The 230,686-nt window shown below is 37.3% G+C and carries 211 protein-coding genes, 3 riboswitches and 1 other annotated feature (2 of these 215 running past the window's edge); of the genes, 56 read left to right on the forward strand and 155 right to left on the reverse strand.

The window, feature by feature from the left end; all coding sequences use genetic code 11:
- A protein-coding gene (locus tag MKY88_RS13820; protein ID WP_193833703.1) for an SDR family oxidoreductase crosses the window boundary here: on the forward strand, nt 1-905 show its 3' portion. The gene continues 46 nt to the left of window position 1, outside the view; 905 of the gene's 951 nt are visible here — the last part of the coding sequence; its start codon lies off the left edge, out of view; it ends in the stop codon at nt 903-905.
- A 279-nt stretch (nt 906-1,184) separates the two neighbouring features.
- Here the strand turns inward: MKY88_RS13820 and MKY88_RS13825 are convergent, their stop codons facing one another.
- The 7 genes from MKY88_RS13825 to MKY88_RS13855 all read right to left on the reverse strand — a co-directional run bounded on the left by MKY88_RS13825 (nt 1,185) and on the right by MKY88_RS13855 (nt 7,970).
- Complete coding sequence (locus MKY88_RS13825; RefSeq protein ID WP_340813944.1) at nt 1,185-1,742, reverse strand: GNAT family N-acetyltransferase; 558 nt, start codon at nt 1,740-1,742, stop codon at nt 1,185-1,187.
- 110 nt (nt 1,743-1,852) lie between these two features.
- Nucleotides 1,853-2,152 carry a CD3324 family protein gene (locus tag MKY88_RS13830; RefSeq protein ID WP_340813945.1) on the reverse strand — a complete coding sequence of 100 codons (300 nt, stop codon included), beginning with the start codon at nt 2,150-2,152 and terminating at the stop codon, nt 1,853-1,855.
- Between the two features lie 530 nt (nt 2,153-2,682).
- Complete coding sequence (locus MKY88_RS13835; RefSeq protein ID WP_340813946.1) at nt 2,683-2,901, reverse strand: hypothetical protein; 219 nt, start codon at nt 2,899-2,901, stop codon at nt 2,683-2,685.
- Nucleotides 2,902-3,620: 719 nt separating this feature from the next.
- Complete coding sequence (locus MKY88_RS13840; protein ID WP_340813948.1) at nt 3,621-5,177, reverse strand: esterase/lipase family protein; 1,557 nt, start codon at nt 5,175-5,177, stop codon at nt 3,621-3,623.
- Between the two features lie 567 nt (nt 5,178-5,744).
- Complete coding sequence (locus tag MKY88_RS13845; protein ID WP_340813949.1) at nt 5,745-6,071, reverse strand: hypothetical protein; 327 nt, start codon at nt 6,069-6,071, stop codon at nt 5,745-5,747.
- Nucleotides 6,072-6,416: 345 nt separating this feature from the next.
- The gene (locus MKY88_RS13850; protein ID WP_258269158.1) at nt 6,417-7,352 is read right to left on the reverse strand and encodes a hypothetical protein; all 936 of its coding nucleotides are present in this window, start codon (nt 7,350-7,352) and stop codon (nt 6,417-6,419) included.
- Nucleotides 7,353-7,970, reverse strand: coding sequence for a DUF1643 domain-containing protein (locus MKY88_RS13855; protein WP_069481714.1), 618 nt, complete (start codon nt 7,968-7,970; stop codon nt 7,353-7,355).
- A gap of 321 nt (nt 7,971-8,291) precedes the next feature.
- Between MKY88_RS13855 and MKY88_RS13860 the strand changes: the two genes are divergently transcribed.
- The 8 genes from MKY88_RS13860 (at nt 8,292) to MKY88_RS13895 (ending at nt 12,124) form a co-directional block, all read left to right on the forward strand.
- Complete coding sequence (locus MKY88_RS13860; RefSeq protein WP_175423042.1) at nt 8,292-8,429, forward strand: hypothetical protein; 138 nt, start codon at nt 8,292-8,294, stop codon at nt 8,427-8,429.
- A gap of 166 nt (nt 8,430-8,595) precedes the next feature.
- Complete coding sequence (locus MKY88_RS13865; RefSeq protein ID WP_340814833.1) at nt 8,596-8,868, forward strand: DUF4879 domain-containing protein; 273 nt, start codon at nt 8,596-8,598, stop codon at nt 8,866-8,868.
- Between the two features lie 198 nt (nt 8,869-9,066).
- Complete coding sequence (locus MKY88_RS13870) at nt 9,067-9,408, forward strand: hypothetical protein (protein WP_328200545.1); 342 nt, start codon at nt 9,067-9,069, stop codon at nt 9,406-9,408.
- 751 nt (nt 9,409-10,159) lie between these two features.
- Nucleotides 10,160-10,285, forward strand: a complete 126-nt coding sequence (locus MKY88_RS13875; protein ID WP_340813950.1) for a hypothetical protein — start codon at nt 10,160-10,162, stop codon at nt 10,283-10,285.
- A gap of 199 nt (nt 10,286-10,484) precedes the next feature.
- Nucleotides 10,485-10,709, forward strand: coding sequence for a hypothetical protein (locus MKY88_RS13880; protein WP_036126581.1), 225 nt, complete (start codon nt 10,485-10,487; stop codon nt 10,707-10,709).
- Nucleotides 10,710-10,829: 120 nt separating this feature from the next.
- The gene (locus MKY88_RS13885) at nt 10,830-10,967 is read left to right on the forward strand and encodes a YjcZ family sporulation protein (protein WP_083244698.1); all 138 of its coding nucleotides are present in this window, start codon (nt 10,830-10,832) and stop codon (nt 10,965-10,967) included.
- A gap of 309 nt (nt 10,968-11,276) precedes the next feature.
- Complete coding sequence (locus tag MKY88_RS13890; RefSeq protein WP_291760349.1) at nt 11,277-11,555, forward strand: hypothetical protein; 279 nt, start codon at nt 11,277-11,279, stop codon at nt 11,553-11,555.
- Nucleotides 11,556-11,647: 92 nt separating this feature from the next.
- On the forward strand, nt 11,648-12,124 hold the full coding sequence (locus tag MKY88_RS13895; RefSeq protein ID WP_012294844.1) for a GNAT family N-acetyltransferase: 477 nt from the start codon (nt 11,648-11,650) through the stop codon (nt 12,122-12,124).
- Nucleotides 12,125-12,227: 103 nt separating this feature from the next.
- On the opposite strand, the gene MKY88_RS13900 is transcribed toward MKY88_RS13895, so the two are convergent.
- Complete coding sequence (locus MKY88_RS13900; protein WP_340813954.1) at nt 12,228-12,569, reverse strand: YolD-like family protein; 342 nt, start codon at nt 12,567-12,569, stop codon at nt 12,228-12,230.
- Between the two features lie 294 nt (nt 12,570-12,863).
- On the opposite strand from MKY88_RS13900, the gene MKY88_RS13905 reads away from it, so the two are divergent.
- Nucleotides 12,864-13,538 carry a cupin domain-containing protein gene (locus MKY88_RS13905; protein ID WP_258269319.1) on the forward strand — a complete coding sequence of 225 codons (675 nt, stop codon included), beginning with the start codon at nt 12,864-12,866 and terminating at the stop codon, nt 13,536-13,538.
- A gap of 107 nt (nt 13,539-13,645) precedes the next feature.
- The gene (locus MKY88_RS13910; RefSeq protein ID WP_328200541.1) at nt 13,646-14,122 is read left to right on the forward strand and encodes a DUF3231 family protein; all 477 of its coding nucleotides are present in this window, start codon (nt 13,646-13,648) and stop codon (nt 14,120-14,122) included.
- Between the two features lie 153 nt (nt 14,123-14,275).
- On the opposite strand, the gene MKY88_RS13915 is transcribed toward MKY88_RS13910, so the two are convergent.
- The 3 genes from MKY88_RS13915 to MKY88_RS13925 all read right to left on the reverse strand — a co-directional run bounded on the left by MKY88_RS13915 (nt 14,276) and on the right by MKY88_RS13925 (nt 18,699).
- On the reverse strand, nt 14,276-16,882 hold the full coding sequence (locus tag MKY88_RS13915; RefSeq protein WP_328200540.1) for a cation-translocating P-type ATPase: 2,607 nt from the start codon (nt 16,880-16,882) through the stop codon (nt 14,276-14,278).
- A gap of 248 nt (nt 16,883-17,130) precedes the next feature.
- Nucleotides 17,131-17,418 carry a hypothetical protein gene (locus MKY88_RS13920; RefSeq protein ID WP_193832314.1) on the reverse strand — a complete coding sequence of 96 codons (288 nt, stop codon included), beginning with the start codon at nt 17,416-17,418 and terminating at the stop codon, nt 17,131-17,133.
- Nucleotides 17,419-17,508: 90 nt separating this feature from the next.
- Nucleotides 17,509-18,699: an MFS transporter gene (locus MKY88_RS13925; protein ID WP_328200539.1), complete on the reverse strand. Its 1,191-nt coding sequence runs from the start codon at nt 18,697-18,699 to the stop codon at nt 17,509-17,511.
- Nucleotides 18,700-18,901: 202 nt separating this feature from the next.
- Nucleotides 18,902-19,001, reverse strand: a riboswitch (purine riboswitch).
- Nucleotides 19,002-19,161: 160 nt separating this feature from the next.
- Here MKY88_RS13925 and MKY88_RS13930 point away from each other — a divergent pair.
- On the forward strand, nt 19,162-19,380 hold the full coding sequence (locus tag MKY88_RS13930; RefSeq protein WP_069481728.1) for a hypothetical protein: 219 nt from the start codon (nt 19,162-19,164) through the stop codon (nt 19,378-19,380).
- 19 nt (nt 19,381-19,399) lie between these two features.
- Here the strand turns inward: MKY88_RS13930 and lepB are convergent, their stop codons facing one another.
- From lepB to MKY88_RS13945, 3 genes are all read right to left on the reverse strand, one after another.
- Complete coding sequence (gene lepB, locus MKY88_RS13935; protein ID WP_069481729.1) at nt 19,400-19,960, reverse strand: signal peptidase I; 561 nt, start codon at nt 19,958-19,960, stop codon at nt 19,400-19,402.
- A gap of 151 nt (nt 19,961-20,111) precedes the next feature.
- Nucleotides 20,112-20,222, reverse strand: a complete 111-nt coding sequence (locus tag MKY88_RS13940; protein ID WP_008178501.1) for a hypothetical protein — start codon at nt 20,220-20,222, stop codon at nt 20,112-20,114.
- A 345-nt stretch (nt 20,223-20,567) separates the two neighbouring features.
- Nucleotides 20,568-21,506 (reverse strand): LCP family glycopolymer transferase, encoded by a 939-nt coding sequence (locus MKY88_RS13945; protein WP_025117353.1) that lies wholly within the window; start codon nt 21,504-21,506, stop codon nt 20,568-20,570.
- Between the two features lie 301 nt (nt 21,507-21,807).
- On the opposite strand from MKY88_RS13945, the gene MKY88_RS13950 reads away from it, so the two are divergent.
- Both MKY88_RS13950 and MKY88_RS13955 read left to right on the forward strand, forming a co-directional pair.
- A complete protein-coding gene (locus tag MKY88_RS13950) occupies nt 21,808-22,896 on the forward strand; it encodes a M24 family metallopeptidase (protein WP_328200538.1) in 1,089 nt (362 codons plus the stop codon).
- A 14-nt stretch (nt 22,897-22,910) separates the two neighbouring features.
- On the forward strand, nt 22,911-24,125 hold the full coding sequence (locus tag MKY88_RS13955; RefSeq protein WP_328200537.1) for an aminotransferase class V-fold PLP-dependent enzyme: 1,215 nt from the start codon (nt 22,911-22,913) through the stop codon (nt 24,123-24,125).
- Between the two features lie 22 nt (nt 24,126-24,147).
- Here the strand turns inward: MKY88_RS13955 and MKY88_RS13960 are convergent, their stop codons facing one another.
- The 5 genes from MKY88_RS13960 to MKY88_RS13980 form a co-directional block, all read right to left on the reverse strand.
- A complete protein-coding gene (locus MKY88_RS13960; protein WP_328200536.1) occupies nt 24,148-24,921 on the reverse strand; it encodes an IclR family transcriptional regulator in 774 nt (257 codons plus the stop codon).
- A gap of 319 nt (nt 24,922-25,240) precedes the next feature.
- The gene (locus tag MKY88_RS13965; protein WP_419182557.1) at nt 25,241-25,678 is read right to left on the reverse strand and encodes a MarR family winged helix-turn-helix transcriptional regulator; all 438 of its coding nucleotides are present in this window, start codon (nt 25,676-25,678) and stop codon (nt 25,241-25,243) included.
- A gap of 25 nt (nt 25,679-25,703) precedes the next feature.
- Nucleotides 25,704-26,459 (reverse strand): SDR family NAD(P)-dependent oxidoreductase, encoded by a 756-nt coding sequence (locus tag MKY88_RS13970; protein WP_249659603.1) that lies wholly within the window; start codon nt 26,457-26,459, stop codon nt 25,704-25,706.
- A 173-nt stretch (nt 26,460-26,632) separates the two neighbouring features.
- Nucleotides 26,633-27,637, reverse strand: a complete 1,005-nt coding sequence (locus tag MKY88_RS13975) for an anti sigma factor C-terminal domain-containing protein (protein WP_328200535.1) — start codon at nt 27,635-27,637, stop codon at nt 26,633-26,635.
- On the reverse strand, nt 27,627-28,130 hold the full coding sequence (locus MKY88_RS13980) for an RNA polymerase sigma factor (RefSeq protein ID WP_193832319.1): 504 nt from the start codon (nt 28,128-28,130) through the stop codon (nt 27,627-27,629). The genes MKY88_RS13975 and MKY88_RS13980 overlap by 11 nt, the downstream gene beginning before the upstream one ends.
- Nucleotides 28,131-28,325: 195 nt before the next feature.
- On the opposite strand from MKY88_RS13980, the gene MKY88_RS13985 reads away from it, so the two are divergent.
- Entirely contained in the window at nt 28,326-28,694 is a 369-nt protein-coding gene (locus MKY88_RS13985; RefSeq protein ID WP_008178511.1) for a hypothetical protein, read from the forward strand.
- A gap of 231 nt (nt 28,695-28,925) precedes the next feature.
- On the opposite strand, the gene MKY88_RS13990 is transcribed toward MKY88_RS13985, so the two are convergent.
- Together MKY88_RS13990 and MKY88_RS13995 are read right to left on the reverse strand one after the other, a co-directional pair.
- The gene (locus tag MKY88_RS13990; RefSeq protein ID WP_069481738.1) at nt 28,926-30,659 is read right to left on the reverse strand and encodes an ABC transporter ATP-binding protein; all 1,734 of its coding nucleotides are present in this window, start codon (nt 30,657-30,659) and stop codon (nt 28,926-28,928) included.
- Nucleotides 30,656-32,398: an ABC transporter ATP-binding protein gene (locus MKY88_RS13995; protein ID WP_008178515.1), complete on the reverse strand. Its 1,743-nt coding sequence runs from the start codon at nt 32,396-32,398 to the stop codon at nt 30,656-30,658. The genes MKY88_RS13990 and MKY88_RS13995 overlap by 4 nt, the downstream gene beginning before the upstream one ends.
- Nucleotides 32,399-33,448: 1,050 nt before the next feature.
- Between MKY88_RS13995 and crcB the strand changes: the two genes are divergently transcribed.
- Genes crcB through MKY88_RS14010 form a run of 3 tightly spaced genes read left to right on the forward strand, consistent with a single transcriptional unit; the run spans nt 33,449 to nt 34,499 of the window.
- A complete protein-coding gene (gene crcB / locus MKY88_RS14000; RefSeq protein ID WP_340813960.1) occupies nt 33,449-33,811 on the forward strand; it encodes a fluoride efflux transporter CrcB in 363 nt (120 codons plus the stop codon).
- Entirely contained in the window at nt 33,808-34,137 is a 330-nt protein-coding gene (locus tag MKY88_RS14005) for a fluoride efflux transporter FluC (protein ID WP_025117343.1), read from the forward strand. Before crcB ends, MKY88_RS14005 begins: the two co-directional genes overlap by 4 nt.
- Before the next feature lie 14 nt (nt 34,138-34,151).
- Nucleotides 34,152-34,499 (forward strand): hypothetical protein, encoded by a 348-nt coding sequence (locus tag MKY88_RS14010; RefSeq protein WP_328200533.1) that lies wholly within the window; start codon nt 34,152-34,154, stop codon nt 34,497-34,499.
- Between the two features lie 321 nt (nt 34,500-34,820).
- Here the strand turns inward: MKY88_RS14010 and MKY88_RS14015 are convergent, their stop codons facing one another.
- The 12 genes from MKY88_RS14015 to MKY88_RS14070 all read right to left on the reverse strand — a co-directional run bounded on the left by MKY88_RS14015 (nt 34,821) and on the right by MKY88_RS14070 (nt 62,650).
- Nucleotides 34,821-35,576 carry a class I SAM-dependent methyltransferase gene (locus MKY88_RS14015; protein ID WP_328200532.1) on the reverse strand — a complete coding sequence of 252 codons (756 nt, stop codon included), beginning with the start codon at nt 35,574-35,576 and terminating at the stop codon, nt 34,821-34,823.
- A 14-nt stretch (nt 35,577-35,590) separates the two neighbouring features.
- A complete protein-coding gene (gene ablA, locus MKY88_RS14020) occupies nt 35,591-36,979 on the reverse strand; it encodes a lysine 2,3-aminomutase (RefSeq protein WP_069481742.1) in 1,389 nt (462 codons plus the stop codon).
- Nucleotides 36,969-37,757 carry a thioesterase II family protein gene (locus tag MKY88_RS14025; RefSeq protein WP_328201022.1) on the reverse strand — a complete coding sequence of 263 codons (789 nt, stop codon included), beginning with the start codon at nt 37,755-37,757 and terminating at the stop codon, nt 36,969-36,971. Before MKY88_RS14025 ends, ablA begins: the two co-directional genes overlap by 11 nt.
- A gap of 2 nt (nt 37,758-37,759) precedes the next feature.
- Nucleotides 37,760-40,957 carry a condensation domain-containing protein gene (locus tag MKY88_RS14030; RefSeq protein WP_340813962.1) on the reverse strand — a complete coding sequence of 1,066 codons (3,198 nt, stop codon included), beginning with the start codon at nt 40,955-40,957 and terminating at the stop codon, nt 37,760-37,762.
- A 21-nt stretch (nt 40,958-40,978) separates the two neighbouring features.
- Nucleotides 40,979-45,835, reverse strand: a complete 4,857-nt coding sequence (locus MKY88_RS14035) for an amino acid adenylation domain-containing protein (protein ID WP_340813963.1) — start codon at nt 45,833-45,835, stop codon at nt 40,979-40,981.
- A gap of 22 nt (nt 45,836-45,857) precedes the next feature.
- Complete coding sequence (gene fabD / locus MKY88_RS14040) at nt 45,858-47,111, reverse strand: ACP S-malonyltransferase (RefSeq protein WP_340813965.1); 1,254 nt, start codon at nt 47,109-47,111, stop codon at nt 45,858-45,860.
- Between the two features lie 41 nt (nt 47,112-47,152).
- Nucleotides 47,153-50,998 (reverse strand): beta-ketoacyl synthase N-terminal-like domain-containing protein, encoded by a 3,846-nt coding sequence (locus tag MKY88_RS14045; protein ID WP_340813966.1) that lies wholly within the window; start codon nt 50,996-50,998, stop codon nt 47,153-47,155.
- Nucleotides 50,976-52,289 (reverse strand): MFS transporter, encoded by a 1,314-nt coding sequence (locus MKY88_RS14050; protein WP_069481746.1) that lies wholly within the window; start codon nt 52,287-52,289, stop codon nt 50,976-50,978. Before MKY88_RS14050 ends, MKY88_RS14045 begins: the two co-directional genes overlap by 23 nt.
- The gene (locus MKY88_RS14055) at nt 52,286-59,683 is read right to left on the reverse strand and encodes a condensation domain-containing protein (protein WP_340813969.1); all 7,398 of its coding nucleotides are present in this window, start codon (nt 59,681-59,683) and stop codon (nt 52,286-52,288) included. The genes MKY88_RS14050 and MKY88_RS14055 overlap by 4 nt, the downstream gene beginning before the upstream one ends.
- Entirely contained in the window at nt 59,676-60,398 is a 723-nt protein-coding gene (locus MKY88_RS14060) for a 4'-phosphopantetheinyl transferase family protein (RefSeq protein WP_328200525.1), read from the reverse strand. The genes MKY88_RS14055 and MKY88_RS14060 overlap by 8 nt, the downstream gene beginning before the upstream one ends.
- Before the next feature lie 640 nt (nt 60,399-61,038).
- Entirely contained in the window at nt 61,039-61,488 is a 450-nt protein-coding gene (locus tag MKY88_RS14065) for a trimeric intracellular cation channel family protein (protein WP_340813970.1), read from the reverse strand.
- A 241-nt stretch (nt 61,489-61,729) separates the two neighbouring features.
- On the reverse strand, nt 61,730-62,650 hold the full coding sequence (locus MKY88_RS14070) for a helix-turn-helix transcriptional regulator (protein WP_340813972.1): 921 nt from the start codon (nt 62,648-62,650) through the stop codon (nt 61,730-61,732).
- A gap of 158 nt (nt 62,651-62,808) precedes the next feature.
- On the opposite strand from MKY88_RS14070, the gene modA reads away from it, so the two are divergent.
- Nucleotides 62,809-63,594 (forward strand): molybdate ABC transporter substrate-binding protein, encoded by a 786-nt coding sequence (gene modA, locus MKY88_RS14075; protein ID WP_340813974.1) that lies wholly within the window; start codon nt 62,809-62,811, stop codon nt 63,592-63,594.
- Between the two features lie 3 nt (nt 63,595-63,597).
- Entirely contained in the window at nt 63,598-64,254 is a 657-nt protein-coding gene (gene modB / locus MKY88_RS14080; protein WP_258269127.1) for a molybdate ABC transporter permease subunit, read from the forward strand.
- Nucleotides 64,255-64,291: 37 nt separating this feature from the next.
- On the opposite strand, the gene moaD is transcribed toward modB, so the two are convergent.
- From moaD to MKY88_RS14105, 5 genes are read right to left on the reverse strand one after another with little or no spacing between them, the layout of a single operon-like run.
- Nucleotides 64,292-64,525, reverse strand: coding sequence for a molybdopterin converting factor subunit 1 (gene moaD / locus MKY88_RS14085; RefSeq protein ID WP_340813975.1), 234 nt, complete (start codon nt 64,523-64,525; stop codon nt 64,292-64,294).
- Nucleotides 64,518-64,997, reverse strand: a complete 480-nt coding sequence (locus MKY88_RS14090) for a molybdenum cofactor biosynthesis protein MoaE (protein ID WP_193832329.1) — start codon at nt 64,995-64,997, stop codon at nt 64,518-64,520. Before MKY88_RS14090 ends, moaD begins: the two co-directional genes overlap by 8 nt.
- The gene (mobB, locus tag MKY88_RS14095) at nt 64,994-65,518 is read right to left on the reverse strand and encodes a molybdopterin-guanine dinucleotide biosynthesis protein B (RefSeq protein WP_340813977.1); all 525 of its coding nucleotides are present in this window, start codon (nt 65,516-65,518) and stop codon (nt 64,994-64,996) included. Before mobB ends, MKY88_RS14090 begins: the two co-directional genes overlap by 4 nt.
- On the reverse strand, nt 65,482-66,771 hold the full coding sequence (locus MKY88_RS14100; protein ID WP_328200518.1) for a molybdopterin molybdotransferase MoeA: 1,290 nt from the start codon (nt 66,769-66,771) through the stop codon (nt 65,482-65,484). The genes mobB and MKY88_RS14100 overlap by 37 nt, the downstream gene beginning before the upstream one ends.
- A gap of 13 nt (nt 66,772-66,784) precedes the next feature.
- A complete protein-coding gene (locus MKY88_RS14105) occupies nt 66,785-67,801 on the reverse strand; it encodes a thiazole biosynthesis adenylyltransferase ThiF (RefSeq protein ID WP_340814834.1) in 1,017 nt (338 codons plus the stop codon).
- A 174-nt stretch (nt 67,802-67,975) separates the two neighbouring features.
- Here MKY88_RS14105 and MKY88_RS14110 point away from each other — a divergent pair, with 174 nt between their 5' ends.
- The 3 genes from MKY88_RS14110 to moaC are packed head-to-tail and all read left to right on the forward strand — an operon-like array spanning nt 67,976 to nt 69,532.
- Nucleotides 67,976-68,470 carry a MogA/MoaB family molybdenum cofactor biosynthesis protein gene (locus MKY88_RS14110; RefSeq protein WP_328201018.1) on the forward strand — a complete coding sequence of 165 codons (495 nt, stop codon included), beginning with the start codon at nt 67,976-67,978 and terminating at the stop codon, nt 68,468-68,470.
- The gene (locus MKY88_RS14115; protein ID WP_193832333.1) at nt 68,467-69,057 is read left to right on the forward strand and encodes a molybdenum cofactor guanylyltransferase; all 591 of its coding nucleotides are present in this window, start codon (nt 68,467-68,469) and stop codon (nt 69,055-69,057) included. The genes MKY88_RS14110 and MKY88_RS14115 overlap by 4 nt, the downstream gene beginning before the upstream one ends.
- Nucleotides 69,050-69,532, forward strand: coding sequence for a cyclic pyranopterin monophosphate synthase MoaC (gene moaC / locus MKY88_RS14120; RefSeq protein ID WP_193832334.1), 483 nt, complete (start codon nt 69,050-69,052; stop codon nt 69,530-69,532). Before MKY88_RS14115 ends, moaC begins: the two co-directional genes overlap by 8 nt.
- A gap of 46 nt (nt 69,533-69,578) precedes the next feature.
- Here moaC and moaA read toward each other — a convergent pair whose 3' ends face one another.
- From moaA to MKY88_RS14135, 3 genes are read right to left on the reverse strand one after another with little or no spacing between them, the layout of a single operon-like run.
- Nucleotides 69,579-70,595, reverse strand: a complete 1,017-nt coding sequence (gene moaA, locus MKY88_RS14125) for a GTP 3',8-cyclase MoaA (protein ID WP_328200517.1) — start codon at nt 70,593-70,595, stop codon at nt 69,579-69,581.
- On the reverse strand, nt 70,596-71,414 hold the full coding sequence (gene fdhD / locus MKY88_RS14130; protein WP_193832336.1) for a formate dehydrogenase accessory sulfurtransferase FdhD: 819 nt from the start codon (nt 71,412-71,414) through the stop codon (nt 70,596-70,598). It lies immediately after the preceding gene.
- A 13-nt stretch (nt 71,415-71,427) separates the two neighbouring features.
- On the reverse strand, nt 71,428-71,775 hold the full coding sequence (locus tag MKY88_RS14135) for a DUF2294 domain-containing protein (protein ID WP_008178574.1): 348 nt from the start codon (nt 71,773-71,775) through the stop codon (nt 71,428-71,430).
- Nucleotides 71,776-72,355: 580 nt separating this feature from the next.
- On the opposite strand from MKY88_RS14135, the gene fdhF reads away from it, so the two are divergent.
- The 3 genes from fdhF to MKY88_RS14150 are packed head-to-tail and all read left to right on the forward strand — an operon-like array spanning nt 72,356 to nt 76,834.
- Entirely contained in the window at nt 72,356-75,292 is a 2,937-nt protein-coding gene (gene fdhF, locus MKY88_RS14140) for a formate dehydrogenase subunit alpha (protein ID WP_340813979.1), read from the forward strand.
- Nucleotides 75,293-75,296: 4 nt separating this feature from the next.
- Nucleotides 75,297-75,776, forward strand: coding sequence for a DUF1641 domain-containing protein (locus tag MKY88_RS14145; protein WP_328200515.1), 480 nt, complete (start codon nt 75,297-75,299; stop codon nt 75,774-75,776).
- Between the two features lie 11 nt (nt 75,777-75,787).
- Nucleotides 75,788-76,834 carry an Mrp/NBP35 family ATP-binding protein gene (locus MKY88_RS14150; RefSeq protein ID WP_328200514.1) on the forward strand — a complete coding sequence of 349 codons (1,047 nt, stop codon included), beginning with the start codon at nt 75,788-75,790 and terminating at the stop codon, nt 76,832-76,834.
- A gap of 94 nt (nt 76,835-76,928) precedes the next feature.
- Here MKY88_RS14150 and MKY88_RS14155 read toward each other — a convergent pair whose 3' ends face one another.
- The 4 genes from MKY88_RS14155 to MKY88_RS14170 form a co-directional block, all read right to left on the reverse strand.
- The gene (locus MKY88_RS14155; RefSeq protein ID WP_069481765.1) at nt 76,929-77,216 is read right to left on the reverse strand and encodes a hypothetical protein; all 288 of its coding nucleotides are present in this window, start codon (nt 77,214-77,216) and stop codon (nt 76,929-76,931) included.
- Nucleotides 77,217-77,341: 125 nt separating this feature from the next.
- On the reverse strand, nt 77,342-78,454 hold the full coding sequence (locus tag MKY88_RS14160) for a PA2928 family protein (protein ID WP_340813980.1): 1,113 nt from the start codon (nt 78,452-78,454) through the stop codon (nt 77,342-77,344).
- Between the two features lie 27 nt (nt 78,455-78,481).
- The gene (locus MKY88_RS14165) at nt 78,482-79,312 is read right to left on the reverse strand and encodes a CbrC family protein (RefSeq protein ID WP_340813982.1); all 831 of its coding nucleotides are present in this window, start codon (nt 79,310-79,312) and stop codon (nt 78,482-78,484) included.
- Nucleotides 79,313-79,341: 29 nt separating this feature from the next.
- A complete protein-coding gene (locus tag MKY88_RS14170; RefSeq protein ID WP_328200510.1) occupies nt 79,342-79,650 on the reverse strand; it encodes an antibiotic biosynthesis monooxygenase family protein in 309 nt (102 codons plus the stop codon).
- Between the two features lie 86 nt (nt 79,651-79,736).
- On the opposite strand from MKY88_RS14170, the gene MKY88_RS14175 reads away from it, so the two are divergent.
- Complete coding sequence (locus MKY88_RS14175) at nt 79,737-80,423, forward strand: ArsR/SmtB family transcription factor (RefSeq protein ID WP_193832339.1); 687 nt, start codon at nt 79,737-79,739, stop codon at nt 80,421-80,423.
- Between the two features lie 34 nt (nt 80,424-80,457).
- Here the strand turns inward: MKY88_RS14175 and MKY88_RS14180 are convergent, their stop codons facing one another.
- The 4 genes from MKY88_RS14180 to MKY88_RS14195 form a co-directional block, all read right to left on the reverse strand.
- On the reverse strand, nt 80,458-81,324 hold the full coding sequence (locus tag MKY88_RS14180) for a DMT family transporter (protein WP_328200509.1): 867 nt from the start codon (nt 81,322-81,324) through the stop codon (nt 80,458-80,460).
- Between the two features lie 149 nt (nt 81,325-81,473).
- Nucleotides 81,474-82,415, reverse strand: coding sequence for an alpha/beta fold hydrolase (locus MKY88_RS14185; RefSeq protein WP_328200508.1), 942 nt, complete (start codon nt 82,413-82,415; stop codon nt 81,474-81,476).
- A 200-nt stretch (nt 82,416-82,615) separates the two neighbouring features.
- Nucleotides 82,616-83,974, reverse strand: a complete 1,359-nt coding sequence (locus MKY88_RS14190) for a HAMP domain-containing sensor histidine kinase (RefSeq protein ID WP_340813983.1) — start codon at nt 83,972-83,974, stop codon at nt 82,616-82,618.
- The gene (locus MKY88_RS14195) at nt 83,971-84,645 is read right to left on the reverse strand and encodes a response regulator transcription factor (RefSeq protein ID WP_069481773.1); all 675 of its coding nucleotides are present in this window, start codon (nt 84,643-84,645) and stop codon (nt 83,971-83,973) included. The genes MKY88_RS14190 and MKY88_RS14195 overlap by 4 nt, the downstream gene beginning before the upstream one ends.
- Before the next feature lie 209 nt (nt 84,646-84,854).
- On the opposite strand from MKY88_RS14195, the gene MKY88_RS14200 reads away from it, so the two are divergent.
- Nucleotides 84,855-85,736 (forward strand): hypothetical protein, encoded by an 882-nt coding sequence (locus MKY88_RS14200; protein ID WP_340813985.1) that lies wholly within the window; start codon nt 84,855-84,857, stop codon nt 85,734-85,736.
- A gap of 102 nt (nt 85,737-85,838) precedes the next feature.
- Here MKY88_RS14200 and MKY88_RS14205 read toward each other — a convergent pair whose 3' ends face one another.
- The 11 genes from MKY88_RS14205 to MKY88_RS14255 all read right to left on the reverse strand — a co-directional run bounded on the left by MKY88_RS14205 (nt 85,839) and on the right by MKY88_RS14255 (nt 95,809).
- Nucleotides 85,839-86,627: a lipid II flippase Amj family protein gene (locus tag MKY88_RS14205; RefSeq protein WP_340814835.1), complete on the reverse strand. Its 789-nt coding sequence runs from the start codon at nt 86,625-86,627 to the stop codon at nt 85,839-85,841.
- Nucleotides 86,628-87,010: 383 nt separating this feature from the next.
- Nucleotides 87,011-87,463, reverse strand: coding sequence for a hypothetical protein (locus MKY88_RS14210; protein ID WP_340813987.1), 453 nt, complete (start codon nt 87,461-87,463; stop codon nt 87,011-87,013).
- 263 nt (nt 87,464-87,726) lie between these two features.
- On the reverse strand, nt 87,727-88,992 hold the full coding sequence (locus MKY88_RS14215; RefSeq protein ID WP_340813989.1) for an MFS transporter: 1,266 nt from the start codon (nt 88,990-88,992) through the stop codon (nt 87,727-87,729).
- A gap of 70 nt (nt 88,993-89,062) precedes the next feature.
- Nucleotides 89,063-89,713, reverse strand: a complete 651-nt coding sequence (locus MKY88_RS14220; RefSeq protein WP_340813991.1) for an ArsR/SmtB family transcription factor — start codon at nt 89,711-89,713, stop codon at nt 89,063-89,065.
- Nucleotides 89,714-89,868: 155 nt separating this feature from the next.
- A complete protein-coding gene (locus MKY88_RS14225) occupies nt 89,869-91,056 on the reverse strand; it encodes an MFS transporter (RefSeq protein ID WP_328200504.1) in 1,188 nt (395 codons plus the stop codon).
- Nucleotides 91,057-91,280: 224 nt separating this feature from the next.
- The gene (locus tag MKY88_RS14230; protein ID WP_069481779.1) at nt 91,281-92,150 is read right to left on the reverse strand and encodes a metal ABC transporter permease; all 870 of its coding nucleotides are present in this window, start codon (nt 92,148-92,150) and stop codon (nt 91,281-91,283) included.
- On the reverse strand, nt 92,147-93,022 hold the full coding sequence (locus MKY88_RS14235; protein WP_328200503.1) for a metal ABC transporter permease: 876 nt from the start codon (nt 93,020-93,022) through the stop codon (nt 92,147-92,149). Before MKY88_RS14235 ends, MKY88_RS14230 begins: the two co-directional genes overlap by 4 nt.
- Nucleotides 93,023-93,031: 9 nt before the next feature.
- Entirely contained in the window at nt 93,032-93,760 is a 729-nt protein-coding gene (locus MKY88_RS14240) for a metal ABC transporter ATP-binding protein (RefSeq protein ID WP_193832349.1), read from the reverse strand.
- 9 nt (nt 93,761-93,769) lie between these two features.
- Nucleotides 93,770-94,684, reverse strand: coding sequence for a metal ABC transporter solute-binding protein, Zn/Mn family (locus tag MKY88_RS14245; RefSeq protein ID WP_069481782.1), 915 nt, complete (start codon nt 94,682-94,684; stop codon nt 93,770-93,772).
- Nucleotides 94,685-94,847: 163 nt separating this feature from the next.
- Nucleotides 94,848-95,003: a hypothetical protein gene (locus tag MKY88_RS14250; protein ID WP_175423046.1), complete on the reverse strand. Its 156-nt coding sequence runs from the start codon at nt 95,001-95,003 to the stop codon at nt 94,848-94,850.
- A 197-nt stretch (nt 95,004-95,200) separates the two neighbouring features.
- On the reverse strand, nt 95,201-95,809 hold the full coding sequence (locus tag MKY88_RS14255) for a TetR/AcrR family transcriptional regulator (protein WP_069481783.1): 609 nt from the start codon (nt 95,807-95,809) through the stop codon (nt 95,201-95,203).
- A gap of 161 nt (nt 95,810-95,970) precedes the next feature.
- Here MKY88_RS14255 and MKY88_RS14260 point away from each other — a divergent pair, with 161 nt between their 5' ends.
- Both MKY88_RS14260 and MKY88_RS14265 read left to right on the forward strand, forming a co-directional pair.
- The gene (locus tag MKY88_RS14260) at nt 95,971-96,708 is read left to right on the forward strand and encodes an SDR family NAD(P)-dependent oxidoreductase (protein ID WP_193832352.1); all 738 of its coding nucleotides are present in this window, start codon (nt 95,971-95,973) and stop codon (nt 96,706-96,708) included.
- Between the two features lie 125 nt (nt 96,709-96,833).
- Nucleotides 96,834-97,862 carry an S-layer homology domain-containing protein gene (locus tag MKY88_RS14265; RefSeq protein WP_193832353.1) on the forward strand — a complete coding sequence of 343 codons (1,029 nt, stop codon included), beginning with the start codon at nt 96,834-96,836 and terminating at the stop codon, nt 97,860-97,862.
- A gap of 22 nt (nt 97,863-97,884) precedes the next feature.
- On the opposite strand, the gene MKY88_RS14270 is transcribed toward MKY88_RS14265, so the two are convergent.
- The 3 genes from MKY88_RS14270 to MKY88_RS14280 form a co-directional block, all read right to left on the reverse strand.
- The gene (locus MKY88_RS14270; protein WP_340813992.1) at nt 97,885-98,784 is read right to left on the reverse strand and encodes a LysR family transcriptional regulator; all 900 of its coding nucleotides are present in this window, start codon (nt 98,782-98,784) and stop codon (nt 97,885-97,887) included.
- Between the two features lie 177 nt (nt 98,785-98,961).
- A complete protein-coding gene (locus MKY88_RS14275) occupies nt 98,962-99,501 on the reverse strand; it encodes a flavodoxin family protein (RefSeq protein ID WP_193832355.1) in 540 nt (179 codons plus the stop codon).
- A gap of 357 nt (nt 99,502-99,858) precedes the next feature.
- Nucleotides 99,859-100,437 (reverse strand): TetR/AcrR family transcriptional regulator, encoded by a 579-nt coding sequence (locus MKY88_RS14280; RefSeq protein WP_328200499.1) that lies wholly within the window; start codon nt 100,435-100,437, stop codon nt 99,859-99,861.
- A 250-nt stretch (nt 100,438-100,687) separates the two neighbouring features.
- On the opposite strand from MKY88_RS14280, the gene MKY88_RS14285 reads away from it, so the two are divergent.
- The gene (locus tag MKY88_RS14285) at nt 100,688-101,881 is read left to right on the forward strand and encodes an MFS transporter (protein WP_340813993.1); all 1,194 of its coding nucleotides are present in this window, start codon (nt 100,688-100,690) and stop codon (nt 101,879-101,881) included.
- 175 nt (nt 101,882-102,056) lie between these two features.
- On the opposite strand, the gene MKY88_RS14290 is transcribed toward MKY88_RS14285, so the two are convergent.
- The 5 genes from MKY88_RS14290 to MKY88_RS14310 all read right to left on the reverse strand — a co-directional run bounded on the left by MKY88_RS14290 (nt 102,057) and on the right by MKY88_RS14310 (nt 107,983).
- Nucleotides 102,057-103,199, reverse strand: a complete 1,143-nt coding sequence (locus MKY88_RS14290; RefSeq protein ID WP_340813994.1) for an alpha/beta hydrolase — start codon at nt 103,197-103,199, stop codon at nt 102,057-102,059.
- A 119-nt stretch (nt 103,200-103,318) separates the two neighbouring features.
- Nucleotides 103,319-104,716 carry a right-handed parallel beta-helix repeat-containing protein gene (locus MKY88_RS14295; RefSeq protein ID WP_340813996.1) on the reverse strand — a complete coding sequence of 466 codons (1,398 nt, stop codon included), beginning with the start codon at nt 104,714-104,716 and terminating at the stop codon, nt 103,319-103,321.
- A gap of 46 nt (nt 104,717-104,762) precedes the next feature.
- Nucleotides 104,763-105,380, reverse strand: coding sequence for a DUF2306 domain-containing protein (locus MKY88_RS14300; protein WP_328200493.1), 618 nt, complete (start codon nt 105,378-105,380; stop codon nt 104,763-104,765).
- A gap of 339 nt (nt 105,381-105,719) precedes the next feature.
- Entirely contained in the window at nt 105,720-107,465 is a 1,746-nt protein-coding gene (ade, locus tag MKY88_RS14305; RefSeq protein WP_328200491.1) for an adenine deaminase, read from the reverse strand.
- A 95-nt stretch (nt 107,466-107,560) separates the two neighbouring features.
- Nucleotides 107,561-107,983, reverse strand: coding sequence for a pyridoxamine 5'-phosphate oxidase family protein (locus MKY88_RS14310; protein WP_193832360.1), 423 nt, complete (start codon nt 107,981-107,983; stop codon nt 107,561-107,563).
- 162 nt (nt 107,984-108,145) lie between these two features.
- Between MKY88_RS14310 and MKY88_RS14315 the strand changes: the two genes are divergently transcribed.
- On the forward strand, nt 108,146-108,772 hold the full coding sequence (locus MKY88_RS14315; RefSeq protein ID WP_008181003.1) for a YczE/YyaS/YitT family protein: 627 nt from the start codon (nt 108,146-108,148) through the stop codon (nt 108,770-108,772).
- Nucleotides 108,773-108,856: 84 nt separating this feature from the next.
- On the opposite strand, the gene MKY88_RS14320 is transcribed toward MKY88_RS14315, so the two are convergent.
- Complete coding sequence (locus MKY88_RS14320) at nt 108,857-109,492, reverse strand: 50S ribosomal protein L25/general stress protein Ctc (RefSeq protein WP_069481795.1); 636 nt, start codon at nt 109,490-109,492, stop codon at nt 108,857-108,859.
- Nucleotides 109,493-109,635: 143 nt separating this feature from the next.
- The gene (locus tag MKY88_RS14325) at nt 109,636-110,337 is read right to left on the reverse strand and encodes a YjjG family noncanonical pyrimidine nucleotidase (RefSeq protein ID WP_069481796.1); all 702 of its coding nucleotides are present in this window, start codon (nt 110,335-110,337) and stop codon (nt 109,636-109,638) included.
- A gap of 274 nt (nt 110,338-110,611) precedes the next feature.
- On the opposite strand from MKY88_RS14325, the gene yfkAB reads away from it, so the two are divergent.
- Entirely contained in the window at nt 110,612-111,724 is a 1,113-nt protein-coding gene (yfkAB, locus tag MKY88_RS14330; RefSeq protein WP_340813997.1) for a radical SAM/CxCxxxxC motif protein YfkAB, read from the forward strand.
- A gap of 390 nt (nt 111,725-112,114) precedes the next feature.
- Here yfkAB and MKY88_RS14335 read toward each other — a convergent pair whose 3' ends face one another.
- Both MKY88_RS14335 and MKY88_RS14340 read right to left on the reverse strand, forming a co-directional pair.
- The gene (locus tag MKY88_RS14335; protein WP_258269091.1) at nt 112,115-113,107 is read right to left on the reverse strand and encodes an LLM class flavin-dependent oxidoreductase; all 993 of its coding nucleotides are present in this window, start codon (nt 113,105-113,107) and stop codon (nt 112,115-112,117) included.
- Between the two features lie 76 nt (nt 113,108-113,183).
- Complete coding sequence (locus MKY88_RS14340; protein ID WP_340813998.1) at nt 113,184-113,609, reverse strand: hypothetical protein; 426 nt, start codon at nt 113,607-113,609, stop codon at nt 113,184-113,186.
- Nucleotides 113,610-113,811: 202 nt separating this feature from the next.
- Between MKY88_RS14340 and MKY88_RS14345 the strand changes: the two genes are divergently transcribed.
- The 5 genes from MKY88_RS14345 to MKY88_RS14365 all read left to right on the forward strand — a co-directional run bounded on the left by MKY88_RS14345 (nt 113,812) and on the right by MKY88_RS14365 (nt 118,887).
- Nucleotides 113,812-114,579 carry a TSUP family transporter gene (locus MKY88_RS14345; RefSeq protein ID WP_340813999.1) on the forward strand — a complete coding sequence of 256 codons (768 nt, stop codon included), beginning with the start codon at nt 113,812-113,814 and terminating at the stop codon, nt 114,577-114,579.
- A 156-nt stretch (nt 114,580-114,735) separates the two neighbouring features.
- Nucleotides 114,736-115,254, forward strand: a complete 519-nt coding sequence (locus MKY88_RS14350) for a sigma-70 family RNA polymerase sigma factor (protein ID WP_025116216.1) — start codon at nt 114,736-114,738, stop codon at nt 115,252-115,254.
- Nucleotides 115,247-116,140: an RsiV family protein gene (locus MKY88_RS14355; protein ID WP_340814000.1), complete on the forward strand. Its 894-nt coding sequence runs from the start codon at nt 115,247-115,249 to the stop codon at nt 116,138-116,140. Before MKY88_RS14350 ends, MKY88_RS14355 begins: the two co-directional genes overlap by 8 nt.
- Before the next feature lie 144 nt (nt 116,141-116,284).
- Nucleotides 116,285-117,409, forward strand: coding sequence for an endospore germination permease (locus MKY88_RS14360; RefSeq protein WP_340814002.1), 1,125 nt, complete (start codon nt 116,285-116,287; stop codon nt 117,407-117,409).
- The gene (locus MKY88_RS14365; protein ID WP_328200485.1) at nt 117,409-118,887 is read left to right on the forward strand and encodes a spore germination protein; all 1,479 of its coding nucleotides are present in this window, start codon (nt 117,409-117,411) and stop codon (nt 118,885-118,887) included. The genes MKY88_RS14360 and MKY88_RS14365 overlap by 1 nt, the downstream gene beginning before the upstream one ends.
- Nucleotides 118,888-118,930: 43 nt before the next feature.
- Here the strand turns inward: MKY88_RS14365 and MKY88_RS14370 are convergent, their stop codons facing one another.
- Nucleotides 118,931-119,350 carry an SRPBCC family protein gene (locus MKY88_RS14370; RefSeq protein ID WP_328200484.1) on the reverse strand — a complete coding sequence of 140 codons (420 nt, stop codon included), beginning with the start codon at nt 119,348-119,350 and terminating at the stop codon, nt 118,931-118,933.
- Nucleotides 119,351-119,525: 175 nt separating this feature from the next.
- Complete coding sequence (locus tag MKY88_RS14375; protein WP_328200483.1) at nt 119,526-121,286, reverse strand: ABC transporter ATP-binding protein; 1,761 nt, start codon at nt 121,284-121,286, stop codon at nt 119,526-119,528.
- A gap of 415 nt (nt 121,287-121,701) precedes the next feature.
- On the opposite strand from MKY88_RS14375, the gene MKY88_RS14380 reads away from it, so the two are divergent.
- Nucleotides 121,702-122,463: a TerC family protein gene (locus tag MKY88_RS14380; RefSeq protein ID WP_193832368.1), complete on the forward strand. Its 762-nt coding sequence runs from the start codon at nt 121,702-121,704 to the stop codon at nt 122,461-122,463.
- A gap of 376 nt (nt 122,464-122,839) precedes the next feature.
- On the forward strand, nt 122,840-123,349 hold the full coding sequence (locus tag MKY88_RS14385; RefSeq protein WP_328200482.1) for a ferritin: 510 nt from the start codon (nt 122,840-122,842) through the stop codon (nt 123,347-123,349).
- Between the two features lie 94 nt (nt 123,350-123,443).
- On the opposite strand, the gene MKY88_RS14390 is transcribed toward MKY88_RS14385, so the two are convergent.
- The 19 genes from MKY88_RS14390 to MKY88_RS14480 form a co-directional block, all read right to left on the reverse strand.
- Nucleotides 123,444-125,528: an ankyrin repeat domain-containing protein gene (locus tag MKY88_RS14390; RefSeq protein ID WP_340814003.1), complete on the reverse strand. Its 2,085-nt coding sequence runs from the start codon at nt 125,526-125,528 to the stop codon at nt 123,444-123,446.
- 13 nt (nt 125,529-125,541) lie between these two features.
- On the reverse strand, nt 125,542-125,880 hold the full coding sequence (locus MKY88_RS14395) for a hypothetical protein (protein ID WP_254664302.1): 339 nt from the start codon (nt 125,878-125,880) through the stop codon (nt 125,542-125,544).
- A 349-nt stretch (nt 125,881-126,229) separates the two neighbouring features.
- Nucleotides 126,230-127,411: an iron-containing alcohol dehydrogenase gene (locus tag MKY88_RS14400; RefSeq protein ID WP_069481811.1), complete on the reverse strand. Its 1,182-nt coding sequence runs from the start codon at nt 127,409-127,411 to the stop codon at nt 126,230-126,232.
- A 17-nt stretch (nt 127,412-127,428) separates the two neighbouring features.
- The gene (gene ahlS, locus MKY88_RS14405; protein ID WP_445669170.1) at nt 127,429-128,274 is read right to left on the reverse strand and encodes an AhlS family quorum-quenching N-acyl homoserine lactonase; all 846 of its coding nucleotides are present in this window, start codon (nt 128,272-128,274) and stop codon (nt 127,429-127,431) included.
- A gap of 21 nt (nt 128,275-128,295) precedes the next feature.
- Nucleotides 128,296-129,717, reverse strand: coding sequence for an aldehyde dehydrogenase family protein (locus MKY88_RS14410; RefSeq protein ID WP_193832370.1), 1,422 nt, complete (start codon nt 129,715-129,717; stop codon nt 128,296-128,298).
- Nucleotides 129,718-129,812: 95 nt separating this feature from the next.
- The gene (locus MKY88_RS14415; protein WP_069481813.1) at nt 129,813-130,811 is read right to left on the reverse strand and encodes a LacI family DNA-binding transcriptional regulator; all 999 of its coding nucleotides are present in this window, start codon (nt 130,809-130,811) and stop codon (nt 129,813-129,815) included.
- A 54-nt stretch (nt 130,812-130,865) separates the two neighbouring features.
- Nucleotides 130,866-132,101, reverse strand: coding sequence for an RtcB family protein (locus MKY88_RS14420; protein ID WP_328200474.1), 1,236 nt, complete (start codon nt 132,099-132,101; stop codon nt 130,866-130,868).
- Nucleotides 132,102-132,203: 102 nt separating this feature from the next.
- Nucleotides 132,204-134,054 carry a dynamin family protein gene (locus MKY88_RS14425; protein ID WP_193832372.1) on the reverse strand — a complete coding sequence of 617 codons (1,851 nt, stop codon included), beginning with the start codon at nt 134,052-134,054 and terminating at the stop codon, nt 132,204-132,206.
- A gap of 267 nt (nt 134,055-134,321) precedes the next feature.
- The gene (gene rbsK / locus MKY88_RS14430) at nt 134,322-135,206 is read right to left on the reverse strand and encodes a ribokinase (RefSeq protein WP_193832373.1); all 885 of its coding nucleotides are present in this window, start codon (nt 135,204-135,206) and stop codon (nt 134,322-134,324) included.
- Between the two features lie 443 nt (nt 135,207-135,649).
- Entirely contained in the window at nt 135,650-136,240 is a 591-nt protein-coding gene (gene leuD, locus MKY88_RS14435) for a 3-isopropylmalate dehydratase small subunit (RefSeq protein WP_193832374.1), read from the reverse strand.
- 31 nt (nt 136,241-136,271) lie between these two features.
- Nucleotides 136,272-137,681: a 3-isopropylmalate dehydratase large subunit gene (leuC, locus tag MKY88_RS14440; protein ID WP_340814009.1), complete on the reverse strand. Its 1,410-nt coding sequence runs from the start codon at nt 137,679-137,681 to the stop codon at nt 136,272-136,274.
- A 17-nt stretch (nt 137,682-137,698) separates the two neighbouring features.
- Complete coding sequence (gene leuB / locus MKY88_RS14445) at nt 137,699-138,799, reverse strand: 3-isopropylmalate dehydrogenase (protein ID WP_328201014.1); 1,101 nt, start codon at nt 138,797-138,799, stop codon at nt 137,699-137,701.
- A 176-nt stretch (nt 138,800-138,975) separates the two neighbouring features.
- Nucleotides 138,976-140,511: a 2-isopropylmalate synthase gene (locus MKY88_RS14450; protein WP_340814010.1), complete on the reverse strand. Its 1,536-nt coding sequence runs from the start codon at nt 140,509-140,511 to the stop codon at nt 138,976-138,978.
- The gene (gene ilvC, locus MKY88_RS14455) at nt 140,498-141,532 is read right to left on the reverse strand and encodes a ketol-acid reductoisomerase (protein WP_008180491.1); all 1,035 of its coding nucleotides are present in this window, start codon (nt 141,530-141,532) and stop codon (nt 140,498-140,500) included. The genes MKY88_RS14450 and ilvC overlap by 14 nt, the downstream gene beginning before the upstream one ends.
- Before the next feature lie 96 nt (nt 141,533-141,628).
- A complete protein-coding gene (gene ilvN / locus MKY88_RS14460; protein ID WP_069481820.1) occupies nt 141,629-142,144 on the reverse strand; it encodes an acetolactate synthase small subunit in 516 nt (171 codons plus the stop codon).
- Nucleotides 142,141-143,907 (reverse strand): biosynthetic-type acetolactate synthase large subunit, encoded by a 1,767-nt coding sequence (ilvB, locus tag MKY88_RS14465; RefSeq protein WP_193832377.1) that lies wholly within the window; start codon nt 143,905-143,907, stop codon nt 142,141-142,143. Before ilvB ends, ilvN begins: the two co-directional genes overlap by 4 nt.
- Nucleotides 143,908-144,387: 480 nt before the next feature.
- Complete coding sequence (gene ilvD / locus MKY88_RS14470) at nt 144,388-146,058, reverse strand: dihydroxy-acid dehydratase (RefSeq protein ID WP_008180485.1); 1,671 nt, start codon at nt 146,056-146,058, stop codon at nt 144,388-144,390.
- A gap of 369 nt (nt 146,059-146,427) precedes the next feature.
- Nucleotides 146,428-147,750, reverse strand: coding sequence for a D-arabinono-1,4-lactone oxidase (locus MKY88_RS14475; RefSeq protein WP_340814011.1), 1,323 nt, complete (start codon nt 147,748-147,750; stop codon nt 146,428-146,430).
- Nucleotides 147,738-148,913: an amino acid deaminase/aldolase gene (locus MKY88_RS14480; RefSeq protein WP_340814012.1), complete on the reverse strand. Its 1,176-nt coding sequence runs from the start codon at nt 148,911-148,913 to the stop codon at nt 147,738-147,740. Before MKY88_RS14480 ends, MKY88_RS14475 begins: the two co-directional genes overlap by 13 nt.
- A gap of 785 nt (nt 148,914-149,698) precedes the next feature.
- Here MKY88_RS14480 and MKY88_RS14485 point away from each other — a divergent pair.
- Nucleotides 149,699-149,956 (forward strand): GlsB/YeaQ/YmgE family stress response membrane protein, encoded by a 258-nt coding sequence (locus MKY88_RS14485; protein ID WP_004231402.1) that lies wholly within the window; start codon nt 149,699-149,701, stop codon nt 149,954-149,956.
- A gap of 35 nt (nt 149,957-149,991) precedes the next feature.
- On the opposite strand, the gene MKY88_RS14490 is transcribed toward MKY88_RS14485, so the two are convergent.
- Nucleotides 149,992-150,690, reverse strand: coding sequence for a lytic transglycosylase domain-containing protein (locus MKY88_RS14490; RefSeq protein WP_193832381.1), 699 nt, complete (start codon nt 150,688-150,690; stop codon nt 149,992-149,994).
- A 193-nt stretch (nt 150,691-150,883) separates the two neighbouring features.
- On the opposite strand from MKY88_RS14490, the gene mscL reads away from it, so the two are divergent.
- The 3 genes from mscL to MKY88_RS14505 all read left to right on the forward strand — a co-directional run bounded on the left by mscL (nt 150,884) and on the right by MKY88_RS14505 (nt 153,895).
- Nucleotides 150,884-151,273 (forward strand): large conductance mechanosensitive channel protein MscL, encoded by a 390-nt coding sequence (gene mscL, locus MKY88_RS14495; protein ID WP_008180473.1) that lies wholly within the window; start codon nt 150,884-150,886, stop codon nt 151,271-151,273.
- 343 nt (nt 151,274-151,616) lie between these two features.
- A complete protein-coding gene (locus MKY88_RS14500) occupies nt 151,617-152,732 on the forward strand; it encodes a methionine biosynthesis PLP-dependent protein (RefSeq protein WP_258269072.1) in 1,116 nt (371 codons plus the stop codon).
- Nucleotides 152,733-152,734: 2 nt separating this feature from the next.
- Nucleotides 152,735-153,895, forward strand: a complete 1,161-nt coding sequence (locus tag MKY88_RS14505) for an aminotransferase class I/II-fold pyridoxal phosphate-dependent enzyme (RefSeq protein WP_340814013.1) — start codon at nt 152,735-152,737, stop codon at nt 153,893-153,895.
- A 50-nt stretch (nt 153,896-153,945) separates the two neighbouring features.
- Here MKY88_RS14505 and MKY88_RS14510 read toward each other — a convergent pair whose 3' ends face one another.
- The 14 genes from MKY88_RS14510 to MKY88_RS14575 form a co-directional block, all read right to left on the reverse strand.
- A complete protein-coding gene (locus MKY88_RS14510; RefSeq protein WP_193832383.1) occupies nt 153,946-154,377 on the reverse strand; it encodes an NUDIX hydrolase in 432 nt (143 codons plus the stop codon).
- Between the two features lie 282 nt (nt 154,378-154,659).
- Nucleotides 154,660-154,998: a cupin domain-containing protein gene (locus MKY88_RS14515; protein ID WP_328200459.1), complete on the reverse strand. Its 339-nt coding sequence runs from the start codon at nt 154,996-154,998 to the stop codon at nt 154,660-154,662.
- 20 nt (nt 154,999-155,018) lie between these two features.
- Nucleotides 155,019-155,555, reverse strand: a complete 537-nt coding sequence (locus MKY88_RS14520) for a hypothetical protein (protein ID WP_340814014.1) — start codon at nt 155,553-155,555, stop codon at nt 155,019-155,021.
- A 120-nt stretch (nt 155,556-155,675) separates the two neighbouring features.
- A complete protein-coding gene (locus MKY88_RS14525; RefSeq protein ID WP_004231380.1) occupies nt 155,676-155,828 on the reverse strand; it encodes a YpzG family protein in 153 nt (50 codons plus the stop codon).
- Nucleotides 155,829-155,931: 103 nt separating this feature from the next.
- Nucleotides 155,932-157,110: an amidohydrolase gene (locus MKY88_RS14530; protein ID WP_328201012.1), complete on the reverse strand. Its 1,179-nt coding sequence runs from the start codon at nt 157,108-157,110 to the stop codon at nt 155,932-155,934.
- 13 nt (nt 157,111-157,123) lie between these two features.
- Complete coding sequence (locus tag MKY88_RS14535) at nt 157,124-158,320, reverse strand: hypothetical protein (protein WP_328200455.1); 1,197 nt, start codon at nt 158,318-158,320, stop codon at nt 157,124-157,126.
- A gap of 550 nt (nt 158,321-158,870) precedes the next feature.
- The gene (locus MKY88_RS14540; protein ID WP_083244702.1) at nt 158,871-159,185 is read right to left on the reverse strand and encodes a DUF3784 domain-containing protein; all 315 of its coding nucleotides are present in this window, start codon (nt 159,183-159,185) and stop codon (nt 158,871-158,873) included.
- Nucleotides 159,186-159,196: 11 nt separating this feature from the next.
- Nucleotides 159,197-160,480, reverse strand: coding sequence for an alpha/beta hydrolase (locus MKY88_RS14545; protein ID WP_340814015.1), 1,284 nt, complete (start codon nt 160,478-160,480; stop codon nt 159,197-159,199).
- Between the two features lie 1,067 nt (nt 160,481-161,547).
- On the reverse strand, nt 161,548-162,930 hold the full coding sequence (gene argH / locus MKY88_RS14550; protein ID WP_340814016.1) for an argininosuccinate lyase: 1,383 nt from the start codon (nt 162,928-162,930) through the stop codon (nt 161,548-161,550).
- Nucleotides 162,931-163,010: 80 nt separating this feature from the next.
- Nucleotides 163,011-164,204, reverse strand: a complete 1,194-nt coding sequence (locus MKY88_RS14555) for an argininosuccinate synthase (protein WP_058844532.1) — start codon at nt 164,202-164,204, stop codon at nt 163,011-163,013.
- A gap of 412 nt (nt 164,205-164,616) precedes the next feature.
- The gene (locus MKY88_RS14560; RefSeq protein ID WP_340814017.1) at nt 164,617-165,420 is read right to left on the reverse strand and encodes a CPBP family intramembrane glutamic endopeptidase; all 804 of its coding nucleotides are present in this window, start codon (nt 165,418-165,420) and stop codon (nt 164,617-164,619) included.
- Between the two features lie 86 nt (nt 165,421-165,506).
- Nucleotides 165,507-166,301: a MerR family transcriptional regulator gene (locus MKY88_RS14565; protein ID WP_340814018.1), complete on the reverse strand. Its 795-nt coding sequence runs from the start codon at nt 166,299-166,301 to the stop codon at nt 165,507-165,509.
- Between the two features lie 73 nt (nt 166,302-166,374).
- Nucleotides 166,375-167,124 (reverse strand): SDR family NAD(P)-dependent oxidoreductase, encoded by a 750-nt coding sequence (locus MKY88_RS14570; RefSeq protein ID WP_340814019.1) that lies wholly within the window; start codon nt 167,122-167,124, stop codon nt 166,375-166,377.
- Between the two features lie 8 nt (nt 167,125-167,132).
- The gene (locus tag MKY88_RS14575) at nt 167,133-168,122 is read right to left on the reverse strand and encodes an MBL fold metallo-hydrolase (RefSeq protein WP_340814020.1); all 990 of its coding nucleotides are present in this window, start codon (nt 168,120-168,122) and stop codon (nt 167,133-167,135) included.
- Between the two features lie 86 nt (nt 168,123-168,208).
- Nucleotides 168,209-168,422 (forward strand) — a binding site (T-box leader).
- Nucleotides 168,423-168,468: 46 nt separating this feature from the next.
- Here MKY88_RS14575 and proC point away from each other — a divergent pair.
- Together proC and namA are read left to right on the forward strand one after the other, a co-directional pair.
- Complete coding sequence (proC, locus tag MKY88_RS14580) at nt 168,469-169,272, forward strand: pyrroline-5-carboxylate reductase (protein WP_328200447.1); 804 nt, start codon at nt 168,469-168,471, stop codon at nt 169,270-169,272.
- 48 nt (nt 169,273-169,320) lie between these two features.
- Nucleotides 169,321-170,331 (forward strand): NADPH dehydrogenase NamA, encoded by a 1,011-nt coding sequence (gene namA / locus MKY88_RS14585; RefSeq protein WP_340814021.1) that lies wholly within the window; start codon nt 169,321-169,323, stop codon nt 170,329-170,331.
- A gap of 49 nt (nt 170,332-170,380) precedes the next feature.
- On the opposite strand, the gene MKY88_RS14590 is transcribed toward namA, so the two are convergent.
- Together MKY88_RS14590 and MKY88_RS14595 are read right to left on the reverse strand one after the other, a co-directional pair.
- Nucleotides 170,381-170,659: a DUF1450 domain-containing protein gene (locus tag MKY88_RS14590; RefSeq protein ID WP_008178310.1), complete on the reverse strand. Its 279-nt coding sequence runs from the start codon at nt 170,657-170,659 to the stop codon at nt 170,381-170,383.
- A 111-nt stretch (nt 170,660-170,770) separates the two neighbouring features.
- Nucleotides 170,771-171,652 (reverse strand): LysR family transcriptional regulator, encoded by an 882-nt coding sequence (locus MKY88_RS14595; protein ID WP_340814022.1) that lies wholly within the window; start codon nt 171,650-171,652, stop codon nt 170,771-170,773.
- Nucleotides 171,653-171,769: 117 nt separating this feature from the next.
- On the opposite strand from MKY88_RS14595, the gene MKY88_RS14600 reads away from it, so the two are divergent.
- The gene (locus MKY88_RS14600; protein WP_340814023.1) at nt 171,770-172,795 is read left to right on the forward strand and encodes a DUF2332 domain-containing protein; all 1,026 of its coding nucleotides are present in this window, start codon (nt 171,770-171,772) and stop codon (nt 172,793-172,795) included.
- A gap of 57 nt (nt 172,796-172,852) precedes the next feature.
- On the opposite strand, the gene MKY88_RS14605 is transcribed toward MKY88_RS14600, so the two are convergent.
- The 26 genes from MKY88_RS14605 to MKY88_RS14730 all read right to left on the reverse strand — a co-directional run bounded on the left by MKY88_RS14605 (nt 172,853) and on the right by MKY88_RS14730 (nt 196,034).
- Entirely contained in the window at nt 172,853-173,419 is a 567-nt protein-coding gene (locus MKY88_RS14605) for an NADPH-dependent FMN reductase (protein WP_036148925.1), read from the reverse strand.
- 13 nt (nt 173,420-173,432) lie between these two features.
- Nucleotides 173,433-174,488 carry an LLM class flavin-dependent oxidoreductase gene (locus MKY88_RS14610; protein ID WP_340814024.1) on the reverse strand — a complete coding sequence of 352 codons (1,056 nt, stop codon included), beginning with the start codon at nt 174,486-174,488 and terminating at the stop codon, nt 173,433-173,435.
- Nucleotides 174,489-174,504: 16 nt separating this feature from the next.
- A complete protein-coding gene (locus tag MKY88_RS14615) occupies nt 174,505-175,446 on the reverse strand; it encodes a ring-cleaving dioxygenase (protein ID WP_340814025.1) in 942 nt (313 codons plus the stop codon).
- Between the two features lie 54 nt (nt 175,447-175,500).
- Entirely contained in the window at nt 175,501-175,905 is a 405-nt protein-coding gene (locus MKY88_RS14620; RefSeq protein ID WP_372429067.1) for a MarR family winged helix-turn-helix transcriptional regulator, read from the reverse strand.
- Between the two features lie 137 nt (nt 175,906-176,042).
- The gene (cdaS, locus tag MKY88_RS14625; RefSeq protein WP_083244704.1) at nt 176,043-176,663 is read right to left on the reverse strand and encodes a sporulation-specific diadenylate cyclase CdaS; all 621 of its coding nucleotides are present in this window, start codon (nt 176,661-176,663) and stop codon (nt 176,043-176,045) included.
- 84 nt (nt 176,664-176,747) lie between these two features.
- Nucleotides 176,748-178,124 carry a DHA2 family efflux MFS transporter permease subunit gene (locus tag MKY88_RS14630; RefSeq protein ID WP_340814027.1) on the reverse strand — a complete coding sequence of 459 codons (1,377 nt, stop codon included), beginning with the start codon at nt 178,122-178,124 and terminating at the stop codon, nt 176,748-176,750.
- A gap of 77 nt (nt 178,125-178,201) precedes the next feature.
- Nucleotides 178,202-178,783, reverse strand: a complete 582-nt coding sequence (locus MKY88_RS14635; protein ID WP_328200439.1) for a TetR/AcrR family transcriptional regulator — start codon at nt 178,781-178,783, stop codon at nt 178,202-178,204.
- Between the two features lie 121 nt (nt 178,784-178,904).
- A complete protein-coding gene (locus tag MKY88_RS14640) occupies nt 178,905-179,135 on the reverse strand; it encodes a hypothetical protein (protein ID WP_008178293.1) in 231 nt (76 codons plus the stop codon).
- Between the two features lie 143 nt (nt 179,136-179,278).
- Nucleotides 179,279-180,211, reverse strand: coding sequence for a ribonuclease Z (rnz, locus tag MKY88_RS14645; protein ID WP_340814028.1), 933 nt, complete (start codon nt 180,209-180,211; stop codon nt 179,279-179,281).
- 97 nt (nt 180,212-180,308) lie between these two features.
- A complete protein-coding gene (locus MKY88_RS14650) occupies nt 180,309-181,145 on the reverse strand; it encodes a class I SAM-dependent methyltransferase (protein ID WP_258269049.1) in 837 nt (278 codons plus the stop codon).
- On the reverse strand, nt 181,142-182,641 hold the full coding sequence (locus MKY88_RS14655) for a cobyric acid synthase (RefSeq protein ID WP_193833717.1): 1,500 nt from the start codon (nt 182,639-182,641) through the stop codon (nt 181,142-181,144). The genes MKY88_RS14650 and MKY88_RS14655 overlap by 4 nt, the downstream gene beginning before the upstream one ends.
- Before the next feature lie 156 nt (nt 182,642-182,797).
- Entirely contained in the window at nt 182,798-183,334 is a 537-nt protein-coding gene (locus MKY88_RS14660; protein WP_069481852.1) for a cob(I)yrinic acid a,c-diamide adenosyltransferase, read from the reverse strand.
- 13 nt (nt 183,335-183,347) lie between these two features.
- Nucleotides 183,348-183,908 (reverse strand): nitroreductase family protein, encoded by a 561-nt coding sequence (locus MKY88_RS14665; protein WP_328200435.1) that lies wholly within the window; start codon nt 183,906-183,908, stop codon nt 183,348-183,350.
- Nucleotides 183,909-183,942: 34 nt separating this feature from the next.
- Entirely contained in the window at nt 183,943-184,710 is a 768-nt protein-coding gene (cobA, locus tag MKY88_RS14670) for a uroporphyrinogen-III C-methyltransferase (RefSeq protein ID WP_069481854.1), read from the reverse strand.
- On the reverse strand, nt 184,707-185,345 hold the full coding sequence (locus MKY88_RS14675; protein WP_069481855.1) for a precorrin-2 dehydrogenase/sirohydrochlorin ferrochelatase family protein: 639 nt from the start codon (nt 185,343-185,345) through the stop codon (nt 184,707-184,709). The genes cobA and MKY88_RS14675 overlap by 4 nt, the downstream gene beginning before the upstream one ends.
- The gene (locus MKY88_RS14680) at nt 185,338-186,705 is read right to left on the reverse strand and encodes a cobyrinate a,c-diamide synthase (RefSeq protein ID WP_328200434.1); all 1,368 of its coding nucleotides are present in this window, start codon (nt 186,703-186,705) and stop codon (nt 185,338-185,340) included. Before MKY88_RS14680 ends, MKY88_RS14675 begins: the two co-directional genes overlap by 8 nt.
- 11 nt (nt 186,706-186,716) lie before the next feature.
- The gene (locus MKY88_RS14685) at nt 186,717-187,838 is read right to left on the reverse strand and encodes a cobalt-precorrin 5A hydrolase (RefSeq protein ID WP_069481857.1); all 1,122 of its coding nucleotides are present in this window, start codon (nt 187,836-187,838) and stop codon (nt 186,717-186,719) included.
- Nucleotides 187,831-188,616 (reverse strand): precorrin-4 C(11)-methyltransferase, encoded by a 786-nt coding sequence (cobM, locus tag MKY88_RS14690; protein WP_328200432.1) that lies wholly within the window; start codon nt 188,614-188,616, stop codon nt 187,831-187,833. The genes MKY88_RS14685 and cobM overlap by 8 nt, the downstream gene beginning before the upstream one ends.
- Nucleotides 188,616-189,323: a precorrin-2 C(20)-methyltransferase gene (cobI, locus tag MKY88_RS14695; protein ID WP_193832477.1), complete on the reverse strand. Its 708-nt coding sequence runs from the start codon at nt 189,321-189,323 to the stop codon at nt 188,616-188,618. Before cobI ends, cobM begins: the two co-directional genes overlap by 1 nt.
- Nucleotides 189,316-190,536, reverse strand: coding sequence for a precorrin-6y C5,15-methyltransferase (decarboxylating) subunit CbiE (gene cbiE, locus MKY88_RS14700; RefSeq protein WP_340814029.1), 1,221 nt, complete (start codon nt 190,534-190,536; stop codon nt 189,316-189,318). Before cbiE ends, cobI begins: the two co-directional genes overlap by 8 nt.
- Complete coding sequence (locus tag MKY88_RS14705) at nt 190,493-191,626, reverse strand: cobalt-precorrin-5B (C(1))-methyltransferase (RefSeq protein ID WP_069481860.1); 1,134 nt, start codon at nt 191,624-191,626, stop codon at nt 190,493-190,495. Before MKY88_RS14705 ends, cbiE begins: the two co-directional genes overlap by 44 nt.
- Nucleotides 191,626-192,285 (reverse strand): precorrin-8X methylmutase, encoded by a 660-nt coding sequence (locus tag MKY88_RS14710; protein WP_008178269.1) that lies wholly within the window; start codon nt 192,283-192,285, stop codon nt 191,626-191,628. The genes MKY88_RS14705 and MKY88_RS14710 overlap by 1 nt, the downstream gene beginning before the upstream one ends.
- Nucleotides 192,286-192,297: 12 nt before the next feature.
- Nucleotides 192,298-193,059 carry a precorrin-6A reductase gene (gene cobK / locus MKY88_RS14715; protein WP_328200431.1) on the reverse strand — a complete coding sequence of 254 codons (762 nt, stop codon included), beginning with the start codon at nt 193,057-193,059 and terminating at the stop codon, nt 192,298-192,300.
- The gene (locus tag MKY88_RS14720) at nt 193,056-193,976 is read right to left on the reverse strand and encodes a sirohydrochlorin chelatase (RefSeq protein WP_340814030.1); all 921 of its coding nucleotides are present in this window, start codon (nt 193,974-193,976) and stop codon (nt 193,056-193,058) included. Before MKY88_RS14720 ends, cobK begins: the two co-directional genes overlap by 4 nt.
- Nucleotides 193,977-193,990: 14 nt before the next feature.
- Nucleotides 193,991-195,658 carry a precorrin-3B C(17)-methyltransferase gene (cobJ, locus tag MKY88_RS14725; RefSeq protein ID WP_328200429.1) on the reverse strand — a complete coding sequence of 556 codons (1,668 nt, stop codon included), beginning with the start codon at nt 195,656-195,658 and terminating at the stop codon, nt 193,991-193,993.
- 4 nt (nt 195,659-195,662) lie between these two features.
- Nucleotides 195,663-196,034: a (2Fe-2S) ferredoxin domain-containing protein gene (locus tag MKY88_RS14730; protein ID WP_069481864.1), complete on the reverse strand. Its 372-nt coding sequence runs from the start codon at nt 196,032-196,034 to the stop codon at nt 195,663-195,665.
- A 144-nt stretch (nt 196,035-196,178) separates the two neighbouring features.
- Nucleotides 196,179-196,360, reverse strand: a riboswitch (cobalamin riboswitch).
- 260 nt (nt 196,361-196,620) lie between these two features.
- Nucleotides 196,621-196,805, forward strand: a riboswitch (cobalamin riboswitch).
- A 145-nt stretch (nt 196,806-196,950) separates the two neighbouring features.
- Here MKY88_RS14730 and MKY88_RS14735 point away from each other — a divergent pair.
- From MKY88_RS14735 to MKY88_RS14755, 5 genes are all read left to right on the forward strand, one after another.
- Nucleotides 196,951-197,697 (forward strand): energy-coupling factor ABC transporter permease, encoded by a 747-nt coding sequence (locus MKY88_RS14735; RefSeq protein ID WP_258269040.1) that lies wholly within the window; start codon nt 196,951-196,953, stop codon nt 197,695-197,697.
- Nucleotide 197,698: 1 nt separating this feature from the next.
- Nucleotides 197,699-197,971 (forward strand): energy-coupling factor ABC transporter substrate-binding protein, encoded by a 273-nt coding sequence (locus tag MKY88_RS14740; protein WP_008178258.1) that lies wholly within the window; start codon nt 197,699-197,701, stop codon nt 197,969-197,971.
- A 5-nt stretch (nt 197,972-197,976) separates the two neighbouring features.
- Nucleotides 197,977-198,750: a cobalt ECF transporter T component CbiQ gene (cbiQ, locus tag MKY88_RS14745; protein ID WP_328200424.1), complete on the forward strand. Its 774-nt coding sequence runs from the start codon at nt 197,977-197,979 to the stop codon at nt 198,748-198,750.
- Complete coding sequence (locus tag MKY88_RS14750) at nt 198,747-199,595, forward strand: energy-coupling factor ABC transporter ATP-binding protein (protein WP_340814031.1); 849 nt, start codon at nt 198,747-198,749, stop codon at nt 199,593-199,595. The genes cbiQ and MKY88_RS14750 overlap by 4 nt, the downstream gene beginning before the upstream one ends.
- Before the next feature lie 155 nt (nt 199,596-199,750).
- A complete protein-coding gene (locus MKY88_RS14755) occupies nt 199,751-203,269 on the forward strand; it encodes a S8 family serine peptidase (RefSeq protein WP_340814032.1) in 3,519 nt (1,172 codons plus the stop codon).
- A gap of 82 nt (nt 203,270-203,351) precedes the next feature.
- Here MKY88_RS14755 and MKY88_RS14760 read toward each other — a convergent pair whose 3' ends face one another.
- Nucleotides 203,352-203,792: a GNAT family N-acetyltransferase gene (locus tag MKY88_RS14760; RefSeq protein ID WP_193832487.1), complete on the reverse strand. Its 441-nt coding sequence runs from the start codon at nt 203,790-203,792 to the stop codon at nt 203,352-203,354.
- Between the two features lie 113 nt (nt 203,793-203,905).
- On the reverse strand, nt 203,906-205,000 hold the full coding sequence (locus tag MKY88_RS14765) for a glycosyltransferase family 4 protein (protein ID WP_193832488.1): 1,095 nt from the start codon (nt 204,998-205,000) through the stop codon (nt 203,906-203,908).
- A 245-nt stretch (nt 205,001-205,245) separates the two neighbouring features.
- On the opposite strand from MKY88_RS14765, the gene MKY88_RS14770 reads away from it, so the two are divergent.
- From MKY88_RS14770 to MKY88_RS14780, 3 genes are read left to right on the forward strand one after another with little or no spacing between them, the layout of a single operon-like run.
- Nucleotides 205,246-205,845: a glycosyltransferase family 2 protein gene (locus tag MKY88_RS14770; protein ID WP_340814033.1), complete on the forward strand. Its 600-nt coding sequence runs from the start codon at nt 205,246-205,248 to the stop codon at nt 205,843-205,845.
- Between the two features lie 46 nt (nt 205,846-205,891).
- Entirely contained in the window at nt 205,892-206,920 is a 1,029-nt protein-coding gene (locus tag MKY88_RS14775; protein WP_193833719.1) for a polysaccharide biosynthesis protein, read from the forward strand.
- The gene (locus MKY88_RS14780; protein WP_328200417.1) at nt 206,917-207,771 is read left to right on the forward strand and encodes an SDR family oxidoreductase; all 855 of its coding nucleotides are present in this window, start codon (nt 206,917-206,919) and stop codon (nt 207,769-207,771) included. Before MKY88_RS14775 ends, MKY88_RS14780 begins: the two co-directional genes overlap by 4 nt.
- Nucleotides 207,772-207,817: 46 nt before the next feature.
- Here the strand turns inward: MKY88_RS14780 and MKY88_RS14785 are convergent, their stop codons facing one another.
- From MKY88_RS14785 to MKY88_RS14860, 16 genes are all read right to left on the reverse strand, one after another.
- On the reverse strand, nt 207,818-208,570 hold the full coding sequence (locus MKY88_RS14785) for an alpha/beta fold hydrolase (protein WP_193832490.1): 753 nt from the start codon (nt 208,568-208,570) through the stop codon (nt 207,818-207,820).
- Between the two features lie 169 nt (nt 208,571-208,739).
- Nucleotides 208,740-209,975, reverse strand: a complete 1,236-nt coding sequence (locus tag MKY88_RS14790; protein WP_193832491.1) for a DNA polymerase IV — start codon at nt 209,973-209,975, stop codon at nt 208,740-208,742.
- 225 nt (nt 209,976-210,200) lie between these two features.
- A complete protein-coding gene (locus tag MKY88_RS14795; protein WP_340814034.1) occupies nt 210,201-211,064 on the reverse strand; it encodes a MurR/RpiR family transcriptional regulator in 864 nt (287 codons plus the stop codon).
- A 473-nt stretch (nt 211,065-211,537) separates the two neighbouring features.
- Nucleotides 211,538-212,437 carry a serine hydrolase gene (locus tag MKY88_RS14800; protein ID WP_328200415.1) on the reverse strand — a complete coding sequence of 300 codons (900 nt, stop codon included), beginning with the start codon at nt 212,435-212,437 and terminating at the stop codon, nt 211,538-211,540.
- Between the two features lie 55 nt (nt 212,438-212,492).
- Nucleotides 212,493-213,929: a serine hydrolase domain-containing protein gene (locus tag MKY88_RS14805; RefSeq protein ID WP_193832493.1), complete on the reverse strand. Its 1,437-nt coding sequence runs from the start codon at nt 213,927-213,929 to the stop codon at nt 212,493-212,495.
- A 72-nt stretch (nt 213,930-214,001) separates the two neighbouring features.
- The gene (locus MKY88_RS14810) at nt 214,002-216,107 is read right to left on the reverse strand and encodes a S9 family peptidase (RefSeq protein ID WP_328200414.1); all 2,106 of its coding nucleotides are present in this window, start codon (nt 216,105-216,107) and stop codon (nt 214,002-214,004) included.
- 109 nt (nt 216,108-216,216) lie between these two features.
- Complete coding sequence (locus MKY88_RS14815; protein WP_340814035.1) at nt 216,217-217,356, reverse strand: M20 peptidase aminoacylase family protein; 1,140 nt, start codon at nt 217,354-217,356, stop codon at nt 216,217-216,219.
- Nucleotides 217,349-218,191 carry a GNAT family N-acetyltransferase gene (locus tag MKY88_RS14820; RefSeq protein ID WP_328200411.1) on the reverse strand — a complete coding sequence of 281 codons (843 nt, stop codon included), beginning with the start codon at nt 218,189-218,191 and terminating at the stop codon, nt 217,349-217,351. Before MKY88_RS14820 ends, MKY88_RS14815 begins: the two co-directional genes overlap by 8 nt.
- A gap of 47 nt (nt 218,192-218,238) precedes the next feature.
- Nucleotides 218,239-219,369, reverse strand: a complete 1,131-nt coding sequence (menC, locus tag MKY88_RS14825; protein WP_340814037.1) for an o-succinylbenzoate synthase — start codon at nt 219,367-219,369, stop codon at nt 218,239-218,241.
- 34 nt (nt 219,370-219,403) lie between these two features.
- Nucleotides 219,404-220,402, reverse strand: a complete 999-nt coding sequence (locus MKY88_RS14830) for an ABC transporter ATP-binding protein (RefSeq protein ID WP_328200409.1) — start codon at nt 220,400-220,402, stop codon at nt 219,404-219,406.
- Complete coding sequence (locus MKY88_RS14835) at nt 220,399-221,394, reverse strand: ABC transporter ATP-binding protein (RefSeq protein WP_069481884.1); 996 nt, start codon at nt 221,392-221,394, stop codon at nt 220,399-220,401. Before MKY88_RS14835 ends, MKY88_RS14830 begins: the two co-directional genes overlap by 4 nt.
- Nucleotides 221,395-221,413: 19 nt before the next feature.
- Nucleotides 221,414-222,328 carry an ABC transporter permease gene (locus MKY88_RS14840; protein WP_193832499.1) on the reverse strand — a complete coding sequence of 305 codons (915 nt, stop codon included), beginning with the start codon at nt 222,326-222,328 and terminating at the stop codon, nt 221,414-221,416.
- 17 nt (nt 222,329-222,345) lie between these two features.
- On the reverse strand, nt 222,346-223,263 hold the full coding sequence (locus MKY88_RS14845) for an ABC transporter permease (protein ID WP_193832500.1): 918 nt from the start codon (nt 223,261-223,263) through the stop codon (nt 222,346-222,348).
- A gap of 66 nt (nt 223,264-223,329) precedes the next feature.
- Entirely contained in the window at nt 223,330-224,928 is a 1,599-nt protein-coding gene (locus MKY88_RS14850; protein WP_340814038.1) for an ABC transporter substrate-binding protein, read from the reverse strand.
- Between the two features lie 8 nt (nt 224,929-224,936).
- Complete coding sequence (locus MKY88_RS14855) at nt 224,937-226,427, reverse strand: M81 family metallopeptidase (RefSeq protein WP_328200393.1); 1,491 nt, start codon at nt 226,425-226,427, stop codon at nt 224,937-224,939.
- A 302-nt stretch (nt 226,428-226,729) separates the two neighbouring features.
- On the reverse strand, nt 226,730-228,109 hold the full coding sequence (locus MKY88_RS14860; RefSeq protein WP_419182556.1) for a D-serine ammonia-lyase: 1,380 nt from the start codon (nt 228,107-228,109) through the stop codon (nt 226,730-226,732).
- A 150-nt stretch (nt 228,110-228,259) separates the two neighbouring features.
- Here MKY88_RS14860 and MKY88_RS14865 point away from each other — a divergent pair, with 150 nt between their 5' ends.
- Nucleotides 228,260-228,805, forward strand: a complete 546-nt coding sequence (locus tag MKY88_RS14865) for a helix-turn-helix domain-containing protein (RefSeq protein ID WP_328200391.1) — start codon at nt 228,260-228,262, stop codon at nt 228,803-228,805.
- A 600-nt stretch (nt 228,806-229,405) separates the two neighbouring features.
- On the opposite strand, the gene MKY88_RS14870 is transcribed toward MKY88_RS14865, so the two are convergent.
- Nucleotides 229,406-230,686, reverse strand: partial view of an aminotransferase-like domain-containing protein gene (locus MKY88_RS14870; RefSeq protein ID WP_340814039.1) — the 3' portion only. Its footprint extends 117 nt past the window's final position; only the last 1,281 of its 1,398 coding nucleotides appear in the window; its start codon lies off the right edge, out of view — the gene reads right to left on this strand; it ends in the stop codon at nt 229,406-229,408.

Raw genomic sequence — 230,686 nt, forward strand, 5'->3', positions numbered from 1 at the left:
AAGAAGATCCATACCCTCAATATCCTGTCTATGGAAAGATTACGCAATATAAAGAAGTACCCCTTACCCAACCTGAACAAAGGCAGCTTCGTCAGCCAGGTCTCGAAAGCTTAATGGTGCCGAAGCCTATCATTGAAAACCCTCATTATAAAGGTAGTGGAAAATTAAAAGGGAAAGTTGCCCTTATTACTGGGGGTGATAGTGGAATGGGTGCAGCTGCTGCGATTGCCTTTGCGAAAGAGGAGGCTGATGTAGCAATTGCTTATTTAGATGAGCATGAGGACGCTACTCGAACTAAAAATAGAATTGAGGAACTAGGAAAAAAATGTTTACTCCTTCCTGGGGATCTCCGTGAAAAAAAACATTGTGCAGATATTGTTTTTGAAACCATTCATACGTTTGGACGCTTAGATATATTATGTAACCATGTTGGCATTCAGTTTCAACAAAATGACCTGACTGACATTACAGATGAACAATTCGATGAAACGTTTAAACTTAATATTTATTCACATTTTTATACGACAAGAGCAGCCCTCCCTTATTTACAAGCTGGTAGCTCCATCATTGGTACCGCTTCAGTTGTAGCCTATGCTGGGGAGCCTTTATTAATCGATTACTCTGCAACAAAAGCAGCTGTCGTCGGCTGGACTCGTTCTTTAGCAAAGAGCATTGCTAAAAAGCAGATTCGCGTCAATGCTATTGCCCCAGGTCGTATTTGGACACCACTGATTCCCTCCAGTTTTTCCTCTGACGAAAACGCATTGCACGGAGGAAATCTTTTTAACCGAATGGCACAGCCCTTTGAGGTGGCCCCTACATTCGTTTATTTAGCATCGGATGATTCTAGACATGTAACGGGGCAAGTTTTACATGTGGATGGCGGAGAATCCACCCATTCGTAGCTCGTAAAGAAAACTCAGGCAACATTTAATCGTTGCTGAGTTTTTTAATGGTTCAAAAAAATATTTTAACTATTCAACTTTGCCTCTTTATTTCATTTACTTTTCAATTTATTGACAGTGGTTATGTTCATAACCACGACAACATACATTAATTGCGGGATAGCAACTTTAACATCGCCCCCAAGATGTTTTTGTACAATGCTATCCCACCTTTACATCGTGTATTTTTGGGGATCATATTTCTTTCCTATCCGCTTTATCAATCCATTCTCTTCGTTGTTATCCCTTCTGTAGTAAAGAATAGATCAACATATCTCTACATTCGCCAGTCACACTATGACATTCATATTGTCTTAAATAGCCCTCTTCTTTAAAATTGAACTTGGTTAGTAACTTCCTTGATGCTATGTTTTCTTCAGCAACAGTGGCTTGTATCCTCACTAACCCTAACTGATTAAATCCAATTGCCAATACTTCATTCATAGCTTCTGACATAATGCCCCTATGCCAATATTTTTCTGATAAATCATAACCTATTTCAGCTCGTTTACCTTCAAATTCACTTAAAAATATAGTGCCTATCACCTCATCTGACATTTTATCAGCAATAGCAAAACGAATTATCCACCCTTTTTCAAAGCCCTCATTCCAAATATGAATGACCTCATAACTTCTTTCGATGGAATCTGGGCCATTCCAATCCAAATAACGATAGACGTTTTCATTAGAATAATAATTGTATAATGATGGCGCATCGTCTCGTTTTAATTTTCTTAATCGAATTTGTTCTGTTTGTATGGTCGGAAATGACATGCCCAATAATTCAGTAAAATTCATAGCTCTCTCCCCTTTGACAATTTTTGTTATTCTTCCCTATAACAATATCTGATTATCATCTTTGATAAAACCTCAACATTCTTTCATAAAAGAAAATAAGCCACCGCGATTTAAAACCGCAATGACTGTTTGTTTGCTGCTTTTCTTTTTTCATTTAAAATGATTCTCTGGATGCTCTTTAGTGATAAATAATACTTTTCAGCTAACATTTCTCTAACCATTCCAGATAAAAAATCATTATAAATATTAGCATTTCTCAAATCCAATTCAGCTTTTATAGTGGTACGAGATCCCCAGCTCATTTTATGTTGTTCTTTCCGCGGGATATAAATATATTCGCCATCTATATATTCCTGAATGGCCACTAACAATTGTTCAGGTAAAATATGCTTTGCTTTTTTATAGCTCATATTGCACTCCTAAATGTTTAGATTTTTTAGGAAAAGCAACGGCTATGTTCAATTTTTTTATTGTCATAGCCATTGCTATGCAAACATCATATATTTCCTCACGCTACCATCACCCTTTCAAAACATACATTTATATCCATATCATATCATATAAACCAATATATGCAGGGCGTAATTGATAATCCGCTCTTAAAGTGATCCCTAAGGTGTTGGGGAAAAGACAATAAAAATGGCTATAGAAGTATATGATGTAGAATAAGATATTTTAGATTTTTAAATAAGAATTAGTATTGAATGGCTTGGTTCGCCGGAGATTGTACCAAGCCTATTATAATTGAAGTGCAAAATATCATTGTACCTTATGAAAGAAATTTAAGTAAACAGAACTACTTTTTAGAACTAGTGTTTTTTTATATTAAGAGATACGAATTCACAAAATATAAATTCAACGAACATTCGTTCTATTTTAGATAATGAGTTATAGGGCTTAACAACATTTTGAGCATTGGTTACTCTTGAAAGTGGGGCATTTAAAGCTCTTTTTTCTGTTCGGTATTATTCATTTTTCTTAATTTATGGTAGAAGTGAGATTTTTTAAGCTCAGCCAAAATTCCTTCTAAATCAGCTTTTTTAACTGGCACTTCATGTACGCCCTTAGATGCAATTATCGCTTCTTCAATAGCCAGTATCGCACTCCAGTGTGCTTGTTCTTTTTCCTTTATTTCTTCATCGAACTTTTCTTTAGCCATAATTTTTGGAACAATATAGAAAAGTATATATATCTACAATTGCTTCATATGCTAATAAGAATACTAATGCACAATATACAGGGATAAAAATCAGAAAAATACTTATGTTTTTTTAAAATTAATCACTGCAAATTTATCTCTTGGTAATAATCTCATATCATATGAATTGTAAGATAGGGAAGTGAAAATGGATATGAATAGACCTCGAATACTAACACTACCAAATACGATAGTTAATATCGGGATTAAACTTCCTGTTTTTTCTATTACTTCTTTAATCATTTACTACCCCAACTTCCATCTATAAAAATAGTTAATTTCACTTTCACCTATTATACTACAAGAAATATTTTCTATTAAATGAATTATTATGAATGTCAATATATCGAGGATATTTTAGAGGATACTTAAGTGTCTTTAACGTCTTTTATTGAGGAATCATTTACAAATCATGAAACAGAAATAAGGAAATGGCTTGACGCTGATTCAGTGTATTTCTATTTATAATAAAGTAGTTTTTCTATATATTATAAAATTCTTTTTTTACTAACAGTAAAAATACCATGTTGATTGCCAACATGGTATTTCCAAATCTTTTATTTAAATAGGTGGCTAATTACCTCTTTAATAACTTTTTTAACTGTCTGATTATCAATTTGTAATCCAACCGTTGCTAAAGATATGTTTTTCAAGGTTTTTTTCTAATCATTGAGGTATGTCTATTTTATATACTTAGATCGAACAATGGTTCTATTATATGGCTCACCTTGTAACGTTTCACCGGAAATATTTAAAGTAATATTATATACACCGGATTTTTTGTTATTTGGGAAATTCACCATAAAGTTTTGTTGATTAACGTTTTGCATTTGTAGAGAAGAAGCAATATCTTTACCTGTTGGATCTAGTACTCGTACATCGAAAGTTAGTTTTTGTAAATGTTGATTCGATTGTACTGTGATAATATTATTCGTTTCTAATGATACTGTTGGAATACTCACCTTAATCAAAGACGGACCTCCGTGTTGAACTGCCAGTAAATATGCATTATCTTCTGCCTGTGTGCTTATATTTATCTTCCATTCCCCAGTTTCAGAAATAACGCCAGTAAATGTATGAGGTGCTACGCCATTAAAGAAGGAGGCCTCATCCAATGTTTGTATTGTATGATTGGTATATTTTTTTCCTGAAGGTGATACCAACTCTATCTTATCACTAGTTAACCCTGTCCACAATTTAACATTATCAAGTGCAGCATCTACATAAAAAGAGTGTGTCACATCATTTGACGATTGTAACTTCCCTCCATAAAAATAATGAGAAACATCCAACTCTTGAAACATATCAGATTGAGTAAAGTATTCTTTGTTCATAATGATACCATCAGTAGAAGCGGACTGTAGATACTGTTCCAATCTAGAAAATACCGCAGATCCCATTCGAATATTATCATGGTCAAGTGAGGTATCGGTAAATAAATGTGTTCCGTAAGATAATTTAGTGCTTGCCTCTTTGACTAATCCATCATTTGGATCGGAAAGATATAGACCCCCCATCCAGAGTGCAGATAGAAATGGTCCTGTATTAGTACCGGCAATTGTATAATAGTTGTTCTTACTAACATTGGGGTGCTTGTCTATTAGTGAGCGAAAGTGTTCCATTTCACCAACTTGAAGTGAATAAGTTCCATCATCTTTTTCACCGAGTAATGAAGCTAGCCAACCTGCCCACCAGCTATATGCAAGATCAGCTAACTCTGACCCATAATGAGGGGATCCTAAAGTAAACACCCTACCAACGTACAGATGAGCATTATTAAGAACTAATGCTGCTTGGGTATCTGGCCCACCCTTACTATGGGCAACTATATTTAATTTTTTTCCGTGAAAATGTTGACTGATTTCTATTAACATAGAGGCTAATAATTTTCCATTATCGTATTGACTATAAGAACCTTTACCTGCCGAATCGTATAATTGAACAAATACAGTTTGATACCCTGCTTCATAAGCTTTTGTATACATGTCATTAAGACCGTGATATTCTGTATTACCATACCAACTAGTAGAGTTACCGTTTTTCCCTTGAACGAAAACAATAGGTGGTTTACTCGGATCAACATTAGATGGAGTTTCTCCTAGAAACCACTCTCCAGGTGTAAAACTTTCACCTGGTGGCTTCAATCCATATGGTTCAACCGAGTTTGATGCAAAAACAACTGGAGTAGAAAAAAGAATAATTATGACCATTACAAATAAAGAAACTATTTTTTTCAAATTGTTTTCCTCCTAATCATTATAGATTAAGTTCGTAAAGCTTTAGAAAAGCAATTTAGATCCCATAATTCCAAAAAAACTCTAGATTACTACATTATCGTAACAGTTTCCTTTGCTAGAAATATCTTGTGTATACCAAGTACTTTTAAGGTGTGTCGGTATTGTCTGTTAGTGCCATCTTTAAACACATTGAGAGGTAATCAGCTATATGTAAATCCTACAAAACCGGTGTTAAATAACAGATATTAATAATCTTGAAAGATGTATTTTCAAGTATAGGCAAATTACATCTTCCATTTATACCAATATTCTATAAAAAGGGAATGATTTCCTTCTGATTTAGACAAAAAAATATCGTTATCTTATACTTCTGCTAAGCTTAACTTTGAGAAGCAGCGAAATAGATTGCGTTGGCAAGTAAAATAGCATAGTGCGAAATGAATCCAAGTTCTTAATTCAGATTTATTTCTTCTTGAGCAATATGATTGATACTTTCTTGTGTAAGGTACATCCCCATATTCTAAATTTATCCCTTAAGGACGTGATAGCCTTTTTCTTCGACAAATGTCACAATTCAGATGTAATATCTTCATTTGCTAAATTTCGTGTAGCTTCTTCATCTTCTAAACTCTTTACGATTTTGTATACATCCATCGTGAGTTGACCTTTAAAAAGTGCTTCATCGTTTATCGATCCCCCAGGTATTTTTTCCCTGAGTATAATCCCATCTAAAAAGCCTTGCTTGTATATATCTTGAAATAATAAGTGCTGATAATTAAGAATTGATATCTGTATCGACTCAGAAATCTCTTTAACTTCTATTTCACTTATGCCTGAGAGAGTTTTGGATAATTTCTGTTTAACATCTTTAACCATTTCATTTTGGTGATTCATAAAAACCTTATTATGTTAAAGCACATCAATCCTTTCATCTATTAATAAAATAAGTGAAGATTCAAAGTTTCCGATAACGTTCAACCCCAATCTATTAGCGTACTCTTTTTTAAATTTCTCTCCTTAACAAGTTAGCATGACAATCGGGTGTAAATCTTTATAATTACCAAATTTATTATATGCACTTCTTTCCAGAGGGAAAACCCCACTAAAAGACAACTTATGCCATCATTCAGCAGGGTTTTCCTGTTGTTCATTAATTCTATTATTTACAATACTATAAAGTATCCACAATCATCATCGATATTGAAGAACTTTTCTTGCACACTTTCGTATGCTGCTAGACTACGCTTTTTCTTCAATATTATTTTCAGAAGAAATGTCGATTTCTAGTTTAATCGATCCACTTTGATGCGACTTCATCTTGTTCCAAAAGTCTTTCATAGCGTTAGCATACTTTTCAAAAGAAACTTTGTCGACATCCAACACTTCCTCAAGATTAGTCGTTAAATAAAGGTTCATCAGTTTTGTTTCATCTATTTTTTTGAATAGCTCAGGTCTTATTTTATACAACACTTTAGCCGAGTGCCCATTTCCATGTTTAAAAGTATTAGAAATTAAATTACACTCCCGAATACTCCGCCATATCTCGGTTTCTACAATAGGAATTTCTACAACTTCTTCAACCAAACTAAAAAGATTTTTCAAATCTTCATCTGACCATTCAACCTCAAGTGGCATAGTAAAAGTCAAATTCAATTCTTTCAATACTTTTGTTAACGCTCCAAATTGGCTATAAAATGTGCCGTAATCCTCATCACTTTTTAACGTGATTTCAATTTGATTTATGTACTCGTTATGCCTGTTTGTCATTTCTTCGAATAACCATTTTCTCAGTTGCTGCTCAAATACTTGATACAGGTTGCTTAATGACATTAACTCAAACTGATAATGCATTAAAAATTCTTCTTGTACGCGACTAACAATATATTCTTCAATCTCTTGATAATAATCACTACCATCATCATATTCATCAATGTAACTAGTAGAAATAGCTTCATATGCTTCTTGTTCAAATTTTTTTGCAACCTCTTTTGTATCTTCCCTAATTTCTTTATAAATAGCCTCATATGTACGTTTGTGGTTATTAATTAGCACATCGTAGACACGTGAATAAGTTTTTTGTATGTATGGATTTAGATAAAGTTCAAAGTGTATGTCGCGTATTTCAATGTTTGGATTAGTTGGTTTGCATGTACATTTCCAATTCTTCTTTGACATTTAATCACTCCAAAAAAGGTCGACTAGTTCACTTAAGCTTAATTTATGTGCCAGCGAATCCTCGTACTTCCTAACAGTTCCTCTAGGTCTTGGATGTGGAACATAATATATTTTTTCTTTTAATGCCAGTAAATGTTCATATGCATAGCATTTTAATCGAACATTGTATAAAGTATTCGCAACAATATTTTGTGATAACAACCAATTATTTATTCCTTGTTGTCCTTGAATCCCCCAACTAATAAAAATTATGTATGCATCTATCAAAGCACGTTCTATGAATGCCCAGTTTATTGTATCGAAAGTAAAGCTTTCATCGGGTACATCATTACTTAATCCCTCGATAAAACTTGATACATTAATAACCTGTAATGCATCACAATCATAAACCTTTGCTAAGCGTATCATTTGATTAACTGTTGCATCTGATTTATTATGAGCAGCTTTACTCGGATTCATCATAAAGGCTAGAAAAACCTTTTCCCCATCTCTCCACCGCTTTTCCAATATATAACGCTTAGTTAACAATTCATCAAATACAGCTATTCCATCAATATTATTATGTCTTCCGTCCTTTACTTCTAAATTATATTGGTCTGCAACATCATGAATCCACATGCTTAGATCCCCTTTTAATTGATATACTCAACCTATATTATACATTATTTCACATAATAGATATTCAAATAAAACCTTGCATTATTTTTCATCTGTTATAAAATTTAGCTACTTTTTGTTTGCATAACATCGCAAACACTCACTTACAGATAAAACCGCGCGGCCAAGATTATGCGCATAAGAAAATAACTGTTACATAGGCTTTCAATACCTATGAGCATTTCTTATGACTACTCTTTGGCTGCTTTTTTGCGTTCAAGCAAGCGTATAAAACACTTAAGAATAAAATTTATTAGGTAAAAACATAGGAGAACACTATTAATGAAACTAATACTTGAACTACCAGAGGAGCTTGAGCTCATATTAATGACATTGCAAGGTCAACATGATTCATTACATGGTTACTACTTGGTTTTTAAAGGTGCTGTTTTATCATTTTCTGAAGTGGCATTTAATTAATAATTATCTATTTTGGAAAATAGTGTTAAACACCCGATTTATTATCCGATAATTATAATGTGTTACAAATAATGTAAAAGAAGAAGTTGTATATGAAGAAATACTTACCAACTGTAGGAATTTTAGCAAGCGGTTTGCTGGGCTAAATACAGATGAGGCTGCTAAAATTAAAGAGGAATTAAAAAACAGTCAAAATAGTCCCGTTCTAAGAGGTCCAGCACCACCTTTAACATCTGTTTATATTGACAAAGTAGTATCTCAAGTTGGAACAAGCAATCAAGTAACTGAGGATATTGGCATGCAGCAAACTTCTCATGCAGTTTCAGGAACTGTTACTGTAGCAGTTATGGAAGTTGGCTATGGAAGTGAAAATCAATGGTTAGATGATGAGCGATTACATATCAAAATCGTGATTATAAACTTAATGAAGCTGCTATAAATTTTAATAATGACAAAATTATAGATGCGTTTTATCATACAGTAACTTTTAATTCAGACTTAAAAATTTCAAGTGGAACTTCTGCTTTATATAAGTTTAGATCTACTTCACAAAATTCCCCTTGGAGTACCATTGAAAGAACTATAAATATTCCACATTTATAATGTAGGAATACTATGAAGAGAGGTGTATTTAAAGATGGTTTCTATGGAAGATATGAGTATAAAGTTAACTATCCTTCAAGGAGCTTACGGATATAAAGGTTTTACTCAACAAACTGGCGAGAATATGTATAAAACAGACTTGAAAGCTTTTCAAGAAACAATAGAAAATGCAAAAGAACCGATTGATACGAGTAAAGTTTCAAAGTTATCATCTGATCAAATCAAAGTGCTACAAGGTGCTCCAAGTGGAAGTTGGTTGATTCCTTTGCTGAATAAAATGGGACAATTAGGGATGATGGATTTACGTGAGGGACTAGTTAACCCTAAAATATTCCAATATACCTCGACTATGAGTGCTTATAAAAGATCCATTTAAGCTAAGTAAGTAAAATAAAGAGCATTAACGAAAAGGATTTTCCCCTTCTTGTTAATGCTTTTTTATGTTGTTATGTAAGCTTTTTGCTGATTTGAAATAATATTTGATTAAAAAAATCCTACAAACAAGCATTTGACAATAATTATGATGATCCTATTAAACAAAGTAATAGGAAATCTGTTCGCGTTTCGATAGTTTATTTGTGTAAAATGCACAAACATTGTTTCATGTTTTTTCTAGTGAGCATTGTTTTTAAAATTACTTATATTTTAAACCCACTGTAAAACCTAATATATAAGATAAAGAAAAAATTATTTTAATATCCTTTTTTAGTAGTATTATGTAATAGTATAAAAGTATTTTAAAAGAATAATAATTTTATTCAAAAAAGGTGTGTTTTATAAAAAATGTTAGGTTTAATTATAGGTATAGTACTTATCATATTAGGTTTTCTAATAATTCCTATAGGTGTTGTTCAATTAAAAGATGAATTTGGAGATTATAGCGATAAGCCAATATATAAGAGAATATTTGTTTACACTATTGAAATTTTTAGTTTTTTAAGTCTTAGTAACGTCGTCGGTTGGTTATTAGGTATAGGGTTAATACTAGTTATTTCGGGTTTCTATTTTGTAATTTTATTTTTTTCTAAATTATAATACTAATATCTTTTTTCACATTTTAATTACATATTAGGTAAAAAATAGTTGAATATTTTTTTATAGTGTTATAGTCTAGGAGGTAAAATAAAATGGGAGCTATTTCATATGCAAAATCAACATTAGATAGTTGGAGTAATTCAAATACAATTACAAAAAATATTGTTTCCTCATCTGCTCAGGGAGCTGCAATTGGTGGTGTTGCTGTACAACGGTAACAGCAACTTTTCTCAGTATAATCTACTTTAGTAGCAAAAAAGTTTCTGGATTCGCTTATTTTGTTTGGCATTGAACAAGGTGCCTTGGTTTCTGTTAAAAGATCCTGATCCTGACCTATATTCTCATGATACCTTAGGCATTACCCTATGCTCCTTTGACCATTACATTCATATAATTATATTGAAGGGAGTGGCAATAGTGCCTTGGCAACATAAAATTTACTATTTAATCGGGCAACCGGTCGGTGTTTCGTTGACGAATGGGCAAGGAACATCTGGTGTTCTTTGTGGTGTTTCAGGTGGGAAGCTTCTTGTTCTCGAATATTTGTATCAAAGCCAATTTGCTTTAAAGCAATATGATTTTCATATGATTCAAGATGTTAATGGTTTTCCGCCTTGTCAAATGCAGCAGCCGTTATATTAAAAATATCCGTGTAGGATGTTTTTTTGATGGCACCATTTTAATACTAGTTACTTGGATGATTATCGCTCCTCCATTTGAATCTTATACATACAATAGATATGGAGAGAGGGGGTGTCCTTTGTGGGATACTGTGGAAATGTAGGTAATTTTAATAATTATTGTGGCGGAAATAATGGCAATGGTAACAGTTCAACTTTCGTGCTAATCGTTGTACTATTTATTCTTCTCATTATTGTTGGTGCAAGCTTCATTTGCTAATGGTCGTATTAAGGCTTTAGCTTCTGTTCATTTTTAATGATGAAGAAGCTTAAGCCTTTTTTATTCCCCTTCCTCCTAATTATTTGCCTGTTATGAGATAATAAAAATATTTCTTACGCCATTGAAGATAGATAACTATCTCCAATTGATAACTTATCATAATAATAGTATTGTAAAGTTCTTTCTACTTTACATGACACTCCTTTATTGGTTCTAGAGGTCACTTACATCCAAGTGGCCTCTTTTTGCATCCTTTTACTCTATTATAGATTTTATAGAAATATCGTTTTAGCAGAGAGGAGGAAACAAGTGGGAATTAATTTAAATTTCTGGTCCTTTATTTTATCTTTAGGTTGCATCCTATTATTTTTTCTATCCGGTTCCTTAAAAGACTTTTTTGTCACCTATGTCCATCTTCACCCATTGACACTGACATTGCTATTGTCAATCGTATGTTTCTACCTAAGTGTTGTAGGAATGAAAGATGTTAGAAATTTAGCGACCTTGCTGAGAGGTATTGTGACAATTGCTTTAACACTGATTCTAATTGTGAGTATTTCCTTTATTTTATTTTTTGGTAATTTATAAAGTAAAAGAACTCTAGCTTGCATGATTATTAAACAAGCCTCCTTGACGAACACCTGTTCTATAGATACAATAATAAAAAAGGAGGCTTGTTTATGCAAGACACAATTAACATTGAATTAGTACATTTTTCAGAAGACTATGTAGAGCAGTTAAATGAGTTTGAATTGCCAGCAGAACAACACCGATTTACTGCCTTACCAAAAGAGATTACAATCGAAAAAGTTGGACAGTACCCTATTGTGATTTTAAGTAATACAATACCTGTTGGTTTTTTCGTACTTCATGCAACCGAAAGAGTACAAGAATATTCTAGTAATCCTCAGGCGATGTTACTTACTGCTTTATCTATGGATCATAAACAGCAAGGTAAGGGTTATGCAAAAAAAGCAATGCTTTTACTGGCTGACTTTGTCAAGCATGAATTTAAAGAATTTAACGAAGTAGTGTTAGTAGTAAATCACAAGAACATCGCTGCGCAGAATTTGTATACCAACGTAGGTTTTGAAGATAATGGTGAAAGACGAATGGGACCCATTGGTGAGCAAATAGTGATGCAATTGCACCTATAAGGAGACAGTCACTCATTTGCGATGTTCAAATGAGTGACTTTGTCATCCGCTGTCATTCGTACCATTCATTATCAGGCACTAAATTAACTCACTCGATTTTGTATCAAATACCGCTATTGCCATCCACCTCTATATATGCAGCATAAATATATTTCAATGCGATATGTTTCGTTGTTGTAATCGTTTCTAGCAGAAGTTCCAACTCGTTCATCCCTTTAATAATGCCACCATATTGTACAAAATTAGCCTCTTCCCAAATAGTTAACATAATATAGTTACGTTCTGTTAATGCGCGTGTGATGGTTTGCTGTAATTCCTCCAGTTCCCATTCTGCACGTTCCCGTGGCGGTTCTGTCTGCACCTCTTGCTTCCACTTTTTCAAAAGCAGTAAATGCTCTGGAAGCATCATCGATGTCCATTTCATATTTCCTCGATCTTTAATCATATTATCTCACCCTTTCAGCTCAGTTAAGGGGGACGCTTGCGAGAAAATTTCAACATTGAAAGTCATGACTGCTTTGCTAAGATTTCCACGCCCGCCCTCAAAACAAAACATACGTTCTTTTTATTATACGCACATACGTTCTTTAATAGCAGTGGTAATTAAAGACAATTCCTCTAGCATGTGCTTGCTAAGAGTTCTAGACAAACGCTAGGCATTTGTATAAGTCTATAAACATTTCAATCATAATCTGTGATGATGATGAATATCACAATTTTAGTGAGAAAGGATGTAAGTATTAATACAAATGTCGATTATACATCGCCTTCTGCAGAGTTCACCTTTGATGTCAACAAAAGTACGCTTTTTAAAAAAGATGCACGAAATTACATTAATATCCTTGGCGTTGAACAATTAAATACGTTAGAAAATACCTCTTTACTGGATATTTTTTTAAGTAAAGACAATGTCATTGAGCCACACTATCACCAAAATGCAGCTGAGCTTGTCTATTGTATTTCTGGTGCAGCAACGGTTTCCCTATTAAATCCCTTTACAAAAAAACTTCAAAACTACCCGATTAAGCCTGGGCAAGTAGCCAATATCCCACAAGGCTGGTGGCATTATGAGATTGCCACAGAAGATAACACCCATTTACTTGCTATCTTTGACGCTCCAACACCAGAGGTAATTTTAGGCTCCGATATATTGAAATTTACACCTGCCAATATTATGGCGCATACCTATTGTTTAGATGAGGAACAATGGAAGAAAACCATTGCACCGATTGTTCCATCTACTTATATTGGGCCACCAAATGGCTGTAATCGAGTGGAATCGGCAACCGATAATTCTTCATGCAAGCAAAAGAAGCCATCCATGAAACCATGTCCATACCCAAACCCATACCCATATCCATACCATTACCCTTCCCCTTCCCCACATATGTATCCGTATGGCACCTATTATTAAAATGCCCCTTGTATTAAACTTTTATTGTAAAAGATGAATAGAATGTCATAAACTGTTCCATCCTAATCTTAGATAAATACTAGGAGTTAGGAAGTGTCACAATAACGATGATAAATGACAATCTAGCATCATTACAATTTAAGGAGATGTTTAGGCTTTGGTCGCAGCTCGGTGTCAATCAAAGCTATATTGCTTCAAGCCATGCCTTTTTTAACCATACCCGAGATAAAAAATTAAAGATTATGATTTTGGAATTCATTCAATGTTTAAAAGAGGAAAATAAACAGCTGACATTATTATTAAAGGAAAATGGGGTTCTTGCCCCCACTGCAACTATGGCATACAGTAAAATAAAAATGACGGATATACGTGGAAAATCCATCATTAATGATAGTGAAATTAGTGCCATTTTATCTATGAATATTGCTTCCTCCTTACTTGCTGTAAGCCAAGCATTGGAACTGTCAGTAAAGAAAAAGCACCTTGCCAAATATGGGGAACTCCATATGCGCTATGCTATACTTGGGTCTAAATTGATTGAACTGAGTAAAATTAAAGGCTGGCTTCTAGCACCAGCCCAATAAAATGGTTGGCTGAACGATCTAATCATTCATTACGTTGCACATTATTAAATCTACTTTTAATAGTGTGTTTTTTGTACATTTTAAGCTTACTATTAAACAATAACAAAACCACCTACTCGTTATATGTAGGTGGTCTTAACATTCAATTCTCTTCTATCGACTTCTTACAAACAGGAGCTTATACCATTGATTTACGAGGAACGGTAACACGGATAGACTATAAATAAAGCCTAATTGGGCAATTGTTAATGGAGCCACTTCAAAGACCGTTGTTAGCATTGGCATAAACAATACAATGTGCAAGCTTAGGACACCGATTAAAAATGCAATCCATGCATATTTATTCGAAAAGACACCAATCGTAAAGATTGATTGTTTAGCTCTGGAGTTAAAGCCATGTACTAATCTTGATAAACAAAGTGTTGTAAACGCCATTGTACTTGCCGTTAATGTATCGCCAGTTGATAATCCAATTTGAAAAGCAATGATGGTAGAGATGGCAATTAAAATTCCTTCTAGCACCACTTGTGTCGTAAATGATTTATTTAATAGAGGCGTATGAACATTTCTAGGCTTGTCCTTCATCGTTTTCTTATTATTCGGCTCTAATCCGATTGCGATTGCTGGAAGACTATCTGTTAATAGGTTGATGAATAATAGATGCACAGGTGCAAACGGAACTGGTAAGCCAAGTACTGTGGCATATAGCACTACAAAAATAGCTCCCGCATTTCCTGATAATAAGAACAAAATGGCATTTTTAATATTTGTATAAATGCTACGACCATTGGCGATCGCCTTGACAATCGTAGAAAAATTATCGTCTGTTAAAATCATGGACGAGGCATCTTTTGCGACCTCCGTCCCAGTCACTCCCATTGCCACCCCGATATCTGCTTGTTTTAGCGCAGGTCCATCGTTGACGCCATCCCCCGTCATCGCGACAACATGACCCTTATCCTGCCACGCTTTGACGATACGAATCTTTTGAGCAGGTGTAACACGCGCATACACAGAATAATCATCTATTTTTTCCTGTAATTCTTGATCTGAGAATCTTTCGAGAGCATGTCCTTCAATGGCTTCATCTGGGTTTTTTAAAATCCCAATTTGTTGGGCAATCGCTGTAGCCGTAATTTTATGATCACCAGTAATCATAACTGGCTTAATGCCTGCCTTAATACAATTTTCCACTGCCTCTTTGGACTCTTTTCTTGGAGGGTCCATCATTGCCACTAAGCCGACAAATATTAAATCTTTTTCCACTCTTGTATCGATTGTTTGCTGCGGTAAAACATCTTTGTAGGCAATGGCTATCACACGTAAACCATTCCTCGAAAAATCATGATTGACCGCTTCGATTTTTTGACGATACTGAGCTGTCATCTCAAAAATGCCTGTTGCCGTTTTTATTCTACTCACTTTAGGCAAGAGAACATCTAATGCCCCTTTAGTAATCATAACAGGCTTTTTATCTATTTGATTTACAGTACTCATAAGCTTTCGCGCCGAATCAAATGGAATTTCAGCCAGTCTTGGATATTGCTCGCGAATCATCAATTCATCTAAGCCGTACTGCTTCCCTAATTTCACAAGCGCTATTTCTGTCGGATCACCAATTTCCTTGTGATCACGCTCAACAGCATCACTACATAAAAGTGCCTTAACCATCAGCTCTTTTTCCACTGAATTTGTTGGGTTTAGCCAATCATGAGGAATTTTTTTCTGATCGACAAAGACTTCCTGTACAACCATTTTATTTTCTGTTAAGGTACCCGTTTTATCAGAACAAATAACAGATACACTTCCTAAGCTTTCTACCGCATAAAGCTTACGAATAATTGCATTTTCCTTCGCCATCTTCTGTGTGCCAAATGCTAAGACAATCGTAACGATGGAACTCAAAGCCTCAGGAATAGCTGCGACAGCTAGAGATACCGCAAACATAAAGGATTCTACTAACGCTCGTCCACGAATAAGGTCAATTGTAAAAATGGCTAAGCAAATGATTGTAATACCTAATGCTAATTTTTCACCAAATTTATCCAGGCTAATTTGTAAAGGTGTTTTCTTTTCCTTTGCCGTATCGAGTAAATTAGCAATTTTCCCGATTTCAGTCTGCATCCCGATAGCTGTAACCATTACAATCCCTCGTCCATTGGTCACGAAGCTACCTGAATACACCATATTTTTCTTATCCGCAATCGTAACATTGTTTTTTCGAATAGGCTCAGTACTTTTGGCAACGGCAATTGATTCTCCGGTCAGAGAGCTTTCATTGATGTGCAAGTTATGACTTTCCAATAGTCTGCCATCTGCATTGATGTAATCGCCAGCCTCTAACATAAGAAGATCCCCCACCACAATCTCCTCAGAAGGAATTTCCATAAGCTGATTATTACGCATTACTTTAGCAATCGGTGAGGTTAGCGCCTTCAGATTGTCTAAAGATTGTTCAGCTTTAACATGCTGTACCGTGCCTAAAATAGCATTTAGAAAAACAACAATCATGATGACAATTGTACTTTCTACCTCTCCTAGTAGAAAGGAAACGAAGGCAGCGACCAGCAAAATAATGACTAATAAATCTTTGAATTGGCCCATAAAAACAGCCCATGTACTAGTCTTTTTACCTTCCTCTAATACGTTATAGCCATAGACTTGTTGCCTCTTTTGAACGTCCCCATCGGTCAAGCCTTCTGTGGTGACGTTCAATATCTTCATGACTTCAGTAGACGATTGTTGATGATATTCAGTCATAGGGTTCTCCTTCCATTCACAAGATTTAAAGGTTGTATACTATTTTCTGGAAAATAATAGGCACCTCAAAATCTCAAACTCCATAAGTCTGTGTGAAATTCATTAACTACAACAATCTATTCCATAGATAACTAGAGTATGATAATAAACTAGTGAGAAATTAATTTTTAAAGAGAAAACTCAAATAGATTCACTTAGACAAAAAAAAGCACTGGAATGGCTTACTTTCCCAATGCTTATAAATGCAGTTATGATTGTATGGGTCTCTCTTTATGAGCCACTAATAAGTAATCCAAGGCACTCATGCGCGTAAGTTTGTGCGTGAACTTAATGGCATCAGCATGAGAGGCAAATGTAAAGTGTTCGAGTTCGTCTGTTGGTATATAATGATCGACTGTTTTCCGAGTCAATTTTCGTACAGATAATGTGTGTGAATCCTCTTCATATAATATGATAGCACCTACATTTCTATAAAAAGTTTGATCAATCGTTGCGATGACTTTGACATTTTGAAAATCGGTTAAATCTACTTGCATCTATTACCAACCTCCTCTATCCTTACATTCGCTATCAGGCTGCTATTATCCTGCTATAGTAGGATCGTTTTTGGATAATTTCACCAATTGTTATGAATGATGTTGCGCTGATGAATAATCCGGAGAATGCTCTTGTGAGACAGGTGCTCTTTTAATGGAGAAAATAGCACATCCTAAAGCACAGAGAACTAATAGAGTTCCGAAACTTGCTAAGTGCATGACAGATCCAGTAAAGGCAAATACGGCACCACCCAGCGCTGAGCCGATGGAAATCCCGATTTGGAGCGCAGCGGTATTTAAGCTTTGCTGTATATCGGATGATTGAGGATCTGCTTGAATTAAATAATTTTGCAATGGCGGTGTTAAAGCCCAACTTAATGCTCCCCATAAAACAGTAAACAGTAAAAAGACCGGTAAGGCAATGACTGTATAAGGGATACTGAACAAGACAAGCGCAAATGTAGAGACGATTAGAATAAGGGCTTTACTTGTCCCAATTTTATCGCTCACCCAGCCACCTACAGCATTACCGCTAACAGAGGCAATACCAAAGATTAAGTAACAAATACTAATCCATGAGGCATTCATATCAAAGGCTTCCACTAAAAAAGGTGTTAAATATGCGTAGAGCATATAATGACCTGCTAGCATAAACAAAGTCGTTAATTGCGCTGTAAGGATTTTTAAATTCGCCAATGATTTCATTTGCTTCTTCAGTGGTACAACTTCCCCGATTGGCATTTTGTCTAATAACAAAGCTATTAAAACCATTGAGATTGTTGAAAGAATACTAATGCCTAAAAATACGGCTCTCCAACCGAAAGCTTCTGTAATAAATATCCCCATTGGCACACCGATAACAAGTGCAGAACTTACGCCCATAAAAACAAGCCCAAGTGCTTTGGCACGGTGTCTAGGCTCTACAATTTTCGTTGTAATCGTTAATGATAGCACGATGACTAATGCTGTACTCATCGCTGTAAAAATTCGGGCAATTAGAACAACGGTGAACGTTGTACTAAAGAAGGTCATCAAATTACCTAATGTAAAAATAAATAAGGATATAAGGAATAAGCGTTTCCGTTCTACCTTAGCTGTCAAAGATAGTAGAACGGGCGCGGAAATCGCATAAACAAGTGCAAAAATAGTGATTAATTGCCCTGCTGTTGCTAAAGAAACATTCAAATCCTCTGCAATATTTGGTAGGATTCCACCTACGATTAATTCAACTAAACCTACTGCAAAGGTAGTCACCGCAAGAATATAAACTCTCCAATTCATTGTAATCTCCCTTTCGTTACATTTCATTTTTATAGGAGATCTTTCAACAGCCTTGATACCTCTGTGTCCAGATTTTGCAGAAGAGCTTGCCACATAAGCTCTTCTGCAAAATCTGTAACATATGTCTGAGGTTGCATGAGCTTAATTCAGCAGACATTTCTATATCAACATGGGCTGCATCAAAATAAAAAATCCTGACTACAAAAATGAAACAAAATTTTGTAGTCAGGATTTTATGGTTCCTGGTAGAGACCCTCAATCCATATTATTGAGGTTATACAGTTCAAATATTTACTTTAGCTATAGTAGCACATGAAAAATTTATTGACAATACCTTTTTTTCATAGAATCTATTTCATAAAAATTTCGTTTACTCGAGAGAAAATTTCGATTTTCTGCTTATATTTTAATGAATTTGACCATACATAATAACATACAATAACTATTTTACGAGGTGATTGTTTGCGAATAGTAGGATTTGTATGCTATTTTTTATTACTATTTTATGGTGTTGAATTAGTAGCCGAAGAGCTCACAATCGAAGAAACAGCTCTCAACATGAGAAGTTATCAAACCCCTATTAAAGAAACCGTTGAAAATTCAATGATTTGTGTTTATTATCCCTCTTATAAAATATGTAAAGATGTAACATCAAATAAAGAGAAAGAGGCCACTTTTTAAGTAGCCTCTTAAACATTTCTTATTTTGAGCCAACGTGAAAATGCTTAAATGGATAGACGATTAATTTCGACTCCCCATAAACAGCATCCTCTGAAATTAAACCATAATGGCGACTATCACTACTTTTTAGGCGATTGTCTCCAAGCACAAAATACATGCCTTTTGGCACCTCTTTTTCATTGACTAATTGCTCTAATGTAAAGTTTTCAGTAATGCGTAATTGGTTAGGATCATCTGTTTCACGATTGACGTAATCTTCTTTGTAGGCTTTGCCATTCACATACAATACATCATCTTTCATTTCCACTTTATCACCTGGTACACCAATGACACGTTTAATATATAATTCATCTTCTACAGGTGATTGGAAAACAATTTGATCGAATCGCTCGATTTTACTTGTTTTACTTACAATTATAATATCTTTATCATGGTAGGTCGGGTACATCGATGCCCCTTGTACTTTAATGGGCGCAAATAAAAATTGCTTACAGCCAAACACGACAATTGCTGTAATGACAATAATTTTGATGTAAGATAGTATTTCTTTTTTAAAGTTTGTTGTTTTTTCCTCTTGCATGTTCATTCCCCGATACTGTTTTTTTAATAGTATAACATTTTCTACACTTCATTGACGAATGAATCACGCAAATTGTTTCATTCTCCATAAAAAATAGACAAGGCTACTATGTAGCATTGTCTAGAAATATCTGATTTTGTTCATTTGACAATTAAGAATGGTTAGATTGTGGAGCAACCTGTTGCTGCTCGTTCAATAAATCTACTGCTAATACGATACCCACTGGTAATGCAATTGCTAATAAAATTGTGCCTATAATCATCACAATCACTCCTTTTAACCATTTCTAATGTCAGTATACAACGAATTTTCTGACATTTCAAGAAATATAGATAAATGATTAACGTCAAAAAAATCATTCACCTAGGCATGCACCCTACATGAATGATTTTTTATGCACTACATAAACAATTTTAAACATAATACTTGTAGGCCTCTAATAGTTGATCGGACTGGATTTCTTCGCGTTTTACGTTTAGGTACATAGCTTTGCATGCAATGATTAAGAGCCGTATACCTAAGGACCTGGGTCCTCCCATTCATTCATCTCCCTCCCTTCATGGCCAAAAATTTTACATATATGTTATCACTTGTAGTAAGCAAAAGCTTACTTGCTTTGTAAATGGTTTTTTAGATCGGCTTGTATTTTTTGAAGCTCTTCCTCGTTCGGAATGTAGTACCAAATGCGGTTAATCCTTTCACCATCACCCTGTTCAAACGATAATTGCTCAATATCCTTATCCATTTTCTTATAAATACCCTGAAGCTGAATAAGCTCTTTTACAGAGAAATTCATGCGAACATTATCGCCTAAAACCGTCAGCATATCTGTTGCCTTTAATAATGTAGACGGAGTTGAGGCCTTTTTCATAACCGCTTCAATAATTTGTCGTTGTCGAATTTGACGTCCAAAATCTCCTCGTGGATCTTCATAACGAATACGTGAAAAAATAAGTGCTTCATTACCATCTAATGTGATTTCTCCTTTTGGGTAATGATATTCGTCATAGGTTAAATCCATATCATTGTTAATTGTCACGCCGCCAAGCGTATCTATAATTTGTAAAAAGCCCTCCATATTAATAAACACATAATAATCAATCGGTATATTTAGAAAATTTTCTACCGTATCTACAGCCATTGGAACGCCACCAAAAGCATAGGCATGATTAATTTTATCAACGGTATCATGACCGACAATTTCTGTACGAGTATCACGGGGAATACTAAGCATTTTCATTGTTTGCTTTTCCGGATTCACAGTAATCACAATCATCGTATCAGAACGTCCACTATCATCTTTTCGTTCATCTACGCCTAGCATCAGAACCGAGAAAGGTTCTTTTTTAATCACTGTTTTTTCTTCTAGCTGTGCTGCATCTGTTGTTTGTAAAAGTGGTGTATTTATTTTGTTCATAGTTTTTTGGATGGTAAAGTAGGCAGTTCCTATAAAAATTAAAAAAATAGTTAGTAGGCTACCAACGATCCACAGCCATAATTTTTTCTTGCTCTTTTTCTCTTTAGAGCGTTTCATATTTTTTTCCATACGTTAGTCCTCTCTTGCTTAACAATTTTGCCCCTCTTTTTGACGTATTAAGTTGGAAAAAAGTTTATCTAGTCTACTTATATGCATATTAGACGAAAAAAAGACGTACACTAGTATTTACTTTATTTACCCCAAACTATTCCCACATTTGTCATTTCATTACCTTTTCTATTGTATGTTTCCCCGCTTTAATAAATTGAAAATTCTTTATTATTGATTTATACTATTTTTAAGATACAACGTCTCTATATTAGAAACGTTTACTGAACTATTATTGCTTACTTTTAGGAGGAATCACCCTATGTTTCAAACAAGAAGAGAGAAGTTAGTTTCCCGTATGCAGCAGCAGCACATGGATATAGCTATTTTGGTACCCGGACCAAACATGCATTATTTTACTGGTCTACATCTAAAGCAAAGTGAACGTTTAACATTTGCTGTCATAACGGCTAATCATGATTTATATTTTCTTTTGCCACAAGTAGAACTAAATAAAGTTAATCCTAGCAATGGTGGCGTTATTTTATCCTATTCTGATGAGGAAGGGCCTACACAGGCGATTCAGCAACTAAAAAAGGAAATGGGAACATTGCAGACTATTGGTATAGAATTTGACACAATGCGTGTCCATGAACAGAAATCGATTGATATGCTTACATATAAAAATGTATCTGATATTGGTGAGTCCATTCGCGAATTACGTATGAAAAAAGATCAGCTAGAAATAAACTACATGCGACAGGCTGTACAAATTGTCGAGGAAAGTCTTGCAGCTACTTTACCGACGATTCAAGTGGGTGTGACAGAAATGGAAGTAGCAGCTCAATTGGAATATGAAATGAGACGTCGTGACTCAGAAGGAACACCTTTTGGCACTATCGTTGCTTCAGGTTATCGTGGTGCGCTCCCACATGGCAGAGCAAGTACTAAAAAAATAGAAGCAGGCGAATTCATTGTCATAGATTTTGGTGCTATTTATAAGGGCTATGTGGCTGATATGACTAGAACAGTAGCTTTAGGAGATGTATCTCCAACGTTACAAAACATGTATAGCCTTGTTAAACAAGCCAATGAAGCAGCAATAGACGCTATTAAACCAGGGACGACTGCCCAAAGCCTAGATAGCATTGCAAGAGAAATTATTCGGGATGGTGGTTATGGTGACTATTTCACACATCGACTTGGTCATGGCATTGGTTTGAGTGCTCATGAAGAACCTTACTTAATGCAACGTAACTCACTAGTGTTAGAAGAAGGTATGGCATTTACTGTGGAGCCTGGGATTTATATACAGGATGTTGGCGGGGTTCGTATTGAGGATAACCTAATAGTTACGAACAATGGTTACGAGAATTTAATGACCTTTTCAAAAGAATTAATCATTTTATAAGGCTGGTGAATGCAATGATGGATATGATGACCATTCAGAAGGATATGCCCCTTCTAGAGCAATATATTTATTTGAATACAGCTGCTGCTTCTGCCATGCCTCAGCCTGTAGTGAATGTTATGACAAGTTATCTTCAAAAGCAGGCGAGTATCGGCCCTTATTTACCTTCTTTTCGTAAAGAAACGTATGAACAGGTAGAGCAAATCCGGGAAAAAACGGCTTTATTTATCGGTGCCAAAAAAGAGGAAATTGCCTTTGTACCAAATGGGTCAATGGCTATTAATTATATTTCAGGTGGCTTAGATTGGAAATCAGATGATGAGGTTATCGTACTTGATACAGAAATGTTAAGTAATTATGTACCTTGGCTTGCCCTTCAGCAACGAGGAGTTCGCTTAAAAGTTTTGAAAACAAATGCGGACTATATGGTGGATTTACAAGAGCTTGAACAGCTCATAACGCCTCGTACAAGATTAATAGCCTTTGCCCATATGTCAAACGCGGCAGGTGCCCTTCAGCCTGCAAGGGAAATCTGTCAGCTTGCCCAGCAATACAGCGTGCTTACGTTAATTAATGCCAATCAAACAGTTGGTTTACTCCCTATTCATGTGGCAGAGCTAGGCTGTGATTTTTTAGTCGCTAGTGGGCGAAAATGGCTACGTGGTCCAGAAGGCTCTGGCTTTTTATATGTACGACAAGCCCTGATTTCAAGCATTACGCCCTTCATGATCGGCTGGGGTAGCACTAACTGGGATTATGAAAACAACGATTACTCATTCGTCGAAACAGCTAAACGTTTTGAGCCAGGCTGTCCTGTCATTCCAAGTATATTAGGGTTAGGGGCGGCCATCGATTACGCAAATACGATTGGTTTGCAGCCGATATATCAGCGTGTTCAACAGCTGACGAAGTATTTAATAGAGCAGCTTAAAACGATTCCAGGCATTGTCCTCTATGGCCCACAAAATAGCGAATATCGATTATCGGTTACACCGTTTAATATTGAGGGACTTTCTCCAGATAGTGTCACTAATTTTTTAGCGGATCGAGGCATTATTATAGAAGCTGGTACTTTTATGGCTAATACCATCATGGAGCGCAATCATATTCGTAAAATGGCTCGCTTTTCACCTCATTATTTTAATACATTTAAAGAGATCGATAGGGCGGTATCCAGTATCAAGGAATTCATTGAACTAACCAAAACAAAGGCCCCAGATAGTCATTAACTATCTCGGGCTTTTTTCATCCTTATTCTTGGTACAATTTAAAGCTATATTGATCGAAATATCGTTGAATATTCATCGCGCCGTACTGAAGAACATTGATCATTTCAGGTAGCTTCTCCTCTGTTGGTCTACGATAAATCGGACCCGCAATGGTTAGAGAAGCAATCACTTCCTTTTTGCTATTAAAAAGAGGGACCCCTACCCCAAATACCGAGTGAGAATATTCTCCCGTAGTAAAGCACCAGCCTTGCTGTCGAATTTTCTCTAAATCGGCTAACATTTGATCAGGGTCTGTAATCGTTTCTGGGGTTACTTTTTTCATGCCATGGTCCATAATCTCTTTTTTCTTCTCCTCTGGAAGAAAAGCCATGATTGTTTTACATGATGCCCCGATATGTAATGGGGTGCGTGTGCCAATCGACACAGAAAACTTAATAGTTTGAGAACTCTCTGCAATTTCTACTGTCACGCCATCTGTGCCATCTAGCCATGTTAGAAATACGGATTCCTTAATGGCTTCAGCAAGATTTTTCATAATCGGTAACACAAAATCAGAAAGATTTAATTTGTCCTTTACCATCTGACCGTACTCTAGAAAACGAAGCCCAAGTTCATACTTCTTTGTCTCAGGGTGTTGAATTAGAAAGCCCTGATTTTCAAATGTTGCTAAAATCCTATAAATAATAGAATGGCTAATGTTCATTTCTTTCGCTAATTCTCGAACACCCCATGTAGGATTTTCTTTATTAAAATATTTTAGAACCTCTAATGAGTTATCTAATGTTTTTAATGTCATCTTGCACCTCATATGTCTCTATAATAGAACCGTAATTGTATTATAAAATGAAGGCGGACAATTTTCAATAAATTCAACTATTTTACAAATAGGGGCTACTATTTTTTCTGCAAAGATTAAACAACATTTAGTAGATGACTAGATGTACCTCTTGGCTTACGGTCAATCCTGTTTATGGTATTTGACTAGCCTTGAGGCTATGCATTTTAGCCCGTCTAGTAAGCTAATCAATAAAAAAATCAACTCACCCCACCTCTAAAAAATTGATCGAGGTGAGGTGAGTTGATTTGGATAGGTCCTTCTTACATAAAATAAATTTTTAGCTATTCATTTTATTTTGAATGCCCTGTACTAGCTTCTCTTGAATCTGTAAATACTGGGCAATTTCTGTATTATCTAATACTTCAAATAGTTGTACAAAGACTTCTTTCCCTATAGATTGAGCCTTTGATAAGGCTACTTTTCCCTCATCGGTAATGTCAAGGCGAATAGTGCGGCGATCAGCTGGGTCATACAGTCTTTCTGCTAATCCAAGCTTGACTAATTTTTCAGCAATGCTTGTCATTGCTCCTTTTGTATAGCCAATGGTTTCAGCTAATTCTGCCTGTTTTTGAGGGCCTTTAACATGCAGCTCATTTAATACTAAAATTGGTGAAATTCCTAATGGATAAGGAAACGCCTTTGTAAAACGTATAATATTGGCGTTATTCACCTGTTCAATCATATGAATCAGTTTAAAAATACTTGTCTGTTTCAAAAAAATCCTCCTCAAACGCCTAGCATTAATGAAGCATTAATGAACCACCATCTACCATAATCGTTTGACCTGTAATGTATTGCGAATCGTCGGAAGCTAAGAAGACAGCTACTCGTCCAATATCCTGCTCAATATTACCAAAACGACCTAGTGGAATTTTACTTCTCACTGCTTCATAATACTCTGGCTGTGCTTTTGCCCATGCTTGTACACCTGGTGAATCTGCAAGTGGGCTAATGATATTAACGTTAATACCAAATCTGCCCCATTCATTTGCAGCAACACGAGAAATGCCTCGGATCGCTTCCTTAGCTGCGGCATAGGCTGCCTGTGTTTCGTGACCTTGAATACCTGCTCCAGATGCAAAGTTAATAATATTACCTTGTGTTTCTTTTAAGTGTGGTAATGCAGCCTGCATTAAATAAAATGTCGGATAAAAACCTGTTCCAAATGATAAGTCCAAATCCGCTTGGGTTGTTTCTTCTATTGTAACTTGTTTCGCAGCATGAGCGTTATTAACTAGCACATCTAGTTTACCGTATTTTTCTACAACTGTATCGATAATTTTTGGTAATTGATCTCGTTCCATTAAATTTGCTTGTAAGAACATAGACTTTGGAGAAATTTGTTGTAAATCTTTCTCCATTGCTTCGCCTGCTTCTGCATTTAAATCAACAATCGTGACAATGGCGCCTTCCTTTGCCATTGCTTTAGCCATACCACTACCAATACCACCTGCACCACCAGTAATAATGACTACTTTGTTATCTAATTTACCCATTCATACACATCTCCTTTTAGTCTATTCGAAAAATAGTTTAACATTAAACTATTTATTTTTAAACTAAATTATTTCAGATAAAAAGCCTATTCTGGAGAAGAGTTAATCCAAAATAAGCTTTTCTAAAATTGATCTTTCCTACATGATTGTGCCGATTACTCTTTTCGAGCGCTTTATTTCTGATTTGATATTACACCAAATATAGACCCTTTAATGTATGTTTGTCCTTGTAATGACTTCAACTGCTCTGGTGTACCAGTTACTACAGCCCCAGTTATTTTCACATCACTTTTCTCCATGGCTCCATTTTCCCCTACTAAAGCTTGATAAACCTGGTTTGTTTCCCACTCAAAGTTCTTGCTTTTGCGAAGAAGCTCAATATTTTGAATAAAGGTCTCAACCTCGTCGTTTGAAGAGCGTCGGGGTTTTGGTTTGGATTGCTCTGATTGGAAGCCGTAAATGTATGGGTCATTGGCTGAAATAGTATTCTGTCCTTGCTTAAAAAAATCTAGTGTATCATCTGTATATGCATCCACCCACCACCAATCTACTTGTACTTCAGAAGGAAGCTTGCTTTTAATTTCACCAAAACTATAGGAATCATCAAAAGAAATAGCTAATTCTACTAAAGTATTTTTCTCCAATTGATTCAGTTCACTAATATTATCTTTATAATGGTCGTAAGAAATTTTGGGATGATAAAAAAACATTTCTCGATCACCTGTGTAGTCATTAAACCGTTCGATTTGATAAGTTTCTGCCAGTGATTCTGAACCTTCTATTTGGATGGGGCTAGAAGTGGCAGTTCGTGTAAGCGTTCCAAATAGATTATAATTGCTTTTAATAGGCTTCCAAATATATGGCCGATGCTGAACTCCAAGCACCTTATAGGTTGTTGTTGTTATTTTCCCTCCCAACAAATTATCGTCATAAACCTGATTACTAATTTGTACATTGGGCGCACTTATTTCGTTAAATATATGAATATCATCCATTACTTTTTGCGCACTATTTAACGATAAAGTCCTCAGCCCATACCATAATGCTATTAGCACAATGGGTGTAACGACCAATGTAACCCCAATCATTTTGACTGTTGACCAAAACCTTGCCTTTCTCATTATTTTTTTCGTTTTTTTATCATCAAACAAAAATTCATCTTCTTTTTTATTCATCATGAATATCCTCCTTAAATCGTTCCGTAAATTCTTCTCTAGCACGTCTGACATGCGTTTTTAGTGTGTTTTCATTCTTATTCATCAAGGCTGATATTTCCTTGTACGATAATCCCAACTCATATTTCAAGATTAGTAATTCCTGATGCAAAATGGATAACGTTTCTAATGTGTTCTGTATGTCCTTTAATTTTTCTTTATTTAGCATCTGGATCTCAGGAATATGAATTAATGAAGTCAATTGAACTTCATCTAATACTGTTGTTGGATGACGTGTTTCTTTTCTCTTGAGATCATAAAATTGATTGGTTGCTACACGATATAACCAACTCATTACTTTGTCTGACTGAATTCCATTTTTATGTAATAAAAATTTATAACATGTATCTTGGACGATATCTTCTGCATCCTCATGGGCTAATCCACGTTTTCTCAAATAACGATATAGCAGAGTTCCTGCTTGCTGTAAAAACGCATTCATTGATTGCTTTACCATGTCCACCTCCCTTCTGCCTATACAACGCAGAACTCCATGAAAAGTTTACATATTACAAAAAGTTCCCATTAAATATTTTAGTTTAATGAAAACAAACAACATTTATTTTCAAATACATACAAGCATCATTTTTATTTGACATGAATATACTGTAGCAGCTAGCTAAATTCACTTTCAGGAAAGGAGTTGTTGAAAATGGGTGCTAAATGGATAAAGCTCTCAGTCTTCTATTTATTGATTGTTTTTGCTTTTGGACTGTTTATGCATTATACTGTTCAACTTCAATGGAAAGCGACGCATGCTCATATTGGTGTGGTAGGTTGGCTGACTACTGGATTCATTGGTTTAATTTATTCGACTTATAAAGATGCTGCGGAAACAGGTCTTGCTAAAGCACAGTTCTGGCTTTACAATATTGGTCTACCATTCCTATTGGTTGGAATGATGATGGTCTATCTAGATGTGCCACGGTGGTTATTTGAGCTATTTGTTTCAGGTGGTGGCATTGCTGTAGCCCTTTCCGTACTGTTATTCTTTGTCAATGTCTTTAAATATGTGAAATAAATAATATGCCCTAATTTAATAGAAGTGAGATTAGACTATAGATCAACTCTAAAATTTTTGAGTTGCCTATAGTCTTTTTTCTTTTTCATGACAATCAAGAGCAGTTAAACTCGTGAAGAAAACTACCATTCACCTCAGGAGCGTCCTGAAAGAAAATGACAAAAACCATCGAGAGTTAACTTCTCGATGGCTCTTGTCTACGGTCTGACCCGTAAGATTTTATTATCTAGATTATTGTAAGGAATTGGCTTGCATTTGATACATTTTTTCATAAATTCCACCAAGCTCAAGTAATTCATCATGTGTGCCATTCTCGACAATTTCCCCTCGATCTAACACTAAGATTCGATCTGCGTTTTTAATCGTAGAAAGTCGGTGGGCAATAATAAATGTTGTTCGTCCTTTTTTCAGGACATCCATTGCATGCTGAATAATCTCCTCTGTCTCTGTATCAATATTGGATGTTGCTTCATCCAATATTAAAATTGCTGGATCGAAGGCAAGAGCTCTTGCAAAGGAAATGAGCTGACGTTGTCCTGAAGATAATGTACTTCCCTTCTCGATTACAGGTTCATCATATCCATTTGGTAAATTCGCTAAAACACGTTCTCCTCCAACAGCATTTAAGGAATCCTTAATCTTTTCTGGAGAAATGTTTGGGTTATTTAAGCTCACATTGGAGGCAATGGTTCCCGTGAATAAATACGGGTCTTGAAGTACAATTCCCATATGCTCCCGCATTGTTTGACGAGGGACCGATGTTATATCAACGCCATCAATGGTAATTTTACCTTTCGACGGATCATAAAAGCGGAAAAGTAAGTTCATAATCGAACTTTTCCCTGAGCCTGTATGACCAACTAAGGCGATGGTTTCACCTTGATGTGCCTCGAATGAAAGGTTCTTAAGTACGTATTCATTATCTTTATAAGCAAATGAAACATCCTCGAAAAGCACATTGCCCTTATATCTTGGCAAACTTTTTTCTGAGACAGGCTCACCATCTGTATCTAGCACCTCAAACACACGTTTCCCTGCAATAAGAGAACGCTCAAGCTGAGAAAATTGGTTCACGATATTCGTAATAGGATTAAATAGCTTTGTTAAATAATCGACAAACGCATATAATGTACCCGCTGTAATCACTTCTGTGGCTGTATAGGATTGTGTACCAAAATAGACAATAAAGACTGTAAACATAATCATCCTTAACGTATTCACAAGGTTAAAGGATGTGGCTGAATCAAGAACTAAAAGCTTTCGCTCGTAAGCGTAATGCTCATTATTCATATCATCAAATTCCTTCGTCATTTGTTGCTCACGTCGGAAGGCCTGAATAATGGTCATCCCTTGAATAGATTCATTAATCATGGCATTAATATCAGCAATTTTCGTACGGATAACATCATTATATTTGGAAGCAAATTTTCGATATAAAATCATCCATAAATACACAATAGGAATCATCGTTAAAGCAAGCATTGCCATTTTCCAATTTAAAATAAAGAGTGCTATATAAACTCCAAAGATGGATATGAAGCTCGTCACAAAATTGGAAAGTACCTGTACATATAAATTCCGAACCGCCTCTGTATCATTTGTAACACGTGCAACAATTTTGCCCGCTGGTAAATTGTCAAAGTACTGGATCGGTAATGTTTGAATATGTTCAAACACATCTTTACGTAATTTTTGAACAACCCGATTCGCACCAATTTGTAAGTAAATATACATGAAATAGCGTAATATCGCTGTAGCAATGGCTAATAGTAAATAAACAATTAGTAACCACGTAATCGGTTTGATTTCAATATGACCAATCGTCATGTAATTATCAATAATATGTTTAGCAATAAATGGCCCGACAAGCTCCGTAAAAACGGCGATTGTTAAGAAGAATAAGCCTAGAAAAATAGGCTTTTTAAAATACATTGCATAGCGCATTAAACGTTGACTCGTACTCATGAGGCACCTCCTTCTAGCTGCTGACGGTCAAATTGCTCCTTGTACCATCCTTGTCGTGAAAGAAGTTCCTCATGTGTTCCTTGCTCAACAACTTGCCCATCATCCAACACGATAATAATATCAGCATGTTGAATACCCGATAATCGGTGCGTGGTAATAATCGTTGTTTTCCCATCACGCTCTCGCTGAATATTTTCAATAATTCTAGCTTCTGTCTTCGCGTCAACAGCTGACAGTGAATCATCTAGCATTAAAATTTCAGGATCTTTAATTAATGCGCGAGCAATGGATACACGTTGCTTTTGACCGCCCGAAAGAGATACACCTTTTTCACCTACAAGCGTTTCAAGACCCATTGATAGATTTTCTAAATCCTTTTCAAAATACGCCGCACGTATCGCCTGCTGCAATTCTGCTTGTGTCGCATCTTCTTTCCCGAATAATATATTTTCACGAATAGTCCGTGAGAATAACACATGGTCTTGTGGTACATAGCCAATCCAATCTAGAATCTGCTCCTTCGTTTGAGCAGTAATATCAATGCCGTCAATGGAAAGCTGTCCCTGACCGATTGGATATTCACGTAATAATTGACGGAGGAAGGTTGTTTTCCCCGCGCCTGTCTTTCCAACAATTCCAAGCGTTTGACCCTTTTTCAATGACAATGAAACTTGTTGTAGGTTTTTCACTTGGCTCATTGGATATTGGAATGTTAAATCATCAAAGCCAATCGCTTTAGGTGTCGCAATCATTTGGGGATTCGGAATATTTTGAACATCCGCCTCATAGTTTAACGTTTCCTGCACACGATCGAGTGATGCATTCCCTTGTTGCATGACATTGATCAGCTCTCCAATGGCAAATATTGGCCAAACCGCTAATCCTAAATAAACATTAAAGGTAACAAGTTGCCCAACTGTCATAGCCTCCGTCGCCACTAAATGAGCACCATACCCAAGCGCAACAACATAGCTGATTCCAGTGCCTACTTTAGTAATCGGGCCAAATAAAGCATTAATTTTAGCCGTATGAATATTTTTCTCATAAACGATTTCACTCATATCCGCAAAATTAGCCTCATCCTTTTTTTCCTGCACATAGGCACGCACTACTCGCACACCTGCGACTGATTCAAGGACACTGTCGTTTAATTCCCCAAAAGAATCCTGAGCCTTCATATAACGTTCATGAACAATTTTTCCTAAATATTGAATGAGGATGGCCATAATAGGAACAGGTAGCATGGCGAAGAGTGTTAACTTCCAAGAAATCATATAGCCCATTGCAAAAATAATAAAACCCATATAAATCGTGGAGTCAATCAACGTCATAATCCCAAATCCAGCCGTCGTGGAAACGGCATTTAAGTCATTTGTTGCCCGAGCCATTAAGTCCCCTGTACGATTTTTTTCATAAAAGGTTGGAGTCATACGTAAAAAATGCTGCATCAAATTTCGACGTAAAATTTTTTCAAGGTTAATAGCCCCTTCAAATAGTCGGAATTGCCACACAAAATTTAGCAGGTAGCCCCCAATAATAATCCCGACAAAAATAAATACATACTTTGTTAAAATAGCTGGCGTCATTTCCCCTGCAGTCAATATATCAATAATAGAGCCCAGTAAATACGGTGGAACAACTTCTAATCCACTGGCAATCATCAATAGCACAATCGCGACTGTATATTGTTTCCAATATCGTTTAAAGAACCAGCCTAATTTACTTAAAACATCAAACATACATGATAACCTTCTTTCTTCCGTGCTGTTGTGGCATTGCTACCCACTTTCTAGAAATTCCTTTTTGAAAATCATTCGTCGTACAGTGTTTCTCATAAACATACACTCCTTTTTGGTTTTCACTATAACCTTTTTAGGCACCAAAAAAGACACATACCCCTCCAAAGAGCATGTGTCTCTTATAAAAGGCCGGATCAAATCCATACCTTTATGTGCAATCTTAAATAAGCATTAGGCATGGACAATGTATGTAGCTGTGATTGAATATGATACTGATGAAATTAACATTGTCATGCCCTCCTTTGGTTTATTTGTTATAGTGTTCTTGAAGATTATCACACTATAGAAATAATTGTCAACTATCCCCCAGTTATTTTTTATCATTTTCAGGAAATAGTTAGCGCTTTAAAGCACTAAAATACAATTTTATACCAAAGGCCCAAAAGGAAAGCATGTTCGTCATTTATTGCTTTTAACATTACATTATTTTTTAATAGCTTACATTAACCTAAAGACTGAAATGAACTGGTAGTGAGAAAAAGATTGCTACGCGCCAGCATTCTTTTGAAATAGTAGCATTGCTCTTTTTCTTTCTAGATGTCTATATATCATCATTATTTTATTTATTTATTATTTAGTTATTTATTAATTAGTTATTAATTAATTAGTAGTGGCGGATTTTCCGTTACTGGTTTAGCCGTTTACGGATAACCCGTAAGCGGTGTTTTTTACATGTATTGCCTGTCACTCTTTTTTAGCTAGCAGCTTTACTACAAATTTTCTCAAACCAACCGTAATTCTATCTTTATATACTATATTTGTATATTATTTCGTTACAGCATAATCATTAATCATTCACCCTTTCTATAGTACGATCTATCAACTATATAAGGAGGCAAACACCATCTAGGGACATATTCGGTCATTTTGTTGGAAGTTTTTTAGATGTTGAAACTCTATTTATTGAAATTCCCAATATCGAATATTTCTAAAATTTTCTTCTCGTGATACACTTTTTAATAATAGTCATTTTAGTAAGGGGTCTTGACGTTGAAATCATTTTTCACTGTTGGAATTGGCGGCATTATTGGAGCCATTTGCCGATATGGCCTGAGTATTGCCGTTCCAAACTCGGAAGGATTTCCATCCACAACATTATTGATAAATTTACTTGGCTGCTTTTGCCTAGCATGGCTTTTCACTACTTTTACAAAGCGCACACCTATTGTACTTGGGATTGGCACTGGTTTTTGTGGAGCCTTTACTACTTATTCGACATTTTCCTTAGAAACATTATTACTCGTTCAACAAAATGAGTGGCTCCTAGCAGTTCTCTATGTTTTCATAAGTGTTGTAGGCGGTTTAATATGCGCCTGGTTGGGTATTCGTCTTGCAAGGGGGCGACAGGCATGATTTTTGTCGGGATTGGTGGATTTTTGGGCGCTATTTTAAGGTTTTATTTAGGTAAACTATTGGCCCATCCGTATCCGTGGGCAACTTTTATCATCAATTGTACAGGTTCCTTTGCACTCGGTCTTGTTTTTGCCCTCCATCTCAGTGATTGGTTATGGCAGCTGATTGGCATTGGCTTTTTAGGAGCATATACAACATTTTCGACTTTTGGATTTGAATCATTACAGTTAATTGAACAGCAAAAATGGGGGCAAGTAATAAGCTATATAGCTAGTACCCTGCTGTTTGGCATACTATTTGCCACCATTGGTTATTTTGCCGTGTAAAAGAGGTGATAGGAATGACACAGCCATCCAATGAGCTACTACAAGAATTGGAACTTGAAATTGAACAAGCACTCTATACCCTTATCGACCTAGAATTGGCAGAAAATTATGCGGCTATGAACACCCAATTTGCTCAACTACTGGCAAAGGTTCAGGCAGCAAAGCTAATCGACTATAAGCTTGATGTTCTCGTAGAGCCTCAAGCCTTTGCAACGGAGACTTGTATTCTACTACAAAGCTTAATAGAAGCGAAGGCAAGGCCTAATAAGCGACATAGATTATTAACACATCGAATGATATTAAAAATATGGTTACGTAAAAATCAACGATTCATAAAGGAATTTTTACCTCAAATGTTTTAGGCGTCTCTTCGTTTTATAAGGGCGCCTCTTTTAAATGTATAAGTTCTTTTATTTTACCATCCACTGTCGAATCAAATGCAGTTGTCTGTTGTGAATCTTAGCCTTTTTCATTCTGTCATCATGTGCAGTTGATTGACGTGATTTACCTCAAAACTTGACCCACCATATTCTTTTGCCCTTGACCTACTGAAATTGGGTCCCATACAACTTTCAACAAAAAAGGAAAAAGTTCGATTTGGTAAACAAATCGTTTACCAATCGAACTTTTAAGGACTTGAAGAACAAACACTTTTTATTTCGGGGTTCTATCATTATTAAGTGCTATTCTTTTATTGCTTCATACGTAAATACCTGTGAACCATTTGTTGGATATTTATTATACTCATAATCTGAAGAAATCGTTACATCCTTAAATCCAATATCTTGTAAAATTGCTCTAAACTCTTCTACTCCATACCACTTTAATGGGAAGATCTCTAACTCAGTATCAATTAGTTTGGTATTTTCCCATTTCTGGTATTTATTGTGAGTAATCGTAAATTGATTAATGTAATCCACATCTACTAATACTTCTTCCAATGTTATAGAGTCACCGTCTTGATTCTTAAATACTCTAGTTGAAACATACCCCTTCTCAAACGACTCAGGAAGGAAAGTATCTACTATTAAACGGCCTCCAACCTCTAAATGATCATAAAAACACTTTAAGGCTTTTAAAGAATCTTCTCTTTGATGCAATAATAGGAATGAACCAGTCGGAATAATAATCGCCTCATATTTTTGTTCCAAAGAAAAATTGCACATATTTAATGAATATAGATTGGGTGAAAGCTCACTTTCTGCACAATTTTTTTTGCATAATTGTAACATGTCATCAGAAAGATCAAAACCTTCAATATTTAGTCCTTTATGCAATAAAGGTATTAGGATACGACCATTGCCAACGGCAGGCTCTAATATCTTTCCCTTAACACCTTCTAACCTTTTTGAATAATACTCTACATCTCCAAATGATTTACCAATATATTTATCTATATCATATAATTCTGTAGATAAACTACCATAAAAGCTTACCATCACTATTCCCCTATCTAACATTTATTTGTTTTCTGTGCTTGTAATATTTTCTTTTGTTTTAACACATCTCTATTTTCTCTTTTATCCTTTAATGTCTCCGCTCCCTCTTCTTTATATCTTTCCCTTAATTTATATCGTTGAAGATTTGTAGGTACTAAGCTTTTCGAAGGTTCAGGCTCTAAAAGCTTTGAAATGCCTGTTGAGTCATATGATTTTAAATCATAAACTTCAGAAAAATAACTATCGGCTGTACCTGATTCATAGTGCTTTATCTCTGGATAAGAAGAAATAACGCCTTCATAATTTCTTAAAACTACTTTCTCAGGACTCTGGGAAAGTATATAATTTGGCTGTAACGCTATCTTCCCACCTCCGTTTGGTGCATCTACCACGAATGTTGGCACAGCATAGCCAGAAGTATGTCCTCTTAAAGATTCAATTATTTCCAATCCTTTAGAAATAGGCGCTCTAAAATGGCTAATCCCCTCAGACAGATCACACTGATAAATATAGTATGGTCTAACACGGATTTTAACTAAATCATGCACTAATTTTTTCATTATTGGCACACTATCATTTATCCCCGTCAGAATAACAGACTGATTCCCAACTGGAACCCCCGCATTGACTAACTTCTCGCAGGCTTCTTTCGCCTCATCAGTTAACTCGATCGACGTATTAAAGTGTGTATTTAGCCATACAGGATGATATTTTTTTAGAATCGAACACAACTCAGTCGTTATTCTTTGAGGAAATACGACTGGTGCTCTAGTACCAATTCGAATTATTTCAACATGCGGTATATCTCTTAAACTACTTAAAATATATTCAAGAATTTTATCGTTAATTAATAAGGCATCTCCGCCAGACAATAAAACGTCTCTAATTTCTTCATTATTCCTAATATAATCAATAGCTCTATCAAGCTGCTTTTTAGGTACTGCCATCCCCACCTGTCCAGAAAATCTTCTTCTTGTACAATATCGACAATACATGGAGCATTGATTGGTAACTAGGAACAATACTCTATCAGGATACCTATGAGTTATACCTGGTACAGGGGAATCTTCATCTTCATCCAATGGATCCTCTAGATCATAGTGACTCTTCATAATTTCAGCAGATAATGGCACAGACTGCATACGTATTGGACATCGTACATCATCAGGATTCATTAAAGATGCATAATAAGGAGTTATATTTAAAGGAATCGTTTGTAGAGAAATTTTAACTCCTTCTTCTTCTTCTTCAGTTAAGTTTACAACTTTCTTTAAATCATCTAAAGTTTTAATAGTGTTCGTTAATTGCCAATGCCAATCATCCCATTGCTCTTTAGTAATATCTTTCCAAAGTTCAATTTCCCTATAATGTCTTCTTTCACCTGGTTTAAGTTTAGTCTGCATGAATCACCCCTCCTTTGATGTTGGTATTAATATTCATGAGTTCCTGTCTCAACTCTTTAGCAGGCTCCTCATTCTCACTCAAGTAAAAATGACCACCATTAAAATACTTACACTTATAGTCATTGAGCGCCATTTTCTCCCACAGTTTAACTTCCTCATCAGGAACTGCTGAATCTTGTGTACCTACCCAAAGTTCCATTGGATAGTTGACCAATGCTTTATCATCGAATTTAAATGTATCGAGCAAATGGAAATCTCTGCCTGTAACATCCACTATTGAATTGAATAGCTTCGAGTCAGACTCAAGCTCATTTGGCACTCCACCAAGCCTTCTAATATCTGCTATAATACTTTCCCTCGTTCGCCTCGTAAACGGAGCTTCAGGATGCGTCGCATGATTAGCTACAGTTATGGGGGACCTAGCAGCTGAAATAATTATTTTTTTAATATATTGACTTTTCTCATCCAGTAAACTTGATAAAGCATAGACAAATAGTCCTCCTAAACTATGACCAAATAAAACGGCTGGGCGATCAATATAATGAAATACTGTTTTAAATAGATATTCTTTTGCCTCACAAAATGTTGATAGAAAGGGTAAATCATTTGTCATTCCTCTACCAGGTAATTCAAACAAACATACTTCTACATCTTCAGATAAATCTCTCACTAAAGGAACCATTGAAAGTGCTGAACCTCCAGCATGATGAAAACATAGCAATTTTAATTTTGCATGTGGATTTGGGTTATATACTAAATATCCTTTTTCTTGTTTCATCTTCACAATCTATGACCACCTATTATTTTCATAGCTTCCTCTACTGTAAGCTCGCCTTGTTTCACTTTTTCAAGTACTTCAATTTTGCTGTAAGATGGAATAGTACTTTCTGCAATAGGCTCTGCCTCTTTTCTAGCCGTAATTTCTTCAACAAACCGATTGATAGTTGGATATCGGAAAAGATCACCAACTACAAACTCATACGAAGGTAACACTTTTCGAAGTAAGTTATATAATTTCAGTACAATTAAAGAGTGGCCACCTTGATCGAATAGACTCCGATTCAACTGTACTTTTTTTCCTAAAACTACTTCCCATGTCTCTCTTACAATATCAACCATATCGCCTGACATTGAGATAGTCGACGTAGCGGTTAATTGATTCAGTAATTCTTCAGCTTGTTTCCTGAGCGACACTCTATCAATCTTGCCATTCGTATTGCGAGGTAGCTTTTCTAATGGAACGATTACATTCGGAATAGCAAAATCCGGAAGTATCTTAGAAATCCTACTATTAATTGTCTCAATACTTTGGTCTGTCCCACTGATAAAAGCAATTAAAGTATTTTCACCGTTATTACTTGGAAGACAGCTAACAAAGCATTCCATACCAGGTTGAAGTGATAATAACGCGTTCTCTACTTCTCCTAATTCTAATCGATAGCCTCGAATTTTTACTTGCTGATCACTGCGTCCATAAAATTCAATCACTCCATTAGCATTTAATCTTACTAGATCACCAGTCCGGAAATAGCTAACACCATCCAGAGTATAACAAGTGGAGGTAACTAAACCCTCCTCTGTTACATAGCCTTTTGTTACTTGTTTCCCTCCAATGTGTAATTCACCTATCATGCCAGGGGCTACAGAATTACCTGTTTTATCAACAATTCTCAGCATTGTTCCCGGTAATGGTTTACCTATTGGACAAAGTCCTGATTTAGAACTATCCTGATTGTTATTACACATATAAACTAGAGACTCAATTGTACATTCACTTAGACCATAACCATTATAAAAATTGACGCCTTCCCAAAGCATGTCACATATTTCATTCTTTTCTTCAAGTCTGAACGTATCAGCACCTACTACGATTGTTTTTAAATCTTTTAAGACCCTATTTTCTTCATTTAAAAAGTGGATAAATTCCCTTACTAAAACAGGTGTTGACTCTAAAAATGAAACATTATATTTAGCTGCCATTTCTGCTAAATAGGCCATATCAATTCTTTTTTCTTCCTCGCAAACAAACAAATATCCATTAGTTGACCATGCCTTCAGCAAATCACCTAAAAAAACATCAGATGTCCAACTCCCTAGTTGAAGAACATACTGTTCACTATCAAGGTGATAAAATTGTTTCCAGCTTTGTATGATTTGTGACAACCCTTCTGCTTTTAATGAAACGATTTTAGGTTCTCCTGTACTACCAGAAGTAGAAATATAATATGCCACATCTCCGGAATTAAATTTGTAGGCCTCACTCATTATTTCTTTATCATCCGTACTACGTTCAACAATGGTTGAAATGTTATCTAGGAATAATAATGTTTTTGGCTGCAATGTCTCTAATGTACGTTTAGTTCTTGCTTCAGGTATACTCGTATCAATAGCACACCATGCAGCGCCTATTGTCCAAGCAGCAAAAATACCGATTGCTGTTTCAATACTTTTTTTCCCTACCAATGCAACAGTATCCCCACTCTGTACTCCTTCTTTGAGTAGTTCATTAGCCACAATATTGATATATCTTTTCACATCTTGATAGCTTAAATTTCTTTGACCATCTGAAATGGCTAAAGAATCTTCCCTGTAGTCTCCTAAAATAGATTGAATCGAAAAATTTTCAGACGTTGCAGAAACATCTGTCGTTAAAACATTTTTTAAATATAGCTCTTCGATTTGTGTTAAGTTAATATTTTTAACCAACATATTATTATAGGTATCTATATTTTCAAATATATACTCAAGAGAATCTAGAAGTCTCATAAGCTCTGTTTGCTCATAACGTTGTTGATCCCAACCTAATCGTAAGCATATGGAGCCTTGTGTAATATCAAATGTTACTGATAAAGGATCAGAGCTTGTTCCATACTGGTGAACCAAATCACCATTCTTTTTATTATTTAAGCTTCCCTTGAAATTTTGGAAAATGACAGACGTTTTAAAGATTTCTGTATTTCCAGACACACCACCAAACTGTAATAATTTAGAATACGGAATTCCGCTATTTTCAGAAACATCTTGCAGATGATCCATTGTCTGGAGGCATACTTCTTTTAATGTTAGTTCATCTTCTATACCTATTTTGACTGGTAATGTGTTTATGAGCATCCCATTCATATCACTCGACTCTATTAATTGATACGGCCTTAATGCAAAAGTCGAACCTACGTATAGCTTATTCGTATGTTGATATCGATTAATCAACACGCCCCATATTGTTAAAGCGATGCTTGAAGTAGTCACTCTGTTCTTTATGCTATAGGCATGAAGATTTTCTGCCGCTCTCTTACTTAACTCTTTATCCAAATACTTAAATAATGGCTTTTGACCCATATGTTGCGACTTTTCTATAGCTAATGTTTCTGCTTCAGCTAATTCACTTAACACATTTCCCCAATATTTTTCCAGCCCTTTTTGATACATTGGATCATTAATATAATGTAAATATGGTTCGATATCTGGACGAATTGTTAATGAAGTGACATCCTTATTTAACAGCTTAAAGAAATCTTCAAGTGTCTGAGCAATTGACCAACCATCCATAATAATATGATGGTGCACCCATACTAATAGGTTTTTAGAAGGTTTCCAGTTTTGAATAAGGTAAAATTGTTGTGTCTTCTTTAGAAACGTACGCTGTAGCCTACCAATCTCACTTTTAAACCAATTCTCTATATTCATAAATTCATCTTGAATCCTTAAATAATTAACCTCTATTACATTAATTTCTTCTACATTGCTTTGAATAATTTGGATTGGTTCTATCTCTTGCTCCCACTCAAATTTTGTTCTTAATGCTGGATTGGCTCTGGCAGTATTTAACCAAGCTTCTTGAATCTCTTTGAATGTAAATGAGTTAGGAATTTCATAAGACAGAATTTGCCAATACGCTTCTGAATCTGGGTCTTTTAATGTTTCCATTAACATAACCAATTGCAATGGTGTTAACGGGAGTTTTTTTTCATTTTGTACCATCTATGCTAACCTCCTTCCACATTATTTAAGTATGAGAGACATCTCTGATACCGTAGGGTGCTTCAAAAAGTCTTTCGGAGTAATGTCAATACCATTGGTACGCAATTTAGATACTATTTGAAGTGATTTAATGGAATCTCCACCGATTTCAAAAAAGTTATCATCGATACCTATTTCGTTAACCTTTAGCACTTCAGCCCAAACCTCTACAATTGATTTTTCCAGTTCGGTCGTTGGCTCCCTAAATGTATTTTGAGCACCGTGTGCAAGGTATTGTGAAGCTTCTAAGCTAAGTAGTTTTCTGTCTCTTTTTCCGCTAGATGTTAATGGTAATTTTTCTAACTCAACGAACATCGATGGAATATACGTTACTGGTAAGTCTTTAGAAACAGCTTTTTTCAAATCATTTCTGCTTAGACTATCTTTCACATTTAAAGTGTAGAAGCAGACTAAGCATGGTTTGTTAGTTTGATCATGCCCTAATACTACTGCTGCATCTTTAACTTGTGTTTGCTGTATAACACAAGCTTCAATCTCTTCTATCTCAATCCTTACACCGTTTACCTTAACTTGTGAATCTTTTCTTCCTAGAAAATCTAAACTTCCATTCGCTGAAATTTTTACCAAATCGCCAGACTTGTAAAAGATTTTTCCATTTCGCTTTACAAAAACTTTATCCGTTTCGATTTCATTCTTGAAATAACCTTTTGCTAAAGAAGGTCCTCCAATCATTAATTCACCTGGAAAACCTTTTGGAACTGGTAGCCCGGCTTCATCGACCACTTCCATTTCTACATACGGTAATGGAAAACCTATATTATAATGATCTTTTGTTACCTGTTGAACAGTAACTTCAATTCCCGCCTCAGTTGGACCATATAAATTGAATGCTTCGACTTGTGGTAACAACTCATTTATTTTTTTAGCTAATGGAGCTGGTAGTGCTTCCCCACTTAAATGAAGATACTTTAATGGCAATTTGTAATCTTTTTGAGAGTCCATTTCATTAAGCATTAATTGCAACACAGAAGGGACAAAATGACACAAATCAATTGACTCATCACAAATAAATTTCAATAAACCTAAAGGATCACGATGCAAGTCTTTAGGAGCAACAATTAACGTAGCACCTGTACAAAGGGTATAAAATATTTCCCAAACAGATACATCAAATGTATATGGCGTTTTAAATAATGTTTTGTTACCAGTTTTAAGCTTATTTTGTTTTTTTTGCCATTCAATACGTAAAGAAGCCCCTAAATGTGGACATACTACACCTTTCGGCTCACCTGTCGAGCCAGAAGTAAACATAAGATATGCTGGATCATGAACAGAGACAGATCCCATTGCTTTTACATTATTTTTAACTATATTTTTTTCTAGAGTATTTACAATTTCCCATTCTCCATATGGTATTTCATCTATTGTATTTACCATTAAAACCTTTGGATTTAATCGCTCTAATAATTTCTGTGTTCTTGCTATAGGATGCTCCGTATCTAAAGGAACATATACTGCGCCTGCTTTCAGAACACCTAGTATTACTGCAATGGCATCTATTCCTCTGTCCATATACATAGGCACGTAATCGCCTTTTTCAATACCCATTGATAGCAGTAATGAAGAATATTTTTCTGCTTCTTGATTGAGTTGTTCATATGTTAATGCTCTATCCAGCTCTTGAATGGCAATATAATCCTTATATTTTTTCGCTGCCTCTTCAAATTGACAGTGGAGTGGCTTAGCCTTTTGTAATAGTTCCCCATTATCATTGGAGGATATAATGGAACCTTTAGTAAATGCAGTACCCCACAAATGATCTGGTTCATTTATTAATGAGGCAAGTAAACTCAAATAATTCTTCGCCAACAATTGAATCTCTACTTCTGTAAAATGGGCAAAAGAATATTCTATATGTCCTTTTACTTCTCCATTTTCCACATTGAAGAAACAACTTAAAGGAAATCTTGATCCACCAGTATCTTGCTCGATAAAGCTTGTGTTGATATTCTTTAAATCCATTTCAAGATTCACTTTAAGACTGAATGTATTATTTACTACATCAAGATACTCTCTTTTATCAATGTTAGCCGCAATATCAACAATTGAGAAATCTCCATGAGCAATATTTTCATGTACAGTGTTACTAATTTCACGCAGGAGCTCTTTAAAGGAGGCCTTTTTATTTAATGAAAGTGTTAAAGGAACTAAATTAACAAACATTCCAACATCATTTAAATTTTCATTTGTTCTGCCATGATAAGGAATTCCTATCGTTATTGTATCTTGCATGCAATATTTTGCTAAATTTAGTGCCCAAGCAGTTAGTAATATTGTAAACTGACTCAATTTCATTTCCTGTGAAAATTGATCAATTTTTTCACCTAGCCCTCTATTGCTTTCAATCTCTAAAATCTTTCCAATTCTTATATATTCTTCGGATTTCTCTTGAATAGGTAGTTGAGCAAGTTTAAATGCCTTAGATTGCTCAAACCAAAAATCTTTCAAATTTTGATCCTGTGATTTATTAACCAATTTATTGATATTATTATATAAATTTTCAGAACTACTTGATTTTATGTCATCTATAGTAATTTCCTCATTATAAACTTTAGCTATATTTTGCAGTATATTTTTTAAAGATAAGCCATCACATACAATATGATGAGATACAAGTACAAAAACAGCTCCTGCATTCTCTGTATGAATGACTGCCCCTCTAAACAATAAATCGCTCTCTAACTGGAAAGGTTGATTATAAATTGTCTTTGCAAGTGTGCGCGCCTCCTCCATATTTTTCACCTGTAAGATTTGTATGTGATGATCCACATGCTCTACTATTTCATCTATATTTCTAATTTTTTGTTCAATTCCATAGGAGGTATTTTCTCTAAAATTCACAAAAAAGGCGGCATTTTTCTTTATTATATTGATAAAGGCACTATAAAACTTATGTTCATCAAAAAGACCGTTAATCTGAAAAGTAGCGCCTACATTATAAAATGGATTTCCTTCATTTGTTTTCCACAAATACCAAAGACCTTTCTGCATACTCGTTGCAGGAAACCACTCGTTTTGATCAAACATAGTAGGTTCATTATTTGATGATAAGGCTGGTAAAGTAGAAAGAATATCCAATAAATTACATGGTTTTCTCTGTTGCTGTACTTGCCATGGTAAACAATCAACATTAAATGCTTTTGAAACATTCATAGCAATTTGTGCTGCGTCTAAGGAATTTCCTCCAACTTCAAATAAATCTGTTTGTGATGAGCATTTCAAGTTTAAGGTAGAAGAAAAAATATCAATAATTTTTTGCAAAGATTCACTTATATTCGTTGAAGATTCAAGTAATTGTTTACTATTGAAATATTCTATATGCTGTTTGTTCAACAATTCACGATCTATTTTCCCGTTTCTAGTCAACGGTAAATGTTTATGAAAAATAAGTTGAACTGGTATCATATTTTTAGGTAGCTTCTCTTTCAAATAGCTAAATAGTTCAAGTTCTGAAATCGAGGATTCCTCTTCTAATACAATGGATGCTGTTAATAGCGTATTTGAAGCTATATGTAATGGTAGTGCTATAGCTTGACTTACTCTATTATGTTTTTGAAGAGTACTCTCAATATCCCCTAATTCAATTCTCACTCCATTAATGCTTAATTGAAAATCTTCTCTACCATGGAAATTAAAATTTCCTTGAGCATCTCTACTTACGACATCTCCAGTGTTATAGACTCTTACATTTTCACCGTCAATTTCAAACTGTTTAAATTTTTCATTTGTCTCATGTGGCAAATTAATATACTCTCGTGCTAATCCATCACCAGATATCCATAGTGTTCCTTTTCTATCTACCTCATGAATGATTTGTAAATTTCGATCTAAAATAAAACACTTTACATAAGGTAAGGCTGAACCAATATGAGGTAGCTTTTTCGCCTTACCAACTGCTCTCTCTATAATCCCAGAAGTACTTACAACAGTCCCTTCACTTGGTCCATAATTGTTTACCACATGAAAAGGTAAATCTTTTGAAGGGTATTTTGTTAGTTTATCTCCCCCTACTAAAAGATATTTTAAAGCTACGTGACTATTATCCCAGTCCAGTTCCATTAGTCGCTCAGCAATAGGGGTAGATACAAATGAATGCGTTACTTGGTGCTTTATCCAAGTATTTTTTAGAAGCTCTGGATTAAGTCTTTCATCTATTGTCGTCATATATATGGACGCTCTTGAAGCTATTGCACCCCAAATCTCCCAAATGGAAGCGTCAAATCCAGGTGAAGAGGTTAAAGATACGATTGAATCTTTTGTCACATCAAACGTTTTTGTATGCCAATCGATTAAGCGATTTAAAGAATTCCATTCAACGACTACACCCTTAGGTTTGCCTGTAGTACCTGATGTAAAAACAATATAAGCAGCTGATTTCAAAGAAAAATGAATATTTATGTTAATTTCCTTATGATCTAAATTAAAATGCTGAAGAACATCATCAAGCTTAAAAGTGATCTGATCTTGAAAAGCATTTGCCTTATAAATATCTGGATGGGTAATGATTATGCTAGGTTTGATATCGTCAATGATGTTGTCGATTCTGTCCCTTGGTGTTTCTGGATCAATACAAACAATAACCCCACCAGCAATAAATGTTGATAAATGTGCAACAAGAAGAGCAGGTGACCTTCTAAGAACAATCAAAACCTTTTGTTCACAGCCCGGTTTAATCCCCTTCTCTTGCATAGCGGTTGCTATTTTAAACGATTTATGAGTCAATTGTTTTAAACTGTATTTTTTTTGATTGAACCATAAGCTTTGTCCGTCATAGTAATCAATTTCTTCACTAAAAAAACTTTCATAGAAATTTGACATTCTATTACCCCAATCTAACAAATTATTTAAAACTATTAATTTTTAGATATTTAGAATATAAATTCGGATTTGCGATTGATAATTTTAAAATTTCCAATGTTTCATTTTTATGAAATCCTTTATGCGTTAAAATAGAGAAAAATTGTTGAGATAAACTTGCCACTCTATGAGAATCTACTGTAATTTGTTTGCTCTCTTTCATCTCTTTCAATTCCTGTTTAATGAGCTGATAAGGAGAATGGATTTCTCTTTCAAAGTCTTGCTTATCGATTTTCGCTTTAAAAGGTGTCCCAATGATAACTCTTAAACAGGCTTGTAAAAAGTGGATAGTCTCTTCTACTTTTAACATATTCTCATTAAGATTATTTAAAATAGAATGGATGCCATTTCTCTCGTTAACCGGTATCGCTCGATAATCAGGATATTCCATCTTCATAATATCCGTTAGAATTGTTTTAGGACCCATCTCAATAAATGTGTCAACATCTTTATTAATGAGAACGTTCATAACTTTTGGCCATCTAACGCTCTCCGTAAGTTGTTTACTTAATTGATCTGCTATTTCGTCAGCCTTACTGTATAGTTGACCTGTAGCGCAGGAAAATATAGGATATTGACAATCATTCATCTGTGTTTGTTGTAGAGCTGCTTGAAATCTTATTTCTGCAGCCTTCATGAGTCTACTATGAGCAGGAACACTAACAGGTAGTATCTTTGTAACGGCTCCCTTTTTCTGTAACTCAATGGATGCCAGCTCCAATGCGTTTTTATGACCACTTAACACAATTTGATTTGTCGAATTAAAGTTTGCAACAGTTACATGATTATTGTCAGTATCTAATCTTTGACATACTTCCTCCACTTCTTCTCCATTAAGTCCAAAGCAAACAACCATACCGCCTTCTTGAGTACATTCACTCATAGCAGTTGCACGAAGCTTTACTAATTCAACGGCCTTTGCAAAAGGGATTCCGTCGGCAGCAACTACTGCCGACAGTTCACCTAGACTATGTCCAGTTAAATAGAGTTGTTTTACATCATTATTTTTTTTAAATATCTCCCAGCAGGCAATACTATAAACTAGAATTGCAGGCTGAACTATTACCGTATTACGAAGCTCTCCATTTTTGTTTTCACATGCTTTCAATAAATCGTAGCCTAAAATATCGCTAGCCTCATTATACAGATCGCGAGCTATTTGGTAATTCTCGCATAATTCTTGTCCCATAGAATCATATTGTGAACCTTGACCCGGAAATACAATTGCAGTGTTCAAACGATATCCCTCCAAATGTTAATAGTCATTTCCCTTTCAACTCAATGCTTATTCAATAATAGAGACAGTGCCTCTTCTGATGAAATATCATCACTTTCAAATGCATCTAGAATATCGCTTAATTCATCTTTAGCGTTATAAAAATGATCACAGTATACAATTTGGTCTTGGAATGTAGGATTGCTATATAAATCAGAAATTTCAAATTTTAAACCAATGAATTTATTTTTAAATAAATGAACAAATCTTAGAGCACTTAAAGAACTTCCTCCTAAACTAAAGAAATTATCAATTTCTTTAATAGTTGAAATGCCTAAAACTGTTTTCCAAATTTCACGTATATTTTCTTCAATCTCAGTTAGTGTAAACTCACTTTTCACGGCTTCTTCCATTGAAATACTTTCGTTTTGATTATTTTTTGAATGATTAAAGCTTTCTACTTCGCTCCAGAAACTCTCGCCAAATGGGATTTTAATGACTGGTTTAAGATAATGGACTTGCTCTAAATCAAAACGTGAAATTAAACTCCATTCATAGCCCTTATTGAAGAATAAGTTCAATGAATTTTGGAAATCTACAAAATCAATCGGAGGTATGGCCGTATCACTTCCAAAATCTTTTTTATCATCTAGTATTAACGTAAAGTTCATCGTTTTACCTTTTATTCCTTTTTGATTCAAATACCCAGCCATTGAGTCTAAATATTGATTCACAGCGCAGCATTCACTTGCAGATTTCGTCCCCATTAGAGAAGAGATTGAAGAAAATAGGATAAAGAAATCTAATGGTTCTGGATTTAATTCCTTTTCTACTAAATAGGTGCCGATTACTCTGTTATGAATGCCTTTTTTGAATTGACTAAGCTTTAACTCTTTTATCCATAGATGGTAAAGTTGTTTGACCAACATAAATGCACCATTGATTTCACCGAAATCTTGTCTAATTTTCGCAAATGTTTCTTTAACAGCGTGTTCCTCAGTCACATCACACTCCATGATTGTAACTGTAGAACCTCGACTTTCAATTTCCATAATTGATGTCAGCTTATAAATCAACATGTCATCTTCTGCTTGATTATTCTCAATAATTTTTTCCCATTCCATTCGGTCTGGTAATAAATTTCTAGCCAATAAAATGATATTGACGTTTTGCTTTTCACTTAAAAACTTTCCTAATTGAACACCTAAATATCCTGTACCACCGGCAATAACATAATTTCCATTCTCTCTTACTATAATTTCATTGCCATTAAAGTCATCGCTTTGTCTTTCAATAACTTTTGTATATCTTTTTGATTGTCTAAATGCCACTAATTCTGGTCTATGATCTTTATCTTGTTGTAACTCTTTTAATAATTGGGAAGCAATGTCTTGAGAGTTTCCGTCCAAATCATGATCGATAGAGTAGGATGAAATAGTCGGTTGTTCCTGCGAGATAACTTTCGCTAAGCCAAAGGTTGTTACCCTAGCAGGAATTATTTTTTCATTGTCCTTAACTTGCTCAGTTAATGATGATATGACATTTAATTGAATTGGATGTGTAACCTCAAACTCTAATAACATTTTTGTTATATTGAATAGTGAGAAAATACCTTCTTCTTGGGATTTTTCCATATTTTCTTTTGATTCCATTGTTTCATCTAAATGCTTAAATGTGTAAGAGTGGATAATCCCTTTTAAATTCCCTAATTCTTCCAAACCTATATTTTCAAACAACTTATACATATCTTTTTCAGAATTTATGTCAATACCATATTGTTCAGATGTATATTGCACAAATTTATCTGCATTAAGTACTTCAATTATTTTTATACCTAAAGCAGTCATTCTATTCTTTAGTGCAACTATATTTTCATCATCTTTATTCATAAAGTATAGCCAAGTCGTTCCTTCTTTTAATGCTTCATGTGTAGTCTCATTATCATGAGGATAATGTAACCATTTCTTTTCAAAGAACAGCTCTTTCGTCTGATTTTGGAATGTCTCTTTACTAGATGGCCATATTCTTTTTGTATTAAAAATACTGACTGGTAACGGTAGTAACTTCCCATCTTTAAATAATTCGCGACACTCCTCCATAATATTGTTACCTTCTAGGTATCGCTTAATAAGTACTTTATCTGCTGGTGATGTAGCGGTAAATTCATCTAAATTTTTAATACTATCGACTTTCGTTTCATGTTCATCAGCTAAAAATATACCTTGTGTATAAAAATTCTTCGGTACCTTTTCAAATGTTCTTACATTTAGTAATCTTTCGACTTTTCGAAGTAGTTCATGACAATTGCTTGCAAAAATACATACTCTAGACTGCTCATGGCTTCTTCTATTATTGAATGTATAGGCTAAATCTTGAATACTGTAATTTTCATTATTTTTAAGATGAGTAGCTAAGGTTTTGATTTGATCCCAAAGCGCTCTACGAGTTTTACTTGAAATAAACAATGGTGTCAATTTTTCAGTTAATTGCTCCTGTTTATTGTGTCGATACTCCTCTAGTATGACATGAACATTCGTACCACTTATGCCAATAGAATTCACACCTGCGCTTAAAATTTTATGTTCATCAAACGTTTTATTTTCTGAGCTAACTTTGAACGGCGTTTCTTTGAAGTTTATTTTAGGATTTTCTGCTGCAAAATGATTAAGACCTGGAACTGTTCTTTTTTCTATGGATAGTACAGCCTTTATTAATCCTGCAATACCTGCTGCATCACCCATATGGCCAAAATTCGACTTAATTGAGCCTAATTGACATTCCGTTGTCTTAGTTGATTTTTGTAGATAGGCCTTTTTAAGCCCCTCCACTTCGAGTAAATCACCTACTTGAGTACCTGCGCCATGCGCCTCAACAAAATCAATATCATTAAATGATAACTTTGCATCGTCCAGAGCATCCATTATTGCTTTAGATTGAGCGTCAGGATTAGGGACTTGCATTCCATTTGATGCACCATCACTACTTATACTCGAACCCTTTAACACAGCATGAATGTGATTGTTGTCCTTTATAGCATCAGATAATCTCTTTACAACAATAGCAGCAACCCCTTCACCTCCGATAATCCCATCTGCACTTTCATCGAATGGTGAACATCTATATTTTGTGCTCCTTACAACATAATCAGGTGCTTCCTCTTCCCAATACGGAAATAAATTCAAATTCACTCCCGCAACTACTGCTAAGTTACAATCCCCCTGCTTAAGCGCATTTTTAGCAACATGAACAGCAGCTAAAGAAGAGGAACAACTCGTATTAATAGTCATAACTGGACCTTTAAGATCAAATGCATATGATAAATGATAGCCCAGATTAGCAGGTATGTTTGAAATAAAAGCTCGTTCATCTTTTTCTTCAAATAAATTTAAATAATCAAATGCAGGATGAGGTGTATGTGCTATAAATACGCCAGTATTTGAATCCTTTAGATGATTTTCCTTGTAACCTGCCATGTATAAGGACTCTAATGCCACCTGTAAAAACAGACGCTCCGCTGGCCCCATAAATTGAGCTTCATGTTCATTCAATCCGAATTGTTCAGGATCAAACTGTTCAATGCTAGATAGCCATGAGCCATACGATCTTGGATCATTTGTTATATTATTTTTTAAATGGCTATACAATTCATGTAATTTAGGATTAGAATTAACAATCAATTCAAAACGCTCTTTCGAAAATTCAGTCACAAAATCCTTTTTATTTATAAGACCTGTCCATAAATCATCCAGATTTGAGACATTAGGAAATCTTAAAGACATACCAACAATTGCGAGTGGTTCACTTGTTTCTTTTTCTATTTCATCTAGTAAATTTAATGCTAAATTTGTATCTAATTTATTTTCTTCTACTAAACTTAATATTTTTTTAGACATTGTGCTGTACATCATTTTCTTCTCTCCTATCCAATTCTTTAATGTATTTTAGTTGAGCGAAAATTGCCACAGTTAATATAATTAAGCCTCCAGCTAGTAAGAGTAGCGTCCCATACACTCCTCGTTCTCCACTACCTAAATAAGGGATAATATTTACGTTTGAGGCAACTAATTTATCAGCAAGTATTCCTCCTATAATATAAGCGAGGGGTAATGAAATCCAAGCGAATGTTCTAGCAATTGAAAAAACTCTTCCTAATAATTTGGGTTCTGTATGGAGTTGAATTAAAGTAAGTGTACCTGTATTCACCACTGGCAGTAATAACCCTAAACCACCCCAAAAAACTGCAATTAGTAGCATATTATTGAATAACCCTGTTAGCGTTATAAATACACCAATACCAAAATTTGATATCAGTACTAACCATATTATGTGCTTCTTCAGCTTGATGAATGACATTAGTACCCCGCCTAATACCATTCCTCCGCCATATATAGAGCTTAGTAAGCCAAATTGTTCAACAGTTCCAAAGCTCAATATATATGGCTGTCCAACTACTTGATTGAACCCTAGTGCAAAATTTAAAACCGTGAATAATAACACTAAAGTTAGAAGAGATTTGTGCTCGATTAAATAATTGAAACCATATTTTAGATCACCTAAAATGGAGTTATTTTCATGGCTATCTTCATTGTCATTGTTCACTTTTACACTTAATTTTGTCCAAAGTATTAAGAGAATAGGAATGGCAATACAATAAGTAACTAGCTCTGCACCAATGATATAGACAATACTTCCAAACCCCATTATTACACCACCAATTACAGGACCCAGAACATCACTAGTCGAGGATGCCATAGAAAATACACCATTTGCTCTTGATAACATTTCTTTAGGCACTAGATTAGGTGCTAATGTTTGTAATGCTGGCGTCTGCATTGAGCTAACTATCGAAAGCGATATAGCACCTGCAATTACATGAACCATACTTATATTCCCTAATAAAAGGGAGGAGAAAATTATTGAAGAAATAATTAGTCCAATAATATCTCCTAATAATATTAATAATCGCGGACCTTTCCTATCTATCCATATTCCTATAAAAGGCGATAGCACAATTGCTGGAAGAAATCCTGCAACTAAAACGACCGCAAAACTAGATACTTGACCTGTACTTTGGTAGGCCCAGACACCAAGCCCAAACCTTGCAACAGAAGAGCCTAATAAAGATATAAAGTGAGTAGCTACAACCATTAAAAAGATTGTAAATCCTCTGTTTGTTGGTTTGCTAAAATAAGTTATCATGTATTTTGGGGCTCCTTTGCATTTCCACTACATTCAACCAAAGCTTCTTCAAATTTTGATAAGAGAAGTTGAGCTTTTTCATTACTAATAACTTGTGTATCTACCTCTAAGCTTAGATTAAGTTTTTCATCCAAAATAAAGATGTTTATTTCCAAAATATTAGAAAGTTCATTATCAGGATGAATAGCAGGGGCCTGAGGAAGATTTGAGGAGTATTGTAGCACCCCGTTCCCTCCATTTTTACTATTTGCAGAAGTACTAATATCGTTATCAAAATCCCCTAAATAATTGACCAATATGGATGGTTGAATATGCGTAATGTTGTTATTTTCTTTGATCCATCTTGCTATCATAAAGTCCAAACCACTGCCAATTTCGCTCAATGATTGTCCAACTGTGTAAAGCATTTCTTCTAGAGTATTAATTGTCACCTGTAGTGGATACATCGTAGTAAACCAACCTATTGTTCTACTAAGATCTAACGCTGATTGGCGACTATCTCGTCCATGCCCTTCAAAGTTAAATAACACATCTTGTTGACCGAATATTTGACTAAACGCTTGAGCAAATGTTACTGCAATAAGAACATCAGGTTTGTAAATTTCTGAATGTTTTCTAGCATTTAAAAATTGCTTTGTACTTTCATCACTCAGAGTCTTGGTTACATGATATCGATCCTTAAATAAATAATCTTTTCTGACAGGCTGAATGCATAATGGATGTACATTTTCCACATCTATATTTTCCCAATAAGAATGATTCGTGTGTAATTCTTTTTTATACAATTCTCCTATCCAATCAGAAAACTGCGTCATAGGGAAGCTGATTTTATCTTCACCATTTACTATAGCTAAATAATTATTTTCTAATTCCTCTAATAAAACCCTCCATGAAACTCCATCAACAACAAGATGGTGAATAAAGAATGTCAAAATAGGCTTCTTAGATGTTAGGAACACTACTGCTCCTATTGGTAATACCTTTCCAAAATTAAAGTTATTTTGTAATTGGAATTGAATTTTCTCAATTTCCTCTTTTAGCCTACTTGGAGGTGTTAATTTTAGATCCTTCACAATTAGCTTAAATGTGTTGACTAAGCTTGGTTCAACAAAAGCCTTTGGTTTGCTCTTGTTCACATCGAACCATGTCATCAAGCTCTCATTAACCGAAATAATTGATTGGAAAGACTTTTCTAAAGCAGCTACATCCACTTTCTCAGGCAGTTCTACTGACATTAATAAGTTCCAATAGTGGGCATGTTTAAATGTTTGTTGGAAGAACCATCTTTGCATTGGAGCAAGTGGAATCTCCTTAGAACTTAATTCCTGCCATTCTTTTTGAATGTCCTTTTCTTTAGTGGTGTTCATAGCTATTTTTCGAATACTTCTACAATTAAAGATATGGTCAATTTTCAAATTAATATTTTTTTCCTTTGCCTTTGAGATAAACTTTAATGCCTTGATGGAGTCCCCTCCAATTTTAAAGAAATCAGAATCAATGTTAAATTGACGGTCACTTAAAATCCCTTTTAGTATGGACAGCAATTCTCTTTCAATCTCTGTCAAACTACTAATATCATCCGTCTGAACTATTCTATCGTCGTATAATTCAGGACTTGGCAGTGAAAGTCTATCTACTTTTCCACTATTAGACATTGGAATTTGTTCTATTTTTTGATAATACGTTGGAATTAATGATTCTGGTAAATATCGTAAAAGATGTTTTTCAATATCCCTTTGATTAATTTCTTGTTGACTGACTAAGTAAGCACAAAGCTGTTCACCATCTTCATTTTTATATAGTTTAACTACGGCATCTTTAATACTTGGAATTTCTCGCAAATATCTTTCGATTTCTTCCAGTTCCACTCTGTGGCCGCGAATTTTAACCATATTATCCTTACGTCCATAACAAACAATTTTTCCGTTAGGCAATACTTGTCCTAAATCCCCTGTCTTATATAAATATCCTGATTGTAAATGATTAATATGGTTAGCTATAAACTTATTTCTAGTTAAAATAGGCTCTCCCAAATAGCCTAGGGCAACACTCTCACCACTTAATACGATTTCTCCAACCCCGTATGAAGGGACTAGCTGATTCTGATTATTCAAAATGTAAACAGACGTGTTATGAATCGGTAATCCGATTGGCGCATGAATATAATCTGAGTGTAAATCTTCCTCTGTTACTTCATGATAAATCGTTCCAACAGTAGCTTCAGTTGGCCCATATTCATTAATGATACGAGCATGAGGGAATTGATCTCTCAACGTTTTACATAAAGTTATATCTAAAGCTTCTCCCCCTAGGATGAAGCATTCTACATTTGGTGCAAATCTCTCATCCTCAATTAAATACTGGATCTGTTTAGGTGTACCCTTTATCGTTATGGTTTCTTTTATCTTGGCTACTCTTTCAAAAGCCTGATCGATTTCTCCTTCACAGCAAATAATTTTTCCGCCCGTTATCAATGGAATGAACATTGAAGTAATCGTTAAATCGACAGATATGGAAGTGAAAAATGGCATATCTAACGATTTTCCAGTAGGTGAATAGTATGCAGTAGCCCAGTTTAAATAATTATTAAGATTTTTACCTGAAACAACTACACCTTTTGGTTTTCCAGTACTTCCGGATGTAAAGAGAATATATGCAGGGGAAGTTTTAGCAAAAGAATTTAACTCAATTTCTACATGCTCATCTAGATGAATACCTTCACTTAGCATATTTTTAGAGCTGCTTTGTTTATATTTTTCGCCCTTATCTTTAACAATGATCACAGCATCAAATCTATATTGATTGAGCTCATTGCTTACGGTGTATGTCTTCTCAGAACATTCAATTTGTATATCAGCTCCTACATCACTGAGAAGCTCTTTTAAAATTTCTTCATTAATAAATAAATCTGTATCCCAATCTAATTTAGTATTCTTATCCATATTTTCTTCTTTAAATGCTTGTAAAGAAGAGACAAATTCATCTTTTTTATCAATATTTAATAAATCCCCCAAGAAAATTATTCCGCCCTCTTTTAAAGAGTCAATAGCTTTTTGAAGGACTACCTTTAAATAGCCATAGCTTGGGAAACAATGAATAACACTATTAATGACAACTGCATCTAATGCTGTTTCAAACTTCTTAAAGGCATGAGCCTTCGAAATGTCAAATTTAATATTGCTAAAGTTAGATTTCTGAGCAATCTGTTTATTCCTCTCGATAATGGAGGAAGATAAATCCATAGCTGTATACGTTTTTGTATATGGAGCAAGTGCAAATGTTGTCAAACCTGAGCCACATCCAAGCTCTAATACATTTGAATCTTGAGGTAAATACTTTCTTATTTTGTTTACTGCGTTTTCCGCATACTCCTGCATTTCTAAGGCACTGAAAGCTTCACCTGTATAACTACTATTCCAACCACTAGCCTCTATTTCTGTTTTCTGTCCTTCTGCAAAATAGTTCCACAAAGATTCGTTCATTAATTCACTTGAATCAACAACAGCACACTGATCTAAATCTGTTTCTCCTAACACCATAACCGTTTGAATATTCTTATTTTCAAATAACAGCCTATTACACAAGGAATAGAATTTCTTTTCCGAAATAATAAAGTTAGCTTGACTTTGTTTGATAATAGATTCAATTCTAGCTCTTGGGTTTTTAGGTGATACAGGTATAAATGTGACATTACTCATTAAACAAGATAAAATACCTAAAATTGCCGTTCTATTATTGTCAGAAATAATGACAGCATTTTTAATTTCGCTGTTGCTGTTCAACATTTTTTCTGCTATTGATTTACTTCTATCTACTAACTCTCGATATGTTAACGAACCTGCATTATCTTCCAATGCTGTTTTTTGTGGATTCTTTTCTGCCATCATTAAAATAGTAGTTAAAAAGTTTTTGCCATCTTCGACAAATTGACCATTTATAGCACTTTTACTTTTTTCTACCTCAATATTAGTTAATTCATGCTCATGTAAAATCATATCTAGTATTTTTAAATACGTTTCAATTAATGAATCAATAAATCTTGATGAATATACACCGTCATAATACTCAAGATTACAGAATAACTCTCCATTTGGTAATTCAACAAATTCGAATTCAAGATCCCATTTACTAGTTTTGTGTTCAGAAAGAATAGGTGTTAACTCTGCATCATCAAAAGCTGACGTCGTATTTTTAAATTTAAAATTTTGAAGTGCCACGTTTATATTAAATAAAGGTGAACGACTAGTATCCCGAGGTAAATCTAATTTCTCCACTAATAAATCGAAAGGATATTCTTGATGTTTAAAGCTATCCAATAACATAGTCTTAACATTTCTTAATAAAGTAAGGAAATTATCATGTTCTTCGTAATTAATCCTTAATGGGATAGTATTCGTGAATAAACCTATGATTTTTTCCAATTCTTCATTTACTCTTCCGGATACCGGTGTACCGATCACCATATCTGTATCACCAGTCATCTGATTAATAAGTTTAAATACACTCGACACTAAAACCATGTATAATGTACTTTCTTGTGTATTTGCAAAAGCTCTTAATTTATCTGCTAAGCTAGCACTAATATCAAATCTTTTAAGCCTTCCAGTATATCGGAAAGTGCTTGGCCTTAATTTATCGCCTGTTATTTCTGTAATAGGTAGACTTCCTCTTAATGTATCAAGCCAGTAATCTTCATGTTGTTTAAACCTACCACCTTCTATATTTTCACGTTGCCATGCAGCAAAATCTACATACGTATTTTCTATTTCCGGCAAGGTTTCATTATTATTACTATTGTACAAAGTGAAAAGTTCATCCGATAATAGTGATAATGACCAGCCATCTACAATAATATGGTGCATCATTAAAGCAAACAGACTTTTATTTTCTTCTGTTTTATACACAAATACTCTTAAAAGTGGTCCCGCTTCTAAATCATACGGAGTTTCTTTCCAACGATTTATTTGATCCATTGCTTTTGCTTCTGCGTTATCTTCTATACTAAAATCTTTGTATTCAAATAAATAGTTTGGTTTTTGCAGTATTTTCTGTTTATTTCCATCCTCATGCTTTACAAATACCGTTCTTAAAGATTCATGTCTTTGTGAAAGTACATCGAATGTTTGACGTAACCTCTCAATGTCAACTAACCCGTTAACTTTAAAAATAAATGGAGTATTGTAAACCATTTTTTGGTCTGTTAATTGTTCTATGATGCTCAATCTGTTTTGACCGTATGATAGTGGAAATTCATGGTCTTCTACACTAATTTGAGGTATGACTTCTGTCGATTCTAAATGATCATTGTTTACTTGTTTACTTAGTTGTTCGAATGTAAGAAATACATCATCTAAGACAAAGTCTCTATTAAATTGTTTTTTCAAACGGGTAATAAATTGTAGTCCTGAAAGAGAGTTTCCACCTACTGAAATAAAACTATCCGTTTGCTTAATATTCTCAGTTTCTAAGATTATTTCCGCTAAACTAATGATTTCTTCAAGAGCTGTTTTTCCTTTTACCTCTATAGCTTTTACGCTAGCATCACTCTGTAACCAATAAGATTTTTCATCAAAGTAGTATGTAGGTAAAGAAATTTTATAATTATTCTCATCCTGAAATTGTTTATGCCAACTACATTTTTCACCTGTAATAAAATTTTCTGCTAATTTTTTGATAGTGTTATCGTCATCGGTTGTCCTATCAATAATTTTTTCCCAATTAGTCATATCAAGATTGACTAAATTTTTACAGGCACCTATTAAATCGTCCATTGTCTCAGCTATAATAGCTAATCTTATTTCATGATGCTCCCTACCTGTACACATCGTATATGCTAAATTACTTAGATTAATCATATCCCCAGATAAATTAGAGAAATGTTCAATAGTACCTCGCAAAGATAATTCAGATTTTGCTGAAAAAGGAATGACATATGCTTTTCTTTTATAATCTTTCTTATGAATTTCAGCCTTCGTTGGAGCTCCCTCTAATAGTAAATGAACATTTGTACCATTAAAGCCAAAGCAACTTACACCAGCTATAATAGGATCATTTTCTTTTTTATTCTCTTTAATGTTAAATGGTACTGTCGGAATAAAAACTGGAGAATTTACAAAATCAATATGTGTATTTGGTTCAACTAAATTTATTGTAGGTGGAACTATTCCTTTTTTTATTACATGTAGCGCTTTGATTACACCCGATAAACCTGCAGCTCCATCAAGTAAATGGCCAATATTTCCCTTCACAGAACCAATTGGTAAAAATTGCTTATCGTTATTGCTTCGTTCAACTGCTTCTTGAATGCCTTTTATTTCAATAGGATCACCTAAATGGGTACCTGTGCCATGCGCTTCAATGTAGTCAATTTGCTCAGGCTTAATGCCCGCTAAATCCCATGTTTCAGCTAATAAATCTGCATGTGCTTTAGGATTTGGCGCCGTAATACCCGCTGAAGTCCCATCATTATTTACCTTAGAGGCAATTATAACAGCGTGGATATTATCATTATCTTCTATTGCTTGATCTAAAGGTTTTAATAACAGCGCTACTGCCCCTTCTCCTCTTCCTATCCCACTAGCTGAGTCGTCAAAAGGTTTACACTTTTGTTGCTCAGACATAATACCCGCAGCATTCATAAACAGTTTTTCACTATTTATTGGATAAGGAAAAATATTAACACCGCCGACTAAAGCCGTTTCACAATCATTATTCATTAAACCCACACAGGCCTCATGAATTGCCAACATGGAGGAGGCACAGGTAGCATTCACAACATAAGACGGTCCTTTTAAATTAAAAATATAAGAAATTCTTGAAGCCGTAAACGCAGGAATATTCCCTGGAACACTTAATGGTGTGAATTCAGCCAATCCTTCAGAGTAATTGGTCATAGCTGCTGAAATGTAGACACCGGTATTTGAGTTTTTTATTCGACTCCCTGCGTAACCAGCATCTTCAAAACATTGATATGCGATTTGAAGAAATCTACGCTGTTGTGGGTCCATTACTTTTGCTTCAGCAGCTGAAATATTAAAAAATCCAGCATCAAATTTATCAACTTCATCTAGCCACGCTGCATCCCAAAACGGCTTCTCTTTTGAAATTTTAAGCTTTTCCATATTATTAACAAGGAACCCCTCACACAACGATCTCCTACTATCACTTAATTCTGTTATTTTGTCCTGTTCATTGCTTAAAACATTCCAAAATTCATCAAAATTTTTAGCACCGGGTAATTCCGCAGAAATGCCGATAATGGCAATCTTTTTATCAACTTTCGGTTTAAACTCTTTTTTAATTTCATTCACCGATTCAATGATTTGCTTCGCTGCATCTTTTGTTAGTTCTTTATTTTTAAGAAGATTTAAAACTTGAGGTATTAATTTACTCATAATATTTATCCTCCTCTAATATTAGATTATTCAAAAAAATTTTTTCTAAGGACGAAAACTCTTTTATCTTTAGTTGTTGCTCTGATGGAAATTCATTCATTTTACTACATACAGAAATTTTATAACCATTAATGAAGTTATATTGCTTGAAATAATAAGGATAAGGACTAATACCTTGTACAATTGAAATTCCATTATGACTAGTCTCTATGGAGAAAGAATCTAAAGGAATACTTAAACCTAGTCCAATATTTTTCACAAAAGCTTCCTTCAAAGTCCATAAATCATAAAAATGTTCTTTTTTCATTTCAGTTGGGGTTTGATTGTACGAAGCGTATTCTATACTTGAAAAATAATTTTTAATTATTTCATCTTCGTAATTAGCTTTCATTTCTTCAATATCGATTCCTACATCACAATTGCCAATGACACCTATAACCCATTCACCTGAATGAGAAATGTTAAATTCATAATCCCCATTGATACAGTATGGCTTCCCATATGTATTCGTTTGTATATTTATGTCGGAAGGATGACATTTTAAATGCTTCATCAATAAATATTTCATCAGCAATTCAGATAGTAAGGACCTATATGCATCTATTTTATTTAAGTAAGATTCTATTCTTCTTGCTTTTCTTGTACATACAAAATTCATTAGTTCAGAATAATTTGAAATATGTACAGGTACTTTAATTAAACAAATTTCTATCACATATCACGCTCCCAAAATTTTCTTTATAACCTCAGAATATAAATTCCTTAAAATTACATTAAAGGAAATTAAATTGAAAAAATAAACCTATTTTCCATTTATAATATTAAACACCATGGAATAAATAGTCAATAAATAACCTACCATATTTTATAAAAAATACCAATTCAGTTATATTTAACATTCATTACTCTTAGTCTACGAGTATTTCCATAGAGTCTTGTTAAAACTCTAAAAAATCACAAAAAAAAAGGATTCTACTCATATAGAATTCCTTTTAAAACAAAATTGTACTATGTTGAAAGTTATAAGCATGTATGTTTATTGAACAAATAGTCGAATGTTCGATTACTAAAATAAATTACCAATCCAACTCCAGCAGAGGAATATCCTTCATGATGAAAAACAACATCATAAATTAAACGTTTAAATCTCCCTTCTTAAAACCATTTGTACTAGATACAGCAAACATTCTTTCATTTAAAGCCACAAGGAAATTTGGGCTAATGCAAAAATTTCCAAGGAAGCTTCAATTTATTATTCACAGATAACATTCGAAGGACCACAATCAAAATAACAATAGCTGACAATTCAAGCGGGCTGCTCCATCCTACCCGGATGCAAAACCCACAAAAAAATGTCAAAAAACAGCATGGATTTCTTCTCTTAGTGCGTGCGGCGTTCTACCTGCTAACAAATCTCGGATCATGCCACCACCAACACCGGTAAACATGTAAGCTAGAATAATAATACCTAGATCATGATGGAGGCTTTGCGCTAACAATCCTCCTTGTATTCCAAAGGAAGCAAGGCCAATAGAATCAAAGAAATATCCCAAGCGGTTCCAGTGATGTATCCAATTCCTTTTAACAAATAAAATAGTCGTCAGTGTAACTAAAACGACAAGTAAGGTTTGCCGCTCCCATATATTGGACACAAGTATATCAAGTACAATGTTACGAATAATGGACCCACCATAAGATGTAGTAAGACCAAGCACAAATATACCTATAAAAGAATACTTGGCCTGTAAGGCAACAAATGCGCCGCTAATAGCGTAGGCAATAATGTGTAATACTGTCCATGTCACTTAATCCAACTCCTTTTTATAAACGAAAAAAGGCCCGCCATAAAATAGTTGCGTGTTATTACGCAAACTATTTTATGGCGGGCTAATATCTTAGCAGTTTTACCTACTAAATTATCCATCTCACCAAATCTTCATTCGAAATTTCATAGACATTCTGCAATGTACAGAAAACACAACGACCATAAAATTTCCAGGTAAAATTGTAATCCATTTATTCGAGAAATACAAACGATCATTAGAGTTACAGTGTTTCATAGATGACCTGCCCCATTTGAGAAACATCATAATCTCCTAATGCAGTCACTTCAGATTGGAAATCTGCTGAAGTCAAAATTTCCTTCACCGTATCAATTAATTGTTGATTATCAGGTGTTTTTAACAGCACAATATCATAGCGCTCTCTAATAACAGGAATAAAATCAACGTTTACTAGTTTAGCAATTTTCTCAACCCCTATGCCAACATCTGCGCGCCCATTTGCTACAGCCGATGCGACATCGAGATGGCTCATTTCTTCTTTGTCATATCCATCAATCATAGAAGGAGCTATGTGATGAATACGCAATTGTTCATCTAATAAAGTACGTGCACCCGATCCTTTCTCACGATTGATGAGCGTACAGGACTTTGTCTTAAAGTCTTTAAAGGATTCTAGTTGGAGAGGATTTCCTTGCTGAACATAGAAACCTGCTCTACGGGACACCACATTAATGAGCAAAAAAGCATGGCTCACAAAAATCTTTTTTACATAGGGTGTATTGTAGTCTCCTGTGTCCCCATCAAACATATGTAAACTGGCTATATCGCATTCTCCATTATACATCGCCATGAGACCATTAAAACTACCTTCATGAGATCTCAATACTTTACTAGACTGTCTTTTCTCCATGTATTTTGCTAATACATCTAACACTACATCTTGTCCACTAATAATAATTTTTGGAAGTTTTTTTGTTTGGCTGGCTACTACTGGCGTCGATGCGGCATTACCGGTCTTACGTTTTTGTATATAGTCCAGTAAATCAGCACGGTCCACCCTCATCTGGCGTCCTACTCGAAAAACGGGCAAATCTCCTTTTTTCACTAAATCATAGACCGTTAATTTCGAAACCTTTAATAATTGTGCAACCTCTTCAATTGTATAGGATTGTTCTTGTGACATATCATTCTCCTCCTATAAGCCTCTTCTTACATGGTAACTTATTTATTTACGTGTGAACATCTTGAAATTTTCTACCAATTACAGGTTTCTTTTTCACTTATAACTTATTATAATTAGTTATGTCTTGTTATAACGAGTTATAAAAGGAGAAAAATAAAGTGAAAAAATTTTATAGTTTCTTTGCATCCATACTCATTCTAGTTGGTCTATTAGCTGCTTGTGGAAACGAAGAAAAAGATCCGCAAGTAAAAGAGCCGATTGAATTAACCATATCTGCGGCTGCTAGTTTACAAGATGCCTTAGAAGAACTAAAAATAACTTATGAAAAAGAACACGATACAATTAAAATTCTCTATAACTTTGGAGGTTCAGGCGCATTACAGCAACAAATTTTACAAGGTGCTCCTGCAGATCTTTTCTTTTCTGCAGCCGAAGATAAATTTGATGCGCTTGTAGAAAAAGAGATGATTGATCCTAAACAGGGGATGGATCTTTTAGCAAATGAATTAGTATTAATCGTCCCTAAGAAAAATGACAAACAAATCCAATCCTTTGAAGATTTAAAACAAGCAGGAAAAATTGCATTGGGTACACCTGAAACAGTGCCTGCTGGGCAATACGGGGTGGAAACGTTAAAAAATATGCAACTTTGGGAGTCACTTGAATCCAAGGTAGTGTATACGAAAGACGTACGCCAAGTCCTTACTTATAGCGAAACAGAAAATGTAGATGCAGGAATTGTTTATAAAACAGATGCGCTTGTATCAGATAAAGTCGAAGTCGTTGCAACTGCAGATGATCAAACACACACACCTATTATCTATCCTGTTGGTGTCATTAAAAATAGTAAACATGTACAAGAGGCTGAAGATTTTTATCATTTCTTACAAAGTGATGAGGCAATGGAAGTCTTTAAAAAGTATGGGTTTAAAGGAGCGCAATAAAGGATGGGTACCGATTTTTGGTCTCCCCTTAGGCTTTCGATAGAAATTGCCTTTGTTGCGGGTATGATTGCTATATTGGCAGGTATTTTATTGGGCAAATGGATGGCGACTCATCATTTTAAGGGGAAGCTATTACTGGAAACGATTTTGCTAATGCCCTTAGTATTACCTCCAACTGTAGTAGGTTTTCTGCTCATTGTTATATTTGGGAAGAATAGTTTGTTAGGAAATCTAATTATCTGGCTTTTTGATCAGCCTGTCATGTTTACATGGTGGGCAGCCGTCATCGCCTCTACCATCGTTGCCTTTCCATTAATGTATCAATCAGCCAAAACGGGCTTTGCCTCGATTGATCGCGATATTGAACATGCAGCACGTGTAGATGGGGCTAACGAATGGCAAGTCTTTATGTTCGTTTCCATTCCACTTGCATTAAAGGCTCTTGTTTCAGGGGGCATTTTGAGCTTCACTCGTGCATTAGGTGAGTTTGGGGCTACGTTAATGTTTGCGGGTAATATTCCTGGGAAAACACAAACAACCCCATTAGCGATTTATATGGCGATTGATTCGGGGAACATGACCCTTGCCTGGACTTGGGTTTTGTGCATGATCGCTATTTCTTTTCTGATGCTTCTTAGCATTCATTTCCTAAAAGTATAAAAGAGGTAGCTGGTTTAAACCAGCTACCTCTTTTTCGTCATCCACCACTAATAGGTGGAATAAAGGCGATTGTGTCGCCCGATCTAACAATGGTTGTATCCGTTGCAAATTCCTCATTAATGGCTGTCATCATCTGCTGTAATGTCAATTGAGGATAGTGCTGTTCCATCCATTCTTTTACTTGAACAACCGTCACGTCTGACAGTTCTACTGATAGTGTTGACGCACCAACCGCTTCTTGTAAATGAGCAAATAATAAGATATTAATCACAATTTCCCTCCTCATCAATTGCCGGTTTTCCTTCAGGATACGGGACATTTTCTAATTGATCCCCCATCCATTGCGTACCATCTTCCCAATGTTCTTTTTTCCAAATGGGCACAATCTGTTTAATGCGGTCAATGGCATATTCATTTGCCAAATAGGCTACTTTTCGATGTGGGGATGATACAGCAATGACTACGGCTATATCCGTAATATCCAATCGCCCTATGCGATGTGTAATCGCTATTTCTGCTTCTGGCCATTGCTGTTTTAGTTCTTGTGCAATTTGCTCAAACATTTTAATTGCCATAGCCGGGTAAGCCTGATATTCCAAGTACAATGTTTTCTTACCTTGTGTGATTTCTCGTACAGTTCCGATGAATAGCGTAATCGCTCCAGCGTTTCGGCTAATTACTTTGTGCCGTACTTCCTCCACATCAATCGGCTTATCAATAATTTCAAACATAGCTGTCGTCATAGTTTTTCCCTCATTTCATTCAACAAAAACTCCATATATTCTGTTTCTTCATTAATAGAAAAGGCTGGAATCATTAGGTTTTGATCAATTGGATAGCTTGGCCAATAAATTACACAAAGGATATTAGACATTTGTTGTAGCAAAAGATGGTCCTTTGCTGTTCGTAGTAACACGACTTTCGGGTAAAGTTCTCTTTTATATCCTTCAATCAAAATAATATCCATTGAAAGGGTAGCATAAATCGCAAGTATATCTGCAAGTTGCCAGCTATGTTGGTGAATACTTAACCGTAAAGTACCTTTTCCTTCTACTGCTGAAACACGAGCACCTGCCTGTTCGTGTCGACTACTATCCTTCGAAGAATTTTCTACTGGCGCTCCACCATGCCCGTGATGTTTAATGGTCCCTACTCGTAGTCCTTCTTTCGTGGCTTGCTTGATCAATTGCTCCATCAAAGTCGTTTTTCCACTATTTTGATAGCCAACTATCTGTATGATTTTTCGATGTTGTTCCAAGGCCACTCACTTCCTTGCAAATCTTCTAGCAATAAAACTGCTACTTGCATGTCTTTTTCATAGCCACGGGAGCCACCAGGTAAGACAATAAATGCATTAGCTGACGCTAAAGACGAAACGGCACTCGATTTATCAAAACCAGATGGTACAGCCACTAGCTGACCGTTTTCATAGTATACACGAGCTCTTACAAAGCGAGTAAATGGATTGGGCTTTGTAAAATCTGCCCCTAAAATAGCTTGCTCTCTGCGGACATGTGGCTGTTGATTGCCAAATGCTGTGCGAATAATGGGGCGTACAAATAGCTCAAAGCCAACATAGCATGCTGAAGGATTACCGGAAAGTCCAAATAATAATTGATCATTCCTAGCAGCGACTGTTGTTACACTCCCTGGACGCATCGCCACTTTATTAAATAATACCTTAGCGTCAATGGCTTTGTAGATTGCTGGTAAATAATCGTAATCTCCAACGGAAACGCCTCCCGTTGTCAGTAAAATATCGACTTCCTGTAATGCTTTTTCAACGATATGAATACACAAATCAAGATCATCACTAAATTTGCCAAAGTATCGAACTTCTGCACCTGTTCGTTCGATTTGTGCCATGTTCATATAAGCATTGCTATTTCGAATTTTTCCGTGCTGTAAAGTTTCCTCTGGCTCTAGTAACTCACTGCCCGTAGCAATGACACCTACCACTAATTTACGGAATACAGGCACTTGCGTATAGCCAAATGTAGCTAGTATGGCCATGACACCAGGGTTAATATATTGTCCTCTTTCAATTAGAACAGTATGTTGCTGTACATCTTCACCTTTATAAGAAATATTAGTACCTGCTGCAAACGCCCGTTTAATCGACATAAATGTTTGCTGATGTTCCTCAAATGTCTGGGTTAATTCTAGCATTACAACTGCATCGCAACCTTTTGGTATTGGCGCCCCCGTCATAATGCGTACTGCTTGGCCATATCCGACTACATCCTCGTAAACAAAGCCTGCACCAATTTCTCCAACGACTTGAAATTTGGCTGGCTGTGCTGACGATGCTTCCTGACTATCGATAGAACGAATGGCATAGCCATCATAGGGGGATCGATCAAAGGCTGGTACATCATGATCGGCGACAATATCCTCCGCAATAAAGCGTCCATAAGCCTGTGATAATGGCACAAACTCCTTTTTGGCTTGAAAAGCATAATCCATTACACGATGTACAGCTTCCGACACTGGAATTGGTTGTCTCTTTTCTAACATTTGGCACACTCCTTTATCCTAATAAACGATAGTAAATGGTTTTTGCTTGTTGTATCTCCTGAATTCCATGAATCACTACACGCCCATCTTGAAAAATGACAATGCGATAATCTTCTGTTTGGCAAGATAGCAAATAAGGGTTAATATGAATATCCCCATAGGAACGAAGTTGGTCTGCCAACTGCTCTAAATTGTAGTGAGTCGGATTTGGCGGTCGGATTTGTACGGCATCACGACCACAAAGCACCTCTAGTTTTGTTTGATTTTCATAAGCTAAAGATGGATACGTAGGGTGGTGACCACAGGTTGGACAATCATCCTGACGTATTTTATCTACGTTGATTTCATAATGTTGATTTTGCCAAACATCAAACGTCAAATAGCTTTTTCGTAAGGCCTTTTCATCGCCAACTATCAGTTTTAATACCTCTGCTACTTGATATGCCGCTACTATTTGGACAGTAGGGTTAATAATTCCTACTGTATCACAGGTCATCCCTGTTTGAGGCATTACCTTCAGCAAACATCGTAAACATGGTGTTTTCCCTGGCACAATCGTATAGGTAGCCCCATAACTACTTACACAAGAGCCATACACCCATGGAATACGATACTGTTGTGCAAGATCATTCATCAGAAAGCGAACATCGAAATTATCAGTGGCGTCTACCATGACATCTATATCGTCTAGCAACGGTAGCAATGATTCTGTACAGGCATCCATAATAGCAATATGAATAGCCACCTCTGCATTAATTTGTTGCAGTCGATTTTTGGCTGCGATCACTTTCGGCAATTTCTCTTGTGCGTCTTTCTCCGTATATAATTGCTGTCGTTGCAAATTACTCCATTCCACATAATCTCGATCTATCAGCGTTAATTTTCCAACACCTGCACGCACGAGTGCTTCTGCGCTAGCACTGCCTAAGGCGCCAACCCCTATGATGAGGACATGTTTTTGTTTCATTGCCTGCTGACCTATTTGTCCAATAGGACTAAATAATTGTTGTCTCGAATATCTATTATTCATGAGCATTTTGCCTTTCCTTCTATGAATTTTCGTTTGACCTTTTCGTCGATAGCATTATAATAAAGTGAAACTTACTCAGAAAATTTTTCTCTATTTCGTGCTCGTTCTTCACTTCACGAATGGAGCTTTTTTGTGAAAAACTCCAATAACGCAAGAAAAGGAGGTTATTCTACCTTGCATCCTACACATCATCAACAACCCATCCATGCTGCCATTTTAACTGTGAGTGATACACGGACAAAGGGAGATGATATAGCAGGTCAGCGCATTCATTCTTTACTTCAAGAGGCTGCTTTTGAAGTAGTTGACTACCAAATAACAAAGGATGAACCGCTTGATATCTCAAAACTTATTCATCAATGGTGCAATCATGCCAACATCAATGCCATTATCGTCACTGGTGGAACTGGTTTTACACCAAGAGACCAAACCTACGACACCATTTTGCCTCTTTTTGAAAAAGAAATGATGGGGTTTGGAGAATTATTTCGAACGTTAAGCTATGAGGAAATTGGTCCCAAAGCTATGTTTAGTCGGGCCACAGCTGGTTGCCGCCATCAAACGGCTATTTATGTTTTACCAGGTTCTACTAACGCTGTCATCTTGGCCATGACCAAGCTAATTTTACCGACCGTACAACATTTTGTTGGAGAATTGAATCGCCTATGAATGTTGCTGGTGTTATCTTAGCTGGTGGTCAATCCTCTCGATATGGTCAACCGAAAATGTTTGAGACGTTTGCTGGGCTGCCTTTATATAAGCACAGCCTCAACGCCCTCCAAGAAAATCAACTAAATCCTTTGGTGATTGCTACAAACGCTAGCCTGCAACCAAGGTTTGGCCCCGAGAATGTGCAATGGATTATAGAACAGCAGCCCCATCAAGGGCCACTTTTTGCCCTGCATCATATACTGGCATCTTTTCCTGAGGTAGAATGGTTTTTTGTCGTCGCTAGTGATATGCCCTATATGAACGCACCGTTTATTGAAGAGATGCTAGGCAATATAAATGATTCTTATGATGCGATTGTTCCAAAACAAAATTCACGCTACCAGCCATTAGCAGCCTTATATCGACGCACTGCATTACCCATGGCAAAACAATTGATGGAACAAAACAAACGGAGTATGAAAGTGCTTTTAGATCAGCTTCGTGTTTGTTATGTTCCTTTTAATGAGAACTGTCCAACATTTATTAATATCAACGCTCAACATGATTGGCTACAAACAGTAACAAAGGAGTCTAACAATGAATAATTTTACCCACTGGAACGAAGCAGGTCGTCCCAAAATGGTCGACATATCTGAAAAAGAAATAACAACGCGCACAGCCATAGCACGCAGTACCATTACATTATCCAATGAGGTCTATCAGGCCATCCAACAAGGTGGTATCAAGAAAGGTGACCCTACACAAGTCGCTCAAATTGCAGGAATTATGGGCGCTAAAAAAACGGCCGATATCATCCCTATGTGCCACCCTATTATGCTACAGGGCACGGATTTGCAATTTGACTATCAAAAAACCGATCATGGTTATGAGCTACACATTCAAGCTACTGTCAAATGCAATGGAAAAACTGGTGTCGAAATGGAGGCCCTTACAGCTGTGTCCATCGCTGCCCTCACTTTTTACGACATGTGTAAGGCGGTTGATAAAACGATGGTCATTAAAGAAACCTATCTTGTAGAAAAAACAGGCGGAAAAAGCGGTACCTTTACGCATAAATAAACAGAAAAAATTCGGCGGCTTGCCGATTTTTTTCTGTTTTTCATGTTTACCCCCCGATATGAGACATTTCAACTTTAGCCTTTTTCCTGTTTGCCATCGTCTGTTCGTTCCGCTCGTCTGAATAGCGATCATTTCTTTCTGTCCATACATTTTTTATACAATTAATAATTGCTGTATCATCTTGTCCTGATCTTAATAGCTCTCTTAAATCCGTACCCTCTGTAGCAAATAAACAAGTATATAATTTGCCCTCTGCTGAGAGGCGGGCACGTGAGCAAGAAATGCAAAAAGAATCTGTGACTGATGATATAATACCAATCTCCCCTTGATTATCCTTGTATTGGTAACGTGTCGCCACTTCCCCTTGATAATTAGGAGCAATCGGTTGCAACGGTGAATGCTGATGGATTTGCTCAACGATGTCTTTTTTGGCCAACACATCATCCATGCGCCAACCATTCGAATTCCCAACATCCATATACTCAATAAAGCGTAAAATATGTTGTTTTTCTTTAAAAAATCGTGCCATTTCTAAAACATCTTGGTCATTTTTTCCTTTTTGAACGACCATATTAATTTTTACTTGTAAACCTGCTTCCGCTGCCTTTTCAATACCCTCTAACACAGTTGAAACCTTCCCTCGATGTCCATTCATCTCAAAAAAACGCTCGTCGTTTAGTGAATCTAAACTAATTGACACTCGGGATAAGCCTGCTTGTGCCAATGGCTGTGCATATTTTTTTAATAAAGTGCCATTTGTTGTTAAGGCAATATCTTCTACACCTTCTAGGCGATGAATTCGGGCAATTAATTCCGTTAAATCACGGCGTAATAAAGGCTCTCCACCTGTAATGCGAACTTTTTTAACACCTAATGAGACGAAGATTTTGACTAATCTTTCAATCTCCTCGAAGTTTAATATTTTTTCAGACGGTAAAAATGCATAATCTGGACCAAATACTTCTGCTGGCATACAATAACGACAGCGAAAGTTGCAGCGATCTGTCACGGATATTCTTAAATCTCTTAACGGTCTGTGTAGTTGGTCTTGTAGATCCGTCATTTAATCTCCTTCTTTCCGTACATTCTGAGCTGGTATAATGATGCGTTGTGGATGTGTATAAATATTCAATGTTTGTTGTCGAATAAAACCTACCGTCGTAATACCAAGCTGTTCGGCCAATTGCAAGGCTAATTCGGTTGGTGCTGATTTGGACAATACTATTTCGCAGCCTATTTTAGATACCTTTAGTAAAATCTCTGATGATATCCGTCCACTAAAAACAATAATTTTATCTTGCATACTAATATTTTGACGTAAACAATAGCCGTAAATTTTATCTAAAGCGTTATGGCGACCAATATCCATGCGACTTAAAACAATTCCATTGACATCGCATAGCGCTGCATTATGCACACCACCTGTTTTTTTAAATATATCAGCCGTCTCTTGCATTGCATGCATTAAACGAAAGCAATCTTCAGTCGTAATTTGCACATGAATATCTTCCATTTTTTTTGCTACTAAAGCATCGTTTGTGAAAACAAAGCCTTGTCGACTCATTCCACAACAAGACGTTATATAGCGTTTGTTTTGTGTTTGCTGATAGTAAGGATTGACATGCTTGGTTTTAATGTGCACAAAGCCTTCTTGTTCTTGATGCCAAATGTCCTCAATATCCTCGTAACTACGGATCACCCGTTCAGACGCTAAATAACCGATGACCATATCCTCGACATACTCTGGCGTACAAACCATCGTGACAAATTCTTGTTGATTAATTTTCACGGTCACAGCATATTCTGAGACAATTAAATCATCTATTTCCTTCACTTGCTGCCCCTCAACCCGCACAATCTTCCTCGTAACGGCTCTCTCCATAAGGCATCCTCCTTTATTCACTTATATGCTTTTCAAAAACAAAGACGGAAATCGCAAAATCCTCTTCAATTTTAATATCTGAAAATAAATGGAGTAATTTACTGCCCATTAATTCTTCCATGCCCTCCGGTGGCGATTGTGCATATAAATCTTGAATCATGCTCGTCCTTGCGGCATGAACCATTTTCAATCCTTCGGGTGAACCCGCAATGAATTTTTCAGTTGGGGTGATATTCCCGTATAAAGTGGAAACAGCCATATTTTCAACAAAAACCGTATGAATACGTTCTGGTCCTTTACCAAAAACTTCTTTTCGTAATTTACGAATCATATCGTTAAATTCATGAACTTTTTTAGACATCGTAACGATTCTCCCATCATCATTATACTTTTTTAGGCAATCACTATGGGGGTCACCCTTACAGTTTGTTAATCATATAGTAACTTTTAAAAAAATAAAAGGGAAAATGTTTTTGATAATTATTCTCATGTAAAAATATTTATGATTCATATTGTTCCTTTTGCGGGAAAGGGCTATAATAATAGCACAAATGGAATTTATGTATTTTGATCCCTATGTCGTCATCTACTTAAGTCGCATAGTGTTTATGAATATTTGAATTCTATTATGACCAAAAAATAAAAGCTGATTGAGTTTTTAGCAAGGCCTGCTAAGAATTTTATCCACCATGAATGTATTAGCATGTCTTGGACGTGCCATTTCATGGTGGATTTTTTTATTTTTTAATCCGAGACATGGATAACTTGCTATGTTCTAACAATTACCCTATTTTGAGGTAGCTTCAAGACCATTTGGGAATTACAATGATAACAAGACAATCTTTTCATCATTTATAGAAAACTCGCAATGTAATTCCCTTTTGTCTTAAGCCGTAACAGGTTGTCCGAGTAGTCTCATAGTGTAAAAGGAGGAAGTTACCTTGACTCAAATTCATATTAATGGCGTAAGGTACGATGTAAAAGAAGGAGCTACAATCCTTGATACCATTAATCAACATGACATCCCACATCCACAAATTTGTCATGTACCTACCGTTGATCCAATCGAGACTTGTGATACATGTATCGTTGAGGTGAACGGCCAATTAGTTCGGTCATGCTCGACGAAGGCAGTCGATGGCATGAATATATTATTAACTTCTGACAAAGCAAAGGCGGCACAAACGGAAGCGATGGATCGTCTTCTTGAAAATCATTTATTGTACTGTACAGTTTGTGATAATAATAACGGGAATTGTACGTTACACAACACAGCTGAGTTAATGGAAATCGAGCATCAAAAATATCCATACAAACCAAAAGTGGAGCCACATGAAGTGGATATGTCACACCCATTTTACCAATATGATCCAAACCAATGTATCGCATGTGGACAATGTGTAGAGGTTTGTCAAAGTTTACAGGTGAATGAAACGCTATCTTTGGATTGGGAGGCAGAAAGACCTCGCGTAATTTGGGATACTGGCGTTGCGATTAATGATTCTTCCTGTGTCAGCTGCGGTCAATGTGTAACCGTTTGCCCATGTAATGCGTTAATGGAAAAATCCATGCTTGGAGAGGCTGGATTTATGACTGGTCTTAAACAGGATATGTTAGATCCAATGATCAGTTTGATAAAGGAAGTAGAGCCCGGCTATAGTGGTATCTTTGCTGTTTCTGAGGTGGAAGCGGCGATGCGTAGTAAACGGACGAAAAAGACAAAAACAGTTTGTACTTTCTGTGGTGTAGGCTGCTCGTTCCAAGTGTGGACAAAGGATCGTAAAATTTTAAAAGTACAACCTTCCGATGGTCCTGTCAATGCGATTTCTACTTGTGTTAAAGGGAAATTCGGTTGGGACTTCATCAACTCTGAAGAACGTATAACAAAGCCATTAATTCGTAAAGAAGATGCCTTTGTGGAATCCTCTTGGGATGAAGCACTTGATTTAATTGCCACTAAACTGGGAGGCATTCAACAACAATATGGCCCTGGTTCTGTTGGCTTTATTTCATCATCTAAAATTACAAACGAAGAAAATTACTTAATTCAAAAAATGGCACGTCAATTGTTTAAGACAAATGATGTTGATAATTGCTCCCGCTATTGCCAATCACCGGCTACGGACGGTTTATTACGCACTGTAGGTATGGGTGGAGATGCAGGAACTATCAAAGATATTGCCAAGGCAGGTCTTGTCATTATTATTGGGGCAAATCCGGCTGAGGGTCATCCCGTTTTGGCCACTCGTGTCAAACGTGCCCATAAATTACACGGTCAGAAACTGATTGTTGCCGATATACGTAAACATGAAATGGCTGAGCGTTCAGACATATTTATGCGTCCGAAGCAAGGTACTGACCAAGTATGGTTAATGGCTGTAACCAAATATATGATGGATCAAGGATGGCATGATGAAGCCTTCATTCAGGAAAATGTCCTACACTTGGATGATTTTAAACAAGTACTTGAAAAATATACACTTGATTATGCACAAGAAATGACTGGTATTTCTAAAGAAACCATCATTCAGGTGGCAGAAATGATACGTGACGCAGACGGCACTTGCGTTCTTTGGGGTATGGGCGTCACGCAAAATACAGGTGGTTCTTATACATCAGCTGCCATTTCTAATTTACTTTTAGCAACTGGTAACTACCGTCGTCCAGGTGCAGGTGCCTACCCTCTTCGCGGTCATAATAATGTTCAAGGCGCATGTGATATGGGTACACTACCCAATCTATTGCCAGGCTATCAAAAAGTAACAGATGATGAGGCTCGTGCTAAATTTGAACAAGCATATGGTGTCAACATTCCACCACAGCCAGGTCGTAATAATATGCAAATGTTAGATGCGATTATGGAAGGTAAAATGAAAGCGATGTATTTAGTAGGAGAAGATATGGCGCTTGTCGACTGCAATGCTAACCATGTGGATGAGGTGCTATCCCAATTAGACTTCTTTGTGGTCCAAGATTGTTTCCTATCACGCACGGCGCAATATGCGGATGTAATTTTACCAGCTGCTCCTTCACTTGAAAAAGAAGGTACATTCACTAATACAGAACGTCGCGTTCAACGTCTGTATCAGGTTTTACCGACACTTGGTGAGTCGAAGCCAGATTGGGAAATTCTACAAGCAGTTGCTCGTCGTCTTGGTGCTGACTGGCATTACAATCACCCAAGCGACATTTTCGACGAAATGGCTAGCCTTTCTCCCCTTTTCTCACAAGCCAACTATAATGTATTAGAGGGCTGGGGTAGCTTCTGCTGGGGTAGTCATGATGGGAAAGATACTCCTTTACTATATGAGGATGGATTTAACTTCCCTGATAAAAAGGCACGCTTTGCATTAAATGACTGGGTGGAACCAGTTGAATTTGAGGCACAGTATGATTGTCATATAAATAACGGGCGTATGCTTGAACACTTCCATGAAGGCAACTTAACGAATAAATCAAAGGGTATTCAATCAAAAGTTCCTGAGATTTTTGTAGAAGTATCACCAGAATTAGCGAGAGAACGAGGCATTGAGGATGGTGCTCTACTCCGTTTAGTATCGCCATATGGTGCATTAAAGCTAAATGCTCTTGTCACAGATCGCGTACAAGGTAACGAGCTATTCTTACCAATGAACTCTGTTAGCAAGGATTCCGCTATTAATTTCTTAACGGGTCCAGCCGCAGATGTGAATACGTCAACACCTGCCTATAAACAAACGAAAGTTCGAGTAGAAGTGCTAAAAGCAAAAGGAAAATCACCACTTCCTCGAACAAACCCACGCTATAAAAAGCGCCATCCTCAAAATGGCGTCGAGGTACAACGAAAATGGAATCGTCCTGGCTACGTTCACTTAACAACTACTAACGAAAGAGAGTGAGAGCATGGCTGTCCCGATTACAAGCATAAAAAAGCAACAATTTACGGAAGAACAACTAAAAGAACAAAAATTAGATAATCTAAAACAACTACTTTCTGATCATGAAGAAGCAGTTCAGCAAGTATTTACCATTATGGCAGAACTAAAAGATATTGGAGCATTAGAAGCCGCTACTAAGTTACTTGAGGCGAAAGAGGATGTTGCTCATATAGCACTTGGGCAATTAACACGAAAGCCTGTGACGAATATCATTAATAATTTGATGGGTGTTGCAGGAGCCTTGACAGAGCTAAATCCTGACACAACAACAAAACTTATTGAAGGCTTAAATGCTGGGGTAGACGAAGCTAACAAAGCTCTAGAAACTGATGAAAAAGTGAGTGCTTTTAAGCTAGTTAAAATGTTAAATGATCCAGATGTTAATCGTGCACTCAATTTCGGTGTCCATTTCTTAAAAGGACTTGGCAAAGGCTTAAAAGATTAGGTGGTGTCTACATGTTAACGAAAGAAATTATACTCAACACCTTGAAACAGGTAGAAGATCCAGAGCTTCATCAAAGTATTATAGACTTAAATATGGTGCGCAATATTCAAATCAATGGTACAGAAGTATCGCTTGATATCATTTTGACTATTTCTGGCTGCCCTTTAAAAGCAAAAATTCAGCAGGATGTGGAGGAGGCATTAAAAGCGATTGGTGTCTCCCCTGTTATCATTAGCTTTGGGGCAATGACTGAACAGGAGCGCCGCACCTTAACCGCCTCTCTACAAGCGAAAAATGTGACAGATAAAGGGATGCCAAAAATGCTATTGCCCCATTCTGGTGTTCGATTTATTGCAGTAACTAGTGGTAAAGGTGGAGTTGGTAAGTCTACCGTAACGATCAACCTAGCTGTTGCTCTTGCTCGTCTTGGGAAACGTGTCGGTATTTTAGATGCAGATATTTACGGCTTCAGTATACCAACGATGATGAATGTTGACCAAAAACCGACCATGCTTGACCAAACTGCTATCCCTGTGATGGTTCACGGCGTCAAAATCATGTCGATGGGCTTTTTTACAAATGACAACCAGCCTGTCATGTGGCGTGGGCCTATGCTCAACAAATGGATTCGAAATTTCCTGGTCAACACACATTGGGGAGAATTAGATTATCTCCTCATCGATTTGCCACCAGGTACAGGCGATGTGGCAATTGATATGGCGGCGATGATTCCTCAAGCACAGGAAGTAATTGTCACAACACCTCATCTTGCTGCATCTCATGTTGCTTCGCGAGCAGGTTTAATGGCTCAACATACCAAACACACCATACTTGGTGTCGTCGAAAATATGGCCTATTTTGAAGGGGCAGATGGTCAAAAAAACTATCTTTTTGGACAAGGTGGAGCTGAACAATTAGCCGAATTATTGCAAACTAATGTTTTAGCACATATTCCTTTTGCTCAACCTGAAGAAAATACGGGCTCCTCCGTATACGATGCAGATACAATTATTGGCGAAGTGTTTACTCACCTAGCAGAAGATATACTCTATCAATAAAAAAGAATCCCTTGATTTGTGTATAAGCAAATCAAGGGATTCTTTTTTATTCCCTGTTATTTTTTTTCGAGCATTCACCGAATTTAACGGATCACTAATAGCCAGCCTTTTTTAATACTTGCATGAAATAAAAACGATACGTATTTTGGACAAATGTATCTAATGGAAGCCCCACATTCACCTGATATTTTGTAAAAATAAAATAAAATCGTTTATCCCAGTTTAAACGTAATAACTGCCCCGCCTCTTCACCATGCTTCCATGTAAATTCCTCAATTAAAGGTTCAATCATCGCAAAACAATAGTCTTTTAAACGAGCGAGAGCTTCGATATCTTTATCCCTTTGAAAGCGTGTAATCCAATCTATTATTTGCTCATTCATTAGCTTACTCCATCCTTATTTTACAGAGTTTCTTCCTATTAAATTATACCTTTTTTATTAGAAGCGAATAATGCTTTCCTGAGCTTAATGATTTTTTGCCATAAGTTATTTCAGCACACTGTCATTTATATTTCATCAATTGGTCGATTCCAACGTAGGTGATATTGAACAATCCTATCCCTTGAATGTTTGTCTAGGACTAAAAGCTGATCCCCTGTATGGATGATATAACCCTTCTCCACTGTTCGTACTTTAGGCTGCTGTTGATAGGAATTAATGGCACCAATCTTCTCTTCCCATAGCAATTGATGCTTTTTCATATCGTACAGCACGAGCATATGATCTGCACTCTCTCGCTGGGTCTCTCGATATGAAAGGAGGGCAGTGCTGTTGGCTAAATCTACATCTATTACTTTTGGCTCCAAATTTTGATAGTTTAGTATAGCTGGCTCTGACAACACCTGGTGACTAAAATCTTGAATCTCCTCATAATCTTCTAAAGGCTGATGATGTGTAGCAAAATAACCTGGCAGATCCGACTCAATAAAGAAACGAGCAGCTATATAATTTTTGGCATTATCATCTTTGTTTAAAATCTTACCATCATAATGATAAAAATGACCATCGACACCTTCTAAATAAAGTTCGTTTTGTAAAGCTATCAGCTGTTGCGCACCATTGCTCAAAATATCTATTAATGGCTGGTGCTGCTGGCGAAATTCCTTTTCAGAAAGTATTTCTTTTCCCGTTTTTATATCTAAAAGTGACAATTGCCCATATTCACCATCTCGATGGTGAACAAGTAAGCCACCCATAAAGTTTCCAATAAGCGTTTCTTTATAGGAAGCCGATTTTGTCCATTGTTTTTCACCTGTCTCCATATTCACAGCTACAATGAGATAGTGTGAAATCAAGTGTGTAATGCCATTGGATGTTCCATTATTTTCAGAGCCCTGCACCATTTGGACAGCTATTTTTTGTGATTCGTCTGTATAAATGGAGGAGTCCGATTTGATTGGAAAGCTTCGTCCTGCTAAACCGAAAACTATCATTAGTCCATTACTTACTACTAAATAAATGACGAGCAAGCTGATAGAAATAATAAGACGCTTTCGTTTAATAGCAATAAATAGTAGCAGTAACAATCCCAGTCCAAAGACAACCCCTAAAAAAATATCGTGAACAAGCCAGCCATTTAAGCGCCAAGAATACATGTACCGTTGAAGAAATTGTTCCACTTTAGTACCTCCTCTACCAAACAACCATTAGCTAAAATCTGAATAAAGCACATAGCGGTCACATTCCAGGCATTGAAATAAATACCCCTGATGATGCCCATTGTTCATTAAGGTAGCAGAAAGCTCTTCTAGCGAAAAGCCCGTATAATTGTCAAACTGATCGTCTATGCCTAGCTCCACTATATCACTCCAACCAACATAGCCAATAAATGCACAATAATCTGAACAATGGGCTACCCAATTATTCCCTTGCCAGCTCACATAACCTGGCGTTCGATACAGCACTTCCTCTGCTAATGTAGGATTTGAAATATGTTCATCATGAATTAAATCTTGCTGGTATGAACCATCATATTTTCGGGCGGCTTCTCCACTATGGATACAAGAAGGACAAAGATAATCAACATCCTCTATCGCGTAAATACCACCTGTATAATAGACATCCACTTCCTGTTGACAACAATCGCACACAACGATGTCATCTGTTTCAAAAATTTTCGATTCTAATGGCTTTGGTAAATATTTAAACGTAGGGATGAACGTTTGGATAGACCGTTGATCTCGTATCTTTTGTGGCATCAACGGAACCACCGAATTTGGTTGATTTATGTAGGTTTGTAGCGTTCCTAATTTTTTTCGATCTTTTTTATCATCACTATTCATAATAGCTGTAAATAGTCGATACGCCTCTGGATACATCCTTAGTAAACAATAGACCTCGACTAGTATTCTCAATGCTTCTTGCGTTTGTGGCCCATTCTTTAATTGCTCTTTAAAAATATGCAACTGGTTAACCGTTATTGGTTGAGAAGGATTAAAATTATTTCTAAGCTCTTGCCATTCTTCAGCAATTGTCATCAAAATCTGCCTCCTTCGTTTCCCTAATTTTAATGTTTAAAAGAATACTCTTTCATAACTTGGCAAATTTCAACTTGATAATGAGTGTACCATTTTTCTTTTCCTAATTGCTGGGCCGTTAAATGCTTGGCATTGGCTTTCCATGCTTGAATAGCCTCTAGTGATTCCCAATAGGATACGGTAATGCCCTTCCCTTCCTCCTCCCTTACACTTTCAACACGTAGGAAGCCAGGCTGTTGCTTGGCTAAATCATCTATTATTTCTGCCATCTTACCATAGCCCTCCCCATCATGTTCGGTTCTTTGTGAAGTAAAGATCACTGCATAATATGTTTCCATTTATTTCTCCCCCTCTATAACTCTTATTGTAAACGATAATGACTTTGACTAAAATCAAAATATAGTAAACGAAAGGATTGTGACACATGGGAATTAATCCAAATATGGCTGAAGTCGCAGCACTCCTCGCTGAAACTTCAAGAGCTACCATACTCGCTAGTATGATGGACGGTCGTTTCCATACGGCTAGTGAACTAGCCTATATGGCCTCTATTAAACCTCAAACGGCTAGCTTTCATCTAGCTAAATTAGTAGAAGGAAAACTAATAAAGGTGGAAAAACAGGGTAGACACCGCTATTTTCAATTAGCTGACGAGGAAATTGCTCAATTTCTTGAATCCTTCCTAGCCATTTCACCTCCCCCTGAAATACGATCTTTAAAACAATCTAGCCAAATAAAATTATTGCAGGAGGCTCGAACTTGCTATGACCATCTGGCTGGTAAATTAGGTGTTCATTTGACAGAATCGATGATGCGAGCGGGCTATTTAAAATTAGAAGAAAAGCAGTTTGTTTTAACAGAAGAAGGCGCATTATTTTTCACATCATTTGGTATCGACTTACCTGCATTAAAAAAGAAAAGAAGATCCTTCTCACACGCCTGTTTAGATTGGAGTGAACGGCGCTATCATTTGGCTGGTGCTCTTGGTAGTGAGCTATTCAATCATTTATTCCAGCTTGGCTGGCTTACTCGTGTCCCTTCTATTCGTGCCATTCAGGTGACGGAGAAAGGTAAAATTGGATTGAAAGACGTATTTCAAATAGAGATGTAAACAAGTATGGGACTTGAGGAAAAACGTTATGACCTCAAGTCTTTTTTCGACTAAACGTACGATTGACTAGGTAAATACCAGCTAGTATGAATAATCCCCCTCCCATGAAAGATGGTTGTAATGGTTCATCTAATAACAGCCAACCTGTTAACACACCAAAAAAAGGCGCTAAAAACAAATAGGCACTTGTTTTCCCAGGGTCACTATTTTGCAGTAAATAATACCAGCCTGCAAATTGGATGATGGAGGAAAAGAGGCTAAGCCATAATAAAATCAGCAATGATGATTGATTGACAATAAAAAACGGTTGCTCTAATAATGTACTCGCTAGCAAAAGAAGCAAGCCCCCAAACAGCATTTGATAGGCTGATAAAACCCAAGTATCAAATAACGCACCCCATTCTTTCGCTAATAATGTGGCAATCGCCCAAAAAACAGCCGATAAAAATCCAAATAGAAGTCCTATTTTCCATTCAACCTGAGCACCCATCGTGATGATCACACCGATTAAACCAAGAAAAACTCCTATCCATTGATGAAAACCGTAACGTGCTTTAGTAAAAATGGTGGCAAATATGACAACAAGTAGTGGGTTTGTAAATGTTAAAATAGAGGACTCACTTGCTGTAATGGTACGGAGGCTTAGAAATATACACCCCATCACTCCCGCCGTTTGAAATCCGCCAATGATTAATAACTTCCCCCACTCTTTTCTTGTAGTTGGATGCGGTCTTTTCAAGAGGATAACGGTGATAGCCATAATGATTCCTGCCAGTATAAATCGCAGGGCAGCCAATAATAAAGGGGGTGAATAAGGGTACCCTAATTTTACAACGGCGAAAGATGAACCCATTAAAAAGGTTGTTACTACTAATAAAGCTATAAATTGATAATTTTTCATACAACATACTCCTTAGCTGTTTTTTAATCACTCTATAAGGATTATATACAGGCAATGATTCAACATTTATCGAAGTATGGATTACATCTAGTATTGAAACATAAAAAAATCTTACCTCCATCATGCATAGAGGTAAGACGCTTTCACGATTAATGATCCATAAATTTTTTCAGGTTTTCAGCAATTTCTCGTGATTTTGTATGGTGTAAGTAATGATCTCCATCCATTATAATGACTTTGCCATGCACTGAATTTTTGACTTGCTCTTCATGGAGTGGTATCCAGTTTTTCTCAATTCCATCATTGTTGTTCGCCTGAACAAATAACAAAAGAGGTAGATCTTTAGGGAATGTAAGGTTTTCTGCTTCTTTAAATTTTTGATATATCCCCTTCAGTTCATTGGAAGTACTCGTATTATAAAAGTTTTTAAGGGTAATCATCCTAATTTGCTCTTTTGTTTCATCGTCATAGGGTAATCCAGCATATGGATCAGTTCCCGATAATTTTAGAGCTACTCGAGCAATGCCTGATTTTTTTAGAAACTGTAATGACTTAATTGGGAACTCCGTATCCATACCCCCCTGAGTAGGGACACTGCTATCAATTCCGATAAATGCAGTTACCTCATCCGGATATTTATTGACATAATCGAGTCCATAGATCCCTGCTATCGAATGTCCCATTAACATATACTTGTCAATTTTTAATGTCTGTAGCGCTTCATGGATCTCACTAACTATGTTCTCTGTGCTGCGCTCTTTCTCAGTATCATCGCTTAGTCCATAGCCAAAAGGCTCTACAGAAACCACCTTATAATGTGGAGCTAGTTCCTCAATTAGTGGCTTAAAATCAAGCGTTGGCGCCGCTGTTCCGAAGCCTGGTAGTAAGACAATGGTTTCTGTCCCCTTACCTTGAATAGTAATATTCATATTTTCTCCATCAACAGCAATGAGTTGACCATAGGGCTGTATTTTACCTTGTTCAATTTTGTTGCAAATAATGTTAACTGTAAAAACAATAGCGAGTAGTAGCACTCCAATTGCACCTATAATCGCTATCGATTTCAATAAGATTCTAGTAAATTTTTTCATATTTGACGCACGAGGGGGTTCACCTTTACTCGTGCCTCCCTCCTTTACACTGTTGATAACGGCTATAAGGTAGCTGTTATCAACAGTGTAAAGGACGAAAATGTCTTCCCCATGACGGTAATATGAACGCAATATGAACAATAAAAAAATGTTACGATATCCTATGTAAATAACTACATAGGTATCATAACATTTATCTTTTAATTGGCTGTGATTGGCAATGTAACAATAAATGTCGTTCCTTGTCCAAGCTCACTCTCCACCCGAACGTCCCCTTTATGCAAGGAAACAATTTGTTTCACAATAGCAAGTCCCATCCCACTTCCCTCATATTTTCTACTGTGGGAACGATCCGCCTTAAAAAATCGCTCGAATACTCGCTTCTGATCCTCTTGAGAAATGCCAATGCCCGTATCTGTTATGCGAACTAACACATGATGAGCCTCTTGTGACATGCTAATCTTTATCGTGTCGCCATTCTTTGAAAATTTAATACTATTCGTAAGAAGATTTGTCCAAACCTGATTCAATTGGTCGTAATCTGCCATGACATACATCGACTGCAACTGGAGGTTAAAATGGATGTTTTTAGTCATCCATTGTGGCTGGATCGCGACGATTACACGTCTAATTTGTTCGTCCAGGCTCAACGACACAAGTTGCATCGGCGGTGCCTTGGATTCAAGTAAACTTAGTTTTAGTAGGCTATCACTCATTTTAGACATTCGTTGAGCTTCAGCCATAATAATATCAAGATAACGGTTTTTTTCCTCATCCGTTAAGTCTACTTGCTTTAGTGCCAGAGCATAGCCAGATATCGAGGTAAGTGGTGACTGTACCTCATGGGACACGTTCGAGACGAACTCTTTCCTCATTTGCTCTAATTGCTGCAAATCGTAAGCCATTTCTTCAAAGCTTCTGGCCAAAACACCTAATTCTCCTGATTGCTTAATGTTGAGCTCGACATTGAAATCTCCACCTGCTATATGTCTTGTGGCTTTTGTTAATTTTTTAATTGGTCTCACTAAAAACATAGCTGCTATTAGAAATACTACACTACCTATGACTAGCGCATATGTTGAAAAATTTAAAATTAATGTGAGCGCAAAAGAGGCAGAGGAGACAGCTTTTGGTTCGATAAACATCGCTTTGGTTCCTTTGTCAGTTGTTAAAGGCATACCGACAAGTCCTGAGGAAACGCTCGGATTCACTTGCACAACTTTACCATCCAACACATCTCGAACCTGCTTCTTAGTCACGTCAACCAATTTATCGCTTTGAGCGTCTCCATAAGCTTTACTCTCCCCTGTTTCATCATAAATAAAGACATCATACGATTTCAGTTGATGCATTTGGCTAAGCAAATTGTCTGCTTCCCGAAACGGCATGGTGTCAAAAATTAAGACAATGTCCTGTCCAAAATTCAGCAAGGGGATTTGTAATTGTTCATTCAATTTATCTTTAAATAGCCATGTGGCTACGAAGAAGGAAACGACTGTACCACCAATGACCGCAACAAGAAATGTCAACACAACGCGTGTATATAAAGATTTGATCATTCATCAACCTCTAGCCTGTAGCCAAGACCTCGTATCGTCTCAATATGAAAATCAGCTATCATCGCGAAGCGTTCACGCAAGCGCTTTATATGTACATCAATTGTTCGATTATCGCCAGCATAATCTATTCCCCAAATTTGATCAATCAGCTGTTCACGTGTATAAACCTGTCCAGGTGTTTCGGCTAGCTTGTATAATAATTCGAACTCTTTAAGTGGCAACGTAATCGAATCCGTTCCCGTCAAAATTTTATAGGTCTGACGGTCAAGTGTAATAGCACCAAGCTTAATGGTCTGAGAGTAGCCAATCCTGTAGCGCTTTAATAAAGCCTTTACACGTACCGTCAATTCTAAAGGATCGAATGGCTTGGTCAAATAATCATCTGTACCGAGCTCAAAGCCTTTGACTTTTTCCCACGTTTCCCCTCTTGCCGTCAGCATGAGTAATGGGATTTCAGCATTCGCTCTCCGTAGCTCCTTACATAAAGTCCAACCATCCATCGTTGGCATCATAATATCAAGCACTACGAGATCAACAGGTGTTGAGTGATAGATGGATAATGCTTCCTTACCATCTTCGGCTTCCACTGTTGTGAACCCTTCCTTGCGCAGAAACAGGCATACAAGTTCGCGAATATTCGCATCGTCGTCAGCAACAAGTATAGTCGTCATACATCCGTTCCCTCTTTTCCAATGTAAAATTCAACCCTATTATACTATAAATGAACTTCACTTCTCGCCTACACGATTCACCTTTCTTAGAGAAACCCTTCCGTTAAGAAAAAGAATCCTTTCCCTTATTTATTCTATTTTACAGAAAATGAAACTTTTGGGTTTTAGGTTCGTATTAATTAGAAAATACTGATTTTTCTGGAGGTCATATGTTTAAAATTAGAGGCTTTTCCCTTATCTTTATATGCTTATTAGCAGCCTGCTCTCAGGAGAATGTAGTTCCTAAAAAGCAACTACAAGAAGAAAAAATTGATGAAAATATCGTGGTAACAGCAGATGGTAAACTTACCTTTAAAATTATGAATAACATCGATGCTCCCAAGGAAACTGTGGATACGATAAAAGGTGAAATCCAAAAGGCTTATGATGATATTATGCAATCCATCCATACATCATATGTTCCATCTGAGCAAATAACAGTATTTCTAAATGGGGAAGATACTGAATCATGGGGTTTAGCATCGAGAATAGAATTAGCTATCAGTCAAGAAGGTTATTATCCACTTGTTCATGAAATGACACATTCCTTACTTGGTTATGGGGGCAATTTTGATACTGATCATGGTTATTTTACACAAGAGGGTTATGCGGTCTATATGGACGAACAATTTAGTAAAAGTGAATATGATATTGAAAAGTATATGAAGTATTTTATGGATTCAGATAAATTAATTCCCATTAGCAAATTGATTGATCCAAATCAAGACGATGCCTATTTCCGCCCAGATCTTACAAATCTAATCGAATTGAATACCCTTAGATGGATGAGCTATACTCACGCAGCTTCATTTGTTGAATATTTAATTGATACCTATGGACTCGAAAAATTTGAAAAGATATACGATAAGAAGGACTTGGCAAATAAAATAGAAGAAGTATACGGAAAAGGTGTTCATGAAATTGAAATGGATTGGTTAGCCTTTATTAACAATCAACCAGGGTTTACCTATGAAGAAAAGTTTAAATTGCCTGATTTCTATGATACTAATACAATTATTCTCCAGCTTGATCCTACATATTTTGAAAAGTAGTAAAGAGACCTACGTTCAGCACAGAAAATCTAAGTTCGGACCATACCGGACTTAGATCTTTCCTTTTTGCCTATAAGTGGCATTCCATACCCTCAACTTCAATTAGGCAATTAGCTTCGCAAACCATGCCACATAATGAGCTCCAGGGATGAATAATAACTGTGCCACAATCGTTCCTAAAAATCTTGAAAACATCATCATGACCGAGGCTCTTTTTAAATCTGAATAGCTTCCCCTTTTATTAATTACATCATCGGCCAGAATGGAGATTTTTGGATCAATGAATAAAATTAACAGAATGGTTGCTATGCCATTAATTAAACCAGATGCCATAACGGCAGTTGTTTTTAATTCCGGTACTAATAAAGTTGCATACAGAGCAGATAAAACGCCGATAGTATAGATTGCCGTAATGACTATATTCGTAATAAATAATTGTAGCGGGATATCTCGTAATCCAATATCTTTTAAATAGGTAAAGCGGGGCTTATGAATATGCTTCAAGCCACGTCTTACATATTCATACGTAAAACCCTTTTTCATTAATGCTGGGATGGAGCCCCTTTCCTCAGCCAAATGGACGATAGCTCTTGAAAAAATGGCTACGAAAGTTGGGATGAGTAAGATACCTATGAGTGTACCAAGAGATGCCGCTCCAATAATTATTCGAAACTGCTGTTCTACATGTGTCAAGGCATCGTCCACAGGTGCAGTATCGACCAAACTACCCGTAAATGGCTGCTGCATCATATTAGCAAGCCGTGAAACCATGACCATTACATTAAAAAGAGCTAAAGCAGATGCTAGTAACCTGACACGCGCTCCAGATAAACGTACCGCATAGGCAAGCGTTTCAATGGCATGAATGATTAAAATAAACAAGGCAATCATTATCAATTTATTTGTTATTAACTCCACACTGTGTACCTACTCTTTGCTTTCTAACGATTTTACATACTGACGCAAAACAATCAAAATAGTTCCGATAGAAAAATCTTACCCTAAAAATGCAAGGGGAAGAATTTTTATCTATGTTAATTTTTGTCGTCGCTGATTTATTAGTATTTTTAATAGTTCTTCCTGGGTTATATTATTTGTCAGCAACGTTGAACCATTTACGCCAAGATATGCATTTGATTTCAACTAGGCCGTATGGAATCAATAGCATCTTTATTTATAATACTTCTTCATAACTCCTTTATCCGCCACTATTCAGTTGGTAAGTGTACGACTAAAAAGCCGCCATTATTGGCGACTCTTTCTATAATTGAAATTTATTCACTATATATTAATTTCAGATCAAATGAATAGCGAGCAGTTGGGTCATTTTGCGTAGAGTCGTGACCAATTACATTAAAGTAAACTTTCTCACCTGGACGCAAAATAATGTCAACTTTGTCTGTTCCTCCTGCCCCATTATCTGTAGCCAGCATTAACATATCTTGTTCCCCATTAGCCTTATAAGTAAGGAAAAAGAAGTCATAATTGAGTCCTGATGGCGATTCCAATATAGGACGAAGAACAAGACTTTTACCAGTGTCATTAAAGTAATAAGTCCATTCTGAATCAAAGGAGTTCTCAATAGTGGACCCATATCCGTAACCTGGCGGGATTAATACTGCAGTACTTTGAGTATCTCCCCATTCAATCTCAGCAAAAGCAGATTGCGAAACAGTCATAAGACCAGTAGAAACAAAAAGGATAAAAAATACCTTTTTCAACTTCATATGTATTCCACCTCTCTATATTTTATATCGGCCGACTAATATAATAATACCATTATTGTAAAATATTAGTATACAATACAATAGCTTTATATTAATTGTTATTTTATGGAAATATAATAGTTATAATGTCGATTTTTAATACGATTGATAATAAAAAAGCCGCCTATTGGCGACTTATTTTGTTAAGAGGTAACTTTTCGGAATATATTTCGGTTCAACTACTATTTATAGATGTTTAACTACAAGATTTATTACAGGTTAACTCAAGCTCTTCTAGACCAAATAACTACGGGAATGAGCAGTAACGACAATAGCCCCCCTGCCAAGGATAATGCCGCATAACTAGCATTCGCTACGACCATTCCTGAAAGAGCACCACCAGATGCCCCTGCCAATGCCACAAAAACATCCATTTTCCCTTGTGTTTTGGCGCGTGTAGACGGCTCGGTCGCATCCACGATTTGTGCGGTACCACTAATTAAACCGAAGTTCCAGCCTAACCCTAGTAAAGAAAGTGCTACTATTAATAAAATCATCGAATCGCTTGGAGCGAATGCCGCTAATAAACCCGCTAGTAGCAACGTAACACCGGCGGCAATACTCATGGCTGTTCGTCCAACTTTATCAACAAGAATACCTGTTACAAGCGATGGCAGATACATAGCACCTACATGAAATCCAATAACAATGCCTACTTCAGATAAACCATGTCCATGATGTTTCATATGTACGGGTGTCATCGTCATAATCGCTACCATGACAATTTGTGTTAAAACCATTACGGTTGCCCCTACCGCTAAGCCACGCTTATTCCCTATTGGATGTGTGGACTGTACTTGATGTTGTTGAGCTAATTTTTGCTTATGCGCCTCTATTCCTTTAGCAATTTCTAAGGGATCAGGACGAAGCATCACAAATAGAACAAGTCCTGCTACTATAAAAGCAGCAGCAGATAATAGAAAAGGACCAGCAAGCGCGGGAATACCAATCGATAGCGCCACTTTTCCCATCAATTCTACTAAATTGGGACCTAAAACTGCGCCGAATGTTGTCATAAGCATAGTCGTACTAATTGCTGTCGCACGTTGTTTGTCATTCGCTAAGTCTGTACCTGCGTATCGTGCCTGTAAATTGGTTGCAGTTCCAGCTCCATAGATTAATAGAGAGATAAACAGCATAATAACACTATTAAATATCGCAGCCATGACGACTCCAATGGCTCCTAGCCCTCCAACAATAAAGCCAGTAGATAATCCTGTTCGACGGCCATGACGTTGTGATAATTTACCAACAATGAAAGCTGCCCCAGCTGACCCTAACGTAAATAATGCAGATGGTACTCCTGCATAAGCATCAGTTCCAAGCATTTGTTGGGATAATAAAGCGCCTACTGTAATACCAGCCGCTAGCCCTGCTCCCCCAAATATTTGAGAAAGGCTCACTACTAGTAGTACACGCCTATATAAGCTTTTTAATTTTTCTGGTGACTCTATATATGATTCTATCGTAACTTCCACTTTTCCAGACATTCTTTACCTCCTCTTTCTAATTTGCACAAAATTTTATTTGCCCCTATCTTTCGCTCCAACTAGCTATCCGTTATTCTCCAGTCATCCTCTGCCAATCTAAAACCCCCTCTTCTAGCCGGAAAGCCTTGATCCCTTTTGCCTTCAACATTTTTACAGCTTCGGCTGACATTAAACAATAAGGTCCTCGGCAGTAAGCTACAATGTCAACATGAGTGGGTAATGTAGCTAATTGATCCTCTAACTCTTCAATAGGCATAGAAACGGCACCTGGAATATGTGCTTGTTCAAACTCTTCTTTTGGTCGAACATCGAGTAATAGCACTTCTCCCTTATCCATCCGTGTTACGAGATCCGAAAGCGTTAATCCCTCTATGCCAAGATGCTCATTAAAAAATTCTTCTTTTATTTGTTGAACCTGAATCAATTGCTTTTCAGATAGTGCATGTAAGGTCGTTAAAAATTTAGCAATCACTTCATCTGCTAATTCGTAAATGACAAAATTACCTTCCTTTGAAAACTTTACTAATCTAGCATTAAAAAGTGTCTTTAAATGCTGAGACACATTAGCAACGGACATATCTGTGCTTTTGGCTAATGCATCAACAGACTTTGCACCTTGAGAGAGAATATCAAGTATTTCTAATCGTTTAGGACTTGATAAACTTTTACCAATTCTAGCGAACTCTTGATATAACAAATCCTTTAAATGTCGCTCATGCAATTTTGAGTACCACCCTTCAACTATTCAATTAATTTATTGAATAGCTGAATCTTAATGCTTTATTTTACCATTGTCAATTACTTAATGTTACGAAGAAAACCATTGTTTAAGCACAAAAAAAGAACACGTTTTAAAAACATGTTCTATCGATAGAACTAGAGGGCATGCATAACGACTTTTTTCTTCTTAGAATACAATAAAAAGGTTGTCGTTAAGCTTAAACTGATAATGCCGAACACAAGTCCCATTCCACTTAAGCCAATTAAATCTAGCATCATACCTGTAGACAATAGCACGACCTGAAAGACGACCGAATCGATCATATTTCGGAAAGAGAAAAAACGCCCATGGAATTGTTTTGGAACCTGTTTCTGAAAAATAACCATAGTCGTTGGGAAGAAACAGCCTACTGTAAAGCCAAATACCCCAAAAGCTACTAAAGCAAAAAGTTTGATATCTGCTAGTAACAGTAGGAGCTCCATAGACCCAATAATAAATGCCAATGTAAAGAGGAGTGTGCCCATTTGCACTCGATCAGCAATTATTTTTAAGCCTGCAGCACCTAGCATAAAGCCGATGCCTTCCACTGTATACAACAATCCTGAGATCGTTGTAGATTGATGCATTTCCGAAATTTTCATAATGACTAAATTAAAAGAGCCTAAAAATAACGTTGGAATTAACATAAGAACCAATGTCATTAGCACCATTGGGTGCTCTTTCACCATCGGTAATACCTCTTTAAAGTTCCCTTTTTCTTTATTTGTTACTGTTGCATTCGTCGCTTCATCTAATTGCAATAAACTAGTAATAACAAACATGGCGATATAAACGATAAATGAAATGATATATAACCACTTTAATTCAAAAAAGCTTAGCATAAATCCTGCTACGGCTGTGCCGATGATTCTAGAAATAGTTCTAGCGTTCATTTGCCAGGCATTCAGCGTAATTAAGTCTTGCTCCTTTGCAATCATTGGAATAATCGATTGCAGTGCAGGCATATAAAAGGCGGCTGCTATTTGCAATGTAATTAAAAATAAAATCATCCATACGACCGAATTTGTATAAAGAGCGATAAACATAAATAAAACACTCACTATTCGCCCAATACTCGCCATTTGTACAACCGTTTTTTTCTTCGATTGATCAATAATGCGACCAGCCATAGGCCCTACGACCAAGCCCGCTAAAATACCACAAGAAATAATTAATGATTTGTGAAAGTCTGAAGGTACTACCTCTTGCATAAAGGCGAGATTTCCAATAATACCAGCCCACAAGCCTAGACCTACGACAAATTCACCTAATAAAATAATCCATACATTTCGATTTCGCCACATGCTGTTCTCCTCGTTGTTCTTCCAATGTCATAAAACCTATCGTAACAAAATTATAAATATTCGTACATAGCGATATAAAAATATTGCTAGTTTCTATGCCATTCCACCGAATTCAATCTTTTTTTAAGAGTATACTATTTTTCCTATAAAGAATACTCATCCAAAAGTTTGAATTATACAAGCAAAAAACAACGTTTGATGATAGTATCAAACGTTGTTTTTTATTAAGATAGTTCTAGTTTATGCACAAGCGCTTTTCTTTTACGCTCGATTATTTTTTGACTAATTAATGTAATGATAAATAGTAAGCCTACAATTGTAGCCATCATCCCTGCTATAGAGGTATCCCATAGCTTCGCTAAATAATAGCCAATTACAGAAGCACCAGCACCAAAGAGCATGCTGTAGATAAACATTTGCTTAATCGTCTTACTAATTAAATAAGAAGTTGCCGCCGGTCCAATTAACATGGCAACGACTAAAATGGCTCCTACGCTATCAAAGGCTGCAACCGTTGTAAATGAAATAGAGGTCATAAATCCATAGTGGAGAAAGACTACGGGTATACCAATTGTTGCGGCATAGACAGGGTCAAAGGTTGCAAGCTTCATTTCCTTAAAGAATAGTAGCAAAAATACAATATTGATGACTAATACAAGTAAAAGCATCCACACAGCCTTAGGCATTGCTAAACCTAAAATCGTCCATCGATCCCATGGGACGAAAGCAATCTCTCCCATTAAGACATGTTCTACATCCAAATGGACATTACTTGCAAATAATGTAATTAACAGCACACCCGCCGCGAACAAGGATGTAAATACCACCCCTATCGCTGCATCCTCTTGAATACCAGAAGAATGTAATAATTGTACGAGATAAGCAGTTAAAATACCTGCGACTGCTGCACCTATTAGCATCCAAAAGCCATTCAATGATTGGGTAATGATATAGGCCATCACAATACCAAACAGTACAGTATGACTAATGGCATCGGCTATCATAGACATTTTACGCAAAATAAGAAAAACGCCTGCAATCCCACATGTTACACCCACTAATAAGCCCGTTAATACAACCCAAAATTCTATCATCCTATATCACCCTGCTTTCGAAATTGCATTTTTCTACGATATTTATTAATTTGACCAGCAGGACTTATAAAATAGGAGATAAAGAATATACCTGCCGCCACTAGAACGATAATTGGACCGGTTGATAATCCTGTTCGAATCGCGCTAATAAAAGTACCTGTAACACCTGAGATACCTCCCATCGTTGCACTCAAAAGGAGCATCGTACTCAATTTTTTCGTCCATAATTTGGCGCTAGCAGCAGGAATAATTAATAGAGCCGACATTAAAATTACGCCTACAGCTTGGATACCTGTAACAATCGTCATGACAATTAACACTGTTAGCGTGGCCTTTAAAGCCTCAATCGGTAAGCCAATTCCTTTTGCATAAACAGGATCAAAGATGAGTAATTTCCATTCCTTATAAAAGAAAAGACTAACTAAAATAATTATGGCTGCACTGATGAACAGCCACATTAAATCAGCTTTTGTCATCGTTGCCGCTTTACCAAAAATAAAGTTATTAAGACCACTCTGGTTTCCAATTGGACTTCTGTTAACAACAGTTAAAAACACAACACCGATGCCAAAAAATACGGTCAGTACTAATCCAATAGCTGCATCCGCCTTCAACTTTGAAAAAGATACAATCCATTGTATACAATACACAGATAAAGCAGATGTAATACCCGCTCCGAGCATTAAAATTGGTAATTCCTTTTGCCCTGTGAGGAGGAATGCGAGCGCGATGCCTGGTAATGCTGCATGTGCCGCAGCATCGCCCACTAAGCTTTGTTTTTGCAAGAAGGAGAAGGTACCTGTTATGCCTGCAGCTATACCGAGTAACATAGTGCCACTAAGTACCCACAATAAGTTACCACTTATCATCATGAACCCTCCCTACGCATGCTGCATCATGAATAGTTTACCACCATATGTTTTTTGCAATTGTTCTGGTGTAAAAACATCTTCTGTTGCACCTGATGCTAGTATCGTTTTGTTTAGTAGAATTGTATAATCAAAATATTCTTTGACCGTTTGAAGATCGTGATGCACGACAAAAATACTTTTTCCCTGAGCCTTTAATTCTTTTAAAATATCAATGATCGTTTTTTCTGTTGCAGCATCTACGCCAGCAAATGGCTCATCTAAGAAATAAATATCTGCATTTTGTGCTAGAGCTCTTGCTAGGAATACACGCTGCTGCTGTCCACCCGAAAGCTGTCCTATAGAACGCTCTGCAAAGTCTAGCATCCCTACACTTGCTAGTGCCTGCCGAGCGACTAGTTTATCTTGCTTCGTCGGTCTTTTAAATAAACCTGTATGGCCATATCTCCCCATCAACACGACATCGAGAGCATTTGTAGGGAAATCCCAATCAACCGCATTTCGCTGTGGTACATACCCAACTACTAAACTTTTTGGCTCAAATACTTTTCCTAAAATTTCTACTTTCCCGACTTTATTAGGAAGTTGATTTAAGATAGCCTTTAAAAACGTTGATTTTCCGGCGCCATTTGGGCCGATAATCGCAGCCAAATGACCTTTAGGAACTGTCACACAGGCATTTTCCAATACTGTTTTCTTATCATAAGCTACTGAAAGATTTTCCACTGTTAATGCATACATTTTATCCACCTACTTTAATGCATCGACAATCGTGTCGATGTTATATTGATACATCCCTATATACGTACCTTCTGTTGTGCCTTCCGCACCCATTGCATCCGAAAATAGTTCTCCACCGATCACAATGTCATGTCCCTTTTCTTTAGCCCCTTCAATAACCGCCTTCATCGCTTTATCAGACACACTAGATTCGATAAAAATTGCCTTGATTTTATGAGCGACTAAGAAATCAACCATTTCCTGAACGTCTTTGACTCCGTACTCTGAATCCGTACTTAACCCTTGTAAGCCACGCACTTCAAAGCCTTGACTTCGACCAAAATAATTAAAAGCGTCATGGGCAGTTACTAAAATCCTTTGCTGCTGTGGAATTTCTTCGACTCGTTTTTTTGCATAGCTTTGTAAATCATCCAGCTTTTTTAAGTAAGACATTTCATTCTGTTGAAAATCCTCTTTGAATTCTGGGTATTCTTCTTGGAGTTGCAAACTGATTGCTTGGACAACTCCCTTCCAAAGCTCAATATCGAACCATATATGAGGATCATGTAGCATGGCATCACTATCACTAGCAAGTAATTGCTTAGTATCTAATGTTTCCCCAACAGCTAACACGGTTTTATCTTTTCCCATTTGTTCAAAAATGTCGAGCATCTGTCCTTCTAAATGTAAACCATTGTAAAAAATAACTTCGGCCTTATCCAATTTCGATAAATCGCTTTGGGTAGCCTTGTATAAATGGGGGTCTACCCCTGGTCCCATTAATGCTGATACTTGTAAATGATCGCCACTAATTTCTTTTATTGCATCTGCAATTTGTCCTGTCGTGGCGACAACGATTCCCTTTTTTTCTCCCTCTGCTTCAGTTGAACAACCGAATAACAGAAGTGAGAGTGATAGTACGAATACACCTAACCATTGTTTCATTGACTTACCTCTACTTTCATTTTATTAGCCATTGCTTGAAAAAAAGCAGTCATGATGCACCATAAAGGGGGTGGCGGACCTGCCTATTAAATCTTTCGGCTAAGCCCGCCTTTTCAGACTTGCATCATTAATTGCATCGCTCTTTCTCATACAGCCACTTTATTTATATAATTTTCCGAATAAACTGGCGCCAGCTCATCCAGAAAAGGATTAATATTATGCCCGCTCCTACAGACTCTGTAAGTTTCCAAAGAATCGTAAGAATTAATAAAACAACCATTGGAAGAATCGTCAGCTTGAAATCACCTAACTCTTTCATTCACGCACTCTTCTTTCTTTAGAGATATTTTGTTTCCCTTAGGAAAAATATATGCTTAATACAAAAATAATTCAACCATTTTATGAAAATTTCTTTAAAAAAATTTTTTTCTATAGAAAAATTTACTTTCGCCCAAACAAAAAATCTCTAATGCTATGATTAGAGATTTTTTATAAAATAGTGATATTAAATACGGGTCAATCGTTGACTCCCAGTGGTTTTCCTATATATTCAAATGCATAAATATGCGTTCGAGTCAATTCAATGACGTCTTTTATTAAAGCTTCTTCTGATTTTTCATAGCCGCTTGCAATCCATTGCATCATTAATCCGTAAAAGCCATAAGAGGTATAATGTTTAAACATATCCATATTCACTGGTTGATTGTTTATGGTCTCAAAGTTAAATTGCTCTTGATAAATTTTCGTAATCGTCAAAGGCATGCGCGTATGCAATCCAGGAATCGTATCTTCAACATTTAATAGCTCAAAAAATGTACGATTCTTATAAATGTAATGAATAATATTAAATGAAGGAGCTTTGAGCTTCGTTGTATACACTCTTTCCCCAAAAAGGTATGGTTCACCTACTGCTTCTTCTAGTCCATTCAACATCTGCTCTAGCAAATTTTCTGCTAGCTCAAATTTATCCTGAAAATGCACATAAAAGGTACTACGATTATAGCCTGCTTGTTCTACAATATCCTTTACTGTAATTGCCTGAAATCCTTGTTTTTTAATTAAATCCACTAAAGTGCTATAAAAATGACGACGGGTTCTTTCTTGCCTTTGTGTCCATTTTGTCACTATTTCTTCCTCCCCTTTTAGACATTTTACATAGATATGTCTACTAGTTAGACACTTGCCCTAACATTAATGATTGTTTCCGTTGTATAGAGTTTTACAATAAAAGTACACCGTAATCGACGCAGTGTGCAAGAAAATTTACTTTTAAGGGAGTGTCATATATGGGGAAATTACAAGATAAAGTCGCAATTATTACAGGTGGTGCTTCTGGAATTGGAGCAGCAACTGCTGAATTATTTGTAGCAGAAGGTGCTAAAGTGGTACTTGTGGATCTTAATGAAGAAAAAGGTCAAGCATTTGCAGCCCAACTGCAGGCAGGTGGAGCAGAGGCTATCTTTATTAAAGCGAATGTAACAGATGAAAATGAAGTAGCCGCTATTTATCATACAACACTAGAGACATTTGGCAAGGTCGATGTTCTATTTAATAATGCAGGAATTGGGCGAGTAACGCCAACCGAGGAGTTACCTTATGCAGAATGGCGTCAAACAGTAAATGTGGATTTAGATGGTGTATTTTTAATGGCACAGGCAGCCATTAAGGAAATGCTAAAAGCGAATGGTGGGACAATTGTCAATACTGCCTCCATGTATGGATGGGTTGGTTCACCAGGTTCTGCAGCCTATAATGCAGCGAAAGGTGGCGTTATCAACTTAACACGTTCTCTAGCACTAGAGTTTGCTACGCGCGGTATCCGTGTCAATGCCCTTTGCCCTGGTTTTATTGATACACCGATTATTCCTGAAGAGAGCAAAGAGCCATTACGTCAAGTAACACCCATGCAACGTTTAGGTCAACCAGAGGAAATGGCAAAAGCCGTTTTATTCATGGCCAGCGATGATTCAACATTTATGACAGGCAACACATTAACGGTGGATGGTGGTTATACTGCCCAATAAATAACACTAAATAATCGCTTTCTCTGTAGAGGGTAGCGATTATTTTTTATTGAGAAAAATTTGCAGTTTTTATCCATTTCCTGCAAACTATTAACATATCGAGCAGGAAAGGATGAAGATGACAAATGAAAAAATTAATAGGTATATTATTATTTTCCATTCTTATCGTAGGCAGTGCAAGCAATGTACAAGCTGCTGGTTTTAAAGATGTGTCAGAGGATCATTATGCCTATGAAGCTATCTTATGGGCAGAAGAATATGATATTGTGAATGGTTTTGCAGATGGTACATTTAAACCGAATGCTACCATTACCGAACAGCAATTAGCTAAACTTTTAGCTATCTTTTACGAGCTTGAATCTCCCATCGATGAATTAAAAAAACAGACCCCTTCTGCCATCTGGTCGGATGAATTTTATAACCAGCTTGCTAGCTATGGTGTCCCTTTAAACGGCTATTTCGATAATCGGCTACGAGCTGCTACCGTGAAGCGTGGTGTCGTGGCACAGGCTATTACTCATTTAGCTAGTGGCAAAAAAGGATTAGATTCATCTATTCAATTTTTACTTGATTACTATATTTCATCTGGGCAAAATCCACAGTATGAAGACCGTAATTTACAAAAGTTTTATGGTGTGACCAACAATATGACACGTGCACAAGTTGTGACAATGCTGTATCGCATGGATGAACGAAATTTTTATGAAATTTCAGGGGATGCACAAGCTATTCATGACAATGCCAACAAATTATCGTTAAATACACGTGCTAAAAATGCCCAAAATCAGCTCGATAAATCATTGCAACAAACTACACCTAGCAAGAGTGCTTGGGAAGGCGTTTATACGTATTATTATAAATGGGGTAAAGGAACAAATGACTTTAACCGTCGAGATGCTATCATTTCAAACGCCACAAACAATAGCTTTTCCATTGCTTTAACTGCGAATGATGGGACAGCTACAGGAAAAGTCAACGGAACTGCCACGATAACAAGTTCAAATAAGGCATTAATGAATAAGTCCTCAAACGGCAATCGCTGTGTCGTCGAGCTAGAGCGATTAACGAATAATGCGCTGAAAGTTACGGAAGTGGATTGTCGTGCAGAGCGTAGTGAAGGCACCAATTATTCTGGTACGCTAAAACAACAATAGTACACAAGAGAGTCTGATTCGTTCAGGCTCTTTTTTGAGCACCCAAAATTTTATATTGCTCCTTGGCTATGGCAATAAAATCCAGAAGGCAAGGCTGCATATGCTTATCTTTATGCCAAGCAATGTCTGTAAAAATTGGTGCTAAGCTGATTGTCGAGGGAATTTCCTCTAATTGTCCATTTGCTAATTCCTTTTCTACGACCATTCTCGGTAAAAATGTAATACCTAAACCAGCTATCACACATTGCTTAATCGCTTCTATGCTCGCAAATTCTATCATTTGTAGCGGCATACTATTTTCCTGCTGTAGCTGTGCTTCTAAATGATTGCGATAGGAGCACCCTGTTTCCGTTAGTAGCATGGTTTCAGTTGAAAGATGAGAAGCGACGAGAGGCTCCCTTCTATCTTTCGAGGTACTCACAAAAATAAGCTGTTCTTCGAGTAAACGCTCTCGATGTAGCATCGCTGTTTCCTGATACGTATCTGTAATAAAGGCCATATCTAACTTACCTGATTGCAATAACTCCTTGGCAATGGCAGTCGTATGCACAGGCTTAAATATAATTTTCACATGGGGATGCGCCTGTTGAAATTGCTGTAAAATGCTTGGCAGTCGATAAACACATTGACTTTCCTGTGCCCCTACTTTTAACACCACTTGTTCTTGTTTATTGGACATTGCTTTTTTCATTTCACGATCTAGCTCTAGCATTTTTTCGGCATATTGTTGTAAACGCTTGCCTTCCTCCGTTAAAATGATCCGCTTCCCAAGCCTCTCAAAAAGTATAGCCTCTAACTCTTGTTCCAATGTTTTAATCTGCGCAGTAATACTTGATTGAGCATAGTCTAGACGCTGTGCCGTTTGTGTAAAGCTTAATGTTTCTGCTGCTGTTAGAAACGTTTGAAGCTGCTTTATATCCATTTCCTCACCTCTCTAATCAATTTTTCCGATATATCTTTATGGAACATTCACTTTTATCGATAATAAATCCAGTTTACACTAGCTTAGCAAGAGTGAACAATTTTTCAACCAAACGAGGTCCATTAAACAGAAAAGGATTTGGAAACTTTATCGTCCAAATCCCTTTTTAATCTCATGTTATTGTAGCTCTTTTCTAAGACATTCGGCTGCTGACATCGCTTTTAAATCTTGAACTATATCTCCGGGTTTATTTCCTTCTCCTAAAATATATCCTTCAAATGATGTCCCCATAAAGTCAAAGATATGTTGAAACTGCTGGATCATTGGTAGCCCTTTTATATAGGGCATATCACCACCAACTGCAATGACATACGCTTTTTTAGAAGACATGTTGTCCTTGAAATTGGGGTAATTTGAATCTCTTAAAGTTTGTGACCATCGATCAATAAAGTTTTTCATCGCCCCTGTCATGCTATACCAATAAATAGGTGTAGAAAATAATAGGATATCATGTGGAAGTATACGTTCAATGATGGAATTATAATCATCATTGACTTCAGAAAAGCCCTCCTCTGTATGGCGCTTATCTATTATAGGTTGAATTGAATAATCCTTTAGATAAATTTCTTCAACTTTTAAATCTTGAGTGACTAATTTTGTTAAAGTTTCTACATTCCCATTCGGACGATTTCCACCATAAATAACGGCTATTGACATGTTGTTGATCCCCTCTTCCTTAAAGTTTTCTAGTATTGTTCCCGAATAGTTTTATCTTATAATGATTTTACAAATCGATAAAGATGATTATTTCGATAAAATAAATCGAAAAAACCGATTTTATATTAAGAGGAAAGCAGATGTCTTTGGATAGGTTTTATTTTTGTTATATCGCCCTGGGAGAGAATAATCATTTTTAAAATCAGAAAAAACGTATTCTTAATTAATATCCCACAAAGATATTAAAAGCATCTTTTACATTTATTTTTCTTGTCAAATAAAAAACCAGGTACTCACTATTATCATAAGGCCTGGTCATTTATTTAATGCGATGATTCGATTAAACCTATTTTACAATTAGGTAGAACGAATTCCTTCGAAAGCATTTAATATTAATTGTTGGACATATGGTTCATCTAATGTGTCACCAGTCACAAGTAATCGATAGAAGATCGGACCATAAATTAAATCAATACATATATCAATATCGATACTTTTTTTCAATTCACCGCGTTGAATCCCTTTTTCCAAAAGACTCCTTGCTTCAAGTCGGCGGGGATGGAAATATCGAGTACGATAGGCATCTGCCAATCCTGAATCAAACTGTCCTTCACCCAATAACTGCGTAATTACAGTCCCCTCGCGACTCGTCAAAAACATAGTTAAATTTGTGGCGTGAGTTAGAATATCATTGTACGCCGAACCAGTATCAGGCACCGGCAATCTTTCAGAGGCAGCATAAAGGAAACCATCCATAACTACTGCAGCTTTGTTTGGCCACCATTTATAAATAGTTGCTTTACTAACTTGGGCGTATTCTGCGATTTTATCAACAGTAACAGCTTGAAATCCATTTTCCAACAATAAATCATAGGATGCGGAGAGGATTGATTTTTGTGCTTCTAAATTACGAGGTCTGCCTCTTTTTCCATTCATTATAAATACCACCTTTCTTCAGAAATTAATAAACTGTTTGTTCAGTATATCAATTATATAAAAAAACAGAAAGTTGAAGTTCCTTATTTACAAAACTGAACGTTCAGTATATCATATAATTAATTATTTTATATACTGAACGTTTAGTATATAAAATAAAAATAATTGACTAACTATGGAGGGAAACTACTCGACTTTTTAAATTATTAACTGTAAAACATTCTATTTCTCGTACAAGGAGTTGGATAAAATGACTGCTATAAAGAAACAAATAATCGAAAACAACATTCCTTCGTGGTTAACCATTCTTTTGGCTGCCGCATGCGGTATCATTGTAGCTAATTTATATTACGCTCAGCCTTTAGTTGGGGTTATCAGCTCATCAATGGGGTTGTCTCCAAATAGTTCTGGCTTAATCGTTACGTTAACGCAAATCGGTTACGTAGTCGGTTTGCTATTTATCGTTCCGTTAGGAGATATTCTTGAAAATCGGAAGCTGATTATCTCATCTTTACTTATCACGTCACTCGCCCTTGCAATTACAGCAATGACCAAACAAATTTTGCTGTTCTTAGTCGCTTTGTTAGTCATAGGTTTAGGTTCGGTAGCTACGCAAGTACTCGTACCTTTTGCTTCATATCTTTCTTCTGATTCTTCACGTGGCCGTGTTGTCGGCAATGTCATGAGCGGTTTGTTACTTGGAATCATGCTCTCACGTCCTTTGTCGAGTTTAGTCGCTGAGTTTCTTGGCTGGCATGCGATATTCATTTTGTCTGCCATAACTATTATGATTTTGGCTATTGTACTTTCAAAGGTGTTACCTACAAGAAAGCCTTCAACGGATACACGCTATATAGCTCTACTCGGTTCTATGTGGCATTTGTTACGAACAACACCGATATTACAGCGTCGGGCTGCATATCATGCAGGTGTATTTGCATCTTTTAGTTTGTTTTGGACAACAGTTCCACAACTGTTAACTAGCCCTGCCTTTCATTTTTCTCAGAAAGATGTTGCGTTATTCGCGCTTGTTGGAGTCGCTGGTGCAGTAGCTGCGCCTATTGCAGGACGAATTGCTGATCTTGGCTTGACTAGACCTGTAACAGGAATAGCACTTCTTACAGTTGTCATTTCTCTTTTATTGCCGCTTATTTTTCAAACTAGCTCAACTATTGGAATAGCTGTTCTCGTAGTTTCATCCTTATTGTTGGATGCTGGAGTATCCGCAAATCTTGTGCTCAGCCAACGTGCACTTTTCTCGTTGAGTCCCGAAGTTCGTAGTCGTCTGAATGGGCTATTTATGGCTATTTTCTTTTTTGGTGGTGCAATTGGCTCAGCGATTGGGGGATGGGCCTTCGCACTAGGTGGATGGGGTACTGCGTTATGGATCGGGATAATCCCACCTATACTTTCCATACTTTATTTTGCCACAGAGAAGAAGTAATTCTAAAAAATTTTAAAGAACCTCTTATCATTACTTAAAGAAAAAGAAGCGAATTCGGAATTATTATCTTCCAAATTCGCTTTATTCTTAATCATCCAAACTAATAGATTTTCATTTCTATTTATGATAAATAAACAAAAACGCTTTTCCATTCTTGATATTTTTTAGTATGGTTTCACTTTTCATTCTCTTTTTGCAACTCTTCTTTCAAAGACACATTAGAAGAGTCGAAAGCTTTTTTTACCCATTCAAGATATTCCCTCATATAGTGTTGCTGCTTAAAGCCATGATTCTGACCTTCTGCTACGATTACAGTGACATCCGCATCTGCAGTTCGTGCGGACTGAATATATTCCTGAGGGCCTTTTACCCCAACAGCTGAGTCCTTCGTTCCATAAGCAATAAATTGAGGGATATGAGCAGTTCTGAAATGCTTCGATAAATCGGTCTTATGCAAAAGCTCTTCACGTTTTTCTGGATTTCTAACAACTTTATCAGCAAAAGAAGCAAAGAGCATTGGGACATTATAGCGGTACGTCAATGCAGGGTAAATCATGGCTGCAGTTGCTACTTGGTCATCAACTGCATCGATAGCATCTAGCTGGTAATTTTTTGGTAGCATTTTTTCCCCCTGAACGAGATTAATAAAACTCCCTGTTTGAAAACCACCTGCACTAAAGCCTATCAATCCAATTTTATTAGGATGTATACCATAATCATTTGCATGATAACGTAAGTAACGGACAGCACGCTGCACATCTAATTGAGGAATGGGCCATTCATAGGGATTGGAACGATAGTGTAGAACAAACGCATTGATACCTGCCTTATTTAATGATTCAGCAACATCTTTTCCTTCAGTAGTTCCGCCATCCATTTCCTTAAAGCCATACCCCCCACCTGGAATGACAATGACAGCACTATCACTGTTTGAAACCGTATAAGGAATCAAATATGGCTCATCCTCATAGGTAGACTTTTCATAGCCTCCCTCCATTTCATGGACATATGTAAACGTATCAATAGCAGCCTCATTATCTTCATAGTCTTCTCCTACAATATTGCCGATAAATTTAAATGTAGCCAACAGTCTATTAGGATTACCTTTAATATTCATATCGTCTAGCTTACTTCCAGAATGATTACCTGCAACTTCTTCTCCCCAAATTTCAACCTTTCGTTCAATATCCGCAACTGGTTTACCTGGTTTATTGCCAAAGGGATTAATCTCAAGAAAAGCATAACCAAACCCTATAAACAAAACCAATATAACTAGCAATATTCCCACAAACTTGGCTGTTTTCTTCATTATTTTCATAATCATTAACCTCCGTAAGTAGTGAAAAAAGTTTGACACACTTCCACAAAATTACCTTTAGTTTAACAAATGGTTTTTCGATAACTCGATTGTCTTTTTAGCTTTAGCCTTCCTATTTTTTACTTCACTATATGTTCCGCAGGTGAATCCTTTTCAAGTCTAAAATCATATTTGTCCATGTTTTTATATTGAGGATCTAGATAACTAGATGTCACATCACTATTGGAAGCATTTGTAAACTTTTTAAACGAGTCATACTCCTTATCCTTCCATATCCAAATACCATTCTCCCCTTTTTCTTTATGAAACACATTCCTCGCCAATCTGTTTTTTTTATTACTAGTAAAATAGTTGGCTATAAATATTCGAGAAGATCCAGCTGTTAGTATATTTTTTTCTATTACATTATTTTGAGTATCATACTGTAATAAAAGCTGTCCTCCATTTAATTCCATCGTATCATTACGGTAAATAATATTGTGAGAGATGATCGAATTTTTCGTCCCTCCTCTTTCTTCATCATACCCACCAATCGATATTCCTGTAAAAAAATTATTATATACTGTATTATTTAATACTTTTATATTATCCGCATACTGATTAGCATGTTCAGATGTTACTTCAATTCCTATATCATTCTTATAAAGAGTATTGTTCTCAATCGTTATATTCTTTCCACCATCGACATATATTCCCCCAGCAGAATAATTCTCGCCATATGCTGGATTACCACAAGAGGAAATTTCATAAACTTGATTATTTTTTACAACACCGTTTCGTACATAGTCCATTTTTTTATCATTTGAAATTCCTTCAAACCCAATCAGATCAATTCCGATATTATTGCTCCGACGAACTACATTATTTTCAATTTTAAATCCATCAATGTTTCCATTCAGGACCAGTGATTCACTTGCACCTAACATTAAATCTTCCACTGTATTACCTACAATATTTATATCTCTCATTGAACCTGTTCCGTAGACAGCGATGCCATGTCCATTTCCATTCTCAGCAAAAGTTTTTATCCTTTTCACATGATTATTCGCTACGGTAATATGGCTACTGGAGCCTGTTACGTAGATTCCCATCACTGTTTCATCTAGTTGTTCCGTCGTTAAATCCTGGATAGTGAATCCACTAATGGTAATGTAATTTTTATTCTTTATCGTTACAAGAGTTGCATCATCGTCAGTATTTTCCATCGATTCTCCACTAAGAATAACTTCTTCATTTTCATACGCCTTGAAAATAACGGGGTTTAATTTTGTACCACTATGTATAACAGAAAGCTTTTCCTTATAAATGCCTTTCCGTATCAATACGGTTGTCCCTGCTTCCGCTTCTAATGCCGCCTTTTTTAATGTTCGGTATGGGCTTAATTTTGTACCATTATTGGAATCATCTCCATTGCTGTCTACAAATATTGTCCTATCCTGTTTTGTTTCTGTATCATTCGTCGTTAAAACGATCATCACAGCAGCTATAATCAAAAAAAATAAAATCCATTTTTTCATATAATCTTCCTTTTCACGATAATTTCTAAATTTTTTTGAAACGACGTTAAATGGTCGATTTTCTAATCACAATCTCTGCTAATACTAAATTAATCATAAAGGCTAACCACGCTCCTAACGAATACGAAAATCCATATGGAAGACCCGCTACATCATGCAATATCGTCACAATTATGTAAATAGTTAGATTAGCAAACGTTAAGAAAAAGCTTCTTAGCATCCAGCTCCGATGACGATGAACTAGTCCTTTTCTTATAAAACGATAACCGTTTATCGTTGTAAGCAACCAGAGCGTATTTAAAATGAAGAAACCAATCGTACTCCATATACCCCCATTTGCGTATAGCGCTACATAATATCCTGGAAGTATATTAAATATAATCACCGTTACGTAGATTCGACCATTCCAGCGGTGTAGAATAGGCTTTTTCATTCTTATCGCTCTCGAAAGACCTAATGGCCCAGTAATTAAAGCAATAATGGCTAACACAATATGTAGTTGGATCATGACAATCCATAATTTTGCATTCGGAAGTTCTATTTCCTTGTTTGAAAGAAATGCCGAAAATGTCGGGTCGACTATAAAATTTTTTGATGTTGTATGTAAAATCCACATTATAGCTATCACCGATAAACTAATGACTAAGCCTTTTCTACTTCTCATGTCCTGCTTCCTCTCTGTTTGTAAAAGTGACCTTAAAAATTGCGCTAGATACACTTGTGCCCGATCGATTTCGTTTCTGCAAGATAGACAGATCTACTTGTCATCATAGAATGGTAAATCTGTATATCTCAAAGTATCTAAAAACAGTCTATCATTAAGGACTCTTCTTCCGATACCAATCATTATAAAGCCGCTTGTTAAACTCCATTTAAATAAACTTCGGATTTGTTATTCCAATCTAATTTTTATTCTGAGACAGCTTTCTATCTTTTGTTATTAGACAATTTTAAGCGAAAAAAACGACCTAATCGCTCTCCGCAACTAGGTCGATTTTTTTGTCTATGCTTCCACTCCTATATGCTGGAAGGTTGTTACATCAAATAACCCTGTGTCTGTTAATTTTAAAGCAGGAATTACTGGTAATGCTACAAAAGAAAATGTCAGTAGAAAATGAAAATCTAAAGTTGGGTTGAGCTTCTGTAAAGCACCGTGTAAGCCAGCTAGCTGTTCCTTCGCCTGCTGTGCTGGTACATCTGTCATTAAGCCCCCGATTGTTAAAGGCATCTCCGCGAGTATTTCACCGTCCGCTACAATAACGAAGCCACCTTGGATTGCCTGAATACGGGAGAGCGCCAGAACCATATCCTCATCATTTGTGCCTACGACAAGAGCATTATGTGAATCATGGGCTACTGTGGTAGCTACTGCACCTTTTTGTAAACCAAATCCTTTCACAATGCCTAAGCCAGTCGTATGCAAATGATGATGGCGTTCGATAACGGCTAATTTCAGTAAATCTTGTTCTACCGATGGCACAAATACGCCTTCTTTCACAGGTACATCTATAACTAAATGATTGGTAATCAGCTGATTCGGCACAATTTCCATCACATTCGCCTTCGTTCCCTTGGTGAATGATAGTTGTAGTCTATCCTTTGTGATGCTTGGTAAATGAACAGAGTGATGAATATGGGCAGGAACTATTGGCTCTTGACGACTTGTCAGCATTTCCCCATTTTCAGCAACTTTATGACCATTCTTCCAAACTGCTTTTGCCTGCATTGTCGATAAATCATTTAAAAGTACGAAATCAGCCTTATAGCCTGGTGCAAGTACTCCTCGATCAAATAAACGATAGCATTCTGCTGTGTTCACGGTTGCTAATTGGATTGCCTGCAAAGGTGTCATCCCTTCCACTATTGCCATCGCAACATCGTAATTGATGCTACCTTCATCAATCAGCTCATCCACATATTTATCATCCGTACAAAAACCAAAGCGACGTGCAGTGTGTGGCTGAACGGCTGGTAATAAATCACGTAAATTTTTCGCTGCTGATCCCTCTCGAATAAGGACATACATCCCCTGCTCTACACGATCAATGGCTTCTTCGGCTGTCACACATTCATGATCCGTCTGAATACCTGCAGCCCGATAGCCCGTTATTTGCTCACTTTGTAAGCCCGCACAATGCCCATCAATAACTAGATCTGCTTCCTTTGATAATAAAATTTTTTGAAGCATCCCCTCTTCTCCATTTAACACAGCTGGGAAATCCATCACCTCCGCTAAGCCACGAACTTGTTCATGGTGCAGAAATGGCTCCAAATCTTGGGCTGTTAATGTTGCGCCAGCATTTTCAAACTGTGTCCCTGGTACACTTGAAGGAAGCATCACAAAAATATCCATATCAGCTTTTTGTGCATCATCCAGCATAAATTGGATTCCTTCTGCTCCTGCTACGTTTGCGATCTCATGTGGATCTGTAATCACGGTTGTAATACCATGAGGAATTAAGACACGACTGAATTCCCCCGGTGTTAACATCGAAGATTCAATATGTATATGGCCATCTATTAATCCAGGAATGACGTAGCTCCCCGCTGCATCCTCTACCACTTTTGCATGAAATCTGTTGTTAGTATCCAGTGCCACAATCATGCCATTCTTCACAACAATGTCCGCTTTCTTCCACGTTAATGTAAAGACATCGGCAACTTGTGCATTTTTAAGAATAAAATCTGCCTCTAATTTACCTTGAGATGATAATATATTTTGCGTTAACTGTTGTAATTTTGTTGTCATAGCCTATACTCCTTTTTCTTTTAAGAACTATCATGCCTGAAAGATGTCTATCATTGCAACTATTAATCGTCAAGTCAGTAAAAAACGACCATTGATTAATGGTCGCTCGAAAATTCTAGCTCTTTTGGTGATTGTCCTTTTTTATTCATCAGACGCATACGAATAGGTTCAATTTTTAAGGTCACCATTTCATCCTGATTGCCAATAAAAATACTCGTAAAAAATTCTGCAATTTTATTTTTAATTCCTTCTTCGTGTACTTCAGTGAGCTTGCCCTCTATTTCCACATAGGTATCACCAAAGCCTCCATTTTCATAGCCATATAAAATATGGGTATATGGATTTTTACGGAGCTCCTCCATTTTCTCAGAATGCTTATTCGTCACAGTATATAACACAAAATCCTCATGTTGGAACGTCATATAGCGCGAATAAGGTTTCCCGTTTTCTACAGTAGCCATCGTTCCAATTTTTTCACGGTTCAAAACTTCTAAAATTTCATCGCGTACAGAAGTCATTTCATCTCATCCTTTCTTCTTACCTATATTTTGCCCTCTCCACCTAAAGCTAAACGGTTTTTTTTGAAAAATGTGAAATGACAAACTTCTGGCAATTTGAAAATCTCTTGTTATAATAATTGGATGGACAACAGGAATTTACGGATGAATGAGGGTTAAAAAATGAAACAAGCTTTTTTTACGCGCTGTTTATTTTTCATAACAGGCATTATCGTGCTATCTTTTGGCATCACATTAACAATTAAAGGGCAGCTTTTTGGTGTAGGCTCTTGGGATGTTTTACATATTGGCTTAACTAAAACACTCGGGTTAACAATTGGTTCATGGTCTATTATTTTAGGACTGGCTATTTTAGCGTTTGATATGCTAATAACGAAAAAATTCCCATTGCCAGGAACTTTTATCGATATGTTTTTAGCTGGCATCTTTATTGATATTTTTAATTATTGGCTACCTGATATCGATGGCTTTTGGATGCAGCTTGTTTCTTACCTAACAGGGCTAGTATTACTGGGCTGGGGCTGTGGTATGTATATGGTGGCTAATTTAGGAATTGGTCCACGTGATACCTTAATGCTAATGATGGTTCATAAACTTGGCTGGAGCGTAACACGTTCCCGTACGACCATGGAAGTTACAGTCGCTGTACTTGGCTTCCTACTTGGCGGTCCTATTGGTATTGGTACGGTGATAATGGCCTTTGGACTTGGACCAATTGTACAATTTGCCTTAACTTATAACGAAAAATTATTTATGAGATGGACGGGCGTGAAAAGCGCCGTCATTTAAGCTTTAAGACAATGCAAAAATGCATTGTCCTTTTTTAGCGAAATAACAAGGAGCCATGTTGGAAAATGGCTCCCTTTTTTCATATTATGCTTCTGGCTCAGATGTATTTTTCCCTGTGGCTTCAATCACTTCAGGCGTGTCGTCCACAGTGTCATCTTCTTGAACATTTTCAGCAGATGGTGGTGTAATCGTCACGAGTGTGTAGTCATCTTCTTGTAAAATTTCAAATGAAAATTGTTGACGAATATCTCCCACGTATAGGGACGTCCCAATTGCTACATTCGTGACATCAATTTCAATTGTTTCGGGAATTTCTGTTGGCTTCACTTTAATACGAACCTCGCGATTAGGCTGTAATAGGAAACCTCCATCTGCTACTCCGATGGCATCCCCGATTACGGTTACTGGAATTTCTACTTCCAGCTCTTCTGACATATTGATCGATTTAAAATCAACATGTTTAATATTCCCCTTTAAAGCACAACGCTGAACTTCTGATAAAACAGCATTAATACGCTTTCCATCAACATCTAATTGAAAAACACTTTTTGTACCATGCGCTGCAAGCAATTTCGCAAATACTCTTGCGTCTAATGTAATGGCTGTTGATTCCATTTGAAAGCCATAGACAACACCAGGAATGGCGCCGTTTTGTCGAAGCTGTGTTAGTGAGGATTGACGTCCTTTTTGGCGTTTATTGGCTGTTAAAACCGTATTCATCGAATATTTCCCCTTTCATGGAAACTAGTCTCATAAATGGTTTTGCCCTTTCCTCGGTTTTTTATACCTGAATAACCTGTTCAAAAAATGAACAAAAAAAGCACCTCTTCGTCTATAGAACAAAGAAGGTGCCTGATCATTACTTATAGTGCTACTTTTTGATTCAGTAAGTCATGTAAGTCGTGCAATTTTTTAATTTCATAATGCGGTTCAATGCCGCTTGTGTTTTCAACATTGCGGATATTAAACCAACAAGTATCAATACCGGACTGTAAACCGCCCTTTATATCGGATGTCAACGAATCTCCAATAATTAACGCTTTTTCTTTATCAAAATTATCAATTCGTTCAAACACATAATCGAAAAAGTCCGGCATCGGCTTTTGATAGCCCGTTTGCTCCGAAATAAAAATGCCTTTAAAATATTGCGCTAAATTCGAATCCACAAGACGTTTATTTTGTGTAACGGTTACCCCATTCGATACTACATATAAATGATAATGATTGGCTAGCTGAGCGATTACCTCATAAGCACCCTCAACATAATGGTGGGCCTCACGCAAATATTTTTGGAAAAGTGATTCGAAATAGGTCCCATCGACTTCTATGCCAAATTCCTTTAAAGCAATCGAAAAACGGGTATTATGTAATGTATTTTTCGTTACTTCTCCACGCTCAAAAGCTCGCCACATCGACTCATTAATTTCTTTGTAACGTGCAATCATCTCGGAAGTAACTACTAAGTTTTCTTCTTTAAACATGCGGTCAAGTGCAGCATTTTCAGCCAAATCAAAATCTAGTAACGTATCATCCACGTCAAATAATAATATTTCATATTTCGTCATGTCCGTACCTACTTTCTATGATGCATTGTGCTATTTTCTCTATCCATGATAACGTTTTTTTAGAAAAATAACAGTAAAACCACCTTTTTCAGAATAGTAGGACTTGTGGGTGCTTTATCTCATCCATTTCGGAGTTAATGGATTTGCGAGCATTTTCCTTTATTGGGTAAAAAAATGTTCATCTAGTCCTAAAATAGCCCTTTCAGTAATTTCATATTTGAAATTATCGATGAATATGAGACAATAGAATGCTAGAAAGGAAGATGTACGAAAGATGACGACCTTACAAAAAATAACGCCTGTCTTTGATCCATGGGAAGCCTATTTAGATGTTGAACAACATGGACAAATGACTCTATCTAATATTGAATTTACAACAACTAACCTTTGTAATATGCGTTGTGCACACTGTGCAGTCGGCTATACATTACAAAATAAAGACCCTGAGGCATTGCCAATAGATTTAATTTTACGTCGCTTAGACGAAATACCTCATTTAAAAACACTTAGTATTACAGGTGGCGAACCGATGATGAGTAAAAAGTCGGTCCAAAATTATGTGTTGCCACTTTTGAAATATGCTCACGAACGAGGTGTACGCACACAAATTAACTCTAATTTAACATTGGAGCCAGCACGATACTTATTAATTGCCCCATATTTAGATGTACTGCATATTTCACATAACTGGGGTACTATCGATGAATTCGTTGAAACAGGCTTTGCCATGATGGAGCGCAAGCCTACTTATGACCAACGTGCAGCCTTATTCCAACGCATGATTGATAACTCAAAAATGCTAGCAGAGCATGGCGTTATGGTATCTGCGGAAACTATGTTAAACAAAAAAACTTTACCATACTTAGATCATATTCATAACCAAATCATCCATGAAATGAAATGTGCACGTCATGAGGTGCATCCTATGTACCCATCAGATTTTGCTAGTGCCCTCACATCCCTCTCACTAGAGGAAACTCGTAAAGCGATCCATCATCTACTAGATATTCGTGATGACAATACATGGATGTTATTCGGAACACTTCCATTTTACCCTTGCAGTACGAATGAAGAGGATCAACGATTACTTCAACGTCTTCGTACAGCGAAAAACGTCACAATGCGTAACGATCCAGATGGCCGTTCACGTTTGAATATCAATATTTTTACGGGCGATGTCATCGTTACTGATTTCGGTGATACACCAGCTCTAGGTAATATTGTACATGACGAGCTTCCAGCTGTGTTTGATAAATGGATGTCAACTGATTTGGCTAAATCACTCAATTGTCATTGTCCAGCTGTTAAATGCCTAGGACCTAACGTTTTAGTAAAAAATATGTATTATCAAGATCAAGCGTTTGTTAGTGGCTCTGGCCGCGTTTAAGCGACTTATAACTAAAGAAACTCCTTTTGAAGAATCTGTATCAAAATGGAGTTTTTTTTTATTGTTTAAAAAAATTTCTCAACTATGTATAAAAAATATGTCGTGGTCTATACTATTAAAGATTTCACTTCAAATCCTATGACTAGGAGGGTTAACCCGATGAGTGCGATTGATCGATAACTCAAAAGGACCATCAAAGCTGAGTAAAGTACAGTTCTTAGGAATATCTTAAGATTCTATGCGGAAGCGAGGCAGTGTGTCATGGAGTATTTAATGTAAGTGGTAATCGACCCGGAAATTTATTTCCGGGTTTTTCTATTTTATGTATGGTAAAAAGCAGTCAAGCCCAATAAAAATCACCTCGAAGCGTAACAACGAGGTGATTTTGTTCTATAATAATTCCTTCGCTAGGAATTTATAGGTATTTAAACGACTTGCTAATTCATATTGATTACAATTCAGCATGACTTCATCAAAGCCATAATGTTCTTGTTCTTTCATTAAAAATGCGGCAATTTCTTTTGGAGTGCCGACAAGATTTGCTTTGCGATTATTGGCGATTGTCATTTTATCCATTTCCGTTAATGGATAGTCCTTTGCTTCTTCAGGTGATATAGTTTGAATAATTTGCCCCTTCATCAGCTGAAGACGAGAAATATCGATTGGCTTTGCCAAGTATTCCGCCTCCTCTATAGTAGGTGCCACCGTCGCCGCATAGGTCACAATGATTTGTGGTTTTTCCATATAATAAGAAGGCGTAAAATAGGCTTTATAGGCATCAAAAATATCCTTCGACATATTGCCCGTGAAAAATTGGGCATAGGAATAACCTACACCTAGCTGCCCTGCCTGCATCGCACTTTGACCGCTTGAACCTAGTAGCCACGCCTCAGGTAATGATATATGAACTGGTGCCGCAACGACTTGATCATAGACATGTTCACCCGTTTTTTGGTTATTCATCAGCTTTAAAATAATTTCAAGCTTATCATATTGCTCAGTGAAGCGTTGTCTTCTTCCTTCTGCAAGCGCATAAATAGAGGCATGATCACCACCTGGCGCTCTCCCCACTCCGAAATCAATTCGATGAGGTGCTAATCCTGACAATGTTTTAAAAACCTCTGCGATCTTATATGGTGAATAATGCATCATCATGACGCCACCTGTCCCGATGCGAAGTCGCTTCGTTTTCGCAGCTAAAAAAGCAGCGGTTACTTCGGGAGCTGAACTTGCCAACGACTGACTATTATGGTGTTCAGCTAGCCACATACGATGATAACCGAGTTCTTCCCCTAATAAAGCTAGTTGTTCTGTACGTTGGAAGGCTTCCTCTGCCGAATGACCCTTTGGTATAGGCATTTGATCTAAAATACTTAACTTCATTCAAAACATCCTCTCTGTCTGTAAGCTCCCCCTTTTAACTGTAATATAGTTCTGCTTATTTACAAAGCAAAAAACCTTACTCATAAGCTAGTTGTTTCATTTCCCATGTTTGATAGACCATGCCGACGAGTTTCTGTTTTTGTTCAGCATTTAGAACATTTTCATTAAATTTCATCGCACGAAGGGAAAATTGCTTTGCTTGTTCGTCAACGACGAATTGTAAAATAGCATGTCCTTTTTCATCTTGAAACGTAATATCACCTGATAATTCTACAACTTGCTCCCCTGTTTTCGCTTGATAATATCGCCAATATGGTTCAAAGAATGCGTAGTTAAATGCATTACGAACTGTGACATCAGAAAAATTCTCCAAATAACCTTCTTTGACGATATCAATATACTCATGATCTGTTATATCTTTTTTTGCATTAAAGACATATCCAACAAGCATCCCCATAAACACAACACAGAGAAATACACGTATATGATTTGCTAAACTCATGTCATCACGTCCCCTTTACGTAAAAACACCATCATTTACATAATACATCAAATTTCTAACTTCAAGTAGAAAATATTTGTTTATTGTAGAAATTATATGAAAACTCTTTATTCAAGCTCCGCAAAACTATATAAAGAGTATTTACAGCCCAACCTCAGTTCGCTACTATCAGATTATCATGATAGAAAAGAGATGACCTGTTGTGCCATTTGATTTAGATTTAAATATTTTAGTCATTCTTATCGTTTTTGGTTTTTTAGCCGCATTTATTGATTCAGTTGTTGGCGGCGGTGGACTTATTTCTTTACCAGCCCTTATGTTTGTAGGTCTTCCACCTTCTAGCGCTGTGGCAACCAATAAATTAGCAGGTACAATGGGATCACTTACGAGTACTTTGACATTTTATCGCTCTGGCAAGCTTGATATTAAAGCGGTCTATAAGCTATTTCCATTTGTCTTTTTCGGATCTATGCTTGGAGCATGGATTGTCCACTTAATGGATCCTAGTGTCCTGAAGCCGCTCATGCTGATTATGCTGGCTGCCGTAGCTATCTATACGATCTTTAAAAAAGATTGGGGAAGCATCACTACCTATAAAAAATTAACACCAAAACGTTATCTATTTTTTGTAGTAGTAATTACAGTCATTGGTTTTTATGATGGTTTCCTAGGTCCTGGCACAGGTTCATTTTTATTATTTGCCTTTCTCATGGTTGGTTTTGATTTTTTACAATCAGCAGGTAATGCGAAATTTTTAAATTTCGGAAGTAATGTTGCAGCCCTTCTTATGTTTATATACTTAGGGCAAATTAATTATGCCTATGGTTTACCAATGGGACTTGCGCAAATTGCTGGGGCCATTGTGGGCTCCAAATTTGCGATTAAACGTGGCAGCGGTTATGTACGTAAGTTATTTATCGTTGTGACCATTCTATTACTCTTGAAAAATACATATGACTATTTCTCATAATCATCTGTTATGCTGACGTATGCCAACAGTATAGAAGGCTAAAACTTATCTCATATTGGGGTAAGTTTTTTTTATGGCTTTCAACTTTTTCCCTCATTTCGTACGTCTAGTACATGTATACAATTTGAAAATGTTAAAAAAGGAGCTTCTTTGGACATGAAAACAAGAAATGCATTTCAACATGAAGAGGTGTTTGTCCAATTCATTCGTGAACAAAAAGAGCGTTTTTATTTGCTCGCGTATAGCTATACAAAAAATGAACAGGACGCACTAGATGTTGTACAGGACAGTGTTCAAAAAGCCATGCTGTCATTAGATCGACTTGAAAATGTTGATTATATGAAAAGCTGGTTTTATAAAATAGTCGTTCGTACAGCCATTGATTTTTTACGAAAGCACAAACGCTTACAAGTAACTGATGATGATACTTTGCAATATTTAACCCCCGCTCAAGAGGATGTCTATGAAAACGTCGATTTAGAGCATGCGTTAGATGAGCTACCGCAAATGTATCGAGAGGTTGTGATTCTCCATTATTTCGAGGATTTAAAGCTCGCAGACGTTGCGAACATCCTTGATATTAAGTTAAGTACAGCCAAATCGCGTCTTTATAAAGCATTAAAACTACTAAAAATACAATTGGAAGATGTGAAGGGAGAAACTGCACATGGATAAAAAATTAAAAAATTTAGAAAAACAATATACAGATGTTTCCATTCCTGAGGAATTAGATTTGGTGGTAGAACGAGCATTAAAGCAAGGTCGAAAAAAGAAAAAGAACCGTACTCCTCAATGGTTGCTTGGCTCGGCAGCTGCAGCTATGCTATTTACTGCTAGTTTAAATGTGAGTCCAGCAATGGCTCGAACACTATCAGACATACCTGTTGTAGGAAGTGTTGTCAAAGTATTAACTTGGACAGAATATGAGGTTGCAGAAGATAATTTTGATGCCAATATTAAAGTACCTGCTATTGAAAATTTAGACAATCAAGATCTTGCAAATACATTAAATGAAAAATATCGTGCAGAAGGCAAAGCTCTCTACGATGAATTTATCACTGAAGTGGGTGATTTAAAAGCCAGTGGCAGTGGTGGTCATTTAGGCGTTGATAGCGGCTTTGAAATTAAAACTGATAATGACCAAATTTTATCGATTGGTCGTTATGTAGTAAATACTGTTGGCTCTTCTTCCACTGTAATGGAATACGATACGATCGATAAAGAAAATGAAATTTTAATTACTTTACCTATGCTGTTTAAAGATAAAAATTATATTGAAGCTATTAGTGAAAATATTAAGGAACAAATGCGTACACAAATCGCTGAATCCAATCAGGATAAAGTCTATTGGGTGAAAGGTGCTGGCATGGCTGATGAAGATTTGATGGAGGAATTTACAGCCATTCAACCTGATCAGCAATTCTATATTTCAGATAAAGGTAAGCTTGTGATTTCCTTTGATAAATATGAAGTGGCACCAGGCTTTATGGGCGTTGTGGAATTTGAAATCCCAACAGACGTCTTAAAGGATGATCTTGTGAGCACAAAATACATCCATTAATTAAATAGGACTTAACGAGGTATTTGACGATTACATCATCAAATACCTCGTTTTTTTCATGGAGATCAACCCATTTTTTGCTTATAAAGCTACTGTTTTTTGTCTAAGCTAATATGTATCAATCAATGTTAGAGGGTTTTCATCATGAAAAGTGTAGGATCCATCAGTATTTTACATGTAATCTTCCTATCAATGACCGTTATTGGCTTAAAAAATCATGTAACTATTATTCCTCCACTGCTAGATGCCGCCAAAAGAGATGGCTGGCTATCTGTACTATTTGCTGGGGGTGTTATTTTCTTTTGGTTATTTTTATTAGTTTACATCCAAAAAAAATCGAAACAGGAACCCATTCGAGACTGGCTCAGCGAAAAAATAGGACAAGTCGCTTCTACTACCATCATCTATATTGTCGCCATTTTTCTATTGATTATCGCAGCATTTACAATGGTGGAAACATTACAATGGGTAAATAGCACATTTTTACCTCAAACACCTGTCCTTATATTATTGTTTGTTTATACCATTCTTTGCATTTTACTAGTGACAACTAGCTTACAAACGATTGTTATTGTCAATGTCTTTGTATTATTTGGAGTTGTAATTCTTGGTTTTTTTGTCGCCTTTACCAATATACAAGTAAAAGATTATAGTTTATTGCGCCCGTTTTTTGAGCATGGTTTTCAGCCTATCATACATGGTATGATTTTTCCTGCTTCAGGATTTATAGAGCTATTATTGCTATTATTTTTGCAGCACCAATTTAAAGAACGTCTTCGTTGGTACCATTTCACTATTATACTGGCTATCTTAATTGGCCTTACATTAGGTCCGTTAATTGGAGCCATTACTGAATTCGGGCCAAGTGAAGCATCGAAACAACGTTATCCTGCCTATGAAGAATGGGGATTAGTGACCATCGGACGCTATATTGAGCATTTAGATTTCTTCTCTATTTACCAATGGTTAACAGGGACTTTCATTCGTGTAAGTTTCCTCTTATATATTGTGGCAGACTTATTAAAAATGACTGGCGATCCAAAGCGTATTTGGCAAATGCTCGCTCCACCCTTCTTCATCATTTGTTTACCGTTAATTATGTTAAATGAAAGCTTATTTTTAAAAGTTAAGGGACATTATATTTTAAGTGCTACGTTTATTTTCTTTTTTGCCTTATCAATTTTTTTCATTGTCGTTGCTTACTTATCGGATAAATCTTCTAAAAAGGGGAAAACTGAAAAACAAGACATGAAAAGTGGTGAATCATAATGTCTCAGCAGGAGCATGAGTTAGATTTAAATACAATAAAAAAACTATTTCAAAAATCCGCAGATATACAATTTCAGCAATATAACTTTAATGAACAAAAGGTACAATTTATAACGTGTGATGCCATGATTGATCAGCAAATGCTGAACGGTGTCATTATTCAGCGAACCCAGTATTTGTATGATCATTTGGATGACGTTTCATTTGAAGAAAATATAGCGAGGCATCTTCATATTCCAAGCCTTCAAAAAATCCAAGATAAGGAACAGCTTATTTCATCCGTTTATAGTGGCTTCCTGTTGATGTATTTTGAGCAAGATCATCTGTTATATGCAAGCAATATCGCTAAAAAGCCTAATCGTAAGCCGGAAGAAACACGTATGGAGGTTCTTGTTAAAGGGCCAAGGGATAACTTTATTGAAGATATCCGCGTCAATATCGCTTTAATTCGCAAACGATTACCGACCAATTCATTTTGCGTCGAAAAGGTGGAGCTCGGAAAACGCTCAAAAACAACAGTGGCAATCCTGTATTTTGAAGATATTGTGGATATGGACATTCTGCATGGTATTAAGAAACAGTTAGCTGCAGTCGATACAGATATTGTTTTTAGTGGTGATTTATTGATGGAACGCGTGAATAAAAACTCGAAATTATTTCCAAAGTTTGATTATACAGGGCGACCCGATTATGCCGTTCAAGCATTAGCAAGGGGCCGCTTTGTTATTTTCGTAGATGGTGTCGCTTATTGCATTATCACGCCTGTGAATCTTTTCTTATTATTGAAATCTGCCGAAGATAATGAATACCCGGTCATTTTTAGTTCTGTAGAACGAGTACTACGGATTCTCGGTATTCTTATAGGATTACTACTGCCTGCCTTTTGGCTTGCTTTAACAACCTACCATCAAAATCAATTGCCATTACAGTTACTGGCAACCGTTGTACAGGCCAAAGCTGGATTACCTCTCCCTTCTTCACTTGAAATGCTACTAATGCTTTTGATGTTTGAATTGTTCCGTGAAGCAGGGCTACGGCTTCCTTCAGTTATTGGGGGAACCATCAGTGTTGTAGGGGGAATCATTATTGGAGATGCTGCAATTCGAGCAGGTGTAACAAGCCCTGAGATGATTGTTGTCATCGCCATCTCTACCATCGCTTCATTTACATTGGTCAATCAATCCCTAGTGACATCCGTCAGCATATTACGTGTTGCCTTTATCCTAGCTAGCGCCTTTTTAGGATTATTTGGCTTTTTTGTTTCTTTATATTTTACACTTCTTTACTTATGCAATATTCGCATTTACGGTTACTCTTACATGAACCTTGCGACAGATTTAAACTGGTCCACCATCAAAAAATCTATTTTTCGTCTAACACCTAAAGGTTACACGGAGCGCAATAAAGCACTTGCTCCTCAGGATGCAACCCGTTCAGCTAATGCCCATATCGAAGACAAAAAAAGTCCAAGAAAATAACTAGCATCCCCTCACATATTGAGGAGATGCTAGTTATTTTTGGCTACATCTTTTGTATGCTCTCTTCGATGGATACTAACCTCGATTCCCAATATCGCTTCATTTCTTCTCTTATTTGTTGATCGGCAAGATGTTCCTGATGAAAGCTAATGGTCGTTTTATTATTTTCTTTGGATAGGATTCGAATTTGTACGGTAGAAGGTCGTTGCCATCCCTCTTTTTGCCAAGTTAGACGGAGTTGCAATAGTGGTTTGACAATCCGAATTTCTCCAGTTCCCACCATTGTACGATACTGATGACCAGGTTCAATAATTATATTTTCCCCTCCTCCTAACCATGCAATCAAACCTTCCTCCCCTGTAATAAGTGACCATGCTTGCTGTTGCGAGATTGGAAACGTTCTTCTAACCCCTACTTGATAACCAACTGTTTTGGTTAGTCCAATACTTTTGTGGCTCTCCATGTCTTAACCTCCATCTATTAATCTGTCATCGTCTATTCACTACTAATAATTCCTCCCTTCTTCTAAAAATCCTTGTCCTATTAGTACTTATCTTTTGTGATAAGTATATAAAAATAGTAAAAGGCAGAAATGCTCTCACACATTTCTGCCTTTTGATAATCGGGCTGACATTATGTTACGTCAGCTCTACATAATCATTTTGAATGCTTTGTTCGTTTTGCCCTTTACGGAATTGGATGTGATGGAGCTTCGCAAAGATACCATTGTGAGCCACTAACTCATCGTAAGTACCATCTTCCTCAATACCTTTTGGCGTCACGACCATTACCCGATCTGCGTTCCTAATTGTTGCCAGGCGATGGGCAATAACTAATGTAGTACGGTTTTCAGCTAGCTCTGATAAAGATTGCTGAATGATCATCTCTGTTTCTGTATCTAACGCAGAAGTCGCTTCATCTAAAATTAAAATTGGTGGGTTTTTCAAGAACATACGAGCAATGGCTAATCGTTGTTTTTGTCCACCGGATAATTTCAAGCCTCGTTCCCCAATTTGCGTATCATACCCATCTGGTAATTCTGCGATGAATGCCTCTAAATGGGCCTTTTTCGCCGCTTCTCGAATTTCTTCTTCACTGGCGTTTAGCTTTCCATAGGCAATGTTTTCACGAATTGTCCCTGTAAATAAGAAGACATCCTGCTGTACAATACCGATTTGAGATCGTAAGGAAGCCTGGGTCATATTGCGAATATCGATGCCGTCAATCGAAATAGCACCTTTTGAAACCTCATAGAAGCGAGGAATTAACGAACAAATGGTCGTTTTACCAGCACCCGAAGGACCAACAAAAGCAATAGTTTGTCCAGCTTTTACATCAAATGAAATATCTTTTAAAACCTGTTTCGAAGTATCGTAATTAAAGTGAACAGTATTGAAGGAAATATTACCATCTAAATGACTAATGACCTTCGCATTCTCACGATCTTGAATTTCTGGTTCCTGCTCAATTAATTCCCGGAATCGCTTAAAACCAGCCATTCCCTTCGGATAAAGCTCTAATAAAGCACTAATCTTATCAATTGGTTTAATGAGTACATTTGTATATAAAACAAAGCTCACTAGCTCCCCGTAAGATAATTTTCCATTAAAGCTTAGCCAAGCGCCGACCACTAACACCATTAATGTAAGGAGGCGTGTCATCATGTAAATACTCGAGTGAGTACCTGCCATTATTTTATAGGCATATAATTTAGCTGTACGGAAAAATCCATTTTGCTCCTTAAAGCGTTTGATTTCAAAATCTTCGTTTGTAAATGATTTCACAACACGGACACCGGACACACTATCCTCTACACGCCCGTTAACATCAGCAATTTTGCCATACATCGTTTTCCAAGCATTGTTCATTTTTATATTACTAAATGTCACAAGCCATGTTAAAAATGGCACCATGATTGCTGCAATTAAAGCGAGTGTTGGGTTTACATTAAACATAATGGCAAAGGCCCCAACAAAGGTCATAATGGCAATGAATAAATCCTCAGGTCCATGATGGGCAAATTCCCCAATATCAAATAAATCATTGGTAATACGGCTCATTATATGACCTGTCTTCGTATTATCAAAAAATCGGAATGATTGCCTTTGTACATGGGTAAATAACTCCTGACGCATATCTGTCTCAATATTAATCCCCAATTTATGCCCTAAATAGTTCACGATAAAGTTTAAAAATGTACTTATTGCATACACTAGCAGCAATAATACACTTATTTTTACAATCATTCCCCAATCGCCTGTTGGTAATAGCTCATCAATAAACCACTGAACGGCTAATGGAAAGGCGAGCTCTAAAATGGCTACAATGATTGCACTTGAAAAATCGATGACAAACAATCGTTTATGCGGCTTATAATAGGAAAAAAATTTTCTATACATGTTTGTCTCCTTTCTAAGTTGTAAAAATTTCGCTATCTTTTAATAGTACCATTTGTGCAAACGTAACGGAAAAGTATTTTTTCTCCATAGCAGTATATTTTTATTTACTTTCAGTTTTTCGCATGCTATGATTGGTGTAAGAATTGAATAGCTTTTGACTTTATTGTCAAAGGGGAGTAGCTAGCGGATGCGATCGAAGCATCTGATTCACATTCGTCATTACATGGTTTCGTACCATCGGGTGTGATGGCATAAATTGTCTCACAGAATAATTTCTGTGCAACGAACAGTAAATTGCTTAGCAAGACCTTTGCCTATTTTTTAGGCAGGGGTCTTTTTCTTTTGCTTAAAATTGGGAAGAATATGTTAGAAGCAACCATTCATTTCTGTTCATTAATTAAAGGAGGAAACAAATTTGGAGGCAATTATTTTAGAATACGCATGGGTACTCGTCGTATTAATTGTATTAGAAGGATTGTTGGCAGCTGACAACGCAGTCGTAATGGCAGTTATGGTTAAGCATTTACCAAAAGCACAACAACAAAAAGCTCTATTATATGGATTAGTGGGGGCGTTTGTTTTCCGCTTCGCCGCATTATTCCTTATTACAACACTCGTTAATTTCTGGCAAATTCAAGCAATAGGTGCAGCTTATCTATTGTTTATGTCTATTAAACATATTTATGATTCACGGAAAGCATCGCAAAGCTCCGATGAGATCCAAGAGCCGAAAAAGCAATCTGGCTTCTGGATGACAGTTGTAAAAGTAGAACTTGCTGATATCGCGTTCGCGGTAGATTCTATTCTAGCTGCGGTTGCTATTGCTGTAACACTACCACATATCGGTGATTTTGATATCGGTGGTATTAATGCAGGACAGTTCGCCGTTATGTTCTTAGGTGGTATTATTGGGGTCATCATGATGCGATTCGCGGCTCGTTGGTTCGTGAAAGTTCTTGATAAATTCCCTTCACTGGAAACGGCTGCATTCCTAATCGTTGGTTGGGTTGGTGTGAAATTAGCTGTGTTAACATTAGCACATGAAAAATTAGGCATTATTCCACATGAATTCCCACATTCTACAATTTGGAAGGCTATTTTCTGGATTGTCCTAGTAGCAATTGCCCTAGGTGGTTACTTAATTGGGGTCAAAAACCAAAAAACCCAAGAACAATAATGATTTTAAAAAATCGCCACGACCTATGTCGAGGCGATTTTCTATTTTATATGAAAGTAGTGATTTTATTTTTTAACGAGTGCCCTCCCCTATGCCAAACAAACAAATTTTCAAGTCATTTTCTACCTCACTAGGTTGCCCTATCCAACTTCCCTTACCAACACTTGACTATACATATGACATAATAGGAAAATGCTTAATTTCCTTGGTTCCAGCAGTTGAGACTAAATATAAAGAAGTGTAAATTCTCTAATTGAGAACGAATATCAATTAAGTTTTGCGCATTTTCCCATGAAATTTAAAATTTTTGTATGAAGAACCGTTAACACTGTATACTAGTGAAGAAGGCATTTACTGCAAAAGGAGGAAAACTTTTATGTTATCTGAAAAACTACACACAGCACTTAATGAACAAATGAATTTTGAATTTTACTCGGCTCATGCTTACATGGCAATGGCGGCATATTGCACAGACCAGGATTATGATGGCTTCGCTAACTTTTTTTTAGTACAAGCCGAAGAAGAACGCTTCCATGCGATGAAATTTTATAACTTCTTAAGTGATATGGGCTACCGTGCAACAATTCAAGGCTTTGAAAGCCCAGGCAATCATTTTGAATCGATTTTAGGTGCCTTTAAAACAGCTCTTTCTCACGAAAAAGAAGTGACGCGCCGTATTTATAATTTATCAGATATCGCTTTAGATGAACGTGAGCATGCGACAATGGCCTTTTTAAAATGGTTCATCGATGAGCAAGTGGAGGAAGAATCTACATTTGATACATTAATTCGTAAAATCGAACGTATCGAAAACGACTCCAACGCTATCTTTATGCTAGATGCAGAATTAGCTACGCGTACATTTACGCCTGATGCAGAAGCATAACATACTTAATAAATTAGCTAACCAATAACAAAGGCTACGAAGTTTCGTCAAAGAAGCTTCGTAGCCTTATTTTTAGTATTTAGATATGTTAATTCTATTGGTACAAATTATTATAAAATTCGTAACCTGCATAGTAAAGGAACCCTATTTCTTCGTTTGGTTTTAATAGCAGTAACTGCTCCGTTTCCTCTAGATAATATAATGGAGCATCATCATCGATAAACGGTTTTCCTAAATCATTATACCATTCTTCATTCAGCTGTTTAGGATATAAGTTAAACGAAATATATTCAATCTTATCGCTTATACCTATATAAGAACAATAATGCGTCTCTATATCTTTTTCGGTACTATCTTTTAGATAGTAAATATTACAGTCTATGTCACCATCTATTGATTCGAATTGTTTCCTCTTAGCAGGGTTTCCTAACTTATTAACTACGTCTTTTCTTGAATTACCTAAAGTAACCCCACTTACTATGAAAACATTCTTTTGTTTATCATGCTTAATTGTAAACCTATCTTGCTCAAATAATTCTACCAATGATTTATTATATTTTTCGGCAATGTCTTTAGCAGAGTCCCCATTACTATTGACAATATTTTTATCCACCTTATGTTTAAGTAGTCCCTCAACAGTTTTTTTATCCCCGTTTAGGATCGCTAAATACAATGGTGTTTGTCCTTGTTCATTAAGTCCATTTACCGCTGCTCCTTTATTTATTAACTCTGCCAAATAAGTCAGATTGTCTTTTTTGTGATTAAGGAGAATATGGATCGCATTATTTCCTAATTCATCAACCTTATTAAGATCTAATCCTTTATCTATAAATAGTTGAACTATCTCTTTATTTTGAGTAAGTATAGCTGTTGTGTATGTATTTTGACCACCTATATTCACTTTTTTCAAATCAATGTCCAAGTTTAGTAATTCCTTGATTAATGCTGTATTGTTTAAAGGCTGTAATAAGGCTACTTGAACAATATTGTTACCGTCATTATCCACTTCTTGAAAATTTACTTTCAATTCATAAATAAGGTATTCAAGTATCTCTCTATTCCCTGTCTGTATAGCAGAATATAATACATTATGTCCCATCTCATTCTTTACGTTCATATCAACTTCGAATTTATGTAGCTCTTTTAGTATTTCATATTGTTCATTTTTAACTGCAACATGTGCAAGACTATCCTCTTCTTTTCCTACTCTAATACTTCCCATTCCTTTATTCATTAAGGAAATAGCTAATTTTTTATTCGGTAATTCGATGGCTTTACTAATTGAATTTTCGCCATCCCTATTTACAAAATTAGCGTTGGCCCCATTTTCAATCAAAAAATTTATATCCTTCGAATTTTGATTTTTTACTGCCTCAATCAAAGCGTTATCCTTATCTTTTAATAAAAGATAATTATCCCATGAAAAAGTAAACTTTGTTATAAAACCATAAGTAGCTATACCAAAAAGAAATAGAAAACTGATTAACACAGCGCTATATTTTACTATTTTCTTTACCTTTTTCTGAAATATTTCATGTTGACGTTCTTTTTCTAGTAGCTCTTGCTTTTTTTCCTCTTCTATCTGTTCTTCATATAACTTAATATTTTCACTAATCGTTTTTTCATTCATATAAATTGAAAGAACATAATTTTTTTCTCTTTTGCAACGTTTACATATTTTCATATTCTCCAAGTTAAGGCGTCCGCATACACATGTCCATTTATCATTTATCAATTGTGAATAATATTTTGCATCATTTCCTTCATGCGTTAGTACAAACGTTAGTTGACCTGGATCATTAATTTGTTTTAGTTCTACTTTCTCTAGCTCTGATTCGGGTTTCGTCCATATTGTTTCATCACTAAAAAGTACTTTCTCAAAGACTACATCTATGCTTCTGGTATGAGAAAAACTATCTAATGCAATTTTTTCATTGTTCTCAAATGCTTGGTTAGGTTCTATTGATTCACTTAGATGCAGTTTATAATTAAAGCTAGTAGATTCCCAGCCAACTGGTTCACCAAATTGATCAAAACAATAAATAGTAGCATTTAAGCCTTTTATTCTTTTTTCTGAAATATTATTAAACTTCAATGAACAATAAACCTTACCTGTTTTCTTACTTCTATATAGCTGATACTTAAGCAATTCAACTGGACAATTTATATCAACTAACATTCGTTTCCTCCTATTAATTCAACAATTCGAATTCTTCTTCTTGAGGCTTATTTGTAACTTTAGAATTTATGTCTTGAAGCAATGCAATAATTTTTGCTATTGCAAGAAAGAATACTCCTGTTAACACCATGGATATTGTTGACACTAAGGTTGTTGTAAGGTGCGAGCTATATATATTTTTAATAGCAAAATATCTTTCTTCAATAAGGTTGTTATCATAATGTTCTTTAGCTGCTTCTTCCCAGTATTCCGTATCCTCTTTTTCTTCCTTTAAGATTGATATTTGAGATAAACTAAAAACTATAGCTGTAACAAATAAAATAAAACTTGATATCTGTAGTACTAGTTTCATTAGCACACCCTCCATATATTGAAAAATAATTAATATTATATACTAATTACCCATTATTTACTATAAAATTTAAAATAGCTAAGAGAAAATATTCATAAATATAAATTTCAAATATTACTTTCGAATTTATAAAAAAAGAAACGCTCAAAATGTTTCTTCTTGTTGCTCCATAAATAGTGTAGTAATGAAATCTATCATTTCAAAGCGGTCGTGGGTATGTACGTTTTCTCCAATTCCTCAAATTCTCATACTTTTATGACGCATTTTAATAACCAGATCGCTCAGTTCAATTTTAAATTCCTACATTAAAAAAGAAAAACGTCAACAATCAACGTTTCTCTTTTCTTCTTTATGATTCGTCTGGTTCTCGAACTTCTCCATCAAATGCAGATCGATAAATAGCATAAATATCCTCTCGTTCTAATAGCATAGGACTTCGTGCTAAAATTCTTGTTTGCTTTGTTGCATCGTCCGTTAATTGTTCTAAAGCTTCTTCTGGTATATTAAAACCCTTTAATGTAGAAGGAATATTTACATCTTGAACGAGCTGTTGTAATACATCCACACATTTATAGGAAGCCTCTTCTTGCGATAAGTAGGCAGATGATACACCCATGGCATCTAATATATCCTTCATTCGTTTTTCACAGCTTTGACGAATATACCCCATGACATATGGTAATAGTACGGCGTTGGAATCGCCATGGGCTATATGAAATTGACCTCCCAATGGATAGGCTAAAGCATGAACACCGGCTACTCCAGCATTAAAAAAGGCCAAGCCAGCTAAATAACTACCATAGCTCATATCTGAACGTGCCTGCTTATTTTCCCCTTCTAGTACAGCCGTACGAATAGAGCCACTAATTAGGCGAATAGCTTGTAGTGCAAGTGCATCCGTTACTTCATTGGCATTGACTGAAACATATGCCTCAATGGCATGTGTTAAAGCATCAACCCCCGTTGCAGCTGTTACCTTTGGTGGTAATGAAATCGTTAGCTCTGGGTCTACAATCGCACTATCCGCCAATAAGTAATCGTGTGTCACAACATCTTTTGTTGTGTCGAGGGACAGAACTGAAATATTTGTCACTTCTGAGCCTGTCCCAGATGTAGTTGGTATTAAAATTTTAGGTAAACCTTTTTGTTCAAGTGCTTTTGTGCCTGTTAAATTTAAATAATCCGCTACTTTCCCATCATGTACGGCTAAAACAGCAGCAAGCTTAGCTAAATCAAGAGCACTTCCTCCACCTAAACCAATGACCAAATCAAATTGATGTTTTCTAGTAAAATCAACTAGCTTTTCTCCAATAGCAAGTGGGGGCTCTGGGGCAATATCTGTATAAATGGTCGTTGCATATCCTTTTGAAAGCAAGGGCTGCTGGACTTTATCTGCTAGCCCTAATTCCTTTAAAAATGGGTCTGTGACAATTAAAATATTTGTAGCTTTAAATCTTTCTACTTCAGGCAGAAGCTGATTTAAACATCCCCAACCTGTATAGCTTACAGGCGTAAAGGTTAATTTATGCATGGCTTCTCTACTCCTATCTATTCATAGTATCCTTCTGTCGATTTTCTAAATGATTTAAATTGGACAGGGTCATGACCAAACCAAACCTGAGAATTTGTTTCATTGGCAAGTCTACGAATGTGTTCAACTGTAGAATTATAGCCAACTGAATCATAAATAATGCCTGGTGGCTTAACAGGTGGACCAAAGCTTTCCGCCGTGTAGATAGCATCTGAAGCTAAAATAATTCCTCCTGAGTCTGGCATATTAATGTGCAGACCGAGCATACCCCAAGCATGACCACTGCCAAAATTTAATACTTGAATGCCTTCTGCAAGCTTCACATTATCCTCACCACGTTTAATAAGGCGCCATTGTAAATTATTTTTAATCCACATATCAATGTCGCCCCAAATATAGGCACCGTCTTTAACATTTCTTGCATACGTTTGTAGTGTGCCGTTAAACTCATCTTCTTGTACAATGATCGTCGCATTCGTAAATAATTCTAAGCAGCCTGCATGGTCGAGATGCAAGTGGGATGCTACAACATATTTGATATCCTCAGGACGAATATTTAATTCTTCTAATCGATGATGTAAATAACATTCTTCTGGCATATTAATAGGGAACGCTTTTTGTGTAAATTCCCCCCAACGTCCATCAGGCCCCATAGCATTTGGATTACACGCCGTATCAAATAAAATTTTGCCCTCTGGATGATCGATAAGTACTGTATAGACGGGGAATTCTACAAATTCATTTGGTTGATTTGGATGATCGATTGTTGCTGGATTGTGCATGGCAATCATATAATTCTTATCCATTCGCATCGTACCGTTGTCCATTACATACAATTTTGGGTGTTGTTTGATCATTTTCATGTTTCCCATCTCCATTCGTGATTATTGGTTATTCCAAATAATGAGCTTCATTTCTGTCATTTCTTCCATTGCATATTTAATGCCTTCTCGACCTGTACCACTTTCTTTTACGCCACCATATGGCATATGATCTACACGATAAGTTGGCACATCATTAATAAGTACGCCTCCTACCTGTAATGCTTTGGAAGCTTTAAAAGCCGTCTCAATCGATGGTGTAAAAATACCTGCCTGTAGCCCATAATGAGAATCGTTAATAGCTTCAATTGCCTCCTCTATAGTAGATACTGAATTCACGATAACAACAGGTGCAAAAATTTCTTCACAGGATACCTTACTATGTGAAGATACATTCGATAACACAGTTGGCAATAAAACCTGATTGTCAATATGACCACCAGCGATGATTTTAGCCCCTTCAGCAACCGCTTCTTCAATCCACTCAAGGGCTCGTTGTTGTTCCGCTGCAGAAATCATCATGGCTATATCCGTTGTTTCATCGAGAGGGTCGCCAATGACTAGCTGTGCCACTTTAGCGCTGAGCTTGTCTAAAAACTCATTTACGATACTTTCCATTACATATATTCGCTGCAATGAAATGCATACCTGACCTTGATTTGAAAAGGCCCCCATAATTATTCGGTCCATAATCTGGTCAAGTTGAACTCCTTCGTCAACAATTACTCCTGCATTCGAGCCTAATTCTAACGTAACCTTTTTTAAACCTGCACGATTTCGTAGCGAAATACCTACGGCAGGACTTCCCGTAAACGTTATCATTTTCACGTGAGGATGTGCTAAAAATACATCTCCTACTAATTTCCCTTGCCCAGTCACTAGATTAAAAGCGCCAGCTGGTAAATTAGTTTGTGCCAATAGTTTTGCTAGAAAATGAGCGGATAGAGCTGTTTGAGTAGCTGGCTTTAACACAATCGTATTTCCCGCCGCTAAAGCAGGACCTACTTTATGCGCAACTAAATTTTGTGGAAAATTAAACGGTGTAATTGCTGCAATTACGCCGATTGGCTCTCGAATTGTATAGGCAAAGCGCCCTTCTCCATTTTTAGAAGCGTCCATTGGAATCATTTCGCCAGACAATCGTTTAGCTTCCTCTGCGGCAAATTTATAGGTTTCAATGGTGCGATCAATTTCAGCATAGGCATACTTGAGCGGTTTTGCTGATTCTAGTGAAATAATACTAGCTGCCTCTTCACGATTTTCCAAAAATAGTGTCGATAAATGCTCCAAAATTTCTGCTCGTTGAAAAGCCGTTAACGCAGCCATGCTCTTCGCTGCTGCCTGTGCACTTGCAACGGCCTCATGTACATCTTGTTCAGTGGCCATTGCAAAATGTGCAATCATCTCTTGCGAATGCGGGGCTTGAACCTCCATATACTCTGCAGTCATCTTCCATTCTCCTTGAATCCATAAGCCCCTTTTCAAGACTTATCTCACTCCTTTCTATTATGGTTACGTATTCATTTCTGAAAATAAAGAAATGAATACGTAACCATTTTAGTGTAAAAAATAAACTGACGTTAAATCAGTTCATTTTTACACGTTGTATTTCTTGGGAAAAGTTTAACAGACTCTGTTTGCTGGATGCAAGTACTTTTTTTCTCCATGACCTCAAATAATTTTTCAATCGCTAAAAATCCTAAGTTTTCTTCGGATGTTATCCCTACCGTTGTCAAAGCAATGGAATGATGTTTACTAAGCTCCACATTATCAATGCCGATCACATTGAAATCCCTAGGAACATGAAAGCCTCTTTCTAAACAAAGGTTCAAAATTTCTATAGCGATGGCATCTGTTGCTGCACAAATTGCTGTAGGTCTTCTATCCAGTTTTAATAGTTCCTCAAAAGCCTTTTCAATATCTTCCTTATTTGTGTTGGTAAAAAATGTTGGAACAGATTTAGCTACGATTTCATGATCCTTTAGTGCCTTTTCAAACCCTTGGTAGCGACCAAAAAATGTACTCATTTGATGTGGACCACCAATCCAACATAATGATTGATGCCCTAGAGACAACAGATGATTAGCGGCTAGATATCCTGCTTGCACATTATCAATTTCTACAAAATGTCTGTTTTCTTGATGCTTACGATTAAACATAATAAATGGAATTCCTAGTTTTTCTAATTTAAAAAATAAATCATCTCGATAGAGCATGGAAGATAATATAATGGCATCTGCCTTCGTTTCTAAAACTGCATTATAAATCGAGTGTAAATTATCTTCTGTACCAAAATAAACGTTAACTTTATAGCCACGGGCGTTGACATAATTAACGATAGCAGTCGTCGTATCAACAAAAAAAGGATTGTGTAAAGGACCTGATATTAATGTAATGATGCCTGTCTTTTTTTGAACAAGCGATCTAGCTATATCATTTGGAATATAGTTTAAGTCCTCAATCGCTTTCATCACTTTTTCAACTGTTTTTGGCTTTACTAGCTCTGGTGTATTCAATACTCTTGACACGGTTGTTTGAGATACACCAGCATGCTTTGCCACATCTTTTGAAGAAACCAAAAAACCACCCATTTCATTGTTGTAAAGCTATATTATACCATACATGCCTATTAATTATAGGGAGTTCGAGGGTCCCTTTCTCTCATAAGGCTTTGTCGCTTCACTCGCTTTGAAATTATAGACAGGTTTAACAACCTTAATAATATCTACTGTTTCTCCAATCACAGATGTAATTTCTGCCATAGGCTTATAGGCCATTGGTGCCTCGTCTAATGTTTCTTCATTGACTGATGTTGTCCAGACCCCCTGCATCGTCTCTTTAAAATCCTCCATATTCAGCGCTTTTTTAGCGGCACGACGAGAGTACATGCGTCCTGCTCCATGTGGGGCTGAATGATTCCAATCAGCATTGCCTTTCCCTATACAAATAAGTGATCCATCGCGCATATTCATAGGAATGACAAGCATCTCTCCTTTATTGGCACGAACGGCTCCCTTCCGTAGCGTCATGGTCTCCGTCTCAATATAGTTATGAATCGTATCAAATGTATCTATTAACTGCCAATCCATATGTTTTGCAATGGTTTCAGCAATAGTCCAACGATTCATCTGCGCAAATTGCTGCGCGATTTTCATATCATGAATATAGTCATGGAAATATTCGCCCTCTAAATAGGCTAACTCTTTCGGAACCGCAGGATGCTTTTCTTTATAGGCTTGAATCATCGCTTGAATTTCCTTTTCTCTCCCCTGTTGTTTGAAGTCCTCTATTTTTTCAGTCAAATCTTGCTGACGTAAATTGTCATAGGCTCTTTTTTGATGCCAGTTTGCTACTTTTGCCCCTACATAACGTGAACCAGTATGAATTAGTAAATAGTACTGATTCTCCTCATCTTTAGCCAATTCAATAAAATGATTGCCTCCACCAAGTGTCCCTAATGATAGATTTGTATACTCATCCTTAAAGCCACTTGCTTTGAACTGTTTCCCTTCGAACGCTAAAAATTGTCGGTCAGGCGATAGTTCCTTATGAACCTCTTGACCGCTCGGCACATACGTTCGAATGATAGTATCTAGTTTCTCATAATCAACCGTCGTTACATCTAATTTCGCTACAAATACACCACAGCCCACATCCACACCGACCAGATTTGGCACAACCCGCTCCTGTAGGTGAATGGTCGTGCCAATAACACAGCCTTTCCCTGCATGATAATCAGGCATAATACGTACCTTCGTACCTGACATAAACGGCTGATTCGTCAATTCTTGAATTTGATCGATCGCTGATGGCAATGCTGTTTCAGCATAAATTTTAGCCTCCGTGTAACGTCCTTTAATTTCAATCATTTTTATCCCTCCATACCATTTATACGTATAAATGGTATGATATGTTTCATTCCATAAAAAAACGCCCTAAAAGATTCATTCTTTTAGAACGTTTTGTAAAGTTTATTCTGCATATTGTATAGCTAGTTTATTTGGTATCTCTGGAATATCGTTCGATTTCACATCTTCTTCTTGTAACGTTAAGCATTGCTGTGGATACATTTCCTCCACATCAAAAGGTATAGCAATACTCTCCATTTTATTATTCATTTGACTACGTGCCAATAAACCATTCCTTGAAAGATCGATGCTCAAAATAGCCTGCACCGTTTCTTCAAGCATTTCTAAGTCCTTTGCTTTTAGTGGCATTTGTTCCTGCATTAAGAAAGGTTGAAGATGCTCCTTAATATAGCCCTGTGCTTCAATTAAACATGAAAATTCATTTAGTTTTTCAGCATAACGCTTTAATTGTCGCTTCTCTTTTGCACGTTGTTGATTTAATTCCTGCACTTTTTGTTCAATACGACTCATACGTTCCTTTACTAAATTGACTAAATAAGGTTGAATATCTCGAACTGCTTGCAACATCGACGTTTCTGCTTGCAGTACCTTGTCGTATTGAGCTACACAAACCACTTGTTGCTCATTTAATTTTTGTACACGCTCTTTGAAAAATTCATTTTGAGTATGCTGACCGAAGATAGCCTTCATAAGCCCTTTACCATGAATTTTTTTATGCTGTGCATCTAAGCGCTCATATTCTCGTGAATACTCACTGTGCATAGTACGATACTCCCGTAACATTTGTTGATAATATACAGCGATTTCAGTAAATTTTTCTACCTTCTCATCTTGTAAATAATCATGTTGGGAGATAGTTTGTAATAGCTGATAAAGGGTTTGAACATGTGTAAATGTATTTGCCACCTGCTCATATTCTTGCTCATATTCCTTAACTATCGCTAAGTCACGCTGATAGCGAGAAAACTCAAATTGGGTATCGCCTGCGTATTTTTCAATATTCTCAACAGCAGACTGAAATGGGTCACGTCGTGGAATTACAGTTAATTCGAAGCGGAACCGTTCAAGCCATTGTAAGAAGCGAATTAAAATGGCATAGGTTTTTTTTTCACTATTTTCAGCCACACGATGTATGTGAGCTATTAAATGATCATATTGACTTTTCTGCCAAAGCTCAAGGTTGTCCGTTTGCTTGGCTACCAGTGCATTCGTTGCGGAAATAGCTATAAAATCACTCATCAAATGGCCAATACGTTGTTGTTCAGCAGTAATAAATGCGTCTGCATGCTCATCAGCATCAATACCATTGATGACACATAAAGGCTCCACTCCTTTATGCTTTAACGTATCCATTAATAAAAGCTCAGCATCAATCGCCCTAGAGCCGGCACGTAAAACCCAGAATATTTCATCTACACGGTTCATCAGTGCTTCAGAGAAATAGGCCATTTCACCTCCCCCAGCTTCTAAGGAAACCGAGTCAATGATTGTCACAGATTTTAATAAATCATTTTTTAAATATACTTCTAAGTAATCTAAATGTTCACGTAAAATCTGCGAAGCAAATGTATCACCTGTTGTCAGTAGTTCTAATTTACTAAGATCAAATATGGCTACAACGCCATCTAAAAAATAGGCTTTAATCTCTTCTTGTTCGCCATATCGAATAAATGTATTGACACCTGTCGGATGTTGATCATTTACAGATAAAACCTCACGTCCGAGGAGTCCGTTGACTAGTGTCGTTTTGCCTACTCGTTGTTTACCGACGATTAAAATCATGGTTTGGTTATTAGCATCTTGAATAATACGATTTAAATGTTTAGCTGTATCTTTCACATATGTATTTTGGACAATAATACCGTACAATTGTCGAAGTTGATCAACAAATTGTGGCAATATATTATTCGCTGAGGTTGTAAATTCGATTGGCGTATGGTCAATGTTCGTCATCCTCAAAACCTCTTTTCGTATGTATCTATAAGACCATTATAAATGATACTAATGCTTTACTAATATATAGATCAACGAAAAGAGGACAATATACTTATGCATTTATACACCAAATAGGAATTCATCCTTATACCGATACAATGTCATTTCACATTTCATTCACAATTCAGACTAAAAGAAATAGTCAATTTTATGAATTTTACTAAAATTTCCAGCGTGATTACCCTTTGTTATAGCTATTTAGATCTACCTGTTCCAATTGATATACTATTCCCCTGTGCCCGCCATACGCGCGTAAACTTCCCCAAGTGTAGGCATGCCTCCCTGTGCACTAAATTTTTCAACAGACAATGAGGCAGCAAGATTAGCAAAGTACACTGCCTCATCCAATGATTGACCCTCTACTAAGGCATGAGCTAATGCACCGTTAAAGGTGTCACCTGCACCTGTTGTATCCACAGCTGTCGTCATATAGCCCGGAATATGAATGGGAAATGTACCATCAAAATAACGAGCACCATCACTACCTAGCGTTATAATGAGCTTATTAGGATACTTTTCTAGTAGGTGATCGACGGGCTCCTTAAAAATTTCCGCACATTCTGTTTCATTTGGCGTTAAATAGGCGATATCCTTCATCCACTGTCTATCAAAATTTGCCGCTGGTGCAGGATTTAACAATACTGGCACTCCCGCCTCTTTACATAGTTGAATGGCATATGCTGTTGTCTCTTTTGGAATTTCCAGTTGAATGATCACCATTTGGCTTTTTTGTATCAAGTCTTTGGATGCCTCAATATGTGAAGGTGCTAATTCATAGTTTGCGCCAGGCACCACTACAATTCGATTATCTTGATTGAAAATAAGAATATTAGCAATACCTGTTGGAGCTGTAGTACTATGCACAATGGCATCTGTGTTTACTTGTTCTTGCTGTAAACCCACACATAATGTTTCACCAAAACTATCCTGACCGACACAGCCAATCATCGCCACGTCACTCCCAAGTCGAGCAGCGGCTACTGCCTGATTTGCACCTTTTCCTCCTGGAACTGTTTGAAATGCATGGCCAAGAATGGTTTCTCCCTGCTTTGGAAAAGCATTCATTTGTACAACTAAATCCATATTTAAACTTCCTATAACTGTAATCATTGATTTCCCTACCTTTCTTCTAAACTCTATTTTAATGGAGAAAAAAGGTCACGGACAGGTTGTTTTAAAAGCATTTTTAAAGTTTTCCTAACAATCCTTTTCTAGCCTCACGTTCAATTTTACTATCACAATCTTCACAGGAGAATTTCCCTTTCATATTCCTTTTATACAAGGTATATTTCCTTGTCCCTTCCACAACCTCAAACGTCTTTTTGCAAAAAATACAGGAAACTGAATAAGTAATCATAATCTATTCTCCTTTCAAATAACTTGCTACTTCCACATTATCAAAAAAAACCATTTATTCACAATGTTTATATTCAGAATATTCTTGTTAAATTTACATCTATTCACATTCTATCCATAATTATTTAGGATAGATATTTGCTAACGCAAAAAAACTGAAGACAACTCTCACTTTGTCTTCAGTCTCCAAAAATATATTAATAGGCTACTCTCTTATCCTCATAAGCAGCAATATGGTTTTCGTATTTAAAAGTTAAGGCAATTTCATCCCAACCATTTAGCAATGTTTCCTTGTAGTACGGATCAATTGTGAAATGATAGACTGTTCCATCATCATCAGATACCGTTTGTGCTGCAAGATTCACTTCCACTGAATATGGATTCGCTTTGCCCTTCGCTAGAATTTCATCACATTCCACTTCAGTTAGCTTAATAGGAAGGATACCATTTTTAAAGCAGTTATTATGGAAAATATCTGCAAAGGAAGGCGCAATGACGACATTAAATCCATAATCCAATATAGCCCATGGAGCGTGCTCTCGAGAAGAACCACAGCCGAAATTATCCTGTGCCACTAGAATTTTTGACTCTTTAAATTCTGGTTTATTTAATACAAAGTCTTTTATTTCATTGCCGTCTGCATCAAAACGCCAGTGATAAAATAAAAACTGTCCAAAGCCTGTGCGCTCAATACGCTTTAAAAATTCTTTTGAAATAATTTGGTCAGTGTCCACATTTTTACGATCAAGTGGTGTAATTACACTATTTACGATATTAATTGGTTCCATTTTCAACATCCCTTCCGTGTAAAAACAAGCTTTACACAGTTTCCTTTACAAATTCACGTACATCTACAAAATGACCTGCAATCGCGGCTGCGGCTGCCATTGGTGGAGATACTAAATGTGTACGAGAACCAGCTCCCTGACGCCCTTCAAAGTTGCGGTTGGATGTGGAGGCACAGCGTTCACCAGCTGGGACTACATCATCATTCATTGCTAAACACATGGAGCAACCTGACTCTCGCCATTCAAAGCCGGCGTCTATAAAGATTTTATCTAAACCTTCTGCCTCTGCTTGTTTTTTCGTAGTATGGGAGCCCGGAACAACGATTGCTGTAACATCGCCATGTACCTTTCTTCCTTTAATAACATCCGCAGCTGCACGTAAATCGCTAATACGCGAGTTTGTACAGGAGCCAATAAAGACATGCTGGATATCAATGGACGTTAATGGTTGCCCTTCCTCTAAGCCCATATAATCAAGAGCTTTTTGAAGTGCTGCCTTATCGGATTCATCTTTATAATCTGCTATTGTTGGGACGTGGCCAGAAACACCCGTACCCATTGATGGATTTGTTCCCCATGTAATGATAGGTTCGATTTCCTCCGCATGAATAATACGGACTGTATCGTAGCTAGCATCCTCATCAGAAGCTAGGCTTAACCAATAGTTAGCTGCCTCCTCAAATTGTTCGGCTTGTGGTGCATATTTACGACCACGAATATAGTCTACTGTCGTTTGATCAGGGGAAATAAGCCCTGCCTTGGCACCAGCCTCAATCGACATATTACAAATTGTCATCCGTTCTTCCATGGACAGTTTGTGGATAGCCTCTCCAGTAAATTCCACAATATATCCTGTGCCCACTCCAATTCCGAACTTTGCAATAATGGCTAAAATAATATCTTTAGCGGCTACTCCGACTGATAGCTCCCCTTCAACACGAATTTCCATTGTTTTTGGCTTATTTTGCCATAATGTTTGCGTCGATAATACATGCTCTACCTCAGAAGTTCCAATACCAAAGGCAATTGCCCCAAATGCACCATGTGTCGATGTATGTGAGTCCCCACAGACAATCGTTTTACCTGGCTGTGTAAGTCCTAGCTCTGGTCCAATAACATGGACAATTCCTTGATCAGGATGGCCCATACCTGCAAGCTCAACACCAAACTCTTCAGCATTTTTGGCTAAAGTTTCAATTTGGTTACGCGCAATCGGATCATGGATGGTTGGTAAATTTTTTGTTGGAACATTATGATCCATTGTTGCAAAGCTTAAATCTGGACGACGTACTTGACGTCCATTCATCCGAAGTCCTTCAAAAGCTTGCGGAGAAGTTACTTCATGAATTAAATGAAGATCAATATATAACAGGTCCGGTTTGCCCTCTTCCTGATAAACAACATGTTTATCCCAAATCTTTTCAATTATATTTTTACCCATTGTCTTCACCTATTTCTTTAAATATATGTTGTCATAATACTTTGTGAAACAAAACTAGTATCAATTTCATTCATTACCTTGTCTGTCCATTCATTTGTTGATAAAACTCGACTGCCATCACGGGCAAGATCTGCAGTAAAATAACCATCATCAAATACCGCACTTACTGCACGTTCAATTTCTGCTGCTTCTTCCTTTAAGCCAAATGAGTATTGAAGCATCATCGCTACAGAAAGAATGGTTGCTGCAGGATTTGCTACTCCTTGCCCTGCAATCTCAGGTGCTGACCCATGTACTGGCTCATATAAGCCAAAATTATCTCCACGAATAGATGCAGATGGTAATACACCTAGAGAACCCGTAATAACTGATGCTTCATCACTTAAAATATCCCCAAACATGTTTTCTGTAACTACTACATCATAGTGTCCAGGATTTGTAATCAGTTTCATCGCTACAGAATCCACTAGGTTATGTTCCACCAAAACATCTGGATATTCTTTCTTCTTTGCTTCTACGACTTCTCGCCATAAACGACTTGTTTCAAGAACATTCGCCTTGTCAACAGAGCATAACTTGCCTCCACGTAAACGTGCTAGCTCAAAGGCATTTTCAACGATACGCTCTACTTCCGCTTTCGAGTAAACAGTTGTATCAATTGCGCCATTTTCAGTACGCATACGTGGTTCCCCGAAGTACACGCCACCTGTTAATTCACGAACAATCATTAAATCAACGTTTTCAGCTACTTCACGCTTCAATGGTGAAGCGTCTAGTAAACTCGGGAACGCCTTTACAGGACGTAGATTAGCAAATAAATCAAAGTGTTTGCGAATTCGTAATAATCCCTTTTCAGGGCGTAATTCAGGTGGATTCTGATCCCACTTTGGTCCTCCAACAGCTCCTAGTAGAACCGCATCACTATTCTCACACATCTCAATTGTTTCATCTGGTAGTGGATTATTGTGTTGGTCGATGGCAGCGCCCCCGATTGTTCCATACCCTAAATGGAAAGTATGATTAAACCGTTTACCAATCACTTGTAATACACGCACAGCAGAAGCAACAACCTCTGGTCCAATTCCGTCACCAGGAAGTACTGTAATTTTTTTCTCCATCATCAAAACACCCTTCTTTGTATAGCGCATTCGCTAATTTAGTAAAGACGCTCACCAAATGTATGAATGGTGAGCGTATTCAATTTTTCATGATTAACCTTATACGCCATGATTATTGCATCCGACTTGTGAATGGTACCTCACACATTTCACTACTTGTAAAACTGGACGATTATTTAAACTGGATGTGCACGAAGACTTTCTTTTATTAAATGACGGTTAATAGCATTTAAATAAGCCTTCGCCGATGCTTCCAAAACATCCTGAGAGGAGTTGCGGCCAGTCGTCGATACATGATCATAACGAATATTTATAACAGCTTCACCAAGTGCATCGCGGCCTTTCCCCACTGATGTCACACGGTAATCAATCACATGAACAGCACTTGGTACTAGCTGCTCTAGCGTGTTAAAAATGGCTTCTACTGACCCAGACCCCGTAGCAACTACTGTTTTCTCTAATCCCTCTGGTGTTAGCACAATGGCTGTGGCCGTCGGAATATTTTCTGTACCGTATTGCACTTGAACCATTTTCAATTCAAATACTGGCACATCTTCTAACTGAATTTGCTGTTCTGTAAGAAGAGTCAGTAAATCTTCCTCTGTAATTTCCTTTTTACGATCCGCCAATTTTTTAAATTCCACAAACGCCTTATTCAGCTTTTCATCCGATAGATCAAAGCCCATTGTTTCAGCTCGATCACGGAAGGCTGCTCGACCAGAATGTTTTCCAAGAACTAAAGGTATTTCTCCTTCACCGATAAGGGCAGGTGAAATAATTTCATAAGTTTCTGGATTTTTTAACACACCGTCCTGATGAATACCAGATTCGTGTGCAAATGCATTTCGCCCAACAATCGCTTTGTTTGGCTGAATCACAACGTTTGTCAATTTACTGACTAATTGGGACGTACGTTTAATCTCTTGCAGCTGTATCCCTGTCTCTACCTGATAAAAATCCTTACGTATATGAAGTGCTACGGCAATTTCTTCTAACGCTACATTGCCTGCTCGCTCTCCTATGCCATTAATTGTTCCCTCCACTTGTGCAGCACCATTTTCAATTGCCGCCAATGTGTTGGCTGTTGCCATTCCTAAGTCGTCATGACAATGGGCAGAAAATTTGACTTTATCAGCGCCTTTTACGTTTTCCAGCAAATACTTAAATAATGCACCATATTCGTAAGGGGAGGCAAAGCCGACTGTGTCAGGGACGTTAATCGTTGTGGCCCCAGCTGCAACCACTTCATTCATAATTCGTACTAAAAATTCACGATCTGAACGGAATGCATCCTCAGCGGACCATTGTACAAGAGGAAAGAATTTTCTCGCATATTTAACTGCTTCAACTGCTTGCTCGATCACTTGCTCTGGTGATTTTTTCAGCTTGTATTCCATATGGATCGGCGAAGTAGCTAGAAAAATATGAATATGTGGTTGTTGAGCTACTTTAATAGCTTCCCATGTCGTATCAATATCCTTTTGGATACAACGAGCAAGGCCCGTTACGACTGAATTTTTTACTGTTTCAGCAATGCGATGGACTGCATCAAAGTCACCGGGCGACGAAGCAGGAAACCCTGCTTCAATAATTGTCACACCAAGGCGCTCTAACTGTTTAGCTATTTCTATTTTTTCTGCTGTATTTAAATTGATACCAGCAGATTGTTCACCATCGCGAAGCGTAGTATCGAAAATATCAATTTTTCGCACTTGTCGCCACTTCTCTTACCACTTTTTCTTTACCTTCATTGATGAATGGCATCATCTCACGTAGTTTTGCGCCTACTTCTTCGATTTGATGGTTCGCACCAGCCTCTTTGAACTTTGTATATTCAGGACGACCATTTTCATTTTCTTGAATCCAGCGACGAGCAAACGTACCATCTTGGATATCCGTTAACACGTCTTTCATACGAGCTTTTACAGACTCATCGATGATGCGTGGTCCAGCCACATAATCTCCCCACTCAGCTGTATCTGATACGGAGTAACGCATTGTTGCCATTCCACCTTCAAACATTAGATCAACAATTAGTTTTAACTCATGTAGTGTTTCAAAGTATGCTAATTCTGGTTGGTAGCCTGCTTCCACTAACGTTTCAAATCCTGCTTTTACTAGCTGCGTTGCACCACCACAAAGTACTGCTTGTTCGCCAAATAAATCTGTTTCTGTTTCTTCTTTAAATGTTGTTTCAAGAAGACCACCACGTGCGGCACCAATGCCTTTACCGTAAGCAAGTGCTAAATCTTTTGCTTGACCCGTTGCATCTTGATGGATAGCGAATAAACCTGGTACACCCGCACCTTCTTGGAATTGACGACGAACTAAATGCCCTGGGCCTTTTGGCGCTACTAAAAATACGTCAACATCTGCTGGCGGTGTAATTTGCCCAAAGTGAATATTGAAGCCGTGTGCAAACATTAGCGCTTTCCCTGCTTGTAGATGTGGAGCAATTTCTGCTTCATACACAGCTTTTTGTCGCTCATCTGGTAGTAGAATTTGGATTACATCTGCTTCTTGTGCTGCTTCAGCCACTGTTTTTACGTCAACACCATCTGCTTTAGCAGCATCGAAAGATCCACCTGGGCGTACCCCTACCACTACGTCAAAGCCTGATTCTTTAAGGTTTAATGCATGTGCATGACCTTGTGAGCCGTATCCGATAATTGCAATTTTCTTTCCTTTTAATACTTCCTCGTTAATATTTTGTTCATAGTACATTGTAGCCATTGTTGTTTCCTCCTAGAATTTGGTTTATTTTCACAGCTCTAGATGCATGACATTTTGGTAGTGCCCACATCCAAAGCTATCAATTTTATAGGCAAACTATTTTAAAATAGAGAGCTGCGGATTTGAGATTTTTTGTGTTTCACGAACTGAGGCAGTTGCCCCTGTACGTGTAAGTTCTTTAATGCCATATGGTCGAATGAGTTCAATAAAGGCATCTATTTTTTCTGGGTGTCCTACGACTTGATACGTCACTACATTTTTAGCTGTGTCAATTATTTGAGCGCGGAACGGTTCGACAATCGAATTCATTTCCAAGCGTAAATTTGGCGGTGAAATAACCTTTACTAGTGCTAGTTCTCGCAGGACAATCGATTTGTCAGTAATATCATTAACCTTTAATACATCAATTTGTTTGGATAATTGCTTCACTAGTTGTTCAATTTTGCCCTCATCCTCTACGTTGACAACAAAGGTCATTTTTGAAAAATTCGGTTGCTCTGTATGACCAACTGTAATGGATTCAATATTAAACTGACGTTTCATAAGTAAACCTGTTAATCGGTTTAACACACCACTTTGGTTAATCACAGTTACGGTAATTACTCGTTTCAATTCTTTTTCACCCCAATCATTTCATGTAGGCCTTTGCCTGGTGCTACCATTGGGTATACACATTCAAGCTGTTTCACACGACAATCGATTAACACAGGCTCATCCGAAAGTAATGCCTCTCGGAAAATAGCTTCCGCTTCATCAATTGTGTTAATGCGATAGCCTTTAATGCTATACGCATCCGCCAATTTAACAAAATCCGGTTGGATTGGCATAAGTGAGGACGAATAACGCTCTTCATAGAATGTTTCTTGCCATTGACGAACCATCCCTAAACAGCTATTATTCAAAATCACTATTTTTACTGGTAAATTAAATTCCTGTAAAATGGACAGCTCCTGTGCGGTCATTTGAAAACCTGCATCTCCTACAATTGAAATAACTTTTTTGTCTGGCTTCGCAAATTGGGCACCAATTGCGGCTGGGAAGCCGAAGCCCATCGTACCAAGTCCACCAGACGTTACCCATGCATGATCGTTATTTAAATGATAATACTGCGCTGTCCACATTTGATGCTGGCCAACATCTGTTGTCACAATGGCATCACCCTCTGTAATCTTATGAACTAATCGCAATGCCTCTTGTGGTAAAATTTCCTGATCATGTTCATTCTTGCAATACCATAATGGATAATCATTGGCGTGATTTCTTAAATAGGCTAGCCAATCCGTTGTATCAGGACCATCAAAATCCTTTTTCAGTATCGCTTTCAATGCTTCTTTTGCATCTGCCACAATCGGAATATCTGTCGGTACGTTTTTACCAATTTCAGCAGGATCAATATCGATATGAACAATTGTCGCATTTGGTGCAAATGTAGCTAAATTACCTGTTAAGCGATCATCAAATCGAGCACCAATATTAAGTAGTAAATCTGCCTTTGTTATAGCTGTGTTCGCTGTTGCTGTACCGTGCATGCCGGCCATCCCTAGGAATAATTCATGTTCACCGTGGATGGAGCCTAAGCCTAGTAAAGTATTCGTTACAGGGATACGGTATTTTTCAGCGAATGCCGTTAATTCTTCACGTGCGTCTGCAAAAAGAACACCTGCACCAGCTAAGATGACTGGATTTTTTGCTAAAGAAATTGCTTGTATCGCCTTTTGAACTTGTAAGTAGTTAGGCTTATAGGTTGGTTGATAGCCTGGTAAATAAATTTCATCCGGTGCTTGAGGCGGATTTTCTACATCAAACAGCATTTGTGAAACGTCCTTTGGGAAGTCAACGACAACTGGCCCCTTACGACCTGTGCTGGCAATATGGAAAGCTTCTTTGACAATACGTGGGATGTCATTTACATCTTGTACTTGATAATTATGCTTGGTAATTGGTGTTGTAATCCCCATAATATCCGCTTCTTGGAAAGCATCTGTGCCAATAACAGAAGTTGCAACCTGACCAGTAAATACCACTAATGGTATGGAATCAATCATGGCATCGGCTATCCCTGTAACAAGGTTTGTTGCGCCTGGGCCACTTGTAGCAATGACCACACCCGTTTTCCCTGAAACACGCGCATAGCCTTCCGCCGCATGGATAGCACCCTGCTCATGTCTTGTTAAAATATGACGGATTGGATTTTTATACATTGCATCATAAATTGGTAATACAGCACCACCTGGATAGCCAAAGATGATTTCAACGCCCTGATCGTGCAATGCCTGCACTAGTACGTCGGCCCCGTCCTTTGCTTGATAGGTTTGCTCAACTGTTGCAGTTGTTGCTAATTGTTCTTTTTCATTGATTGAAACATTCGCACTCATCAATATGCCTCCTTTATTTCTTTTAAACTCACACATCAGCGTTGTAGATTAGTGAAGTGTCACTAGCTGGTTAGTCTATGCTCTCCTACCGAAGAAGAAGAGTATGCTCATTCCATTGTGAAAATAATAAAAAGCCTTTTTCTCCACACGCAAAGAACTACCTTACGTAGGGATGAAAAAGACTTTCCATGGTACCACCCTTTTTTATAGCAAATAATTGCTACCTCGCGAATAAATGACAGCATTTATGCACCTATGCGGAAGATATCGCATCCAATAGGGTGTCATAAAACATTTATTCATTAATAACGAGCACTTTCGAATATGCCCGGAGCTATCTAATGGTGTAAACACGTTTAATAGCTCACTCCGAGGGGATGTCGGATCTAGTTGTATCGCCGGCTTCCAGCACGACCGGCTCTCTGGTAGATACAAGGCTCTAGAACCTTTAACCTCATCAACGTTTTCATTTATCTAGTTTTAAATCTTCATAACGCCACCAGTGGAAGCGTTCGTCACTAATTTTGAATATCTTGCGAGCCAACCACGTTTGATTTTAGGCTCAAAGACTGGTAATTTTGCACGACGTTCAGCTAAAACTTCCTCTGAAACTTGTAAATTAATCGTACGATTTGGTAGATCAATTTCAATCATATCTCCGTCTTCGACTAAAGCAATTGGACCACCTTCAGCAGCTTCTGGTGAAATATGTCCGATTGAAATACCGCGTGATGCCCCTGAGAAACGCCCATCTGTGATCAATGCCACTTTTGTACCAAGGCCACGACCTTGAATCGCAGATGTTGGTGCCAGCATTTCTGGCATTCCTGGGCCACCTTTAGGACCTTCATAGCGAATGACGACTACATGGCCCTCTTTTACTATTCCATTATCAATATTTTCTTGTGCTGCCTCCTGTGAATCAAAGACGATTGCTTGACCTTTGAATACTTGGATGGAGGGATCTACTGCGCCGACTTTAATCACTGAGCCTTCTGGTGCGATGTTACCAAATAACACCGATAAACCGCCTACAGCACTATATGGATTTTCTTTCGTTCGAATGACTTGATTATTCGTAATGTGATGATCTTTAACTAACTCACCCATTGTCACTCCTGCCACTGTTGGACGATTAGGATGTATAGCGCCTGGAATAGACACCAATTCATTAATAATGGCACTAACGCCACCAGCTTTATTAATATCATCCATTGAAATATCGGAAGCAGGCATGATTTTTGCTAAATAGGGTACTCGTTCTGCGACTTTATTAATATCCTCAATGTTGTAATCTATTTCTGCTTCATTGGCAATGGCTAATGTATGTAGAACCGTGTTAGTAGAGCCGCCCATAGCCATATCTAATGCAAAAGCATCGTCAATTGCCTCTTTTGTAATAATATCGCGTGGCTTAATGTCTTCCTTCACCATACGAATTAATTGTTTCGCCGCTTCTTTAATCAGCTTATGACGCTCTTCAGAAGTAGCTACGATTGTTCCATTACCTGGTAAAGCAACACCTAGCATTTCCATTAAACAGTTCATAGAGTTTGCGGTAAACATCCCTGAACAGGAACCGCAAGTCGGACAAGCATTATTTTCTATATCTAATAGCTCTTCAGCAGACATATTTCCTGATTTATGAGCACCGACACCTTCAAAAACAGAAGTTAATGAAAGTTGTTTGCCTGAGGCAGATGTACCTGCCTCCATTGGACCACCCGACACAAAAATCGATGGTACGTTAGTACGAACTGCTGCCATAAGCATACCTGGTGTAATTTTGTCACAGTTTGGAATATAAAATACGCCATCAAACCAGTGTGCATTAATAACCGTCTCGGCTGAGTCTGCTATAATTTCACGACTTGGTAATGAATAGCGCATACCAATATGCCCCATTGCAATACCATCATCGACACCAATTGTATTAAATTCGAATGGAATACCACCCGCTTCAATAATGGCTTCTTTTACAACATCAGCGAACGTACGTAAATGAACGTGACCTGGTATTATGTCGATATAGGAGTTACAAACCCCAATAAATGGCTTGCCTAAATCTTTTGCTTTTACTTTGCCTGTTGCATATAAAAGACTTCGATGTGGCGCTCGATCTACGCCTACTTTTATCATGTCACTTCTCATTTTAAACGCCCCTCATTTATTGCTTTCCATACTATGTTCGTTGCTATATACAAAATCAAAATCTTCTGTCTATTTATTTTTTGTTTATAGATAACAGCTTTCTAGAGTACTACTGCTGTAACGAACGTGTTAAATTGTTGTTATCATAGTACGAAAAAAAGGTCTCGTCAACACTATTTTTTGAATTGTTTAAACAATTCAAAAAATCTGTCAAAATTGAAATCGTTTACATGCTGATTAAGCATCAGTTTTATCTCGTTTTGATAAAAATTTTGACATTTCGTTCAAATTTTAATTTTTTAAAAATATAGAACGATAATTTTCTAAATATGAACAGAGGGTTGGAAAGGACGGAAAAGGAGATAGCGCTTACAATAGAAATAATTTTTTTAAATATCTTGTAAAAAACACATGATTGGGATCATATTGGTGTCGAATGTTTAAAAACTTTTCAATTTCAGGATATAATTCATAAACCTTTTGAGCCGTTAAATGATGTTGTTTTCCCCAATGTGGACGACCTTCATATTTTTGCATCAACGTATGCACCCATTTAAAATAGGGCTCCTCTGACATTCCTTTATACATATGGAAGGCGATAAAGGCTGATTCACGCCCCTGTGTAGGGCTTAAAAAACCAGCTTCCCCTGCAGTTGTTCGACATTCTAATGGAAAATGAACATTAAAAACACCCTTTTTAAAGGTTGCATGAATTTCCTCTAGACAAGCTTCAAATTGAGATAATGGGATAGCATATTCACTTTCCTGGAACTTCACACTACGAGGGGAAGGGTAAATTTCATAGCTTATACCTATTTTTTCACTTTCCACCACATTAGCCGCTGCTATTTTACTCATGGTACCACTTAAAGCTGGTTTCCACTTACACAGCTCAGACATCGCAAAAAAAGCACCATTTTCTACAATTTGTAACTTGAGGTTTTTTATTTTCTTATTCCACTCGCTTTGATAGACAGGGGCCACAACATTCATTCGCTTCACTTGAATCGTCTCACTACCAGGGAAATAGAACCATTCCACATGACGATGTTGTTGGATATCCTCTGCAAATCCAAAGAGTCCATTAGCTAAAGTATCTCTTGCCCCCACATAATGCAGACCATATAATGGCATGACTTTGATCGTTACTTTGACAAGAATACCGAGCATTCCTAGCGAGACATGAAGCGCTTCAGATAAATCGTCCATTCCTCGTCGATGCTCCTGATAAGTTCCCGTCCCATCCACAAACCCCCACGACATCACGGTCGAGGATAAGGAACCAAGTGTAATCCCTGTGCCATGTGTACCCGTTGAAACGGCACCTGCAATGGTTTGCTCCTGAATATCTCCCATATTAATTAATGCAAAGCCATGCTTTGCTAACATTGGTCCAATTTCATATAAATAGGTTCCAGCCCATAATGTAGCCTCCTGCTTTTCCTCATTCACAGCGATTAATCCGCGCATATTATGTAAGGAAATAGCTATATGCTCCGGCATTGCCACAGCGCTAAATGAGTGTGCTGCACCTGTAACACGAATCGTCTTTGCTGATTCACGTGCATGTTTAACAATCATTGAAACCTCTTCAATGGAATGAGGTAAATACATTTCACTTGGATAGGAAATAACATTCCCAGCCCAATTTGTCCATTTTTCTCCATTCTTCCACTTTTCTATAGAAAACATTGTCCATCCCCCCTGTAAGTTGTAAAAGGTCCTACATACTTGTCCCCTCGAACACCATGTAATAATTGGAATCGCTCACAAAGCTCCCCAGCCTTAGCATGTCGAAAATAAATGGTATCACCAATTTGAATGTTTTCCCCTTTGACCTTAATCGGTGTTTGCACCTCTCCGGCGCCTTCTAAGCTAAGATATGCAAAATTGGTAGGTTCATAGAATACAGGTAACCGATCACTACCAATCGCACCAGAAGCTGTATATCCCCCACCATGACAAACAACGATATTTTTTTCAGGCTGTCTCGTGACACGTAAGGCAAATCCAGCTGCTTTTTCAAGCTGCAAATGGGTAAATTGGTCAAAAAGAGCAGGGGCATAAAATGCAGAGCCAACCGTAATTTCAGTCACTTCTTTCTGTTGAGTTGTGTAAGTCATACTACCTGAGCCTCCTCCATTAATAAAACGTAAAGTTGGAAAGTAGGCTTTGATATGAGCTACAGCTAATCGACGAAATTGAGTGACCTGCTTTTTCGCCTGTGCTTGCATGGCTTCTATTACTCTACCCTTTAAAACATTCGCTGGACGATTACCAACACCAGCGATTTGCGCCTCATAGCCCATAGCCCCAACTACTTCAATAGAAGGATTATTTTTTATTGCTTGCAAAAATGGAGTTAACGTCTCAAGGGAATATAATGATGAACGTTTCGTACCAAAGTACAATAATTTAAAATCATTTGAAACATTAATATCAATGCAAACTGGGACACGCACACCCATTTCATTCCCTAACTTCGCTAATAGTTGGATATGTTCATGTCGATCAACCATAAACGTAACGGTTTTCCCCTCTTGAACAAAGTGCAATAATTGACGTATAGCCGTCTCTTCCATCACTGGATAGCCTAATAACAAATCATCGAACTGCTGCTGCAATAAAAAAATCGTCTCTGCTGCTGTGAAAGTCATAAATCCTATTACATTCTCAAGTTTGTTTTGAATATAGCGAAGCACCTCTACTGAACGAATCGATTTTGTTGCTAAACGAATTGGTTTTCCCCCACATGCATCCTGTACAATTTGAATATTTTTATCAAGTGCATCAAAATCCAACCACGCAAATGGCCGTTCCAAATGACAAAACGGTTGATCCCATCTTGTTGTCATTTAATCCCTCCCTTTTAAGTACTAAGTATTAGACATGTAATAGAATAATTCCTTTAATCAAAATAAAAACAACCGTGAGCAGTTAACTAACAATGCCTACACGGTTGTTTTAAAATGGGACAAACATTTCATTCACCTTTCTATTAAATTGGTTACGATGCGTATAGGAAATCCGCTGCTAGATTTAATAAAACTAACAAATGCAAGCCCGCTATTAGTAAACCTTGACGATTTAATCGTTTCATTACAGCCATATTCATATATACCACGCTCCTTTTTCACATTATATTCTTTTTTAGTTCATTTTTCAAACTATTCAAATAATGGAAAATTACCCATTTAAAAAGGCTACCTATAAGGAATGTGCTAAATAAAGTATGCATGGGCGATCGAGGTGATGAATCAAAAATATTTTTTACTAATGAATAGGCTGTTTTTGCAGATAATTTTAGAAAAGGCTTATTCATTTCTTTCGAAAGTAGGTGAATGTATTTTAGGTACGATTTGAAGGCGCAAACATACTATAGAAGTAAGCGATAATCGGTGTATATATCATATAAAAGCTGTTCTATGTAATGTAGGCATTTTTGCAACAATTTATGCAGATGATTTGGCTGTCACTCCAGCTAACGATCAATTGACATGGTGAAAGAGCTGCAAGGTTTGACGACAGCCTGATAAAAGCATGTAATTATTACTAAAAAAGATGGCAACGTTTAATCTGCTTCATTCAGGGTATAACTAAGTAATCGCCATTATATCTTAACTTTAAGGAGATGAGAAATATGATTAGCTTCATTTGGTATTTAATCATCGGAGGGATTCTTGGATGGTTAGCAGGCGTAATTTTAGGTAAGGATGTACCTGGTGGTATCATCGGTAATATTATAGCGGGGATTGTCGGTTCTTGGATTGGTAGTATGGTTTTAGGGAACTGGGGTTGGAGAGTTAGTGATTTCTACGTATTCCCTGCGTTAATCGGTGCTATCGTGCTGATATTTATCGTAAGCCTTATTCTCAAAGGTATGCGTAAAGCGACTTAAATATGCGATGAAGAGCCATCCAATGTGATGGCTCTTTATTTTTCTTGATGTAAAAGGACTGCCGCTTTTAACTCATCATGATAAGAATTGTACAATTGATAGTAAGACAACACATTTTCCACATATTCCTCACTGTGGTTATATTGAAAAACTGCCTTTTTAATGTCACCTTTTGCCGCACCATATTTCGACAAGTAATTAGCTGCACTAAAAACGGCATCCTCTATGTCATATGGATCTGCAATCCCATCCCCATTTGCATCAACACCATATCCCCCATATTTCGCAATGATCTGCGGGCTCATTAACTCTGTCTTGGAAATATTCCCCTTCCCTAAACCTGAGCAAGTGGGATGCTTCCAGCCAACAAATGTGCAAGGCATAAATTGCATATGCCCTACTGCGCCTGCTGACGATACCATCGTTTTCACCGTCGAAAAACGAGTCTCAATTCGATGGTGTGCAGCAAGTAGAGTCCACGGTACGCCATACTTCTCCTCCGCCGCTATGTATACAGGAATAAATTTTTCAGGAATGCTTATATCAAAATGCTCCTGAATTTCTTCTATTGCCTTTTCCTGAGCAAGCTTTTCAAAAATCGGTAAGGTTTGAAGCTCCTTCCAAGCAAAAAAAGTAAGGACATATACGGTTATTGCAATTGGAATCAATAATGCTATCATACCCAATTTTGTCGCGGGTGATAACATCGGTTTGTTATTCTTTTTTTTAGCCATAAGTCACACCTAATCTAGTAGTCTACTTCCATATTACCAAATTTCTCGAAATAAGTAGTGAAATTTTTTAAGTCATACAACCTAGCAGCATAGGACATCATTTCCACTACGAAAGCAGTTGAAAGACTTGGGAAAAATATAGTAAAATACAAATTGATTAATTTTAAGGATCATAATAGGGAGGAATTTTATTTTGTGGAAAGACTTTAAAGAATTTGCGATGAAAGGCAATATTATCGATTTAGCAGTAGCAGTTGTCATTGGTGGTGCTTTCGGTAAAATTGTAACCTCCTTAGTTGAAAATATCATTATGCCATTAGTTGGTGTGTTAACAGGTGGTATTGATTTAACAGCAAGCTTTGTCTATGGCTCAGGTGACGCTCAAATCAAATTAGGTGTATTTTTACAATCAATTATTGATTTTTTAATTATTGCGTTTGCAATTTTTATGGCTTTACGAATTATGACGAAGCTTACCAATAAAAAGGAAGAAGCAGTCGTGGAAGAACCAACTCCTGAGCTGGATGCCAAGGAAGAGCTTCTAAAGGAAATCCGCGATTTATTAAAAAAGGAACAAGCCTAATATCTATCGCTAATTCGAATCTGTCTCAATCCAATGAGGCAGATTCTTTTTCATTAGCAGAAAAATACCTCCAATGGCTTTTCTTCAAATCCACATTACTCCCTCAACGATTAATGAACTTACTTCCAGTGAAGCCGCATTGTCAGACATAGAAATGATCCATTCCCCACTATAACCTACTATTCCTACGTGATTAACATAAAATAATCTAGCTAATTTTCTGAAATCACCCTTGTTCTTCTTGAATATCCATGTTAAATTGGTAACAATTATTGAGATTACTACTATTAAATGAAAAGCGAATAGTCCCGCTTTACATAATATTGGAGAAAAGAGTGACGTCATGACATTAAACAGAAGCATTGAAACAAAACTTGTTCAACTAGGCAATTTAAGTGACCCAACAACCGGAGCGGTTAGTCCACCTATCCATTTATCAACGGCTTATAAACATGCTGGGATCGGGGAATCTACAGGCTTTGACTACACACGTACAAAAAATCCAACCCGTGCTCTTTTAGAAGCAGGCTTTGCTGATTTAGAGGGTGGAGATATGGGCTTTGCCTGTAGCTCTGGGATGGCTGCCATCCAATTAGTATTATCTATATTTAAACCAGGCGATGAATTAGTGGTGCCAGATGATTTATATGGCGGTACATATAGACTATTTAACTTCTTCCAAGAAACATATAATATTAAGCCTGTTTATTCAAAATTCGAATCAGTGGAGCAGGTAGAAGCATTAATAAATGAAAATACACGTGCATTATTCATCGAAACACCAACGAATCCGCTTATGCAGGAATTTGATTTACAAGTATATGCTGAGCTTGCACATAAGCATGGTGCATTGTTAATTGTAGATAATACATTCTATACACCATACTTCCAACGTCCTATTGATTTGGGAGCAGATATTGTGCTTCACTCTGCAACAAAATATATTGGCGGGCATAATGATGTCTTGGCTGGAATCGTGGTAGCTAAAGGCACAGAATTAGCGGAACGCATTGGTTTTATTCATAATGGTAGCGGCATGGTGCTTGGTGCTATGGATTCTTGGTTACTTATTCGTGGCTTAAAAACAATGCACCTTCGCTTAAAGCAACATGATGCCAATGCTAAAGCCATTGCTGCTTATTTAGAGGACGAGGCACTAGTTACCGATGTCCTTTATACAGGAAAAGGTGGTATGCTGTCATTCCGCTTACAAAAGCCTGAGTGGATTGACCCATTCCTTCGTAACTTAAAGTTAATTACTTTTGCTGAAAGTCTTGGTGGTGTGGAAAGCTTTATTACATACCCAGCGACTCAAACACATGCAGATATGCCTTATGAAGAACGAGTTGAACGTGGTGTTTGCGATCGTTTACTACGCTTCTCAGTTGGTATTGAGGAGGCAGAAGATTTAATCGCAGACTTACGACAAGTATTTAATATCCTAAGAAAAGAGGCATAATAATGAAGCAACATATTGAAACTAGCCTCATTCACGCGGGTGTTCGTGATGGCTACTCAAATAAAAAAGGGGCAGTCAATGTTCCTATGTACCTTTCCTCTACTTTCCACCAAGAGAGTATTGATGAGTTTGGCGAATATGATTATGCTCGTTCCGGTAACCCTACGCGCGATGCTCTAGAAAAAGCGATAGCAGAGCTTGAAGGTGGAGTTCGTGCCCATGCCTTTTCTTCAGGGATTGCTGCCGTCTCAGCAGCTTTAATGCTGTTATCACAGGGCGACCATATCGTCATGACTGAAGATGTTTATGGTGGAACATATCGTTTTGTGACAAAGGTATTACCGCGATTTGGCATTTCCCATACTTTTGTAGATTTCACGGATTTAGCAGCCGTGGAAGCCTCTATAACGCCTGCTACAAAACTGCTTTATATGGAAACACCATCTAATCCAACGCTAGGCATTACAGATATTCGTGGTGTAGTAGAACTGGCGAAACAACACCAGTGTCATACATTTTTGGATAATACATTTATGACTCCATTACATCAACGTCCGTTAGAATTAGGTGTTGATGTCGTTATTCATAGTGCGACGAAGTTTTTATCGGGGCATTCTGATATTATTGCAGGATTAACAGTCACAGCTGATGAAAAACTTGGACAGGACTTATACTTTATCCAAAATTCATTTGGCAATATTTTGGGTGTACAGGATTCATTCACACTCTTGCAGAACATTAAAACGACAGATGTACGCTTTAGTCGTTCTGCACAATCTGCTCAAAAAATTGCCGAGTTTTTAGCAACTCATACACTAGTTGAACAAGTCTACTACCCTGGCCTCTCCTCACATCCAGGTCATGACATCCATCAGCGTCAAAGTACAAGCTCTGGAGCAGTTTTATCCTTCCGCTTACCAAGCTATGCTTCGGCAAAAGCATTGGTCGAGGCAATGAAAATCCCAGTTTTCGCTGTCTCACTTGGTGGTGTGGAATCCATTCTTTCCTACCCGGCAAAGATGAGCCATGCCGCTATGGAGCCTGAGCAACGTGCCAAACGTGGGATCACAGATGGACTTTTACGTTTTTCTGTAGGACTCGAGCATGTAGATGATTTAATAGCCGATTTTGCACAAGCTCTAGAAGCCGCTGCAAAAGCTTAATCAAATAAACGTTAAAACCGCGCCAATAATGACGCGGTTTTTCAGTAAGTTCAATTTTTCACCTTAGCCAATACGCGATATAAATAATCGCCATGCCCCTTTGCTAACAAAGTATCTTGCTCAGCTGATATCCAGTAAAAAGAAAAAAGTAAATCTGCTTCATTCAACCCAGTAGGATAATGTTGCCAGGTTTCCTTTGTCTCATCGGAGGTAGTTAAATGATAAAAATAACGCTTCTGTAAAACACCTGATGGATGGTTAAAATAATCCTGTGCAATAAGCCCTTGAACAACAAGTGTTGTTAGGCCTGTCTCCTCCAACATCTCCCGCTTTACGGCCTCTAATGGTGTTTCCCCTTCTTCAATCGTACCTTTGGGAACTTGAATACCTGCCCCTACTGTATTTTGTTCAAATACGAGAACTTGAATTTGTTCCCCATGCTCTCTTGTAATATAGCCAAATGCTTTTTCAACTACTTGCATGAAGTCTTCCCCCTATCTAATTGTGCGGTACAATAAAGATAAAAATTGGAATAACAGGTGAAAAGTGTTGACACTTATTATACGTCAGATGCAAGAAAATGACATTACTTTTGTACAAGAAATTACTAGTCGAAGTCGGCATCATACCTCCCTCTAAAATCGCATCTAGTCCCCGATTTTAGAGTGTCTTATTGGACTATCATCATCAGAGCAGTGATTGGCATACATTTTTCAGTCTTATGCATTCTGCTATTTGCCCAGTACTCTACCACACGTTTGTATTTATGTAAGATTAATTTGTTCGGCCTGAATGACAAGCGCTGTTAATCCTGATATACTGCCAGATTCATGTGCTTGTCCTTGTTGCCAAAGAACGCCATCTCCTGTTGCAATATCGACTCTTTTTCCATCCTCACCACAAACCCAGCCTTCACCTTGAATAACAATAAATAATTGTGGCACAGGTGCTTCATGCATGCCTACTACACCATTTGGCTTAATATAGATAAATCCGATATTCGTGGGAACTACCGTTTTCATGATTTTTTGATAAAACGCATTGATGGACTGATATGAGTGAATTTGATTCGCTAAATCTTGAGTAAAATGAAATAGTTGCATCTAATTTGATTCCTTTCACGCTATGCTAATTCTTCCTGAGCAAATGCTAATAACGTCCCATCTTCTTTTTTGTAATAAAAAGCAAATGCATCATAGCCATTTTTTTTTACCGTCTCCCAATCTGTTGTTTCACCATTCATTAACTGTACATTTCCTTGTTCATCCACCTCATAGTCATCCGCTTCTTCATCATAATCAATGTTGTAGAAAAATGATAAGATAACTTCAGTGGCGGGCATATTATATGGCTGAAGAGGACGGTTGCCACGTTGTTCTTCCGTATAGTCATCACAAAACAACGCATTATAACCATGTAAAGTCGCATCAAAAAGCAAAATTTCCTCTGCTGTTAAAGGGTCCTTGGCAATGATTTTAGCAGTTGAACCTGAAATGAATGGTAAAACCTCCCCTTCTAAGGCTAATAAATCACCGTAATACCGAATTTCAAATTGCTTATTATTTGAACTAGAGCAAAGCTGTAATTGTGATTCGACCCCTTCTGGCTGTTGAATCCTTTTTGCAAAATGCTGTAAATAAGTAGGAATAAGATTGTTCATAGTTGGCTTCACTCCCCTTTTTATTCAATCCCTTTTCAGTATTATCATACAATAAATTTTACACAAAAAGAAAAGCCCAGAAAATTTCTGGGCTCGATGACACTTACTTTTCTAGCATGATTAAAACTGACGGGCCTTTGCTTCGCTTCGCAAGAGACGGTTATGAAGGGTTATCTCCGTTTCCCCGTTTACTTGCGATTTTGATCGCTTAATCCTTGACCAGTTGCGGTGGATTTTTTGAGATTTGGGGTCTAATTGTTCGAACCTACTCATTTTTCATCCTCCTCATCATTATAGATTTCATAAGTGAAATCTTTTTTATTATGACCAGCTAGGATGGAATTATACAACTTAAATAACCACTTACGTTTTCATATTATTTATTTTCTTTTAGCCAAGTTAATGCATATTGCACATATAATTCTGTTCCAATGCGTAAACCATCTTCGTCAATATCAAAATGACCATTATGATGGGCCCAGCGTGTATCTTTTTCTGTATTTCCAGAGCCTACTAATGCAAAACAGCCTGGCACTTCATCTAAGTAAAAGCTGAAATCCTCGCCACCCATTGTTGGGTCGTCTAAATGATAAGCTTCAGAACCAAAATGCTCAATCGCTAAACGTTCAACTAAGTCGGCACTAGCATTATCGTTATTGACGGCTTGTGTACCATATTCATAAATAACCTCAGCTGTCCCACCATAGAGTGTTGCGACTTGATCAGCATAATGGCGAATTTGCGCCTCAATATGCGTACGAACTTCTTGATCGAAGCAACGCACAGTTCCTTCCAAAATAGCATCTTCGGCAATTACATTGAAACGGGTACCGACATCCATTTTACCAATCGTTAAGACAGCTGGACGAAGTGGATTGACCGTACGCGATACAACCGTTTGAACATTCAACGCAAAGGTCGAAGCAATCATCACTGCATCGATAGCATCATGTGGCGCTGCAGCATGACCGCCTTGCCCTTTGAAAGTTACTTTAAAAATATCAGCAGAGGCAAACGCGGGTCCTTTATTGCACTGGATTTTTCCAGTGTCTATTTGAGACCAAATATGAATACCGAATGCGTTATCTACACCTTCCATAGCGCCTTGCTCAACCATTGCTTTTGCCCCTGTAGCTACTTCTTCAGCAGGCTGGAAAATAAATCGAACTGTCCCTTCTATTTCGTCACGTACTGCATGTAAAGTTTTAGCTGCAATTAATAGCATGGCTGTATGGGCATCATGACCACAGGCATGCATCTTTCCATTTGTTTTAGATCGATATGGAATATCCTCTCGAATTTCATAAACGGACAAGGCATCCATATCCGCACGTAGGGCAACTGTTTTTCCTTCTTTGTCCCCTTTTAATTCAGCAATAATACCAGTGGGCTCTGTTCGTCTATAAGGAATACCGAGCTTATCTAAATAAGCTGCTACATAATTCGTTGTTTCATATTCCTCCCACGAAAGCTCCGGCTCACTATGTAATTTTTGGCGAATCGCCACAAGCTCGCTGTTAAGATCTGCAATGATAGGTTTAATGTTACTCATGATTACTCTCTCCTTTTTATAACCAATTGACGAAAATACCCGCTAAAATAACCGATGTTATCGTTACACTAATGAAGCCTCCAACAAGCATAGGTGGCAACATACGACTTAGCAGCATTTCACGCTCTTTTTCATCCGTCGTTGATGATTTCACTACTTCATTCGTTAAAATATAATCTGCGGGGAAACCATATAGCGCTGTTAAGGAAACTGCAAACGCTAAGTTCGGGCTAACTTTTAATATTTTCCCTGCGATGAACGAGAAAATATACATGCCGACTACTGCTAGGGCAATAGAAACAACTAATGGCACAATAATTCGCATCAGCATTTCAGGGGTTGCCTGTTTTAAGCCATCGAATATAAAGAGCATTAAGCCCATAATGGCAAAGCCGAAGCCATTTGCTTTTTGTAACGGTTGTTTTTCTAAAAAGCCAAATGTTGAAGCAAGTACACCAAACACTAAGCACAGTACGAGTGCATTAACTGTCACAATTGGAGCCAATACAGTCGATGTACCGTAGGCCAATAAACCAACAAACGCCAATCGGAAAAATTTAAAGTATTCTGTATTATAATTTGCAGGTATCTTCCTAAATAATTTAGGCTGTTCAGTCTGTTCAGTAGCTGAGTTTTCTTCTTCCCGCACTTGTGAAATCGTATGTATCGTACCTTGTTGGTGTTCTTTTAATAAACGTTTAGCTTCACGTTTTAATACAATTGAAGTAATCGGATACCCTGCAAATCCTTGAATGACATAAATAACAATTGCAAAAACTGCTAAATCCTCTAAGCCAGCTGCCGAGGCACCTTCTGACATGACTAATGCAGCCACAACTCCTCCAACTAATGGTGGAACTGCCACAATCATCGTTTTCAAATCAAAAATCATGGCGCCAATTGTAAATAAAGTAGCAATAATTCCTACAATACCGGCCAATGAAATGACAATTGCTTTCCACTGGTTTTTCAATTCCTTGAGTGACAGAAGTGTCCCCATATTGGTAATTAATAAATACATTAACATCGTGGCAACTACTGGTCCGATCCCGGCAATACTAACAATATCTTCCGGGAAAAACGTCCAATATCCGATTAAAAATAATACCGCACAGACGAACACGGATGGAATCCAAGCCTTTGTTCTTGTTGCGACAATATCCCCGATGTAAAGAATAGCAAGTACTATCGTCAGTGCTAACATTTGAGACATATTAAATAATTCTCCTTACCTAGTAATTTTTTAATGTCCTCTATAATAATACTTATTATTCTAAAAATTCTATTTTTACAGAAAAGAAGAAAAATAACTCTTTTTCGAGCATATTCGTGACACTAATTTTATGGTTTCCTAAATATTCAGTTTTTTTAAGTATTTATAAAAAGTAGAACCATGCTTAATAGGTTCTACTTAATTTCCTATATTCTATGCTACTAATATATATAAAATAGTCATACAAAATGCATAAATTATTGTTATTAGGACCAAGCATCGCCTCTTTTTGTATAAAAAAAGGCATTCGTTGGCAATGAAAGGGCCGTATGCTTCTCCTTGTTCCATCATAGTAAAACGTATATCCATTATTTTAATGTACGTGTGATTCCACAAAAGTATATGGTCGCTTAATTTCATTGAGCTCATTCACTCCTTCTAGTTTTACCATTGACATGGCTCTAGTTTAACAGAATTCTCGATAAATGATAATGATTCTCATACAAAGAAGGACTTGTCGCTGTTACGATCAAGTCCTTCTTTGTATTTTTTATCTTTTAAATCGATTGCCTGTGTTCATAAAGATCATTAAAAATATCGTAAGTACTACGAAAAGAACAAGACCTACAATAAATAACCACTGTGTTTGAAATATTTCGTTCAGCACCCATAAAAGTACACAAAAACAGTAGCCATACATCATCTTCCCCATAAATTTTGCAAGTGCTATTTCGTCATACATATCTTTTTCGTCAGGTGACATTGTGTTAAAGCCAGTAATTAAAAAAGTCCCTTTCCCCTGTGATAATACAAGGGCAAAGATGAGAAATGGAAGCATGATGATTAAATATACAAAGACACCCACAGTGAATCAGCCTACTTTCCATTAATAAATTGTTGAATAGCTGGTAGTAAATCCTCATGTAGTGGAAGTGTTGGATCTGCATAGGTTGCTAAATTCGCGGCATAGTCTTCTGGTGCCTTTTTCAACACATGGTTCATCCCCTCCATATAAAGAAGCTTTGCATCAGGGTTACCTTTCTTTAATGCCTCTGCATCGGCTTCCTTCACTTGTAAATCGGTCGTTCCTTGCACAAGTAGTACAGGACTCTTTACTTTTCCAAGCTCTGCGGCTGGATTATACTTTAATACGGAAATAAGGAAAGGCTGTACAGAAGGACGGAAGACTGCTTGTAATTCTGGCGAAATACTTTTCACTTGCTTCCCTTGCTTTAGAGCTGTCAAAATGTCCTTCGATTCTTTGAATAAATTTGGTGCTAGCTGACTTTTTAATTGCTCAACTAATACTTCATCCATCGGACGCCCAGCACCTGCAATCGAAACAAAGGTTTCTACTCCTGTTTTTTGAGCCGCTAATAAACCAATTAATGAACCTTCACTATGTCCAATAACATGAACACTAGTATAGGCTTTATTAGCCTGCAATGATTGGATGATTTGCACTGCATCTTCAACATATTGGTCAAACGTCACATCTTCTTCTTTGGTCAAGAGCGCTTGATTATCCCCAATACCTCGTTTATCATAGCGTACAGTTGTAATTCCCTCCTGAGCCAAACCTTCAGCAATCATTTTTAAACTATTATTTTTACCAGCTAAAACTGAATTACCATCCTTATCTGTCGGCCCTGAGCCAGCTATAATAACTGCGACTGGTGATGGAGATGTTGTATTGGCTTTTTGAAGAGCCACTATTAGGTCACCTTGCTGAACTGGAATCTTTAATGGTTCATAAGTTACTGGTTCCTCTTTATATGCCTTTAAGATAAGTGGGAAGGTCCCACCATTTTGTTGAAATGTAGCTTCTATTTGTTCATTTTTGAAAGTACCATTAATAGCAATTACTGAGCCGTTTAAATGAATGGAAACCGTTACCTGATCACCTGTATATTTCACTCTCTTCAACGGGAAATTGGATATGCCCTGTGCTGGGACGGATAGAGTACCACTATCTTTCTGTAAATCAACAATGATTGGTATCTGTCCATTCGGTGTTTCAATATTGCCTTCCCATTTTCCAATAAACTGTTCGCTCATGGCACTTTCCCCCTTTGTTTCTTTATGTTCTGCAATCGCTCCCTTTTGTCCACAGCCAGCTAAAAGTAAAAGCGTACAGCATAGCACAAACAATTTCCTCATTATAATCTCCCTCCCTATGTGAAACTTAATTGATTATCCAATCAATGCCTTATTTTTCTGAGCTTACAAGGATGGATCGTATGTATTGGGATAAAAAATGCCTACTATTTATAAGCATAATACCCCTACTTCCCTTGTTTTAAAATTCGCTGGAACAATTTTGTCATTTGCTCTTTTTCTAAACCCCAAGCAATTGCACAGTTATTCCATTAATCGATTGGCTAATTGAAACCAAATAGAATCTGTTCTATATAGAGTATTACAGATTTTTTTCGTTGTCAATTGTAGGTATTTTTGGAGTTTAATTTGGTCACCTTCCTCCATTAATAAGTAGCATTAAAAAAGGACCCAGAATAATTCTGGATCCATGGACACTTATTGCTTCTATTTGATTTTTTACTGGGATGATTTACGCTTCACCTTAATCTACAGTGAAACAGAACTCTGCTTCACCTTTAGGCTTAAGTTTTAAGAAGCTTCAACCCTCCACAGCTGTGGCGGACTTTCCTGAGATTCTTGGTCTTTGGGTGTTTGACTATTACTCATTCTGCATCCTCCCCATCAGTTTAGATTAATAAGTGTTTCCGCTCTTATTATGAACCATTGCCCATTCGTTTATGCATGAATATAATCTTTTCTTTGGCGTACAATCATTCCTTATAGGATTCCCTCTACCATTACAAAATGTTGAGAAGCGACAATTATTAAGTGCTGATCGTGCATAGACACCGCCATTCGAAAATTCAATAATCATTTTACGTAAACCGATTCTATATCTACTTATGTTTTGTATTCGACCATCCTTGCTGCATCTTCCTTTGTGATCTTTTGTTTAATTGTTTCAAGCCCTTTAAAAAAACCTTCAATCATTTGGTCCTCTTACCACGTTTTCATACAAAAACCCCAATTCTGCGTCTCCAGAATTGGGGATTGTCCTTCACGTATGTAAGGTACTCTTTTTCACGTCACCCTCCGGCTCTGTTGAAAAAGGATAAGGTTTTCATAGCGCCTCACAGGACAGCTTTAATGAATATCTATGCAAAAGTCACGAGGACATGCACGCAAAATTAATGTTGGACGACTAGACAAGCTTGAGCTTTTTCAATTTGAATTTTGACTTGGTCAAAGCCAGTTCCCCCAAGAGAGTGACGGCGTCGAACGGCCGCTTCTGGCGCTAACACATCATAAATATCCGAATCAATTAGCTCGCTTTCAAGCTTCATCTCATCCAATGGTAAATCTAATAAGTAAATGCCTTTTTGAATACATGTGAACACAAGTTTACCTGTTACTTCATGTGCTTCACGGAATGGCATACCTTTTGTAGCAAGGTAATCAGCTAGTTCTGTTGCATTCGAGAAGTCAGTATGAACAGCTTGCTGTAAGCGTTCCGTATTGACTGTCATCGTACGAACCATACCTTCAAAGATTTTCAGAGAACCAAGAATCGTATGCACTGTATCGAACATGCCTTCTTTATCTTCTTGCATATCTTTGTTGTACGTTAATGGTGTCCCCTTTAAAACAGTTAACAAGCCCATCAGATTTCCATAAACACGCCCTGTTTTGCCTCGAATGAGCTCAGCCATATCAGGATTTTTCTTTTGTGGCATAATGGAAGAACCTGTTGAAAAGGCATCATCCAATTCAATAAATTTAAATTCATCTGTAGACCATAAAATAATCTCCTCAGCAAAGCGAGATAAATGTGCCATTAACAAGGATGCATTGCTTAAAAATTCTACAATAAAGTCACGGTCACTTACAGCATCCATTGAGTTGGCATAAACCTCACTAAATCCAAGCAATTCTGCAGATTTTAAACGGTCTATTGGGAATGTTGTCCCTGCCATTGCTCCTGCCCCTAATGGTAAAATATCAATACGTTTGATGGATTCTGTGAAACGTTGCTTATCACGCTCTAGCATCCAAAAATAGGCCATTAAATGGTGGGCAAAAGATATCGGCTGAGCTCGTTGTAAATGTGTATAGCCTGGGGCAATCGTTTCAATATGCTCCTCGGCTTGGACTAATAAAGTTTTTTGGAATGTAGCAATTAAATCAATCGTTTCCTGGACACGCTTTTTCAAAAAGAGATGCATATCCGTCGCAACTTGGTCATTGCGGCTACGTCCTGTATGTAGTTTGCCACCAACTGGACCAATTAAATCAATTAGTATTTTTTCTAAATTTAAATGTATATCTTCATTAGCAATACTAAATTCAAGCTCACCTGCTATTGCCTTTTCTTTCAGTTGGGCAAGACCACTAAGTATGGCCTCTACATCAGCTGTTGGTAAAATCCCTGTTGCGCCAAGCATTGTGACATGTGCAACACTACCTTCAAGGTCCTCTAACACAAGTTGTTGATCAAAGCCAATGGATGCACCAAATTCATCTACCCATGCTTCTGCTGATTTTTGGAAACGTCCACCCCAAAGTTTTGTCATGTCAGCTCACCTTTTCCTTTATTACTTTTTAAAAGGTGTAGGTCAAGCACAAAGACCCCACCACACCTTGCTTATTACGATTACTTTTTATTAACAGATGAGTTCACTACAGTTGGTAGACCCCATAGTTCGATAAAGCCTACAGCGGAAGCGTGATTGAATTGGTCTTCCTTCGAATATGTGGCTAATTTTTCGTTGTATAGTGAATTTGGTGATTTACGTCCTTCTACAATGGCATGCCCTTTGAATAATTTCACACGTACTGTACCGTTCACATATTGCTGTGATTGTGCAAGGAATGCTTCAAGTGCATCACGTAATGGGGAGAACCATAAACCATCGTAAATTAATTCAGATAGTTTTTTCTCAATAACTGGCTTGAAGTGTGCTAATTCTTTGACAAGCGTTAAATCTTCAAGCTCTTTATGAGCCGTTAACAGCACCTTAGCACCAGGAATTTCATAAACCTCACGAGATTTAATGCCTACTAAACGATTTTCAACGTGATCAATACGTCCAACGCCATGTGCACCTGCTACTGCGTTTAACTCCTGAATTAAATCAGCAAGTTTCATTTCTTTTCCGTTTAAAGCAACTGGTTTACCAGCAATGAATTCGATTTCCACATATTCTGCTTCATTTGGTGCGTTTTCTACTGAAACAGTTAAGCCATAAGCTTCTTCTGGTGGAGATACCCATGGATCTTCCATAATGCCAGCTTCATTTGCACGACCCCATAAGTTTTGGTCAATTGAAAATGGAGAATCTAATGTTGCAGGAATAGGTACATTATGTTTCATCGCATATTCAATTTCCTCATCACGGCTCCAGCCCCACTCACGTACTGGTGCTAATACCTCTAGATCTGGATTTAATGCTTTAATAGAAACTTCAAAACGAACTTGGTCATTGCCTTTACCTGTGCAACCATGAGCTACAGCATCTGCACCTACTTGGTTTGCAATCTCTACTAATTTTTTGGAGATTAATGGACGAGAAAGAGCTGACACTAATGGATACTTTTGTTCATACCATGTGTGTGCTTGTAATGAAATCAATGCATAGTTTTCTGCAAATTCATCCTTTGCATCCACCATATAAGACTCAATTGCACCTACTTGCAGAGCTTTGTTTTTTACAAACTCCAGATCTTTCCCTTCGCCAACATCAAGACATACCGCAATAACGTCCCACCCTTGTTCTTTTAACCATGGGATTGCTACCGAAGTATCAAGTCCTCCTGAATATGCTAATACAACCTTTTTATTTGCCATAAAAAATGCGCCTCCATTGCTCTATAGATATGTATGTTTATACATTCAATTAAAAGTTTATACACGAATAGTATCATGTTATAAAAATAAAAACAAGTGTATTTTTATAAATTAATAGACTTTTATTTTTCTTATAAAAAGTCACTTTATCTATACATTATTCTTAAGAAACTCAATGATATTTACTCGAAAAAACGTTTTTTTACTAAAGACATAAATGTATACTTTATAAATTACAACAAAAAAGAATCCAATGTATAAATTGGATTCTTGTAATGCTACTAATGGATAAATAAACGAACTACCCATTTTCATCTTAATGGGTCTTTGGGAGCCAATTGATCAATTGTTTACAAGCGAGAAGCACACACCCCGGCGGTAGTTTGGAAATCATCACATTGGCTTTTTGATGTCATTGGCTAGGTTTATTAGACCAAACCTTCTTTGGATTCATCAGTATAAGTAGAAAGGCTGCTATTGAATACAGGATAGCGTTATACATCATTAAAATAATTAAATTCTCGTTTATAATGCCTATAAAAAAATTGAAAAATTGATGGATCATTATAGGAATGATTAAATTTTGATTAATTGTATAAAAGGCTGTCATGATGATGGTCGTAGAAATGATGGAAAGCATAAAGAATACGATGTATTTCAGTAGCTCAAGCCCTGTAAACCCTGTAGTGAACCAAATAGGTAAATGCCAAATTCCCCACCAAAACCCTATGATGATCGCAGATTGCAGTGATCCGTATTTCTTTTGGAGCTCAAGCAATGCAAAGCCTCTCCACCCTAATTCTTCTCCTATAGGTCCTGACAACAAGTTTTTAAAGAAATAATAACTAAGCATCCCCCAGGAGGAAATAGTAAAAATCGCGTCAGCTTTAGCATTATTCATAACAAGAAGTAAGATGATCATAAAGATGGTGGCTTGAATGAGCAGGACAGACAGAATGACAGAAAATCGAAGTTGATTTTTAAATTTTTGTTTCACGAAATGTAAAAAATGCTGCCCTGGATAAATTTTTGGAAATAGTATGGCAAAGGCAAAAGTCGATGACCATGCTGATAGACAGCGGACTATATCGAATACCCATGTTGGAAACCCTAACATTTTGACGGCTCCTACAAGGCAAAAAAGTGGCAAAAAGATGATATTAGTCAAGATAATGAAACTCGCTACAGGTCTTTTTAGCTTCTTTTTCTTGTTCATATAATAAATCCCCCGTTTCGTTCTGAATACTTTCAGCTTAAACCTGGGGGTTGCTCACAGGTCAATACATATTTATATCTATCACTCTATTTTATGGGAACATACATTTCTAAAAAAATTCGTTCTAGTCCTCCCTCGAAAGTGGCTAGTAATAAGTTAATATAAACGAGGCCTAAAAGTTCATAGCCATTTTCTTTAGCTACTCTTCTAATTGTCGCTTCCACTTGATCGTCTGTATTTTTGCCCCCCGTCGACCATCTTCCATCTTCAATTACCGTATATAAACATTTTGGATGATATAAAACTTGCTCTTCTAAGGTTTTCTCGTTTTCTTCTAGCTTTCGCACAATCATAAATTTATCTTCCTGCATGCCTTGTTCATTAAACTGTATCACTCTTCTTAATGAAGTCAGGATAACCGCTTTTTTTAAACTGTCTGTGTTTTCTTTAAGTGCGTCATATTCTTCATAAGCTGTATAATGGTCTATTACTCCTAACATGGCTAGAGGTTTCATTTCTTTTATCGTATAGGTACCTAAATATTGTTGAATTTTTTGGCAATCTTCTTTAGTATTTTGGAGTTTTTTTAACAGTAGGTTTTTATAGGCTATCTCCTCTAATACCTGTTGTTCTTTCTCCTCTAATAGATGTTGGATTCCCTCAATGCTCATGCCTTTTCTAACTTCTTGTATTCGTTTAATTTCTAAATCCAATTCTCGATAGAAATTGACGGTTGTTAAATGATATATATCCAATTGATTATATGTTCGATAGCCATTTTCACTATTTTGTTGAGGCTTGACCAATTCCTTTTCCTCATAATATTTGATCGTATCTCTAGAAATGCCTAAAAATTTTGCCACTTGTCCAATTGTATACATAATAACCTCCTTTTCTTTGCCAGTATGAAAAAACTGTAGACATGCAAAGAACATGTTTACAGTAAGATGTTAATTATTTCTTATGGAAAAATGATTTCCCTAACAACTCAATGGTTGCAGGTGCCAGTGCATACAGTTTACTCGATAGCCCCATGATTTTTGGTAGGTTGACCTCTCGCACTGGGCGTTCAATTGTTTTAATTGTCGCCTGTGCCACTTCATCAGCTGATAATAAAAATCTACCTAAAGATTCGCGATAGCCACTTTGATCATTGGCCTTGTCTAAAAATGGTGTATCAATCGGTCCAGGGTGAATAGCCGTTACTTTTACATGATAGGGCGCAAGCTCCATGCGTAGTCCATTTGTAAATCCTACAATTGCATGTTTGGTAGCTGCATAAACACTTGCTTTCGGAGTGGCGACCTTGCCAGCCTGAGACCCAATAAAAATCAAATGCCCTTGATTTCGCTCCATCATCGTGGAAGCTAACCGTTTAGCAAGGTAAATAGGTACACTAATATTCAATTCAATCATTTGTGCAATATCCTCATCCATTAACTTTGGAGCCTCAGCAAACTTTCCAACACCAGCTGAAAGGATGGCAACATCAATGGGTGGAAGCTGCGCACAAACAGCGTCGAGTGTATGTAAATGGGTTAAATCAGCTTGAATGACTTTGGCTCCCAAACGTTCTAAAACTTTTAAAGCTACAGCATTGCGGCCTGTAGCATAAACGGTATGACCTTGCGCTACTAGTAACTCCGTTATTTTTAAGCCTACACCACTTGTTGCCCCTGTCACAAAGATCGTCTTACTATTCATATATAGTCCTACTTTCTTTTAAATAAATAGATACCTTCTTCTGTCTTCGTTGAAGTAATATAATTATTTGCCTCTAAATAATCTAAATGCCCCAACGTTTTGGACAGTGTTAAACCAAGCATATGCTGGAAGATAGCTGGATACAATCGTTTCGTCACTTGTACAACCGTTAATTGATCATCCCCTAGTAATTCACAAACTTTCATGGATTGCTGATGCTGTCTTTCTAGTCGATTATCAATTAATATCGGAATGTCTTGTAGCTCAGCCCCGTGTCCTGTATACATCATTTCGACAGGCAATTGACGTAAAATTTCTAGCGATTCATTATATTGTAATAACGATTTCGTGCGTCCTAATGAATGATCTAATGGTGGCTCAATTAAAGGGTTCGGCGTTATTTTTTCAAGTAATAAATCTCCGCCAATCACATGATGTGTTTGTTCATCCCAAAAAATAAAATGGCTTTGTGCATGCCCTAATGTTTCAATCGCCTTTAACCCTGGATGCCCAGGTACTTCATCTCCATCCGCCAAAATTTGTGTCAATGGACGTTCACCTACAAGCTCTAATTCGCGACGAACATGTACGCTTTTAGCAATATACTCTTGTGGCACCCCATGTTCAAATAAACGTTCACTGTAAAATTGCTCGTGATAACGTAAAAACTCTTCATCATGACGAAGCCACTTATCATTATAGGCATGGCCTAAAATTTCAGCATGTGGAAAAGCATCGACCCATCCCGCATGATCAGGGTGATGATGGGTAAGCACAACTTGTTCAACATCTCGCATATCGTAGCCTGCAGCGCGAATCCCCCATTTCAGAGCATCATAGGCTTCTACCGTTTTTGGTCCAACATCAAAAATGCTAAGTGCATCACCTTTCACAATAAATGCATTGACATCTCCTACTTCATAGGGTGTTGGTATTTCTATTTTGTATATAGACAAAGTTGTCTCCCCCTTTTTACTCGCTAGTGAATACTGATTCATTCTATTTTACAAGTTTTTTCTGTTTTCGTCATCTTCCTGTTGACAGGTTGCTTATCCATCACTATAATTTTGAATAATCTAATTATTAATGTGCGTTGAAGAAGCCGAGTACGTAATTGGTGAAGGTGTTAGAGAGTGTTACATTTGCTGAGAGTAACATCACCCACTCCCATTACCGAACCTATTTCTGAGCAGTTATGCAAACATAACCGTCTCCCTTGCGATAAAAGGGCTAAGAGTTGTGCCAATATTGGCAAACAAAGGTGGTACCGCGGAAACAAAAGCGTTTTCGTCCTTCTAAATAAGGACGAGAGCGCTTTTTTATTTTGAACTGGAGGTTTTATTCATGAAAAAAATTTTATTTATCGGTGCGGGCTCAATGGCAGAGGCATTGATTCAAGGGTGGATAAAGCAAAAGGTATTTTCACCACAGGAAATTTACGTCACCAATCGCTCTGACAAAGAACGTCTACATTTTTTACAAGAAACATATAGCATTCACTGCATGTTTGATCAGGCCATTTATCGTCAGGCAGATCTGATCATTTTGGCGATGAAGCCAAAAGACGCAATTGCAGCGATGCGTGAGTTAAAACCGAAAATTGCACCACAGTCTGCGATTCTGTCGATTCTAGCGGGTATTGGCATTGGTACGATTACTGAACTTTTAGGGAGCCGTCCAGTCGCACGGGTGATGCCTAACACGTCTGCCACGATTGGTATGTCCGCAAGTGGCATTGCATTCAATAACGAAGTATCCACCGCACAGCGTATTCTTTTTCTCCAGTTATTAGAGGCTGTTGGCTCTGTTATTGAAGTCGATGAGGATCAATTACATGCAGTCACAGCCCTTTCAGGTAGTGGTCCTGCTTATATTTATTATTTAATGGAAGCATTCGAGCGTGTAGGAACAGAGGTAGGTCTATCCAAAGATACAGTACGATTATTGATGACACAAACACTTGCAGGTACTGCCGAAATGCTCAAGCAATCCGTAGAGGAACCGGATGTTCTACGCAAAAAAGTAACTAGCCCAGGCGGAACAACAGAGGCGGGGATTCAAGCGCTAGAGCAATATCAATTTAATGAGGCAATTGAAGCTTGTATTAAAGAAGCAGAAGCACGATCTCGTTCACTTGCAAATGGATAACATTAGGTGCAAAATAGAGTTTATCACTAGGAATTAGGAGGCTTTATTTTGAGTAAATTATTCGAACCTTATCAATTACAATCCATTTCCTTAAAAAACCGTGTTGTCATGGCACCGATGTGTATGTACTCAGCCGAGGATGATGGTATGGTCACACCTTTCCATCAAGTCCATTATGCGACACGGGCAGCTGGGCAAGTAGGATTAATCATTTTAGAAGCTACGGGTGTTGTACCAGAAGGTCGTATCTCCAACAAGGACTTAGGCATTTGGGATGACGCGCATATTGAAGGCTTACGTCAATTAGTAGAAGGCATGAAAGCATATGGGGCTAAAACAGGCATCCAGCTTGGTCATGCCGGACGTAAAGCAGCAATAGATGGCGAAATTTTTGCCCCATCAGCAATTGCCTTTAGTTCAGACTATCAAACACCTACATCCATGTCTGAAGAGGACATTCATCATGTGATTGAAGCGTTTAAACAAGCGGCTATTCGTGCAGCAAAGGCGGGCTTTGATGTACTAGAAATTCATGGGGCACATGGCTATTTAATCAGTGAATTTTTATCACCTGCTACAAACAAACGTGAAGATCAATATGGTGGCTCACAGGAAAATCGCTATCGTATATTGCGTCAAGTCATCGATGCCATTCGCAGTGTTTGGGATGGGCCATTATTGGTACGTGTTTCTGCAGAAGATTACGCAGACGATGGCACTACAATGGATGATTTCATTGTCTTTAGCCGCTGGATGAAGTCACAAGGAGTAGATCTAGTAGATGTATCAACAGGTGGCGTTGTCCCTGCTGCTATCAATGTTTTTCCAGGTTACCAGGTTTCTCATGCAGAAGCCATCAAACATGGGGCTGATATCCCTACTGGTGCAGTGGGCCTTATTACAACAGCCATTCAGGCCGAAGAAATTTTGCAAAATAACCGTGCAGATTTAATTTTCTTAGCTCGTGTGTTACTCCGTGAGCCGTACTGGCCCCTCCATGCAGCTAAAGAATTAAGCGAAGAACTGCAACCACCCGTACAATATGTTCGTGGTTGGTAATCCTCTTTCCATAACAAAACAGCTTGTGCGTTCACAAGCTGTTTTTTAATTAGAACAGTGGATTTTGTTTGATTTCTTCATCAATAGCCTGTACTAATGCCTCCGCATCATCCGCAGTGACGATTTCTCCGTTCACAATAGCAAAAATACCTTGCTCACAGATTTCACAATGCGATGTACAACCCGATTCCTCCATCTCAATATCTTCACGTTCTAGTAAGACATCATATGCATCTGCCGCACCTAACGATAAATTCGTGATGCAAAACTCAACTCTATTTTTTAATGGCTGTGAATCTTTCTTCTTTTTAAAAAGAGAAAATACCATGTTTATTCCCCCTTACAAACTATCATCTATCATACCATAATGGGACACTGTCTATGAAAACCCTTACAAACATTTCACTCAGATTTGCCTCATTTTTGAACATCATGTGAATTATAAATAATTTCTAGTTAGTAAAAGCTCTAGTAAGTCATTTGGAACATTTGTCGACTCTTTATAGAACAAGTATACGGGTACATTTGGCAATGAAATACCTTCAAACGGTACAATATTAAAACGTCCCTCCATACGCTCTTTTCTTACGATCATACGAGGTAGAAAAGACATCCCTAATCCGTCTTTGATTAGTCTTTTTACGACATAGGATTGGGAAATTGATACTTGCCTCGTTAAAATATAGTTTTCTCTTAAATTATGTAAAAGCTCATTCCAAATAGTTGGGTGATGATGCGTAAATAATGTATATGTTTGAAATAGCTCTTCATAATCGATGTAAGCCCCTGTTTCATCGTCATAAGCATCTAATGGAATCACTAATTCTAACGGGCTTTCAATAAGCAGCTCTTGATGCCAATGTCTATAGCGAGTTGGTAATAAGGAGATACCTATATGGGCTTGATGCTGATGAACTAAATCTTCAATTTTAGCTGAATCCTCCACTAAAATCGAAATTTCCAATGCAGGGTGATCATTGATAAATTGATACAAAACATGCGGTAAAATAGTTTCCACCATTAAAGGGGTCATAGCGATAATAACCTTTTCGTGAATGCCTTTACTGACTAAACGAATACGTTCAATACTTTGCTCCCACTGAAGGACCATTTGCTGTGCCTCTAGTTGAAAAAGCTTCCCGGCTTCAGTTAATTGGACACGGTTTCTTTCACGCTTAAACAATTGAACATGCAAAAATTCTTCTAATTGTTGAATGTGAACGGTGATACTTGGCTGTGAAAGATGAAGTTGTTGTGCCGCTGTTCGAAAATTACAAGTTTGAGCCGCTACAATAAAGGACTGTAACCATTTAAACTCCATGTTTTCTCCTCCTTGATTACTATTTTTGATTAAGTTCATTACATATATTTAATTTACTAAATTATACAATAATAATAGACTGACTATTAAATAGATGATGCAAAAGGAGAGATATACATGTCTTATGCTACATTAAGTCGTCAATTTCGAATATTTGCCGAACAGGAATGTGTAGACTCTAGCCCCCTGTATGAACATTTAGCTAATAATATTGCTGTGGATGAGGAGCTATTAGAGATTGCCTCCATGATTCCACCCAATCAACCAGCACCCAATTTATTGTTGGCGGCTGTGCAATATTTATTGGGTTCCTTGAAAGATCCTTTAGCTAAGTATTACGCGTCTCTTACGGCAACTCCACTTCCCATTCAAGGGGTTTACCCTGTCTTTAAGGCATTTGTAATGGCGCATACAGCACAATTAAAATCATTGTTTCAAGAAAAACTTGTCCAAACCAATGAAATTCGACGTTGTGCCTATCTCTATCCTATGATGACTGACATTTATCACAAGCATCAACGACCATTAGCCTTCATAGAAATAGGAGCAAGTGCTGGACTTCAGCTTGGTATGGATCACTACAATTATTGCTACAATCGTCAATTATCCATTATCAATACGAACAATGGATGTACCATATCCTCAGAAAACCAAGGGGAAACACTTCCTGCGACTGTGTCTAAGCCACCTGTTGTTTGTCAAAGGATTGGCATTGATTTAAATCCTATTGATCTCCGGCAAAAGGAAGAAAGTCAATGGCTGCAAGCTTTAATCTGGCCTGAACACCACGAACGTCGATTGTTGTTGAATGAAGCTCTCCCTATCTTTGGTCAATTAGATATTCAGTTAATAAAGGGTGATGCAATCCAACTGATCAAAGAGCTTAGTCAAACAATTGCGCAAGAGGCAATGTTAGTCGTTTATCATACACATGTCGCCAATCAAATGCCATTATCATTACGGCATGAATTAATGGAGCAGTTAAAGGAAATAAGCATGGTGCGACCTCTTTATCATTGCTATAATAATCTATTTGACTTACAGCTACATCAAGATTTTATGCATCTTGGCACCATCGAGCCGATTCGTACAATGGAACGACCAGATGGGCATGCACGCTGGTTTAAATGGGCCAACTGCTAGCATGTACAATAAAAAGAAACGCTGTGCCCTATTGCTACACAGCGTTTCTTTTAATCTTTAAAAATCGTATTCAGCATCCTTTTTCGCACGAATTTCTGCAAATGCGTCTGTTACCATTACAGTATCCTCTGCTAACCGTTCAAGACGGAAAAGAACATCATCATTGACAATTTCTTTGCGTAAAAAGTCTTTTTCTTCTATAAATACATAGGTTGGCACAATATGGGCCTTCATGTAAGCAAGAATCGGCTTTAATTGCTGCTCCACCATTAAGTAGTGCTTCGACGTACCTGCTGTGACCACAACACTGACCACTTTATCGCGAAAGGCATTGACTGGTAATAAGTCAAAGATATTTTTCAATGTTGCTGGAATGGATGCCTGGAATGTTGGCGTACCAATAACAATAGCATCCGCAGCCATGATGGTTTCTGTCACATATTTTGTATCGCCCTCATAGTCAAAATAATTACGTCCATCACTAAATACTAGTTGATAGTCAGCGAGATCCAGAAGCGTCACTTCATGCTCCGGGTATTTTTTTTGGACCATTTCGACAAATTTATGCATAGCTGTTCTTGTTTTTGAGCCGATAATAGAACCGGCAAGTGCGACAATTTTCATGACTGTTCGCTCCTTATTTTGCTGTATATTTTTTCATTGCAGGAATAATGTCATTACCGATCATTTCAATATTTTTCATGATTTTATCGAATGGCACGCCTCCAAAATCAATTTGAGCCATAAATCGTTGCATGCCATAAAGCTCATATTGATAAAGTAATTTCTCAATAATTTGCTCCTTGCTTCCGACCATTAACGCATCCCGTGTATCTGTTGCTTGTGCAAATTGCTGCTTTGGATAGCCTCCCCCACGTATCGCTTGAAAACCACCATTTAAATGTGGATACATCCCTTGCAATGCCTCTTTTGTTGTATCGGCTACATAAAACAAGCTTGTTGTGGCAACTGGCAATTCATTTGGATCAAAGCCTTGTCGCTCTGCCGCTTCTCGATATGCATCAACTGATGGCTTAAAGTTCGCAGCCGGCCCACCAAGAGTCGTTAACATCATGGGAATTCCCATATATCCTGCTTTGATGGCACTCGCTGGCGGCCCACCAACTGCACGCCAAATCGGTAATGAGCCTTTTTTTGGCTGCGGTAATATTTGAGCATTATGAAGTGGGGCACGGAATTGGCCCTCCCATGTCACAAGCTCTTCATCATTGATTTTCATGAGTAGCTCTAATTTTTCCTCAAAAAGTTCTTCATAATCCTGTAAATCTACACCAAGCAAATGGTATGCTCCTACTCGCGAACCGCGTCCCGCCACAATTTCCGCACGACCATCTGATAATAAATCAATGGTTGCAAAATCCTCATAAACACGCACAGGATCTGAAACACTTAACACAGTGGCAGAGCTGGATAGTTTAATTTTAGATGTTGCTTGCGCGATAGCACCTAACACGACAGTATGTGCCTGTGTTGTAAAATACGATTGATGACTTTCACCAATTCCAAATACATCAATGCCCGCTTGCTCCGCTAATTGGCTAGCTTCAACTAGCTCTCTTAGTCGTTGCTGCGCAGAAATTCGTTCTCCTGTTAATGGGTTGGGAATATGGTCTCCTAAAGAATACAGCCCAAATTCAAGTCCTTGTGATTGATCAATACGATATTTTTCCATTATGACTTATCTCTCCTTATTCAAGCGGCTCTAAAATCGCTTCAATTTCTGCTCGTTTTTCTTCTAAAAATGGCGGAAGATCTAGCTCTTTTCCTAGTTCATCTACTGTGGAATCCACCGTAAACCCTGGGCCATCTGTCGCCATTTCAAATAGAATTCCGTTACGATCTCTAAAATAAAGACTTTGGAAATAATAACGATCGACGACACCTGTACTAGTCAACCCTAGTTCTTTAATTTTTGTATCCCATTCTTGAAGTTCCTCCATCGTTGCTACACGTATAGCAAGATGGTGAATACTCCCTTTACCTGGCTTTTCGCTTGGACCTTCTAATTCTTTAACAAGAATCTCACCAAGTACTTCTCCCTCTATCGATTGCAGAACTGTCCCTTGGTCATTTTCTGCAACAACTGTATAGTGAAATAAATCTTGTAGTAAATTTACAGTCCGTTGTAAATAACGCACCGTAATTTCAACTGTACCCATTCCTAAAATGCGATGCTCTTCAGGGATTTCATTGCCATCCCATGGTTGCCATTGAGTTGGCGTTTCCTGACCATGATGGTTTAATAACACCATTCTTAATCCTTCATGATCTTCAAAAAACAAGGCATCTTTCCCCGTATATGTGGTGATGTCACTATGTTCAACCCTGAGTTCTTGAAATCGACCTTTCCAATAAAGTAAACTCTCATAGCTTGGTACAAGTAGACCAATACGTGTTATCGCATTGGTTCCTCGCACTGTACGTCCCGCAACAGGCATCTCAAAAAATGTTAATTCTGTACCCGCCGCCCCTGTTAAGTCTCCATAAAATAAATGATACATAGATGGGGAGTCTTGATTCACGGTTTTCTTTACGCGTCGTAACCCTAAAATTTTTGTGTAAAAATGATTATTTTGTTTACCATTTTTCGTTAGCATGGAAATATGATGGTGCCCACTTAATTTGTTCATTTGACTGCTCCTCCTCTAAATCACTTGACTAAGCAAGTGATAGGGTAAAAAAAATTACGCAAGTGGCAATTTTTTTTCCTGACTATGCTTTTCCAGCTTTGTCATGACTTTATATAAAGTTTTCATTTCTTCATCTGTTAATACATCTTCAAAAAATGAGGATTGGAAGTGAAGCTGACTAGGTGTTGCTGCATCAATCATTTGCTCCCCTTTTGCAGTCAACGAAATCGCCTTCGTCTTCCAATTTTGCTTACGCTCAATCAGTCCCTCTTTTTCAAGTCTTGCTAGCATTCGAGACATTCCACCTTGTGTGACCGTTACTTTTTCTGCTAGTTGACATTGTGTAATAGGTGCATAGGTTTTAATTTGGATCAGCACATCAAATTGTGCTGTTGTTAGATCAAAACGTTTTAAAAATTCATTGGATAATTGATTACTTTGGGCTGTAAAGCGCATCATGCGAATCCAGGTTAAAGTACCTAATGTATGATTTTTCACGACTTTATCCTCCCTTCTGTTATCACTTTACCACGCAAGTGATAAAGTAGCAAGGAAAATATCTCGAATTTGAGATATTAAATACATAGGGAATACCCCTATATGATCCCATGAGTGGTAATAGGATATAGATTTCCTTTAAAAGCAAATGAGATTCTCCCTGTTTCTTCTGATACAACCATAACAAGTGCATCACTGACCTCACTTAATCCCAATGCTGCACGGTGTCTTGTGCCTAATTTCCTTTCACCTGTATAGCGCTCTGACAGTGGTAATACATTTGCTGCCGATTCAATTTGATTATGATTGACTAATACAGCACCATCGTGAAGTGGATTGCCCGGGAAAAAAATAGATTCTACTAACGAATGAGTTAAGTCAGCACCTATATGAATACCAGGCTGAACTAGATTCTCCAAAGCGTCTTCTCGCTGAATCACAATTAATCCACCATGTCTTCTCAGCGACATATTTTGTACACTATGCGATAGTTCTGGATACTTTTCAGTAAACGGGGAAAGATAACAATTTAAATAAAACGTGGCTGCTTTCATTTCAATTGCCACAAATCTTTCTTTAATTTTTTCAAAATTGCCAAGGAGACAATTTGTATCAGTATCCATTTGTTGAACACTTTGCTGTAATGACATAATCACTTGGAGAAGCTCATCTTTTAATGTTTCTTTCATTGGTGAAAAATCACAATTTATTGGATTCACAAAAGGCACCTCTCTTTTTTATAAAAGTTTTTCTCTCTTAGTTTCCCTGGAAAAGCTATTTTTATGCGTCCCAGAAAGTTAGAGCTATGAAGCGTTCTTTTTCTCTAATAAGAAAGACAATATGAGTCCTATCATACTTAAAATGGTTGTCGCGAAAAAGGCTGAACGAATTCCATACAGCATCGCATTTGCGGTGCCCATCTGTAGCTGAAGCGTAGTGACTGTGCTCATGATTGTAACTAATAACGCAGTGACTAATGCTCCTCCAACCATACGCAATGTGCTATTCATTGCTGTTCCATGTGCCATCAATGCTAGAGGTAAAGCATTCATACCAGCCGTTGTCAGAGGCATCATAATCATGGAAATGCCAAATGAAATCGTAGTAAATAGAAGTGCCAGTAACCAAAGACTCGTATTCATTGATAACCCTATTAATACACTAGACCCAAGCAAAATACAGGTAAATCCTACAAGTGCTAAGCCTTTACCTCCAACCTTATCGAAAACTTTCCCTGTCATTGGTGACATGATGCCCATCACTAATGCACCCATCAATAACACCAACCCCGTTTCAAGTGCGGTCAATTGACGTACATTTTGAATATAAAAAGTTAACAGTATTTGCGTACCGATCATAAGTGCATAGACTACGCTTGATAATATAGTTGTAATCGTGAAAATGGTCGATTGAAACACACGAAATTCAAGCATTGGTTGTGGTAAATGGAGCTGACGTCTAATAAATAGGACAAGCATAATGCTTCCCACTGCTAATGATATCCATACCTGAATTGTTAGAAACCCCACAGCTCCCGCTATACTGAAACCATATAACAAGCCTCCCCAACCAAAGGATGAAAATACGATAGAAAGACTATCTAACTGCCCCTCTTTTTTCGTCGTTACATTTTTCATAAAAATAGTTGCTACTGTTAGGACAATAACGGAGACTGGCAAGACCGTAAAAAATAAATGTCTCCATGTAAGGTGATCTAAAATCCAGCCTGCTAATGTTGGACCCACTGCTGGTGCAAAACCAGTTACTAGGCCTGCAAACCCCATAATTGAACCACGTTTTTCTTTTGGGTACATCGTTAATATAATGGTTTGCATTAAAGGCATAATGATCCCTGCACCGGATGCTTGAATGATTCTAGCAATTAATAAAACTGGAAAGGATGGCGCAAACGCACCTAAAAATGTGCCTACACTAAATAATGTTAATGCTACGATTAACAATAATCGGTTGGAGAAACGGCCGATTAAAAAAGCAGTTATTGGAATGAGAATACCATTTGTTAATAAATAAACCGTCGTGAGCCATTGAGCTAAATTGGCATCAATCTTGAAATCTTCCATGATTGGTGGCATGGCAATTAGTAATAATGTTTGATTAAGAATAGATACAAAGGCAGCAGATAATAGAATCGCTACAATTAAATTTCTTTTGTCGTTCATATTACATCCTCCTATTGTTAGTTAGTGGTAACTAACATTTTATTTGAAAATATATAGCACTTTTAGTGAGGGAAAAGCTATACGCTTACTCCACTCACAAAAGTAGCTACGAATTGTTGAATAAAAGGTTCTTTTTGATCCTTTAAAAAATGATTGCCCCATAATGCATTGGTTACAAAAAAACCAAAGAGGCTCGTTAAAAAAACAATAGCCTGCCCATAAGTATCTATCTCTTTCAACGACCCTTGCGTAATTTGAGATTGGAAATAAGTAGACAATAACTTTTGTAGCTGTTGGGTTTGGGTATTCGAAATAGATTCCATTAGTTCAGGTAGTCTATCGCGATCTTGGGCTGCGATGAGAAAAATGGGTTTGTTTTTTTCCATATACGCTAAATATGTATGAGCAATTTGCTGAAGATCATTGACGAGATTACCAGATAACTCTTCGGCAAAAAAACGTTCAAAGTACGGAATATATGAATGGGTTTGAAGTACCGCATGAAGAATACCCATCTTTGTTTCAAAATGACGAAAAACGGTCATTTCACTAACACCAGCAGTAGTGGCAATATCTTTTACTGAAACATTCGAATAGCCTTTTTCAGTCATTAAATCTGTAGCTGCCATAAGAATTTTCTCTTTTGTATCTTTTTTCATGCTCAATCCCTCCGAAATGTTAGTCATGACTAACAAAAATATAAACAACTTTCCCCTCCTTGTCAAAAAAAACGCGTTACCTCTAGAACTAATTTTCTACAGGTAACACGTATGTGTTGGCTTACATATGTCCAGCCCGTATTTTTCTCACAATACTAAAAGTCGTATATGTAGCAGCTGGTGCTAAGACGACAATAAAAATGATCCAAACTGTTAGATTATTTGTTGCTTTCAAAGTTTCATAATTTGTTATGACAAACATGATGAGACCGAATAATAATAAATAGCTCAGCACATTTGGGAAGATAACGATTAGTCGTAATAGTGCTGGCGGCATCTTTTGCTGATTCATATTAACCACACCCCTTTTTTCAATTATAAGGGAAATAAGTGATTTATCGTACTACATTTTTCCTTTTAGATGCTATAAATATATAGCATAATAAACAAAAAACATCTATTAGCTGTCATTCCAATTAATAGATGTTTTTCAGATTAAAGCAATGTATTGTTTTGCCAAGTATAAATCGCTTGATCGGAAGTTAGAAACGTTTGCGGGAAAGTTTCCTGTGCCTCTGCCAAAAATGGAGGTAAATCTTGTGGAAGAAAGCGAGCACTTAAATGATTTAATAGTAAATATTGTGCCCCTGCTAGCTGTGCGACCTTGGCTGCCTCCAAATTGGTAGCATGACCATAATTGGCTGCTAAATCGGTTGTTGTGCCGTCAAATGTTGCTTCATGTACAATGATGTCAGCACCCATTGATAGTTGAACAGCTTCCTCACAATATTTCGTGTCACCTAAAATGGTCAGTGTAAAGCCTTTTTTGGCTGGTGCAACAACATCTTTCGCTTTTATGACCTCACCGTTATCAAGCACGACATCATGCCCTCTTTTCAATTGTCCTAAAAGAGGTCCCTGGGGAACACCTAAATCCTTGGCTTTCTCGATTAATAATTCGCCAGGTAAATCCTTTTGTTCAATACGATATCCGTAGCATGGAACAACATGACGCAATTCCTTCGCGTGTACCGTGAAACAATCATCCTCATATACAATCCCTTCTTGAACTTCTACAAAGTGCAAAGGATATGTTAAATGAGTCTTTGATAAAGAGAAAGTTTGTTCAATCCATTGCTGTAAGCCTGCTGGACCGAAGATTGTTAGAGGTTCATCTCCTCCTTGAAACGAACGAGAACTTAAAAAGCCAGGCAATCCAAAAATATGATCACCATGAAGATGCGTAATAAAAATTTTTGACACTTTCCGCGGCTTTAACGAGGTGTGTAAAATTTGATGTTGAGTTGCCTCTCCACAATCAAAAAGCCACATTTCACTTATTTCGTCTAACAGCTTTACCATCAGAGCACTCGTATTTCGTTCTTTGGAAGGCATGCCTGCGCCTGTTCCTAAAAAATGTAGCTGCACAAATGCCACCTCACTTCATGTTTTATCGTTTTATTGTACCTTATTGGGCCTCATAAGAAAAACCTTTGGTAAAAGCTTTCTCCAAAGGTTTTGTCGTTTATTTTGGTTGCCAAGAAACAAGGGCTGCATGAAAATCATGACGATAATAATAGCGACCATCTTTTTCTTCAATAAAAGGTTGCAGCGATTCCTCAACGTGTGCTTGTTTGACATCTGTATTTAATATTTTTTTACTTTGAGTCGTCACTAGCTGTTCATAGCTTTCATAAGCATAGACGCGCTCTAAAGGAATAATTTGACAATCTGCGTAAATATCCATTTCGTATAGTAGATTTAAAAACTCTATATAATCTCTTCGGGGGAATTTGATCGTATAGCCATACTTTTCATACAATCGTTCGTAGTGTGGCTGAATGGGCCCAGTCGTCATCCCTATGATGGCCCGTTTGGTCGCGAGTCGATTCATATGTGCTAAAGCAGCTTTAATTTCATACATACGGTAAAAACAATTGACGCCTAAGACGATATCATGTGGCTCAATCTCATCTTTTTCTAAACACTCCCATTTTGCATTTACGTAGGAAACGTGCTCCTGATGAGGCATACACTGCTGTAAGTACTGCAACATACTTTCGGAGCTATCCACACATGTGAGCTTGTTTACTCTATCTGCTAAAGGAAAGGTGTAATTTCCCCAGCCAGGTCCAATTTCTAATACAGAATGTTGGGGCTCAATACTTTTTTGAAGCTCCTGAAAAATGCGTGCAGCATACGGATCAGTTTGCCCCATATTTTTTCGTGCAACAGATTGTGCCCAAAATTGCTCTTCTAGCTGATCATTCACCATACGCTCAGGCATATGCCCATGCCAGTCTTTCATACCTTCTTGCCATAATGCTTCAAAATTAATGGCTAATGGTCCTTTTCTTGTCATACAGATACCTCTATTGATAATAATTCATATACTTTTTTCATATCAAGATTTGCTCGTACGTGACTAGCTAACATATTGTAGGCATCTTCTCTTCTTTCAGCATCGCTTTTTACCTCACGAGGTAAGGCAGCTAATCCTTTTTTTACACGGATGTCATTGATAAGCTGACGGGTATACGTACGGTTATGGAATAAACCATGGAAATACGTGCCAATCACCTGTTCGTCTTGACTAATAGCGCCATCCTCTCGACCATCCTCAAGCTGTAAAAACGATGTAACTTCATCACGTAAAATTTTTGTTCGTCCTAGATGAATTTCATAGCCGGTCAATAGGTCCTGTCCTCTTGTGCCAGTCATTTGTACCGTTTTTTTATTGCCTACAAAAATAGTTTCCATTGGCAATAAGCCAAGACCATAAGCAGATTCACCATTGCCCTCCACTGCATCTGGATCTAATAGCGTCTCGCCAAGCATTTGAAAACCACCACAAATTCCAATAATTTTGGTGCCATGCTCCCTTAATCGGGCAATGGCTTGATCGAAGCCCTGTGCCTTTAACCAGGCTAAATCATCCATTGTGCTTTTTGTTCCTGGTAGTATGAGCAAATCTGGCGTACCAAGTTCATGAACTTTTCCAATTAATCGAACTCCCACTTCAGGCTCATCAAAAAATGGATCGATATCTGTGAAATTTGAAATACGGGGTAAACGAATCATCGCCACATCAACAGCAAATTCTCCTGGTTTTGGCTTTTTAAAGCGTAATGATGATAAAGCGAGTGAATCTTCCGCTTCAATATTGACCTCTAAATAAGGCACAACACCTAGCACTGGAATGCCTGTTTCTTGCTCCACCCATGCCAAACCATCATCCAATAATTCACGCATACCTCTAAATTTGTTGATGATTAGCCCTTTCACTCGTGCCCGCTCCGCCTCATCTAGCAATGCCAGCGTACCAACAATCGAGGCAAAAACCCCACCACGATCAATATCGGCAACAAGGACAACCGCTGCATCTGCTAAATGTGCCATTCGCATATTAGCAATATCACGATCCTTTAAGTTAATCTCTGCTGGGCTTCCTGCCCCCTCTAAGACAATGACATCATATGTATTTTGAAGCGTACGAACTGATTTTTCGACGATGGGCATCGCTTCCTGGACAAAATTATTGCGATATGTTTTGGCATCCATATTTAAAAAATGCTTTCCGTGGACGATGACCTCAGACATCATATCTTGCTTTGGTTTGAGCAAAATAGGGTTCATATCAGTTGTTGCAACAACACGGGCAGCTTCAGCCTGTACTCCTTGTGCACGACCAATTTCTCCACCGTCTTTTGTTACAAATGAATTAAGCGCCATATTTTGCGATTTAAAGGGGACAACTTTAAAGCCATCATCCGAAAATATACGACACAATGCCGTACAAATCATACTTTTTCCAACATCGGAAGCAGTTCCTTGAATCATGATCGATTTTGCTGGCATAATCATTTTCCCTCCGTCATTATAGGTGTCACGCTGCCATATTCTGTTCCACGAGACACGGTTATTTGCCTTCGTTCCGTTAGTAATCACTCTTATCCAACATGCGTAGTTCACCTAGTTCAGAGTAATTCATCCACCCTGAAGGTGAAGGATGCTTTAAAATTCAAGCCCCTTCACAGCTGGAATACCTTCATCATAATAATGCTTAGTAGCATCAATCGTAGAAACTAAATCAGCCATTGCTAGCAACGCGGGATTGGCACTTCGTCCTGTCACCACTAAATGCATGGTCGATGGACGTTGCTGAATAGCTTCTATGACTTCTGCCAGTGGTAGAACATCATCAATTGGAAACTTACTTATAGCCAATGCATTGTTTAGCTCATCTAACACTAATAAATCAATGCTGTCATCTTGTAGAGCTGCCTTCGTTTTTTTCCATGCCTTCGATAAGGCTACACGATGCTCCTCTGGTGTTTTGGTCCAAGTGAAGCCAATGCCCATTTGTTCCATTTCCACACCTAGCTTACGCAGGGCAATTTGCTCTCCGTACGTACGCTCAGGTGATTTAATAAATTGCATATAACGCACATTTAACCCACGACCTACCGCACGTAATGTTACACCTAGAGATGCTGTCGTTTTGCCCTTTCCTTCGCCTGTATACACTAAAAACAAGCCTTTTCTTGCCATGCTATTAGCCTCCTTACAGCCAAGTTGTCTTTTCTTGAAATGATGTACGCTTCTTGTCGTTAAGCTCCTGTTCTTGTGGGTAGCCGATAAAAATCGTCCCTACCACTTTCTGTGCTTCACTTGCACCGATAAACGAATGCATGCGCGGATCATGAACAAGTCCAACACCACGTGTACGCCAAACAAAGCCAAGACCTAGCTCCTCTGCTGTTAGCCACATCGACATAATGGCACTGCATACAGCAAAAACATTGTCCTCTGTCGCATCGGCATCTCCCTCCACAACATCTGCTGTCACAACAATTGCGACAGGGGTTGTTTGTACAACCTTTAATGAGCTTTCCACTAAATTCGGCTTTGTCGGGAAGCGTTCCTGTAAATAAGCACTCGCCATTTCCTCATAACGCTCCATTGCTTCACCTCGAATGACGTAGAAGTGCCAAGGCTCTCTCATTCTGTCATTAGGGGCAAATGTAGCTGCTTGTAATATTTGCTCAATTTTCTCTTTTTCTACTGGCTGTGTTGTGTAATTCCGAATAGCTCGACGCTTTTTTAGTGCTTCGATGACTGTCATATTGCTTCCTCCTTCTGCTCTCTCAATGAGATGATTATGAAAAAGCAAGTCCCTGCTCTTCAAACCATTGAATTTTTTCACGTACATTGACGACATCACCTACTACAATCATGGAAGGATTATGATATCCTTCACGTTCAATAATGTTCGCAATTTCATCTAGTTGCCCTGTTATAGTTCTTTGTTGAGCAGTCGTTCCCCATTCAATCACCGCGACAGGTGTTGTGGCTTTACGTCCATTGTCGATTAATTTTCGAGCTATGTAGGCAATATTACCAACGCTCATATAAAAAGCGACAGTATCAATACCAGTTGCTAATGCTGGCCAATTTAAAAAATCCTGTCCTTTTTCTTCTCGGCCATGTCCTGTCACGAGGGCAAAACTTGTGGCAAAGTCTCTATGTGTCACAGGAATCCCCGCATAAGCAGGAGCCGCAATACCTGCTGTGATACCTGGCACAATTTCATAGACAATGCCATGATTTTTTAAGATTTCAGCCTCTTCTGCACCACGGCCAAAGACGAATGGATCGCCACCTTTAAGACGTGTGACAATTTTGCCTTCCTGCGCCTTCTCCACAAGTAATGCATTAATTTCATCCTGAATCAGGTGGTGTTTCCCTGGTAATTTCCCACAGTAAACGAGCTCCGCATCCTTTTTTGCGAAGTCTAGCAATGCCGGATTTACAAGACGGTCATACGCAATAATATCAGCCTTTTGAATACATTCCAGACCATAGACCGTAATGAGCTTTGGATCTCCAGGTCCTGCGCCAACGATATAAACTATTCCATCCTTCATTGCTTTTCTCCCATCAATAGTTGTTGTAAATAAGCTTCACGTCTATCAATCTCACCTTGACGTGTCCATTCAAGGATGTTTGGCTCTAGCAAGGCCTGTAATGCCGCACGTCTTTGTGGGCCTTTATCAAACTTTGCAGCAACCATTAAACGAGCTTGCTGCAAAAAGCATACGTAATCTTCATAGGCATCATCAAATTGATCCTCTAAGTCTGCTTTAATTTTACGTGCTAGCCCGGGACTTGCTCCTGATGTCGAGACAGTTAACACTAAAGGACCACGACGAACTGTCGCTGGGGTAATAAAATCACTTTCACTTTGTCTATCTGTTCGATTAATTAATTGCCAATGCTGTGCCGCCTCTTGCACGGCTTCGTTAACAGCCGTCACATTTGTGGCAGCAATAATAAGGATTGCATCATCCAAATCACGTGGTTCAAACTCTTTTCGTTTCCAAGTAATTTGCCCCAATTCGGCTAGTGGCTGTAAATCTTCATGCAAGGCTGGACTAACGATGACGATATTCGCCTTCGCTGGTAAAAGGGATGCTACCTTTTGTGTGGCTACATGACCACCGCCTACGATTACAACCGTTTTATATTCTAAATTAATATGAATAGGAAAATAATTAGTCATCATTCTTCACCTTCTTGCAAGCTGTTAACCAATTGTCAACTAGCTTTGGGTTTGATACAAAATGAAAATGCGTATAACCAGCCACCAAATTCCCTACTTGAAAGCCTTCTTGCTTTTTGCCAAAGCGTCCAATTGTTTCATAGGCAGGTGTATGATGGGAGCCGCTATACTTGGAATAGTGGAATTCATGTCCCTTTGCCTGTTCCTCTGAACCGATTAAGAAATTACCTGCTGTACCAAAAATTTCACGATAGCCAAGTGCTGCTAGCTTTGTTTGCATCGCTACTTCCCCTGGGATTACACCTACCATGTCATAACGCTCCCCATGGCTATCTGTAATAGCTTCTGTTAAATACATAAAGCCTCCACATTCAGCCAAAGTCGGTAGACCTTTGTTTATGGCTTCACGTATAGATTGTTTGGCAATCGTATTTGCCGCAAGTGTCTGCGCAAACTCTTCAGGAAAGCCACCCCCTATATATAAGCCATCTGCCTCTGCTGGTACTGGCTCATTGGCAAGTGGTGAGAAAAATTGTAATGTCGCACCTTTCGCCCGTAATAACGCCAAATTTTCTTCATAATAAAAATTAAATGCCGCATCTTTTGCTACAGCGAGACAAATATTTTGTGTAGGCTCTTCTGTAAATAATTTGCCTGATTCCTGAAGTACCGGGGCCTTTGTTATACGGAGTAATTGCTCTAAGTCAATGGTCTCAGCCATCAGGTCTCCTAGCTTGTCAAAAAATGAATGAAGCTCTCCTCTTTCAATAGCAGGGACTAATCCTAAATGACGACTTGGAATATCAATCCCTTCTTCGCGCTTTAAGTAGCCGATTACAGGAACCCCACATTCTTGTTCAATAGCAGTCTTGGCAATTTCATAATGGCCAACGCTACCAACTTGATTTGCTATTACACCAACGATATTTGGTTTATTTGATAATAATTGAAATCCTTTCACAACTGCCGCAACACTTCTAGCCATACTTGCACAATTAACGATTAAAATAACTGGACTCTCTGTTACTACACTAATATCTGCGGCAGAACCAGCATCTGATAATGGACTTTTACCATCATAAAAGCCCATTACACCCTCAATAATAGAGACGTCTGCATCCCTACTTGCGCGAGCTACAATATCACATACTGCTTCATGCGAGAACATCCAACTATCAATATTGCGTGAAACTCTACCTGTTACTGCCGTATGATAGGTTGGATCGATATAATCAGGCCCACATTTAAAGCCCTGCACGACTTTCCCTTTATTTTGTAGAGCCTTCATCAGTCCAATAGTAAAAGTAGTTTTACCTACACCACTGCCTGTCCCAGCTAGTACAAAGCGATTTGTTTGCATGGACTTCCTCCTTAAAATAGGTATCTAGCAACTGAAATCGTAGCATTACCTGATTTTTTCTTTTCTAAGATGAGTGATTTGACTTGAGCATAACGCATAGCCGCAGGTTCACTGACACCATATGCCCCTGTATATTTAAAGACTGTTTCTGAGGGTGATGGGAACTCAATTTCATTTAATTCTGTCGGTGAATAGGTAACGAACTCCCAATCATATTTTTGGGTAATATCTAGGAAGCATTGCTCATCTTTCTTCAGATCAATTGTACAAAGTGCCTTCACACTTTTTTTCGAAAGTTTAAGCTCTGCCAGGGTTTCATCAATGACTTGTTCAATCTCCTCAATAGAGGTACCACGATTACAGCCCATGCCTAAGATAATTGATTTTGGTCGATAAATGACACCATTTTCAAGCAAAACCTCTTCTTCTCGTTCGATTATACGGTCCGTTATTAACAATGTTGCATGAGGCTTAGCCTCTATGGCCGTCTGTGTAGATGGATAAATTTTAATATGCTCAGGCATTGGTGTATCACGCATCCACCAATCTCGTTCACCAGTTTCCTGCACAATTGCCACATGTTCCTCGTTGACGACAGAAGCGCTTACAGGCGTTAATTTATCGGCACTATCCCAAACCCATCCAAAACGTGCACCAAATAGATCGACAGGAATAGTCTTTTGCACATCGGAAGCTGTTGTAATAATAGGGTTGGCACCAAGAGCTGCCGCTACCTCATGTGTTAGTTCATTGGCACCGCCAAGATGTCCTGACAAGACACTTATTACGTTTTCGCCTCGATCATCAATAACCACAACACCCGGATCAGTCTTTTTATCCTTTAAAATGGGTGCGATCATTCTTACAACTGCACCTAAAGAAATAATTAAAATCAAACCCTTGTATTGTTTAAATAGAGTCGGCAAAAGCAAACGAACTGTTCCAGTAAACAGTTGAATATGCTTTTCCTCCTCATCGCCCTGTTCAAATTTACTCATATAATACAAATCACTAGCGGCAAACGTTTGTTGGAGACGACGTCCTATTTGAACACCGTGCTTTGTAATCGCTACAACAGCATATGCATTGCGCTGATCAACTTCTGGTAATATCCCCTCTTGTAACTCAATCACTTGTCTTCACACCTTTTCTAAAGCCATGTGTAAAGGTTGCATCATATAATTTCGAGCGATATTGATCCTTATCATGAATATCAGGATCTAGTGCCCAACCTGCTAGAATCATCGCATGCTTACGAATTCCATTCACGCGCATCGCTTCATCTAATTCTATTAATGTCGTACGAACAATTTTTTGATCTGGCCAAGAAGCACGCTGAATAACCGCTACGGGTGTATCATCAGCCCAACCAGCACTTTGTAGTTCTTTGACAATTTTCTTTGTAAGCGTCGCACTTAAAAATAGAGCAATTGTACAATGATGGCTTGCTAAATCACGTAATTTTTCAAATTCGGGTACAGGGGTACGCCCTTCAGCACGAGTTAAAATTAAAGTTTGTGTTAAATCAGGAATCGTTAGCTCAGCCCCAATAGCCGCTGCTGATGCAAAAACAGAGCTAACCCCTGGAATAACTTCGTAGCCAATGCCTTGATTTTTTAAGAGTGCTACTTGTTCCATAATCGCTCCATACATGGCCGGATCACCTGTATGCATGCGAGCTACTATTTTCCCAGCATGGACCCGATCAGCCATCACAGCGACCATTTCCTCTAAATGCATACCAGCTGTTCGAATAATTTCCGCATCTGGTCTAGCTTTCGCAATGAGATCTTCACTCACTAATGAATCTGTATACATAACAACATCTGCTGTTTGTAACATATGTAAGCCTTTAACTGTAATTAAATCTGGATCACCAGGACCAGCGCCGACTATATAGATTTTCTTCATTATTTACGCACCACCATTAATGTTAAATATTCTAAATCGACACCATCCAACTCACGTACATCCCAAATTACTTCTTCGTCAGATGTTACCTTTGTCACAACAGATGCTTTATCCAGTAAATCTAAATCACGTAGTACCTGAAGCATTAAATCAATTACTTTTGCTACTTTAATAAAGACCACAGCATCATGACTTTCAATAGCTTCACGCATTGCCCCATAATCATCATAGGCAGGAATAATTGCGACACGGTCATCACCATCTGCTAATGCAATGCCAAGTCGAGAAGCGGAGCCATTAAATGAAGATATCCCCGGAACCGTACGAATTTCTACATCTGGATGCATGTCCTGCATTAACTTCATCATATGGATAAACGTACTATATAATAACGGATCACCTTCTGTAACGAAGGCCACATCCTTGCCCTCCTGTAATTTTTCATATACAAGCTCGACTGACTTAGTCCATTCACGCTCAAGGACAGCTTCATCCTTCGTCATAGGAAATACAAGACCAAGCATATCTTTTTCTTCTGGATTAATATAAACATCTACAATACGATGGGCATAACTCTTACTGCCTCTAAGTTTTTTCGGATAGGCAATAACAGGTGACTCTTGAATCACACGAAACGCCTTCACTGTAATTAATTCTGGATCGCCAGGACCAACGCCCAAGCCATATAAAACACCTAAATTATTCATGATTTTCTTCCTTTCGATAAGCCGAAATAATAAATATTGGATTTAATGGCACAAAGCGTGTCATATTTAAGATCGGTTTGCTACGCGCAAGCTGTGCCTGTAAAATATCAACCTCAAAATCACAAGCCTTAAACGCTTCCACTGCTTTATATAAATTTTCAATTGTCGCTGCATTTAAAACAATGCGACCATTTGGTTTTAAGCGGTTACAGCACAATTGTAGTAATTCGACCATTTCACCACCAGTACCACCGATAAAAATGGCATCAGGGTCTGGGAAATTATCGAGTCCCTCTGGAGCTCTACTATGAATTGCTGTTATATCCACACGGAATTTTTGCTGATTGTGCAGACAGTTTTCTAAATCAGGTGCATTTTTTTCAACGGCGTAAACTTGTCCCTCAGGTGAAAGCTTACCTGCTTCAATGGCCATAGATCCTGTGCATGTGCCAATATCCCAAATAACACTATCCTTTTGAAGTTGCATCGCCTGTAAGCTTAAGACACGAATTTCTTTTTTGGTAATGAGTCCTTTATCTGGCTTTCGTTGAGAAAACTCTTCATCATCGATACCGAGTGTGTAGCGTTTAGGTTCAATGATTTGTTGTAAAATAACTACGTTTAAAGGAGAAAAATGTGTGGTCTCCATTTCATCTAACGAATACCAATCATATTTTTCATCTTCACCCTGTAGATTTTCGGCTACAAATGCACGATATTCGATCATACCAAAATGCTTTAAATAACGTGCGAGCGCATTTGGGCTATTTTCAGCATCTGTTAATAGAGCTATTTTCTTTTTCCCATCGATGCGCTGTGCCAAGCCTTTCATAGGTCGTCCATGAATACTTGTGACATAAGCATCCTGCCAGCTTTCTCCCATTTTCGCGAAGGCTAGCTGTACGGAGCTCATATATGGATAAACCTCCAAATCTAGCTTTTTCGCTAAATAGCCTCCCACGCCATAAAACAATGGATCTCCAGATGCGAGAATAATCGTATTTCTTGTTTCCTCTGACAATCTCTCAACAAGTGCTGAAAGACCTCCTTTGATCATGATTTTTTCCCCTGTAAAATGGGAGAAAAAATCAAGCACGCGCTCACCACCTACAAGTACCTCACAGTCTTCAATCCACTGGCGGTATTGTGGGAATAAGCTTGCTAATCCGTTATCCCCGATCCCAATTAATTTCATCGATCGATGCAATGTCATCAGCCCTTCCTAATAATTGTCCCTGCATCGAATAAATCGATGTGGAAAGCGTTAAACCGCCCTTTATATGATGAATGGAGGAATAGCAGCAGGCCTCACACATACGATGGAAAAATGATTCATATCCTTTTTCCATCATAATTTCACCTACTTGCGACGCTGTGTTGGCCTCTCGTATTTCGGTTATTGTGTCTGCATCTGCCCCTACATCTTCGGCAAGTTGTGCTAAAAAGTTAAAGTCAATCGGAGCACTTTTGGAATGCACCATCATTACCCCTTGTGCCACCTTTGAAAATTTCCCCATCATCCCGACAAGGGACACTTGTTTAATACCGAGTCGCTTACAATGCTTTAAAGTAAAGCCAACAAAATCACCCATTTCAACAAAAGCTTCTTCAGGTAAATGGGGGTATTGTTTCATCCCAAATTTTTCACTGCGACCACCTGTTGTCACTACTAAATGCTCACAGCCAGCCTCTTTAGCGACGCTAATGGCCTGTACAATACTAGCCATATACGCAGAACTTGAAAAAGGCACGACGGTTCCCCTTGTGCCTAAAATAGAGATGCCTCCAAGTATACCAAGACGACCATTTAACGTTTTTTTCGCAATCTCCTCACCCTTAGGTACGGAAATCACTACGTTAACCCCTCGTGTAATTTGAAATTCGTCCAATACACCTTGAACAGTGCTGTGAATCATTTTCCGTGGGACAGGGTTAATGGCTGCCTCTCCAACAGGCACTGGTAAGCCGGGCTTTGTCACACGCCCGACTCCAATCCCTCCATCTAAATGAATACCAGGTGTCTCTGCCCAGCTCACAGTACCGACGATGAGTGCCTGATGTGTGGCATCTGGGTCATCACCAGCATCTTTAATCGTTTCACAGCTGACGGCATTGTTTTCAAATAGGCATTTTTCAATGGTAAAGGTCGCATCCCTACCTATTGGCAAATGAATCGTGCTTGTTTCTTGCTCTTCATTTGTAATAAGGGCGAGTAAAGCTGCCTTTGTTACTGCAGTTGCACAGGCTCCTGTTGTATAACCGTGACGCATGTCCTTAGGATCCTTTTTTGGCTTCCGCTCCATTATTTTTTCGCCTGTTCATCCGCTAAAAGTGAAATGGCATTTAATGCGGCAACCGTCACTGTACTACCGCCTTTACGACCAACATTTGTAATGTACGGAATACCTTCAAGTTTTAGCAGCTCTTCTTTCGATTCAGCCGCAGACACGAAACCTACAGGCATACCAATAATTAAATCTGGTTTTGCTAAGCCTTCTTTAATTAAACGAATCAATTCTAGTAATGCAGTTGGGGCATTACCAATAGCATAAATACCGCCTTCATGCAATTTTGAGGCTTTTTGCATCGATATAATGGCACGAGTTGTATTTTGCTTTTTCGCTTCTACAGATACATCCTCATCCGCAATATAGCAATGTAAATCGCCACCATGTTTTTGGAAACGTTTTTTACCAGAACCACTTTCAATCATTTGCACATCCGCAATTACATGACGCCCTGCCAGAATAGACTTAACACCTGCTTCAAGTGCTCCTGGTGTAATAATAACGCTACGACCTAGCTCAAAGTCAGCAGATGCATGGATAATACGGCGCACAACCTTCCATTCATCCTCTGAAAAGTCATGCTCCCCCATTTCCTCCGCGATAATCGAGAAACTGTAATCGTAAATTTTATCTGGGTCTACTGTTAATGGTTTGAAATCTGTTTTAAAATCCATTGTCATTGCCTCCTAAAGTGTATGTTGTACAGCCTGTAACACTTCTTTAAAAGTGGAATATTGCTGGCCATATTTAATATTGGGTCTTGCAATAAGAATTGTTTCTATAGAACAGGCAAGGGCTGCCTCTAGCTTCTCATCTACTGAGCCGACTTTGCCGCTTTCTTTGGTAATCATTAAGGTCACTCCATATTGACGGAATAATGCTTCATTTAATTCCTTTGAAAATGGGCCTTGAATGGCTACAATATCTCGCTGTACCACACCGAGCGCCTCACATTTTTCCATATTGTCAAGTCGTGGGAGCATACGAGCAATTACTCTTGTATTTTCTAAGCCTTGTAAAACTTTCGTAAATGTAGCAAGCGTTTTACTACCTGTTGTCAGCATAATGACACCACGTTTTTCTGCTGCTAACTGAGCTGCTTCCTCATAATCTTTCACGACTGTAATAAGTGGGTGTGCATAATGTTCATGGGCACGTTCATAGCGAATATAAGGAACTTGCGCTTTTTCAGCTGCTGCCATGGCATTTTTCGATGCCTCTTCTGCAAATGGATGAGAGGCATCTACCACCAATTGAAAGCCTTGTTCCGTTATAATAGTCGCCATTTCTTCCGCTGTTAGTCGCCCTATTAAATGAGGCAAGCCAACGTCAGCAAGACTTGAGGCTGCAGATTCCGTCACAACAGTGGCAGTTACAGCATGTCCCGTCCTTTGCAATTCAAGGCCTAGATTCCTTGCATCACTCGTACCTGCTAACATGAAAATCATTTTACTGGCTCCTCTTCATGATGATGATGATGGTGGTGATCGTGTTCATGATCATGGTTGTGGTGGTGGTCATGTCCATGGTCGTGTTCATGATGATGATGATGTGCATGTCCATGAACAGCAGCGTAAGCACGATAATCTTCAAGATCTTTCATACCTGTTGATGTACCATTCACCGCTTGCTCAATACGTTCTAATAGAACATTTTGTAAACGTTCATGGTAGCCAAAGTAGTTGGCAATTTGAATCTCACATGCTGGAAATTGCTCATTGAATTTCTCACACATAACATGCATTCGCTCCATTAAAATACCCGTGAATAAAAAGTAAGGAAGCATGATAATTTTTTTAGCACCTAGTTTGACACAGCGTTCAATGCCTTCTTCAACACGTGGGTCCGTTACGCCCATAAAGGCACTTTCCACGTATTTAACAGGTAGCCTTTCCCATAGCAATCGTGTAATTTTATAAAAATCTCCATTTGCATAAGGATCACTGCCCCCTCGAGCAATTAATAAAATGGCTGTATCTTCCTGTTCTTGATCAGTATCAAATCCAATTTCAACTAAACGATCTTGCAATATCGCAAATATTTCTTCATGAATGCCAATTGTTTGACCATATGTGAATGTGATATTCGGATAATGTTCACGAGCATGCTCGATTTCTGCTGGAATATGTAGCTTAGAATGACCTGCATGAAGTAAAATAATTGGGATCACATGTACCTCTGTAGCACCCTTTTTCACACAGTTTGTAATACCTTCTTCGATGTTAGGAGAAGCAAATTCAAGGAAACATGTTTCCACTAAATATTGTTCATCAATGCGAGATTTCATTTGCTCGATAAATGTACGTACCTCATCATTTCCTGCTGCTAAACGGCTCCCATGGCCAACAAATAATATAGCTTTCATCTCTTTTCTCCTCACTAGTCGCCGCACGGAGCTGGCTCTATTTTTATTTTGGAAGACATATCTTGATACGTAAAATGCATTATCTTTTTCACACGCTTGAAGTATTTAAATAAACGTTCGTTTGGATGCGCATTGGCTTTATATTCTTCAATAATATCTGTAATTAAAGGGATCAATTGTTCAGGCTCCAAACCTTCTACAATAGGCTGTGCTGCATGAGCCGTACGCCCGACTGGTTTCGCTCCAATAAAGACATCAAATTTACTTTTGCGATAAACAATCCCAATATCATCAAACACGGCTCGATAACAAGCCATCCCACAGCCATTAAAGCCAATATTTAACGTTTTCGGTAATGACATACCACCGAGCTTTTCTTGGATTTCCTCCGCATATGGAATGGAATCTGCTTTTTCACCGTAGCAAAAATCACAAGCCTTCAACGATAACACATCACCAATTGGTGCTAATAAAAAGCCTACTTCCTGTAACTTCTCAGTGATACGTTCAGGCGTTGTTGTAGGTATTTTTAAATGGATTTGATGATCTGGTGTATATTCCATCGAACCATCTTCCCCTACGACCTCTGCTAACGTCATCATTTGCTGTGATGTGAAGAATTTATTGGCCACTCCAGGGCTCACTGCTAATTCAAAAATTGATTCTATTTTTTGTTGTACAAGCTTTGGAGTAGCCTTTATAGCACTTGTTCCCTTTACCATTGCAAGCGCCGCTGTAGCCATTTCAAGTGCTGTTTTTTTCGGCTTTGGCATAACGGCTATACTGGGTTTATTAATTCTCCCTGCATTAGGGTCTGCCGCAAAGTCATTTCGTGCTGTCCCTGTCTCTTGATTCATCGCCCATGGCTCATTTTCTTCCCGTAAACGTTGATGTGGACGTAACGGCTGTTTTTCCTCGCCAAGTGTATATTTACGTTGGTAGCCACGCGGTGTAATCATTTTATTATCATAGAAAAACGTAGATGAGTTTCCGATAATAACGGTTGTCAGCATACCGATATCATGTTCCAACATTTCTGCCAATGTTGTCATAGTCACTTCCTGACGTTCTCGATAGGCACTTTTTACAAGTCCTACTGGTGTGTCAGGCGAACGATATTCTAAAAGAATTCGTTGTGCTTCGACAATTTGTCTTGTACGGCGACCACTTTTAGGATTGTATAAAGCAATAACAAAATCGGCCATAGCTGCGGCTTCCACACGCTTCGCAATTAAATTCCACGGAGTGAGATGGTCACTTAAACTAATGGTACAAGCATCATGCATGATCGGCGCACCAAGTAAACTAGCACATGAATTGATAGCTGAAATACCTGGGACAATCTCAACTTCAATACCAGTTGCCTCTGTCCAACCTAGCTCAATTAATACTTCATAAACTAATCCCGCCATACCATAAACGCCCGCATCTCCACTCGAAATGACTGAAACTGTACTTCCTGCCTCTGCTTGACGAACGGCCTCCTGTGCACGTGATACTTCTTCTGTCATGCCTGTACTGACAATGGATTTTGCGCTGACTAAATCTTGAATCAGCTCAACATAGGTTTTATAGCCTATGATCATATCACTTTGTTGTAAAGCCTCTACTGCACGTGTCGTAATATGCTTAAAGTCTCCAGGCCCAAAGCCTACTACGAAAATTTTCCCTTTTTGCGCCATGTTTTTACCCCTCTTTCACCTTTTCAATCCCTTTAATGGCTGTCGTTTGCACTGTTCGCTGTAATGTCCCTTCCCGAAGTGTAAAAACATGATCGTTATATAAGGTTTCATGATGCAAATCCTGTACAAGTGTTCTAGCATGCTCCGTTGATGGTACACGATACCAATTCCCCTGGGGGTAAGCAATAACAACACAAGCATCTTTGCACCGTCCATTACAGCGCGTTCTAGTCGTATGTATTTCTTTATCTAGTGCGTTTCGCTGTATTTCATCTCGTATAGCTTGGGTAATTTCCTCCCCATCCTTGTTCATACAGCTACTGCCATTGCAAATAAAGAGATGTGTTTTCATCCCCTCTAAATTCCACGTTGTCATCTTATGTCTCCCCTCATTTGCTTTTGGAAAAAAGAAAAAACCTTTACTCTCCCGAAGAGTAAAGGTTTGTAGAAGCCAAATAAAAACGAATAGATTGAAAGAAAGATCCTCGCTTTTGCTTCAACTTCTCCCTCCGAAAAGTTTGCATGCACAATCTGATAAGCAGGTTTCCTGACTTAAGCTTCATTTTACTGTCGCACCTTCCCTAGTTTGCACAGGTGGCATTGCGATTTCATCAGCTATTACAGTAGCGGGGGCTGTATTGGACTTTCACCAATTTCCCTATTACCTCGAGTTCTTCGAGCACTTATCGACGTTTTATATGAAATTTTTAATCGTATATATAATAGAAAACTGTCTTAATCATATCTTATTATTTTAAAATTTCAATATTTCTTTAAAAAATCATGACAAATTTATCAATTTCACAGGAGGGTTAGAAGCTATTTAAAAATTGACTTTGCTTCCTTTAATCCTAAAAACACTAGTTATCAGAATTTTCTACATTGATATTCTATTTTAAATTTTTTATAAAAAAAGTATAGCATATTTATGGAAATTCGTGATACACTTTGTCGTGAAATCTCACAACTTACTATTTTTCGGTGTAAAATGCTCGTCATTTTGCTTAAAAGGGAAGCCGGTTTAAGTCCGGCGCGGTCCCGCCACTGTAATAGGGAGCTTTATAGAAAATGTCACTGTCCAATGGATGGGAAGACCTATAAAGTGTTGAACTAGAGCCAGGAGACCTGCCGAAAATATGTGATCGTTTCAACCTACGAGGATAGGTGTGCGGCTTAGCAGATGAGAATGTTATTTGCTTTTTTAGCTATGCACTTTTCCAACAACGGAGAAGTGCTTTTTTTATTACGCACGCTACATTCTAAAAATCTATTTACAGTTTGGAGGAAGAAAATTGAAGCTGTCTTGGTGGAAACTTAGTTACTTTTTATTAGCTTTTTTAATGGTGCCAAAGCGTGCCTTCGCCATGCATATCATGGAAGGTTTTTTACCAATCGAATGGGCTATTTTTTGGTGGGTAATCTCCATCCCATTTATTATTTTAGGATTGCGCTCTATTCGTAAAACAATTGAAGAAAACCCTGAAACAAAAATGATTCTGGGGCTGTCCGGTGCGTTCGCCTTTGTCCTATCAGCCTTAAAAATCCCCTCAGTTACAGGGAGTTGCTCACATCCAACAGGAGTAGGTCTCGGAACAGTCTTATTTGGACCGTTAGCGATGAGTGTCATCGGGACAATTGTTTTATTATTTCAATCTTTACTTTTAGCACATGGTGGGATTACAACATTAGGGGCTAATGCATTTTCGATGGCTATTGTAGGCCCGTTTATCGCCTACTTTGTATTGAAAGGGGCGCAAAAAATGGGGTTATCGTTTTCATTAGCTGTTTTCTTTGCGGCTATGCTTGGAGATTTAGGTACATATGTGGTGACTTCCATTCAATTAGCACTTGCCTTCCCATCTGAAGTTGGAGGCTTTATGGCTTCCTTTACAAAGTTCGCAAGTATTTTTGCCTTAACACAAATCCCATTAGCTGTGAGTGAAGGGATATTAACAGTTATTGTCATGAACTTCTTAAAAAAATATAATATTAGCGAATTAAAATCTTTACGTGTTTTCTCTACAAAGGAGGCGCACTAACATGAAACGAAATTTATTACTATTAGCAATAGTGGTGCTATTGGCCATTATTCCGCTCTTCGTCCAAAAGGGAGCAGAATTTGGTGGAGCAGACGGTGAAGCAGAAGCTGCCATTGGTGAGATCAATGCAGAATATGAGCCATGGTTTGATAGTTTGTGGGAACCACCTAGTGGTGAAATTGAAAGCTTATTATTCGTGCTACAAGCAGCTATTGGTGCTGGTTTTATCGGCTATTTTATTGGCTATATGCGTGGCAAGCATAAAGAAGGTTAAGGAATATGTTATTCATTGATAAGTATGCGTATCTCAATAAGTTAGCGTTCGTTCATCCGCTAGAAAAAATGATATTTTCATTAGGACTGCTTTTATTCACGCTTATTATGAGAGATGAGCGACTTTCACTCATTACATTTTTTGTAATGAGTGCTTTTATCATTTGGGGCGCAAAAATTCCAATAAAATACTATGCGAAGCTATTATTACTACCAGGCTTTTTCTTGTTCACAAGTCTCCTATCCATCCTACTTTCGATAGCGCCAGCAACGCATATATTACCAGCACATATTGGGGCATTTACGTATATGAACTTGACAATTTTTATTGGGAGAGCCAGTATTGCTACCGCGCAGCAGCTATTCTTTATCGTACTTGGCAGTATAAGTTGCTTATATTTTTTAATTTTAACGACATCTGTACAAGGGATTTGTTATGTGCTAAGACAATGGAGGCTCCCTCCTTTATTAGTTGAGCTAGTAGAACTCACCTATCGTTTTATTTTTATTTTTTTAGAAAGCATGCAAAAAATACATTTAGCCCAGCAAGCCCGCCTTGGCTACCATTCACCCATGCAATGGTTACGTTCAATGTCTATGCTGATTGCAGCGTTGTTTATTGAAATGTTTCAGCGCAGTCGAGAGCTTAATATTGCCATGCAGGCGCGTGGTGGTGAAACTGTTTATTGGCATCAAACAGGCACCTATAGCAAAAAAAACTGGCTAGGCATAACGGTTATTTTTATATTCCTCATCGTATACGGAGGGTACTTCTCATGACAGCATTTTATTTCAAACTTAACAACTTGTCATATGCCTATGCAGATGGAACGAAGGCTTTGACAGATATTACATTAAACATTCCAAAAGGGAAAAAAATAGCTATACTTGGTCATAACGGAGCAGGAAAATCCACTTTATTTCAACATTTTAATGGAATTTTGAAGCCAACAGCCGGAACTATTTCATTTGATGGGGACGAACTTCAATATAATAGAAAGGCATTAAAGGCTCTTCGCCAACAGGTGGGGATCGTCTTTCAAGATGCTGACAATCAGCTTTTTTCAGGAACCGTTAAGCAAGATATAGCCTATGGTCCAATGAACCTAGGATGGTCTACGGAAAAAATTGAAGAAAAAATAGCATGGGCTGTTGAACAAACTGAAGTGACAGAGCTCCTTGATAAACCCATTCACTTTTTAAGCGTAGGACAGAAAAAGCGTGTGGCCATGGCAGGTGTATTAGCGATGGAACCGACTGTCCTTTTATTAGATGAACCAACGGCGGGTCTTGATAGCTATTACGCTACACAAGTTTTTCAATACTTAGCCAAATTAGAAGACTATGAAAGAACGATTATCCTTGCGACTCACGACATTTCTCTTGCCTATGAATGGGCAGATCAAATTATTGTCATGGAGGCAGGAAAAATTATTTATAATGGTGATCCTGTCGCCTTATTTTATGAAGAAGAATTGCTAAAACGTGCACATCTTGAGCGGCCATGGGTATTCGAAATGGCCTTGGCTCTACAAAAAAAGAAATTATGGCAAGAAAACATTTCAGTTCCTCGCTCTAAGCATGACATACTGCAATTGATCGAACAGCTATTTGTTGAGGCGTAATGAGCATCATCAATAAAAAGTAACGGACAGTTCGGCCCATCACTGTTCGTTTTTTAAAGCGCAGAGAAAAATTTTCCTCATTTGCGAAACTTTTCTTACGTTTATCCGTATTAGTATAGTCGAGACATATTATAGAACATCAAGGAGAGATACAATTGAAAAGTTGGTTTAAAAAATCAGTCGCTGTCGTAGCATCCGCTGCATTAATGGTTCCAGTCGCTTCAGCTTTTGCTGAGGAGACACCACAACAAACTGCGAAGAACGTATTAGCAAGCAATTCACAACATGCAGGTAAGAATCTTAAAAATGAAGACAAATGGATGAGTAAGGATACGATTATTATCAAGCATTCTGGCCTTGATAAAAACGTACATAAAAAAATTGGCTCTAAGGTCATCCGCTCCATTCCTTCATTAGGCTATGATGTGATTCAACTTAACAAAGGTGTATCCATCGAAAAAGCCGTCTCTTACTATTTAAAGCAGCAAGGGATTACAAGTGTATCCCCTAGTTATGTCTATCATTCTTTCAACAAAGAAACTGACCCAAAGAAACAAGATATGTATCATCTAAGCCTCTTGCAAATGGATCAGGCATTAGCATTAGCTGGGGAACATGTTGTAACAGTAGCTGTCATCGATTCTGGTGTTGATTTTAAACATCCTGACCTAAAATCTCAAGTACTCACACCTTATAATGCAGCTGCTCCGGCAAATACATCTTATCCAGGTGACCATGGAACACATGTTGCTGGGATTATTGCCGCTGCCAAAGACAATGGGGTTGGTGGACATGGAATTAATCCACAAGCGAAGTTACTACCTATTGATGTCTTTAACGGAAAAGAAGGAGCAAATGATTTTATCATTGCACAAGGCATTCTGTACGCCATTGAGCAAGGTGTTGATGTCATTAATATGAGTTTAGGAGGCTATGGTGAATCCCCACTTATGCAGGATGCTGTTCAAAAAGCCATTGATAGTGGCATTACGATTGTCGCAGCGGCTGGAAATGAGTCGACTGATGAATATTCCTTCCCTGCTTCCTATGAAGGTGTGATTAGTGTAGGTTCCACGAATGATCGTAATAAATTATCAAGCTATTCCAATTATGGTCCCTCTGTCGATGTCGTGGCTCCTGGTGAAGACATCTACAGTACTGTACACGATGAGAAAAAAGGATCTTCTTTTGTCAAGTTTAGTGGTACTTCCATGGCATCTCCTGTAGTGGCAGGTATTGCCTCCCTACTTAAATCAAAATATCCGAATTTAAAGCCACATGAAATTGAAGCAATACTTGAACTGACAGCACAAGATTTAGGCGAAAAAGGTTATGATCTTACTTTTGGTCACGGTCTTGTCGATCCCGTGAAAGCCTTACAGTTCGATTTAAATAAACTCCCTAAACATTATTCAGAATCCAAAGAAGAGCGTATGAAAAATGCCAAAGTTCTTGCCAAAAATAAATTAAATACAGAACAAGGTGTTTTCGAACAGCAAGATGAAAAAAAATGGTACAAGGTTGAGTTAGAGGCAAATGAATATGCTCAGTTAACGTTAAAAGGCGCGGATAAATACGACTATGCCTTTGATTTATACTTTTACCCTAATAACGAGCAAGGTGAAGTAGAGCCTATTAAAGTTAATGATGTTCGTGTAGGAAAAAAAGAAGGTCACCTCTTTAAAGCAGATCAAAAAGGAACGCTGTTAATTGGTGTGAAAGATCATAATGGTAGTTATAGTTTAAAAGGCAAATCTACTTTTACTTTTACAGCACAAACTATGAAAGACTCAGACTTACCAATCGATGCATTAGATAAGTCTTCAATGGAGCCAATTAAAAAGTTTCCATACAGTACAGCAGGTAAAAACTACACCCTACTGTCCAAAGATCAACAAAAGGATCAAGATTATTTTACGTTTTCAGTAAAAAAACCAACAACATTGAAGTTTGATCTATCTGGTATTCCAGGTGTTACTGCATCTATGGATCTTTACTTAAAGGAGGATTTCAATCCGATACCACCTGAAGAGATGAAGCAAACTAAAAAAGAGGAAAGTGAAGAAGAGGAAGCCTACTCAATTCAAAGTTCTTACGGTTCAGCTAAAGGGGAAGCAGTTAGCATGATCATCGATGCTGTTCCAGACCAAGAATACATTTTAAGTGTATCTAATGAGAGTGATAGCGAGTTTTCAATGGAGATGTTCTTCAGTGGGGGCATTGAAAAAGAGGAAACCGTCAGTGAATCCATGATCCCATACACATTAAAAGGAGAAACTGTTACGCTCCCTCCAGATGAGGATGGTCTACCTTTAGAGGAAGCCATGTTCGAGGAAAATGCCACTGAAGATCAATTACCAATAACACCAAGTGCAACAAAAAAGCGGAATGAAATTGATGGCATTATGAGTATGCTTATGAATCCCTTTACAACAAACAATATAGAAAATGTTGATCCGATCATCAAGCAAGCTATTCGCTTTAACATCGGTGAGGATCAAAAAGCCTATTTCCAAACAGAATATGATGAGGACTACTTCTTATTTAAAACAAAGGAAGATGCCCTTTATAGTTTTAGCTTTAACAAAGGTGCGAACCAAATGCCTGCCGGTACTGTTTTTGAATATGATGAAAAAGCAAAGGAACTAATTCCCGTGTCATCCTTAACCAATGAATTAGGCTTACTTTCATTACTCCTAGGCTCAGCCGGTAATGAAAACGATGCAAAAGTAATAGCATTGAAAAAGGACAAAACATATGTAGTAGCCGTTGTGAATGCTGGTGAACGTTCTGCAGAACCTTATACGTTGAAAACAAGTAAAATAGGTGATATTCCAGCAGATTATAATCCAGAAAATCGTGAAGAAGCAAAAGCTTTAAAAATTCAACCAGGTACAACTTATAAAGATCATCTAATTTACCAAGATGATGAGGATTATTACTATTATAAGCAAGACGGTAATGATGAAATTATGAGTTTATTGATTTCCTCTGTTCCATTTACCAATGAACAATTAAATCAATTGCCAAAAGAGTTACAGAAGGACTTGAAGTTTGCAGGATCGATTATTGAAGATACAAATGGCAATAAGAAAATTGATCCGAAAGAAATGGAGACCGCCATTCCATTTGGACTGAGCGATAATATTCTTGAAATGCTTCTTGGCATGATAGGTACGACAGACGTAAATACATCCTTTAAAGCTAAAAAGGATCGAGGTTACTTTATTCAAGTTAATAGCACAGGGCTTGGCCAACTGTCCATTCAGCCCTATACATTAACGATGTTCGACCATAAACGAGCAGATGAAGATGCAGATTCTCAATTAGTGAATGGTGTACCAACCAAACCGTCTGCCCTCACGAAAAAAGACGACAAATGGGTAGCCACTCAATATTTAAATGCGGGTATTCCATTTGGTGATAAGGATTACTTTGAATTTAACAACGCCCAAAAACGAGATGTCTTCTTCTCACTTCAAACTGAAAAAGCACTAGACGGTGTGATTCGAGTAATAGATGCAAACGGAAAAACAGTGAAAACTTTAGATCTTTACGGAGCAGGAGATGCAGAGGTAGGTACAGTTGAACTGGATGCAGGTAAATACTATATTGAAGTTAGTGAATATTATGGCCAAGCAAGTACACAGCCATATACGTTAGAAATTAAATAATATCAATAAAATCCCCTAGATAACGAAATATCTAGGGGATTTTTATACATAAAAGCATCTTCATCCTAAAATAAAATGCTTATTACATAAAATATTTAACATAATTACAGTATTCATCTTGCTTCATATGAAGCTTTTCATACAGCTTACGCGCATTCACATTATCAGCTGCTGTTTGCAGTGTCACATAGCGAGCATACTGTTGCTCACAATATTGAAAAACTTTTTCCATCAATGCCTTGCCCACCCCTAGGCCTCTAGCATCTTCCGTAACATAAATATCGTTCAAAATATAGGCCCGCTGTAACGCTATGGAAGAAAACGTTGGATATAATTGTGTAAATCCAACCATCTTGCCGTCTACTTGCGCCATAAAAATGACCGACTCTTTGAGGGCCAATCGTAATTGTAAAAATGCCTTTGCGCTACTTACGTCCGATTCAATACCATAAAACTGACGATATTCATCAAATAGCTTTGTTAACTCTTCTAGTTCGTTCATTGATGCTTGAATTATTTCCATTCTTGTCTCCCCTTGTGTCTTCCCATGATTGTTTCTACCATTATAAAACTAGTTTTATTATATAGGAAAAAATGGCACAAAGAAAAGAATACTCCTCTTCATCGAGAGAAGTTCTACTTTATTTCATTTAAATATGCAGCGACATCTTTCACGATATGCTGCCAGTTTAAACCCTTCCGTGCATCAGCTTGTAGCTGAAGACAAGCATTTTCCAACAATGCTTCCTGATGAGTGACTTGCTGCAACGTCCGAGCAATACTTTCCCAATCATGTGTTTGATGAATGCGGCCAAAACGTTGTTGTTGGGTAATATCTGCAGCCCCATCCACATCGGTTGACACAATATAACAACCGTTTTTAGCCGCCTCTGCAAAAACATGTGCAAAGCATTCAACCGTGGATGTTAAGCAAAAGATTTTTGCCTTGCGATACTCCTCTTCTAGTTGTATCTTGTCAGAGATTGGCCCTACAATTGTGACTTGTGCAGGATAAGGATGACTGGCCAATATTCGTTTTATTTCCTGCTGAAACGATTCAGACATGGGTCCTACCAAACGAAGCTCCCAGTCTGTCAGCTGTGCAGCTAGAAAGGCTTTTATTGTAAAAATCGTCTGCTTCTCTGGTGCATCTAATCGGCCCACTGATAGAATTCTATTTTCTTTCTCATGAAACTGCACGGGCTCTGTGTGAAAATACTCATAAAAGCCATTTGGGATATGCTTAACATCTAATTGTGAAAACTCTCGAATGGCCGTTTGAATCGATATACATTCGGAGGTCAGAAGATCACAAAGCTGTAGCAATTCTAAAAAGTATGGATAGGTTTTTAATCGATTTAACCAAAATCGATTAACATCTAACTTCATATAGATTTTGCCATTAGGATTAAACTGCTTATACGTTTGAAGAATGGAAAGATAGGATGGGTACGGTCCTATAGCAAATACAAGATCAATGTTCTTGGCATGCTTCACTAAATAAGCATTCATATTGGCAACATAATCAATCCCTATTGGAACCTGCTCAAATTTAACAGCCGGAAAAGATTGTTGCAGAAGGGTTTCATTCATCTCTGCCGTCACTATACTAACTTCATAGCCTAAATACTCCCCTAGTAAAATAGGCACAAGACATAGATCTTTGAAAATGTGTGCATCGGAAAGTTTAGCTGATTCCACGCTACAAATAAATGCGATCCTTTTTGTCATCGAATCCCTCTTTCTTAAAAAGCGCTCTTTCCTAGTTTATGCCCACACCTGTCAAACGTGTATAACTTAGTAGAATGTCACAACCATCCCCATAGTTCTCTAGCAAAAATAAAGGCAATCCATAAAATTACTCTCTTAAAAAACTTATGATAACAAGCAATTGCCTACAATAGCCCCCTATCCACGCATATTGTAATAAAGAATCTATGAAGAACTATACTACTTAATCAGGATGGAGGGATAAAATGAAAATAAGCTTTTTATCACCTACTTACAATAGCGAAGAATGGATCCTAACAATGCTTGACAGTATTCCAAAAGAATATGCCTATGAAATTATCGTTGTAGATGACGGCTCCACAGACAAGACGTTAGCCATTTTGCAGGACTATCAAAAAAACTGCGCGGCCTTAAAAATCATCATCCATCCAACAAATCTAGGTGCAAGCGTTGCCTATAACCGATGCATCGCTGAAGCAACAGGAGATTATATTGCCATCATCGATAGTGATGACCACTATTTGCCTGCCATCCGTAATGTATTAGCACAGGTGGATGGTGAATTTGATATTTACTATTACAACATGATCATTAAGAATGGCTATGCGTTTATTAAAGATGAATCAAATCGTTATTCATTGCCAGGACAATTTAAAATCATACGAAGAAGCTTTATCGGGGATGCGAAGTTTACTATACGTAAGGATATTGCAGGAGATTGGGATTTTAATTGTGCGCTCATGGACAAAAATCCAACCAGTAAATATACCCATGAATACGCTTATTGGTACAACTATCCACGAGAAAACTCAGAATGTGATTTGCATGAAAGAGGATTGAAATAACATTATGAACGGACCTATGCAAGTGGGAGGTGTAACAAGCCATACAATGTTTAAAGATAAAACTTTACTGATTACTGGAGGAACAGGATCTTTTGGTAATGCGGTATTAAATCGATTTTTAAATACGGATATTAAGGAAATACGGATTTTTTCAAGAGATGAGAAAAAGCAAGATGATATGCGAAAGCTTTATCAGAATTCCAAAATTAAATTTTATATCGGGGATGTACGCGATTTACAAAGCCTCCACCCTGCCATGTATAACGTAGATTATGTGTTTCATGCTGCGGCACTTAAGCAAGTTCCCTCTTGTGAATTTTTCCCTTTAGAGGCTGTGAAAACAAATATTATAGGAACAGACAATGTTTTAACTGCGGCTATTCAAGCTGGCGTTAAAAAGATTATTTGTCTATCAACAGATAAGGCGGCATACCCTGTCAATGCAATGGGAATATCCAAGGCGATGATGGAGAAAACATTTATTGCTAAATCACGCATGGTAGACCCAAAGCAAACATTGATTTGTGGCACACGATACGGTAATGTAATGGCTTCAAGAGGCTCAGTCATACCACTTTTCATCGAACAAATAAAAGCTGGCATACCTTTAACCATTACCGACCCAAACATGACTCGATTTATGATGAGCCTTGAGGAAGCAGTTGAATTGGTATTGTATGCCTTCTCACATGCGCAAAATGGCGATATTATGGTGCAAAAATCACCCGCTGCTACGATCGAGAATTTAGCACAAGCTCTCCTTGAAATTTTCCAAGGGAACAATGCGATTCACATTATCGGCACACGGCATGGGGAAAAAAGGTATGAAGTATTATGTACAAAGGAAGAAGCAGCAAAAGCCATAGATTTAGGTAATTTTTATCGAATCCCAGCAGATAATCGGGATTTAAATTATGGAAAATACCTGGATGAGGGCTCTCCTAAAATTACCTTATCGGATGAATATAATTCCAATAATACACAAATGTTAAACGTGATGGCTATTAAAGAAAAATTACTAACCTTATCTCTAATTCAAGAAGAGCTTCTCCATTGGACTGGAGGAACACCATGAAATTTTTAGTGCTCGGCGCTTCTGGCATGGCCGGTCATACAATTTCTATCTATTTACAGGAGCAAGGACATGATGTAACAACGTATACGAGAACTACTTTCCCATATGGAAATAATATTACTGGTGATATTACGGACCTGAATTTTTTACGTTCACTTCTTCAAGACAATCAGTATGATATCGTCATTAATTGTATCGGTATGTTAAATAAGGCCTGTGAGGCAAATCCTGAAAAGAGTATTTTCTTAAATAGTTATTTACCCCACGCTATCGTATCTCTCCTTGAAAATCGCCAGACGAAGCTTATTCACATGAGTACAGACTGTGTATTTTCAGGTGAAAACGCACCCTATTATGAAAATAGTGTACAGGACGGAACTACCTTCTATGACCGTACAAAGGGTTTAGGAGAAATTGATCATACCAAGCATTTAACATTCCGTAATTCAATTATTGGCCCTGATTTGAAGATGGATGGAATTGGGCTTTTCAATTGGTTTATGCACCAAAAAGGCCCTATTCACGGCTATACTGGCGCTATTTGGACGGGAGTCACAACGCTCACCTTGGCGAAAGCCATGGAGAAAGCAGTCCAGGAAGGAATAACGGGACTCTATCATCTTGTCAATACATCGCCTATTTCAAAATACGATCTTCTTCAATTATTGAATAAGCACTTTATGGACCATACAATAAAGATTACTCCTCATCAGCTTATTAATGTCAATAAAACATTAATAAATACTAGAAACGATTTTTCCTTTACAGTCCCTAGCTATGAAGAAATGATGATCGACATGAAGGAATGGATTTTGCAGCATAAGAATTTATATCCTCACTATATTTCTTAAAAACTTCAACTCTATTATGAGTATCGTTATTCATAATGGAGTTTTTCTATTGAATGACTGTGCCCACTGGCAATTGCCCTTCCTTTATCCAATTATCTACAAAACGATTGAAAAACGCAGGTTGAGCTAACGATACTCCATGCCCTATGTTGTTCAAAATGATCCCTTTAGCATTGGGATGGCTTTGTACAAGCGCTTGTGCAGACTTTTTCATTACTTTTTTCTCTTGATTGCCGACAGTAATTAAAATATGCCCCTGTGCATTGTGGAAATTACGTGGGATCGAAAACGTCATATTTTCTTGTAAAACCTGAATTAATGCATCGTATGTCATCTTAGCGCTATCATGATAATAGCGGTCAAAATAGCGATCACCGATGTATAAGGTTTTCGCTTGAAGCTTTGCGAAGGCTTTATTTTTGATAAGCGGGAATGTTAGTCGGAGAAACGGCCGAATCATCCATGCTGTAGTAGGAGAAGGAATAACAAGAGCACTATTAATAATCGAAACGTGGATTAAACTAGGCTTTATGCTTAACATTTGTATGGCAATTTGAGCACCTAATGAAAAGCCAATCACAATCACCTGCTTGCCATTCGCCTTTTCCTCTAAGAGTTGCACGAGTTGTTGCGCACATTGCTCAATGGAAAATGAATGATCGGGCACAAGCTCAGGGACTACACAGTGGTAATTGGAGAAATGCTGAACTTGTTGTTCCCACATCCATCCCCCAACACCACCCCCATGAAGAAACATCATCACTGGACCGTCGATATGGCCATATTCTTTATATTGCATAATGGATACATGCACCTACTTTCATTAATGTTTAACTTATCAAAAGCTTGTTTGAGATTGATTGAATATTAGATTGTTCTGGTTTTTTGTATTTCCTGGGCAATTGTTAACGGATATCTTTCTCGTTGCGTAAATGAAAATGCCCCAAACCTGTCAAAATGCGCATCATTTACAAATGATCATCCCAAAAATCCTTACTAAAGCTCGTGTTTGCCTGATGCTTCCCTGCTGGCTTTACAATATCAGAACCTCTCAAAATGATACCTTTTCCAAATTTCTGTTCAATTTGATCTACCAATTTAATAATCGGTTCGTCTTTAATATGTTCTTCAAAATCAAAAAAAGTTAGCTGCTGAGTCATCTCTTTAATGTCACTTACATTTGAAATGGTCACACCCAACAATCGAACAGGCTCCTCATTCCAATTTTTATTAAACAGATTCCACGCCTGTTCAACTATATCCTCTTTTGAAAATATCGCGTTATTGACTGATTTACTCCGAGTATACGTTTCCCAAGAAGCTGTACGAATTATAATACTCACAGTCACTCCAGCAAGCTTTTTAGCCTTTAATCTTTCTGCTACCTTTTCAGAAAGTGTTGTCATTATTTTATATAATTCATCTCGGTCAGTCGTGTCATGTGATAATGTTGTTGAATTCCCTACACTCTTCGTATCATATATTGCTTCTGGATCAACAGGTCGATCATCCTCGCCATTGGCCTTCTGTTTCAAACGAAGTCCGTTGATGCCAAATTTCTGTTTTAAGGTGTATTCATCAGCTGCAGCTAATTCTCCAATTGTTTGTATACCCAACTCTTTCAACTTTTCTGCTGTGCTTTTACCAATCCCATGCATTTCTTTAACATTCAATGGCCACAAAACTGAAGGGACATCACGTTTACGTAATATTGTAATGCCCATTGGCTTTCTCATCTCACTGGCCATTTTTGCTAAAAATTTGTTTGGCGCAATGCCGATTGAACAAGGCAATTGTAATTCGTTCCAAATTCGATCTTGTATACCATGTACATGTTCTAATACATTTTGTCCATCGATTATAGGCAATTGTATGTAACCTTCATCTATAGAAACTGGTTGAAGTAATTCACTATATTCTTTCAGTAATCCAAAAAAAGATTTTGAAGCAGCTCTATATCGCTCAAAATTGGGAGGTAGCACAATTAACTCTGGACATTTTCTTCTTGCTTCACCGACATTCATGGTTGTATATACACCACTTTTTCTAGCTTCATAGCTACACGTAATAACAATCCCTCTACGTTCTTTTGGATTACCTGCAATGGCTATAGGTTTTCCTTTTAATGAGGGATCGTAAATTTGTTCCACTGAGGCATAAAAGCAATTAAGGTCAATATGTAAAATGATTCTTCCTTTATGCAATTTCGTTCACCTCATTTTAAATGTAATGTTAGCTATATTTTATCACAAATGATTCCTTTAACACTTAATCTACCGCCTAAGCAAAGCATGTTTTTTATAGGTTTCACAATAAAATAAAAAGGTTCTTTTGATGTAGACTCTCGGAAAATTGAGTGATATCAAAAAAACCTTCTATATTGATTACCTATTATCGAATAAAGAATCTTTATCCGAAGAGCTCCCTTATTACTGATTGGTAAATGGTGAGAAATCATCACTTGTTTGGTCATAATCTTCCATCCGCTTTTGAACCTTTATTTCATCAGAAGCTGCTATTCCTGTTATTAGTAGATTAAGTAGTGCAAAGGTTGGTGTAGTACCTTTTAGAGAAATAGGAGGAGGAGCAACCACCTTAAACAAAATGTCCGAGAGTAGCCCTAATGGGGATAATTCATCGTCTGTTATGCCTATCACTTGTGCCCCTTTTTTCTTTGCTGCTTTTACAAATGCATTCGTTTCTTTTGAATATCGAGGAAAAGAAATAGCCACCAATAATGTCTTTTCATCGATTAAGGATAATAAATAATTAACATCCTCTATTTCTCCACGGTATAAAAACGTATTTCCTACAACAACATTGAGACTAAACGATAGCCAGTTAGCAGGACCATATGATGAACGGAAGCCTATGACTATTCTTTTTTCAGAACTAATTAAAAGATCTATAGCTTTTTTATACTGGGTGTAATCTATTTGTTCTAACGTTGCACGTATATACGAAGTATCTTTCTCGATTACATGTTGAATTAAATTTGTATCTTTTAAAGACTTGGACGTAGATCGAAGCCCTTCAATTGGATCTGAAATGGGTGAAGAATCTTCTAATAAAGTAGCTTGAATTTCTTTTTGCAGTTCGCTAAATCCAGAATACCCAAGAGCATATGATAACCTAATCACCGTTGTATCGCTTGTTTCACTTGCAATACCTAGCTGCTTCGATGTTTGAAATGCAACCTCTTTTGGAAAGTCAACAATATATTTTGCAACTAATTTCTGTCTTTTTGTTAGTTCATTAAATTGTTTTCTAATTCTTTCATTATAATTATCCATACAGCCAGTCCTTCCAATGAGTTAATCTAGGTATGCTACTTATATAATACAGGTTCAGTAAATGGTTGATTACTAAAAAACCCTCCCATTTTACCATTCAGTATGCATCACTTTTATATTTTTTATCTGCCGGTGTAATTTATCCAATGAACAATTACTATAGTAGAAACATTCAATCTATTACGTAGGTAATTTGATAATTACACGAACCTTTTTTGTGAGTTTTATGTATAATTTCAGTTTCATATTATTAGCATATCCCGAACCCGGTAACCTTTTAATCCTAGATCCTAGGGTATTCACTATAAATATATTTAGTGTGAATACCCCAACATTAATTGATTTTTCAACAAGAAAATAATAACTTATTAGTTGTAACATCATCATACCATTTAGCTATGAGTTATGTTATAGTTGTATACTTTTTCATAACAGGTTATATTTATAAACTATAATAGCCTTTGGGTTTAAAGCTACACGGTTACTTTATTTAGAAAATGATTATAAGCAACTCTCGATAATTTAGATATAATACTAGCACCTTCAGCTTCAGTATTATTTCCTATAGAAAATACCGAAATGATAAAATTACCTTTACTATCAGGTAGCTGGACTATCCCTGAATCATTGACAACACTAGCAATGGTGCCAGTTTTATGAGCAACAACTGTATTTTGAGGTAATAAATAAGGTATTCTACTTCGAAACTGTTGCTTGGCAAGGATTTCAAACATATCATGACAAGCTTTTTCAGAGATTAATTGCTTATTTGCCATTTTTTCTAATAAAAGTGCCATATCAGCTGCGGTTGTTACATTGTTTGCATGACTTTCTTTAAATACAATTGAATGATGATCAATTTCACCATTTTTAAATCGACGATTAATGTCATTATAAGTGTCAATTGAAAATTTTTGGGGCGGTAATCCAACACATGAGCAAAGTAGCTCCCAGCAGCTGAGATTAATGTAAGTATTGCTTAGTCCAATTTCTTTCATATATTGATTTACATTTTCTTTTCCTAAAATGTTCAATAATTTATCTGTTCCCACATTATCACTAACAATTATCATCATAGTGGCTAAATTTTTTATCGTAACGTCGATTCCAGGAATTAACTCCTTAAATATACCTGATCCATTGACTAAGTCCTCTTCTTCCAACCTAATACGTTCTTTTAGTTCGACCTTCCCCATTTGAACATCACGATATAAAGTGACCAAAATCGGAATCTTAAAAACACTTGCAGTTTGAAATAAACGATTCTCATTTATTGCAGCAGTCTCTCCAGATTCCAGATGTTTCACATAAACCCCGAATGTCCCAGTAGCTTCTTGTATAATTTTTTCCAAACTCTCCTGTAATCCCATCATCAACATCCTCTCAAATTTCTATATAAGGAGTTCAATATGAAAATCTTGGAACTCACTAGTTAAGTGGTATATTTACCGAAACTTTAGGGAATTGTCTAAAATGATATGATATTCCGTATGCTTCACTATTATCATCTACTAGTATCTCAGCTATTTCTGTAAAGTCATTAAAATATGCTATAAACATGTTATCGCTCACAAAAGTTATTGGTATCTCTACATTTTGTGAGAGTAGAACTGGGTTTCCTTCCTTGATTTTAATGCACACTTTCGTCCCTTCATTCGATTGATATTCTCCTTGATACTGTTTAAGTCGTTCTTCTGAAATATCATATTCTTCAAAGGTAAGGTGATTGGCGTCTACCTCTCTTTCACTCAAAGCATTAAATGCAAGTTGCATAATTCGGGCAGCAGGTACACCTGCCAAGTTAGTTAATACAACACCTGTAACCCCTTTTTCAGGTAAAATACTTAATTGAGCTGAAATTCCCTTGAGCCCTCCACCATGTTCAATAAGAGTAGTGCCAAAATAATCGGGAGTAATCATAAAACCGTACCCATAGAATCTTCCAGGTTGTAATTGAATATGGGGTTTAGTCATTTCTTTTACACTTTCTTCCGATAATATTTGCTTACCATTTACTACACCAGCATTACGGAAAATTTCTGCATACAATAACATGTCTCTAGCTGTAGATTTCAAAAAGCCTGCTGCTCGCATTGAAGTAGAATCCCACCAAATTGGTGCAGCAAAAACGTGTTTTGTTCCATCGCTTTTGTCCTCTGTATAGCAAGTGGTGATATTTTCATAATCACCGTACTCCTCAATTGTGAAATAGCTGTTTTCCATACCACAAGGAGTGAGGATATGATCATATATATACTGTTCATAACTTATTCCACTGATGCGTTCGATGATTGTTCCTAACAAGGCATATGATTCATTGGAATAACTAAAATGTGTACCAGGTGCCCCCAATAATTCAATATCTTGTTCATCAATAAACTGCATAAGTTGCTCATAAGTGTCAATTGGTCCGTGCTCTTCAACATTAATATTTAAACCCGGATAATTTTTTACAGTTGGGTCAAGATCTAGTGACCTTTTCATTGCGTAAAATAACGAAGACATTGGAGGCAATCCTGCTGTGTGAGTCATAAAGTGATGAATAGTGATATCTTTGATAGCCTCTTTATTTTTAACATTGAATTCAGGCAAGTATTTACTAACAGGATCATGCACATTCAATTTACCGACTTCCTGCAGTTGCATAATAGCCACACAAGTAAATGATTTTGTTATCGACCCAATACCAAAAACTGTATTTTCAGTAACAGGTAGTCCATCGTCTACATTACGGAAGCCAAATCCTTTATGGTAAAGAATCTCCCCAGCTTCAGCAATTGCAACAGAAGTACCAGGAATCTTATGTTTTTCCGTTATCTTTTGACCAGCCTCTTCAAATGCTTTTAAATTCACATCTACTTTCATTTCTTTTCCTCCTTTAGAGTAGTTGTATATAATAATGTAGATCGAATCGATGATCTAACTATTATCCTCACATTATTGATTCTCAGTCGTTATTAAGTTCGAAAAATTTTCTATAGGTAAATGTCTGTTTATAAAATCGAGCATTGAATTCAATCTAGCTATTCTTAATTCGGGTTTTCCGTATTGGAGGAGCCCATGACTTGATTGTGGGATACGAACCAATTCTACTTCTCCTCCTCGACGCTTAATATGGGAATAAAACTGTTCTGCCTGCTCTATTGGACATCGTAAATCATCTTCATTGTGTAGAAGTAGAAGTGGCGTTTTTACATTATCTACATAGGCAAGAGGAGAGAATTTCCAAAGATTCTCCAAATCTGTCTTTCCAAGAAACTCCTGATCAATAAAATATGGTGCTATATCGCTTGTGCCATACATGGAAATCCAATTCGAAATACAGCCTTCAGAAACTGCTGCAAAAAATCTATCGGTGTGAGAGATGAGCCAATTTACCATGAATCCACCATAGCTAATTCCATTAACGGCTACCCTATTTTTATCAAGATATTGATTTTTTTGTAAGGCGAAGTCCAGTCCGTTCAAAATATCATTCATATCCTTTCCACCATAATCACCATGTACAGCATTGGTAAAATCTACACCGAATCCTGAGCTTCCTCGTGGGTTCGTATAAATAACTGCATAGCCTCGCGCAGCGAATAATTGCAATTGATGAAAATATGTGAAACCATACGCAGAATGTGGTCCTCCATGAATATCTAATAGAACAGGATATTTTTTCTCAGGGTCAAAGTTAGCGGGTTTTAAAATAAACCCTTGCATATACCAGTTATCAACAGATTTATAGGAAAAAACCTCAGGTTCAACTACGATGAGTTCGGATAATAACTTGTCGTTGCAGTCATCCAGACGAACTTCACTTTCAGGGAAAATGGGTACATGTAATTGAGGAAAAGCTTCTGTTGGATACCGATAATTACATTCGGCTGTATTCGTTTCATCAATTCTAATGGCTGATATCTTCCCAGGATGATTGACTGTCGAATAGGCCATACTGATCGTCTCTTCTCCATCAAATGAAAAATGAAAAATAGCGCGGTCTCCACCAGCAATAATTACCGGATGATCGTCATTTTTAACATTCGAGAATCTAACAATTTCATTTCTTCCTTCATGGGTACTAAGCGAATAAATATACCTACTATTATTAGACCATTGTGGGCGAAGTGCATATCTGAGATTACGCATATCTGTAAAAGTCATATCAAGGAGTGTGTCTTGATATTTTTTGCTTAAACATCTTACATCCCCTCCCTCTGAAGGTATGACTAACAATTCCTTCTGTTCTGCATGGTTGCCAAAAAACGCTATCCACTTTCCATCAGGTGAGTAAGAAGGTGAGCTTGCTTCTGTATCACTGTACAGCAACTCTGCGTCTCCTCCGGAAGACGAAACACGATATACCTTTCCTCCAAAAAGAAAATTTTCATTTTCTGCGTTTGAACTGAACACGATATATTTTCCATCTGGTGACACGTCAGGCTGATGAACTTCATTTATTCCTTTTGTTATCAAAATGAATGTTCCAGTATCTATATGAATAGCAACAATTTGACGTTTGTACGGTTTATGAAACCCAGTTCCATCATTTTTGTAATATAGATGATGATAGCGTTTAGCCCCATCTCTCCATAACTTATCCTCTTGTTCCTTCTCACTATTCGCTTCATGAATTGTTGCATTTTCATGAAAGGTTTCTAGTTCCGAATGTTCAACTACTGGTACCAATCCATATATCGTTTTACCGTTAGGAGCCCATACTATTGAGCTAATTCCTTGTCGAAACTTTGTCAGACACTGAGCCTCTCCACCATCGAGAGATAACAGCCATGCCTGCATTCCGTAAGCACGGTTCGAGATAAATGCTATAGTTTTTCCATCGGGTGACCAGATAGGATTGACATTCCTGGTGCCTGAGGATGTCAGAACTCTTCGCGTTTTTCCTTCTACATCACTTAAATATAAATGTGTTTCGTAATTATTTTCTTTCACAGCTATGGTTCTTTCATATACTACCTGTTGTCCATTAGGAGAAATGACAGGATTGCTTGGCCATTCAAATTTATAAATATCTTCTGGCACTGTAGTTCTTAACATTTTTTATCACTCCTTATTAATTAGAAATAGATAATTAATTATTGCTATTTTTCAGAAAAATATTTTTGCAATATTCTAATCTAGTCTCTTCCATTAATTGTAATTAATGCTATGGTTTTAATAACTTAATGGTAGTCATAGCAAGTATTTTCACACCATTTTGCAAAGCATCTAAGTTAAAATTCATATGAGGATGGTGCAGTCCAGGTTGTAAATCGGTTCCAAGTCCAATCATTGTAGCTTTAATATGAGGAAAATACTTTTTATAAAAATGGAAATCTTCCCCTCCAGGAGTAATGACTGGAGCAGCGATTGCGTCATTCCCTAGAGCTTCAATAATAGCTTCTCCCACTAGTTCCTCAAGTTGTGAACTAGGTTCCGCAGCAATCATCGATGCTAGTGTCTCTATTTCAACTATTGCCCCATTGGCTGAGCCCGAAGAAAGAACCGCATTTTCTACCTTTTTAAGTAAATCTTCCATAACATAGTTCTGTTGTGCACGGACATCAATACCAAATTCAGCATAATCGGGAATGATATTAATATTGTTTCCACCTGCCTGAACCATGGTTATTTTGGCAGATGAGGAGAATGTCGGATCTGTTTTAACTGAGTTAACAGCCTGAATGATGGCTCCAAGTGAATCAACAACATTTATTCCTAGATTTGGTCGTGAACCATGAGCTTGAATTCCACGGATCTTCCCTTTTAATAATGTTGTCGCGCCATGATAGATGGCAGGAGATGCTTGACCAAATTTTAATTCTTGAATGGGACGTACATGTATCCCCAGTAAACAATCCACATCATCCATAATGCCTCTATCTATTAGAGCCTTAGCCCCTAAACCGGATTCCTCAGCTGGCTGAAAAATAATTTTAATAAGACCCCTTGGTTGAAAACCTAATTTCTTTAGACAAAAAATAGTATGAAGAACCATCGTCATATGAGCATCATGACCACAGGAATGATTGGCTTTCCATTCTCCGTCGACCAGCTGCCATAACGCATCCATGTCTGCTCTAATTCCAATGGTTGGACCAAGTTTTTCATTTCCCCAATATCCAACAACTCCGGTATGCTCCTCAAACCTCTCAAAAGGTATTTTCAAATATTCGAATTGCTTACATAAGTAATCCGTTGTCTCTTTTTCTTTCCAACTAATTTCTGCATTAGAATGAAAATGATGATATGTTGATTTTATTAACTCTTTATTCTCATCAACCCAATTATTGATTTGTTCAATCATATAGGGGCTCCATGGATTTATTTTCAACAACATAAAAATGGATGTTGGCTAAATTTTTTTTTAACATTCCAGTTACTACAAAACCTTTTGAGAAAGCATCATTTACTGCATCTCTCAGCTTATACCTCCAAGCCCTCGCAGCTTCAAAATCCTCTTGTTTCAAAATCTGAAAATTAGCTGGAACAGGTATTAAATATCCCTCTTCATTCTTAATCGATTCTCTCTCATCGGGATATGGGATATTCTTACTATCACTATATGACAAAAGAGACTTATAGTGATTAACCAATGTATCCTTTTTGAGTACACCAGTAAGTGCATTCGTTACTCGGTTCGAACAAATATCCCATTCTACTAAAAAACGATCAGATGGTAGACCTTTATTCAGTTTATCGCTCATTTCACCATAATAAGAAGGAAAGTACGTTTGAGAATATGCTCCTAGCTTATTAAGATTAAAGTATGCATTTTTGGCTTCTAAAGGATCAAAAGTCCATACAATTTTTTGATAGCCGTAATCCACTGCCCACTCCCTCTGCTTAAGTTTTAGCTGTAAGCCTATCCCATAATTACGGTACTTACTATGGACGCCAGTCATATGAGAAATTAAATATTTTTTCCCATTCTTAAAGCCGGAAAAACCGTATGAAAACCCAATTAACTCACCTTCTTTAAACGCTCCAACGATGTTTCCCCCATTGTGAGTTGCAGCAACAAGCTGCGGAAGAGGCGTTACTACATCTTTATCCCAGATATCCTCTTGAAAACTAACTACATCTTGTATTTCCTTTAAACTTATAATACTTTTATAGATGATTGGCTGTGTGAAAACCATTGGTAAATCCCTCCAGACATCATAAATAAAATCAACTTGAAAATCATTTAGTAGAACTTTATTTTATCTTTAATAAACTCTTTCTGATTCACTGTAAGTTGATTAATAAATTCCTGATTAACCTCAAAACCAATGCCAGGTTGTTCTGGAACAATAATAGTGCCAGCCTTTGAAAGCTTTACTTCCGGTAAAATGATATCTTTATCAAAATAACGACTAGAAGCAGATGTATCACCCGGAATACTAAAGTTACTTAATGAAGCGATTGCAATGTTATGAGCCCTACCTATGCCAGCTTCAAGCATTCCACCACACCATACTGGGATATTTTTTTCCTCACATAGATTATGCATTCGAATTGCTTCGAATAGCCCTCCTACACGACCAACCTTAATATTAATAATTTTACATGCATTAATTTCAATTGCTTTCCTTGCATCTTCTAATGAATGAATACTTTCATCTAGACAGATAGGTGTTGTTAATAAGTTTTGTAATTTTGCGTGATCTATAATGTCGTCATGAGCTAACGGCTGTTCAACCATCATTAAATTAAACTGATCTAATTCTTTTAATAGTTGTGAATCATTCAAACTGTAGCAAGAATTAGCATCCGCCATTAGTGGAATTTGTTCTCCAAACTTTTTCCGAATAGCCTCTAAAGGTTTAATGTCCCAGCCAGGTTTTATTTTCACTTTAATCTTTTTGTAGCCATCCTCTAAAAAGCCTGCCACCTTGTTTAATAGAGTTTCTATGTTATTTTCAATTCCAATGCTTACGCCCACTTCAATCTCTGATCGTTTACCTCCTAGTGTAGTAGACAGCGCTTGCCCATTTTGCTTGCTATATAAATCCCAAATTGCCATTTCAAGTGCTGCCTTTGCCATGTTATTTCTACGTATATAGGAAAACAATTCTGAGAAATCTTTGGGCTCTTTAATTTCATTTTCTAATAGCTTTGGAATCAAGTAAGTTTCAAGCATGTGCCATACTGTACCTGTAGTCTCTTCATTGTATATAGGAAAAGGCATCGCGACACTTTCAGCAAAGCCAACTTTATCTCCACTATGAACCTTAACGATGATAATATCCTTTTCAGTCACTTTACCGAAGCTAGTTTCAAACGAAGATTTTAAGGGTAATTTAATTCTTTGTAACGAAATTTTATTTATATCCATTTGGTAATACCTTCCTTTTTATATAAAATTACTTTTAGTCTCTTACTTCCATTCTTTCTGGTTCAAACATGTGACAAGCTACAAAATGTCCCGGTTTAACTTCTATGTTTCTAGGTTTTTTTGTCCTACAAACCTCCATACATGCGAAGCACCGCGGATGGAAAGTACAACCAAGAGGGGGATTTATCGGATTTGGAACATCACCAGTTAAAATGATCCGGTCTTTTTTTTCACTTTCAGGATTTGGGACTGGAACAGAAGACATAAGGGATTTTGTATATGGGTGAAGCGGTTCAGCAAACAATTGGTTTTTATCGGAAAACTCTACCATTCTCCCTAGATACATGACCCCAATTCTGTCACTAATGTGTTTTACAACACTTAAATCATGAGCAATAAAAATATAAGTTAGTCCTAATTCTTTTTGGAGGCTTTGAAAAAGGTTTAGTATTTGTGCCTGTACAGATACATCTAAGGCAGAAACTGGCTCATCTGCTACGATAAGTGAGGGTCCAACCGCGATTGCTCGGGCGATACCAATTCTTTGTCTCTGCCCCCCACTAAATTCATGAGGATAACGATCTGCATGAAAAGCACCTAACCCCACCATTTGCAAAATCTCTATTACTTTCTGTCTTCTTTCTTTTTTAGTCGCTCCTATCCCATGTGTTAATAGTGCTTCTTCTAAAATAGAAGATATTCGTAAACGAGGATTTAAAGAAGCAAATGGATCTTGGAAAACAATTTGCATTTGTTTCCTGAGCTTTCTCAATTCCTGCTTGTTCAAGCTTAGAACATCTTTGCCTTCAAATAGGATGTTACCACTTGTTGGTTCAATTAATTTTAAAATACTTCTTCCAGTTGTAGACTTGCCACAGCCGCTTTCTCCAACAATTCCTAATGTTTCTCCTTTAAATAGCTTGAAAGTAACGCCATCAACAGCTTTAACATAGTCTTTATTTTTTGAAAAAAAACTTTTATTTATTGGAAAATAGGTTTTTAGATTTTGAACTTCTAGCAATACTTCACTCATGCGAATGCCTCCTCCTTACTATATAGCCAACATCTAACGGAGTGTTCGTTATTCGTTTTTATGAGAGGTGGGTTGCTTTCAAAACATTTTAAATGAGCTTTGGTGCACCGAGAAAAGAAAGGACATCCTTTCGTTACTTCCCCGATATTAGGTACATTGCCTTCGATTGGTTGCAGCTTATCCTGTTCATCTTCAAGACTAGGAATAGAATTTAATAGACCAATAGTATAAGGATGTTGTGGATTTTTATAGATCGTTTTCACATGGGCTTCTTCAACAATTTGTCCATAATACATGACCATAACCCGATCAGCCATTTCTGCTACAACACCTAAATCATGCGTGATTAATAATATGGCTGTATCGTAGTTAGTTTTGAGATCATTCATTAAATCTAAAATCTGGGCTTGTATAGTTACATCTAATGCTGTTGTCGGCTCATCAGCAATTAATAGGCTAGGATTACACGCCATCGCCATTGCAATCATGATCCTTTGTCTCATTCCGCCAGAAAGTTGATGGGGATATTCGTTAACAATTTTTTCTGGACGCGGAATTCCAACCTTTTTTAATATATCTACCGTTTGCTTTTTCAACTCATTTCCTGAGGCATCTGTATGAAGCTTAAGAACCTCACTAATTTGCCTGCCAATTCTATGAACAGGGTTTAAGGATGTCATAGGCTCCTGGAAGATCATTGAAACGTCTTTCCCTCGAATCGAACGCATTTTCTTTTCAGATATTTGATTAAAATCCATATTTTTAAAAAGAATTTTCCCTTCAATTTCACCAACACCATTTGCTATTAATCTCATAATGGAAAGGGACGTAACACTTTTTCCACATCCAGATTCTCCTACCAAAGCAAGTGTTTCACCTTTATTAATAGTAAAGTTAACCTGACTCACTGCATTTACAAAATCTTTCTTCCCCGTTTTAAATTTAATAGAAAGGTCTTCCACTCTCAGAAGCGCTTCATCTTTTATTCCCATATTTTTCACTCCCAAGCAGTTATTTTTGCCTTGGATCTAGTGCGTCACGCAATCCATCACCTAGCAGATTAAAACCAAGGACGACTAACATAATGGCCATACCCGGGAAAAGGGACATCCACCAAGCCTGCCCTAAAAAGGCTTTCCCGACGTAAGCCATCGAACCCCATTCAGGAGTTGGAGGCTGAGCACCGAGCCCCAAGAAACTTAACGCTGCAGCTACTAGAATACTAGTTCCAAATTGTAAGCTGGATAAAACAATGACGGGTGATAAGACGTTTGGAAATACGTGCTTTACAATGATTTTAAAATCTGAAACGCCAAGGGCCTTAACTGCCTCTATATATTCTTTTTCTCTTATTGATAAAACTGATCCTCGAACCACCCTTACATATGAAGGTATTGCCGAAATTGCGACTGCGATCATCGCGTTCGTTAATCCGACCCCAAGTACAGCAATAATAGCGATGGCAAGAAGGAGTGAAGGAAAAGCCAGTAAAATATCCATAACCTGCATAATATAAATATCAAATTTACGATAATAGCCTGCTATCACTCCTAAAATGACACCGATAACACCTGCGATTAGCACTGCAACAAGCCCCATCATTAAGGAAACCCGACCACCATATACTATTCTTGAAAAAATATCTCTCCCAAAATCATCTGTCCCTAAAAAATATTGTCCTCCTGGAGGTAAAAACCTTTGTTCGAAATTCATTACGTCAACTGGATGTGGAGCTATCCAAGGAGCAAGTAAGGAAATTGATACGAAGAACAATAAGATAAGGGCCCCACTAACAGCACTTTTGTTAGTTATTATTCTTTTCCCCACGATCGACCAGTATGTTTTAGACTTTGCTTCAGAATCTTTATTGTGAGGAGGATTGAATTTAGTTTCTGAATCTGTAAGTTTAGGAGCTGAACTACTCAAAATACTTGCCTCCCTTTCTAATACTTAATACGAGGATCTATTAGACTGTAAACGAGATCCACGATCATATTAGTTATAATAAAAAGAAATGCCATAAATAGAACTAACCCTTGTACTGTTGGCAAATCCCTTTTAGTAATGGCTTCAATAGAAAAACTCCCTAACCCTGGTAGTGCAAATACCGTTTCTATGACTACTGCACCTGCTAATAGAAAACCAAACTGTAGACCAATTAAAGTAATAACTGGGATCATCGCATTTTGGAGGGCATGCTTAAAAATCATAGGAATCATGGCAAGCCCTTTAGCTTGAGCCGTTCTCATAAAATCTTGTTTAATAACTTCAAGCATGCTAGACCTCGTCATTCTTGCTATATTGCCAGCTGAGCCTAAACCCAGTGTTATAGATGGCAAAATTAACGAGTAAAACCCTTGATATCCAGAGATAGGGAAAACATTGAATTGGTAGGAAAACATCCAAATTAAGAATAGTGCTATCCAAAAACCTGGTGCAGATATTCCTATTAAGGAAATCACCATAGCTAGTTGGTCAAAGATTGTGTTTTGTTTCACTGCTGCTAAAATACCCATTAAAATTCCAATGACGGATCCTATGATTAAACTATACAGTGCTAGTTGTACTGTAATTGGAAAGCGAGCCATAATCTCTTCACCCACTGTTAAGCCTGTAATATAGGAAGTCCCTAAGTTCCCTTGCAACACATTTTTAATGTAATCAATGTATTGAATAAAAAGCGGTTGGTCTAAACCTAAAGTCTTTTTCATTTCAACTATGGCCTCTTCTGAAGCAAAGTCTCCTAGAATATAAGTTACGGGATCACCCGGAATGAGATGCATCATCAAAAAGACTAAAATCGATACACCAATTAGAGTAATAACCATTGAAAGAGTTCGATTCAAAATATATTTAGACAAGTTTTAATCCCCCCCTTTTAATAAGGCAGTTAGCGATGAGCGGTCCCTAACTTTACAGGTTAATTTTTATTTCGAAGTGATATCATTGAAAATAATTGATTGTGAGTAAGGATTTTGTTTAAATCCATTAATGTCACGGTAAGCGGTTACATTTTCACGTACAAATAACGGAACCCAAGGAGACTCCTCCACAAGGAATTGCTGTGCTTCCTCATAAATTTTCATCCGCTCTTCCATATCCATCGTTTGACGTGCTTTAGTGAGTAAATTGTGTAATTCCTCAGGTTCGTAATGCATTCTTAATGAACTTCCTTTTCCAAAAAGCATATATAAGATATCTGGATCTGACCATCCGTACGTATTTAAAATGGCATCATGTAATCCCTTTGGTGTGTTTGCACTAATAGATGCTGGCTCTTGAACAGAAATATTAACTACAATACCAATCTCTTTTAATTGGCCTTGAAGAATTTGAACAATTCTTTGCATAACTGGTTCATCAGATAACCATATTTCAAATGAGAAAGGCTTTCCGTCCTTCTCTACAATGCCATCCCCATTTGTATCCTTCCACCCAGCTTCTTCGAGTAACGATTTAGCCTTTTTCACATTTTGCGTGTATTTTTGTGCTGCCTCTCCTTCAACTTTCTCACTATAACCAGGGATGCTTTGAGGCAGTGGACCAAAGAGGGGTTTTGCATAACCTTCCAAAGCAAATTCTACAAGTGGATCCCGATTGATACCAAGTGCGATAGCTTGCCTAACACGTTTGTCTTGGAACATTGGTTTTTTATTATTGAAGCCTAAGTAAGTTATGCCTTGTTCGAACATACGATCAATTTTCACACCTTCTGTTGCTTCAAGGTCTTTAATATAATTCGGTGGCACATTGGTCATAATTTGCGTGGTACCTTTCTTAAATTCTAGTACCCTCGTATCGTCATCCGTAATGAAACGGAACTCATATTGATCAAAACCAGGTGCGCCCTTATTGTCTACAAAAGGTGGACCCCAATTATAACCCTCATTTTTCATATAAGTAATAGAAGATCCACGTACTCTTTCCTCAAATTTAAATATTCCTGAAGCTGAAGGTTTTTTTCCAAAATCCTCACCGTACTCATCAAGTGCCTTAGGATCCATCGGTGCTAAATAGGCGGTAGTTAATCCACTGGCAAAAGGTGCAAAAGGCTCTGTGAAATAAACCATTAATTTTTGTCCATCAGCTTCCATTTTGTCCACTGGTCCAGCTAAAAACTTGACGGCAGAATACTCTAGGAACCTTTCAAATGACTTTTTAACCGCTTCAGCAGTAAGTGGTTCCCCAGAATGAAACCTGACATTTTCATCTAAATAAAAAGTCCAAATTTTACCGTCATCTGAAATGTCATATTTTTCAGCAAGACCAGGTATGATATTTCCCTCAAGATCTCTTTTTAACAATGTGTCATAAATATTAGCAGTTGAATTATCAACCCAAGTTGTGTTATGGACATCAATTGTATCCGGCTCACGAACAGAAGAGATGACTAATGTATTCTTTGATTTGCTATCACCATTTCCAGAACTTTGTTCATTTGAATCTGGGGTACAGCCTGCTAAAATAACCATGATCATTACCATAACGATTAATTTAATTCCGCTGGTTTTCTTTTTCACCTTCATCCTCCCCTTTACTTAACTTTATCTTTCTGTAAAAATTCAACATCTTTTTTAAAAGGGTAAACTTCTTTTGCAAGTCTTGTATGTTCAAAAGAAAACAGATTGAAACTTGATAAACCAGGTGAGTCAACCGTAATGATTGTATGGGCTAAGGGTTCAAATCCGGCACGGAAATGCTGACTTGATTTTAAAGCAACAATTTTGTAGGACTTAATATCAATCCCGTGTAATAAAAAGATTTGTTCATCCAGTGTTTGGGACCTTTTAGAACAAACAACAATATCAATGTCACCAACTACTAACCTCGCAGACTTACCATAATCTACTTTTGCACCTTTTCCCATCAGAGAAGACTGGATAAATCGGCCATCTGCTAGAGTTTTAACATAAGCAGTTACCTTGAGCGGTTTTCCATGTAAATCATCTGTTTTGCCGCCAAGTAATACATCTATTGAAGCTCCTACCCCACTGTTATGAGCAATATTCACTACTTCAGGGTCATAAATAAAACTGAAACAAGCATTTTTAAGATCTGCGTTTATCATGGCTGAAAGTAAATGAGTACCATCACCTGGCGTACCCCCTCCAGGATTGTCTGAAGTTTCGTTAATGACAATTGGCTTTCCTTCTATTTTTAGTGCTCTTTTAATTCCTTCATCTGGATTAATAATGTCTGGAAAGAACATCTCTTTTGTATTCCAAATCTCCAAAGCGATTTCTTCTGCAGTTTGATCTGCAAGCTTCTGGTCATTATTAGTGACGGTCACCACCGAAACTCCAACTTCAGGTATATTCGTGTAAGGAAAGCCATGAAAGAATGTGCAATCAATAATTTTTTCATTTACTTCATGTGCCCAGCACAGTTCATTGATATTTTTTGCTGGTGGTAAATTTGTAGTAGATGTAGGAATCATAAGTGGGAGTTTTTTTAGGCTCATTTTTGGTTGAAGCTCACCTGAAAGAATTTTTCGGGTAATATCGATTGCCTCGATTCCTCTTTCAAAACAATCAACATGTGGGTAAAAATTAACGCCCAATAGGACATCTGCTTCTTGAACCATCTGATCCGTTATATTTCCGTGTAGGTCTAGCGTGACGACAACAGGAATTTTATACCCGACAACTTCTCTAATAGCCGATAATATACCGCCTTCAAGATCATCAACGTCTTCCGCGACACCAGCACCATGAAGTGCAAGACAAATGGCATCATACTCTTTCACAGCTTTAATTGAATTCGTTAACTCCTGAAGAAGCACGTTGTAGGTTTCTTTTGTTATAACTCCAGAAGGCATGGCAAATGCTGAAAATAAAGGAATTATTTCTACTCCTGTTTCTTCAGCTCGCTCCATCATTCCACCTAAGTAATCTCTTACTTTACGATGTTTCTGTAAGATCTCGTCGCCATGAATCCATTCCCATTCCTTAAACGATTCAACAGTTGTTTTCTCATTAGCAAACGTGTTTGTCTCATGTGCAATTTCGCCTATCAAGATTTTCATTATTTTACCCACCCTTTTTTGAAGTATTTACTTTAAAATAAAACAAAAATAAAGTAAATGTTTTATTTTTTAATCATATTGATTTTGGGCAAAGTTGTCAATACAGTTATTTATTTTTTCTAAAATTTCAGAATTTATTTTTTATTGATACATGTACCTGTTCAGCCAGCGCTATCATCAAAACAGGACAACAATCTACCGACTCTTGTCCCGATAAATCTAAAAAAGCAACTGGACATAGCGATCGCCATGTTCAGTTGCAAAAAAATTGCTTATTTGTATAGAAAAGGCCCAGCACTTTTTTATCGAGAAACTATGTCTGGTCCATCAATTTTGTTTTCTAGCGCCAACTTCAAACCTTTTTGATAATATTGATTCATGATATCTTCAGGAACCATACTCCCCCCAGTTCCCCAAATAATATGTGTACTGTTACTCATTACTTGTTCTGTTAAATGAAGCTTGCTTAAATAATCAGCGCCCTCTTTAAATAATTTTATTGGTCCTAACATACCAGCTAGTGCTGATGGTTCTAAATGAATATCTTCATTATCGACAAGCTCCTTAAGTAACTTATACAATTGTTCATCGCTGACAGTAAAATTACCACTTAAAAAAGGTTCTATTGTCTTACCAACAAATCCAGAGGGTCTTCCTACAGCAAGTCCATCTGCCTCTGTTACATTATCAATACCAATATCTTGCACAGAAACCTGATCATGCAGTCCTGTCATTAAACCTAGTAGCATACTTGGAGAGTGAGTAGGTTCAGCAAAGAAACAGTGAACATTATCTTCAAATAATAACTTCAAGCCAAAAGCAATCCCTCCTGGACCGCCACCTACGCCGCAGGGAAGGTAAACCATTAAAGGATGGTGTTTATCTATAGTGATATTCAAATCATCTAATTGTTTTTTTAAGCGTGACGCAGCTACTGCATATCCTAAAAATAAATCATGTGAATTTTCATCATCCACAAAATAACATGTTGGGTCCTTTTCTGCTTGAATTCGACCTTCTTCCACTGCTTTACTATAATCAGCTTCATATTCAATAACAGTGACATGACTATTTCTTAGCAAGTCCTTTTTCCATTGCTTGGCATCTGCTGACATGTGAACACTCACATTAAAACCTAATTTTGAGCTTATAATACCGATACTCAGCCCTAGATTTCCAGTTGAGCCTACTGCAATAGAATATTGTGAGAAGAAAGTTCGGAACTTCTCACTAGCCAAAATTGAATAATCATCATCGACCGTTAATAAATTATGCTGAATAGCCAAATCCTCTGCATGTTTGAGAATTTCATAAATTCCCCCTCTAGCTTTTATAGATCCAGATATAGGAAGATGACTATCGCATTTCAGTAATAAATCACCTAAAATCGGCTGCTGGAAAGTATTCTGTAATGATTGCTTCATGGCAGGAACATCCACTAGAGGAGATTCAATAATTCCCGCTGTTCCTTCTGTTTCAGGGAAAACCTTCGCGATATATGGTGCGAAGCGTACCAACCTTTTCTCCGCATCCTTAACATCCGCTTCGTTCAGAGAGGATTTTTCAATTCCTGATTGGAATATCTCCATATTCGGATTTATCCAAAATACTTCCTCCATTAATGTAAGCTTGTCGAATAAAGGATATTGTTCCTTCCATATTTGCAAATCTTTTTTCATCATCTAGCTGATCCTCCCATTTTTCTTGTAGTAGGTCATGCAATAAAATATAATTAAATAATATTTAATAAAGTTTAACACACTTGTTGTTTCTATTAAATATAATTTAATAAGATTAAATCATTTTTAATTCATACGATAAGGAGATTCAAAATGGAGAATATTGATATTGGAAAGAAAGTTGAGAAATATAGAAAAATGAAGGATTTGACCAATAGAGAATTAGCAGCTTTAGCTGGCATTACCCCTTCCATGTTAAGCCAAATTGAACGCGGTCTAGCGAATCCATCCATTCAAACATTAAAAGTCTTAGCAAAAACTTTAGATGTTCCAACATTTAGCTTTTTTTTGGAAGAAACAAATACTGAGGCTTTAGTAGTGAGATCCAATAAACGCAAGAAAATGATTATAGATAACTTGTCCTATGAGTTATTATCACCCGATTTTACAGGTAATTTGGCATCAGCCATTATGACCGTTCCACCCAATACCTCTTCTTCAGAGAAACTTTTGGATCATAGAGGCGAGGAAATAGCAGTTATTATGGAAGGAAGCATAAAAATTTATTTGGGTGAGGAAGAATATCGTTTAGAAGTTGGTGATAGTGTGAAAATACCCGCAAATTTGAAGCATAAATGGGAAAATAATTCTAATACAGTGGCAGTTGTATTATTTTCTGTTACTCCTCCTATTTTTTAAAACATTAAAAGAGATATGTATGAATACTGACAAAATATATTTTTGTCTCAACTAAACAAATTTTAATATAGAAGGAGTTAGCATGGTAATTTCAATTAGAGAAATCACTAAAGAAATTATTTGGAGGTTTGTGAGTTAACAAGTAATAAAAATGGCAACTTACATTGTATGAAGAATTTATATGTAGTAATGCTGTATCTTTAGCGGAATCTGTGTATTCTTCAAATATGCATCCTATGTCCTTTTATAATGATGAGGTTTGAATAAGTTTCTTTATGTATGAATATAGCGAAAAAATTATATACATCTTATGGGTTTACGTTTACTGGGAAAGTAAACACTTTTACAGGGGACATGACAACTCATGAATATTATTATAGGCTAGATTTTAAAGTTTGGCTGTAAGTACATAAACGAGTCCGTAGACAAACTTAATATTTTAAGAGTTTGTCTACGGACTTTTATTTTTTTCTTCATGGATAGTAATGGCTAGCGCTCTTACAAAATTTTAGTTTCCTACAATTGCAATAGACTTGCCCATCTAAGAATCACGCACTCTTCATTAAGATCTTTGCACCTCTTCCTATGACTTACAGACTGTTAATCAACAAATACATAGTCACCATTACTTTCGAGAATATCCTTTAAGATTATTAATGCTTGCTCCAGCTGATACTCTGGAGCTGCTATAGCCATACGCACAGCATTCACTGGCTTTGCATTGCCGACCGCAAAGCGTTCCGCAGCATAGACCTGTACACCGGCTTTCGAGGCCAGCAATTCAAATTGTACGCCTGTGAATTTGTCTGGCAATAGGAGCCATCTGAAAATACATTCCTCATCACCAAGAATTTCATACTCTGCTAAGTAATGATTAACAAGTGCATTTTGCTGTTTTGCATATGCTCGATGTTTTTCCAATATCGTTTGCGCTACCCCTTCATGTATCAATCTTGCTGCAAGCTCTAGCATAATTGGAGAGACTGATATATTGATATTATAGAGAGTCTCCATTATTTTCTTTCGAAGTGCAGGAGGTGTGACGATAAAAGATAGTCGTAATCCTGGTGAGATCGTTTTCGACAGACTAGCAATATAGATCACTTTATCAGGTGCATAGGAAGCAATTGGAGCGTATGGTTTTTCCTTAAGGAAGCTATAAATTGCATCCTCAATAACAATCAAATTTTTCTGTCTAGCTACTTCTGCGATCATTTTTCTTGTTTCTACCGACATCGTATGTGTAGTTGGATTATGAAAATCAGGGATGACATAGATGCCTTTAATATGTTCATTTTTACAAGCATACAACAGTCCTTCTTTTGTCATTTCACCCTGGCATTGTTGAATAGCGACAAGCTGTATACCTAGCATATTTGCCGCAGTTTTCATCCCAGCGTAAGTAATGGGATCTGTCCCAATTCGATCCCCTGGCTGGAATAATGCCGCAAGTGTTCCGACAATGGCATTTTGTCCGCCCGCTCCAAGTAAAATGGGCTGACCTGTTTGAAAATTCACCAATTCGAAGAGCTTTAGCACGGCCTCATTTTGCCACGTATTACCCTCAGGTCGTCCATATTGAAATAGTTTATGAAAGCTAGGTTCGTTTACCATTTTTTTCATATAGCGAGTAATGTCCTCATTGACAAAGTTGTCTGGTAGTACGGAGCCCATTTCAATGATCGGTGTCGTACGGTTTGTTGGTAATAAAATTTTATTGCTAGCTGCATCCGTTGAAACAAATGTGCCACTACCAATAGAGGCATATATTAATCCCTTTTGTCCACAAAGCTTAAATGCACGTGTAATCGTGCTTAAATTCACATCTAAAAAATCAGCTAATTCGCGTTGTGGTGGCAATTTTGTTCCTGGCGTTAGCTT

Source organism: Lysinibacillus sp. FSL R7-0073 (assembly GCF_038009065.1).
Classification (GTDB): Bacteria; Bacillota; Bacilli; order Bacillales_A; family Planococcaceae; genus Lysinibacillus; species Lysinibacillus fusiformis.

Bases quoted from the DNA above. Each gene is read 5' to 3' on its own strand.
- MKY88_RS13825 (WP_340813944.1), bottom strand. From the start codon at position 1,742: ATGAATTTTACTGAATTATTGGGCATGTCATTTCCGACCATACAAACA.
- MKY88_RS13830 (WP_340813945.1), bottom strand. From the start codon at position 2,152: ATGAGCTATAAAAAAGCAAAGCATATTTTACCTGAACAATTGTTAGTG.
- MKY88_RS13835 (WP_340813946.1), bottom strand. From the start codon at position 2,901: ATGGCTAAAGAAAAGTTCGATGAAGAAATAAAGGAAAAAGAACAAGCA.
- MKY88_RS13845 (WP_340813949.1), bottom strand. From the start codon at position 6,071: ATGAATCACCAAAATGAAATGGTTAAAGATGTTAAACAGAAATTATCC.
- MKY88_RS13850 (WP_258269158.1), bottom strand. From the start codon at position 7,352: ATGTCAAAGAAGAATTGGAAATGTACATGCAAACCAACTAATCCAAAC.
- MKY88_RS13855 (WP_069481714.1), bottom strand. From the start codon at position 7,970: ATGTGGATTCATGATGTTGCAGACCAATATAATTTAGAAGTAAAGGAC.
- MKY88_RS13860 (WP_175423042.1), top strand. From the start codon at position 8,292: ATGAAACTAATACTTGAACTACCAGAGGAGCTTGAGCTCATATTAATG.
- MKY88_RS13870 (WP_328200545.1), top strand. From the start codon at position 9,067: ATGGTTTCTATGGAAGATATGAGTATAAAGTTAACTATCCTTCAAGGA.
- MKY88_RS13875 (WP_340813950.1), top strand. From the start codon at position 10,160: ATGGGAGCTATTTCATATGCAAAATCAACATTAGATAGTTGGAGTAAT.
- MKY88_RS13895 (WP_012294844.1), top strand. From the start codon at position 11,648: ATGCAAGACACAATTAACATTGAATTAGTACATTTTTCAGAAGACTAT.
- MKY88_RS13900 (WP_340813954.1), bottom strand. From the start codon at position 12,569: ATGATTAAAGATCGAGGAAATATGAAATGGACATCGATGATGCTTCCA.
- MKY88_RS13910 (WP_328200541.1), top strand. From the start codon at position 13,646: ATGATAAATGACAATCTAGCATCATTACAATTTAAGGAGATGTTTAGG.
- MKY88_RS13915 (WP_328200540.1), bottom strand. From the start codon at position 16,882: ATGACTGAATATCATCAACAATCGTCTACTGAAGTCATGAAGATATTG.
- MKY88_RS13920 (WP_193832314.1), bottom strand. From the start codon at position 17,418: ATGCAAGTAGATTTAACCGATTTTCAAAATGTCAAAGTCATCGCAACG.
- MKY88_RS13925 (WP_328200539.1), bottom strand. From the start codon at position 18,699: ATGAATTGGAGAGTTTATATTCTTGCGGTGACTACCTTTGCAGTAGGT.
- lepB (WP_069481729.1), bottom strand. From the start codon at position 19,960: ATGCAAGAGGAAAAAACAACAAACTTTAAAAAAGAAATACTATCTTAC.
- MKY88_RS13940 (WP_008178501.1), bottom strand. From the start codon at position 20,222: ATGATTATAGGCACAATTTTATTAGCAATTGCATTACCAGTGGGTATC.
- MKY88_RS13945 (WP_025117353.1), bottom strand. From the start codon at position 21,506: ATGGAAAAAAATATGAAACGCTCTAAAGAGAAAAAGAGCAAGAAAAAA.
- MKY88_RS13950 (WP_328200538.1), top strand. From the start codon at position 21,808: ATGTTTCAAACAAGAAGAGAGAAGTTAGTTTCCCGTATGCAGCAGCAG.
- MKY88_RS13955 (WP_328200537.1), top strand. From the start codon at position 22,911: ATGATGGATATGATGACCATTCAGAAGGATATGCCCCTTCTAGAGCAA.
- MKY88_RS13960 (WP_328200536.1), bottom strand. From the start codon at position 24,921: ATGACATTAAAAACATTAGATAACTCATTAGAGGTTCTAAAATATTTT.
- MKY88_RS13970 (WP_249659603.1), bottom strand. From the start codon at position 26,459: ATGGGTAAATTAGATAACAAAGTAGTCATTATTACTGGTGGTGCAGGT.
- MKY88_RS13975 (WP_328200535.1), bottom strand. From the start codon at position 27,637: ATGATGAATAAAAAAGAAGATGAATTTTTGTTTGATGATAAAAAAACG.
- MKY88_RS13980 (WP_193832319.1), bottom strand. From the start codon at position 28,130: ATGGTAAAGCAATCAATGAATGCGTTTTTACAGCAAGCAGGAACTCTG.
- MKY88_RS13985 (WP_008178511.1), top strand. From the start codon at position 28,326: ATGGGTGCTAAATGGATAAAGCTCTCAGTCTTCTATTTATTGATTGTT.
- MKY88_RS13990 (WP_069481738.1), bottom strand. From the start codon at position 30,659: ATGAGTACGAGTCAACGTTTAATGCGCTATGCAATGTATTTTAAAAAG.
- MKY88_RS13995 (WP_008178515.1), bottom strand. From the start codon at position 32,398: ATGTTTGATGTTTTAAGTAAATTAGGCTGGTTCTTTAAACGATATTGG.
- MKY88_RS14005 (WP_025117343.1), top strand. From the start codon at position 33,808: ATGATTTTTGTCGGGATTGGTGGATTTTTGGGCGCTATTTTAAGGTTT.
- MKY88_RS14010 (WP_328200533.1), top strand. From the start codon at position 34,152: ATGACACAGCCATCCAATGAGCTACTACAAGAATTGGAACTTGAAATT.
- MKY88_RS14015 (WP_328200532.1), bottom strand. From the start codon at position 35,576: ATGGTAAGCTTTTATGGTAGTTTATCTACAGAATTATATGATATAGAT.
- ablA (WP_069481742.1), bottom strand. From the start codon at position 36,979: ATGCAGACTAAACTTAAACCAGGTGAAAGAAGACATTATAGGGAAATT.
- MKY88_RS14025 (WP_328201022.1), bottom strand. From the start codon at position 37,757: ATGAAACAAGAAAAAGGATATTTAGTATATAACCCAAATCCACATGCA.
- MKY88_RS14030 (WP_340813962.1), bottom strand. From the start codon at position 40,957: ATGGTACAAAATGAAAAAAAACTCCCGTTAACACCATTGCAATTGGTT.
- MKY88_RS14035 (WP_340813963.1), bottom strand. From the start codon at position 45,835: ATGTCAAATTTCTATGAAAGTTTTTTTAGTGAAGAAATTGATTACTAT.
- MKY88_RS14045 (WP_340813966.1), bottom strand. From the start codon at position 50,998: ATGATGTACAGCACAATGTCTAAAAAAATATTAAGTTTAGTAGAAGAA.
- MKY88_RS14050 (WP_069481746.1), bottom strand. From the start codon at position 52,289: ATGATAACTTATTTTAGCAAACCAACAAACAGAGGATTTACAATCTTT.
- MKY88_RS14055 (WP_340813969.1), bottom strand. From the start codon at position 59,683: ATGAGTAAATTAATACCTCAAGTTTTAAATCTTCTTAAAAATAAAGAA.
- MKY88_RS14070 (WP_340813972.1), bottom strand. From the start codon at position 62,650: ATGTCACAAGAACAATCCTATACAATTGAAGAGGTTGCACAATTATTA.
- modB (WP_258269127.1), top strand. From the start codon at position 63,598: ATGGGTACCGATTTTTGGTCTCCCCTTAGGCTTTCGATAGAAATTGCC.
- MKY88_RS14090 (WP_193832329.1), bottom strand. From the start codon at position 64,997: ATGACGACAGCTATGTTTGAAATTATTGATAAGCCGATTGATGTGGAG.
- MKY88_RS14100 (WP_328200518.1), bottom strand. From the start codon at position 66,771: ATGTTAGAAAAGAGACAACCAATTCCAGTGTCGGAAGCTGTACATCGT.
- MKY88_RS14105 (WP_340814834.1), bottom strand. From the start codon at position 67,801: ATGAATAATAGATATTCGAGACAACAATTATTTAGTCCTATTGGACAA.
- MKY88_RS14115 (WP_193832333.1), top strand. From the start codon at position 68,467: ATGAATGTTGCTGGTGTTATCTTAGCTGGTGGTCAATCCTCTCGATAT.
- moaC (WP_193832334.1), top strand. From the start codon at position 69,050: ATGAATAATTTTACCCACTGGAACGAAGCAGGTCGTCCCAAAATGGTC.
- moaA (WP_328200517.1), bottom strand. From the start codon at position 70,595: ATGACGGATCTACAAGACCAACTACACAGACCGTTAAGAGATTTAAGA.
- fdhD (WP_193832336.1), bottom strand. From the start codon at position 71,414: ATGGAGAGAGCCGTTACGAGGAAGATTGTGCGGGTTGAGGGGCAGCAA.
- MKY88_RS14135 (WP_008178574.1), bottom strand. From the start codon at position 71,775: ATGTCTAAAAAAGTTCATGAATTTAACGATATGATTCGTAAATTACGA.
- MKY88_RS14145 (WP_328200515.1), top strand. From the start codon at position 75,297: ATGGCTGTCCCGATTACAAGCATAAAAAAGCAACAATTTACGGAAGAA.
- MKY88_RS14150 (WP_328200514.1), top strand. From the start codon at position 75,788: ATGTTAACGAAAGAAATTATACTCAACACCTTGAAACAGGTAGAAGAT.
- MKY88_RS14155 (WP_069481765.1), bottom strand. From the start codon at position 77,216: ATGAATGAGCAAATAATAGATTGGATTACACGCTTTCAAAGGGATAAA.
- MKY88_RS14165 (WP_340813982.1), bottom strand. From the start codon at position 79,312: ATGACAATTGCTGAAGAATGGCAAGAGCTTAGAAATAATTTTAATCCT.
- MKY88_RS14170 (WP_328200510.1), bottom strand. From the start codon at position 79,650: ATGGAAACATATTATGCAGTGATCTTTACTTCACAAAGAACCGAACAT.
- MKY88_RS14175 (WP_193832339.1), top strand. From the start codon at position 79,737: ATGGGAATTAATCCAAATATGGCTGAAGTCGCAGCACTCCTCGCTGAA.
- MKY88_RS14180 (WP_328200509.1), bottom strand. From the start codon at position 81,324: ATGAAAAATTATCAATTTATAGCTTTATTAGTAGTAACAACCTTTTTA.
- MKY88_RS14185 (WP_328200508.1), bottom strand. From the start codon at position 82,415: ATGAAAAAATTTACTAGAATCTTATTGAAATCGATAGCGATTATAGGT.
- MKY88_RS14190 (WP_340813983.1), bottom strand. From the start codon at position 83,974: ATGATCAAATCTTTATATACACGCGTTGTGTTGACATTTCTTGTTGCG.
- MKY88_RS14195 (WP_069481773.1), bottom strand. From the start codon at position 84,645: ATGACGACTATACTTGTTGCTGACGACGATGCGAATATTCGCGAACTT.
- MKY88_RS14200 (WP_340813985.1), top strand. From the start codon at position 84,855: ATGTTTAAAATTAGAGGCTTTTCCCTTATCTTTATATGCTTATTAGCA.
- MKY88_RS14205 (WP_340814835.1), bottom strand. From the start codon at position 86,627: ATGATTGCCTTGTTTATTTTAATCATTCATGCCATTGAAACGCTTGCC.
- MKY88_RS14210 (WP_340813987.1), bottom strand. From the start codon at position 87,463: ATGAAGTTGAAAAAGGTATTTTTTATCCTTTTTGTTTCTACTGGTCTT.
- MKY88_RS14215 (WP_340813989.1), bottom strand. From the start codon at position 88,992: ATGTCTGGAAAAGTGGAAGTTACGATAGAATCATATATAGAGTCACCA.
- MKY88_RS14225 (WP_328200504.1), bottom strand. From the start codon at position 91,056: ATGTGGCGAAATCGAAATGTATGGATTATTTTATTAGGTGAATTTGTC.
- MKY88_RS14230 (WP_069481779.1), bottom strand. From the start codon at position 92,150: ATGATAGAATTTTGGGTTGTATTAACGGGCTTATTAGTGGGTGTAACA.
- MKY88_RS14235 (WP_328200503.1), bottom strand. From the start codon at position 93,022: ATGATGATAAGTGGTAACTTATTGTGGGTACTTAGTGGCACTATGTTA.
- MKY88_RS14240 (WP_193832349.1), bottom strand. From the start codon at position 93,760: ATGTATGCATTAACAGTGGAAAATCTTTCAGTAGCTTATGATAAGAAA.
- MKY88_RS14245 (WP_069481782.1), bottom strand. From the start codon at position 94,684: ATGAAACAATGGTTAGGTGTATTCGTACTATCACTCTCACTTCTGTTA.
- MKY88_RS14250 (WP_175423046.1), bottom strand. From the start codon at position 95,003: ATGAAAGAGTTAGGTGATTTCAAGCTGACGATTCTTCCAATGGTTGTT.
- MKY88_RS14260 (WP_193832352.1), top strand. From the start codon at position 95,971: ATGGGGAAATTACAAGATAAAGTCGCAATTATTACAGGTGGTGCTTCT.
- MKY88_RS14265 (WP_193832353.1), top strand. From the start codon at position 96,834: ATGAAAAAATTAATAGGTATATTATTATTTTCCATTCTTATCGTAGGC.
- MKY88_RS14270 (WP_340813992.1), bottom strand. From the start codon at position 98,784: ATGGATATAAAGCAGCTTCAAACGTTTCTAACAGCAGCAGAAACATTA.
- MKY88_RS14275 (WP_193832355.1), bottom strand. From the start codon at position 99,501: ATGTCAATAGCCGTTATTTATGGTGGAAATCGTCCGAATGGGAATGTA.
- MKY88_RS14280 (WP_328200499.1), bottom strand. From the start codon at position 100,437: ATGAATGGAAAAAGAGGCAGACCTCGTAATTTAGAAGCACAAAAATCA.
- MKY88_RS14285 (WP_340813993.1), top strand. From the start codon at position 100,688: ATGACTGCTATAAAGAAACAAATAATCGAAAACAACATTCCTTCGTGG.
- MKY88_RS14290 (WP_340813994.1), bottom strand. From the start codon at position 103,199: ATGAAAATAATGAAGAAAACAGCCAAGTTTGTGGGAATATTGCTAGTT.
- MKY88_RS14295 (WP_340813996.1), bottom strand. From the start codon at position 104,716: ATGAAAAAATGGATTTTATTTTTTTTGATTATAGCTGCTGTGATGATC.
- MKY88_RS14300 (WP_328200493.1), bottom strand. From the start codon at position 105,380: ATGAGAAGTAGAAAAGGCTTAGTCATTAGTTTATCGGTGATAGCTATA.
- ade (WP_328200491.1), bottom strand. From the start codon at position 107,465: ATGACAACAAAATTACAACAGTTAACGCAAAATATATTATCATCTCAA.
- MKY88_RS14310 (WP_193832360.1), bottom strand. From the start codon at position 107,983: ATGACTTCTGTACGCGATGAAATTTTAGAAGTTTTGAACCGTGAAAAA.
- MKY88_RS14315 (WP_008181003.1), top strand. From the start codon at position 108,146: ATGAAACAAGCTTTTTTTACGCGCTGTTTATTTTTCATAACAGGCATT.
- MKY88_RS14320 (WP_069481795.1), bottom strand. From the start codon at position 109,492: ATGAATACGGTTTTAACAGCCAATAAACGCCAAAAAGGACGTCAATCC.
- MKY88_RS14325 (WP_069481796.1), bottom strand. From the start codon at position 110,337: ATGACGAAATATGAAATATTATTATTTGACGTGGATGATACGTTACTA.
- yfkAB (WP_340813997.1), top strand. From the start codon at position 110,612: ATGACGACCTTACAAAAAATAACGCCTGTCTTTGATCCATGGGAAGCC.
- MKY88_RS14335 (WP_258269091.1), bottom strand. From the start codon at position 113,107: ATGAAGTTAAGTATTTTAGATCAAATGCCTATACCAAAGGGTCATTCG.
- MKY88_RS14340 (WP_340813998.1), bottom strand. From the start codon at position 113,609: ATGAGTTTAGCAAATCATATACGTGTATTTCTCTGTGTTGTGTTTATG.
- MKY88_RS14350 (WP_025116216.1), top strand. From the start codon at position 114,736: ATGAAAACAAGAAATGCATTTCAACATGAAGAGGTGTTTGTCCAATTC.
- MKY88_RS14355 (WP_340814000.1), top strand. From the start codon at position 115,247: ATGGATAAAAAATTAAAAAATTTAGAAAAACAATATACAGATGTTTCC.
- MKY88_RS14360 (WP_340814002.1), top strand. From the start codon at position 116,285: ATGAAAAGTGTAGGATCCATCAGTATTTTACATGTAATCTTCCTATCA.
- MKY88_RS14365 (WP_328200485.1), top strand. From the start codon at position 117,409: ATGTCTCAGCAGGAGCATGAGTTAGATTTAAATACAATAAAAAAACTA.
- MKY88_RS14370 (WP_328200484.1), bottom strand. From the start codon at position 119,350: ATGGAGAGCCACAAAAGTATTGGACTAACCAAAACAGTTGGTTATCAA.
- MKY88_RS14375 (WP_328200483.1), bottom strand. From the start codon at position 121,286: ATGTATAGAAAATTTTTTTCCTATTATAAGCCGCATAAACGATTGTTT.
- MKY88_RS14385 (WP_328200482.1), top strand. From the start codon at position 122,840: ATGTTATCTGAAAAACTACACACAGCACTTAATGAACAAATGAATTTT.
- MKY88_RS14390 (WP_340814003.1), bottom strand. From the start codon at position 125,528: ATGTTAGTTGATATAAATTGTCCAGTTGAATTGCTTAAGTATCAGCTA.
- MKY88_RS14395 (WP_254664302.1), bottom strand. From the start codon at position 125,880: ATGAAACTAGTACTACAGATATCAAGTTTTATTTTATTTGTTACAGCT.
- MKY88_RS14400 (WP_069481811.1), bottom strand. From the start codon at position 127,411: ATGCATAAATTAACCTTTACGCCTGTAAGCTATACAGGTTGGGGATGT.
- ahlS (WP_445669170.1), bottom strand. From the start codon at position 128,274: ATGAAAATGATCAAACAACACCCAAAATTGTATGTAATGGACAACGGT.
- MKY88_RS14420 (WP_328200474.1), bottom strand. From the start codon at position 132,101: ATGATTGAAATTAAAGGACGTTACACGGAGGCTAAAATTTATGCTGAA.
- MKY88_RS14425 (WP_193832372.1), bottom strand. From the start codon at position 134,054: ATGACGAACATTGACCATACGCCAATCGAATTTACAACCTCAGCGAAT.
- rbsK (WP_193832373.1), bottom strand. From the start codon at position 135,206: ATGATTACAGTTATAGGAAGTTTAAATATGGATTTAGTTGTACAAATG.
- leuD (WP_193832374.1), bottom strand. From the start codon at position 136,240: ATGGAACCAATTAATATCGTAAATAGTGTAATTACACCACTTGATCGT.
- leuC (WP_340814009.1), bottom strand. From the start codon at position 137,681: ATGGGTAAAAATATAATTGAAAAGATTTGGGATAAACATGTTGTTTAT.
- leuB (WP_328201014.1), bottom strand. From the start codon at position 138,799: ATGGAGAAAAAAATTACAGTACTTCCTGGTGACGGAATTGGACCAGAG.
- ilvC (WP_008180491.1), bottom strand. From the start codon at position 141,532: ATGGCTACAATGTACTATGAACAAAATATTAACGAGGAAGTATTAAAA.
- ilvB (WP_193832377.1), bottom strand. From the start codon at position 143,907: ATGAGTGCGAATGTTTCAATCAATGAAAAAGAACAATTAGCAACAACT.
- ilvD (WP_008180485.1), bottom strand. From the start codon at position 146,058: ATGAGAAGTGACATGATAAAAGTAGGCGTAGATCGAGCGCCACATCGA.
- MKY88_RS14475 (WP_340814011.1), bottom strand. From the start codon at position 147,750: ATGTTTTCTATAGAAAAGTGGAAGAATGGAGAAAAATGGACAAATTGG.
- MKY88_RS14480 (WP_340814012.1), bottom strand. From the start codon at position 148,913: ATGACAACAAGATGGGATCAACCGTTTTGTCATTTGGAACGGCCATTT.
- MKY88_RS14485 (WP_004231402.1), top strand. From the start codon at position 149,699: ATGATTAGCTTCATTTGGTATTTAATCATCGGAGGGATTCTTGGATGG.
- MKY88_RS14490 (WP_193832381.1), bottom strand. From the start codon at position 150,690: ATGGCTAAAAAAAAGAATAACAAACCGATGTTATCACCCGCGACAAAA.
- MKY88_RS14500 (WP_258269072.1), top strand. From the start codon at position 151,617: ATGACATTAAACAGAAGCATTGAAACAAAACTTGTTCAACTAGGCAAT.
- MKY88_RS14505 (WP_340814013.1), top strand. From the start codon at position 152,735: ATGAAGCAACATATTGAAACTAGCCTCATTCACGCGGGTGTTCGTGAT.
- MKY88_RS14510 (WP_193832383.1), bottom strand. From the start codon at position 154,377: ATGCAAGTAGTTGAAAAAGCATTTGGCTATATTACAAGAGAGCATGGG.
- MKY88_RS14515 (WP_328200459.1), bottom strand. From the start codon at position 154,998: ATGCAACTATTTCATTTTACTCAAGATTTAGCGAATCAAATTCACTCA.
- MKY88_RS14520 (WP_340814014.1), bottom strand. From the start codon at position 155,555: ATGAACAATCTTATTCCTACTTATTTACAGCATTTTGCAAAAAGGATT.
- MKY88_RS14525 (WP_004231380.1), bottom strand. From the start codon at position 155,828: ATGAGTAGGTTCGAACAATTAGACCCCAAATCTCAAAAAATCCACCGC.
- MKY88_RS14535 (WP_328200455.1), bottom strand. From the start codon at position 158,320: ATGTCTCAAATGTTAGCACTGACGATAGTACTTGCTATTCTTTACATC.
- MKY88_RS14545 (WP_340814015.1), bottom strand. From the start codon at position 160,480: ATGAGGAAATTGTTTGTGCTATGCTGTACGCTTTTACTTTTAGCTGGC.
- argH (WP_340814016.1), bottom strand. From the start codon at position 162,930: ATGACAAAACTTTGGGGTGGACGTTTCCAAAAATCAGCAGAAGCATGG.
- MKY88_RS14555 (WP_058844532.1), bottom strand. From the start codon at position 164,204: ATGGCAAATAAAAAGGTTGTATTAGCATATTCAGGAGGACTTGATACT.
- MKY88_RS14560 (WP_340814017.1), bottom strand. From the start codon at position 165,420: ATGAACAAGAAAAAGAAGCTAAAAAGACCTGTAGCGAGTTTCATTATC.
- MKY88_RS14565 (WP_340814018.1), bottom strand. From the start codon at position 166,301: ATGTATACAATTGGACAAGTGGCAAAATTTTTAGGCATTTCTAGAGAT.
- MKY88_RS14570 (WP_340814019.1), bottom strand. From the start codon at position 167,124: ATGAATAGTAAGACGATCTTTGTGACAGGGGCAACAAGTGGTGTAGGC.
- MKY88_RS14575 (WP_340814020.1), bottom strand. From the start codon at position 168,122: ATGAATCAGTATTCACTAGCGAGTAAAAAGGGGGAGACAACTTTGTCT.
- proC (WP_328200447.1), top strand. From the start codon at position 168,469: ATGAAAAAAATTTTATTTATCGGTGCGGGCTCAATGGCAGAGGCATTG.
- MKY88_RS14590 (WP_008178310.1), bottom strand. From the start codon at position 170,659: ATGGTATTTTCTCTTTTTAAAAAGAAGAAAGATTCACAGCCATTAAAA.
- MKY88_RS14595 (WP_340814022.1), bottom strand. From the start codon at position 171,652: ATGGAGTTTAAATGGTTACAGTCCTTTATTGTAGCGGCTCAAACTTGT.
- MKY88_RS14600 (WP_340814023.1), top strand. From the start codon at position 171,770: ATGTCTTATGCTACATTAAGTCGTCAATTTCGAATATTTGCCGAACAG.
- MKY88_RS14605 (WP_036148925.1), bottom strand. From the start codon at position 173,419: ATGAAAATTGTCGCACTTGCCGGTTCTATTATCGGCTCAAAAACAAGA.
- MKY88_RS14610 (WP_340814024.1), bottom strand. From the start codon at position 174,488: ATGGAAAAATATCGTATTGATCAATCACAAGGACTTGAATTTGGGCTG.
- MKY88_RS14615 (WP_340814025.1), bottom strand. From the start codon at position 175,446: ATGAACAAATTAAGTGGGCACCATCATATTTCCATGCTAACGAAAAAT.
- MKY88_RS14620 (WP_372429067.1), bottom strand. From the start codon at position 175,905: ATGATGCGCTTTACAGCCCAAAGTAATCAATTATCCAATGAATTTTTA.
- MKY88_RS14630 (WP_340814027.1), bottom strand. From the start codon at position 178,124: ATGAACGACAAAAGAAATTTAATTGTAGCGATTCTATTATCTGCTGCC.
- MKY88_RS14635 (WP_328200439.1), bottom strand. From the start codon at position 178,783: ATGAAAAAAGATACAAAAGAGAAAATTCTTATGGCAGCTACAGATTTA.
- MKY88_RS14640 (WP_008178293.1), bottom strand. From the start codon at position 179,135: ATGAATCAGCAAAAGATGCCGCCAGCACTATTACGACTAATCGTTATC.
- MKY88_RS14650 (WP_258269049.1), bottom strand. From the start codon at position 181,145: ATGACAAGAAAAGGACCATTAGCCATTAATTTTGAAGCATTATGGCAA.
- MKY88_RS14655 (WP_193833717.1), bottom strand. From the start codon at position 182,641: ATGCCAGCAAAATCGATCATGATTCAAGGAACTGCTTCCGATGTTGGA.
- MKY88_RS14660 (WP_069481852.1), bottom strand. From the start codon at position 183,334: ATGGCAAGAAAAGGCTTGTTTTTAGTGTATACAGGCGAAGGAAAGGGC.
- MKY88_RS14665 (WP_328200435.1), bottom strand. From the start codon at position 183,908: ATGACAGTCATCGAAGCACTAAAAAAGCGTCGAGCTATTCGGAATTAC.
- cobA (WP_069481854.1), bottom strand. From the start codon at position 184,710: ATGAAGGATGGAATAGTTTATATCGTTGGCGCAGGACCTGGAGATCCA.
- MKY88_RS14675 (WP_069481855.1), bottom strand. From the start codon at position 185,345: ATGACTAATTATTTTCCTATTCATATTAATTTAGAATATAAAACGGTT.
- MKY88_RS14680 (WP_328200434.1), bottom strand. From the start codon at position 186,705: ATGCAAACAAATCGCTTTGTACTAGCTGGGACAGGCAGTGGTGTAGGT.
- cobM (WP_328200432.1), bottom strand. From the start codon at position 188,616: ATGAAGAAAATCTATATAGTCGGCGCTGGTCCTGGTGATCCAGATTTA.
- cobI (WP_193832477.1), bottom strand. From the start codon at position 189,323: ATGAATAATTTAGGTGTTTTATATGGCTTGGGCGTTGGTCCTGGCGAT.
- cbiE (WP_340814029.1), bottom strand. From the start codon at position 190,536: ATGACATTGCATCGATCGATGAAATTAATTGGGATCGGGGATAACGGA.
- MKY88_RS14705 (WP_069481860.1), bottom strand. From the start codon at position 191,626: ATGGAGCGGAAGCCAAAAAAGGATCCTAAGGACATGCGTCACGGTTAT.
- MKY88_RS14710 (WP_008178269.1), bottom strand. From the start codon at position 192,285: ATGGATTTTAAAACAGATTTCAAACCATTAACAGTAGACCCAGATAAA.
- cobK (WP_328200431.1), bottom strand. From the start codon at position 193,059: ATGATTTTCATGTTAGCAGGTACGAGTGATGCAAGGAATCTAGGCCTT.
- MKY88_RS14720 (WP_340814030.1), bottom strand. From the start codon at position 193,976: ATGAAAGCTATATTATTTGTTGGCCATGGGAGCCGTTTAGCAGCAGGA.
- cobJ (WP_328200429.1), bottom strand. From the start codon at position 195,658: ATGGCGCAAAAAGGGAAAATTTTCGTAGTAGGCTTTGGGCCTGGAGAC.
- MKY88_RS14730 (WP_069481864.1), bottom strand. From the start codon at position 196,034: ATGACAACGTGGAATTTAGAGGGGATGAAAACACATCTCTTTATTTGC.
- MKY88_RS14740 (WP_008178258.1), top strand. From the start codon at position 197,699: ATGAAACGAAATTTATTACTATTAGCAATAGTGGTGCTATTGGCCATT.
- cbiQ (WP_328200424.1), top strand. From the start codon at position 197,977: ATGTTATTCATTGATAAGTATGCGTATCTCAATAAGTTAGCGTTCGTT.
- MKY88_RS14750 (WP_340814031.1), top strand. From the start codon at position 198,747: ATGACAGCATTTTATTTCAAACTTAACAACTTGTCATATGCCTATGCA.
- MKY88_RS14760 (WP_193832487.1), bottom strand. From the start codon at position 203,792: ATGGAAATAATTCAAGCATCAATGAACGAACTAGAAGAGTTAACAAAG.
- MKY88_RS14765 (WP_193832488.1), bottom strand. From the start codon at position 205,000: ATGACAAAAAGGATCGCATTTATTTGTAGCGTGGAATCAGCTAAACTT.
- MKY88_RS14770 (WP_340814033.1), top strand. From the start codon at position 205,246: ATGAAAATAAGCTTTTTATCACCTACTTACAATAGCGAAGAATGGATC.
- MKY88_RS14775 (WP_193833719.1), top strand. From the start codon at position 205,892: ATGTTTAAAGATAAAACTTTACTGATTACTGGAGGAACAGGATCTTTT.
- MKY88_RS14780 (WP_328200417.1), top strand. From the start codon at position 206,917: ATGAAATTTTTAGTGCTCGGCGCTTCTGGCATGGCCGGTCATACAATT.
- MKY88_RS14785 (WP_193832490.1), bottom strand. From the start codon at position 208,570: ATGCAATATAAAGAATATGGCCATATCGACGGTCCAGTGATGATGTTT.
- MKY88_RS14795 (WP_340814034.1), bottom strand. From the start codon at position 211,064: ATGGATAATTATAATGAAAGAATTAGAAAACAATTTAATGAACTAACA.
- MKY88_RS14800 (WP_328200415.1), bottom strand. From the start codon at position 212,437: ATGATGGGATTACAGGAGAGTTTGGAAAAAATTATACAAGAAGCTACT.
- MKY88_RS14805 (WP_193832493.1), bottom strand. From the start codon at position 213,929: ATGAAAGTAGATGTGAATTTAAAAGCATTTGAAGAGGCTGGTCAAAAG.
- MKY88_RS14810 (WP_328200414.1), bottom strand. From the start codon at position 216,107: ATGTTAAGAACTACAGTGCCAGAAGATATTTATAAATTTGAATGGCCA.
- MKY88_RS14815 (WP_340814035.1), bottom strand. From the start codon at position 217,356: ATGATTGAACAAATCAATAATTGGGTTGATGAGAATAAAGAGTTAATA.
- MKY88_RS14820 (WP_328200411.1), bottom strand. From the start codon at position 218,191: ATGGTTTTCACACAGCCAATCATCTATAAAAGTATTATAAGTTTAAAG.
- menC (WP_340814037.1), bottom strand. From the start codon at position 219,369: ATGGATATAAATAAAATTTCGTTACAAAGAATTAAATTACCCTTAAAA.
- MKY88_RS14830 (WP_328200409.1), bottom strand. From the start codon at position 220,402: ATGAGTGAAGTATTGCTAGAAGTTCAAAATCTAAAAACCTATTTTCCA.
- MKY88_RS14835 (WP_069481884.1), bottom strand. From the start codon at position 221,394: ATGGGAATAAAAGATGAAGCGCTTCTGAGAGTGGAAGACCTTTCTATT.
- MKY88_RS14850 (WP_340814038.1), bottom strand. From the start codon at position 224,928: ATGAAGGTGAAAAAGAAAACCAGCGGAATTAAATTAATCGTTATGGTA.
- MKY88_RS14855 (WP_328200393.1), bottom strand. From the start codon at position 226,427: ATGAAAATCTTGATAGGCGAAATTGCACATGAGACAAACACGTTTGCT.
- MKY88_RS14860 (WP_419182556.1), bottom strand. From the start codon at position 228,109: ATGATGAAAAAAGATTTGCAAATATGGAAGGAACAATATCCTTTATTC.
- MKY88_RS14865 (WP_328200391.1), top strand. From the start codon at position 228,260: ATGGAGAATATTGATATTGGAAAGAAAGTTGAGAAATATAGAAAAATG.